This window comes from Stenotrophomonas sp. YJH_SMC_36 (genome assembly GCF_059369935.1).
The window spans coordinates 1-224,157 of record NZ_JCAFTD010000005.1 but is presented as its reverse complement, the minus strand read 5'-3'; the positions used below and the strand labels follow the sequence as shown (position 1 = coordinate 224,157).

The 224,157-nt window shown below is 67.9% G+C and carries 210 protein-coding genes, 1 tRNA gene and 2 riboswitches (1 of these 213 only partly in view); of the genes, 113 read left to right on the top strand and 98 right to left on the bottom strand.

Annotated elements, in window-relative coordinates:
- Together AC5P76_RS11430 and AC5P76_RS11425 are read right to left on the bottom strand one after the other, a co-directional pair.
- Nucleotides 1-112: the start of a hypothetical protein gene (locus tag AC5P76_RS11430; protein WP_253161731.1), read on the bottom strand. The gene continues 344 nt to the left of window position 1, outside the view; the window shows 112 of its 456 coding nt (coding positions 1-112); it begins with the start codon at nt 110-112; its stop codon lies beyond the left edge, outside the window.
- On the bottom strand, nt 112-543 hold the full coding sequence (locus AC5P76_RS11425; protein ID WP_180876150.1) for a Rap1a/Tai family immunity protein: 432 nt from the start codon (nt 541-543) through the stop codon (nt 112-114). Before AC5P76_RS11425 ends, AC5P76_RS11430 begins: the two co-directional genes overlap by 1 nt.
- 169 nt (nt 544-712) lie before the next feature.
- On the opposite strand from AC5P76_RS11425, the gene AC5P76_RS11420 reads away from it, so the two are divergent.
- From AC5P76_RS11420 to AC5P76_RS11410, 3 genes are all read left to right on the top strand, one after another.
- Nucleotides 713-1,114, top strand: coding sequence for a hypothetical protein (locus AC5P76_RS11420; RefSeq protein ID WP_065182094.1), 402 nt, complete (start codon nt 713-715; stop codon nt 1,112-1,114).
- Between the two features lie 225 nt (nt 1,115-1,339).
- Nucleotides 1,340-1,726: a BlaI/MecI/CopY family transcriptional regulator gene (locus AC5P76_RS11415; protein ID WP_053515971.1), complete on the top strand. Its 387-nt coding sequence runs from the start codon at nt 1,340-1,342 to the stop codon at nt 1,724-1,726.
- Between the two features lie 3 nt (nt 1,727-1,729).
- Complete coding sequence (locus AC5P76_RS11410) at nt 1,730-3,682, top strand: M56 family metallopeptidase (RefSeq protein WP_253118372.1); 1,953 nt, start codon at nt 1,730-1,732, stop codon at nt 3,680-3,682.
- A 38-nt stretch (nt 3,683-3,720) separates the two neighbouring features.
- Here AC5P76_RS11410 and AC5P76_RS11405 read toward each other — a convergent pair whose 3' ends face one another.
- From AC5P76_RS11405 to AC5P76_RS11390, 4 genes are all read right to left on the bottom strand, one after another.
- Complete coding sequence (locus AC5P76_RS11405) at nt 3,721-4,056, bottom strand: I78 family peptidase inhibitor (RefSeq protein WP_253118371.1); 336 nt, start codon at nt 4,054-4,056, stop codon at nt 3,721-3,723.
- Between the two features lie 17 nt (nt 4,057-4,073).
- Nucleotides 4,074-6,203: a DUF4132 domain-containing protein gene (locus tag AC5P76_RS11400; RefSeq protein ID WP_253118370.1), complete on the bottom strand. Its 2,130-nt coding sequence runs from the start codon at nt 6,201-6,203 to the stop codon at nt 4,074-4,076.
- Between the two features lie 132 nt (nt 6,204-6,335).
- Nucleotides 6,336-7,376 (bottom strand): ribonuclease H-like domain-containing protein, encoded by a 1,041-nt coding sequence (locus tag AC5P76_RS11395; protein WP_495222754.1) that lies wholly within the window; start codon nt 7,374-7,376, stop codon nt 6,336-6,338.
- Nucleotides 7,373-9,862 carry a DEAD/DEAH box helicase gene (locus AC5P76_RS11390; RefSeq protein WP_253118368.1) on the bottom strand — a complete coding sequence of 830 codons (2,490 nt, stop codon included), beginning with the start codon at nt 9,860-9,862 and terminating at the stop codon, nt 7,373-7,375. Before AC5P76_RS11390 ends, AC5P76_RS11395 begins: the two co-directional genes overlap by 4 nt.
- Before the next feature lie 304 nt (nt 9,863-10,166).
- On the opposite strand from AC5P76_RS11390, the gene AC5P76_RS11385 reads away from it, so the two are divergent.
- Complete coding sequence (locus AC5P76_RS11385; RefSeq protein WP_253118367.1) at nt 10,167-10,685, top strand: hypothetical protein; 519 nt, start codon at nt 10,167-10,169, stop codon at nt 10,683-10,685.
- 15 nt (nt 10,686-10,700) lie between these two features.
- Here the strand turns inward: AC5P76_RS11385 and AC5P76_RS11380 are convergent, their stop codons facing one another.
- The 9 genes from AC5P76_RS11380 to AC5P76_RS11340 are packed head-to-tail and all read right to left on the bottom strand — an operon-like array spanning nt 10,701 to nt 23,083.
- Nucleotides 10,701-12,530, bottom strand: coding sequence for a hypothetical protein (locus AC5P76_RS11380; protein ID WP_253118366.1), 1,830 nt, complete (start codon nt 12,528-12,530; stop codon nt 10,701-10,703).
- Nucleotides 12,527-14,707 (bottom strand): DUF4175 domain-containing protein, encoded by a 2,181-nt coding sequence (locus tag AC5P76_RS11375; protein WP_253118365.1) that lies wholly within the window; start codon nt 14,705-14,707, stop codon nt 12,527-12,529. The genes AC5P76_RS11380 and AC5P76_RS11375 overlap by 4 nt, the downstream gene beginning before the upstream one ends.
- Nucleotides 14,704-15,831 carry a BatA domain-containing protein gene (locus tag AC5P76_RS11370; protein ID WP_253118364.1) on the bottom strand — a complete coding sequence of 376 codons (1,128 nt, stop codon included), beginning with the start codon at nt 15,829-15,831 and terminating at the stop codon, nt 14,704-14,706. The genes AC5P76_RS11375 and AC5P76_RS11370 overlap by 4 nt, the downstream gene beginning before the upstream one ends.
- Nucleotides 15,828-16,721, bottom strand: a complete 894-nt coding sequence (locus AC5P76_RS11365) for a DUF58 domain-containing protein (protein ID WP_065174124.1) — start codon at nt 16,719-16,721, stop codon at nt 15,828-15,830. Before AC5P76_RS11365 ends, AC5P76_RS11370 begins: the two co-directional genes overlap by 4 nt.
- Before the next feature lie 7 nt (nt 16,722-16,728).
- The gene (locus AC5P76_RS11360) at nt 16,729-17,712 is read right to left on the bottom strand and encodes an AAA family ATPase (RefSeq protein ID WP_253118363.1); all 984 of its coding nucleotides are present in this window, start codon (nt 17,710-17,712) and stop codon (nt 16,729-16,731) included.
- Nucleotides 17,713-17,725: 13 nt separating this feature from the next.
- The gene (locus AC5P76_RS11355; RefSeq protein WP_065174125.1) at nt 17,726-18,433 is read right to left on the bottom strand and encodes a DUF4159 domain-containing protein; all 708 of its coding nucleotides are present in this window, start codon (nt 18,431-18,433) and stop codon (nt 17,726-17,728) included.
- The gene (locus AC5P76_RS11350; RefSeq protein ID WP_053515946.1) at nt 18,433-19,767 is read right to left on the bottom strand and encodes a TldD/PmbA family protein; all 1,335 of its coding nucleotides are present in this window, start codon (nt 19,765-19,767) and stop codon (nt 18,433-18,435) included. Before AC5P76_RS11350 ends, AC5P76_RS11355 begins: the two co-directional genes overlap by 1 nt.
- A gap of 21 nt (nt 19,768-19,788) precedes the next feature.
- Complete coding sequence (locus tag AC5P76_RS11345) at nt 19,789-21,423, bottom strand: TldD/PmbA family protein (protein ID WP_074902370.1); 1,635 nt, start codon at nt 21,421-21,423, stop codon at nt 19,789-19,791.
- Between the two features lie 28 nt (nt 21,424-21,451).
- On the bottom strand, nt 21,452-23,083 hold the full coding sequence (locus AC5P76_RS11340; RefSeq protein ID WP_253118362.1) for a TldD/PmbA family protein: 1,632 nt from the start codon (nt 23,081-23,083) through the stop codon (nt 21,452-21,454).
- Between the two features lie 651 nt (nt 23,084-23,734).
- On the opposite strand from AC5P76_RS11340, the gene AC5P76_RS11335 reads away from it, so the two are divergent.
- Nucleotides 23,735-24,349 (top strand): DUF938 domain-containing protein, encoded by a 615-nt coding sequence (locus AC5P76_RS11335; RefSeq protein WP_253118361.1) that lies wholly within the window; start codon nt 23,735-23,737, stop codon nt 24,347-24,349.
- Nucleotides 24,350-24,388: 39 nt separating this feature from the next.
- Here AC5P76_RS11335 and AC5P76_RS11330 read toward each other — a convergent pair whose 3' ends face one another.
- Nucleotides 24,389-28,075, bottom strand: coding sequence for an indolepyruvate ferredoxin oxidoreductase family protein (locus AC5P76_RS11330; RefSeq protein ID WP_053519983.1), 3,687 nt, complete (start codon nt 28,073-28,075; stop codon nt 24,389-24,391).
- A 172-nt stretch (nt 28,076-28,247) separates the two neighbouring features.
- On the opposite strand from AC5P76_RS11330, the gene AC5P76_RS11325 reads away from it, so the two are divergent.
- Nucleotides 28,248-28,886 (top strand): tetratricopeptide repeat protein, encoded by a 639-nt coding sequence (locus AC5P76_RS11325; protein WP_065182080.1) that lies wholly within the window; start codon nt 28,248-28,250, stop codon nt 28,884-28,886.
- 72 nt (nt 28,887-28,958) lie between these two features.
- Here the strand turns inward: AC5P76_RS11325 and AC5P76_RS11320 are convergent, their stop codons facing one another.
- Nucleotides 28,959-30,443, bottom strand: a complete 1,485-nt coding sequence (locus AC5P76_RS11320; protein ID WP_065182079.1) for an AAA family ATPase — start codon at nt 30,441-30,443, stop codon at nt 28,959-28,961.
- Between the two features lie 123 nt (nt 30,444-30,566).
- Here AC5P76_RS11320 and AC5P76_RS11315 point away from each other — a divergent pair, with 123 nt between their 5' ends.
- The 9 genes from AC5P76_RS11315 to AC5P76_RS11275 all read left to right on the top strand — a co-directional run bounded on the left by AC5P76_RS11315 (nt 30,567) and on the right by AC5P76_RS11275 (nt 39,565).
- Nucleotides 30,567-31,196 carry a ParA family protein gene (locus AC5P76_RS11315; protein WP_053519980.1) on the top strand — a complete coding sequence of 210 codons (630 nt, stop codon included), beginning with the start codon at nt 30,567-30,569 and terminating at the stop codon, nt 31,194-31,196.
- A gap of 51 nt (nt 31,197-31,247) precedes the next feature.
- Nucleotides 31,248-31,724, top strand: coding sequence for a SixA phosphatase family protein (locus tag AC5P76_RS11310; RefSeq protein ID WP_065174130.1), 477 nt, complete (start codon nt 31,248-31,250; stop codon nt 31,722-31,724).
- Between the two features lie 4 nt (nt 31,725-31,728).
- Nucleotides 31,729-32,346, top strand: coding sequence for a YceI family protein (locus tag AC5P76_RS11305; protein ID WP_164152954.1), 618 nt, complete (start codon nt 31,729-31,731; stop codon nt 32,344-32,346).
- Nucleotides 32,343-34,418 (top strand): phospholipase D family protein, encoded by a 2,076-nt coding sequence (locus tag AC5P76_RS11300; protein WP_495222753.1) that lies wholly within the window; start codon nt 32,343-32,345, stop codon nt 34,416-34,418. The genes AC5P76_RS11305 and AC5P76_RS11300 overlap by 4 nt, the downstream gene beginning before the upstream one ends.
- A 10-nt stretch (nt 34,419-34,428) precedes the next feature.
- The gene (locus tag AC5P76_RS11295; protein ID WP_053519976.1) at nt 34,429-34,863 is read left to right on the top strand and encodes a hotdog fold thioesterase; all 435 of its coding nucleotides are present in this window, start codon (nt 34,429-34,431) and stop codon (nt 34,861-34,863) included.
- Between the two features lie 120 nt (nt 34,864-34,983).
- Nucleotides 34,984-35,775: a lysophospholipid acyltransferase family protein gene (locus AC5P76_RS11290; RefSeq protein WP_053519975.1), complete on the top strand. Its 792-nt coding sequence runs from the start codon at nt 34,984-34,986 to the stop codon at nt 35,773-35,775.
- A 7-nt stretch (nt 35,776-35,782) separates the two neighbouring features.
- Nucleotides 35,783-36,817 (top strand): YheT family hydrolase, encoded by a 1,035-nt coding sequence (locus AC5P76_RS11285; protein ID WP_080375346.1) that lies wholly within the window; start codon nt 35,783-35,785, stop codon nt 36,815-36,817.
- Nucleotides 36,818-36,873: 56 nt separating this feature from the next.
- Nucleotides 36,874-38,943, top strand: coding sequence for a tetratricopeptide repeat protein (locus AC5P76_RS11280; protein WP_065182076.1), 2,070 nt, complete (start codon nt 36,874-36,876; stop codon nt 38,941-38,943).
- Nucleotides 38,944-38,953: 10 nt separating this feature from the next.
- Nucleotides 38,954-39,565 carry a YbhB/YbcL family Raf kinase inhibitor-like protein gene (locus AC5P76_RS11275; protein WP_065182075.1) on the top strand — a complete coding sequence of 204 codons (612 nt, stop codon included), beginning with the start codon at nt 38,954-38,956 and terminating at the stop codon, nt 39,563-39,565.
- 83 nt (nt 39,566-39,648) lie between these two features.
- Here AC5P76_RS11275 and AC5P76_RS11270 read toward each other — a convergent pair whose 3' ends face one another.
- On the bottom strand, nt 39,649-40,476 hold the full coding sequence (locus tag AC5P76_RS11270; protein WP_065182074.1) for an META and DUF4377 domain-containing protein: 828 nt from the start codon (nt 40,474-40,476) through the stop codon (nt 39,649-39,651).
- 73 nt (nt 40,477-40,549) lie between these two features.
- Nucleotides 40,550-41,344, bottom strand: coding sequence for an undecaprenyl-diphosphate phosphatase (locus AC5P76_RS11265; protein ID WP_053520271.1), 795 nt, complete (start codon nt 41,342-41,344; stop codon nt 40,550-40,552).
- Between the two features lie 219 nt (nt 41,345-41,563).
- Here AC5P76_RS11265 and glnA point away from each other — a divergent pair, with 219 nt between their 5' ends.
- The 12 genes from glnA (at nt 41,564) to AC5P76_RS11205 (ending at nt 54,847) form a co-directional block, all read left to right on the top strand.
- On the top strand, nt 41,564-42,973 hold the full coding sequence (glnA, locus tag AC5P76_RS11260; RefSeq protein WP_053520266.1) for a type I glutamate--ammonia ligase: 1,410 nt from the start codon (nt 41,564-41,566) through the stop codon (nt 42,971-42,973).
- Between the two features lie 319 nt (nt 42,974-43,292).
- Nucleotides 43,293-43,631, top strand: a complete 339-nt coding sequence (locus tag AC5P76_RS11255) for a P-II family nitrogen regulator (protein WP_004134334.1) — start codon at nt 43,293-43,295, stop codon at nt 43,629-43,631.
- Between the two features lie 22 nt (nt 43,632-43,653).
- The gene (amt, locus tag AC5P76_RS11250) at nt 43,654-45,081 is read left to right on the top strand and encodes an ammonium transporter (RefSeq protein ID WP_053520267.1); all 1,428 of its coding nucleotides are present in this window, start codon (nt 43,654-43,656) and stop codon (nt 45,079-45,081) included.
- Nucleotides 45,082-45,218: 137 nt separating this feature from the next.
- Entirely contained in the window at nt 45,219-45,965 is a 747-nt protein-coding gene (locus AC5P76_RS11245) for an N-acetylmuramoyl-L-alanine amidase (protein WP_065182073.1), read from the top strand.
- Nucleotides 45,966-46,109: 144 nt separating this feature from the next.
- Entirely contained in the window at nt 46,110-47,270 is a 1,161-nt protein-coding gene (gene mltA / locus AC5P76_RS11240; protein ID WP_495222752.1) for a murein transglycosylase A, read from the top strand.
- Nucleotides 47,271-47,461: 191 nt separating this feature from the next.
- Nucleotides 47,462-48,415, top strand: coding sequence for an alpha/beta fold hydrolase (locus AC5P76_RS11235; RefSeq protein WP_065174138.1), 954 nt, complete (start codon nt 47,462-47,464; stop codon nt 48,413-48,415).
- A 144-nt stretch (nt 48,416-48,559) separates the two neighbouring features.
- Nucleotides 48,560-48,841, top strand: coding sequence for a hypothetical protein (locus AC5P76_RS11230; protein WP_053520269.1), 282 nt, complete (start codon nt 48,560-48,562; stop codon nt 48,839-48,841).
- 82 nt (nt 48,842-48,923) lie between these two features.
- Nucleotides 48,924-50,966, top strand: a complete 2,043-nt coding sequence (locus AC5P76_RS11225) for a TonB-dependent receptor (protein ID WP_495222751.1) — start codon at nt 48,924-48,926, stop codon at nt 50,964-50,966.
- Between the two features lie 65 nt (nt 50,967-51,031).
- Nucleotides 51,032-52,093: a two-component system sensor histidine kinase NtrB gene (locus AC5P76_RS11220; RefSeq protein WP_053518064.1), complete on the top strand. Its 1,062-nt coding sequence runs from the start codon at nt 51,032-51,034 to the stop codon at nt 52,091-52,093.
- Entirely contained in the window at nt 52,086-53,534 is a 1,449-nt protein-coding gene (gene ntrC / locus AC5P76_RS11215) for a nitrogen regulation protein NR(I) (protein WP_065174140.1), read from the top strand. Before AC5P76_RS11220 ends, ntrC begins: the two co-directional genes overlap by 8 nt.
- Nucleotides 53,535-53,627: 93 nt before the next feature.
- A complete protein-coding gene (locus tag AC5P76_RS11210; RefSeq protein ID WP_053518061.1) occupies nt 53,628-54,194 on the top strand; it encodes a superoxide dismutase family protein in 567 nt (188 codons plus the stop codon).
- A gap of 32 nt (nt 54,195-54,226) precedes the next feature.
- On the top strand, nt 54,227-54,847 hold the full coding sequence (locus AC5P76_RS11205) for a superoxide dismutase family protein (protein ID WP_065174141.1): 621 nt from the start codon (nt 54,227-54,229) through the stop codon (nt 54,845-54,847).
- A gap of 114 nt (nt 54,848-54,961) precedes the next feature.
- Here AC5P76_RS11205 and AC5P76_RS11200 read toward each other — a convergent pair whose 3' ends face one another.
- The gene (locus tag AC5P76_RS11200; RefSeq protein WP_053518057.1) at nt 54,962-55,849 is read right to left on the bottom strand and encodes a hypothetical protein; all 888 of its coding nucleotides are present in this window, start codon (nt 55,847-55,849) and stop codon (nt 54,962-54,964) included.
- 93 nt (nt 55,850-55,942) lie between these two features.
- Here AC5P76_RS11200 and AC5P76_RS11195 point away from each other — a divergent pair, with 93 nt between their 5' ends.
- Nucleotides 55,943-57,238 (top strand): acetyl-CoA C-acetyltransferase, encoded by a 1,296-nt coding sequence (locus tag AC5P76_RS11195; protein ID WP_111186508.1) that lies wholly within the window; start codon nt 55,943-55,945, stop codon nt 57,236-57,238.
- 97 nt (nt 57,239-57,335) lie between these two features.
- Here the strand turns inward: AC5P76_RS11195 and AC5P76_RS11190 are convergent, their stop codons facing one another.
- The 3 genes from AC5P76_RS11190 to AC5P76_RS11180 all read right to left on the bottom strand — a co-directional run bounded on the left by AC5P76_RS11190 (nt 57,336) and on the right by AC5P76_RS11180 (nt 60,543).
- Nucleotides 57,336-58,646 (bottom strand): heme biosynthesis HemY N-terminal domain-containing protein, encoded by a 1,311-nt coding sequence (locus tag AC5P76_RS11190; RefSeq protein WP_253118353.1) that lies wholly within the window; start codon nt 58,644-58,646, stop codon nt 57,336-57,338.
- Nucleotides 58,643-59,632 (bottom strand): uroporphyrinogen-III C-methyltransferase, encoded by a 990-nt coding sequence (locus AC5P76_RS11185; protein WP_197600152.1) that lies wholly within the window; start codon nt 59,630-59,632, stop codon nt 58,643-58,645. The genes AC5P76_RS11190 and AC5P76_RS11185 overlap by 4 nt, the downstream gene beginning before the upstream one ends.
- Before the next feature lie 104 nt (nt 59,633-59,736).
- Nucleotides 59,737-60,543 carry a uroporphyrinogen-III synthase gene (locus AC5P76_RS11180; protein ID WP_253118352.1) on the bottom strand — a complete coding sequence of 269 codons (807 nt, stop codon included), beginning with the start codon at nt 60,541-60,543 and terminating at the stop codon, nt 59,737-59,739.
- 35 nt (nt 60,544-60,578) lie between these two features.
- Between AC5P76_RS11180 and AC5P76_RS11175 the strand changes: the two genes are divergently transcribed.
- The 5 genes from AC5P76_RS11175 (at nt 60,579) to AC5P76_RS11155 (ending at nt 63,662) form a co-directional block, all read left to right on the top strand.
- Nucleotides 60,579-61,046: a YiiD C-terminal domain-containing protein gene (locus AC5P76_RS11175; protein WP_053518047.1), complete on the top strand. Its 468-nt coding sequence runs from the start codon at nt 60,579-60,581 to the stop codon at nt 61,044-61,046.
- A 32-nt stretch (nt 61,047-61,078) separates the two neighbouring features.
- Nucleotides 61,079-61,504 carry a hypothetical protein gene (locus AC5P76_RS11170; protein ID WP_053518045.1) on the top strand — a complete coding sequence of 142 codons (426 nt, stop codon included), beginning with the start codon at nt 61,079-61,081 and terminating at the stop codon, nt 61,502-61,504.
- 56 nt (nt 61,505-61,560) lie between these two features.
- The gene (locus tag AC5P76_RS11165) at nt 61,561-61,998 is read left to right on the top strand and encodes a rhodanese-like domain-containing protein (protein ID WP_053518043.1); all 438 of its coding nucleotides are present in this window, start codon (nt 61,561-61,563) and stop codon (nt 61,996-61,998) included.
- A gap of 100 nt (nt 61,999-62,098) precedes the next feature.
- A complete protein-coding gene (gene secB / locus AC5P76_RS11160; protein WP_004153553.1) occupies nt 62,099-62,617 on the top strand; it encodes a protein-export chaperone SecB in 519 nt (172 codons plus the stop codon).
- A 19-nt stretch (nt 62,618-62,636) separates the two neighbouring features.
- Nucleotides 62,637-63,662, top strand: a complete 1,026-nt coding sequence (locus AC5P76_RS11155) for an NAD(P)H-dependent glycerol-3-phosphate dehydrogenase (RefSeq protein ID WP_053518041.1) — start codon at nt 62,637-62,639, stop codon at nt 63,660-63,662.
- 151 nt (nt 63,663-63,813) lie between these two features.
- Here the strand turns inward: AC5P76_RS11155 and AC5P76_RS11150 are convergent, their stop codons facing one another.
- From AC5P76_RS11150 to AC5P76_RS11130, 5 genes are all read right to left on the bottom strand, one after another.
- Entirely contained in the window at nt 63,814-64,275 is a 462-nt protein-coding gene (locus AC5P76_RS11150; protein WP_495222750.1) for a YybH family protein, read from the bottom strand.
- Nucleotides 64,276-64,387: 112 nt separating this feature from the next.
- On the bottom strand, nt 64,388-64,759 hold the full coding sequence (locus AC5P76_RS11145) for a hypothetical protein (RefSeq protein WP_065174145.1): 372 nt from the start codon (nt 64,757-64,759) through the stop codon (nt 64,388-64,390).
- Nucleotides 64,760-65,222: 463 nt separating this feature from the next.
- Entirely contained in the window at nt 65,223-66,269 is a 1,047-nt protein-coding gene (arsB, locus tag AC5P76_RS11140) for an ACR3 family arsenite efflux transporter (protein WP_495222749.1), read from the bottom strand.
- A 14-nt stretch (nt 66,270-66,283) separates the two neighbouring features.
- On the bottom strand, nt 66,284-66,787 hold the full coding sequence (locus AC5P76_RS11135; protein ID WP_164152961.1) for an arsenate reductase ArsC: 504 nt from the start codon (nt 66,785-66,787) through the stop codon (nt 66,284-66,286).
- Between the two features lie 38 nt (nt 66,788-66,825).
- Nucleotides 66,826-67,155 carry an ArsR/SmtB family transcription factor gene (locus AC5P76_RS11130; protein WP_053518034.1) on the bottom strand — a complete coding sequence of 110 codons (330 nt, stop codon included), beginning with the start codon at nt 67,153-67,155 and terminating at the stop codon, nt 66,826-66,828.
- 17 nt (nt 67,156-67,172) lie between these two features.
- Here AC5P76_RS11130 and arsH point away from each other — a divergent pair, with 17 nt between their 5' ends.
- Nucleotides 67,173-67,913: an arsenical resistance protein ArsH gene (gene arsH / locus AC5P76_RS11125; RefSeq protein WP_495222748.1), complete on the top strand. Its 741-nt coding sequence runs from the start codon at nt 67,173-67,175 to the stop codon at nt 67,911-67,913.
- Nucleotides 67,914-67,947: 34 nt separating this feature from the next.
- On the opposite strand, the gene AC5P76_RS11120 is transcribed toward arsH, so the two are convergent.
- Nucleotides 67,948-68,472 (bottom strand): DUF6622 family protein, encoded by a 525-nt coding sequence (locus AC5P76_RS11120; protein WP_495222747.1) that lies wholly within the window; start codon nt 68,470-68,472, stop codon nt 67,948-67,950.
- A gap of 321 nt (nt 68,473-68,793) precedes the next feature.
- Between AC5P76_RS11120 and AC5P76_RS11115 the strand changes: the two genes are divergently transcribed.
- From AC5P76_RS11115 to AC5P76_RS11105, 3 genes are all read left to right on the top strand, one after another.
- Nucleotides 68,794-69,369: an OmpO family porin gene (locus AC5P76_RS11115; RefSeq protein ID WP_065174160.1), complete on the top strand. Its 576-nt coding sequence runs from the start codon at nt 68,794-68,796 to the stop codon at nt 69,367-69,369.
- A 222-nt stretch (nt 69,370-69,591) separates the two neighbouring features.
- Nucleotides 69,592-70,566 (top strand): Dyp-type peroxidase, encoded by a 975-nt coding sequence (locus AC5P76_RS11110; protein WP_065174161.1) that lies wholly within the window; start codon nt 69,592-69,594, stop codon nt 70,564-70,566.
- A gap of 73 nt (nt 70,567-70,639) precedes the next feature.
- Complete coding sequence (locus AC5P76_RS11105; protein ID WP_111186518.1) at nt 70,640-71,059, top strand: hypothetical protein; 420 nt, start codon at nt 70,640-70,642, stop codon at nt 71,057-71,059.
- A 16-nt stretch (nt 71,060-71,075) separates the two neighbouring features.
- On the opposite strand, the gene pnuC is transcribed toward AC5P76_RS11105, so the two are convergent.
- The 5 genes from pnuC to AC5P76_RS11080 form a co-directional block, all read right to left on the bottom strand.
- Nucleotides 71,076-71,648 (bottom strand): nicotinamide riboside transporter PnuC, encoded by a 573-nt coding sequence (gene pnuC / locus AC5P76_RS11100; protein ID WP_053518445.1) that lies wholly within the window; start codon nt 71,646-71,648, stop codon nt 71,076-71,078.
- 8 nt (nt 71,649-71,656) lie between these two features.
- Nucleotides 71,657-73,846, bottom strand: a complete 2,190-nt coding sequence (locus AC5P76_RS11095; protein WP_495222746.1) for a TonB-dependent receptor — start codon at nt 73,844-73,846, stop codon at nt 71,657-71,659.
- A gap of 70 nt (nt 73,847-73,916) precedes the next feature.
- Nucleotides 73,917-74,011, bottom strand: a riboswitch (TPP riboswitch).
- Between the two features lie 43 nt (nt 74,012-74,054).
- Nucleotides 74,055-75,179 carry a phosphotransferase enzyme family protein gene (locus tag AC5P76_RS11090; protein ID WP_478053711.1) on the bottom strand — a complete coding sequence of 375 codons (1,125 nt, stop codon included), beginning with the start codon at nt 75,177-75,179 and terminating at the stop codon, nt 74,055-74,057.
- Between the two features lie 123 nt (nt 75,180-75,302).
- The gene (locus AC5P76_RS11085) at nt 75,303-75,686 is read right to left on the bottom strand and encodes a glycine zipper 2TM domain-containing protein (protein WP_495222745.1); all 384 of its coding nucleotides are present in this window, start codon (nt 75,684-75,686) and stop codon (nt 75,303-75,305) included.
- Nucleotides 75,687-75,874: 188 nt separating this feature from the next.
- Nucleotides 75,875-76,513: a response regulator gene (locus AC5P76_RS11080; protein WP_053518414.1), complete on the bottom strand. Its 639-nt coding sequence runs from the start codon at nt 76,511-76,513 to the stop codon at nt 75,875-75,877.
- 75 nt (nt 76,514-76,588) lie between these two features.
- On the opposite strand from AC5P76_RS11080, the gene AC5P76_RS11075 reads away from it, so the two are divergent.
- The gene (locus tag AC5P76_RS11075; RefSeq protein WP_495222744.1) at nt 76,589-80,191 is read left to right on the top strand and encodes an ATP-binding protein; all 3,603 of its coding nucleotides are present in this window, start codon (nt 76,589-76,591) and stop codon (nt 80,189-80,191) included.
- Here AC5P76_RS11075 and AC5P76_RS11070 read toward each other — a convergent pair.
- Nucleotides 80,185-80,574: a c-type cytochrome gene (locus AC5P76_RS11070; RefSeq protein WP_253118343.1), complete on the bottom strand. Its 390-nt coding sequence runs from the start codon at nt 80,572-80,574 to the stop codon at nt 80,185-80,187. The two genes, AC5P76_RS11075 and AC5P76_RS11070, sit on opposite strands and share 7 nt — an antisense overlap.
- A gap of 65 nt (nt 80,575-80,639) precedes the next feature.
- Nucleotides 80,640-82,316, bottom strand: coding sequence for an electron transfer flavoprotein-ubiquinone oxidoreductase (locus tag AC5P76_RS11065; protein ID WP_253118342.1), 1,677 nt, complete (start codon nt 82,314-82,316; stop codon nt 80,640-80,642).
- 256 nt (nt 82,317-82,572) lie between these two features.
- Between AC5P76_RS11065 and AC5P76_RS11060 the strand changes: the two genes are divergently transcribed.
- Nucleotides 82,573-83,736 (top strand): acyl-CoA dehydrogenase family protein, encoded by a 1,164-nt coding sequence (locus AC5P76_RS11060; RefSeq protein WP_253118428.1) that lies wholly within the window; start codon nt 82,573-82,575, stop codon nt 83,734-83,736.
- 161 nt (nt 83,737-83,897) lie between these two features.
- Here AC5P76_RS11060 and AC5P76_RS11055 read toward each other — a convergent pair whose 3' ends face one another.
- Nucleotides 83,898-84,377 (bottom strand): tRNA (cytidine(34)-2'-O)-methyltransferase, encoded by a 480-nt coding sequence (locus AC5P76_RS11055; protein WP_111186523.1) that lies wholly within the window; start codon nt 84,375-84,377, stop codon nt 83,898-83,900.
- 66 nt (nt 84,378-84,443) lie between these two features.
- On the bottom strand, nt 84,444-84,920 hold the full coding sequence (locus tag AC5P76_RS11050; protein ID WP_253118341.1) for an XAC0231 family protein: 477 nt from the start codon (nt 84,918-84,920) through the stop codon (nt 84,444-84,446).
- A gap of 416 nt (nt 84,921-85,336) precedes the next feature.
- On the opposite strand from AC5P76_RS11050, the gene AC5P76_RS11045 reads away from it, so the two are divergent.
- The 4 genes from AC5P76_RS11045 (at nt 85,337) to AC5P76_RS11030 (ending at nt 90,673) form a co-directional block, all read left to right on the top strand.
- Nucleotides 85,337-88,186: a M16 family metallopeptidase gene (locus AC5P76_RS11045; RefSeq protein WP_053518421.1), complete on the top strand. Its 2,850-nt coding sequence runs from the start codon at nt 85,337-85,339 to the stop codon at nt 88,184-88,186.
- 97 nt (nt 88,187-88,283) lie between these two features.
- Entirely contained in the window at nt 88,284-88,601 is a 318-nt protein-coding gene (locus tag AC5P76_RS11040; RefSeq protein ID WP_053518422.1) for a DUF4156 domain-containing protein, read from the top strand.
- A gap of 103 nt (nt 88,602-88,704) precedes the next feature.
- The gene (locus tag AC5P76_RS11035; RefSeq protein WP_008264841.1) at nt 88,705-89,721 is read left to right on the top strand and encodes a 3-oxoacyl-ACP synthase III; all 1,017 of its coding nucleotides are present in this window, start codon (nt 88,705-88,707) and stop codon (nt 89,719-89,721) included.
- Between the two features lie 61 nt (nt 89,722-89,782).
- Nucleotides 89,783-90,673: an alpha/beta fold hydrolase gene (locus AC5P76_RS11030; RefSeq protein ID WP_053518424.1), complete on the top strand. Its 891-nt coding sequence runs from the start codon at nt 89,783-89,785 to the stop codon at nt 90,671-90,673.
- 92 nt (nt 90,674-90,765) lie between these two features.
- Here the strand turns inward: AC5P76_RS11030 and AC5P76_RS11025 are convergent, their stop codons facing one another.
- Entirely contained in the window at nt 90,766-91,197 is a 432-nt protein-coding gene (locus tag AC5P76_RS11025; protein ID WP_253118340.1) for a YkgJ family cysteine cluster protein, read from the bottom strand.
- Between the two features lie 104 nt (nt 91,198-91,301).
- On the opposite strand from AC5P76_RS11025, the gene oleC reads away from it, so the two are divergent.
- From oleC to AC5P76_RS11010, 3 genes are all read left to right on the top strand, one after another.
- Nucleotides 91,302-92,960, top strand: a complete 1,659-nt coding sequence (gene oleC / locus AC5P76_RS11020) for an olefin beta-lactone synthetase (protein ID WP_065182050.1) — start codon at nt 91,302-91,304, stop codon at nt 92,958-92,960.
- On the top strand, nt 92,957-93,946 hold the full coding sequence (gene oleD / locus AC5P76_RS11015) for a 2-alkyl-3-oxoalkanoate reductase (protein WP_053518428.1): 990 nt from the start codon (nt 92,957-92,959) through the stop codon (nt 93,944-93,946). Before oleC ends, oleD begins: the two co-directional genes overlap by 4 nt.
- Before the next feature lie 121 nt (nt 93,947-94,067).
- Entirely contained in the window at nt 94,068-94,223 is a 156-nt protein-coding gene (locus tag AC5P76_RS11010; protein ID WP_004153593.1) for a DUF1328 domain-containing protein, read from the top strand.
- An 83-nt stretch (nt 94,224-94,306) separates the two neighbouring features.
- Here the strand turns inward: AC5P76_RS11010 and ddlA are convergent, their stop codons facing one another.
- Complete coding sequence (gene ddlA, locus AC5P76_RS11005; protein ID WP_253118339.1) at nt 94,307-95,392, bottom strand: D-alanine--D-alanine ligase; 1,086 nt, start codon at nt 95,390-95,392, stop codon at nt 94,307-94,309.
- Between the two features lie 137 nt (nt 95,393-95,529).
- On the opposite strand from ddlA, the gene AC5P76_RS11000 reads away from it, so the two are divergent.
- The 4 genes from AC5P76_RS11000 to AC5P76_RS10985 all read left to right on the top strand — a co-directional run bounded on the left by AC5P76_RS11000 (nt 95,530) and on the right by AC5P76_RS10985 (nt 99,226).
- A complete protein-coding gene (locus AC5P76_RS11000; RefSeq protein WP_053518430.1) occupies nt 95,530-96,165 on the top strand; it encodes a ubiquinone biosynthesis accessory factor UbiJ in 636 nt (211 codons plus the stop codon).
- Nucleotides 96,162-97,817 carry a ubiquinone biosynthesis regulatory protein kinase UbiB gene (gene ubiB, locus AC5P76_RS10995; RefSeq protein WP_065174173.1) on the top strand — a complete coding sequence of 552 codons (1,656 nt, stop codon included), beginning with the start codon at nt 96,162-96,164 and terminating at the stop codon, nt 97,815-97,817. The genes AC5P76_RS11000 and ubiB overlap by 4 nt, the downstream gene beginning before the upstream one ends.
- 5 nt (nt 97,818-97,822) lie before the next feature.
- A complete protein-coding gene (locus AC5P76_RS10990) occupies nt 97,823-98,401 on the top strand; it encodes an O-methyltransferase (protein WP_065174174.1) in 579 nt (192 codons plus the stop codon).
- An 87-nt stretch (nt 98,402-98,488) separates the two neighbouring features.
- Nucleotides 98,489-99,226 (top strand): pseudouridine synthase, encoded by a 738-nt coding sequence (locus AC5P76_RS10985; protein WP_053518434.1) that lies wholly within the window; start codon nt 98,489-98,491, stop codon nt 99,224-99,226.
- Nucleotides 99,227-99,259: 33 nt separating this feature from the next.
- Here the strand turns inward: AC5P76_RS10985 and AC5P76_RS10980 are convergent, their stop codons facing one another.
- A complete protein-coding gene (locus AC5P76_RS10980; protein WP_065174175.1) occupies nt 99,260-99,787 on the bottom strand; it encodes a DUF2059 domain-containing protein in 528 nt (175 codons plus the stop codon).
- A 134-nt stretch (nt 99,788-99,921) separates the two neighbouring features.
- Between AC5P76_RS10980 and arfB the strand changes: the two genes are divergently transcribed.
- The 3 genes from arfB (at nt 99,922) to dcp (ending at nt 103,228) form a co-directional block, all read left to right on the top strand.
- Entirely contained in the window at nt 99,922-100,353 is a 432-nt protein-coding gene (gene arfB, locus AC5P76_RS10975; protein ID WP_005420755.1) for an alternative ribosome rescue aminoacyl-tRNA hydrolase ArfB, read from the top strand.
- Between the two features lie 4 nt (nt 100,354-100,357).
- A complete protein-coding gene (locus tag AC5P76_RS10970; RefSeq protein ID WP_053518437.1) occupies nt 100,358-100,960 on the top strand; it encodes a lysophospholipid acyltransferase family protein in 603 nt (200 codons plus the stop codon).
- Nucleotides 100,961-101,071: 111 nt separating this feature from the next.
- Nucleotides 101,072-103,228, top strand: a complete 2,157-nt coding sequence (gene dcp / locus AC5P76_RS10965) for a peptidyl-dipeptidase Dcp (protein WP_065174176.1) — start codon at nt 101,072-101,074, stop codon at nt 103,226-103,228.
- Between the two features lie 146 nt (nt 103,229-103,374).
- On the opposite strand, the gene AC5P76_RS10960 is transcribed toward dcp, so the two are convergent.
- A complete protein-coding gene (locus tag AC5P76_RS10960; RefSeq protein WP_053518439.1) occupies nt 103,375-103,821 on the bottom strand; it encodes a hypothetical protein in 447 nt (148 codons plus the stop codon).
- A 3-nt stretch (nt 103,822-103,824) separates the two neighbouring features.
- The gene (locus AC5P76_RS10955; RefSeq protein ID WP_065174177.1) at nt 103,825-104,226 is read right to left on the bottom strand and encodes a hypothetical protein; all 402 of its coding nucleotides are present in this window, start codon (nt 104,224-104,226) and stop codon (nt 103,825-103,827) included.
- Between the two features lie 249 nt (nt 104,227-104,475).
- Between AC5P76_RS10955 and lepB the strand changes: the two genes are divergently transcribed.
- Together lepB and AC5P76_RS10945 are read left to right on the top strand one after the other, a co-directional pair.
- Nucleotides 104,476-105,102: a signal peptidase I gene (gene lepB / locus AC5P76_RS10950; RefSeq protein ID WP_065174178.1), complete on the top strand. Its 627-nt coding sequence runs from the start codon at nt 104,476-104,478 to the stop codon at nt 105,100-105,102.
- A gap of 122 nt (nt 105,103-105,224) precedes the next feature.
- The gene (locus AC5P76_RS10945; RefSeq protein ID WP_065182046.1) at nt 105,225-106,481 is read left to right on the top strand and encodes an MFS transporter; all 1,257 of its coding nucleotides are present in this window, start codon (nt 105,225-105,227) and stop codon (nt 106,479-106,481) included.
- Nucleotides 106,482-106,567: 86 nt separating this feature from the next.
- Here AC5P76_RS10945 and AC5P76_RS10940 read toward each other — a convergent pair whose 3' ends face one another.
- Both AC5P76_RS10940 and AC5P76_RS10935 read right to left on the bottom strand, forming a co-directional pair.
- The gene (locus AC5P76_RS10940; protein WP_053520468.1) at nt 106,568-107,476 is read right to left on the bottom strand and encodes a LysR family transcriptional regulator; all 909 of its coding nucleotides are present in this window, start codon (nt 107,474-107,476) and stop codon (nt 106,568-106,570) included.
- Nucleotides 107,477-107,784: 308 nt separating this feature from the next.
- On the bottom strand, nt 107,785-108,753 hold the full coding sequence (locus AC5P76_RS10935; RefSeq protein ID WP_164151111.1) for a LysR family transcriptional regulator: 969 nt from the start codon (nt 108,751-108,753) through the stop codon (nt 107,785-107,787).
- Between the two features lie 109 nt (nt 108,754-108,862).
- On the opposite strand from AC5P76_RS10935, the gene aceB reads away from it, so the two are divergent.
- The 4 genes from aceB to AC5P76_RS10915 all read left to right on the top strand — a co-directional run bounded on the left by aceB (nt 108,863) and on the right by AC5P76_RS10915 (nt 115,773).
- Entirely contained in the window at nt 108,863-110,485 is a 1,623-nt protein-coding gene (aceB, locus tag AC5P76_RS10930; RefSeq protein ID WP_253118338.1) for a malate synthase A, read from the top strand.
- A gap of 64 nt (nt 110,486-110,549) precedes the next feature.
- Complete coding sequence (gene aceA / locus AC5P76_RS10925; RefSeq protein ID WP_053518608.1) at nt 110,550-111,842, top strand: isocitrate lyase; 1,293 nt, start codon at nt 110,550-110,552, stop codon at nt 111,840-111,842.
- 357 nt (nt 111,843-112,199) lie between these two features.
- Complete coding sequence (locus AC5P76_RS10920; RefSeq protein WP_053518607.1) at nt 112,200-113,240, top strand: GGDEF domain-containing protein; 1,041 nt, start codon at nt 112,200-112,202, stop codon at nt 113,238-113,240.
- Between the two features lie 16 nt (nt 113,241-113,256).
- Nucleotides 113,257-115,773: a putative peptide modification system cyclase gene (locus tag AC5P76_RS10915; RefSeq protein ID WP_164151113.1), complete on the top strand. Its 2,517-nt coding sequence runs from the start codon at nt 113,257-113,259 to the stop codon at nt 115,771-115,773.
- Nucleotides 115,774-115,780: 7 nt separating this feature from the next.
- Here AC5P76_RS10915 and AC5P76_RS10910 read toward each other — a convergent pair whose 3' ends face one another.
- Nucleotides 115,781-116,065 (bottom strand): NHLP-related RiPP peptide, encoded by a 285-nt coding sequence (locus AC5P76_RS10910; RefSeq protein ID WP_053518604.1) that lies wholly within the window; start codon nt 116,063-116,065, stop codon nt 115,781-115,783.
- Between the two features lie 118 nt (nt 116,066-116,183).
- Between AC5P76_RS10910 and AC5P76_RS10905 the strand changes: the two genes are divergently transcribed.
- Nucleotides 116,184-117,353 (top strand): putative peptide maturation dehydrogenase, encoded by a 1,170-nt coding sequence (locus tag AC5P76_RS10905; protein WP_053518602.1) that lies wholly within the window; start codon nt 116,184-116,186, stop codon nt 117,351-117,353.
- A gap of 6 nt (nt 117,354-117,359) precedes the next feature.
- Here the strand turns inward: AC5P76_RS10905 and AC5P76_RS10900 are convergent, their stop codons facing one another.
- From AC5P76_RS10900 to AC5P76_RS10890, 3 genes are read right to left on the bottom strand one after another with little or no spacing between them, the layout of a single operon-like run.
- The gene (locus AC5P76_RS10900; protein ID WP_253118337.1) at nt 117,360-119,342 is read right to left on the bottom strand and encodes an acetyl/propionyl/methylcrotonyl-CoA carboxylase subunit alpha; all 1,983 of its coding nucleotides are present in this window, start codon (nt 119,340-119,342) and stop codon (nt 117,360-117,362) included.
- A gap of 26 nt (nt 119,343-119,368) precedes the next feature.
- Complete coding sequence (locus AC5P76_RS10895; protein WP_065174183.1) at nt 119,369-120,979, bottom strand: carboxyl transferase domain-containing protein; 1,611 nt, start codon at nt 120,977-120,979, stop codon at nt 119,369-119,371.
- A gap of 9 nt (nt 120,980-120,988) precedes the next feature.
- Nucleotides 120,989-122,152, bottom strand: a complete 1,164-nt coding sequence (locus tag AC5P76_RS10890) for an isovaleryl-CoA dehydrogenase (protein WP_053518598.1) — start codon at nt 122,150-122,152, stop codon at nt 120,989-120,991.
- A 155-nt stretch (nt 122,153-122,307) separates the two neighbouring features.
- Here AC5P76_RS10890 and AC5P76_RS10885 point away from each other — a divergent pair, with 155 nt between their 5' ends.
- The 3 genes from AC5P76_RS10885 (at nt 122,308) to AC5P76_RS10875 (ending at nt 125,290) form a co-directional block, all read left to right on the top strand.
- Nucleotides 122,308-122,925: a TetR/AcrR family transcriptional regulator gene (locus AC5P76_RS10885; RefSeq protein WP_197600131.1), complete on the top strand. Its 618-nt coding sequence runs from the start codon at nt 122,308-122,310 to the stop codon at nt 122,923-122,925.
- 200 nt (nt 122,926-123,125) lie between these two features.
- Nucleotides 123,126-123,644 carry a c-type cytochrome gene (locus tag AC5P76_RS10880; protein ID WP_053518595.1) on the top strand — a complete coding sequence of 173 codons (519 nt, stop codon included), beginning with the start codon at nt 123,126-123,128 and terminating at the stop codon, nt 123,642-123,644.
- Nucleotides 123,645-123,844: 200 nt separating this feature from the next.
- Nucleotides 123,845-125,290, top strand: coding sequence for an ExeM/NucH family extracellular endonuclease (locus AC5P76_RS10875; protein ID WP_253119926.1), 1,446 nt, complete (start codon nt 123,845-123,847; stop codon nt 125,288-125,290).
- 60 nt (nt 125,291-125,350) lie between these two features.
- On the opposite strand, the gene AC5P76_RS10870 is transcribed toward AC5P76_RS10875, so the two are convergent.
- Nucleotides 125,351-126,208, bottom strand: coding sequence for an EamA family transporter (locus AC5P76_RS10870; protein WP_445393922.1), 858 nt, complete (start codon nt 126,206-126,208; stop codon nt 125,351-125,353).
- A gap of 43 nt (nt 126,209-126,251) precedes the next feature.
- On the opposite strand from AC5P76_RS10870, the gene AC5P76_RS10865 reads away from it, so the two are divergent.
- Complete coding sequence (locus AC5P76_RS10865; protein WP_065182040.1) at nt 126,252-126,923, top strand: alpha/beta hydrolase; 672 nt, start codon at nt 126,252-126,254, stop codon at nt 126,921-126,923.
- Nucleotides 126,920-128,020 (top strand): cell division protein ZapE, encoded by a 1,101-nt coding sequence (gene zapE / locus AC5P76_RS10860; RefSeq protein WP_053518589.1) that lies wholly within the window; start codon nt 126,920-126,922, stop codon nt 128,018-128,020. Before AC5P76_RS10865 ends, zapE begins: the two co-directional genes overlap by 4 nt.
- A gap of 67 nt (nt 128,021-128,087) precedes the next feature.
- Here zapE and AC5P76_RS10855 read toward each other — a convergent pair whose 3' ends face one another.
- Nucleotides 128,088-128,897: a DUF2884 family protein gene (locus AC5P76_RS10855; protein WP_053518587.1), complete on the bottom strand. Its 810-nt coding sequence runs from the start codon at nt 128,895-128,897 to the stop codon at nt 128,088-128,090.
- Nucleotides 128,898-129,441: 544 nt separating this feature from the next.
- On the opposite strand from AC5P76_RS10855, the gene AC5P76_RS10850 reads away from it, so the two are divergent.
- Both AC5P76_RS10850 and AC5P76_RS10845 read left to right on the top strand, forming a co-directional pair.
- Nucleotides 129,442-131,844 carry a ribonucleoside-diphosphate reductase subunit alpha gene (locus tag AC5P76_RS10850; RefSeq protein WP_053518585.1) on the top strand — a complete coding sequence of 801 codons (2,403 nt, stop codon included), beginning with the start codon at nt 129,442-129,444 and terminating at the stop codon, nt 131,842-131,844.
- A gap of 106 nt (nt 131,845-131,950) precedes the next feature.
- The gene (locus AC5P76_RS10845; protein WP_005420683.1) at nt 131,951-132,970 is read left to right on the top strand and encodes a ribonucleotide-diphosphate reductase subunit beta; all 1,020 of its coding nucleotides are present in this window, start codon (nt 131,951-131,953) and stop codon (nt 132,968-132,970) included.
- 81 nt (nt 132,971-133,051) lie between these two features.
- On the opposite strand, the gene AC5P76_RS10840 is transcribed toward AC5P76_RS10845, so the two are convergent.
- Entirely contained in the window at nt 133,052-133,687 is a 636-nt protein-coding gene (locus AC5P76_RS10840) for a LysE family translocator (RefSeq protein WP_253119921.1), read from the bottom strand.
- A 91-nt stretch (nt 133,688-133,778) separates the two neighbouring features.
- On the opposite strand from AC5P76_RS10840, the gene AC5P76_RS10835 reads away from it, so the two are divergent.
- The 3 genes from AC5P76_RS10835 (at nt 133,779) to AC5P76_RS10825 (ending at nt 136,253) form a co-directional block, all read left to right on the top strand.
- Nucleotides 133,779-134,180: an acyl-CoA thioesterase gene (locus tag AC5P76_RS10835; RefSeq protein ID WP_053518579.1), complete on the top strand. Its 402-nt coding sequence runs from the start codon at nt 133,779-133,781 to the stop codon at nt 134,178-134,180.
- 43 nt (nt 134,181-134,223) lie between these two features.
- A complete protein-coding gene (locus AC5P76_RS10830; protein ID WP_053518577.1) occupies nt 134,224-135,030 on the top strand; it encodes an NAD-dependent protein deacetylase in 807 nt (268 codons plus the stop codon).
- A 122-nt stretch (nt 135,031-135,152) separates the two neighbouring features.
- Nucleotides 135,153-136,253 carry an NADH:flavin oxidoreductase/NADH oxidase gene (locus AC5P76_RS10825; RefSeq protein ID WP_080375304.1) on the top strand — a complete coding sequence of 367 codons (1,101 nt, stop codon included), beginning with the start codon at nt 135,153-135,155 and terminating at the stop codon, nt 136,251-136,253.
- A gap of 3 nt (nt 136,254-136,256) precedes the next feature.
- On the opposite strand, the gene AC5P76_RS10820 is transcribed toward AC5P76_RS10825, so the two are convergent.
- A complete protein-coding gene (locus AC5P76_RS10820) occupies nt 136,257-137,168 on the bottom strand; it encodes a LysR family transcriptional regulator (RefSeq protein ID WP_253119919.1) in 912 nt (303 codons plus the stop codon).
- A 113-nt stretch (nt 137,169-137,281) separates the two neighbouring features.
- On the opposite strand from AC5P76_RS10820, the gene purU reads away from it, so the two are divergent.
- Entirely contained in the window at nt 137,282-138,133 is an 852-nt protein-coding gene (gene purU / locus AC5P76_RS10815; protein WP_053518573.1) for a formyltetrahydrofolate deformylase, read from the top strand.
- 22 nt (nt 138,134-138,155) lie between these two features.
- On the opposite strand, the gene pncA is transcribed toward purU, so the two are convergent.
- Genes pncA through metE form a run of 3 tightly spaced genes read right to left on the bottom strand, consistent with a single transcriptional unit; the run spans nt 138,156 to nt 141,870 of the window.
- Nucleotides 138,156-138,782: a bifunctional nicotinamidase/pyrazinamidase gene (gene pncA / locus AC5P76_RS10810; protein ID WP_065174191.1), complete on the bottom strand. Its 627-nt coding sequence runs from the start codon at nt 138,780-138,782 to the stop codon at nt 138,156-138,158.
- Nucleotides 138,783-138,837: 55 nt separating this feature from the next.
- The gene (locus AC5P76_RS10805) at nt 138,838-139,512 is read right to left on the bottom strand and encodes an epoxyqueuosine reductase QueH (protein ID WP_414487958.1); all 675 of its coding nucleotides are present in this window, start codon (nt 139,510-139,512) and stop codon (nt 138,838-138,840) included.
- Between the two features lie 60 nt (nt 139,513-139,572).
- Entirely contained in the window at nt 139,573-141,870 is a 2,298-nt protein-coding gene (metE, locus tag AC5P76_RS10800) for a 5-methyltetrahydropteroyltriglutamate--homocysteine S-methyltransferase (RefSeq protein ID WP_253119917.1), read from the bottom strand.
- 219 nt (nt 141,871-142,089) lie between these two features.
- Nucleotides 142,090-142,319: riboswitch (cobalamin riboswitch) on the bottom strand.
- A 141-nt stretch (nt 142,320-142,460) separates the two neighbouring features.
- On the opposite strand from metE, the gene AC5P76_RS10795 reads away from it, so the two are divergent.
- A complete protein-coding gene (locus tag AC5P76_RS10795; protein WP_253119914.1) occupies nt 142,461-144,308 on the top strand; it encodes a patatin-like phospholipase family protein in 1,848 nt (615 codons plus the stop codon).
- 240 nt (nt 144,309-144,548) lie between these two features.
- Here the strand turns inward: AC5P76_RS10795 and AC5P76_RS10790 are convergent, their stop codons facing one another.
- Nucleotides 144,549-145,910: a helix-turn-helix domain-containing protein gene (locus AC5P76_RS10790; protein WP_219631758.1), complete on the bottom strand. Its 1,362-nt coding sequence runs from the start codon at nt 145,908-145,910 to the stop codon at nt 144,549-144,551.
- A gap of 118 nt (nt 145,911-146,028) precedes the next feature.
- Between AC5P76_RS10790 and AC5P76_RS10785 the strand changes: the two genes are divergently transcribed.
- From AC5P76_RS10785 to mmsB, 5 genes are read left to right on the top strand one after another with little or no spacing between them, the layout of a single operon-like run.
- A complete protein-coding gene (locus AC5P76_RS10785) occupies nt 146,029-147,534 on the top strand; it encodes a CoA-acylating methylmalonate-semialdehyde dehydrogenase (protein WP_053520140.1) in 1,506 nt (501 codons plus the stop codon).
- A gap of 26 nt (nt 147,535-147,560) precedes the next feature.
- Complete coding sequence (locus AC5P76_RS10780; protein ID WP_440210885.1) at nt 147,561-148,715, top strand: acyl-CoA dehydrogenase family protein; 1,155 nt, start codon at nt 147,561-147,563, stop codon at nt 148,713-148,715.
- Nucleotides 148,712-149,509, top strand: a complete 798-nt coding sequence (locus AC5P76_RS10775) for an enoyl-CoA hydratase (protein WP_053520138.1) — start codon at nt 148,712-148,714, stop codon at nt 149,507-149,509. Before AC5P76_RS10780 ends, AC5P76_RS10775 begins: the two co-directional genes overlap by 4 nt.
- Complete coding sequence (locus AC5P76_RS10770) at nt 149,506-150,675, top strand: enoyl-CoA hydratase/isomerase family protein (protein ID WP_065174195.1); 1,170 nt, start codon at nt 149,506-149,508, stop codon at nt 150,673-150,675. The genes AC5P76_RS10775 and AC5P76_RS10770 overlap by 4 nt, the downstream gene beginning before the upstream one ends.
- Complete coding sequence (gene mmsB / locus AC5P76_RS10765; protein WP_065174196.1) at nt 150,672-151,562, top strand: 3-hydroxyisobutyrate dehydrogenase; 891 nt, start codon at nt 150,672-150,674, stop codon at nt 151,560-151,562. The genes AC5P76_RS10770 and mmsB overlap by 4 nt, the downstream gene beginning before the upstream one ends.
- A gap of 149 nt (nt 151,563-151,711) precedes the next feature.
- Here mmsB and AC5P76_RS10760 read toward each other — a convergent pair whose 3' ends face one another.
- Together AC5P76_RS10760 and AC5P76_RS10755 are read right to left on the bottom strand one after the other, a co-directional pair.
- On the bottom strand, nt 151,712-152,137 hold the full coding sequence (locus AC5P76_RS10760) for an organic hydroperoxide resistance protein (protein ID WP_049464150.1): 426 nt from the start codon (nt 152,135-152,137) through the stop codon (nt 151,712-151,714).
- Between the two features lie 109 nt (nt 152,138-152,246).
- Nucleotides 152,247-153,227 (bottom strand): cation diffusion facilitator family transporter, encoded by a 981-nt coding sequence (locus AC5P76_RS10755; protein ID WP_053520135.1) that lies wholly within the window; start codon nt 153,225-153,227, stop codon nt 152,247-152,249.
- Nucleotides 153,228-153,435: 208 nt separating this feature from the next.
- On the opposite strand from AC5P76_RS10755, the gene AC5P76_RS10750 reads away from it, so the two are divergent.
- A complete protein-coding gene (locus AC5P76_RS10750) occupies nt 153,436-154,890 on the top strand; it encodes a SulP family inorganic anion transporter (protein ID WP_253119911.1) in 1,455 nt (484 codons plus the stop codon).
- Nucleotides 154,891-154,995: 105 nt separating this feature from the next.
- Here the strand turns inward: AC5P76_RS10750 and AC5P76_RS10745 are convergent, their stop codons facing one another.
- Both AC5P76_RS10745 and AC5P76_RS10740 read right to left on the bottom strand, forming a co-directional pair.
- Nucleotides 154,996-155,445 carry a hypothetical protein gene (locus tag AC5P76_RS10745; protein WP_253119909.1) on the bottom strand — a complete coding sequence of 150 codons (450 nt, stop codon included), beginning with the start codon at nt 155,443-155,445 and terminating at the stop codon, nt 154,996-154,998.
- A 203-nt stretch (nt 155,446-155,648) separates the two neighbouring features.
- Nucleotides 155,649-155,891, bottom strand: a complete 243-nt coding sequence (locus AC5P76_RS10740) for a hypothetical protein (RefSeq protein WP_107231488.1) — start codon at nt 155,889-155,891, stop codon at nt 155,649-155,651.
- Nucleotides 155,892-156,083: 192 nt separating this feature from the next.
- Here AC5P76_RS10740 and dusA point away from each other — a divergent pair, with 192 nt between their 5' ends.
- The 4 genes from dusA (at nt 156,084) to AC5P76_RS10720 (ending at nt 159,909) form a co-directional block, all read left to right on the top strand.
- On the top strand, nt 156,084-157,115 hold the full coding sequence (dusA, locus tag AC5P76_RS10735) for a tRNA dihydrouridine(20/20a) synthase DusA (protein ID WP_253119906.1): 1,032 nt from the start codon (nt 156,084-156,086) through the stop codon (nt 157,113-157,115).
- 212 nt (nt 157,116-157,327) lie between these two features.
- Nucleotides 157,328-157,702: a hypothetical protein gene (locus tag AC5P76_RS10730; RefSeq protein ID WP_053520383.1), complete on the top strand. Its 375-nt coding sequence runs from the start codon at nt 157,328-157,330 to the stop codon at nt 157,700-157,702.
- Nucleotides 157,703-157,775: 73 nt separating this feature from the next.
- Nucleotides 157,776-158,459 carry a response regulator transcription factor gene (locus AC5P76_RS10725; protein WP_053520384.1) on the top strand — a complete coding sequence of 228 codons (684 nt, stop codon included), beginning with the start codon at nt 157,776-157,778 and terminating at the stop codon, nt 158,457-158,459.
- Nucleotides 158,460-158,484: 25 nt separating this feature from the next.
- Complete coding sequence (locus tag AC5P76_RS10720) at nt 158,485-159,909, top strand: ATP-binding protein (RefSeq protein WP_065174201.1); 1,425 nt, start codon at nt 158,485-158,487, stop codon at nt 159,907-159,909.
- 77 nt (nt 159,910-159,986) lie between these two features.
- On the opposite strand, the gene AC5P76_RS10715 is transcribed toward AC5P76_RS10720, so the two are convergent.
- Nucleotides 159,987-160,775, bottom strand: coding sequence for a M90 family metallopeptidase (locus tag AC5P76_RS10715; protein WP_181452118.1), 789 nt, complete (start codon nt 160,773-160,775; stop codon nt 159,987-159,989).
- Nucleotides 160,742-161,020, bottom strand: a complete 279-nt coding sequence (locus AC5P76_RS10710; RefSeq protein ID WP_053520154.1) for a hypothetical protein — start codon at nt 161,018-161,020, stop codon at nt 160,742-160,744. The genes AC5P76_RS10715 and AC5P76_RS10710 overlap by 34 nt, the downstream gene beginning before the upstream one ends.
- 142 nt (nt 161,021-161,162) lie before the next feature.
- On the opposite strand from AC5P76_RS10710, the gene birA reads away from it, so the two are divergent.
- From birA to AC5P76_RS10685, 5 genes are all read left to right on the top strand, one after another.
- Nucleotides 161,163-162,131 carry a bifunctional biotin--[acetyl-CoA-carboxylase] ligase/biotin operon repressor BirA gene (gene birA, locus AC5P76_RS10705; protein WP_053520153.1) on the top strand — a complete coding sequence of 323 codons (969 nt, stop codon included), beginning with the start codon at nt 161,163-161,165 and terminating at the stop codon, nt 162,129-162,131.
- Nucleotides 162,128-162,859 (top strand): type III pantothenate kinase, encoded by a 732-nt coding sequence (locus tag AC5P76_RS10700; protein WP_053520152.1) that lies wholly within the window; start codon nt 162,128-162,130, stop codon nt 162,857-162,859. The genes birA and AC5P76_RS10700 overlap by 4 nt, the downstream gene beginning before the upstream one ends.
- Nucleotides 162,860-162,868: 9 nt before the next feature.
- Nucleotides 162,869-163,696 (top strand): SPOR domain-containing protein, encoded by an 828-nt coding sequence (locus tag AC5P76_RS10695; RefSeq protein ID WP_253119903.1) that lies wholly within the window; start codon nt 162,869-162,871, stop codon nt 163,694-163,696.
- A 40-nt stretch (nt 163,697-163,736) separates the two neighbouring features.
- A tRNA-Thr gene (locus AC5P76_RS10690) sits at nt 163,737-163,812 on the top strand.
- A 121-nt stretch (nt 163,813-163,933) separates the two neighbouring features.
- On the top strand, nt 163,934-164,083 hold the full coding sequence (locus AC5P76_RS10685; RefSeq protein WP_253161732.1) for a hypothetical protein: 150 nt from the start codon (nt 163,934-163,936) through the stop codon (nt 164,081-164,083).
- A 61-nt stretch (nt 164,084-164,144) separates the two neighbouring features.
- Here the strand turns inward: AC5P76_RS10685 and AC5P76_RS10680 are convergent, their stop codons facing one another.
- Both AC5P76_RS10680 and AC5P76_RS10675 read right to left on the bottom strand, forming a co-directional pair.
- Nucleotides 164,145-164,537, bottom strand: a complete 393-nt coding sequence (locus tag AC5P76_RS10680; protein WP_053520150.1) for a RidA family protein — start codon at nt 164,535-164,537, stop codon at nt 164,145-164,147.
- A gap of 124 nt (nt 164,538-164,661) precedes the next feature.
- Nucleotides 164,662-165,066 (bottom strand): hypothetical protein, encoded by a 405-nt coding sequence (locus tag AC5P76_RS10675; RefSeq protein ID WP_253119901.1) that lies wholly within the window; start codon nt 165,064-165,066, stop codon nt 164,662-164,664.
- 784 nt (nt 165,067-165,850) lie between these two features.
- On the opposite strand from AC5P76_RS10675, the gene rocF reads away from it, so the two are divergent.
- The 3 genes from rocF to AC5P76_RS10660 all read left to right on the top strand — a co-directional run bounded on the left by rocF (nt 165,851) and on the right by AC5P76_RS10660 (nt 167,502).
- The gene (rocF, locus tag AC5P76_RS10670; protein WP_053520148.1) at nt 165,851-166,771 is read left to right on the top strand and encodes an arginase; all 921 of its coding nucleotides are present in this window, start codon (nt 165,851-165,853) and stop codon (nt 166,769-166,771) included.
- A 158-nt stretch (nt 166,772-166,929) separates the two neighbouring features.
- Complete coding sequence (locus AC5P76_RS10665) at nt 166,930-167,067, top strand: entericidin A/B family lipoprotein (RefSeq protein WP_053520147.1); 138 nt, start codon at nt 166,930-166,932, stop codon at nt 167,065-167,067.
- A 213-nt stretch (nt 167,068-167,280) separates the two neighbouring features.
- Nucleotides 167,281-167,502 carry a CsbD family protein gene (locus AC5P76_RS10660; protein ID WP_019661831.1) on the top strand — a complete coding sequence of 74 codons (222 nt, stop codon included), beginning with the start codon at nt 167,281-167,283 and terminating at the stop codon, nt 167,500-167,502.
- Between the two features lie 72 nt (nt 167,503-167,574).
- Here the strand turns inward: AC5P76_RS10660 and AC5P76_RS10655 are convergent, their stop codons facing one another.
- On the bottom strand, nt 167,575-168,372 hold the full coding sequence (locus AC5P76_RS10655) for a hypothetical protein (RefSeq protein ID WP_253119898.1): 798 nt from the start codon (nt 168,370-168,372) through the stop codon (nt 167,575-167,577).
- A 108-nt stretch (nt 168,373-168,480) separates the two neighbouring features.
- On the opposite strand from AC5P76_RS10655, the gene AC5P76_RS10650 reads away from it, so the two are divergent.
- The 4 genes from AC5P76_RS10650 to AC5P76_RS10635 all read left to right on the top strand — a co-directional run bounded on the left by AC5P76_RS10650 (nt 168,481) and on the right by AC5P76_RS10635 (nt 173,063).
- Entirely contained in the window at nt 168,481-169,776 is a 1,296-nt protein-coding gene (locus AC5P76_RS10650) for a tryptophan--tRNA ligase (RefSeq protein ID WP_197572246.1), read from the top strand.
- 227 nt (nt 169,777-170,003) lie between these two features.
- A complete protein-coding gene (locus AC5P76_RS10645; protein ID WP_128987902.1) occupies nt 170,004-170,294 on the top strand; it encodes a hypothetical protein in 291 nt (96 codons plus the stop codon).
- 102 nt (nt 170,295-170,396) lie between these two features.
- Nucleotides 170,397-171,329 carry an MBL fold metallo-hydrolase gene (locus AC5P76_RS10640; protein ID WP_253119897.1) on the top strand — a complete coding sequence of 311 codons (933 nt, stop codon included), beginning with the start codon at nt 170,397-170,399 and terminating at the stop codon, nt 171,327-171,329.
- Between the two features lie 81 nt (nt 171,330-171,410).
- The gene (locus AC5P76_RS10635) at nt 171,411-173,063 is read left to right on the top strand and encodes a M28 family metallopeptidase (RefSeq protein WP_111186493.1); all 1,653 of its coding nucleotides are present in this window, start codon (nt 171,411-171,413) and stop codon (nt 173,061-173,063) included.
- A 3-nt stretch (nt 173,064-173,066) separates the two neighbouring features.
- Here the strand turns inward: AC5P76_RS10635 and AC5P76_RS10630 are convergent, their stop codons facing one another.
- Both AC5P76_RS10630 and AC5P76_RS10625 read right to left on the bottom strand, forming a co-directional pair.
- Nucleotides 173,067-173,363, bottom strand: coding sequence for a hypothetical protein (locus AC5P76_RS10630; RefSeq protein ID WP_253119928.1), 297 nt, complete (start codon nt 173,361-173,363; stop codon nt 173,067-173,069).
- Between the two features lie 67 nt (nt 173,364-173,430).
- A complete protein-coding gene (locus AC5P76_RS10625) occupies nt 173,431-174,765 on the bottom strand; it encodes an MFS transporter (RefSeq protein WP_180876914.1) in 1,335 nt (444 codons plus the stop codon).
- Between the two features lie 224 nt (nt 174,766-174,989).
- Here AC5P76_RS10625 and yedA point away from each other — a divergent pair, with 224 nt between their 5' ends.
- Both yedA and rarD read left to right on the top strand, forming a co-directional pair.
- The gene (gene yedA / locus AC5P76_RS10620; RefSeq protein WP_053516552.1) at nt 174,990-175,895 is read left to right on the top strand and encodes a drug/metabolite exporter YedA; all 906 of its coding nucleotides are present in this window, start codon (nt 174,990-174,992) and stop codon (nt 175,893-175,895) included.
- A complete protein-coding gene (gene rarD, locus AC5P76_RS10615; RefSeq protein ID WP_053516550.1) occupies nt 175,892-176,791 on the top strand; it encodes an EamA family transporter RarD in 900 nt (299 codons plus the stop codon). Before yedA ends, rarD begins: the two co-directional genes overlap by 4 nt.
- 72 nt (nt 176,792-176,863) lie before the next feature.
- Here rarD and AC5P76_RS10610 read toward each other — a convergent pair whose 3' ends face one another.
- From AC5P76_RS10610 to AC5P76_RS10595, 4 genes are all read right to left on the bottom strand, one after another.
- Nucleotides 176,864-178,186 carry an ABC transporter permease gene (locus tag AC5P76_RS10610; RefSeq protein WP_128987897.1) on the bottom strand — a complete coding sequence of 441 codons (1,323 nt, stop codon included), beginning with the start codon at nt 178,184-178,186 and terminating at the stop codon, nt 176,864-176,866.
- A gap of 13 nt (nt 178,187-178,199) precedes the next feature.
- Nucleotides 178,200-179,357 carry an ABC transporter permease gene (locus tag AC5P76_RS10605; RefSeq protein WP_253119895.1) on the bottom strand — a complete coding sequence of 386 codons (1,158 nt, stop codon included), beginning with the start codon at nt 179,355-179,357 and terminating at the stop codon, nt 178,200-178,202.
- A 14-nt stretch (nt 179,358-179,371) separates the two neighbouring features.
- Nucleotides 179,372-180,061, bottom strand: coding sequence for an ABC transporter ATP-binding protein (locus AC5P76_RS10600; RefSeq protein ID WP_053516547.1), 690 nt, complete (start codon nt 180,059-180,061; stop codon nt 179,372-179,374).
- 118 nt (nt 180,062-180,179) lie between these two features.
- Nucleotides 180,180-181,427, bottom strand: a complete 1,248-nt coding sequence (locus tag AC5P76_RS10595) for an efflux RND transporter periplasmic adaptor subunit (RefSeq protein ID WP_253119893.1) — start codon at nt 181,425-181,427, stop codon at nt 180,180-180,182.
- A gap of 202 nt (nt 181,428-181,629) precedes the next feature.
- Here AC5P76_RS10595 and AC5P76_RS10590 point away from each other — a divergent pair, with 202 nt between their 5' ends.
- From AC5P76_RS10590 to AC5P76_RS10580, 3 genes are read left to right on the top strand one after another with little or no spacing between them, the layout of a single operon-like run.
- Nucleotides 181,630-181,815: a hypothetical protein gene (locus AC5P76_RS10590; RefSeq protein WP_253119891.1), complete on the top strand. Its 186-nt coding sequence runs from the start codon at nt 181,630-181,632 to the stop codon at nt 181,813-181,815.
- Nucleotides 181,812-183,035, top strand: a complete 1,224-nt coding sequence (locus AC5P76_RS10585) for a sensor histidine kinase (RefSeq protein ID WP_128987894.1) — start codon at nt 181,812-181,814, stop codon at nt 183,033-183,035. The genes AC5P76_RS10590 and AC5P76_RS10585 overlap by 4 nt, the downstream gene beginning before the upstream one ends.
- On the top strand, nt 183,032-183,634 hold the full coding sequence (locus tag AC5P76_RS10580) for a response regulator transcription factor (protein ID WP_053516542.1): 603 nt from the start codon (nt 183,032-183,034) through the stop codon (nt 183,632-183,634). Before AC5P76_RS10585 ends, AC5P76_RS10580 begins: the two co-directional genes overlap by 4 nt.
- A gap of 90 nt (nt 183,635-183,724) precedes the next feature.
- On the opposite strand, the gene AC5P76_RS10575 is transcribed toward AC5P76_RS10580, so the two are convergent.
- The 9 genes from AC5P76_RS10575 to AC5P76_RS10535 all read right to left on the bottom strand — a co-directional run bounded on the left by AC5P76_RS10575 (nt 183,725) and on the right by AC5P76_RS10535 (nt 191,618).
- A complete protein-coding gene (locus AC5P76_RS10575) occupies nt 183,725-184,261 on the bottom strand; it encodes a cytochrome b (RefSeq protein ID WP_253119889.1) in 537 nt (178 codons plus the stop codon).
- Nucleotides 184,258-185,361, bottom strand: a complete 1,104-nt coding sequence (locus AC5P76_RS10570) for a catalase family peroxidase (protein ID WP_253119886.1) — start codon at nt 185,359-185,361, stop codon at nt 184,258-184,260. The genes AC5P76_RS10575 and AC5P76_RS10570 overlap by 4 nt, the downstream gene beginning before the upstream one ends.
- Before the next feature lie 141 nt (nt 185,362-185,502).
- On the bottom strand, nt 185,503-186,870 hold the full coding sequence (locus AC5P76_RS10565; protein WP_053516540.1) for a leucyl aminopeptidase family protein: 1,368 nt from the start codon (nt 186,868-186,870) through the stop codon (nt 185,503-185,505).
- A 3-nt stretch (nt 186,871-186,873) separates the two neighbouring features.
- Nucleotides 186,874-187,593 carry an HAD family hydrolase gene (locus tag AC5P76_RS10560; protein ID WP_253119883.1) on the bottom strand — a complete coding sequence of 240 codons (720 nt, stop codon included), beginning with the start codon at nt 187,591-187,593 and terminating at the stop codon, nt 186,874-186,876.
- Between the two features lie 31 nt (nt 187,594-187,624).
- The gene (locus tag AC5P76_RS10555; protein WP_053516537.1) at nt 187,625-188,734 is read right to left on the bottom strand and encodes an AI-2E family transporter; all 1,110 of its coding nucleotides are present in this window, start codon (nt 188,732-188,734) and stop codon (nt 187,625-187,627) included.
- 67 nt (nt 188,735-188,801) lie between these two features.
- Nucleotides 188,802-189,239 (bottom strand): hypothetical protein, encoded by a 438-nt coding sequence (locus tag AC5P76_RS10550; RefSeq protein WP_053516536.1) that lies wholly within the window; start codon nt 189,237-189,239, stop codon nt 188,802-188,804.
- Nucleotides 189,236-189,706 (bottom strand): phage holin family protein, encoded by a 471-nt coding sequence (locus AC5P76_RS10545; RefSeq protein WP_053516534.1) that lies wholly within the window; start codon nt 189,704-189,706, stop codon nt 189,236-189,238. The genes AC5P76_RS10550 and AC5P76_RS10545 overlap by 4 nt, the downstream gene beginning before the upstream one ends.
- A gap of 9 nt (nt 189,707-189,715) precedes the next feature.
- The gene (locus AC5P76_RS10540; protein ID WP_053516533.1) at nt 189,716-190,081 is read right to left on the bottom strand and encodes a hypothetical protein; all 366 of its coding nucleotides are present in this window, start codon (nt 190,079-190,081) and stop codon (nt 189,716-189,718) included.
- A gap of 103 nt (nt 190,082-190,184) precedes the next feature.
- Nucleotides 190,185-191,618, bottom strand: a complete 1,434-nt coding sequence (locus tag AC5P76_RS10535; protein WP_053516532.1) for a Do family serine endopeptidase — start codon at nt 191,616-191,618, stop codon at nt 190,185-190,187.
- A gap of 491 nt (nt 191,619-192,109) precedes the next feature.
- On the opposite strand from AC5P76_RS10535, the gene AC5P76_RS10530 reads away from it, so the two are divergent.
- Entirely contained in the window at nt 192,110-192,937 is an 828-nt protein-coding gene (locus AC5P76_RS10530) for a hypothetical protein (protein ID WP_053516530.1), read from the top strand.
- A gap of 136 nt (nt 192,938-193,073) precedes the next feature.
- Entirely contained in the window at nt 193,074-193,760 is a 687-nt protein-coding gene (locus AC5P76_RS10525) for a hypothetical protein (RefSeq protein WP_128987890.1), read from the top strand.
- 14 nt (nt 193,761-193,774) lie between these two features.
- On the opposite strand, the gene AC5P76_RS10520 is transcribed toward AC5P76_RS10525, so the two are convergent.
- Entirely contained in the window at nt 193,775-194,134 is a 360-nt protein-coding gene (locus AC5P76_RS10520) for a DUF1428 domain-containing protein (RefSeq protein WP_053516528.1), read from the bottom strand.
- 274 nt (nt 194,135-194,408) lie between these two features.
- Between AC5P76_RS10520 and AC5P76_RS10515 the strand changes: the two genes are divergently transcribed.
- Together AC5P76_RS10515 and AC5P76_RS10510 are read left to right on the top strand one after the other, a co-directional pair.
- Nucleotides 194,409-194,981, top strand: a complete 573-nt coding sequence (locus AC5P76_RS10515) for an OmpO family porin (protein ID WP_053516527.1) — start codon at nt 194,409-194,411, stop codon at nt 194,979-194,981.
- 186 nt (nt 194,982-195,167) lie between these two features.
- The gene (locus AC5P76_RS10510; protein ID WP_053516559.1) at nt 195,168-195,839 is read left to right on the top strand and encodes a response regulator transcription factor; all 672 of its coding nucleotides are present in this window, start codon (nt 195,168-195,170) and stop codon (nt 195,837-195,839) included.
- 9 nt (nt 195,840-195,848) lie between these two features.
- On the opposite strand, the gene AC5P76_RS10505 is transcribed toward AC5P76_RS10510, so the two are convergent.
- On the bottom strand, nt 195,849-196,238 hold the full coding sequence (locus AC5P76_RS10505) for a DUF6165 family protein (protein WP_065174221.1): 390 nt from the start codon (nt 196,236-196,238) through the stop codon (nt 195,849-195,851).
- Between the two features lie 164 nt (nt 196,239-196,402).
- On the opposite strand from AC5P76_RS10505, the gene AC5P76_RS10500 reads away from it, so the two are divergent.
- Nucleotides 196,403-197,095 (top strand): TorF family putative porin, encoded by a 693-nt coding sequence (locus AC5P76_RS10500; RefSeq protein ID WP_253119881.1) that lies wholly within the window; start codon nt 196,403-196,405, stop codon nt 197,093-197,095.
- Between the two features lie 52 nt (nt 197,096-197,147).
- Here AC5P76_RS10500 and AC5P76_RS10495 read toward each other — a convergent pair whose 3' ends face one another.
- The gene (locus tag AC5P76_RS10495; RefSeq protein WP_053516523.1) at nt 197,148-197,615 is read right to left on the bottom strand and encodes a YehS family protein; all 468 of its coding nucleotides are present in this window, start codon (nt 197,613-197,615) and stop codon (nt 197,148-197,150) included.
- Between the two features lie 85 nt (nt 197,616-197,700).
- On the opposite strand from AC5P76_RS10495, the gene AC5P76_RS10490 reads away from it, so the two are divergent.
- Both AC5P76_RS10490 and AC5P76_RS10485 read left to right on the top strand, forming a co-directional pair.
- Entirely contained in the window at nt 197,701-198,192 is a 492-nt protein-coding gene (locus tag AC5P76_RS10490; protein WP_053516522.1) for a hypothetical protein, read from the top strand.
- An 88-nt stretch (nt 198,193-198,280) separates the two neighbouring features.
- Nucleotides 198,281-199,033 carry an SDR family NAD(P)-dependent oxidoreductase gene (locus AC5P76_RS10485; RefSeq protein WP_065174225.1) on the top strand — a complete coding sequence of 251 codons (753 nt, stop codon included), beginning with the start codon at nt 198,281-198,283 and terminating at the stop codon, nt 199,031-199,033.
- A gap of 99 nt (nt 199,034-199,132) precedes the next feature.
- Here the strand turns inward: AC5P76_RS10485 and AC5P76_RS10480 are convergent, their stop codons facing one another.
- From AC5P76_RS10480 to AC5P76_RS10465, 4 genes are all read right to left on the bottom strand, one after another.
- Entirely contained in the window at nt 199,133-200,011 is an 879-nt protein-coding gene (locus AC5P76_RS10480) for an SPOR domain-containing protein (RefSeq protein ID WP_128987884.1), read from the bottom strand.
- A 21-nt stretch (nt 200,012-200,032) separates the two neighbouring features.
- Nucleotides 200,033-201,721, bottom strand: coding sequence for an arginine--tRNA ligase (gene argS / locus AC5P76_RS10475; RefSeq protein ID WP_053516518.1), 1,689 nt, complete (start codon nt 201,719-201,721; stop codon nt 200,033-200,035).
- Nucleotides 201,722-201,836: 115 nt separating this feature from the next.
- Nucleotides 201,837-202,541, bottom strand: a complete 705-nt coding sequence (gene radC, locus AC5P76_RS10470) for a RadC family protein (protein WP_065174506.1) — start codon at nt 202,539-202,541, stop codon at nt 201,837-201,839.
- 70 nt (nt 202,542-202,611) lie between these two features.
- Complete coding sequence (locus tag AC5P76_RS10465; protein ID WP_053516509.1) at nt 202,612-203,238, bottom strand: response regulator; 627 nt, start codon at nt 203,236-203,238, stop codon at nt 202,612-202,614.
- 227 nt (nt 203,239-203,465) lie between these two features.
- On the opposite strand from AC5P76_RS10465, the gene coaBC reads away from it, so the two are divergent.
- From coaBC to AC5P76_RS10450, 3 genes are read left to right on the top strand one after another with little or no spacing between them, the layout of a single operon-like run.
- Nucleotides 203,466-204,728 (top strand): bifunctional phosphopantothenoylcysteine decarboxylase/phosphopantothenate--cysteine ligase CoaBC, encoded by a 1,263-nt coding sequence (gene coaBC, locus AC5P76_RS10460; RefSeq protein WP_065174227.1) that lies wholly within the window; start codon nt 203,466-203,468, stop codon nt 204,726-204,728.
- On the top strand, nt 204,725-205,198 hold the full coding sequence (dut, locus tag AC5P76_RS10455) for a dUTP diphosphatase (RefSeq protein ID WP_053516506.1): 474 nt from the start codon (nt 204,725-204,727) through the stop codon (nt 205,196-205,198). Before coaBC ends, dut begins: the two co-directional genes overlap by 4 nt.
- A gap of 12 nt (nt 205,199-205,210) precedes the next feature.
- On the top strand, nt 205,211-207,553 hold the full coding sequence (locus AC5P76_RS10450) for a phosphomannomutase/phosphoglucomutase (RefSeq protein ID WP_253119858.1): 2,343 nt from the start codon (nt 205,211-205,213) through the stop codon (nt 207,551-207,553).
- A gap of 38 nt (nt 207,554-207,591) precedes the next feature.
- Here AC5P76_RS10450 and AC5P76_RS10445 read toward each other — a convergent pair whose 3' ends face one another.
- The 8 genes from AC5P76_RS10445 to pyrE all read right to left on the bottom strand — a co-directional run bounded on the left by AC5P76_RS10445 (nt 207,592) and on the right by pyrE (nt 217,019).
- Entirely contained in the window at nt 207,592-208,305 is a 714-nt protein-coding gene (locus AC5P76_RS10445; RefSeq protein ID WP_053516504.1) for a response regulator transcription factor, read from the bottom strand.
- The gene (locus AC5P76_RS10440; RefSeq protein ID WP_495222743.1) at nt 208,286-210,940 is read right to left on the bottom strand and encodes an ATP-binding protein; all 2,655 of its coding nucleotides are present in this window, start codon (nt 210,938-210,940) and stop codon (nt 208,286-208,288) included. The genes AC5P76_RS10445 and AC5P76_RS10440 overlap by 20 nt, the downstream gene beginning before the upstream one ends.
- 36 nt (nt 210,941-210,976) lie before the next feature.
- Complete coding sequence (kdpC, locus tag AC5P76_RS10435) at nt 210,977-211,627, bottom strand: potassium-transporting ATPase subunit KdpC (RefSeq protein ID WP_065182000.1); 651 nt, start codon at nt 211,625-211,627, stop codon at nt 210,977-210,979.
- Nucleotides 211,624-213,681 carry a potassium-transporting ATPase subunit KdpB gene (gene kdpB / locus AC5P76_RS10430; RefSeq protein ID WP_065174230.1) on the bottom strand — a complete coding sequence of 686 codons (2,058 nt, stop codon included), beginning with the start codon at nt 213,679-213,681 and terminating at the stop codon, nt 211,624-211,626. Before kdpB ends, kdpC begins: the two co-directional genes overlap by 4 nt.
- A gap of 10 nt (nt 213,682-213,691) precedes the next feature.
- Nucleotides 213,692-215,398 (bottom strand): potassium-transporting ATPase subunit KdpA, encoded by a 1,707-nt coding sequence (gene kdpA / locus AC5P76_RS10425; protein WP_065181998.1) that lies wholly within the window; start codon nt 215,396-215,398, stop codon nt 213,692-213,694.
- Between the two features lie 12 nt (nt 215,399-215,410).
- Nucleotides 215,411-215,503, bottom strand: a complete 93-nt coding sequence (locus AC5P76_RS10420) for a potassium-transporting ATPase subunit F (RefSeq protein WP_053516498.1) — start codon at nt 215,501-215,503, stop codon at nt 215,411-215,413.
- A gap of 174 nt (nt 215,504-215,677) precedes the next feature.
- Complete coding sequence (locus AC5P76_RS10415) at nt 215,678-216,340, bottom strand: hypothetical protein (protein ID WP_253119854.1); 663 nt, start codon at nt 216,338-216,340, stop codon at nt 215,678-215,680.
- Nucleotides 216,341-216,359: 19 nt separating this feature from the next.
- Nucleotides 216,360-217,019 carry an orotate phosphoribosyltransferase gene (pyrE, locus tag AC5P76_RS10410; RefSeq protein ID WP_065174233.1) on the bottom strand — a complete coding sequence of 220 codons (660 nt, stop codon included), beginning with the start codon at nt 217,017-217,019 and terminating at the stop codon, nt 216,360-216,362.
- Nucleotides 217,020-217,181: 162 nt separating this feature from the next.
- Between pyrE and AC5P76_RS10405 the strand changes: the two genes are divergently transcribed.
- The 3 genes from AC5P76_RS10405 (at nt 217,182) to AC5P76_RS10395 (ending at nt 219,592) form a co-directional block, all read left to right on the top strand.
- Complete coding sequence (locus AC5P76_RS10405) at nt 217,182-217,982, top strand: exodeoxyribonuclease III (RefSeq protein WP_495222742.1); 801 nt, start codon at nt 217,182-217,184, stop codon at nt 217,980-217,982.
- On the top strand, nt 217,979-219,283 hold the full coding sequence (locus AC5P76_RS10400) for an AmpG family muropeptide MFS transporter (RefSeq protein WP_322523087.1): 1,305 nt from the start codon (nt 217,979-217,981) through the stop codon (nt 219,281-219,283). Before AC5P76_RS10405 ends, AC5P76_RS10400 begins: the two co-directional genes overlap by 4 nt.
- 78 nt (nt 219,284-219,361) lie before the next feature.
- Nucleotides 219,362-219,592 (top strand): hypothetical protein, encoded by a 231-nt coding sequence (locus tag AC5P76_RS10395; RefSeq protein ID WP_053516488.1) that lies wholly within the window; start codon nt 219,362-219,364, stop codon nt 219,590-219,592.
- Nucleotides 219,593-219,720: 128 nt separating this feature from the next.
- Here the strand turns inward: AC5P76_RS10395 and AC5P76_RS10390 are convergent, their stop codons facing one another.
- The gene (locus tag AC5P76_RS10390) at nt 219,721-220,848 is read right to left on the bottom strand and encodes an anhydro-N-acetylmuramic acid kinase (RefSeq protein WP_495222741.1); all 1,128 of its coding nucleotides are present in this window, start codon (nt 220,846-220,848) and stop codon (nt 219,721-219,723) included.
- Between the two features lie 64 nt (nt 220,849-220,912).
- Complete coding sequence (locus AC5P76_RS10385) at nt 220,913-222,385, bottom strand: M23 family metallopeptidase (RefSeq protein ID WP_053516486.1); 1,473 nt, start codon at nt 222,383-222,385, stop codon at nt 220,913-220,915.
- A 168-nt stretch (nt 222,386-222,553) separates the two neighbouring features.
- On the opposite strand from AC5P76_RS10385, the gene tyrS reads away from it, so the two are divergent.
- Complete coding sequence (gene tyrS / locus AC5P76_RS10380; protein WP_074902135.1) at nt 222,554-223,765, top strand: tyrosine--tRNA ligase; 1,212 nt, start codon at nt 222,554-222,556, stop codon at nt 223,763-223,765.
- The last annotated feature ends 392 nt before the right edge of the window (nt 223,766-224,157 follow it).

Below are 224,157 nucleotides of genomic sequence, written 5' to 3'. Positions count from 1 at the left end.
AGTCCGATGTGAACCTGAACTTCGCGGGATCCGTCTCGCACTCCCACGCATGTGAGGCGGGAATGTGCAGCACAAGCAATGCGAACGCACTGATCAAGGATCGGGACATCATCACTCCTGGGCAGGTCTGCTGTTGCTCGATGGAGCCGCATGGGAACACGGGAAAGAGTGAATCAGCGCTTCCCGCGCCAGCGTCGATGCGTCTTCCTCGAGGCGGGCGCGCGGAAGCGCCTTCAGGTGGCTGTACACGCGATCCACAAGCTCATGGGGCAGGACCGTGGCTCGTCCACACCATTGCCCGGCGCTGCTGTCGGCGACTGCCGCGATGTAACCCTGGGCCCAGGACACCGCGCGAGCGCGGCACAGTGCGTCGCTGCACTCACGCCCCTCCTCGTTGCCTGTGATTCGCTCCAGCAGTGCGCGACCACTGGAAAGTGCATTGCCTGCGTCTGCCGCATGCGCGGGCAGAGCGGCGGACAGGCACGCCGCAAGGAGGGAGGCTGTTGAAGGCCGCCGCAGCCAGCGGCCAACCGGAGTGCGCATGCATGCGATTCCTGAAGATGGAGAAGAGAAGGCTCGTCGCCAAGGCCAACTCTATCGGATCGGCAAGTGGAGGAAGCGTTTCCGGGCGTACGATAAGTCATGCTGTCACATGTGCCTGTCGTCCCGCTGGCTCGCAGCGGCATGCTTTAGCTGATTTTGGGGAATGACAATGGATCTGGAAGTTCTGGAGAAGTGGTGTCAGGACGGGATAACAATGCTGTCTTCTCCTGAAGATATTCCGCACCTTGTTGAGTTGAGGCGAAAACTGGTTACGCACTTTTCTCGCAGCCCAAAACTCTACGAGCTGGCAAGCGATATATCCGAGGATTTGAGTGATCTTCCTGAGGATGCGAGGCGCATCGCCAGAGAGTATCTGATCTCCACTTATGGATTCAGTTTTGAATTCTTTATGGATAGGAAGTTGGCCAAGGTTCGCGAAATTCTGAAGCGTGGAAAAATCAGAAGCGCGGCGGAGTTTCGTGCGTTGTCCGATTTTGCAGCGGATGTGGAGGTCGAGGAGGGGCTCGCTCGAGATGCAGAGCTACTTCTTGCGAGCTATTCCAAGGCCTGAAATATGCTGAGCCTGGGCCTTGATGCTCGGCACAAGTCATATTTGCAGGGTGGGATCGACCAATGACTCAGTGCTCGCCTCGCCGGTTCCCAGCCCAGCAGCTGCCGCGTCGGCTGCATACGCTGCGCTTGCCCCCTACCGTTCGTCGGCCCATGACTTCCGGGGGGTTGACTACAGGTGTCGTCACACCGACAGTGACGACACGTGTAGTCAAGGGAGCCTGTCATGCGCGGCAAAACCATCGGGGACCAGGAGCTGGCCCTGCTGCAGTACATCGATGAACATGCGCCGGCCAGTGTCGGCGAGGTCGCCAGCGGCTATGGCGAGGCGCGCGGGCTGGCCCGTTCCACCGTGCTGACGATGATGGAGCGGCTGCGCACCAAGGGGTACCTGCAGCGACGGCAGCACGAAGGCCTGTACCGCTACCAGGCCACCCGTGGCCCTGACAGCGTGCTGCAGGGCGCGGTGGCCCAGTTCGTCGACAACACCCTGCAGGGCTCGGTGTCGCCGTTCGTGGCCTATCTTTCGCAGCGCCAGCAGGTCAGCGACAACGAGCTGGCCGAGCTGGAAGCGCTGGTCGCCCAACTCCAATCGCGTCGCCACGAGGGCTGAGTCATGGACACCACGATGCTGATCCCGATGCTGGAACGGCTGGGCTGGACCAGCCTGCAGACCGTGCTGCTGGTGGCGCTGGTGTATGCCGTGTGCCGGCTGATGCCGTCGCTGTCGTCCGCCACGCGTTGCCGGTTGTGGTGGCTGGTTTCGTTGCAGGCCGTGCTCGGCCTGGTGTGGAGCCAGCCGGTGCAGCTGCCCTGGTTGCCCGCGTCGCCGTCGGTGGCGATGACCGCTACCGATATCGCCGCCGATGTGGTCTATCCGCTGTCTGCGGAAGGCTCCGCGCAGCTGCTGGCCACGATGCCGGCAGAGGTCGTGGCGACGCCCGCAACAGCGTGGTGGGCGCTTGCACTGGCCGCGCTGTGGGCCTCCGGTGTCCTGCTGATGGCCTGGCGCACCTTGGCGGAGTGGCGGCGTTGCCGCGCGCTGCTGGCCGCCGCGTATCCCTGCGAGGACGCGGCGCTGGTGCAGGCGCTGCACCTGGCCGCCGACGCGCATGGACTTCGCCGCCCGCCGCGCCTGTGGATGAGCGCACAGATCGATGCGCCGCAGCTGGTCGGGCCGCTGCGCCCGGTGCTGCTGCTGCCGGCCGGCGCCACTGCACTGCAGGGCGACGCGCTGGACCTGGCATTGACCCATGAACTGCAGCACCTGCAGCGCCGTGACCTGCAGTGGGGATTGTTGCCGGCACTGGCGCAGCATCTGTTCTTCTTCCACCCGCTGCTGCGGCTGTCGGTGCGTGAGTACGCCCAGGCCCGGGAAGAAGCGGTGGATGAGGCGGTGGTGGGCCAGCATGGGGCCAGTCGCCACGCGTACGGGCGTCTGCTGCTGCAGCTGGGCGTTGCACCGCAGCCGCACCTGGGGGTGGCCAGTGCCGCGCCGGACACGACCAGCCTCAAGCGCCGGCTGCTTTCGCTGCAGCCGCGCAAAGCCTGCCCGCGCGTGCTCGCGGTTGCCCTGACCGCCGTGGTGCTGGTGGTGGGTGTGGCACCCATGCGACTGGTCGCAGCGCCGGTGCCGCCGGCGCCTCCCGCACCGCCGGCGGCGCCGAAGCCCCTGTCGCCGCCGCCGGCTCCGAAGGCACCGCCGGCGCCGGCAGCGTCGGCGCGCCTGCCGGCCGTGCCGGTTCCCCCCGCGCCGCCGGCTGACGTGACCGGGCCGGACGATGTGACCGGACCCGATGATGCCGATGTGGGGGCCTTCGACGATGCGACCGACGTGGACGAGGACCATGACGGCATGACCTCTACCGGCACCTCCATCACCACCTACGGGACGTTGGATCTGGGCGAGTCGCCGCGCCAGGCCTATGTGCTGGTGGATGGGGATTCGACCTTCGCCAATGGCGGCATCGATGACGTGGCGCAGGCCCGCAGGCAGCTCGGCAAGGGACCGGCACTGTGGTTCCGCCAGGGTGACAAGCGCTACGTGGTGCGTGATCCGATGCTGGTGCAGTCACTGCAACGTGCCTATGCCGGCGCGGCGGAACTGGGCCGTCAGCAGGGCGAACTGGGACGCCAGCAGAGCGTGCTGGGTCGCCAGCAGGGCGAGCTCGGCCGGTTGCAGAGCGAACATGCACGCCAGATCGCGCAGGATGCGATGCGCACTGCGCGCAGTGCGATGGCTGCCCATGACATCAATCGTGAAGCGGCGGCCGAAGCGGCCAGGGCCGCGCGTGACTCGGTCGACGATGCAGCGCTCGCGCGGCAGGCCGCCGCTGAAGCGCGGCGCGCCCTTCAGGCTGCTCGTGATGACGAACGCCAGTCGGGGCGGAGCAGCGAGATGGGTCGGCTGGCCGGAGAGCAGGCCGCGCTGGCCAGCCGCCAGGCGGTGCTGGGCAGCCAGCAGGCCGCGCTCGGCGAACGCCAGGCACGCCTGCACGAGCGGGCCTCGCGACAGGCGCAGCAGGTGATCGCCCGTGCGCTGGCCAATGGCAAGGCCCAGCAGCTGTGAAGCGGCGGTAGCGCCGGGCCATGCCCGGTGTTAGCGGCTCAACCGCAGTTGGCGCGCACGATCCGGTTCTGCGCGTCGACCTCGATGGTGACCCGGTCCTCGCGGAAATCCATGGTCACCGCCATGCCGGGCTTCACCACCCGCGCCGTGCGTGCACCACTGGCTTGAACCACCTGCTTCACCGTGGCCTCGTCGGCGGTCCTGCCTGCCAGCCCCTCCAGCTTTTCCGGGTTGCATCGCTGCGGGCTTCCTGCGACATGCGGAGGCAGGGGTGCAGGATCGCTGCTGCTGCCACTGCCTGCACTGCCGCCCGCATGGCTGCAGGCGGCCAGCGGCAGGGTACAACCGAGCATCAACCAGAGACTGGAACGCATCGCGGATCCTCCACGCATCAGGAGCCGACAGTCTCATCGATCGGGGCTTCAGGGGGCGTCAATACCCGTTCGGCGAGCTGTTCGATGCGGCCCAGCAGCTGCGCCAGCACGGCGTCGTCGTAAGGCAGCCAGCGGCGTGGCCGCGCCGGCAGGTCCGGCAGGGCCAGCGTCTGCCCGGCAAGGCTGGCGCGGGCGGTGGCCAAGTGCAGCCTGTAGTGGCCGACCTGCACATGGCGGCGCTGGAAGGTCATCAGGTCACGCTGCGGATGAGCGGCCAGCAGATGCTCCAGGGTTCGCCCGCGCAAGCGGACCATGCGGGCCGGCGGCAGTGGCATGCCCTCGCCACCGCATGCGCAGGTACTGGCCAGCAGGTCGAGTTCGCGCAGCAGTTCGGACGCCACCACTGCGGGCAGCTCGCGCGCCTGCACCGGTTGCCACGCGTCGCGATGCTGCCGCTGGAACTGGACGCGGCCGCTGCGGATCTCGCCGGCAAGGCCATGCGACAGCGGTGCTGACAGCTGCCAGCCGATCCGCCACGGGCCTTTGGCCAACATCAGCTGGCCGCTGTCATCGCCGTGCCAGCCTTGCCGACGGGCCAGCCCGGCCAAGGTCGCCACCGACAGCGTCAGCCCATTGAATGCAGCGGTATCGGCGGGTTCGCCGCGGGCGTCCAGATAGTGTTCGCGGAACACCTGGCGAAGCGGTTGCCGGCAGCGCTGCTCGATCAGCCGCGCGCGCCAGGCGGCGCGCAGATGGGGTTGGCTGCGGGCGGGATGCCACAGGCGCAGGCGGTTGCGGCCCTGCAACGCGACCACGATGCCATGCGCATCGGCGAACGCCTCTGCGCCGTCCACCGGCATCGCATCGATCCAGTGCCCGCGCGCATCGGCGAGCTGCCAGACCAGGCCCTGCAGCAGGGTGGCCAATGCCGGTTGCCGGCACGCGTCGCGCCAGTCCTGCAGTGCCCACTCGCCGCCCAGCACGAACGTGGCCTCCAAGGCACGGGCCAGGCTGGCCAGTGAGCGCCTGCCGGCGGCAATGACCGGCAGGCGCAGCAGCAGTTGCGGGCGCTGTGCGAGGCGGCGTTCGGCGGCGGCCAGATGGCGGTCCAGCTTCCGCGCGATGCCGGCATGGCGCACCTGCGACCGCGCCAGCGCCAGCGCGGCGATGGCCTCGGGGGTGGGCATCGCATTGACCGCCTTGGCCAGCGCCACAGCCACCGATTGCGAGGGCAGGGTCCGGGCGGCGGTCGGGGCAACGCACACCGGTGGCAGCACCTGCGCCAGCAAGGGCCGCAGCCAGGGCGCATCGCATTCCAGTGCCGCGCGCGTGGCACGCCAGAGCACACCGGCTTCGGCGATGCTGAAGGCACGGTCAGCGATGTAGGGCGCCTGGCCACTGTGGATCGCCTGCAGGCGCTGCGCTGCCTGCTGCAATGCGTGCTCGGCGAACTGCAGGTAGGTGTCGTGTTCGCTCAGTGGCTGCAGATCGGCGGGTGCCGGATCGATGTCGGCCTCGGTGGGGTACAGCTCGGCGATGCGGGCATGGCGCAACAGGTCCTGCAACGGCCAGTGCGCCACCAGGCGCAGCTCATCACGCAGCAGCGGGTGCGCGCTGCAGCCGTCCAGCAGCGAGGCCAGCGTTCCGCTGCCGTCGGCACCGGCACAGCGCGCCAATGCAAGCAGCGACAGTGCATCGCTGCCGGCTTCGACGCTTGCCCCGGCGTGCAGGCCGCAGTGCTGCAGCAATGCCAGCGCGGGCGCCTGCAGCCGCTCGTGGCCGGGCTCGGTGCAGCGCGCAAGCAGGGCCACGCCGTCGACCGGACGAAGCGCGCCCGACCGTGTACCGGTGCTGCGCCGGGACAAGCGCAGCAGTGCAGCGGCGCAGATCGCAACGGTAAGACGGGGCTGCCGCTGCGCGTCGGCGTCGAGAATGCGGTGCGCCCACTGGCGCGCGCTATCCGTGAGCGGCAGCCCGTCGCACCCCAGGGCCATCGGCAGCAGGCTGGCCAGTTGCCCGTCATCCAGCCGGGCCAGCAGCGCCGCCTGGTCCTCGCCATGGAATCCGGCCAGCGTGCTGGACGCCTCCGTGCCGGCCAGCAGGGCAGCAAGGGAGCGCAGCTGGGGGCCCGGGACCTGGGTGCTCATGGAACCTCCGTGTCGTGAGCCGCGCCAGTCTCCGGCGGGGCCGCCTGGGGGTCCAGCGGCAGGGCATCATTCTGCCAACCCCATCGCATTCAGTCATAAAGTGACACCGTCCGCGAACGCGCAGGACCCGGCTCAGGCCATGCCGGGCGGCGCCTGCAGGGCGAGCAGTTCGCGCTCCTGTGCTTCCTCGCGGACCAGCCGCTGCAGCAGCAGGGCCAGGGTCACCACGTCCTGGTGATTGTGATCGGCCACCCGGCGCAGGTTCACCGCGTCGCCGCCGCGCAGGAACCGCAGCCACGCGCCCGGTGCCTCCGATCCCGGCAGATCGTCTTCGCGGATCACGCGCAGCAGCTGGCGCTCGATGGTGGACAGCCTGCAGTTCTCCCAGGTGCCGCGATAGCGGCGGCGGGTCGGATACAGCAGGTCGACATGATCCAGGGCACTGATCGGGTCGCGCTGGCGCGCCAGCCGGTAGCGCGCCTTAAGCAGGGGCGCATCGTAGCTGCGGCCGTTGTAGCTGCAGAACACCGTGGAGGGCTGCAGCCAGCCGGCGAAGGTGGCCAGCATCGCCTCTTCGGCGGCCATCGTCGATATCAGCAACTGGCGGATGCGCAGGCCTTCGCCGCGCTGCGGGCAGGTGTACCAGTCGGCAGCACCGATCATGAAGGCGCGGGTACCGGTACCGCCGGCCAGCCCGGTGGTCTCGGTATCGAAGAACAGCAGGTCGCGCGCGGCCACGTGCTCGTTCTCGCGCCGGGCGAACGCCAGCGACAGGGGAACCTTCGGAACCGGCTGCGGCTGCAGGGATTCGATCAGGAACAGGCCTGGCGCGATCTCCTCGCCGGGCAGCCGCCGGTCCTGTGCGGTCGCGTGCAGGGGCGCTGCGCTGCCGCGTGTGCGCAATCCCAGCAGGCGATGCAGGCTGCCGACGTGGGGCTGCCGCAACGGTGGCGTGGTGGGGGCGGGTGTCATGGCAGCCGGACCGGTCGGCTTGTGGCGGATCTCCTGTTCAACCCAGGCGAATACCGAGCGTTCGGCCGGTGGCTGCCGTGCATCATTGGCCGCTGCCGGGACGACCGCTGCGGCCGCCGCCGCCGTGACAGCCGGCGGCCCGACCTTCGGGTCGCCCGCCTGCTTCCGCAGCAGACGCAGCTTGTCCAGGCTCAGGCTCACGGTGCCAGCAGCTCCACGGCGCCACGGGTGGCGGGCACCGCATCGGGCACGTGCTGGCAGGCGTCGGCATCGAACAGGTCCAGCACACGCAATGCCAGTGCGCGCGGCGAGGTCTCGTCCTCCTCCTGCGCTGCCAGTACCGGGCCGACGCAGGCCGGACAGCCCGCCGTGCAGTCGCAGCGCTGCACGAGTTCGCGCGCGCGCTGCACCAGCTCCGCCTGGCGCTGCCACAGGGGTTCGCTCAGGCCGACGCCGCCCGGGAAGTTGTCGTACAGGTACACGGTCGGCACGAACACCTGCAGCAGCTCGACCGCGCCCGGATCGCCATCGCTGCCGCGCAGCTGGCCGCGGCCGCTCTGGTCGGCGACCGCGAACCATGCACCGTCGCCATTGCCGACCGACTTCTGCAGATCGCGTGCGTCGGCCATCACCGCCACCGTAGCGACGATGTGCAGCGCGTAGGCGGCGCCCAGGAAGCCATCCAGCGCGTCCTGCCGGCTGGCGAACGCACGCAGCAGCAGCGCCTGCGGCAGCTGCCACCACACTGCGGTGGTGTGCAGTTCCTGGTCGGGCAGGTTGACCGGGCCGTAGCCGATGTTCTCGTGGGTGTAGTACCGGATCTTCTTGTAGCCGGCCACGCGGCGCACCACGTGCACCTCGCCGTGGTGCGAATCGCCGCGCCCGGCCACGCCGCCGTCGAAACGATCCAGCACCTTGAGCTTGGTGAAGTCGATGCTGTCGGTGTAGTAGTCCACGTGGGTGCGGGTGACGTAGGCCTTGCGCCCCTCCCAGTCCAGCGTCTCCACCTGGTACGGCGTGGACTGCACCATGTGGATGGCGCCCTCGTACAGGGTCAGCGCGGCGGCGGAGTAATCGACCTCGGCGATGATCTGCTGGCGGCCGTCGCTGCGGTCGACCACCACGAAGTTGCCGTCGGCCACCGCGCGCAGGCTCACCGCGTTGGCCGGATAGCTGTCGGCAATCCACTCCCAGCGCTCGCCTTCGCGATGGACCACGTCGGTCTCGGCCAGGGCTTCCAGGAATACCTCCGGATCGATCGGGCCGAAGCCATCGCCGACCCGGAACGGCAGCTCGAAGGCCGCGCAGCGGATGTGGTCGAACAGGATCAGTGGCTGGTCCGGGGCGATGCGCGCATGTTCGGGCGAGGCTTCGGCGAAGAAGTCCGGATGGCGTACCACGTACTGGTCCAGTGGCTGCGAACTGGCCACCATCACGCCCAGCGCGGGCTGCTGGCGGCGTCCAGCGCGGCCGAAACGCTGCCAGGTGGCGGCCACGCTGCCCGGATAGCCGTTGAGGATCACCACGTCCAGACTGCCGATATCCACGCCCAGTTCCAGCGCCGAGGTGCTGACGATGCCATCGATGCTGCCCGCGCGCATGGCGCGTTCGGTCTCGCGACGCTCGGTGGGCAGGTAACCGCCGCGATAGGCGCGGATGCGCGGTGGCTTGCGCGGATCGTGGTCGAAGATGTCCTTCAGGTACTTGGTCAGCACTTCGACCATCAGCCGCGTCTGCGCGAACACCAGGGTCTTGAGGCCGGACTTGATCGCGATGCGGGCGATGCGGTTGCTCTGCGAACGCGCCGATGCACGCAGGCCCAGGTCCGGGTTGATGACCGGCGGGTTCCACAGCAGCACCTGCTTCGGTCCGCTGGGCGCACCGGACTCGGTGATGGCCGTGACCGGTGCTTCGATCAGGGCTTCGGCATGGGCCTGCGGATTGCCGATGGTGGCCGAGCACAGGATGAACTGGGGTTGCACGCCATAGAACGCACAGATGCGCTTGAGCCGGCGCAGCACGTTGGTGACATGGCTGCCGAACACGCCGCGGTAGGTATGCACTTCGTCGATGACGATGTAGCGCAGGTTCTCGAAGAACTGCGCCCACTTGGTGTGATGCGGCAGGATCGCCTGGTGCAGCATGTCGGGATTGGATACCACGATGTCGCCATGCAGGCGGATCGCCTGCCGTGCGTCCCCGGGCGTGTCGCCATCGAAGGTGAACGCCTTCACCCCGAGATCGCCGGCGCGGTTGAGCTCCAGCAGTTCGGCCACCTGGTCCTGCGCCAGCGCCTTGGTGGGGAACAGGTACAGCGCCTTGGCGTTGTCCTGCATGGCCGCGCTGACCACCGGCAGGGTGTAGCACAGCGACTTGCCGCTGGCGGTCGGGGTGACGATGGCCACATGCTCGCCGCGCTGGCTGGCCTCCCAGGACTTGGCCTGGTGGCTGTACAGCTGTTCGATGCCACGTGCCTTCAATGCGGCGGCAAGGGCCGGCGGTACCGATTCCGGAATGGGCGCATAGCGGCCCTCGCGGCCGGGGATGGCAAAGCTGCCGGTGATGCGGTCGTGGTAGCGGCGCTGCAGGCGCGCGCTGAGCAGGGCACCGTCGCGGGCGGGCAGACCGTCGCGGGTCGCGAGTTGCTGCTCCGCGTCGGCGGTGCGCTTGGCGAGTTCGTAGGCCATGGGTGCACGGATTCCAGGGGGGCACATGGCACCACAGATGGGTCTCAGGATGTGAGACCCCGCAGCGGGACGGAGTGAACCGTTCAGTGCGCGGGCGGCAGCCGGACGTCGAATCCAGTGAATCGCCTGCCGCGTGCGCCGGAACAACGGGCTGGCCCGCCTCGAACAAATGACAGGTGCACCTCGCGGGCGCGAACGTGCAGTCCACTTCAGCGCGGGCTGAACAGCGCGCGCCGTTCCAACGAAATCTGAAGCCGCCATCCGTATCCTCAGGCGAAGGACGCAACCAACAGGGGCGGTAGGGGTGGCACGACGAGCAACGCAGGGAGCACTTCTGGCCGGCCTGGTGCTGGCCGGTACCGCGCAGGCGCAGCAGGCGCCATCACCCGTATCGGCGGTGCCCGAACCCGGGCAGACCGTCGCCGCACCGCCGGAGCCTGTCGTGACCCCCCAAGGCACGCCCGCGCAGGGCAACGTCACCACCCTCGGCGAAGTGCGCGCGCTGAAGCCTGAAGACGATCAGCCACTGGATCTGTACCGCTTCAGGAACCCGGTGAAGATCGAGAACAACCGCTTCAGCCGCAACTGGAGTGAACCGCCGACGCCCGAGCAGGTGAGCATGGCCGGCGGCTACGTGATGATGGGCGTGGTCAAGGGCCTGCTGGCGGCGGGCAAGGGCTTGAACAAGATCACCGGGGGGCCGGATCAGATCCAGTCCGCCATCGCCCGGCCACCGCCGGAACTGAGCGCGGAACAGCAGCGGCGCGCGCTGCAGTTCTGTGCGCAGCAGGAGGGTTGCGGTGGTGCACCGCCGCTGAAGTGAACGAAGGATGGGGGGCTATGCCGTCCGGGCAACGCCGGGCGGCCGCCGTTCCAGCCACCACAGCAGCGACGCACACAGCACGAAGGCCAGCCACCACGGCCAGCGTGATCCCGGTACGGGCTGCGTCGCCTGCGCCTTGACCGGTGCCGAGGTAGCCAGGGCCTGCGCCGTCGCATCGATCATTCCCTGCCGGTGCAGCGCCGCCGCATCCGTCCTGTCGAACACATAGCGCCAGTAGGAGCGTTCGCCCTGCTGCAGCCGGTGCCAACCGGCCTCGCGTGGCCACCAGCCGGCACAGCGTGCGCTGCCGGTGCCGCCGTCCACGATCAGCGCCACCGACGCGCCCCGTGCATCGAACACCTGCAACGGCGCCTGCACATCGCACAGGGCCTGTCGTTCCCCGGCCCACGCAATCGGCTGCGGCGACCACGGCGCGGTGCTGCCGCCCTGCGCGCGCGCCAGGGTGCCGACCACATCGCTCCACAGCTCGCCATGGCGATCGTCGCGGCCGGCCAGCACCCAGCGCCACGTGTCGGTCAGCGGCAGCAGGCCGATGCGACCCTTGCCGGCATCGCGCCAGCCTCCGATGGCAGCGCCGCTGCGGTCGTGCAGCAGTGCGGTGGTGGCAGGCACCTGCAGCGCAAGCTGTTCCAAGGTGGGCAGCGCGGCGGCATGCGAATCGCGATCAGCCTCTTCGCCATCGCGGGTAGGCAGCGTGCCGGACGCCAGCGGACCGCGTCGGGCTGCCAGCATCGCGCTGTCACCATCGCCGGGCAGCGTGACGCTGCGGCTGGCGCCATCGCCCTGCACGGGCAGGCCGAGCTCGCGCAGGCGTTGCCGCGCTCCGGCCGATGGCACGCCGGCACTGCGGACCAGCACACCCAGGCCCTCGTGCATGGCCTGGCGCACCGCTGCGAGCTGGCCACTCCCCAGCGTGGACAGGCTGCGCTCGTCCAGCAGCAGCAGGTCGGTGCGCGCCAACGATGCCGCGTCCAGACCGACCTGACCTTCGCTGATGCTGAGGCCGGCGCCGGTGTCGGCCTGCATCTGCACGTCGATGCCGGCATCGGTGGCCCAGCGTCGCAGGTACTTCAGTTCGGGTCCCGGCGTGCCGGCGCGGATCTGCAGGCGGACCCGCGTGGCTGGCAGGGTCTGCTGGGGTACCGGAACGGTATCGACGACATGGCCTTCGCCATCCAGCAGGCGCAGGCGGAACACGCTGCGGCCTTCGGCACGGGCCACGCCACTCAGTCGCACCCGTCCGTCCTCGCCCAGCGGGGCGCGGTCGATCACCGTGTCAGCCGGGTCCAGCAGCTCAGCCTGCGCGCGGGGGACGCCGCGGGCCTGCGCCTGCACGTCGAAGCGTGCGCCAGGGGCGACATCCGCGGGCAGCTGCAGCGCGGTCCAGCCGCGAGGGACGGGCGGTGCCTGCCAATGGACCTGCGCGGGCAGCGTGGCGTCGCGGTCGCGTGCCTCCAGGCCGGCGCCGACCAGGGTCAGCCGCGTCGAGGGATGCTGGCGCAGCGCCGTCGCCAGGTCCGGCACACGCTTCGCGCCCGGCACCTGGGTGGCTTCGGGCAACAGGAGGAGCGGTCCCTCGCTTGCCGGCTGCGCGCTGGCCCTTCCGGCATCGGCACCCAGCACCACCAGGCCCGCAGCGGGCTGCTGCCGTGCGGGCGGCAGCAGGCATGCGTACAGCAGTGCAGCGGCGATGACCTGCAGGCCGAGCACGGCCAACAGCGGGCCACGCGGTCGCACCGGTGCGCGCAGCTGGCGCGCGCTGGCGACGAGTACGATCAGCACCAGGACGAGCGCGACCCACAGAGCCGGTGCCGACAGATTCATGGCTGCGCCTCCAGTGCATCCAGGTATCGCTGCCCCATCGCATCGGCCGCGCTGCGGCGTGTGGCCTGCGGCACGGGGCGCTGCAGCGCCCTCCACAGCTGTGACCGCAGGCGCTGCCGGCAGTCGGCACAGCCCGGCTCGATGCGCAGCTGTTCGATGGCGGCCGCCAGGTCGAGCGCGTCGGGCAGGTAGGTCGCATTGCGCTGCTGCCAGCCCGCCAGCGCGTCCAGATCCGGCGTGCCGTCGCCGTCGCCCAGTCGCTGCCAGGCCTCGACGATGGCCGGGTCCGGTGCCGTGCGTGCCGTCAGTGGCAGCTGTCGGCTGGCCAGCCCGGCGCGGTCGCCGCCCAGGCGCCGGCCCTCATCGATGGGCGGCAGTTCCGGGCCGACGCGGGCCAGGTAGATGCGTTCGGCCTGCTGGACCTGCTTGATGAATCCCAATGCCTTGTAGGCGTAGGGCAGCGCCTGCTCCGGGCGTCCCTGGCGCAGCTCGCCTTCGGAGGCCCACATCTGGTCGAGTGCCGCTTTCAACGTCGCGCGGGTCTGCGGATCGAGCAGGGTCGCCGCCTCGGCGTGGTCGTGCGTGTGGCCATACTCGGTCAGCACGTCCGTGGCGCTGCCGAACACCGGTGGCGTCTCGGCGTTGCCTGCGTTGCCGCCGTGGTCGTGGCCATGCGCGTCGTGGTCGCCGGCCTGCGGCTGCGCCGCGTGGTCGTGATCATGGTCGTGATCGTCGTCATGATCGTCTGCGGGAGGGGTGTCACTGGTCGGCAGGTCGCTGGTCGGCGGCGGCTTCGGTGCGCCTTCGCTCTCTTCGCCAAGGAACTGGCCGTAGCGCAGGCGCAGGATGCGCTGGTCGACGCCGATGGCGTCGCTGCGCTTGACGAAGTCATCGGCGGCCAGGCTGCGCCGCTGGCGGATCAGCGCCTCCGCATCGAGGATGATCTGCCGTTGGCTGCGGAAGTAGGCCGGCAGGGTCTTCTTGATGCGGCCTTCCAGCTCAGCGCCCAGCACCGCCTCGCTGCTGGGCAGGCGCAGGATCACGCTGCTGCTGCGGCCGGTCTGGGGCGTCGGGGCATGGTTGTCGCGCACTTCCAGCTGCGCGATCACATCGTTGCCGGGCTGCGCTCCCAGTGCACCCAGATCCAGCGTGTGAGCGAACCGTCGCGCCGTTGCTTCGCCACTGCCGGTGAGCGTCACGCTGCGCTGGACGAAGGTGATGTTCTCGCCGCTGCCCTGGGTGAGGGTGATCGACAGGCGGGCCTGCGTGGCCACGCCGTGATCGTCGCTGGCCTCGAAGCGCAGTGCCCACTGGCGCTGCCCGGGCGTGCCCAGTACCAGGCTGGCAGCGGGCTCCAGCACGCGTACGGTCGGGGCGCGGTCCGCCACCACGTCCAGGCGGTACAGGCGTGTCGTGGCCAGTGCCGGTTCGCTGACCACGCGGTACAGCACCGGTGCACGGGCCACATCCTGCGCCTGCCAGTGGCCGTCGCGCTCGTTCAGCGGTACGCGCCGGCCATCGTGGAACTGCAGCCATGCGCTGCGTGGCGCACGATCGAAGCGCAGCGACCAGGACAGGCGGCTGTCGGCGGCGACCTTGGCATCGAGTGCGTTCTGGTTACGGGGTGGTTGACCCGTATAGGCCGGAGCCTCGATGCGCAGGCGGGTGGACTGCAGCTGCAACGGGCCCGCAACTGCCGGGGCAGCGGGGCGCGACGAGGACACGCCCGGCATGGACGGACCGGACCGTGGCCAGCCCAACGCAAGCAGTGCGACGGCGATCCCTCCGACCCAGCACAGCAGCAACGCGCCGCGCGGCCAGCGCGGACGCAGTTCCGGCATGGCGCGTTCGAGCGCGGCCTGCACATGGTCGCGCTGGCGCTGCTGCAGCGGATTGAGTGCGGCAGGATCGGCGAACAGCAGGTCGGCGCTGTCTTCGCTGGCCCCGCTGCCGTCAAGCCGGCGCTGCACCCAGTGGCGGTCCAGGCGGCGGGCACGGACCGTGGCCAGCACTGTGCAGGCGAGCAGAGTGGCGGTAGCAACGATGCAGGCGATATCGAAACCGCCCAGGCGCAGTGCAAGTGTGGTCGTGGCCAGCGCCCACGGCAGTCCCAGCAGCAGAGTGATGGCGCCGCTGCGGCGCCGTGCGCGCTGCCAGGCGCGTTGCAGCATCGTCATGCGGGCAGCCTCCGCCGCGCGTTGCTGGCCATCCAGCGCTCCAGTGCGAACAACAGCACGATGGCCAGCAGCAGCCAGGCGGTGGGCTCACGCACGGCAGGCGTGGCAGCCGGCAGGGCGACCTGGCGCGGTGCGTGATCCTGCGCATCGCCTGAGCGCGGCGGTGGCGCGGGTTGCAACGCCTGCAGCAGGGTGTGCGGCAGGCGGGCATCGCGCAGCGCGGCATTGCCTGCGGCATTCCATTCGCCGGGCAGGAACAGCAGGCGGCCGTGGCCAACGCGCTGCTGCCACAGCAGCGTCGCGCCTTCGGCGTCGCGCAGCAGCGGGCGTGCATCCGCTGCCGGCCGGGCGGCGGTCAGCACGCTGCCACCGTCCTGCAGCCATGCCTGCCAGTGAGCGGGCAGCGCATCGGCGCGGCTCCAGACACCGACTTCGCCCGGAGCGGGCAGCGCATCCGCAGGCAGGACGGGCGCGGGTGATCGGGTGCCCCATGCGCGCTGCAGCGCAGCCAGCCAGCGCTGTGCCGCGGCCGGGGCATCAGCGTGCATGCGCAGTTGCGGCAGCGGGGTGGGCGCGGCCGTTGCGGCGGTCGCACGGGGATGTGTCTGCCATCGCACCGCCCGCGAGAGCTGCAGGCGCATGCCGTCGAGGCCGGGCAGCGGATCGGGCACGTGCACGGTCAGCGCGGTGCCGGTCGGCAGCTGCGCATCCAGTTCGCGCAGCAGGCTGGGCAGGGCCACATCCGTGGCTGGTGGTGGCTGGTCGACGGTGGGGAATCCGGGCGCAAGCCAGCGCCAGTTGTCGTCGTCGGCAGGAGCGCCGGCATGCAGCGCGGTCGCATCCAGACCGGGTGCGACGACCGTCCATGCGCCGGTAGCCGGCGCCGGTCCGGTCAATGCCGGCCGCGCCAGCAGCACGGCCAGCGCGGCAAGCAGCAGCAACCGCACCAGCAGCAGCGGCCAGTCATCGAAGCGGACGCGCTGGCGCGGGCGGATCCGTGCACGCAGCCAGCGCAGCGCGGCGAAGTCCAGCGGCGTGTAGGGATGGCGACGCGCGAGATGGATCAGCAGCGGCAGCAGCCACGCCGCCAGTGCGGCCAGCCCGAGCGGAAACAGCAGGCTCACGCGCCGCCCCCGCGGCCGAACAGCGCCTGCAGCGGCTGGTCCACCGGTTGATCGAGCCAGCCGGTGGCACTGGCGATGCCACTGGCCTGCAGCCGCAGGTGCAGTGCCGTGTGTGCAGCGGTGAAACGCTGCAGGTAGTCGGCGCGGATCGCCGCGCCATCGCCGAGCAGTTCCTCGCCGGTTTCAGGGTCGCGGAACCGATGGCCGGCATCGAACGGGAAGTCGCGCTCGTCGGCGGTCAGCACCTGCAGCAGCAGTACCTCGCGGCGTGCACTGGCCAGCTGCTCCAGCAGCACGATGCCGGCGTCATCAAAGCCATCGCCGATGGCCAGCAGCAGGTCGCCCGGGCGAACGCGCTCCCACAGCGGGCGCAGCGTGTCACGGGCGGGCCAGCCGCCTCGTGGCTGCAGGGCATGCAGTTGCAGGTGCACGCGGTCGCGCTGGCGTGCGCCCTGCGCTGCGGGTACCAGCTGCAGGCCGTCGCCGGTGACGGTCAGCAGGCCGAAATGATCGCCCTGCTGCAGTGCCAGCTCGCAGACACAGGCGGCCAGCATGCGCATGTGATCCAGGCGGCTGCGTGCCGGCGCGCCACGGTCGGACTGGCCGGCCGATGCGGTGGCATCGAGCAGCAGCCATACCGTGATCGGGCTTTCGCGCTCCGACTCGCGCACGAAGAAGCGGTCCGAGCGCGCGTACAGTTTCCAGTCGATCTGTCGCAGTTCATCGCCGGGTTCGTAGGCGCGGTACTGGGCGAATTCCAGGCCGGCGCCACGACTGCGGCTCGCGTGCTGGCCGATGCCGCTCGCGCCGCTGGCCAGACGTGGCCGCAACCGCAGCGCGCGCAGGCGCGCTCGCAGTTCGGGAGGCAGGACCAGCGTGCCAGCACTCACGCGTGGATCACCCGGGGAACGGCACGGCGTGCAGCAGAGCGGCGACCGCGTCGTCGGCGCGCTTCTGTTCGGCTTCGGCGGCGAACGACAGCAGCAGGCGGTGGCGCATCACCGGTGCAGCCAGGGCCTGCACGTCCTCGCGGGTGGCGGCGAAGCGGCCCTGCAGCAACGCGCGCGCCTTGGCCGCGAGCACCAGCGATTGCCCGGCGCGTGGTCCCGCACCCCACTTCACCCACTGGTTGATCGCCGCGGGCGCTTCCGGCCCGGGTCGGCTGGCACGCACCAGCCGCGTGATCCAGGCCAGCACATCGGGGCTGACGTGCACCTGGCGCACTGCCGCCTGCAGGGCGATGACCGCAGCGGCGTCCATCACCTTCGGTACCGCCTCGCCGGCACCGCCGGTGGTCTGTTCCAGGATCTGGCGCTCCTCGGCCTCGCTGGGGTAATCGACCAGGACGTGCAGCAGGAAGCGGTCCAGCTGGGCCTCCGGCAGCGGATAGGTACCGGCCTGTTCGATCGGATTCTGCGTGGCCAGCACGAAGAACGGCGCGGGCAGCGCATAGGTGGTGCCGGCATAGCTGACGGTGCGTTCCTGCATGGCTTCCAGCAGCGCGGCCTGGGTCTTGGGCGGCGTGCGGTTGAGCTCATCCGCCAGCAGCAGATTGGTGAAGACCGGCCCCTGCTGGAAGCGGAAATGACGATGGCCGGTGCCGTGGTCTTCCTCCAGCAGCTCGGTACCCAGAATGTCGCTGGGCATCAGGTCCGGCGTGAACTGCACGCGTCGGAACTGCAGCTCCAGCGCCTGCCCCAGCGAACGCACCAGCAGGGTCTTGCCCAGGCCGGGCGCGCCTTCCAGCAGGCAGTGGCCGCCGGCCAGCAGTCCGATCAGCAGCTGCTCGACCACCGTGTGCTGGCCGACCACGGCACGGGCCAGGGCGGCGCGCAGATCGTGCAGGCGCGGCAGCAGGGAATCGAGATCAGGGCGGGTCATGGGGGGCTCTCACTCAATTGTTCAATGCGTACATCACGATGTTGACGCCGAAGCGCGTGTTGTCCTCGGCCAGGAAGCGCTTGTTGCGCCAGTCGTAATCCCACTCGCAGCCATAATCCTTGTTGCTGTACAGCACGCCCAGGCGGCCATCGACCTCGATGCCCTTCAGATAGTCGTGCACCAGATCGTCGCCCCAGCCGTTCAACTCGAAGCTGGTGGCCGGTGGTCCATCGGGGAAGCGGAAGAAGCTGCGGTACAGCGCGTGGCTGTTGGGCAGCTTCTGCAGCGCCCTGGGCCCGAACAGGCGGCCCATCTGCGCCTCGAAGGAGGTTGCGAACAGGCCATCGATGTCATGGTTGCAGTCATCGACGAAGACGAAGCCTCCGTTGCGCACGTAGCGCACGAAGTTCTGCCGCTCGGCCGCGTTGAATTCCACCAGCGTGTGCCCGGCCAGGTAGCAGAAGGGGGCTTCCAGCATGCGTGGGTCGGCCAGTGCCACCACGTGTTCCTGCGGGTCCACGCGCAGCGAGGTGTAGTCGATCAGCGAAGTGATCAGGTTGGACGGCATGCGCGCGTCCACGTCCCAGTCGCCCGAGTCGTACTGCAGGCGGGTGAACCAGAAGTCGTAGCGCGAACTGCGCGGGCCTGCCTGTGCCCAGGCCGGAAGCGCGGCCGCCGAAGCGGCAGCAGCCAACCAGCGCAGGCAGGCCCGGCGATCCATCAGACGGCGTCGGACAACGAGGTGAAGGTGAAATCGCGCAGCTTCATCGGCGGGATCATCATCACGAAGCTCGACTCGTCGCCGGCCACGCGCACCGGCTTGCCCAGCTCTTCGATGTTGTTGAGCATGATCACCGGCGATTCGTTGAAGCGGAAGTTCTTCACCGGGTGCTTGATCTGGCCGTTCTCGATGTAGAAGGTGCCGTCACGGGTCAGGCCGGTCAGCAGCACGGTCTGCGGATCGACCATGCGGATGTACCAGGTGCGGGTGACCAGGATGCCCTTCTGGGTGCCACGCACCAGCTCGGCGGTGCTCTTCTCGCCACCGCTCATCAGCAGGTTGCCCGGCGTGGCCTTGGCGGTCTTGCCCTGCTTCTGCGCCCAGAAGCGCGAGTAGTCCAGGTTGGCCACCTTGCCGTTCTCGATGATGGCCAGGCGCTCGCGCGGCATGCCCTCGTTGTCCCACGGCAGCACCGGCGCTTCCGGGTGCCACGGATCGGCATACATGTTCACGCGTGGGTCGTAGACCTGCTCACCGAGCTTGTTGCCGCCGCCCTTCTTCGACAGGAAGCTGCGGCCTTCGTCGGCCGAGCGCGCACTGAAGAAATTCATCATGAAGCTGATCAGGCCTGCGGCCGCGGCCGGCTCCAGGATGACCGTGTACTTGCCCGGCTCCAGCGCCTTGGCTTCGGCCGATTCGGTGGCCTTGCGCATGGCGATGCGGACATCCTGGTCGGCCTTGAAGTCCGCCGCGTCCTTCAGGTTGCGGCCGACCCAGCCCGATCCGCGGCCGTCCTCGGTACGCACGGTGCAGGTGTAGTCGAAGTTGGTGGTGCGCTGGTAACCGAAGTTGCCGTTGCTGTTGGCAGTGGCGTAGAAGCCCTGGCCATCTTCAAGGAAGCCTGCGGCAATCAGTCCGTTGCCACGGCAGGGCGCGATCGAATCGGCGGCCACCTTGGCGCGGAATGCCGGATCGATGGCGGCGGTGGACTCGCTGAAGGTCGGGCTCGGCCGGTAGGTCTGCTTGCCGATGGCGGGCATGAACTCCGGGTTCTCCGGTGCCAGGCGGGCCAGATCCTCGGCGCGGCGCACCACGCGTTCCAGTGCGGCGTCGTCGAACTCGTTGATCGAGGCGGTGCCCACTCGCTTGCCGAAGGCCACGGTAACGGCAAGCTCGGTGTTGTCCACGATGCCGCTGGTGGAAACGTTGTTCAGGGCGAAACGGATGTTGCCGGCGATCGATCCCGCCAGCACGGCGGTGCATTCATCGGCCTTGGACAGGGCGATGACCTTGTCGAGGATGGCCTTGGCCTGGGCTTCGGTGAAGATACTCATGGTGTAAGGGCTCCTGACCGGTCAGCCGAGGCTGCGTGCGGTGTTGATGACATTGATGCCGTTGAAGCGTGCGGTCGACGAGCCGTGCGAAACCGCCGAGACCTGGCCCGGCTGGCCCTTGCCGTCGAAGAACGAGCCGCCCAGGCGGTAATCGCGTTCGTCGGCCACGGCGGTGCAGGCGTTCCAGAACTCCGGCGTGCGGATCTGGTAGGCCACGTCCTCCAGCATGCGGGTGATCTGGCCGTTCTTGATCTCGTAGAACAGCTGGCCGCCGAACTGGGCGTTGTAGCGCTGCTGGTCGATCGAGAACGAACCGTCGCCGATGATGTAGATGCCGTTCTCCACGTCCTTGATCAGGTCCGGCACGCTCAGCGGCGTCTTTCCCGGTGCCATCGACACGTTGGCCATGCGCTGGAACTGCACGCTGGACCACGAGTCGGCATAGCAGCAGCCATCGGACTCGGTCTTGCCGAGGATGTGGGCCTGGTCGCGGATGGTCTGGTAGTCGACCAGCTTGCCGTTGCTGATCAGGTCCCAGCGCTTGCACTTCACGCCTTCATCGTCGTACGCGACCGCGCCGAGGCTGCCCGGCTGGGTCTTGTCGGCGAACACGTTCACCAGCTCGCTGCCGTACTGGAAGCGCTGCTCGCGCTTGTCCAGGGTGGCGAAGCTGGTGCCGGCGTAGTTGGCCTCGTAGCCGAGCACGCGGTCCAGCTCCAGCGGATGGCCGATCGACTCGTGGATGGTCAGCCAGGTGTGCGACGGGTCCAGTACCAGGTCGTACTTGCCCGGCTTCACCGACGGCGCCTTCAGTTTCTCCTGCGCCTGCTTGGCGGCCGCGATGGCGTCCTCCTTCATGTCGTAGGAGGAGCTGTAGTTGACCACGCCGTTGGGGCTGACGACCTTGCCGGCGGCGGCGCCGTCCAGATACTCGTAGCCCAGGCCCATCGGCGCAGACAGGCCTTCGCGGGTGCGGAACTTGCCACTGGTCTTGTCGATGGCGGTGACGGTCATCGGTGCCCAGATGCGGTGCACGTCCTGGTCGATGTAGGAGCCATCGGTGGATGCGAAGTACTTCTGTTCATTGACCAGGAACAGCATCGAATTGACGAAGCTGGCACCGGCGCCGATCGCTGCGGCATTGACGTCCAGCAGCAGGTCGACCTTCTCCTTGATCGGCACCTCCATCGCATTCTTGCGGATCGGCGTGCGCCAGCTGACCTCGCCCACGCCGGGCGTGCTGGCCAGCTGCACCGGCGCGCTCTGCACGCCTGCGTTGGCCTTGGCGATGGCCGCAGCCTGCTGCGCGGCCCTGGCCACGTCGGCAGTACCCAATGCGTTGGTGGCGGCGAAGCCCCAGGCACCGTTGACGATCACGCGGATGCCCACACCGGTGGACTCGGTGTTCACCACGTTCTGCACCTTGTCTTCGCGGGTGATCACGAACTGCCGCAGATAGCGGCCGATGCGCACGTCGCAGTAGGTGGCGCCGGCACTGCGGGCGGCCTGCAGGGCAGCGTCGGCCAGGCGCTTCTTCAGCGCGGGGTCAAGGCTGGACTGCAGCTGCTCGGCGGCGATCACCTTGCCGAAGAAGGACGGCACGATCAGGCCGCCCGCGGTAAGGCCGGTCAGGGCCAGGAAGTCACGTCTGTGCAAGGCTGCTCTCCATGAACGATGGGGTGGCTCAAGCGCCGAGACTGCGCGCGGTGTTGATGATGTTGATGCCGTTGAAGCGGGTGGTGGACGAACCGTGCGACACCGCCGAGACCTGGCCCGGCTGGCCCTTGCCGTCGAAGAACGAGCCGCCAAGCCGGAAGTCGCGTTCGTCGCAGATGGCCGTACAGGCATTCCAGAACTCCGGCGTGCGGATCTGGTAGGCCGCGTCCTCGACCATGCCGGCGATCTTTCCGTCCTTGATCTGGTAGTACAGCTGGCCGCCGAACTGCGCGTTGTAGCGCTGCTGGTCGATGGAATAGGAACCACGGCCGTGGATGTAGATGCCGTTCTCCACGTCCTTGATCATGTCCTCCACACTCAGTGGCTGCCTGCCCGGCGCCAGTGAGACATTGGCCATGCGCTGGAACTGCACGCTGGACCAGGAATCGGCGTAGCTGCAGCCATGCGACGCATCGCGGCCGAGGATGTGTGCCTCATCGCGCGTGGCCTGGTAATCGACCAGGATGCCGTCGCGGACCAGGTCCCAGCGCAGCGTCTTGACGCCCTCGTCGTCATAGCCGACGGCACCGAGGCTGCCCGGTTGGGTCTTGTCGGCAAAGAAGTTGACGATGTCGCTGCCCCAGCGGAAGCCAGCATCGCGCTTGTCCAGGGTGGCGAAGCTGGTGCCGGCGTAGTTGGCCTCGTAGCCCAGCACGCGGTCCAGCTCCAACGGATGGCCGACGTTCTCGTGGATGGTCAGGAACAGGTTGGAGGGATCCAGTACCAGATCGTACTTGCCGGGCTTCACCGACGGCGCCTTCAGCTTCTCGCGCGCATGCCGCGCCGCTGCCATCGCATCTTCAACCGGATCGTAGGAGTCGCGGTAGGCGGTGATGCCGCCGGGCAGCTGCACCTTGCCGTGCGCGTCGCCATCGAGGAACTCGTAGCCCATGCCCATCGGCGAGGACAGACCGGCGCGGGTGCGGAACTTGCCGGTGGCCTTGTCGATGGCGGTGGCCGTGAAGGGCAGCCAGATGCGGTGGATGTCCTGGTCGATGAACGAGCCGTCGCTGGAGGCGAAGTACTTCTGTTCGTTGACCAGGAACAGGGTGGAATTGATGTAGTCGGCACCGGCGTTCATCGCCGCCGCATTCAGGCTCAGCAGCAGGTCGACCTTGTCCTGGATCGGCACCGCCATCGCGTTCTTGCGGATCGGGGTCTTCCAGCTCACATCGCCGACGCCGGTGACCGGCGCCAGCTGCACCGGCCGGCTCTGCAGGGGGGCGTTGGCGCGTGCGATGGCGGCGGCCTGCCCGACGGCGGCCAGGACCGCGGCGGGGGTCTGCTCGCGGGTGGCGGCGAAGCCCCATGCACCGTTGACGATGACCCGGATGCCGATGCCGGACGACTCGCTGTTGGTGACGTTCTGCACCCGCGCCTCGCGGGTGATCACGGCCTGGTTGAGGTAGCGGCCGATGCGCACGTCGCAGTAGGTCGCCCCGGCCCGCTTGGCAGCGGCCAGCGCGGCCTCGGCCAGTACCTTCCTGCGGGCCACGTCGCCCGGTTCGAGCAGCTGCTCGGCGGCGATCAGCCGCGCGTGCGGCAGCAGCAGGCCGGCCATGCCCAGACCGGATAAAGCCAGGAACTCACGTCGTTGCACAGCGCTCTCTCTCACTCGCGTGCGGCCGGCAACGGGCCAAGCCGATCACGTCAACTGCTCGACTTTCGCCAGCGGAGGGCAATCAGCACAAGTGACTGCAGTCATGGGTGGGGGCGGCAGGGCTTGCAGCCCTGCACCTGCTGGGATCAACGTCAACGTCAAACGCGGCATTCCTTGGGATGGCGGGGTGGGTCCGGTTGCGGGGGACGGCGTGAATACGTCCCTGTAGCCTCGGTCGCGCCATCCATGGCGCTCACGCCCCCGCAACCGGACCCACCCCGCCTTCGACAGTTGGCCGGTGGCCAGCAGATCCACGTCATGCGTGGATGAAAGCTGTTGGATATCGAATCAAATTCCGGGGTCAGATCCGTTCTCCTGCGGAAAACGGATCTGACCCCAAGAGTATTTCCGACAGATCGCGGCCAACTGTCGAAGGCGGGGCGCTGTGGGTTTGCGGGGTGTGAGCCGCATGGATGCGGCGACCAAGCCCCCATGGACGGGTTCACGGCGCCCCCGCAAACCCACAGTGCCCCGCCATCCCACGGAATGCCCGCTTTTGACGTTGATGTTGCTTCGGTGGGTGCAGGGCGCAGCCCTGCCGGACACCCTCCCTCGTGCACAATGGCCCGACCCCGTCCGGATGCCGTCCCGATGTCGAGCAAGCCGTATTCAGAAGCCTGCGAACGCAACCGCGAACCGATCGCTGCCGCGCTCGATCCGTGGATGGGCGACCGCCACCGGGTACTGGAGATCGGCAGCGGCACCGGCCAGCACGCCGTGTTCTTCGCCGAACGCTGGCCCTGGCTGCGCTGGCAGCCCAGCGACCACCCGGACCATCTGCCGGGTATCGAGGCGTGGCGCGCCGAGGCGGCACTGCTGAACCTGCTGCCGCCGGTGGCGCTGCAGGTGGAACTGGCACCGGCAGCAGGGCTGTCGCTGCCGGTGGGCAGCCTGTTCGACGCCGCATTCAGTGCCAATACGCTGCACATCATGAGCTGGGAGCACGTGCAGGCGCTGTTTGCCGCGTTGCCGTCGGTGCTGCGACACGGCGCACTGCTGGCGGTGTATGGCCCCTTCAACTACGGCGGCCGCTACACCAGTAACAGCAATGCGCGGTTCGATGAGTGGCTGAAGGCGCGGGATCCGCGCAGCGGCATCCGCGATGCGGAGGCCGTGCAGGCGCTGGCCGCGGAAGGCGGCTTCACCCGCCTGCGCGATGTGGCGATGCCGGCCAACAACCGCCTGTTGGTGTGGCGGTTGGGCTAGGCAACCGCCGCGGCTGACGGTGGCCGGCGCTGCTCCGGCTTACGCCACCTGCACGATATGCAGCGCCTTCGGGTTGCGCCACTGCGCCAGCAGCGCAGCTTCCCGCGCCTTGGCGCTCTCCACATGCGCTTCCTTGACGTGGCCGAAGCCGCGGATGTGCTCGGGGATGCTGGCGATCTCCACGGCCAACGCCAGGCGACCGTCATCCAGCCCGTCCAGCAGCAGCTGCACGGTGGCTTCGTAGTCGCCGATCAGCTTGCGCTCCATGCGGCGCTCGGCAGTGCGGCCGAACACATCGAAGGCACCGCCCCGCAGGAACTTCAGCTTCGCCAGCAGGCCGAACGCCTTGAACATCCACGGGCCGTACTCCTTCTTCTGCAGCCGGCCCTGTTCATCCTTCTTCGCGAACAGCGGCGGCGCCAGATGGAAGCGCAGCTGGTAGTCACCCTCGAACTGCTGCTGCAGCCGGCGCTGGAAATCACCGCTGGTGTAAAGGCGGGCGACTTCGTATTCGTCCTTGTAGGCCATCAGCTTGAACAGATAGCGGGCCACGGTCTCGGTCAGCGCGGTCGAGCCGCCGATGCGCTCGCGTTCGGCGGCGCGCACGCGTTCGACCACGCTGCGGTAGCGATCGGCGTAGGCGGCGTCCTGGTAGTCGACCAGGAACGCGGCGCGGCGTTCGATCATTTCATCCAGCGAGCGCGACAGGCGCGCGTCGTCCAGCGGCAGGAAGGCAACCTCGCCGCCATGCGAGGGCAGGCCACGCAGTTCGCGTTCGTCGCCAGTGTTGCGTGGCGCAGCGGTGGCACCCCACTCGTTGCCTTCCCACTCGCCCGGTGGCAGGGGATGCAGCGGGCCCGGCGTGGATTCGGTATCGGTATGGCGGTTGCGCACCAGGCCGGCGGCCTCCTGCACGGCCTGCGGATCGATCGCCGCCAGCCGGCCCCAGGCAAAGGCCTGCTGGTTCATTGCCACCGCCGCGCCGTTGAGCTCGATGGCACGCATCAGCGATTCGAACGACAGCGGCACCAGGCCCTGCTGCCAGGCGTAGCCGAGGATGAACAGGTTCGCGGCGATCGCATCGCCCAGCAGCGCCGTGGCCAGCTGGGTGGCATCGAGCAGCAGCGGCTCATCGCCGCCCAGCGCCACGCGCACGCCGGCGATGATGTCGGCCGCCGGGAACTGCATGTCGGGACGGGTGGTGAACGTGCCCGGCATCGCTTCGTAGGTGTTGAGCACGACCTGCGAGCGGCCTGCGCGCACCTTCGACAGTGCCCAGTAATCGTTGACCACCACCATGTCGCAGCCCAGTACGAGGTCGGCCTCACCGGCGGCGATGCGCACGGCGTGGATGTCCTCCGGCCGGCGTGCGATGCGGATGTGGGTGGTCACCGCGCCGCCCTTCTGCGCCAGGCCGGTCTGGTCGAGCACCGTGGCGCCCTTGCCCTCCAGGTGGCCGGCCATGCCCAGCAACGCGCCGATGGTGACCACGCCGGTACCGCCCACGCCGGTGATGAGGATGTTCCAGGGCTGCTCCAGGCTGCCGCGCACCGTCGGCGCCGGCAGGTTGTCCAGCAGGGACGATGCATCGCGCCGGCTGCCCTTTCGCGGCTTCCCGCCATGCACCGTGACGAAACTCGGGCAGAAGCCATTCACGCACGAGTAGTCCTTGTTGCAGTTGGACTGGTCGATCTCGCGCTTGCGCCCGAACTCGGTTTCCTTCGGCAGCACCGATACGCAGAAGCTCTTCTTGCCACAATCGCCGCAGCCCTCGCAGACCAGCGAGTTGATCATCACGCGCTTGGCCGGATCTTCCAGCTTGCCGCGCTTGCGGCGCCGCCGCTTCTCGGTGGCGCAGGTCTGTTCGTAGATCAGGATCGAGACCCCCTTCACCTCGCGCAGGCGCTTCTGCACCTCGTCCAGCGCGCTGCGGTCGTGGAACTCGACGTCACTGGGGAAATGCTCGCGCTGGCGGGTCCACTTGGCGATGTCGTCGGACAGCACCACGATGGTGTGGATGCCTTCGGCGCGCATCTGCCGGGCGATATCCGGCACGCTGAGCGGGCCATCCACCGGCTGGCCACCGGTCATCGCCACCGCATCGTTGTAGAGGATCTTGTAGGTGATGTTGACGCCGGCCGCGATCGCCTGGCGGATCGCCAGCGAGCCGCTGTGGAAATAGGTGCCGTCGCCCAGATTCTGGAACACGTGCGGGGTATCGGTGAACGGCGCCTGCCCTGCCCAGGTCACGCCTTCGCCACCCATGTGGGTGAACGTGTCGGTGCTGCGGTCCATCCAGGTCACCATGTAATGGCAACCGATGCCGGCCAACGCACGTGAACCGTCCGGCACCGTGGTGGAGGTGTTGTGCGGGCAGCCCGAGCAGTAGTGCGGTACGCGCGGGAAGCTGGCGCGCGGCAACGCGAGCTCGGCCTCCTTCTGCTGCATCCACTGCAGGCGCTGTTCGATCGACTCGTTGTTGAAGAACCGCTGGATGCGCCGGCCGATCACGCCGGCGATGGTGGCCGGGGTCAGCTCGCCGGTGGACGGCAGGATCCATTCACCGGCTTCGTCGTACTTGCCGACGATGGACGGGCGCGGGCCCCAGCTGGCCGGCCAGTTGAAGAACTGCTCCTTCATCTGCCGCTCGATGAAGGCGCGCTTCTCCTCCACCACGATGATGTCGTCCAGGCCCTGCGCGAAGCGGGCGATGCCTTCCGGCTCCAGCGGCCAGGTCATGCCGACCTTGTAGACGCGGATGCCGATGTCGGCGCAGGCGGCCTCGTCCAGGCCCAGGTACTCCAGTGCCTGCAGCACATCCAGGTAGCTCTTGCCGGTGGTGACGATGCCCAGCCGTGCACGCGGCGCGTCCATCACCACCCGGTCGATGCCGTTGGCGCGGGCGAAGGCCTGCGCCGCCTTCACGGCATAGCGGTGCAGGCGCATCTCCTGGTCCAGCGGCGGGTCCGGCCAACGGATGTTGAGGCCGCCGGCCGGCATCGGGAAGTCGTCCGGCAGCACGATGCGACGCGCCAGCGGATCCACGTCGACCGATGCCGACGATTCCACCGTCTCGGCGATGGTCTTGAAGCCGACCCAGCGCCCGGTATACCGGCTCATCGCCCAGCCGAGCAGGCCCATGTCGAGAATGTCCTGCACGCCCGCCGGATTCAGCACCGGCATCATCGCGCTGACGAATTCATCCTCGCTGCCGTGCGGCAGGGTGGAGCTGCGGCACGCATGGTCATCGGCCGCCAGCGCCAGCACGCCGCCATGACGGGACGTGCCTGCCGCATTGGCGTGCTTGAAGACGTCGCCGCAGCGGTCCACGCCCGGGCCCTTGCCGTACCACATGCCGAACACGCCCTGTACGTTGGCGCCGGGGAACAGGTTGGTCTGCTGGGTGCCCCAGACCATGGTGGCGCCCAGGTCCTCGTTCAGGCCCGGGGTGAACTTCACCCGCGCGGCCTCCAGGTGCGTGCGGGCGCGCCACAGCTCCAGATCGAAGCCGCCCAGAGGGCTGCCGCGGTAGCCGCTGATGAACCCCGCGCTGTCGATGCCTTCGGCGGCATCCCGCAGCCGCTGCATCAGCGGCAGCCGCACCAGCGCCTGCACCCCGCTCAGGTAGATCCGTCCCTCGTTGCGGGTGTACTTGTGATCGAGCGTGTAATCACGGTCGATCAGGTCGGCGGAAGAGGGCGAGGTGAGTTGCGCGGTACTGGTCATGGCTGGCCCGGTCAGGATCGGCTGGCACCGGCCGCGTGCAGGCACGCGACGGGGAAGGCGCGAATTGTAGCAGTGAGGCCGCGCAGGCCCCGGCACTCGCGCCGGCGGCCATGCTGCGGTTAGGATCGGGAGGAGAGAGAGGGGCTGCGGTCGCAGCCCGGGGGAAGAAGGAATGTCAGTGGCAGTAAAGATCCTGACCGGCATCCTGCTGGTCTCGGGGGCGGCCTCCGCGTGGGCGGCGCCGGTATTGCCGGCGCCACAGGAGTTCTATTTCGACAACGATGCCGCGGCTGCGCCGATGGTGGTCGTGCAGCAGTCGCAGGGCGATGCCCTGGTGGCGCAGCTGCTCAAGCAGCGCGAGCGTGGCCGGCGCGTGGTGGAAGCGACCGTGCAGCTGGCCTCGGTGGCGATCGCGCAGGGCCGTACCGAACTTGGCGAGCAGCTGTACCGCGAAGCATTGAAGGATGCCCCGGTGCAGAGCAGCGTCGGTCGCGGCGTACGCTGGAACTATGGTTGGGACCTGCTGCGGCAGGGGCAGCCGGAGGCCGCGCTGGAGCAGTGGCAGGCCGCCGCCGGCAGTACGCTCAGCAAGCCGAGCTGGTTGCCGCCAAGCTACGCGTTGGCACTGTGGCGCCTGGGGCAGAAGGAGCAGGCAGTGCAGTGGTACGCCGCTGCCGTGCGCACCGAACCGTCGCAGTGGAGCGACAGCAGCCGCTACGCGCAGCTGCTGCCGCAGTGGCGCGAGGACGAGCGCGCGTCGCTGGCCGAAGTACAGCAGGCCTGGGCTGCCGCGCCGCCGGCCTGGCCCTGAGGGCAGGCGTGGTGCCGGGGTGCACCCGGCACCTGCAGAGGGCAACAGCCTGCGCCGCGGGTGGCAGACCGCTCAGTCGTCCGCAGACACCGTGCGACCGGACGCCCACTCGCGCAACGCCGCCACCTGCTCGGCCATCAGCACCGACAAGGGCCGTGTCGCCCGGATCTCGCCCATCAGCGTTTCGGTATCCAGCGGCCGGTTCTCGGCATGGGCCGCATACAGCCCGGCCACGATGGCCTGCTCGATCTCCGCACCGGAGAACCCGTTGGACGCTGCGGCAAGCGCCGGCAGCGCGAAGTCGTCCGCAGTGAGCTGGCGTCGCCCCAGGTGCAGGCGCAGCAGTTCCACCCGCACCTCGGGCGAGGGCAGGTCGACGAAGAAGATCTCGTCGAAGCGTCCCTTGCGCAGCAGCTCCGCGGGCAGCTCATGCACCTGGTTGGCGGTAGCGACGATGAACACCGGCGCCTTGCGTTCGGCCATCCAGGTCAGCAGGTAGCCAAGCACGCGGCGCGATACCCCACCGTCGTCGCCACCACTGGCCAGGCCCTTCTCGATCTCGTCCATCCACAGCACGCAGGGCGCCAGCTGCTCGGCCGAGGCCAGGGCCTGGCGCAGGTTGGACTCGGTCTCGCCGTGGTACTTGTTGTACAGCGCGCCCACGTCCAGGCGAAGCAGCGGTACGCCGAACCCGGCGGCGGTGGCCTTGGCCAGCATCGACTTGCCGCAGCCCTGCACGCCCAGCAACAGCATGCCGCGCGGTGGATCCAGCCCTGCCGGTGCCGAGCCGGCGATGAACGCGACACGGCGCTGGTTGATCCAGCGCTTGAGCCGGTTGGCGCCGGCCACGTCGCCGAAGCGCGCGCTGTCATGCTCGAAGAACAGGTGGCCGCTGCGGTTGAGCAGCTCGAACTTCAGCCGCGCCAGCTGCGGCAGGTCGTCGTCGCGCAGCGCACCGTCGGCGTAGATGAGCTGCCGGGCGATGCGCCGGGCGTCGACCAGGCTCAGGCCCTGCAGGTTCTTCAGGATCTTCTTCACCGCCTCGCTGTCGACCTCCACGCGGCGGCCACCGTGCTCGCGTGCATAGGCATCGGCCTCTTCGCGCAGCATCTTCAGCAGCGCATTGGCGTCGGGCAGGCGCGGGTTGAAGCGCACCGCCAGGGCTTCCAGTTCGGCCGGCAGCTCGACCTTGGCGCCGATCAGCACCAGCACATGGGGTTCGCTGTGGCGGCGCTGGATCAGGTCGCGCAGCGCGCGCTGGTGGCTGGCATAGCCCAGATAGGGATGGAAATCGAGCAGCAGGTACACCCCGCGCTGGTCGGCCTGGCGGATCATCTGCAGCGCCGCGCTGGCATCGGGCGGTCCGACCGGCGCATCCTCGCTGTCCAGATCGATGCGGCGCAGGCCCTCGGTGATCGACCAGCGGTGCAGGGCCCGCCATACATGCATCAGTGTCTGCCGGAACAACTCGACGATGCGGCCCTCGTCCTGGGTCTCCACCACGATCAGGGGGGTATTGGCGCGGATCAGCGCGCTCAGGTCCTGCAGTTCGCTCATGCGGGTTCGATCCTTCGGGGGCGTCACCATAGCAAAGCCGATGCCGACAGGTTCAGCGCGGCTCTACCTCCCGTCACCATCGCCGGTGTACGCTCGGGGCACGTACCCGGAAGCGAGGCTGGCATGAAGACGATCCTGGTGGCCGGTTCCAAGGGCGGGGTGGGCAAGACCACCGTCGCCACCCACCTGGCCGCGTACGCGGCATTGCAGGGCAAGGCCACGGTGATCGCCGATGCCGACCCGCAGGGCTCCAGCACCCGCTGGGCACAGCGCCGCGCCGGCCTGGAAAGCGCGGTGCTGCCGATCGACGTGTACCGGAAGAAGCAATGGGCCCAGAAGCTGCCCGATGGCACCGAGACCGTCATCATCGATGCGCCTGCCGGCGCGTTGGCCGACGATATCCCCCATTTCCTTGATGCCGCCGATGCGGTGGTGGTGCCGGTGCTGCCCTCGGCGCTGGACATCGAAGCCATCGTCGGCTTCCTCAACAGCCTGGCCCAGGTGCCGCGCGTGCACAGCCGCAAGCTGCCGGTGGGGCTGGTGCTCAACCGCACCAAGCCCTGGACCCAGACCTCGCAGCAGGCGCTGCAGATGCTGGCCGAATGGCCGTACCCGGTGGTCGCACAGCTGCGCGACAGCCAGAGCTACGTGGTCATGACCGGCCTGGGCCGCAGCCTGTTCGACTATCGCTCCGCCCAGGTGCGCGAGCACCAGGCCGACTGGGAACCTCTGCTGTCCTGGCTGAAGCTGTGACCGTTCACGCCTGGGCCCTTGCTCCACTCCCCGATTCCATGGATATCCGCGATGCGTGAACTGATCCTGCTGCGCCATGCCCACGCCGAACCGGCCACCCCGGGCCAGGCCGACCTCGACCGGCCCCTGTCGCCGGTCGGGCTTGCCGAAGCCGAAGCCGCCGGCCGCTGGCTGAAGGAGAACAAGCTGCTGCCGGATTGCGTGCTGTGCTCGCCTGCGCGGCGGACCCGCGAAACCCTGGAAGCGGTGATGGCGGCCATCGGCTATGTCGAAAAGCGCCTGGAAGACCGCATCTACGAAGCCACCCCGGGCACCCTGGCGGCACTGGTGGATGAACGCCGCGATCTCGACCGCGTGCTGGTCGTGGGCCACAACCCCGGCCTGGAACGGCTGGTGGCCCTGATGACTGAAGGCAGCAGCAGCGATTACCGCGGCATGCCGCCGGCCGGCATCGCGGTGCTCGGCTTCCCGCGCGAAGCGGCGATCGAGCCGGGCGTGGCCAGCCTGAACGCCTTCTGGTGGCCGTGAGCCGATGAGCCTGCGGTGGCCCGGCCGCTGCCTGTTGCCCCTGCTGCTGGCACTCGCCCCGGCCTGGGCGGGCGTGCCCCAGCCAACCACGTTGCCTCCGGTGCGCGCCGATGGCCCCCGCGTGCTGCTGCTCGACAGCCAGCATTCGCGCATTGGCTTCGAAGTACGCACCCGCTTCGGGCAGCGCATCGAGGGGGTGTTCCCGCAGTTCGAGGGGCGCATCGAGGTGCTCTCCGACGGCCGCCACCAGGTGCACCTGAAGATGTTCACCCGGTCGGTGGAGATTCCCGGCAAGGCCCGCTACACCGGCTGGATGCGGGGCGAGGAGTTCTTCGACGCCGGGCGGCACCCCATGGTGGAGTTCGATTCGCTGCCCTACTGGCCCGACACGGTGGCCGAAGGCGGCGACATCGAAGGCCGTCTGACCCTGCGCGGGGTCAGCCATCCTGAATCGCTGCGGGTCGAGAAGGCGCAGTGCGCCCGACCCGGCTATGATTGCGACGTCGTCAGCCGCGGTACCGTGCAACGAGGCCGGTATGGCATGGACAGCTGGCAGCTTGCCTTGAGTGACCGAGTGACCTTCGTATTGCGAGCGCGCCTGAGCGAGGCGCCGAAACCGTGAATCTGCTGCTGCGGGTGCTGGCGCTGGCAACGGTGTTGCTTGGCAGTGGCTGTGCGTCGCTGTCGCACGCCGAGCGCGACCGTGCCGAAGCGATTGCCGTGCAGGCGCGTTCCACCGAGGTCGACTGCCAGCGTGCCGACCGCTGCGCGCAGGAGTCGCCGCTGCGTGCGCTCGCCGGCCGCGCATTCAGCGAGTCCACCGAAACCCGTCCCCGTCATTACGCCACCCTGCTGGACGAGGGGGAGGGCGCACTGGTCGCGCGCCTGAACCTGTTGCGCAGTGCCACCCGCAGCATCGATCTGCAGACCTATATCTTCGACAAGGACGACAGTGCCCGGCTGGTCATCGATGAACTGCTCGCCGCCTCGAAGCGGGGAGTGAAGGTGCGGCTGCTGATCGACCAGCTCTCGGCCATCTCCGACCTGCAGATTCTCGGCGCCCTGTCCGGCGCCCACGAGAACTTCCAGCTGCGGGTGTACAACCCCACCTTCGGCAAGGCGCGGCTGAACTACTTCGACTATGCCGGCAGCGTGCTGTGCTGTTTCCGCCGCTTCAACCAGCGCATGCACAACAAGCTGCTGGTGATTGATGACGCAATCGGCGTGGTTGGCGGCCGCAACTACCAGGACGACTATTACGACTGGGACCGCGAGTACAACTTCCGCGATCGCGACGTATTGATCGCCGGCCCGGAAGTGCGCGAGATGGCGGCCAACTTCGATGCGTTCTGGCGCGCCCGCCGCAGCGTGCCGGCCGAACGCCTGAACGACGTCGGACGCACGCTGCTGCGCGAGGGCGTGCCGGCCCTGCCGCCCGCCACCTTCCGCCGTCCCGAGCGGGTGCAGCGGGTCAGCGCGGAGGCCAACGACATGGACTTCGTCACCCGCTCCTTCGTCGACACCGCGTTGCCGGTGGCGTCGGTGCGCTACGTCGCCGACCTGCCGCGAAAGCATCGGCGCGAAAAGGTCGATGCGCCGCTGGCCAGCCAGCACGTCACCGAGCCACAGCTCGACGCACTGATCGCCAGCGCGCAGCACGAAGTGATCCTGCAGACGCCGTACCTGGTGCTGTCCAAACCCGCGCAGACGTTGTTCCGCGATCTGCGCAAGCGTCCGCAGCCGCCGCGCGTGCTGGTGTCCACCAACAGCCTGGCGGCCACCGACAACCCGATCGTCTACGCGCTGTCGTACAAGTACAAGCGGCGCAACATGCGTGAGCTGGGCTTCAACATCTTCGAATACAAGCCGTTCCCGCTCGATGCGCCGGTCGACTACCGCAACCTGCTGCCGGACCCGATCGAGGCGCCGCCGGGCCAGGACAGTGGCGGACGCAATCCGCTGATCGGCGGCAGCGCTGCCGGCAGCAATGCCCGCAGCGGCGGTACGTCCACCGCCACCGCCGCCGCCGCCGCCACCACGACTGGCGCCGACGAAGCGCCGGCGGTTTTCCGCCCCCGCACCGGCAGCGCCTACGAGAATGCGCGGGCGCGCCGCCGCGCCGCCGGCAGTGAAGTGGAAACGCGTCTGCTGCGCACCGAGACGCGGCCTTCGTTCCTGGGCAGCAAGGCGGTCAACAAGCCGCTGCCTGTGACCCGCAAGGGTGCGCGCATGGGGTTGCACGCGAAGTCGCTGGTGGTCGACCGCCGCATCGGCGTGGTCGGCACCCACAACTTCGATCCGCGCAGCGAGAACTACAACACCGAAGGTGCGGTGATCATCGACGATCCGGTGTTCGCCGAGCAGCTGGCGCAGAGCATCCTGCGCGACATCCACCCGCAGAACTCCTGGACGGTCGCGCCACGCGCCAAGCCGCCGGTGCTGTCCGGGCTCAACTACAGCGTCGGCAAGGCCTCCGAGGCCCTGCCGATCCTCGATTTCTGGCCGTGGCGCTACGCCACCGACTACGAGTTCAAGCCGGGTCCGGACTGCCCGCAGCCGCTGCCCCGGCAGAGCCCGGACTTCCACCAGTGCTACGTTGCCGTGGGCGACTTCCCCGAAGTCAACGTCGGACCGAAGTGGCTGCTGGTGCGCATGCTGACCGCGTTCGGCGCCGGCCTCGTCCCCATCCTCTGAAGGTGCCCGCATGACCCAGGTGTTCCGCGAAGCCGTATCCCTCGAGCAGCTCAACGCGCTCAGCCGCAACACGGCCATCGCGTCGCTGGGCATCGTCTTCAGCGCTGCCGGTGAAGACTGGCTGCAGGCCACCATGCCGGTGGACGAGCGCACCCGCCAGCCCTACGGAATCCTGCATGGCGGCGCATCGGTGGTGCTGGCCGAGACCCTGGGCAGCAGCGCGGGGAATCTGTGCGTGGAGGCCGGCAAGCAGATCTGCGTGGGCCTGGAGATCAACGCCAACCACGTGCGCGCGGTGCGTTCGGGCACCGTCACCGGTACCGCACGCGCGCTGCACGTGGGTCGCAGCACGCAGCTGTGGGAGATCCGCATCGAGGACGAGCAGGGCCGGCTGGTGTGCATCTCGCGGCTGACCCTGGCCGTGGTGGCTGCCGGCCACGGCTGAGCCCCCGGCCAGGCCCGCGACAGCGGCGGAACCCAGCGTTCCCCGCCGATTGCCCCGATCAAGCGGATTTATGGCCTGAACCAGCTGGCAGCGATGGCAGCCCTCCGGTATCGTGCGCGGATGACTTCCCCCACTCCGGCCCCCCGCGGCGGCGTGGCGCGTGTGTGCCGTTACCTGTACCGCGTACCGCTGCTGTTGGTCCACATCCTCGTGTTCCTGCCGCTCACCCTGCTGGGCATGCTCGCGCCGTGGGCGAACCTGCGCGTGGGCCAGGACCGTCTCGGTGCCAAAGTGGTGAACGCGTGGCAGGGCGGCCTGATGTGGATCTTCGGTTTCCGCCTGGTGCGCTTCGGCCAGCCGCTGCCCGGCGCGGTGCTGTTCGTCGCCAACCACGTCAGCTGGGTCGACATCAGCATCCTGCACAGCCAGCGCATGATGGGCTTCGTCGCCAAGCGCGAGATCGCCGGCTGGCCGGTGGTCGGCTGGCTGGCCGCGCGCGGCCAGACCATCTTCCACCAGCGTGGCAACACCGAGTCGCTCGGTGGGGTGATGCAGGTGATGGCCGATCGCCTGCGTGAAGGCAAGGCCGTGGGCGTGTTCCCGGAGGGGCGCACCCGCGGGGGCCACGAAGTGGGCCCGTTCCACGCCCGGATCTTCCAGGCGGCAGTCGAGACCGGTGTGCCGGTGCAGCCGGTGGCGCTGGTGTACGGAACGAAGGGCGACGCGCAGACGATCGTGGCCTTCGGCCCGGGCGAGAGTTTCTTCGCCAATTTCCTGCGCCTGCTCGGTGAGCCGGCGCGACGTGCGGAAGTGCACTTCCTGGCACCGATCGGTGCCCAGGACCTGGAAGGCCGTCGGCGCATCGCGGAGACCTCGCGCGCGCGCATCGTGGCGGCCATGAGCGGGGAGTGAGGCCGTGGTGGCCCTGGTCCCGCCACCGCCTGTCGACGCATCCGCGTCGATGCTGACTGCGGCCGATTACCAGCCGCCGCGCTGGCTGCGCAATCCCCACCTGCAGTCGATGCTCAGTTCCAGCCGCATGCGCCTGCAGCGCGGCCTGCTGCTGCTGGCCGCCACCGGCGCAGTCAGCGAGGAAATGATCCTCGATGGTGGCGAGGGCGTGCGCCTGCAGGGCTGGCACAGCCACGTCGAGGGGCGCGAGCCGCGTGGCATCGCACTGCTGCTGCATGGCTGGGAAGGCAGCGCCGAGTCCAGCTACATGCGCATGGCCGCCGCGCGCATGCTCGAGCAGGGCTTCGACGTGGTGCGGCTGAACTTCCGTGACCATGGCAACACCCATCACCTCAACCCCGGCATCTTCCACTCCAACCTGATCGACGAAGTGGTGCATGCCGCGGGCGACGTCGCCCAGCGCTGGCCGCACCTGCCGCTGGTCGCCGCTGGCTACTCGCTGGGTGGCAACTTCGTGCTGCGCCTGGCCCTGCGTGCGCCGGCAGCCGGCGTGCCGCTGCTGCGGGTGGCCTCGGTGTGCCCGGTGCTGGACCCGGCGTTGACCATGGAGAGCATCGAGAACGGCCCGGCGATGTACGACTGGTATTTCCGCCGCAAGTGGACCGTCTCGCTGCGCCGCAAGCGCGACCTGTTCCCCGAGTTGAGTGATTGCGACGATCGCGTGCTGAAGCTGGACATCCGCGCGCTGACCGCATGGCTGGTCGAGCGCCATACCACCTTCGGTTCGCTGCAGGCGTACTTCGACGGCTACTCGATTGCCGGTGATCGCCTGTCCGGGCTGCAGGTGCCGGCCGACATCCTGATGGCACAGGATGATCCGGTGATCCCGTATTCCACGTTCCGCGACTGGCAGCTGCCACGCCAGGCGCATCTGGAAACGGCGTGCTGGGGCGGTCACTGCGGTTTCCTGGAAAACTGGCGTGGTGACGGCTTCTCCGAGCGCTGGGTGGCGCAGCGCCTGCGGCGGGTTCTGCAGGCCTGAACCGGGACCGGCGCGCAGGCCGCTACAATGCGGGTTTGCCCTTGAACCGGACCGCCATGCAAGACCAGATCATCCAAGCGTTGCGCCAGAACGAGGCCGGCCAGGCCGTGCAGCTGGCCCAGGCGTGGACCCGTGACGAACCCGGCCTGGCCGCGGCCCACCGCTGGCTGGCGCTTGCGCTGCAGCAGCAGGGCAAGCCCGGCGACGCAATGGACGCCCTGCAGCAGGCGCTGCGGCTGGCCCCCGACGATGCCCAGCTGCATCTGCAGCATGCCGGCCTGCTGTTGGCGCTGCGCGAATACCAGGGCGCCGACGAGGCGCTGCTGCGTACCACCGATCTCAATCCGAACGCCTTTTCCGCCTACCTGATGCAGGCGCACCTGGCGATCGGCCGTAATGACTTCGATGAAGCCCAGCGCCTGTCGACCCTGGCCGCGCGCGTTGAACCGGATCACCCCGATCTGCTGCACATCGACGGCATGATCGCCCTGCGCCGTGACGATCCTGATCGCGCGCTGGTACTGCTGTCGCAGGCCAACCAGGCCCAGCCGAATGATCCGCGCGTGCTGTATGCACTGGGCTTTGCCTATCTGGGCAAGGACATGCTGGCATTCGCCGAGCAGGCCTTCCGCCGCGTGCTGGAGCTCAACCCGTCGCTGTCGTCCCTGCACGGGCTGGTCGTGCAGCTGGCGTTGCGGCAGGGCAATCTCGAGGCCGCCGCCGAGGCCATGCAGGTGGCGCTGCAGCAGCCAGGCATGGACCACGCATCGCTGCGGCGCCTGGCCGGTGAGCTGGCGCTGCGCAGCGGGCAGCCCTTGCAGGCGCTGGAGCACCTGCTGCCGCTGCTGGAATCGCAGCCGGCAGACCGGCAGATGCTGCAGCTGCTGCTGATGTCGTGGCAGCGGCTGGGCCGCGAGGAAGAAGCGCGCGCACGCCTGGATGCGGCGCTGGAAAACAACCCGCAGCTGCATGACCTGTGGCTGGCACGCCTGTCGGTGGAAGAGGTGGGCAGCGATGCGGCGGTTGCCGTGGTCGAGCGCTGGATCGAAGCGATGCCTGGCCATGTGCCCGCCCTGGAGGCGCGTCTGCGGCTGCACGACATGGCGGGTGAGCACGCACAGGCTGAAGGCATCGCAGAACGCATCGTCAGCCTCGAGCCGGGCCGTGTCAGCGCCGAGTCCCGCCTTGTCGAGGGCCTGCTGCAGCGCGACCCCGCTGCTGCCGTTGCCCGCGTGCAGGCGCTGATTGAACAGGCCGCGGAGGGCCATCGCGCTGACCTGCGCACCTGGCTGGGCGAGATCCAGGATCGCGCCGGGCAACCGGATGCTGCCCTGGCAACCTGGCTGGCACTGCAGGCCGACCAGGCGCCGCAGCGCCTGCCGCTGCCGCCGCAGGCGAAGGCACCGCCGAGCTGGCCGGACAAGGGCAGTGTCGACGAATCCAACACGTCGGCGCCGATTTTCCTGTGGGGCGCACCGGGTTCGGGTGTGGAGCGCGTGGCGACCGGCCTGGCCGCTGCCAGCCCGGTGCTGCGCAGTGATCGCTACACCAGCAACCCGCCGGATGACGCGTTCCAGAACTACCACACGCTGCAGGACCTGGCGTCCGGCGTGCTGACGCCGGAGCGGCTGGTGCAGCGCTGGCGGGAGCAGCTGCCGGCGCGCGGCGTGCAGGGCGACACGATCATCGACTGGCTGCTGTGGTGGGACAACGCGCTGCTGTGGGCGCTGCGCCCGCAGCTGCCGCAGGGCCGCCTGCTGATCGTGCTGCGTGATCCGCGCGACATGCTGCTGGACTGGGTGGCCTATGGCGCTGCCGCGCCGCTGGCGATGACCTCGCTGGCCGAGGCCGGCGAATGGCTGGCGCGTGCGCTGGCCCAGGTCGCGACCCTGAACGAGGAAGATCTGTACCCGCATGTGCTGCTGCGGATCGATCACATCGGCAATGATGCGCAGGCGATGGCCGAGCTGCTGGGACGCCTGTTCGAGCGCCCCATGCCCGTGGCAGCCCAGCTTGGCGTGCCGCGCTTCCCGCCGGGCCACTGGCGCCACTACCGCGACGTGATGAGCGCCGCTTTCGCCCAGCTGACACCGATCGCGGTGCGCCTGGGCTACCCGGAAGAGTGAGGACCGTCCGATGAAACTGAGTAGCCACAGCCTGACCAATGGCGCACCGATCGACCGCGAATTCGCCGCCGGCGACACCGCCGGTTTCGCGCCGGACCGCAATCCCCACCTGGCCTGGAGCGATGTGCCCGAGGGCACCCGCTCGTTCGTGCTGATCTGCGTGGACCCGGATGTGCCGACCGTGCCGGACACCGTCGGCCGCAGCGATATGACGGTGCCACGCGACCAGCCGCGCTGCGACTTCGTGCACTGGGTGATGGCCGACATCCCTGCCAGCGTGCACGAGATCGCCGCGGGCAGCTGCAGCGATGGCTTCGTGGTCAAGGGCAAGGCCGCACCGGCCGGTCCGGCCGGCAGCCGGCAGGGCCTGAACGACTTCACCGGCTGGTTCGCCGGCAATCCGGACATGGCCGGTGATTACCTGGGCTACGACGGCCCGTACCCGCCGTTCAACGACGAGCGGCTGCACCGCTACTTCTTCCGTGTGTTCGCGCTGGACGTGGCCGCGCTGGCGTTGCCGGAGCGCTTCACCGCCGCGGATGTCCATCGCGCCATGCATGGCCATGTGCTGGCCGAGGCGGCGCTGCACGGCACCTACACGTTGAATCCGGCGCTGGCCTGACCGCGCAGCGTGTTTCTGCAGCGCCGGGCAGTACGCCCGGCGGCAACGAAGAAGGGCGGCCCTGCGGCCGCCCTTCTGCATGCTTACTTCTTCTCGACGGCCGACTCGACCACCATGTCCAGCACATACGCCTGCGACGGCGCATCGGCCGGCGGGTTCTTCACCTCGTAGCGCTTCACCCGCACGACGTTGCGCACGCCGTCTTCGTGGGTGTAGCCCTCGATGTTGCCGTAGAAGTTCTCGAACTTGCCCGGCTCGCCCTGCTTGAGGCCCTTGTCGTCATACTTCACCTCGCGGACCTGCAGGCACTGGTAGTCCGGGATCAGCGGGTGCGAGCACTTCTCGGTCCGGGCGGCCACTTCCAGGAACACGGTTTCGCCGGCGCCGCCATAGCGGGTTTCAGCGGTGGGTTCCGGAGCGAAGACCAGCGTGTCGCCCTGTGCGCTGGTCAGGGTCAGCATGCCGGCGGCATCCTGCTCCGCCTTCAGTTCGCCCTGCAGGCGGCTGGATACGGCCTCGTCCAGCGCCATCAGCGACTTGTCCGCGCAGGCCATCATCGTCGAGGCCATCGCGCTGACACTCAGCTTTCCGTCGGCCAGGGTGTAACCGCCACTCATGCGGTTGCAGGTATTGCTGACCGACAGGCGGCCATCGACGAAGTCCAGGGTGACCGGCTTGTCTTCACGGGCGAACAGCGCGTCGATGCGCTTGCCGTCGGCGGCCGTGGCCTTCTGCAGCCGCCAGTGCTGGCTCTGCAGGCGCTGCGCGTCCAGGTGCGCCAGCGTCTGCTGGTCTGCCGCCTTGGTCGCCGCCGGGGCCACGTCGTCGCCGCCGGTTCCGGCCGGGGCCGGGGTCTGGCTGCAGGCGGCCAGCAGGGCCAGCGGGAGGAGCAGGGTGAGCTTGCGGTTCATGGTGATTCTCCTTGGGGAACCGAGGGGGAAACGGGGCGGGGCCGGCAACGGGGTTGCCGTTCCCCGCCGCTGTTCAGGTGCCGGACGGCAACCACAGCAGCAGTGCGGCACCCAGCGCGATGCGGTACAGGGCGAACGCGGTGAAGCGGTGCGATTTGATGTAGCCCAGCAGCCACTTCACTACGATGAAGCCGGTGATGACGGCGGCAACGAACGCCACGCCGACATCGGCCCAGTTCTCGCTGGCCAGTTGTCCCTTCTTGGCCAGCTCGAGGAACGCATAGGCGCTGGCGGCGAACATGGTGGGAATGCCGACCAGGAACACGAACTCGGCGGCGGCTGCGCGACGGCTCAGGCCCAGCAGCATGGCCAGGAAGATGGCCGACGCCGAGCGCGAGGTGCCGGGGAACACGCCGGCCACCACCTGTGCCAGACCGACACCGATCGCCACCGTCCAGGTGACCTGGTCGCGGTCGGGCAGGCGCGCGGTATACAGCTCCACCAGCAGCATCCAGATGCCGCCGATGATCAGCGCCCAGGCGATCGGGCTGACCGTTTCCGGAAGTTCCCAGCCGAGCAGGCGCACCGGCAGCCCGACCACGGCGGTGACCAGGAATGCCGCGCCCAGCTTGAACACGTAGTCGCGGTTCTCGCGCTGTCCCAGGCCGGTGGCCAGACTCCACAGGCGCTGGCGGAACACCAGCACCACGGCCAGGATCGCGCCGGCCTGGATGATGATGTTGAAGAAATCCGAACGTGCGCCCAGCCAATGCTGGGCGATCAGCAGGTGGCCGGTACTGGAGATCGGCAGGAATTCGGTCAAGCCTTCGAGGATGCCCAGCAGCAGGGCGGAGAGCAGGTCGGACATGGACAGTGCGGGCGCGTGCGGCGGAAGAAGGTCGAGAGGATAGACCATCGATGCCGCACCAAAGGGGTGCATCCGCGTGCCTGCGCACCCCTTTGGTGCAGGCTGTGCCGCACTGACTCAGTGCACGCTTTGTGAAATCAAGGACTTGCAGGGCGCAAAAAGTTGGCACGGTCATTGCTGTACCTCAGCAGGCATTCATTCCCATCCGAGGTCGTACCGATGTCCGTGGAAAACGTTGAGAAGCTGATCAAGGACAACCAGATCGAGTTCGTCGATCTGCGCTTTGTCGACATGCGCGGTGTCGAACAGCATGTCACCTTCCCGGTCAGCATCGTCGAAGCGTCGCTGTTCGAAGAAGGCAAGATGTTCGATGGCAGCTCGATCGCCGGCTGGAAGGGCATCAACGAATCGGACATGGTCCTGCTGCCGGATCCGTCCAGCGCCTATGTCGATCCGTTCTACGCCGATCCCACTCTGGTGATCAGCTGCGACATCCTCGATCCGGCCACCATGCAGGCCTACGGCCGCTGCCCGCGCGGCATCGCCAAGCGTGCCGAGGCCTACCTGAAGTCCTCGGGCATCGCCGAATCGGCGTTCTTCGGCCCGGAGCCGGAATTCTTCATCTTCGACTCGGTCCGTTTCGCCAATGAAATGGGCAACACCTTCTTCAAGGTCGACTCGGAAGAAGCCGCCTGGAACAGCGGCGCGAAGTACGACGGCGCCAACAGCGGCTACCGCCCGGGCGTGAAGGGCGGCTACTTCCCGGTGCCGCCGACCGACACCCTGCACGACCTGCGTGCGGAAATGTGCAAGACGCTGGAACAGGTCGGCATCGAAGTGGAAGTGCAGCACCACGAGGTGGCCACCGCCGGCCAGTGCGAGATCGGCACCAAGTTCAGCACCCTGGTGCAGAAGGCCGATGAGCTGCTGCGCATGAAGTACGTCATCAAGAACGTCGCGCACCGCAACGGCAAGACCGTCACCTTCATGCCCAAGCCGATCGTCGGCGACAACGGCAGCGGCATGCACGTGCACCAGTCGCTGTCCAAGGGCGGCGCCAACCTGTTCTCCGGCGACGGTTACGGCGGCCTGAGCCAGCTGGCGCTGTGGTACATCGGCGGCATCTTCAAGCATGCCCGCGCCATCAATGCCTTCGCCAACTCGGGCACCAACAGCTACAAGCGCCTGGTGCCGGGCTTCGAAGCACCGGTGATGCTGGCCTATTCGGCGCGCAACCGTTCGGCGTCGTGCCGCATTCCGTGGGTCTCCAACCCGAAGGCACGCCGCATCGAAATGCGCTTCCCCGATCCGATCCAGTCCGGCTACCTGACCTTCACCGCGCTGATGATGGCCGGCCTGGACGGCATCAAGAACCAGATCGACCCGGGCGCACCGAGCGACAAGGACCTGTACGACCTGCCGCCGGAAGAAGAGAAGCTGATTCCGCAGGTCTGCTCCTCGCTGGACCAGGCGCTGGAAGCGCTGGACAAGGACCGTGAGTTCCTGAAGGCCGGCGGCGTGATGAGCGATGACTTCATCGACGGCTACATCGCGCTGAAGATGCAGGAAGTGACCAAGTTCCGCGCGGCGACCCACCCGCTGGAATACCAGCTGTACTACGCCAGTTGACCGGGCGGCGATGGCGGCGGGCTTCCCCCTCCCACCCGCCGCCATCGCCTCCGATCTTTGCGGCTGGGGAGCCGCAGGGTGGGCTCCGGCCCACCGTGCTAGAGCGGACCGTGGGTCCGTTGATCCAGGGGCAAGAGAGACCGGATACGCGACATGGGCCGCCCTCCCTCCCGCGTCGGTCGTGCAAGGAGAGAGGCACGACCGTCCCGGCCCCGTTCGTGTCCGGTGCAACAGCCACGGCCATCGATGTGATGGCCCGTGGTTGCCTGATGCCATCGCGCGTTGGCGCGCTGGCCCCATCCACCATCGGGACATGCGCATGAAACTGATCTCCGCCATCATCCGACCGTTCAAGCTCGACGAGGTCCGCGAGGCCCTCTCCGATGCTGGCGTGTCGGGCATCACCGTGACCGAAGTGAAAGGCTTCGGCCGCCAGAAGGGCCATACCGAGCTGTACCGCGGCGCAGAGTACGTCGTCGATTTCCTGCCCAAGATCAAGATCGAAACCGTGGTCACCGACGAGCGCGCCGATGCGGTGATCGAGGCGATCCAATCGTCGGCAGGTACCGGCAAGATCGGTGACGGCAAGATCTTCGTCACCGCCGTCGAACAGGTCATCCGCATCCGCACCGGCGAAATCGGTGCAGACGCGCTGTAACCCCCTTCCGGAGACTCCCCCAATGAAGATGCGCCTTCTTACCGGGTGGCAAGCCCGGTTCCATCTCGTGTGCCTGCTGATGCTGCTCAGCGCGCTGGCCGCGGGCGTCTGGCCGGGCAACGCCCACGCCCAGGCCCAGGTGACACCGTTGAGCAGTGAACCGGTAGCGGTCGAGCCGCTGCAGGCACCGGCCGCCGCCGCTCCCGCGGCTGCCGAGGCTGCGGCCCCGGCCTTCGATCACGGCGACGTCGCCTGGATGCTGACCTCCACCCTGCTGGTGCTGTTGATGGTGGTGCCGGGGCTGGCCCTGTTCTACGGCGGCCTGGTGCGTTCGAAGAACGTGCTGTCCGTGCTGAGCCAGATCCTGGTGGTGTTCTCGCTGGTGCTGCTGCTGTGGGTGTCCTACGGCTACAGCGCGGTGTTCAGCGCCGGCAATCCGTTCTTCGGTTCATTCACCGAGTTCGCGTTCCTGAAGGGCTTCACGCCCGACTCGGTGGGCAACACGCCGATCGCGGGCCTGCCGGATTATCTGTTCGTCGCCTTCCAGTCGACTTTCGCCGGCATCACCACCGCGCTGATCGTCGGTGCCTTCGCCGAGCGCATCAAGTTCCGTGCGGTGCTGCTGTTCTCGGCATTGTGGTTCACCTTCAGCTACATCCCGATGGCGCATATCGTCTGGGGCGGTGGCTACCTGGGTGAGCTGGGCGCGATCGACTTCGCTGGCGGTACCGTGGTGCACATCAACGCCGGCGTTGCCGGCCTGGTCGCCGCGTGGTTCGTCGGCAAGCGCCTCGGCTACGGCCAGACCGCGCTGAAGCCGCACAACGTACCGTTCACCTACATCGGCGCGATGCTGCTGTGGGTGGGCTGGTTCGGCTTCAACGCCGGCTCCGCCGCCGCGGCCGATACCGTGGCATCGCTGGCCTTCCTCAACACCGTGCTGGCCACCGCCGCCGCAGTGCTGGGCTGGACGCTGGTGGAAGCCATCGGCAAGGGCAAGCCGTCGGCGCTGGGTGCGGCCTCCGGCGCGGTGGCCGGCCTGGTCGGCATCACGCCCGCGTGCGGCACGGTCGGGCCGCTGGGTGCCATCGTCATTGGTTTCGTCGCCGGCACCGTCTGCGTGTGGGGCGTCACCGGTCTCAAGCGGCTGCTGAAGGTGGATGACACGGCCGACGTGTTCGGCGTGCACGGCGTCGGCGGCATCGTCGGCGCGATCCTCACCGGTGTGTTCAGTGCGCAGTCGCTGGGCGGCACCAAGGCCGATCTGGATATCGGCCACCAGGTGTGGGTGCAGGTGGTCAGCGTCGGCCTGACGGTGGTCTGGTCCGCCGTGGTGACCGCGGTCATCCTGCTGCTGGTGAAGGTGGTGGTCGGCCTGCGCGTGACCGAAGAGGCCGAACGTACCGGCCTGGACGTCACCTCGCACGGCGAATCCGCGTACGAGGCCTGATGCAGGGGCGGGCGGTCCGGAAGGGCCGCCCGCACGCTGTGCAGCCGGGCCATGCCCGGCTGCGTCCGTCAGGGCACCGGCCACGCGCCGCGTGCCCCTCCATGCACGATCCATCCCGATCGCGCACAATCAGGGGCATGCACCCGATCCGCACGTCCCTGCTGCTCTCGGCCTGCCTGCTGCTGGCCGCCTGTGCGTCCGCTCCGCCGGAGCCGCGCAATCCGCTCGCGACCTGGGTGCCCTCGCCGAACCACAACGCGCGGGGTCCGGTCATCATCGTCATCCACCACACCGAACAGGATTCGGTGCAGCAGAGCCTGCGCACGCTGCGCACCGCCAACAGTGGCGGCCGGGTCAGCGCGCATTACCTGATCGGCGCCGATGGCCATCGCTACCAGCTGGTGAGCGATCAACGTCGTGCCTGGCATGCCGGCACGGGCCGATGGGGCACCATCACCGATCTCAACTCGGCGTCCATCGGCATCGAGCTGGACAACAACGGCCGCACACCCTTCAGCGCGGCGCAGATCGAATCGTTGATCGTGCTGCTGCGCGACCTCACCGCGCGCCTGGACATTCCGCCGCGGCAGGTCATCGGCCACGCCGACCTGGCGCCGACGCGCAAGCAGGATCCCAGCCGTTTCTTCCCGTGGCAGCAACTTGCAGAGGCCGGCTTCGGCGTGTGGCCGCGTGCCAGCGATGGTCCCGCACCGGAAGGCTTCGATGCCTGGAATGCGCTGGCCCGCTTCGGTTACCCGCTGGAGGATAGGGACGCGGCGGTGGCCGCGTTCCACCGTCGATTCCGTGGCAGCGATGATCTGCCGAAGACGCTGGATGCGGAAGACGCGCGCATCCTGTACTCGCTGCTGCTGCAGACGCCGTGACCGCCAGCGCCGGGTCGGAATGCCGGTAGCGCCGGGCCGTGCCCGGCGAGCGCACAGCGCGGGATCCGCTTTCCGCCGGCCGTGGGCCCGCGCTTCACCTGCATGAGGTTGCCGGGCCAGCACCCGCCCCACTACATTGCGACCATGATCACTGTTAAGTCGTTGCCGCGCGCGCTGCTCCTCCTGCTCGGTGCAGCCCTGCTCGCCGCGTGTTCCACCACCGGCACCCGCCTAGGCACGCCTGCCGCTGCCACGCCCGCTGCGGCCACCTACGCCAGGGTTGAATGGAGTGCGCTGCCACCGGTCTCGGACAGCGACCTGCAGGCCGGCTTCGTCGCCTGGCGCAGCAGCTGCACCCGCCTGAAGAACGATGCGGTCTGGGCCAGACCCTGCGCCACAGCCGCTGCGGTTTCAGACAAGGACCCGGCCGCCATCCGCCAGTTCCTGCAGCGTGATCTGGACGTCTATGCGCTGCGTGCGGGTGGCCAGCAGGCCGAAGGCCTGATCACCGGCTACTACGAGCCGATCTATCCCGGCAGCCTCAGCCGCACGGACACGGCAACAGTGCCGGTCTATGGCACCCCCGATGATCTGATCGTGGTGCAGCTGGACAGCGTCTACCCCGAACTGAAGGGCAAGCGCCTGCGCGGCCGCCTGGACGGCAAGGTACTCAAGCCCTATGACGACGCAGGCACCATCGCCGGCAAGGGTGCCAGGGCGCCGGTACTGGCCTGGCTGACCGATTCGATGGACCTGCAGCTGCTGCAGATCCAGGGCTCGGGCCGGGTGCGCCTGGCCGATGGCACGCAGGTGCGGCTGGCCTACGCCGAGCAGAACGGCCATCCCTATCGCGCCATCGGCCGCTGGCTGGTGGAGCAGGGCGAGCTGCGCAAGGAAGACGTCACCATGGACGCCATCCGCACGTGGGCGAAGGCCAATCCCGCGCGTGTTCCGGAGCTGCTGCGCAGCAATCCCAGCTACGTGTTCTTCGTGCGCAGCGCCGACAGCCCGGAAGGCCCGCGCGGTTCGTTGAACGTACCGCTGACTGCCGGCTACAGCGTTGCCGTGGATCGCACCGTGGTACCGCTGGGGAGCCTGCTGTGGCTGTCGACCACCCGTCCGGACGGTACGCCGCTGGTACGCCCGGTGGCCGCGCAGGATACCGGTGGCGCCATTGCCGGCGAAGTCCGCGCCGACCTGTACTGGGGCACCGGTGATGCCGCTGGGAAGCTGGCCGGCGACATGAAGCAGCAGGGCAGCCTGTGGATGCTGTGGCCGAAGGGTGTGGCATTGCCGGCCCGCTGACCGCTGACCGCTGACCGCTGACCGCTGACCGCAGACCGGGCCGCGGCGATGCCCGCGCGAGGCAGCGGTCGCGGGCCATGGGGATTGGCGGACGAATGGTCAAATTTTAAGGACTTTACGTAGCAAGCAGTCCCGGAAAGGGGCGCAAAGTGGACCTGTCGAAACCCACTCACTTCGCAGGAGATTCCACCATGAACACCGTCACCCGCACCCTGGCCGCCACTGCCCTGGCTCTGTCCCTGCAGGCCGGCCTGTCCGCCCAGGCTGCGCAAGCGGCGCCCTCCACCGCCGTCACCGCCGTCGCCCGTACCGCCAGCACCCTCACCACCGCCGATGGCGTGCAGCTCTACTACAAGGACTGGGGTCCGAAGGATGGCCCGGTGGTCACCTTCAGCCACGGCTGGCCGCTGGACTCGGACAGCTGGGAATCGCAGATGATCTTCCTGGCCGACCATGGCTACCGCGTGATCGCGCATGACCGCCGCGGTCATGGACGCTCCAGCCAGCCGTGGGAAGGCAACGACATGGACCACTATGCCGATGACCTGGCCACGGTGATCAACACGCTGGATCTGCATGACGTGACGCTGGTGGGCTTCTCCACCGGGGGGGGCGAAGTGGCGCGCTACATCGGCCGCCATGGTACCGGCCGGGTGAAGAAGGCCGTGCTGATCAGCTCGGTGCCGCCGCTCATGCTCAAGACCGCCGACAACCCCGGCGGCGTACCGCTCGAAGTGTTCGATGGCCTGCGCAAGGCGCAGCTGGAAAACCGCTCGCAGCTGTACCGCGACATTCCCTCCGGCCCGTTCTATGGCTTCAACCGCCCGGGCGCGAAGGTTTCGCAGGCCATGATCGACGCCTGGTGGGCGCAGGGCATGCTGGGCGGGCACAAGAACACCTACGATTCGATCGCCGCATTCTCGGCAACCGATTTCCGCCAGGACCTGAAGAAATTCGACGTGCCGACGCTGGTGATCCACGGTGATGATGATCAGATCGTGCCGATCGACGTTGCCGGCCGCATGTCGGCCAAGCTGATCAAGGGCGCCCGCCTGATCGTCTACCCGGGTGCGCCGCATGGCCTGACCGAAACCCACAAGGACAAGGTCAACCAGGACCTGCTGGCCTTCCTGCAGCAGAAGTGAGTGCAGGGCCCCGGCGGTGAGCCGGGGCCTTCTGCCGTGATCGACGGGCGCATGGCAGGTCATCGCCGGGCCCCTGCGGTGCCCGCTGGGCGATAATGCCGTCCTCTGAACTCTCCGGCTGCCTCCACAGCCAGGACTCCGGCAATGAAGAACGCAAAGAAGTACTACAAGCACTGGGCCGAATCGGGCCTCGGCAAGGGCAACGTGCTGATGGAAGCACGGGGCGACAGGATCGTCCGCCAGGTGGAGATCTACGGCTCCAAGCTGGTATGGGCCGATGAAAACGGCCAGAGCGATGACCGTTTCATGCTGGCCGACCAGCCCGTCTCGTTCCTGGATTTCGATTCCGACGACGAGATCAGCGCGCGCGAATTTGAAATCGCGTGGAAGAAGGCCAGGGAAGCGACCGGTTATCCGTCTGCCTGACGCCCGGCAGACCGGCGTCCCCGATGGCTGCCAGAACTGAAATGTTATAAAGTTTCATTTTTGGCACTCCATCTCCTCCCCCATGAAGACCCCCACGCTGCTGGCCGCCCTGGCGGCGGCTCCCCTTGCCCCTGACGCATTGGCGCAGTCAGCCGACGCGGCGCTCACCCTGGGCAAGGTCGATGTCCACCACCGGGAAGGCGCCCTCAGCGCGCACCAGGTACTCACCTCCGTCGACGTTCTGGGCGCAGACCAGATTGAAGACCGCACCGTGTCCCACAGCTGGGAACTGCTGGGGCAGATGCCCGGCATCCAGCTGACCGAAACACGCCAGGGTGCCGAGTCGGGCAAGGTCAGCTTCCGCGCCTTCAATGGCGAGGGTTACCTCAATGCCATCAAGACCCTGATCGATGGCATCCCGAGCAACGTCAACAGCGGCAACCAGCGCTTCATCGACATGCTGTTCCCGCTGGAAATCAGCTACATCGAGGTGGTGCGCGGGACCAACGATCCGCGTTATGGGCTGCACAACATCGGCGGCAACGTGAACTTCGGCACCCGCCAGGGCGGCAGTTACACCGATGCGCGGCTGGCCTATGGCAGCTACAACACGCGCGATGCGCAGCTGGCGGTGGGCCGCGAATCCAACGGCTTCGCGCAGAACTACTTCATCGGCACCCAGGCCAGCGACGGTTATCGCGAGCACGACACCTCCAGGAAGTATTCGCTGGGTGGCAAGTGGTTCTACGGTTCACTGGACGATGGCCTGCGCGTGGGCCTGACCGCGCGCGCCTATCACCACGAGGCGGACGAGCCCGGCTTCATGACGGCCGAGGAACTGCGCACGCACCGCCGTGGCAGCGACCTGCGCAACGCCCATGACGGCGACGACCGCGACATGCGCCAGTTCGCCGCGCATCTGGACCTGAAGCTGTCCGACGCGCTCGTTCTCGGCACCCGGCTGTACTACAACCGTTACCAGGACGATCGGCGCGTGACCTTCAGCGACCTGCCCACCGGCAACCTGCCGCGCCAGCGGCGGCTGTGGGACGAGCGCCAGGCCGGCCTGCTCACCACGCTTACCTGGCAGCCCACAGCCACGCTGACGGTGGAGGGCGGGTTGAACTACGAGCAGCAGGACAACGGTTACATCCGCGAGCGGTATGCCTACGCCGAACCCACCGATTTCACCCGCCCGCCGGCCCGCGTGCAGAACGACGACCGCCACAGCTTCGACAACCTGGGCGCTTATCTGCAGGCCATCTATCAGCCAGCCGCCGCCTGGAAGATCGTGCCGGCCTATCGCGTGGACCGCTTCAATGGCCGCACGCGGTTGATGGATGGCACCCGCGGGCGGCTGCAGGACTACGGCACCATCGGCCAGCCCAAGCTGAGCGTCATCCACAGCCTGGGCGACACCACCCACGTCTACGCGAACTGGGGCCGCACGTTCCAGGTGCTGACCGGCGCCACCGCGCCGGCCTATCTCACGCCCGGGCAGACGCCGATGCGCCCTTCCACCAACACCGGCATGGAGCTGGGCCTGAAGTTCCAGCCCTTTGACGGCGCCCAGGCCCGCCTGGCGATATGGCAGCAGGATGCGGAGAACGAGGTGTCCAACATGCCGGCCACCGGCACCACCGTCACCCTGGGCAAGACCCGGCGCCGTGGCGTGGACGCGCAGTTGAGCCTGCAGGTGGGCGACGACTGGACGGTGTGGGCCTCGCATGCGTACCAGGAAGCGAAGATCACCCGTGACAACCGCGCCCCCGGCGTGTCCCTGCAGGGTCGCGAAGTGGCCGCCACCCCGCGCCACATCAGCAACCTGGGCGTGGACTACCAGGCCAGCCAGGCACTGCGGCTGGGCCTGCAGGCGCGCGCGCAGGGCGACTACTACCTGGAAGAGCGCAACGTGGCCGGCAGGTTCGGCGGCTTCGCCGTGCTCGACCTTACTGCCGCGTACCGGATCAATCCGCGCTGGAGCGTGGACCTGCAGCTGAAGAACGTCACCGGACGCGAGTACGCCTACGCGTGGTACGACAGCTTCTTCTGGGACAGTGCCCGGCCGATGTTCTCGCCTGCCCCCGGCCGCACCGTCTTCGTCGGCCTCAGCATGAAGCTGTAGCCCGGCGGGGCGCTTCGGGCTGCGGAAGGAACGCATCTGCCACGCTTTTGCACTACATTGGTGCAATGTCCGACCCCGCGCCGCCACCGTCCCTCGATGCCCTGGGTACCCCCTTGGCCTGGGCCGCTGCCGACGGCCGCATCACCGGCTGCAATCCGGCCTTCGGCCGCTGGCTGGGCGTCAGCGGCCGTCGCCTGCTGGGCCAGCCCCTGGCGGCGCTGGAGGTGCAGGGAGAGGCGCTGGCCCACTTCCTGGCCCGCGACGAGCGTGACAGCCTGCGCCTGCACCGGCTGGCACTTGCGGTACCGGGAGAGGCACCCCGCTTCGCCGAAGGCTGGATGAGCCGCCGGGATGATGGCGGCTGGCTGCTGGAGGCGCATCCGGTCGATGAGTTCCCCGGGCTTGACCCCACCCAGGCCTTGCCGAGCGCACTCAGCGCGGCGCTGAAGGGCCTGGCCCACGAACTGCGCAACCCGCTGGCTGGCCTGAAAGGCGCGGCGCAGCTGCTGGCGCGCCGTGCCGCACAGCGCGATGCCAGCGAGCGCGAACTGATCGAGCTGATCGGTTCGGAGATCGAACGCCTCAACGGGTTGCTTGACCAGCTGCTGTCGCCGGCGCCGGCCGCACCGCATGCCGCCTTGAACATCCATGCAGCACTGGAGCGCGTGCTGCGCCTGGCCGAGAACGAAGCGGGCTGGGCGGTGCGCCTGCAACGCGACTACGACCCCAGCATTCCCGAGCTGGATGGCGACGCCGACCGCCTTACCCAGGCAGTGTGGAACCTGGTGCGCAATGCGATCCAGGCCGGCGCGGGCACCATCACCCTGCGCACGCGCGTGGAGCATGGTGCGCGGGTTGCCGAGCGGCTGCATACGCTGGCGCTGCGGCTGGAGATCGCCGACGACGGTCGTGGCGTACCCGAGGAGCTGGCCGAACACCTGTTCCTGCCCCTGGTCAGTGGTCGCGCCGAAGGCACCGGCCTGGGCCTGGCGCTGGCCCAGCAGGTCGCGCGCGAGCATCGCGGCACGCTGACCTACCGCTCGCGGCCCGGCCATACCGTATTCACCCTGCTGCTGCCGATCGGCAGCGGCACCGTTCCGGCCGAGGAGGCCCCGCGCGATGTCTGACGCGTCCCCTTCACCCCAGCGGATCTGGGTGGTCGACGATGACCGCGCCGTGCGCTTCGTGCTGTGCACCGCGCTGCGCGAGGCGGGCTACCGGGTCGATGATTTCGACAGCGCCGCCGCCGCCCTGCAGGCGCTGGCCGAGGGTTCTCCGCCGGCACTGTTGTTCACCGATGTGCGCATGCCCGGCGATGACGGCCTGGTGCTGCTCGACAAGCTCAAGGCTGCCTTGCCACAGCTGCCGGTGGTGGTGATGTCGGCCTACACCGATGTCGCCAGCACGGCGGGCGCCTTCCGCGGCGGCGCGCACGAATTCCTGTCCAAGCCGTTCGATCTGGATGATGCCGTAGCGCTGGCCCAGCGCGTGCTGCCGGCGGTCGCGCCGGCACTGGCCGCGCCGGTACCGGCCACGGAGGCCTCCGCCGACCCGTCGCCGCAGCTGGTTGGCGATACGCCGCCGATGCGCGCGCTGTTCCGCGCCATCGGCCGGCTCGCGCAGGCGCCGCTGGCAGTGCTCATCACCGGTGAAACCGGCACCGGCAAGGAGCTGGTGGCCAACGCGCTGCACCGCGAATCGCCGCGTGCGCAGGGCCCGTTCGTGGCATTGAACACCGCCGCCATTCCCGCCGAGCTGCTGGAGAGTGAACTGTTCGGCCATGAAGCCGGCGCATTCACCGGCGCACAGCGCCGGCACATCGGCCGCTTCGAGCAGGCCGACGGTGGCACCCTGTTCCTCGATGAAATCGGCGACATGCCCCTGCCGCTGCAGACGCGCCTGCTGCGCGTGCTGGCGCAGGGCGAGTTCTTCCGTGTCGGCGGTCGCGAACTGATCCGTGTCGATGTGCGCGTGATCGCAGCGACCCACCAGGACCTGGAAGGACGGGTGGCGCAGGGGCTGTTCCGCGCCGACCTGCTGCATCGCCTGGACGTGGTGCGCCTGCAGCTGCCGCCGCTGCGTGAGCGCCGCGAGGACATCGCGCAGCTGGCCACCACCTTCCTGGCGGCGGCCGCACGCCGGCTGGATACGCCGACCAAGCGCTTGACCGCCGCTGCCTTGCAGGCGCTGCGCGAGCACGACTGGCCGGGCAATGTGCGCGAACTGGAGAACGTGTGCTGGCGGATGGCCGCACTGGCCGCCGCCGACACCATCGGCGTGGCCGACGTGGATACCGCGCTCAACCGGGCACGCACCCGGCGCAGCAGCACCGGCGGCACCGACCCGGGGCAGTGGGAGGCGCTGCTGTCGGAGTGGGCGCGGCGGCAACTGGCGGAGGGCGTGGAAGGGCTGCATGCGCAGGTGCGCGAGCGCGTCGATCACGCCCTGCTGGACGCTGCCCTGCAGATCACCCACGGTCGCCGCGCGGAAGCAGCGGCGCGGCTGGGCCTGGGCCGCAACACGCTGACCCGCAAGCTGGGCGCAGGCCGCCGCCGCGGCCCCCATTGAACGGTCCCTGCACGCGATCCTCGCATCCGCTTGCCGAACCGTTGATCCCTCATGGACGATGCCGTCCGTAGTGTCACCTGCAAGGAGTCTTCGATGCGCCTGTTACCTGCCCTTCTTCCGCTGTCCGCCGCCGCGCTGCTGTCCGCGTGTGGCAGTACGCCGAAGCCGCAGCCCACGCCACCGCCGCCGGTCGTGACCAGTACCGCACAGCAGGCCGAGGCGAATCTGGCCCCGGCGTCGGCCAGCATCGTCAGTGGCCGGCTGGTGCTGAAGGTCGAACCGGCAGGCGTACATATCACCGGCCTGGTCGGTGGCCTGCAGCCGATGCAGCAGGCAGGCTTCCATATCCACGAGCGTGGTGATTGCAGCGCTGTGGATGCCAGCAGTGCGGGCAATCACTTCAATCCCGGCGGCGTCGCGCACGGTCGCGCCGGTGCCGGCACGCATCACCTGGGCGACATCGACAACCTGCGTGCCGATGCCCAGGGCCGCGCCAACGTCGACATCCACCTCAAGGGCGTTACTCTGGGCGGAGGCGCCGCCACCGATATCGCAGGACGCGCATTGGTCGTGCATGCCAATGCCGATGACTATCGCAGCCAGCCTGCCGGCAATGCCGGCGTTCGCATCGCCTGCGGCGTGATCCGCGTGACGCGCTGATCGCCGCCGGCCATCTTCCAAGGAGAGCATCCATGCGTCTGATCCATACTTCGCTGTTCGCGGCCATCGCCGCCCTGGGCCTGGCGGCCTGCGGCAAGCCGGCCGACACCCCGCAGACCGAGACGCCGCCGGCCGCGCCGGCCGAGAGCGCAACCACCGAACCGGCGCCCGCTGCAGAACCGGCGTCCACCGCCGATGCCTCGGCCACGGCGGAGCTGGCACCCACCCAGGGCAACGAGACCAAGGGCAGCGTCACCTTCAAGCGGGTTGACGGCAAAGTGCACGTCACGGGCCAGATCAGTGGCCTGAAGCCCGGCAGCGAACACGGTTTCCACATCCACGAGAAGGGCGACTGCAGTGCGCCGGACGGCACCAGCGCCGGCGGTCATTTCAACCCGGGCAAGCAGGACCATGGCAGCGTGGCCAGTGATCCGCACCACGGTGGCGACATGCCCAACATCAAGGCCGACGACAAGGGCGTGGCCACCATCGATGGCCCGGTGTCGAGCAACGTGAACATCGGCAAGGGCGATGATTTCGACATCATCGGCCGTGGCCTGATCGTCCACGCCGATCCGGATGACTACACCAGCCAGCCGACCGGCAACGCCGGTGCGCGCCTGGCCTGCGCAGTGATCCAGAAGGCCCCGTAAGGCCGGCCCCGCTGGATTGGAAAACGCCGGCGCAGGCCGGCGTTTTTCTTTGCATCCCTTTCTGTAGAGCCGAGCCCAGGCTCGGCTCTACAACACGCGGCCGCCGTTTCCTTGTCAGCGCGCCAGCAACTCGCGCGCGTCCTGTCCCGCCTCGCAATGCACGAACAGCACCGGCACACCGTGTGCTTCCAGCACTGCCGCCATCTGCCGCTGGCGCATCAGGAACTGCTCATAGATGCCCTGCAGGCGATCGCAGTCGCCACTGTCATGACTGTAGTGGGCGCACCAGCCGGCCGGATCGAACAACGCCATGCGCGCCTCGCCATGGCTGTAGCGCAGCAGCGGCTCCGGTGCGGCCTCGAGCCATTCATCCTCGCCCGGCGCCATGATCGCGGTCTCGATCAACGGCCACAGCGCGGCCAGGCCCTGATTGTCGTACTGCATCGACATCATCGCGGCCAGGTCGTTCACGGTGAAATAGCGCGCATGCTCGATGCGGGCACCGAAACTGTTCTGCGCCATCAGCGCGGTATCGGCATGGGCCATGCCATTGGCCAGCAGCACCTCTTCCAACGCATCGGCCACCGCACGGGTGGTCGCCACATCACTGCCGGTCAGCAGGAACGGCAGCACACGCAGGCCGCCACCCACCAGCGTCGAATCGGCCTGGAACGGCAGCGGCACATCGCCATTGGCATCGGTACCGAAGGCCAGCAGCCGCGGGCCCTGGTTGCGGCCCGGCGCGCGCATCTGCAGTTCTTCCAGACGGCGATGGATCGGCCAGCCCGGGCGCAGCACTTCGGCCGGGTCGAAATGGGCGGCGGCCAGAACCAGGTCCAGCTCGGCCACGGCCGGTACCAGCTTGGACAGGTCGCGGCCGACGCGCTCGGCCAGTTCACCGGCCTGGTCTGCGCTGAGTACCGCCTGGCGGGGGATCTCGCCGCCGGCCAGTTCCAGGGCCAGCACGCCAAGGGCATTCATCGCGGGGTCGGGTTTGCTCATGGTTCCACGGTTGGCCCATCACAGGGCGGCAGCTACACTTGGCCCCATTATGCCTGCTCTGTCGTGCAGGCCATGTTGCAGACACCCTCATCCATGCCAGGTATCTCCATGCCCAACGCTCGTCCCGTCGCCATTCTCGGTGGCGTCCGCATTCCGTTCTGCCGCCAGAACACCGCGTATTCGGATGTCGGCAACCTCGGCATGTCGGTACGCACACTGGGTGCGCTGGTCGAACGCTTCGGCCTGCACGGCCAGCAGCTGGGTGAAGTGGCGATGGGTGCGGTGATCAAGCACTCCAGCGACTGGAACCTGGGCCGCGAAGCCACGCTGTCCTCCGGACTGTCGCCGCTCACCCCGGGCATCACCCTGCAGCGTGCCTGCGGCACGTCGCTGGACAGCATCATCACCGTCGCCAACAAGATTGCCCTGGGCCAGATCGAATCGGGCATCGGCGGCGGGTCGGACACCACTTCCGACGTGCCGATCGTGTACGGCAAGAAGCTGCGTGCACGCCTGCTGGCCGCCAACCGCGCCAAGAGCACCGGCGACAAGATCCGCGCGCTGACCTCCGGCTTCAAGTTCTCCGAGCTCAAGCCCGAGTTCCCGGGCGTGGCCGAACCGCGCACCGGCAAGAGCATGGGCGATCATTGCGAGGACATGGCCAAGGAATGGAACATCTCGCGTGACTCGCAGGACGAGTGGGCGGTGTCCTCGCACAAGAAGCTGGCCGCCGCCTATGAGCGTGGCTTCTTCAACGACCTGATCGCGCCGTTCCGCGGCGTGGAGCGCGACAACATCCTGCGCCCGGATACCTCGCTGGAAAAGCTGGCCACGCTGAAGCCGGCGTTCGACAAGGTGTCCGGCCGCGGCACCCTGACCGCCGCCAACTCCACGCCGCTCACCGATGGTGCCGCGGCGGTGCTGCTGGCCAGCGAGGAATGGGCCCGCGCCCACGGGCACGAGCCGCAGGCCTACCTGCGCGATGCGCATGTCTCGGCCGTCGATTTCGTGCACGGCGAAGGCCTGCTGATGGCACCGACCGTGGCCGTGCCTGAGATGCTCAAGCGCAATGGCCTGACCCTGCAGGACTTCGACATCTACGAAATCCACGAAGCGTTTGCCGCACAGGTGCTGTGCACCCTGCGCGCGTGGGAGAGCGAGGATTACTGCCGCAACCGGCTGGGCCTGGAGGCACCGCTGGGCCGCATCGATCCGGACAAGATCAATCTGCTGGGCTCGTCGCTGGCTACCGGTCACCCGTTTGCCGCTACCGGTGCGCGTGTGATCGCCACGGCCGCAAAGCAGCTGGCCGAACGCGGCGGCGGCCGCGCGCTGGTGTCGATCTGCACGGCAGGCGGCATGGGCGTGGTGGCGATCGTCGAGCGCTGATCGCTGCAGAAGGCTGTACATGGAAAAGCCGCCCGGATGGGCGGCTTTTCCGTTGCGGTCCCGGTGGGGTGCCGACCCTTCGCCGGCACTGCGCCGATCAGGGAAGACGGGGGTTGCCGAACTCGTCGCGCTCTTCGTTGGCGTTGTACACCGGCGGTTGCGGCACCGTCGGCAGATCTTCCACGGTGGCGCGCGGCGGCACTTCATCGGCACCGGCCCCTGCCGTGCGCACCAGCGCCACACTGTCCTCGCCGCGCTGCAGGCGCAGCGCGTTGGCCAGGCACTGTGCAGCCAGGGCGTGTTCACCCCGCTGGGCGAACAGCTCACCCAGCGCTTCCCAGGCCGGGGCACCGGCGCCGCTGGCGATCGCTTCGTGCAGGAACGTATCGGCAGCGTCCCATTGCTGCTGGGCCAGGGCGACGCGGCCCTGTGCCAGGCGCAGCGCCGCCGAATCGTCATGCACGTTGCGCCAGCGCTGCAGGTTGGCCTGGCGGGTGGCGAGGCGTTCGGCGGGCAGGCGGCCATACAGGGCCACCAGTTCGTCGTCCCAACGCTGGTCCAGGGCGTGCTCCAGCGCCAGCAGCGCCGGCTCGTCCCAGTTCAGCGCCACCGCGCGGCTGGCATAGGCGCCCACCACGTCGGGGGTCGGCCGCAGCGCTTTCGGCGTGGCTTCCCACTGCGCGGCCAACGCATTGACGTCGGCCGCTTCCAGCAGCGCCTGCGCGGCCAGGCGCGCTTCCAGTTCGCTGTTGGATTCGGCCGGCAGCACCTTGCTCTGACGCAGGGCGCCCAGCTGTCCATACGCTTCGTGCGCACGACCGGCGCGGGCCAGTGCCTCGGTGCGCAGCCACAGGCCACGCGGCGGAAGCGGCTGGATCGCGGCCACGTCCAGCACGTTGATCGCGTCCACCGGCAGGTCGCGCGCCAGCAGCTGCTCGGCGCGCAGCAGCGCCTGCAGGGTGGCATCGGATTCACCCAGCCGCTGCAGCAGCGCCTCACCTGCGCTGGCGTCAGCACGTGCCTGTGCACTGCGCACGGCATTGGCCAGCGCCACCGCGCTCACTTCCGGATCCCTGGCGGCGCCGTCGAGCAGCTTTTCCGCGCGCTGCCACTGCCCGTGCTCGTAAGCCTGCAGGCCATCGATCAGGCGCACCCGGCCCTGCTTGCGGCGGTAGCGGCCCCACGCACGGAACGGTGCGGCGATCAGGCTCCACAGCAGCCACAGCACCAGGACTGCAATCACCGTCAGCAGCGCCACCTTCGGCAGGTTGCTGTGATAGTCGTAGCCGCCATAGCGCAGAATCACTTCGCCGTAGCGGTTGAGATCGTCGGTGCCGAGCCATTGCGCGGCGACCACACCAATGGCCACGGCCAGCAACAGCACGACCAGGGATTGCAGGGGTTTCATTCGGGTAGCCTCCGGTCGGTCTGGGTGCGCAGCTGTTGCAGGGTGCTGCCTAGGACGGTGTTGCTGGTCTGCAAGGGAAGCTCGCGCAAGGCCTGCAGTTCAGCACGCTGCGCGCGCAGGGCCGGTGAATCCGGCCAGCGCCGCTGTGCCCACTGCTCCACGCGCGACAGCGCGGCGTCACGGCCGGCACGGTCGCCGCGCTCGATCGCCGCCCGGGCCAGGGTCAGTTCCAGTTGCAGTGCATCGTCGGCGTTGCGCCGTTCGGCGGCGGTCAGCGGACCGTTCTGGCGGCTCGGGCTGATATCGACGAAGGGCGCCAAAGCGGCCTGCCACCACGGTCGCGTCTGGTCGCCGGCCGGCGTACTGGCCACCTGGGTCGGCAGCCCCTGCAGGGCGCCGGCCAACGCATCCAGTCGCTGCAGCGCCTGAACGCGGGGTCCGGCACCCAACGCATCGAGGGCATCGCGCTCCTGTACCAGCGCCTGGCGCAGGTTCAGGCCCTCGCTGTCGGGCAGCGCGGCCAGCGCGGTCGCGGCCTGTGCATAAAGACGGCGGGCACCTTCGACATCGTCGGCGTAGTTCAAGCGCTGTGCGGCCTGGGTCAGCAGCAGTTCGGCCTCGTCGCGCTGCACGGCCTGCCGGCCCTGGTTGGCGCTGTCGGCGAGCTTGGCGAGGTTTTCCTCCAGCAGCGCGCTGCGCTGCGACAGGCCCAGCATTTCGTCGCGCAGCACGCGGTTGGTTGCGGCCGCGTCCTGCAGGCGTTGGCTGGTTGCGCGCTGGTCGCGACGCAGCGCATCCAGCGTGGCCTCCAAGCCCTGCAACTGCACCGCCATCGTCCGCGACTGTGCTTCCTGCTCATGCTGTTGCTGCTGCCAGAAACGCCAACCGGCATAGCCCCCTGCACCGAGCACGGCCACCACCGCCAGCGGCAGCAGCAGCCAGCGCAGGGAGCGGCGGGGCGGGGAAACGGGGGCGGTGTCGTTCATCAGGCTTCCTTGTCGGCGGCGTCGCCGGAAGGGTTCCGGCAGGCAGCGTCAGGCACAGCATCCCTGTTGCCGACGACAGCGGCAAGCGTGACCCACGTCCCTGTTCAGGTCGCTGCCGGCCCGGTGAGCGTGGCGTGTGCAGCGGCGATCAACTGCGGGGTGGTCGGCCCTGCGCTGCGTACCACCCGCAGGCCCAGCGCCTGCGCCTGCGCGCCCAGCCGTTCGCTGGCCACAAGCGCGGTGGCATGGGCCTGCAGCCGCTGCTGCCACTGCGGCGACAGCTGCTCCCACACGCGTTGCAGGGCTTCACCGCTGCTGACCGCCATCAGCCAGGGCGCAGAACACTGTCCCAGCCGTGCCAGGGCGCGAGGCGACAGGCGCAGTGGTTGGCGCCGATAGACATCGGCACGTTCGATGCTGGCACCCGCCGCCTGCAGCCGGGCGGCAATCAGGCCCCGGCCACCGGGCGCGGTGACCAGCCCGATCCGCAGGCCCTTTACCGCCGCCAGTACAGGCAGGGCCAGCAACCCCTCGCTGTCCATCCGCTGCGGCGCGTGGACCTCGCTGATGCCGTGCGCCTGCAACGCGCGTGTGGTGCCCTCGCCAACCGTCAGCCACGGGCTGTGCTGCGCCGGGCGCAGCGGCAGCAGCGCGGCAGCCGCCGTGACGGCTGCGGGGCTGGTGAACACCACCCGATCGCAGTTCAGCGCGCGTTGCAGCTGGCGCACCACGGCAGGGCCCTGCAAGCGTTGCAGCCGCCACGGCGACAGCGCCACCAGCTGCCCGCCGAGCCCAGCAACGGCGCGGCGCAGCGCCGCATGCTGGCCCTGCGGACGCAGCGAGATCAGCGTCCAGCCCGCGCCGCGGCACGCGCTGCCAGTGGGTATCGTATGGTCATCCATTGCCTGCATTATGCGGGCCCGCCGTTGTCGTGGTTGCTGCTCCGATGTCCGTTGATGCCCTGAGCTCCTCGTTGGCCTCCCTGCAGGAGGTGCTGGACTGCATGCCTGCGGTCCGTGCCATGCAGATCCGCCTGGACGGCTATGCCGATGGCGTGCTGCGCATCACCGCGCCGCTGACGGCGAACGTCAACGACAAGGGCAACGCCTTCGGCGGCAGCCTGGCCTCGGTGCTGACCCTGTCCGGCTGGGCGCTGGTCAGCCTGCGCCTGCGCCTGGCCGGCCACGACGCCGAGGTCTACGTGGCCGACAGCAACCTGCGGTACCTGGCACCGGTCTACGAAGACCTGCACGCGCAGGCCGAGGCGGCCGAAAGCGGTGCCTGGGACACCTTCCTGGCCACCTTCCGCCAGCGTCGCAAGGCCCGCATCAGCATCATCGCTACCCAGCCGGCCGCCGACGGCCGGGCCGCTGCCGAGTTCAGCGGTCGCTTCGTTGCCTTCGCCAAAGGGTAGGATGGCAGGCTGACGCCCTGCGGAAACCCCTGATGCGCCGCCTCATCCAGATCCTGTTGTGTTCCCTGCTGCTGGTCAGCGCCATGGCCGGTGCCGACGAGCTGAGCCGCAAGCAGCGCAAGATGCTGGAAGAGACCCAGATCGCCTACGGGGCGACGATCCGCTGGGGCAGCATGGACGACGCCATCGGCTACCTGGATCCGGTGCTGCGCAAGGAAAAGCCGCCCACCGAGTTCGAGCTCAACCGTTATGCACAGCTGCGGGTGTCCTCCTACCGCGAGCGCAGCAGCGCCTCGCTTCCTGATGGCCAGGTCGAGCGCCGGGTGGAAATCGGCGTCATCAACCAGAACACCCAGGCCGAGCGCACCGTGGTGGTGACCGAGCGCTGGCGCTGGGATGCCGAGGCCAAGCGCTGGTGGCAGGCCGGTGGCCTGCCGGATCTGTGGCAGGGGCAGTGACGGGCCGCGTCCGGCTTGTGCGACAATCGGCGCCCGCTTATCGACCCGTGACCTGAGTGAATTACGAAGAGTTGCTGGCCTTTGCAGGCCGAAACCCGATGCTGTCCGCGGCCCTGGTCGGCCTGACCGTGGCCCTCATCGTCACCGAAATCCGCCGCCTGTTCCGGGGCTTCAAGGGCATCAAGCCCGCCGAACTGACCCAGCTGATGAATGCGGGCGGCACGGTGGTGGTGGACCTGTCCGCCAGCGGTGACTTCGAAAAGGGCCACATCGCCGGCAGCCGCAATGCGCAGGCCAGCGCGTTCGGCCCGGAGCACAAGCTCGTGGCCAGCGCCAAGCAGGCGCCGGTGGTTCTGGTGTGCCGCAACGGCAACGCATCGGAAACCGCCGCCAAGGCGCTGAAGAAGGCCGGTTTCGAAAAGGTCTTCGTGCTCGAGGGCGGCATTCCCGCCTGGCAGCAGGCCGAACTGCCGCTGGTCAAGGGCCGCAACTGATTGCCGCAGGTGGCGGATCCGGCCTTGTATGGGCCTGATGCCGCCCCCATCGCAGTAATTCGACCCTAGTTTTCATTGCATTCACCTGGAGTTACTGGAAATGTCCGAAGAGATCACCAACGGCGCCGCTGCGCCGGTCGATGCCGCTACCGGCCCCGCTTTCACCGTCGAGAAGATCTACGTCAAGGACGTCTCCTTCGAGTCGCCGAACGCACCGACCATCTTCAATGACCAGGTGCAGCCGGAGCTGCAGCTGAATCTGAACCAGCAGGTGCAGCGCCTGGGTGAGAACGCGTTCGAAGTCGTGCTGGCCGTCACCCTGACCTGCCAGGCCGGTGAGCGCACCGCCTACGTGGCCGAAGTGAAGCAGGCCGGCGTGTTCGGCCTGGTCGGCCTGGACCCGCAGTCGATCGACGTGCTGCTCGGCACCCAGTGCCCGAACATCCTGTTCCCGTACGTGCGCCAGCTGGTCAGCGATCTGATCCAGGCCGGCGGCTTCCCGCCGTTCTTCCTGCAGCCGATCAACTTCGAAGGCCTGTACGCAGAAACCCTGCGCCAGCGCCAGGAGCAGGGCGACGCACCGTCGCTGGCTGACTCCGAGCCGGCCGGCAACGCCTGAATCCGTCGCGACGTCACGGATGAGCACTACCGCTGACAAGATCGCCGTGCTGGGCGCCGGTTCCTGGGGAACCGCGCTGGCCAGCCTGCTCGCCCGGCACGGTCATCCGACCGTGCTGTGGGGGCGTGATGCCGCCGTGGTCGAGGCCATCGACCAGCGCCACGAGAATCCGCGCTACCTGCCGGGCATTCCGCTGCCGGACAGCCTGCATGCCACCACCGACCTGGCGTCGGCGGTGCACGGTGCCGCCTGGATCCTGGTGGTGACCCCGTCGCACGCGTTCAACGAGACCGTGCGCGCGCTGGCGCCGCTGCGTCCGGCCGGTGCCGGCGTGGCCTGGGCGACCAAGGGTTTCGAGCCCGGCTCCGGCCGTTTCCTGCATGAAGTCGCGCGCGAGATCCTCGGCGAGGACGTGCCGCTGGCTGTCGTCACCGGGCCGTCGTTCGCCAAGGAAGTCACCCAGGGCCTGCCCACCGCGATCACCGTGCACGGCGACGTGCCGGCGTTCGCGCAGACCGTGGCCGAAGCGATGCATGGCCCGGCGTTCCGTGCCTACACCGGCGACGACATGGTCGGTGCCGAGCTGGGGGGCGCGATGAAGAACGTGCTGGCCGTGGCCACCGGCGTTGCCGATGGCATGCAGCTGGGCCTCAACGCCCGTGCCGGCCTGATCACCCGCGGCCTCAACGAGATGCTGCGGCTGGCCGCGGCGATCGGTGCCAAGCCGGAAACCCTGATGGGTCTGGCGGGCCTGGGCGATCTGGTGCTGACCTGCACCGGCGACCTGTCGCGCAACCGCCGCCTGGGCCTGGCCCTGGGCCGCGGGCAGACGCTGCAGGATGCCGTGCGCGAGATCGGGCAGGTGGTTGAATCGGTGCAGACGGCCGATGAGGTGATGCGTCAGGCACGCCGACACGGCATCGACCTGCCGATCTCCGATGGCGTACGCGCCGTACTGCACGGCGAGCAGACCCCGGCAGAGGGCCTGCGCGCATTGCTGGCGCGCGAACAGAAACCGGAATATCCGGACACGCTGTTCAAGTAACCGAAAACCCCGGCCATGCGCCGGGGTTTTTTCATCAAGGGAGTACCCATGCGGGTGCCGGACCGGAGACAGACTTTGGTGGGTGCCAAGCTTGCTTGGCATCACGCGCGCAGCATATCCACGCATGGCGTGGATCCATTGCAACGCCCGATCACCGCGCCCGTGGCGGCGCGTTGCCGTTGTCCATGTCCGAGAAGATCAGCCAGGGTCCATCGCCCGCGCGCGTCAGCGTCAGCGTGAACTTTCCGGTATCGCCGACGTTGCCGCCAAACGTGTAGGCACCAATGATGTAGGCCGTGCTCCTGTCCACCGCGTACGCCAGCGCACGCAGGCGCAGCGGGCTTCCGCCCTGTCCGGCGTAGGCGGCCGCGATCGCGTCGCGCCCGCGCACCGGCGGCTGGTGGCTCTGCAGGATGAATCCGTCTTCGGCGAACAGCGCCGCCAGTGCCTTGCCATCGCCCGCGCTCCACGCCCGCTCGTAGTCGCGCAGCACGCGATCCAGTGCCGCAGGCAGTGCCACGTCGGGCAGGCGTTCAGCGGGCGGCGGTGCGCTGCTGGCGTGCTGCGCGAGGGCAGCACGCCAGCAGCACGGTGGCAAGAAGGATCGCGGCATGGAAGGGTCGGCGCATGCGAAGAGTCCCGGGCGGTGGCGGAAGCCTGGCCGCAAGAATAACCACACGGGCCGGCCCCGGATCACGCGGCCGAGGGTGCGCGAAACCTCCCTGTCAGCCCGGACGCAGCAAGGTGCCGGCCTGCACTGACAGTGACAGGCAGGCCATCACCAGTCCTTCCATCACGCGATCGCCCACGTACTGCTCCTCCGGCCCGTTCTGCCGGACACGCTCGGCGGCCAGCAGCATCTCCAGCGCCACCCGCAGGCCGGCGTGCGCGCAGTCGGCATCGGCCAGCGCCAGCTGACGGCCAGGCAGCGGATGGCGTTCCGGCCAGGGCAGGCCATCGGCGGCTGCGCCGCTGCCGATCCGTTTCAGCGTGGCGATGAAGGTGTTGGGGTCGGACGGGGACTGTTGGGGGGTCGCATCGGCGTCGTTGGCCGGCGCGCTGTCGGAATGCGGAGGGGGAAACTCGGGTGTGGTCATTGATGAGGCTCCGTGCAGGACAGACGGTAGCCGCCACGGATAAAGGTGGCGGGCGGTACATGGTTCGAAATCCGGTAGATGCCAAACCGGTGGACCCGAAGGTCCCCACGCACCGCCCGCCATGACCGGCAGACGGATTGCCAGCCGACGCCACGCAAGGTGACGTCGGCTGGCAAGCGCAAACACTCAGCATCAATCCGGGATTTCGAACCCGGCCACCTTTTGGGGTGGCACCGCATCTGTACCTGTGTCACTGCGCAACGCCAATGAGCCGAGTTGTATTCAACCCACGATGCTCGACGCTTTCAGCATCCTCGCACGCGGTTAAGCAGTCGCAGACGTTGATGGCGCAAGGGCCTCACGCGTTCGGGGAATTTGCGACACGAGTCGTGGTTGAGTGCATCAGGGCGCCGCGAAACTTGGACGATTGCGACAGCGCGGGCCAGAAGCAGGCATCGGCCCTCTACGACCGCCCGCGGTCACCCGCACCATGCCTCTCGTACCAGCCTTCAGTACGGTTCACGATACGAACGACCGACAACATCACCGGCACCTCGATCAGCACACCGACAACGGTGGCCAGTGCGGCGCCCGAATGCACACCGAAGAGCCCGACGGCGGTTGCGACCGCCAGCTCGAAGAAGTTGCTCGCGCCGATCAGCGCCGACGGGCCGGCCACGCAATGGGCGACGCCCAGACGACGGTTGAGCAGATAGGCCAGGCCCGAAGTGAAATAGACCTGGATCAGGATGGGCACGGCGATCAGCGCGATGACCAGCGGCTGCTCGACGATCTGCTGACCTTGAAAGCCGAACAGCAGCACCAGTGTCAGTAGAAGGGCCGACAGCGAAACCGGGCCGAGTCGGGTCAGCGCCAGCTGCAGACCGGCCTCGCCGCTGCGCGAAAGCATCCAGCGCCGCAGCAGGCTGGCAACACCGACAGGTGCAACGATGTACAAACCCACTGACAGCAGCAGGGTGTCCCACGGAACAGTGATCGCGGACATGCCGAGCAGCAATGCGACCACCGGCGCATAGGCCACCACCATGATCGCGTCGTTCAGCGCGACCTGGCTCAACGTGAAGTTCGCATCGCCGCGGCACAGGTTGCTCCACACGAACACCATCGCGGTGCAGGGCGCGGCTGCCAGCAGGATCAGGCCGGCGATATAGCTGTCGATCTGGCCGGCCGGCAGCCATTCCGCGAAGAGGTGACGCAGGAATACCCAGCCCAGCAGTGCCATCGAAAAGGGCTTGACCGCCCAGTTGATGAACAACGTTACGCCGATGCCTTTCCAGTGCTGCTGCAACTGGCGCATTGCGCCGTAGTCGACCTTCAGCAGCATCGGGATGATCATCAGCCAGATCAGTGCCGCGACCGGCAGGTTGACCTTGGCCACTTCGGCGGACGCCAGTGCCGCAAAGGCGCCGGGCAGGAGGTGTCCCAGCAGGGTACCGGCCGCGATGCACAGCGCGACCCACAGGGTGAGGTAGCGCTCGAACAGGCGCATGCGCGCGGGCGCCGTCACGGTGTGCTGTCGGTCGGCTGCAACCGGCCGATCTGATCCAGAGCGTTCTGCATTGCCTCGCGGTCGGACCACAACGATCCGGGCAGATCGATCAACGCACGCAGCCGCGATTTCACAATGGCATGCGCGCGTGCAAACGCGGCTGCTTTCTCGGCATCGCTGCCTGCAACTGCGGCCGGATCCGGCTGGCCCCAGTGGCTGCGAATGAAGTCGCCAAACACCACCGGGCAGGCGTCTGCCGCAGCCGAATCGCACACGGTGATCACCAGGTCCATGGGCGCAGCATCCACGAACTCATCCCACGATTTGCTGCGCAGCCCATCGATGGTGATTCCTTCGGCCTGCAGCTGTGCGAGTGCGAATGGGTTGACCTGGCCGGTGGGGTGGCTGCCTGCGCTGAATGCATTGAAACGTTCAGCGCCCCAGGCTCGCAGCGTGGCCTCGGCAAGGACGCTGCGGGCGCTGTTGCCGGTACAGAGGAACAGGACGTTGTGTGTCATGGTGCAGTCGTTGTGATGGCAGGAGGTTGGATCGGACTTCAGCACTTGCATGCGGGCGCAGTGGGCCCGCACTCCTCGCTCGGCGAACCCGCGCAGCAGTTGTGCGTGAGGTACTCGATCAAGCCGGTCATGGCGGCGAAGTTGGCGCGGTAACAGACATTGCGGCCCTGGCTCTCGTTCTCCACCAGGCCGGCCTGTACCAGCTCCTTCAGGTGGAAGCTGAGTGTGGCCGGTGGCACCTGCAGGGCCGCCGCGATGTCACCGGCCACGCGCCCCGCTGGACCGGCTTCCACCAGCAGGCGGAAGGCCGCCAGGCGGGTGGCGTGGCCCAACGCGGTGAGCGCGACGATTGCATTTGACGTTTCCATATTTCTAGAATAGTCGAATGAATAAGACGATCGCAAGTACCCAGCTGCCGAATCTGAGGGAAGCCTCGCTGCCCCAGCCCGACCCCAGCCTGCTCGCCGCGGGGAATCTGGGACCGCCCCGCATCCTGCTGCTCTACGGTTCGCTGAGGCCGCAGTCGTTCAGCCGCAAGCTGGCTCTGGAAGCCGAGCGGCTCCTGCAGTATCTGGGTTGCGAAACCCGGGTGTTCGATCCGCATGCGCTTCCGATGGTGGACAGCGTGGACAGGAGCCATCCCGAAGTGCAGCGGCTGCGCGCGTGGTCGCAGTGGTCTGAGGGGCAGGTGTGGGTCAGCCCGGAACGGCACGGTACCGTCACCGGCGTGTTCAAGAACCAGATCGACTGGCTGCCGCTGGAGGACGGCAGCGTGCGGCCCACGCAGGGCAGAACGTTGGCCGTGATGCAGGTGAGTGGCGGCTCCCAATCGTTCAACACCGTCAACACCCTGAGGGTGTTGGGGCGCTGGATGCGCATGCTGACCATCCCCAATCAGTCTTCGGTGGCCAAGGCCTGGCAGGAGTTCGATGAGGACGGACGAATGAAGCCCTCGCCATACTACGACCGGGTGGTGGATGTCATGGAGGAACTGGTGAAGTTCACCCTGTTGACGCGGGGCCGGGCGGACTACATGGTGGATCGCTACAGCGAGCGCAAGGGCGACGCTGCAGCGGCAGTGCTGGCGCAGGCCGCAGGGGCGACGACCGCAGCCGGCACCGGGTGACGGCGCCGTGCGCCGCCTCCCGGGTACGCCAGCCTCAGCCCGCAGCCCCCATCCGAGTGCTCCCCTCAAGGCGAGCCGCCGACAGATACCGGCAGTAGCGGCCGATGAAGATGCCGGTGAAACCACCGGACAGCAGCAGGTAAGCAGCGCTGAAACCTGCGTTGGCGCTCAGCGCGGGCGACACTGCGAGCGCCGTTTCGAAGCCATACTTCACCAGGAATGTGATCAGCAGCAGCGGCAGCAGGCTGTAATCCGCGCTGCGCCACAGCCGTCCCGTCGCACTGTTCATGGCTACACGCGCCCGGCGCAGCAACAGCCAACCCAGGCCCGTTCCTGCGCCGACGCCGACCAGCCACTCGCCCCAGGCCGACCACGATGCGCCGTAGCGGTGGCTGATGGACCACACCCCCCATGCCGCGAACACCGCCGGCACGATCGCCAGCGTGGGCAGCGAGGTTTCGCCGGGCTTCATGGCCGCGATGCCTCGGGTGATGAGAAACACCATCAGCACCCAGACCCAGATCGGCGTATGCGAAAGGAGTTGCTGGAACAGGCTCATGACAGGTCCCCTTGGGTGAGTGCCGGTGCAGTGGCGCCGGGCGGTGACGCGTACTATTCGCGCCGGAGCCTTCCCGAACCAGTGACAGGTGTCAGCCGCCTGAAGGGACATGACGGGTAGGTGGCGCTGGCATGCAGCAGCATGCTGCTGTCGACCAGCCCCGGAGTTCCCTGAACAGCAACTTCATTCATGTACCGGTCAGTTCAATATTCAGGGCTGATTTCGCCAACAAACGGATAATTCACACCTGTCGACCGCCTCTCCTCTCTCCCCCTCCCGGGAGGCGGTCGACGAAACCAAAATAATTAAAGGTGTGTCCCGATGAACAAGAATTCGCTGCTTGCCCTGGGTCTGCTGGCTGCCCTGCCGTTCGCTGCATCGGCTGCCGATGGCCTGTCGTACAACTACGTTGAAGGCGGCTACGTGAACACCGATGCCAAGGGCGGCGACGCCGATGGCTGGGGCGTGAAGGGCTCGGTGGCCGTCCACCCGAACTTCCACATCTTCGGCGACTACAGCGCGCAGGAAACCGACCGCTTCAAGAATGACGTCGACCAGTGGCGCCTGGGTGTCGGCTACAACTACGGCATCGCACCGAACACCGACCTGGTGGCCCGCGTGGCCTATCAGAAGTACGACGAGAAGCGCGGCCTGGACTTCAATGGCTACTCCACTGAAGTGGGCGTGCGCACCGCGTTCAACCCGTACCTGGAAGGCTACGCGCTGGCCGGCTACGAAGATTTCAGCAAGAAGCACGGCTACAACCCGGACGGCGAGTTCTACGGCCGCGTCGGTGCCACCGCCAAGTTCAACCAGAACTGGGGCCTGAGTGGCGAAGTGAAGCTGGCCAAGGCAGGCGACCGCGAGTGGTTCGTCGGCCCGCGCTTCACCTGGTAAGAAGCGCTCTGTCGTTAGTGCGTGTAACTGGCGTGTGACTCTCTCTCTCTCTCCCGCACGCCATCGAAGCCCGGCCTCGCGCCGGGCTTCACTTTTCTGCGCCCCAAGCGGCTGGCGCGTGACTGAGAACCGCTCCGTCGCAGCGGAAGCCGTTCCGCTATGATCGCCCGCACATCGCTGCACCATGCGCGATGCGCCCGCCTCAAGCCCGCAGGAACTGCCGTGAATTCCCAGCCCGCACCGATCACCGCCCTCAATCACACGCTCGACAACGAGCCGCAGCAGATCACTGCGCCGCTGACCCACTCGGCCGCCTTCCTGGTGCTGAAGGTGAAGGATGATGCGGACTCGATCGCGAAGGTGCGCGACGTGCTGGCCAGCACCGATGACCTGATCAAGAACACGGCCATCCGCGAGATCGAACGGACCTTCACCTGCAACGTGGCGATCGGCCACCGTGTGTGGCAGCCGCTGGTTGGCAGCACGCCGCCGCGCGAGCTGCATCCGTTCCGCGAGATCAAGGGCGCCACCCACACCGCGGTGTCGACCCCCGGCGATCTGCTGTACCACATCCGGGCACGCACGATGGACCTGATCGTGGCGTTCGAGCGCAACCTGCTGATGGCGTTCGGCGATGCGGTGGAGACGGTCGATGAGGTGGCCGGCTTCCGCTATTTCGACGGCCGCGACCTGCTCGATTTCGTTGACGGCACGGCCAATCCGGAAGGGTTGTCGCTGCCGGACGCCACGATCGTCGGCGACGAGGATCCCGCGCATGCCGGCGGCAGCTACGTGGTGGTACAGAAGTACCTGCACAACCTCGACGCATGGCGCGCGCAGAAGACCGAGGTGCAGGAGGCGATCATCGGCCGCACCAAGCACGACAACACCGAGCTGGACGATGCACCGGCCGACGCGCAGAAGTCGCACAAGACGCTGTGCACCATCGAGGACGCCGACGGCGAGCACGACATCCTGCGCGACAACATGCCCTTCGCCAATCCGGGGCGCGGTGAATACGGTACGTACTTCATCGGCTACACGCGCCGCCTGTGGGTGATCGAGAAGATGCTCGAGCGCATGTTCATCGGCAACCCTGCGCCGCTGCATGACCGCATCCTGGACTTCTCCACCGCGATGACCGGCGTGACCTTCTTCGCGCCTTCGCGCAAGGTGCTGGCCGACCTGGGCGGGTAATGCCTGCCCGCCATCTGCCTGTCATCCTCGCCGTCGACGATGGAGCGCTGGACGACTGCATGAGGGTGCTGCCATGGAATCCGTACTTCGCGCCGACCGTCGCCGATGGTGGCGACCGCTGGCATCGCTGATCGGCCTTCTGGCGCTGGGCGGCGCCGGGGCCGTCTCGGCCGAGGAGGCTCCACCACACTGGATGGCCTACGCCGCCACGGCAGGCAGTGAGCTGCAGCAGCGCCTGCAGCAGGAGCAGGACCCGAAGGTGCAGCGCGTGCTGGCCTGGCTGCAGGCGCACCCACAGGTGCCCACGCCGCTGCCGGTCAGCCTCTGGATCGCAGCCGATGGCCGCATCGCGAAACTGGAATTCGACAGTCTCGGCGATGCGCAGGCGGACGCGGATCTGCGCGCGACACTGCAGTCGGCGCCGCTGTCGTCGGCGCCACCGGGCGACATGCGCCAGCCGTTGCGGTTGGGGCTGGTGCTGCAGCCGAAGTGAGGTGTACCGCGCGGCACTACCGCGCCGGCAGCAGCTCGCGCTCCCGCGCCGCCGCACTCCAGGCGCGCAGGCCGAATACTGCCAGCCCCAGGAAGAACACATACAGCGCGGCCGTGACGTGCAGCGACTTGAACAGGTACGCGCCCACATAGACCACGTCCACCCCGATCCACACCCACCAGCACGCCACATGGCGGCGCGCCTGCCACCACTGGCCGACCAGGCTCAGGGCGGTCAGCATCGCGTCCAGCCATGGCAGCGCGGCATCGGTGAAGGTGTGCATGACCGTGCCCAGCGCCACGCCACCGCACAGGCCGATGATCAGGTCACGCAGCAGTTTCCCGCGCGCCAGGGGCACGATGCGGATGCTGCCCTCGTCGGCGGCGTGCTGGCGCCAGTTGATCCAGCCATAGACCAGGAAGCCGGCGAAGGCGACCTGCAGCAGCGTGTCGGAGTACAGCCTGGCCTCGGCGAACACCAGGCCGTACAGCGCCACCGACAGCAGGCCGACCGGCCATGCTGCCAGCCGCCGGCGCGCCATCAGCCATACGCCCAGCACGCTGCACAGCGCGGCGGTCCACTCGAGCACGGCGCCGCTCACAGCGCGAACGTCACCGACAGGCGTGCCTGTCGCGGTGCGCCGGGGAACAGGTAGTAGTCACCGCCGCTGCTGCCGGTGTCGCGCCAGTAGAAGCGGTTGAACACGTTGTCCACCGACAGGTTCCAGGTCACGGCGCGCTCATGCACGCGGTGGCGGAAGCGCAGGCCGGCATCGAACACCGAATAGTCCGGCGCGCGTACGCCGCCGTCGGCACGGGCCACATTGGCGGCGGCATAGCGCCAGCCACCGGTGACATCCAGGCCCTGCACGAACGGCAGTGCGTAGGCCAGGTGCACACTGGCACGCACCTTCGGCACGTTCACCAGCTGATGGCCTTCCTGGCCCGGCGTGCCGGTATCGCGTGCACGCGCCTGCAGCACGCTGGCGCTGGCGACGATCTGCAGCGCATCGGTCAGCTGGCCGTTGGCGGTCAGCTCCAGGCCGGTATGGGTCTGCGTGCCGCGCTCGACGAAGGTGTAACCGGCATCGCTGTCATCCGGCATGGCGTACTGGTAGGGCTGCGAGATGCGGAACAGCGCGGCGCCCAGGGTGAGCGACGCAGCCGGCACGTACTTGACGCCGGCTTCCAGCTGCCGTGACTGCACCGCCGGCAGGAAGGCATCGGCGTTGGAGGTCCAGAACGGTGCCTCCTGGCCCAGCGCAATGCCGCGCACATAACTGGCGTACGCATTGAGCTGGTCGGTGGCCTTCCATACCAGCGCGGTCTGCGGCAGGAAGCGCGACAGCCGGCTGTGCCGCTGCGGCGTGCCGCGCTTGTCGTACGCGCGCTCGTCCAAGCGGACGAAGCGGCCACCAGCCAGCCACTGCCAGTCATCGCCGAACTGCATGCGGTCCAGCGCGAACACGGCGGTCTGGCGGCTGTCCAGACGCCGCGCGGAGGGGCCGGGCATCAGCGGCGAGGGCTCGTACACCGCCACCTGCGTGTCGTGGATGTTGCTGCTGCCTACGTACTCGTTGACGCTCGGTCGCCTGTCCACCGTGCGGCGGAACGTGTCGGCGCCGACCGTCAGCTGGTGGCCGACGCTGCCAGTGTCGAAGCGGCCACGCAGCTCGGCGCGCGCCTGCTGGTTGCGGCGGGTATCGTCCGGACTGCGGTAGTCGTAGATGTCGTAGTCGCCGTTGGGGGCGAAGTAGTTGCCGGGCACGCTGCCATCAGCGCACGCGTCGGCGTAGTAGCAGCCATAGGCGAAGGCGACGTTGTCGTCGATCACCGAGCGGCTGTGGCCCACCGACAGCCGCGACTGCCAGCGCTCGTTGAAGTCGTAGGTGTGTACGGCGGTGATGTTGGTGCTGGCGATTTCCACCGGGCGCTGCCACGGCTGATAGCCCAGCAGGTGCTCGCGGTCGACGCCACGAGGCAGCTCCCGTGCGCCCAGCAGCTGGTAGCCGGACACCGAGCGCTGCGAACTGGTCTGGTAGTTGGCGTCCACTTCCAGCTTGCCGCGCTCGCCGATCAGCCAGTCCGCTGCAAGCGAATAGAAGTTGCGGCGGCCGTCGGCGTGCTCGACGTAGGACTCGCTGCCCTCCCAGGCGGCATTGAGGCGGATGCCGAAACGCGGCGTGATCCAGTGGCCGACATCGACGGCGGCATAGCGCGAGCCTTCCGAATCGGTGCCAAGGGTAGCCGTGCGCACTTCCGCCGGGCGCTTGCCGATGTAGTTGATGATGCCGCCGGGTGCCATCACCCCCGCGGCGAGGCCGGCTTCACCCTTCAGGATCTCCACCGCCTGCACGTTCTCCAGCGCCAGCCGCTGTTCGCCGGCGATGGCCAGGCCGTTGAAGCGGTAGCCGGTGGCGGCATCGAGCGCGAAGCCGCGGATGGCGACGTTCTGGTAGTAGCCCACCGGCGCGTAGGCATCACCGAGCGAGGCGTCATTGCTGGCCAGTTCGGACAACGAGCGCACCTGTCGACGGTCGAGGTAGTCGCGTTCGAGCACGTTCACCGAGGCCGGGGTGTCCTTCCAGGAGCCGGCGCCGAATGCACTGACCCGCGCGCTGTCGGCCGCCGGCCTGCCGGCCTGCACGCGGACCGCTGCCAGCTCGGTGGGCGAACGTTCGCCGCTGTCGGCTGTCACATCGGGGGAGGCTCCAGCCTCGCTGGCATGCAGCGGCAGCGCGGCACAGATGGCGAGAGCGAGCAGGGTGGGACGCAGGCAGCGGTTCATTCGATTCGTCTTCGGACAACAGGGGAGACGAAGCGACGGCGCGCAGGTGCACCGGCCCGGAACGGGGGTGTGGCTGCGGCTCAAAGCTCCCTACGCCGGTGCAAACCGGATCAGGTTCCAAGGGACTCTCTCAGCCTGCAGATCCAGGCACCCCCGCTTCAGGCCGCTATTTCACTACAGATGGCAGGGATTTGCGAGCCGATGCCCTTCAGGCGGCGGCATGCAGCGCCTGCAGCAGGGCCTGGCCGGGTGCGCTGGCGAACCACGCGGCATGGCCCAGCATGAAGGGATACCAGGCGACATCGGCGTTCGCCGTCGAGCCGGTGATGCCTTCGAAGTACTCCACTTCGGACAGTGCGAAGTCGAAGTGGACCATCGGCAGCAGGTCCGCCAGCAGGTGCAGGCGGGTGGCCGACAACGGCAGCACTTCGCGGTAGCCGTCGAGCAGCGCCAGCGCGATGTCGATGCGCACCGCCTCATGGCCCCGCTCCAGCTCCAGCCAGGCCACGGCATTGCGCTCGATCGCGGTGGCCAGGTCGAACAGCGCGCTGGTGGGTGAGGCGAGGCCGAAATCCAGCACGGTGCTGACGTCGTCGCCGCGCCACAGCAGGTTGGACACATGCCAGTCGTTGTGCGCCCACAGCGGCGGCTCGGCGGACAGGCGCTCGGCCAGGCCGGCATGCCAGGGCAGGACGTCGCGGCGCAGCTGCGCCTGCCACGGAATCCGCGCCAGGTAGCGCGCCAGTCCCGGGCGGTCGGGAAGACCCGCTTCCAGCGCGCCGATGGGGTCGGCGGCGCGGATCAGCTCGTCGCGTGCCACCAGGACATGCGTGCTGCGCTGCGGGGCGTGGTAGCTGGCGGCGGCCTGATGCAGCCGGGCCAGCATGCGTCCGGCAGAACGCGCCCGTGCGGTGTCCGTCAGCAGCGTCCAGGAGGCGGCGTCGCGGTACAGATCGTCACCCACCCCCGGCGAATGCAGTTCATAGGTCCAAGGCCCATGCTCGATGGCGCTGTCGCCTCCGGCGGTGGGCAGAACCTTCACCACCGGCACGCCGGCAGCGTCCAGATGGGCGATGAAGCGGTGTTCCTCCTGCAGGCAGGCGGCACTGCGCACGCTGCGGTGGTGGCGCTTGATGAACACCCGGCCGCGGGCACCTTCGGCCAGCGCGGCGGCCGACAACGGCCGGGGGCTGTGCCAACGCAGGGCGCTGTCCGCGTCCAGCACCGGATAACGGCGGGCCAGCCAGGCAACCTCGGCTGCATCGATCGCGGGCCAGTCGGCAGCGACCTCATCGTTGTTGAGGCCCTGCACGCGGTGGGCGGTGGAGGTCATGCGGGGGCCGGGGGCAAAGGAGTCATCCAGGGCTGCGCATTCAACGCCATGGACGGTCCGGACGCAAACGGGCGGGTCATCGACCCGCCCGTTGCCGGTGATGCCGGGCAGTGCCGGCGAGGGTTACCAGCCGCGGTGGCGACCGCGGTCGTGATAGTAGCGGCGGCCGCTGTCGCGCCAGCGGCGGTCATGACCGCGGTCCCGATAGCCATAGCCCCGGTCGTAGCCGCGCTGGTAGCCGCGGTCGTAGCGGCGGTCATAACGACGGTCGTGGCGGTCCGGGGTGGTCAGGTTGCCGATCGCGCCGCCGGCCACGGCACCGCCGACGGTGGCGGCCGGATCGCCATTGGAGATCAGGTGGCCGGCGACGCCGCCCACCACCGCACCGACGACGGTGCGCTTGTCCTTCCTCGACATGGCGCTGGCGTCGCTGACCACGGCGACACCGGCCAGCAGGGCCAGGGCCATCGCCACGCCACGGAAGCTGAGAGCGGAAGTACTGAGCATGTTCGGTTCTCCTGTAGGGGCATGCCACGGTGGGCAGGGAGGGCGCGGGCGCCCTGGCTGCCGTAGTGACCACGCTGGCGCCCGGAGATTGCCGGAACATTGCGTGGGCCACTGGGCGGCGTGCGTATTCATCTAGCGTCAGGCGGCATGAAGCCTGCCTGAAAGTTCAATGGCCGGATGGACAGGATTCAGATTTTGCCGTCACGCAGATAGTCGAACAGCTCCGCATCGCCTTTCAGGCCCAGCTTCAGCATCGCATCGCCCTTCTGCCGGCTGATGGTGCTGACGCTCTTGTGCAGCTGCACCGAGATCTCCTTCACCGTCATGCCGGTGCCGAGCAACCGCAGCACTTCCAGTTCGCGCGGCGACAGCGGTTTGCCGTCGCCTTCGCGCATGCGCCAGCTGCCGGCGGCCTCGACCCGCTCGCGCAGGCTGCGGCTGATATACAGCTGGCCGCGGTTCACCGCCTGGATCGCCTGCGGCAGCTCGTCCATCGACGAACTCTTGTCGACCAGGCCGAGCACGCCGCTGTCGAGCACCATGCGCAGGATCGCCAGGTTGCTGGAAACGCTGAGCATCAGCACCTTGAGGTCGGGATGGCGGCGCCGGATCATGCCGATCATGGCGAAGCCATCGGCCTGGGGACTGCCGGGCATCGAATAGTCGGTGACCAGCAGGTCGCATGGCTGGCTGGTCAGCAGCGCCATCAGCGCCTGGGCGCTGTCGGCTTCACCGACGACCTGGCCAACGCCGCTGGACTCGATGACGGCGCGGGTTCCGATACGGACCACGGGGTGGTCGTCTGCGATGATGATGCGCAAGCTCATGCTCTAGTATGACCACCGGGCACGCCGGGCCGCGACCATCGCGGCTCCTGGCAGGATTCTAGGAGATCAACGCCGATGCGTAGCTGGGCTGTTCGCGGGCGGGTCCTGCTGCTGGCCATGTTGGGTCCTGCCGTCGCTTGGGCGCAACTCGCGCCCGGCCCATTGCCGTTGAGTCCCCTGCAACGCGAATACCTGACCGCGCACCCTCGCATCGTCGTCGGGCAGTATGACAGCGGTTGGCCCCCTTTCGAGTCGATCCACGAAGGCCAGCAGGTCGGCCTGGGACCGGACTACTTGTCGCTTTTGGCTCGTCGTTTGGGCGTGAAAGTCGAGGCACGCCGCTATCCGGACTGGACATCCGTGCTGGACGCGGCATGCCGGGGCGAGATCGATGTGGTCATGAACATCGGCCTGAGTGCCGACCGAACCCGTTGCATGGTCTACACCTCGGCCTATGTCGAAGCGCCACTGGCGGTGGTCGGACGACCTGGAGACCTGCGTGCTTCGGAGATGCCGGATCTTGACGGGCTGCGCGTCGTGATCGAGCAGGATTTCCTGACCGCACCGCAGGTGCGTGCACGATTTCCACGCGCTCGACAACTTGTCGCAAATGGCACTTTGGCGGCGTTGCAGATGGTCAGAGACGACAAGGCCGACGTCTATATCGGTAATGCCTATGTCGCCACCGAGCTGATCGCGGCCCATCAGCTGAAGGGAGTGGTGCTGCTGCGGCCCAGCGATCTGCCGCCGGAGCGGGCGCACTTCGGCGTCCCCAACAGCAAGCAACCGCTGGCCGAGGCATTGGATCTTGCGCTGGCTGCCACCAGCCAGGCGCAGCGGGACGCGCTGGCCCAGCGCTGGCTGCGGCCTCCGGAATGGTCCGCGTCGGCGCAGCTGGCCCTGAGCCAGGCCGAAAAGCGCGTGCTGCAGCAGCCGTTGAAGATCACCTTTGCGCCCAATGCCGCGCCGCTTTCGTTCACCGACGACGACGGCCAGCCCAGCGGCCTGACCAGCGAGTACCTGCGGCGGCTGATCCAGGTCGGCGCCAACCTGAAGGTGGAAACCAGCCACGACTGGTTCGAGGTGCGCAAGAAGGCGCTGCAGGGTGAGGTGCAGGCGGTGATGGGCATTCCCACCGATTCGCGCTACCTGGGGCCGGACTGGGTGTTCAGCCAGCCCTTCATCAGCGTGCCGAGCGTGATCGTCGGCACGCGCGACAGCCCGGCGATCCTGGGGCTGGCCGATCTGCAGGGCAAGCGCGTGCTGCTGTCCGACCCGGAACGCCTGCGCGGCTACGTGCTGCAGCAGGCGCCACGGGCAAAGATCATTCCCGCGCGCAGTGGCGAGCAGGCGTTGCAGCGATTGGCCAATGGCGAGGCCGATGCCTACGTGGGCAACCTGGTCCTGGTCGATCACCTGTTGCGCAACCGCTTCCCGGGCCGTCTGCAGATCCTTGCGCCGGCCGGATTCGGCGACCAGCTGGCGCTGGCTGTCGACCGTCGCCATGCCGCCCTGGCGACCACCTTCGACCGCCTGCTGCTGCAGATGTCACCGCGGGAGCATGAGGCGCTGCGGGGCGACTGGCTGGCCGTGGAATATCGCAGTGGCGTGGACTGGGACGCCGTGCTGCATTGGGGGCTTCCGCTGCTGCTGGTGCTGCTGACCGGGGCGGTGGTGCATGGCGTCGGTCACTGGCGGCTGCGCCGGGAGGTGGCCGGTCGCCGCCATCTGGAGCAGCGCCTGGCCGAGGTCACCGACAATCTGCCTGCGGTGGTCTACCAGGCACGTCGCGACGCGGACGGCAGCCTGGCCTTCCCCTTCATCGCCGGCGACCTGCAGGCACTGTTCGGCATTCCGCGGCAGCGTGCCGAGCAGGATGCGCAGGCGCTGCTGGCGCGGATCGAGGACACCGACCGCCAGGCCGTGCTGCAGGCCATCGACCAGGCGGCCCGCCAGTTCGCGCCGCTGGCCTTCGAGTTCCGCCTGCTGCCGGGTGATGACGGCACGCCCGCGCGCTGGGTACGCAGCCAAGCTCACCCTTACGTCACCGAGGCCGGTGCCGTCACCTGGAGCGGCTACTGGGTGGACGTGACCCAGGCACGCGCACAGGCCGATGCGCTGGCGGCGGCCAAGATCGAGGCGGAACAGGCGGCCGAGGCCAAATCACGCTTCCTGGCCACGATGAGTCATGAGATCCGCACGCCGATGAGCGGTGTACTGGGCATGCTGGAAGTGCTGGCGCACTCGCCGCTGGATGCAGAACAGCAGCGCATCCTTGCCGTGATCGAGGATTCTGCGCAGATGCTGCGGCAGATCCTCGATGACATCCTCGACTACTCGCGCATCGAAGCCGGTGCGCTGCGCCTGGAACCGGTGCCATTGTCACTGCGGACCCTGCTGGAAGGCGTGTGCCGGCTGATGTCGGCGCAGGCCAGCGCGCGTGGCCTGGCCCTGCACGTGCAGATCGATCCGCAGCTGGCTGCGGCGCATGAAGTGGATGGCGTGCGCCTGCGGCAGATCGTCTTCAACCTGCTCAGCAATGCCATCAAGTTCACCGCGCAGGGCGATGTGTGGCTGCGGCTGGAGGTGCTCGGGCCGACCACCGCCGATGGCAGTCAGCCGTTGTGCCTGAGCGTCATCGATACCGGCATGGGCATCGCGCCGGAACAGCTGCAGCACCTCTTCGCGCCGTTCACCCAGGCCGGTGCATACATCCAGCGCGACCACGGCGGAACCGGCCTGGGCCTGAGCATCTGCCAGCGGCTGGTGCAGATGATGGACGGCACGTTGACGCTGCAGAGCACGCTCGGCGAGGGCACCCGCGCGGAGGTCCGTCTGTCGCTGGTGGAAGCCGGCATCGAGGACGTCGCCGTGCTGGCGAGCGAGCACGAGCAGGCGGCGCTGCTGCCGACCGCGCTGCGCCAGAGCCGCGTGCTGGTGATCGAGGATCATCCGACCAACCAGGCGATGATGGCCTGGCGGCTGCAGCAGCTGGGCCTTCCGCACGTGCTGGTGAGTGATGGCCAGCAGGCGCTGGACCGGTTGGCGTCGGAACGCTTCGACCTGGTGATCACCGATTGCCGCATGCCGGTTCTCGATGGCTTTGCGTTCACCCGCCTGCTGCGCGAGCGCGAAGGCCGCCAGGGCCAGGCGCGCATGCCGGTACTGGCATTGACGGCCAGCGTGCTGGACGACGACGCGCGACGTTGCCGCGAGGCCGGCATGGATGAGGTGCTGGCCAAGCCTTTGTCGTTGGCTACGCTGCGCGCGGCGTTGATGCGATGGCTGCCGCAGGCGTCCGTGGCACCGGAGGCGACCGCCGAGTCGCCCGCAGCGGTGGAGGGCGACGCATCGCTGGACCTGGCGGGCCTGCAGCGGCGCTTCGGTTCGCATGCGGTCGCCGTGCAGCTGGCCGCCACCCTGCTGCAGGCCAGCGAGGTGGATATCGCGGCCGTGCAGCGTGCGGTGCAGGCCGGCGACCGCGAGGCCGCCGCCCTGCACCTGCATCGCCAGGCCGGGGGGCTCGGGGCGGTGGGTGCGCATGCGCTGGCAACGCAGGCCAATGCCCTGGTCGAACGCCTGGAAGACGCCGGAGAAGTGGACAGCGCGCCGTTGTTCGCCGAAGTCCAGGCGTTCCTGTCACGCCTGCAGCAGCAGCTGCAGGGGCTGTCTCACTGAGCGGACTGCTGCTGCAGGTAAGCGATCACCAGCGCACGTCGTTCGGCGCTGGGAAACGCGTTGTACATGCGTGTGCCGGGCACCTGCTGCGTTGGTGACTGCAGGAAGGCATCCAGGGTCTGCGCGGTCCAGACGATGTCGGCCCGGCGCATGCCCTGCGAATAGCCATAGTCGGGCAGGCTGCCAGCGCGGCGTCCGATCACACCGTGCAGGTTGGGGCCGAACCGGTGGATGCCACCGGCCTGCACCGTGTGGCAGCCCGCACACAGTTCGAATGCGCGCTGCATCGCCTGTTGTCGCGCCTGCTCAGGCGTGGCCGTGCGCTGGCAGCCGCTGCACGCCAGCAGCAGGACGAGGGCAGGGAGCAGACGGAAGGCACGCATGGGCGGAGAGGATAGCCGTGGCCGCCGTGGGCCGGGCTGCGACACGCGGTCGCAGCCCGCTGCGGTCACATGCCCGAGTAGTTCGGGCCGCCGCCGCCCTGGGGGGTCACCCAGACGATGTTCTGGGTGGGATCCTTGATGTCGCAGGTCTTGCAGTGCACGCAGTTCTGCGCGTTGATCTGCAGGCGTGCGTTGTCGGCTTCGCCAACGAACTCGTACACGCCGGCCGGGCAGTAGCGCGCTTCCGGGCCGGCGTACTCGGCCAGGTTCACCTTCACCGGAATGCTCGGATCTTTAAGAGTCAGGTGGCTGGGCTGGTTCTCGTCGTGGTTGGTGCTGCTCAGGAACACCGAGCTGAGACGGTCGAAGGTCAGCACCCCGTCCGGCTTCGGGTAGCTGATGCGGGTGTGCTGGGCCGCCGGCTCCAGGCAGGCGTGGTCCGGCTGCGTACGGTGCAGCGTCCACGGCGGGTTGCGCACGCCCAGCTTCGGCAGCAGCCACTGCTCCACACCGGTCATCAGCGTGGCCACGGTCTGGCCCTTCTTGAACCACTGCTTGAAGTTCTTGGCCTGCTGCAGTTCGGTGAACAGCCAGCTGGCTTCGAAGGCCTGCGGATAGGCGCTCAGTTCATCATGCTGGCGATCGGCGGCCAGCGCGTCGAACGCGGCGTCGGCGCACAGCATGCCGGTCTTGATCGCGGCGTGGCTGCCCTTGATGCGGCTGGCGTTGAGATAACCGGCCTCGCAACCGACCAGCGCGCCACCGGGGAACACCGTCTTCGGCAGCGACAGCAGGCCGCCGGCGGTGATCGCACGCGCGCCGTAGCCGATGCGGGTACCGCCTTCCAGGTGCTTGCGGATCTGCGGATGGGTCTTGAATCGCTGGAATTCCTCGAACGGGCTCAGCCAGGGGTTCTTGTAGTCCAGGCCGACCACGTAGCCGATGGCGACCTTGCCGCCGTCGGCGTGGTAGAGGAACGCGCCGCCGTAGGTGTCGCTGTCCAGCGGCCAGCCGGCGGCGTGCACCACCAGGCCCGGCTCATGCCTGGCCGGGTCGATCTGCCACAGTTCCTTGATGCCGATGCCGTAGGCCTGCGGGTCCTTGCCTTCGTCCAGCCTGTAGCGGGCGATCAGCTGGCGGCCGAGGTGGCCGCGCGCGCCTTCGGCGAAGACCGTGTACTTCGCATGCAGCGCCATGCCGCGCTCGAAGGCCGGGCCGATGCTGCCGTCCTTCTCGATGCCCATGTCGCCGGTGGCCACGCCGATCACTTCGCCGTTGTCGCCGTACAGCACCTCGGCGGCGGCGAAGCCGGGGAAGATCGCAACCTCCAGCGCCTCGGCCTGCTGCGCCAGCCAGCGGGTCACTTCGCCCAGGCTGATGATGTAGTTGCCTTCGTTGTGGAAGCACTCCGGCAGCAGCGCATTGGGCGTGCTGCGCGACCCGGTCTCGCTGAGGAACAGGAACTCGTCGCGGGTGACCTTCTGCTTCAGCGGTGCGCCGCGTTCGGCCCAGTCCGGGAACAGTTCGGTCAGGGCGCGCGGGTCCATCACCGCACCGGACAGAACATGTGCACCGGGCTCGGAGCCCTTCTCCAGCACGCACACCGACAGTTCGCGGCCGGCTTCGATCGCACGCTGGCGCAGGCGGATCGCGGTGGCCAGCCCGGCTGGGCCGGCACCGACGATCACCACGTCGAACTCCATTACTTCACGCGGGGGCAGGGCGTTGGCTTCAGCGCTCATCGATTGCATGACTCGTGGGTAGTGCCGGTAGCAGGGCCACCGGCGGTTGCCTGAAAATCGCGCGTGCAGCCACGGCGAAACGGTTGTTTGAATGTGTCAGGGTACCGGGACGGGCGTGATCGAGCTAGATCGCCGATGTTCACGTCGTGATTGCTGCAGTGCAGCGTACGCCCGCAGCCGGATGGGAGCCGACCTTGGTCGGCACGCGCTTCCCGGATGACCGACAATGGCCCGGTCCCGACTGCGTGTGAGTGCCATGGCCCTGGATCCGTACGACCTGTTCGATGTCCGTTCCCTGCTCAGCGAGGAAGAGCGCGCAGTACAGGACAGCGTGGCGCGTTTCACCAACGAGCGCGTGCTGCCGATCATCGGCGATGCCTTCGACCAGGCGCGCTTCCCGGCCGAACTGGTACCGGAGATCGCATCGCTGGGCCTGCTGGGCGCGACACTGCCGGCCGAATACGGTGGCGGTGGCCTCGGCGCGGTCAGCTATGGCTTGATCTGCCAGGAGCTGGAGCGCGGCGATTCGGGCCTGCGCAGCTTCGTTTCGGTGCAGAGCTCGCTGTGCATGTATCCCATCTACGCGTACGGCAGCGAGGAACAGCGCCAGCAGTGGTTGCCGGCGATGGCACGCGGCGAACTGATCGGCTGCTTCGGCCTGACCGAGGCGCACGGTGGGTCCGACCCGGCCAGCATGAAGACCCGAGCGGTACGCGACGGCAGCGACTGGCGCATCAGCGGCAGCAAGATGTGGATCACCAGCGGCCCGGTGGCCGACCTGGCCATCGTCTGGGCACAGACCGAGGACGGCATCCAGGGCTTCGTGCTGGAGAAGGGCATGGCGGGTTTCACCACGCAGGAAATCAAGCACAAGATGAGCCTGCGCGCCTCGTTGACCGGCGCGCTGTTCTTCGACGATGTGCGCGTGCCCGACAGCCACCGCCTGCCGAACGTGAAGGGCCTGAAGGGGCCGCTCGGGTGCCTGACCCAGGCGCGTTACGGGATCAGCTGGGGCCCGATCGGCGCGGCCATCGCCTGCCTGGATGAAGCGCTGGGCTACGCCAAGGAGCGCGTGCTGTTCGGCCGCCCGCTGGCCGCCACCCAGAGCGCGCAGATCAAGCTGGCGGAAATGGCCCGCCGCATCACCACCGCCCAGCTGCTGGCCCTGCAACTGGGCCGGCTGAAGGAAGCCAGCCAGCTGCAGCCACAGCAGGTCAGCCTGGCCAAGTGGAACAACTGCCGCATGGCCATCGACATCGCCCGCGAGTGTCGCGATCTGCTCGGTGGGGCTGGCATCACCACCGAACACGTGGCGATCCGGCACGCGCTGAACCTCGAATCGGTGATCACCTATGAAGGCACCGAGACCGTGCATCAGCTGGTGATTGGCCGCGAACTGACCGGCATCAACGCGTTCTGACAGCGGGTTCCGATGGGTGCCAACCTTGGTCGGCACATTTCTTCGGCGCGCATCCGGGCATTGGTGCGGACCAAGGTCCGCACCCACCATAAGCAGGTCACACCCACCAGAGGCCGGTCACACGTACGTGTAGTGCCGAGCCCATGCTCGGCTGCTTCCTCTCACGCGCCGCCGGCAAACCCGTGCTGCCGCCAGGCTTCATACATCACCACGGCAACGGTGTTGGAAAGATTGAGGCTGCGGTTGTCCGGCCGCATCGGCAGGCGCAGGCGCCGGCCCTCCGGCAAGGCATCGAGCACGTCCTGCGGCAGGCCACGGCTTTCCGGGCCGAACAGGAAGGCATCGCCCTCTTCAAAGGCCACGCTGTCGTAGCGCACGCTGGCGCGGGTACTGAGTGCGAACAACCGCTTCGGTGCAATCCGCGCCAGCGCGGTGTCCAGATCAGGATGCACCTGCAGGCGCGAGTACTCGTGGTAATCCAGGCCGGCGCGCTTGAGCTGCTTGTCTTCCAGTGCGAAGCCCAGTGGCTCGACCAGGTGCAGCTGCGCGCCGGTGTTGGCGCAGAGCCGGATCACATTGCCCGTGTTGGGCGGGATTTCCGGTTGGAACAGGATCACGTGGAACGGGGGTGCGGCATTCATCGGCGCAGTGTACCTGCGACGGCTGCCAGTACGGCGCACGCCCTGCCAGGGCAGGGCGGGCACCGCTTACGGGCGCAGCAGGACCTGGGCGGTTTCGGTGGCCAGGGCTTGCAGGTCGGCTGCGCTCGGACGCACCTGCAGGGTCGGCAGGTTGACGATGACCGAGTTGGCGACGTTGGTGGCGGCGGCGGCCAGGGTGGCGGCGTAGCGCTGGGCTTCCAGTTCGGCGGCCAGGGCGACGCGCTGTTCCAGGCTCGGGCGCACTTCCACCGCGGCCAGGGTGGTGATCGGCATCGCGGCGGCGACCGGGGCGGCGGTGAAGCCGTCGCGTTCGGCCAGCTGCTCGGCGCTCGGCCGCACTTCCACGGTGGCCAGGGTCGGAATGCCGCTGGCCTGTTCCCAGGCCTGCTGGGCCAGTTGGTCGGCGGCCGGGCGAACCTGCACGGTGGCCAAGGTCTTGATGGATTCGGAGGCCTGCACCGACGAAACAACCGCGGTGCCGGCGATCAGGGCGATGGCGATGGCAATGGTCTTGGCGTTCATGACGGGGCCTGTTTAGTGTTGTTGAGCGGTGGTGTGGTAGTAAGGTAGAACACCAATTCGGGGGATGCAAGGGAAATTTTCGATTGCTTGCATTTGTTCAGTCTTCAGTCAGCTTTTGTCTGAAGCCCTTCTTGGCGCAGGAAGTACCAAGCAAACCCCGTGCCAACTTTTAATCATTGATTTGAAAGGGTTTTTATTCCGCCTGAAAGTGTCCGCGGGGCGGACACCTGTCCATCCGAGGGGGCGCGGACACTGTCCGGACGCGGGGGCGGGGGGAGACGTGACTGCTGTCGGGGGCCGCCGACAAGGCCCTGAACGGCTGCGAGGGCAAACACCCCCAGTGACTGCTGGCGGATTCCGGGCACCGGATGGGCACGCTAGGATCGGGCTTCACCAACGTGACCAAGGATCCGGAAATGTCTCTCGCCCTGCGCCCGCGTGCTGCACTGCTCGCTGTTGCCCTCAGCACTGCCCTGGGCACGCTCGCGCCCACTCCTGCACTGGCGGCCAAGACGGTCACGCCGGCCAAGGTCGATATTCCGTTCGAGCAGTTCACCCTGCCCAACGGGCTGCGCGTGATCGTGCATACCGATCGCAAGGCGCCGATCGTGGCGGTCAACGTCTGGTATCACGTCGGCAGCAAGGACGAGCCTGCGGGCCGCACCGGTTTCGCCCACCTGTTCGAACACCTGATGTTCCAGAGCAGCGAAAACCACGACGGCGAGTATTTCGAACCGTTCAAGCAGGTGGGTGCCACCGGCCAGAACGGCACCACCAATACCGATCGCACCAATTACTTCGAGAACGTGCCGACCACCGCGCTGGACATGGCGTTGTGGATGGAGTCGGACCGCATGGGCCATCTGCTCGGTGCGATCGACCAGGCGGCGCTGGACGAGCAGCGTGGCGTGGTGCAGAACGAGAAGCGCCAGGGCGAGAACCAGCCCTACGGCCAGGCCTGGGAGAAGCTCAACCGTGCGATGTACCCGGCCGGCCACCCATATCACCACAGCGTGATCGGCTCGATGAACGACCTCAACGCGGCCTCGCTGGATGACGTCAAGACCTGGTTCCGCACCTGGTATGGCCCGAACAACGCGGTGCTGGTGCTGGCAGGCGATATCGACGTGGCCACCGCCAAGGAGAAGGTGGCCCGTTACTTCGGCAGCATCCCGGCCGGTCCGAGCATGGCGCAGCCGAAGGTCGACGTGGCCAAGCGCCCGGCCGACACCCGCGAGACGATGACCGACAAGGTGCCGCAGTCGCGCATCTACCGCGCCTGGAACGTGCCGCAGGTCGGCACCACCGACGTCGACCAGCTGCAGCTGCTGGCCTATGTGCTCGGCGGCGCCAAGTCCTCGCGCCTGAGCCAGCGACTGCAGCACCAGGACAAGCTGGTGGACAACATCAGCGCCGGCGCCTACGCCTCGCAGCTGGGTTCCAACTTCATCGTCATGGCCACGGTGAAGCAGGGCCAGGATCCGGCCAAGGTCGAGAAGATCATCGACGAAGAACTGGACCGGTTGATCAAGGAGGGCCCCACGGCCGACGAGCTGGCGCGTGCCAAGACCGGCTCGCGCGCAGCGTTCATCCGCGGCATCGAGCGCATCGGTGGTTTCGGTGGCAAGGCCGACGCACTGGCCGAATGCGCGGTCTACACCGGCGACCCGGGCTGCTTCCGCACGTCGCTGGCCAACATCGACAAGGCGACCGCGGCCGACCTGAAGCGCCTGGGCGCACAGTGGCTGGACGTCGGCAGCCACACGCTGGTGGTCGAACCGGGCGAGCGCGTGGCGCTGAAGGAAGATCCCTCACAGGCGCCGAAGCCGTTCAACGTGCCGGCGGTGGACCCGAAGTACAGCACTCTGCCGGAGCAGGTGGACCGCAAGGCCGGCGTGCCGCAGACCCGTGAATTCCCGCAGCTGAAGTTCCCCGCCCTGCAGCGCGCCACGCTGAAGAACGGTACCCAGGTGGTGCTGGCCGAGCGCCACGAGATTCCGGTGGTGCAGTTCAGCTACCAGTTCCCGGGTGGCTTCACCGCCGACCAGGGCCGCAAGCCGGGCACCGCCAACTTCACCATGAACCTGATGACCGAAGGCGCCGGCAAGCTCGGCTCGCTGGCCTTCGCCGATGCCGCCGATGCGCTGGGTGCCAGCCTGGACGCCGGTGCCGGCCTGGATTCGGTGACCGTGGACCTGTCGGCACTGAAGGAGAACCTGGTGCCATCGCTGGCCCTGTACCGCGATCTGCTGCGCGAGCCGCGCTTCGAACAGGCCGAGATCGACCGGGTCAAGGCCACCTGGATCGCCGGCATCCAGCAGGAGAAGGTCAACCCGAACGCGGTGGCCATGCGCGTGCTGCCGCCGCTGCTGTACGGCAAAGGCCATCCGTACGCCATTCCGTTCACTGGCAGCGGCGATGAAGCGGCCATCAGCAGCCTCACCCGCGAGGATCTGGTCGACTTCCACCGCGACTGGCTGCGTCCGCAGGACGGCACCCTGATCGTGGTTGGCGATACCACGCTGGCCGAGATCGTGCCCCTGCTGGACAAGCAGCTGGGCGACTGGAAGGCCACGGGCGATGCGCCGCAGGTGAAGGCGGCCACCGATGTGGCGCTGCCGAAGGGCCCGCGCGTGTTCCTGATCGATCAGCCGGGTGCGGTGCAGGCAAACCTGTTCGCCGGCCAGGTGGTGCCGCCGTCCAGTGACGCCAGCTCGACCCGCTTCGATATCGCCAACGGTGTGATCGGCGGTGACTTCACCTCGCGGCTGAACATGAACCTGCGCGAGGACAAGCACTGGTCCTATGGTGCGCGCAGCAGTGCGCCGAACTCGGTCGGACAGCGGCCGTGGGCGGCCAGTGCCCCCGTGCAGATCGACAAGACCGGCCCGGCGCTGGCCGAGATGCAGAAGGAAATCGTCGAGTTCAGCACGGGCAGCAAGCCGGCCACCGCTGCCGAGGTCAACCGCATCCGCAACATCCAGACGCTGAGCCTGCCGGGCGCCTATGAGACCGCCAGTGCGGTCGCCGCGACCATCAGCAGCATCGTGCAGTTCAAGCGGCCGGATGACTATGTGCTGCGTCGCAAGGCCGAGATCGAGGCGATGACGCCGGCCCAGGTGCAGCAGGCTGCGGCCGAGATCAAGCCGCAGGCGCTGACCTGGGTAGTGGTGGGCGACCTCAAGCAGACCGAGGCGGCCGTGCGCGCGCTGAACCTGGGCGAGGTGACCGTGCTGGATGCCGAAGGCAAGCCGGTCAAGAAGTAAGGGACAGGCCTGCCCGCCACGGCGGGCAGGCCTCCCGGCTACCCTCGATTCAGGCGGTTCAGGCAGAATCCCCCTCATACCCTTCCAGGATCTGCCCATGCGCGTTCTGCTGCTTTCCTCCCTGCTGCTCACCGTCACCGCCTGTACCTGGGTGCCGATCGAACCGGCCGGGAAGACCGTCCGCGTGCTGCCGGCCGGGCCGGCGCCGACCGGCTGCATCACCAAGGGCGAGGTGGTGGTCACCGTGAAGAGCAAGGTCGGCTTCTACAACCGCAACCCGCTGCGCGTGCAGGAAGAACTGGAAACGCTGGCCCGCAACGAGGCCCCCAGCGCCGGCGCCAATGCCGTACAGGCCGCCGCACCGCCTGCCGATGGCAGCCAGCGCTTTGCCGCCTTCCAGTGCCCGCCGCGCTGAATCCTTCACCATACGGGCAAGCCTGAATTCGTAAAGATGCGGTGAAGGCCCGGGGGGTTATAGAATAGCGCCCCCTTTTGCCTGAGCCTTGGCGCTAACCTCGATGCTCTTCAAGAATGTCTCGATCGCCGGCCTGGCACACGTCGATGCGCCTCATACGCTGACGACGAAGGAAATCAACGAACGCCTGCAGCCGACGCTGGACCGGCTGGGCATCCGCACCGACGTGCTCGGCGATATCGCCGGCATCCACGCCCGCCGCCTGTGGGACAACGGCGTGCTGGCCTCGGACGCGGCCACCATGGCCGGTCGCAAGGCACTGGAAGATGCCGGCATCGAAGCCACCCAGGTCGGCCTGCTGGTCAATACCTCGGTCAGCCGCGACTACCTGGAGCCGTCCACGGCCTCCATCGTCTCGGGCAATCTGGGTGTCAGCGACGAATGCATGACGTTCGATGTCGCAAATGCCTGCCTGGCTTTCATCAACGGCATGGACATCGCAGCGCGCATGATCGAGCGCGGTGACATCGACTATGCGCTGGTGGTGGACGGCGAAACCGCCAACCTGGTGTACGAGAAGACGCTGGAGCGCATGACCGCACCGGACGTCACCGCCGACGATTTCCGCAACGAACTGGCGGCGCTGACCACCGGTTCGGGCGCTGCCGCGATGGTGATGGCGCGCTCGGAACTGGTGCCGGATGCCCCGCGCTACAAGGGCGGCGTCACCCGTTCGGCGACCGAATGGAACCAGCTGTGCCTGGGCAACTTGGACCGCATGGTGACCGACACCCGCCTGCTGCTGATCGAAGGCATCAAGCTGGCGCAGAAGACGTTCACTGCGGCCAAGATCGCGCTGGGCTGGGCGGTGGAAGAACTGGACCAGTTCGTCATCCACCAGGTCAGCCAGCCGCACACCGCAGCATTCATCAAGAACTTCGGCATCGACCCGAAGAAGGTCATGACCATCTTCGGCGAGCACGGCAACATCGGCCCGGCGTCGGTACCGATCGTGCTGAGCAAGCTCAAGCAGCTGGGCAAGCTGAAGAAGGGTGATCGCATCGCGCTTCTGGGCATCGGCTCGGGCCTGAACTGCTCGATGGCCGAAGTGGTCTGGTAAACAGACCCCTGCGTTGAATCCTGGGGCCGGTACTACCGGCCCTTTTTACAGGTGCGACCCGATGTCCAAGCTTCCCGGTTACCCCGCCCATCCCCAACGCTTCGAGGTCCGCCCCGGCCTGTCGATGAACTATCTCGACGAGGGCCCGCGCGACGGTGAGGTGGTGGTGATGGTGCACGGCAATCCGTCGTGGAGCTATTACTGGCGCACGCTGGTGGCCGGCCTGTCGGACAAGTACCGCTGCATCGTGCCCGACCACATCGGCATGGGCCTGTCGGACAAGCCCGATGACCGTGGCTACGCGTACACGCTGCAATCGCGCGTGGATGACCTCGATGCGCTGCTCAGGCACCTGGGCATCACCGGCCCGGTGACCCTGGCCGTGCACGACTGGGGCGGCATGATCGGCTTTGGCTGGGCGCTGTCGCACCACGCGCAGGTCAAGCGGCTGGTGGTGCTCAACACCGCCGCGTTCCCGATGCCGGCAGCGAAGAAGATGCCATGGCAGATCGCGCTCGGACGGCACTGGAAGATCGGCGAGTGGATCATCCGCACCTTCAATGCCTTCTCCGCCGGCGCATCGTGGCTGGGCGTGGAGCGGAAGATGCCCGCCGACGTGCGCCGCGCGTATGTATCGCCGTACAACAGCTACGCCAACCGCATCAGCACCATCCGCTTCATGCAGGACATTCCGCTGGGCCCGGCCGACAAGGCGTGGTCGCTGCTGGAGCGTGCAGGCAAGGCGCTGCCGTCGTTTGCTGATCGCCCGGCCTTCATAGGCTGGGGCCTGCGCGACTTCGTGTTCGACCACCATTTCCTGCAGGGCTTCCAGGCGGCGCTGCCGCAGGCCCAGGTGCATGCCTTCAAGGACGCGGGCCATTACGTGCTGGAAGACAAGCACGAGGTGCTGGTGCCGGAGATCCGCGCCTTCCTGGACGCGAACCCGATCTGATCGGATCCCCTCGGTAGCGCCGGGCCATGCCCGGCGTTGTCGTACAGGGGGTCAGAGCCCTTCCGTGCCGGAAACGGGCCCGACCCTGACCGTCACGCCGCGATCGGCGCCTGCGGCGGAGACGACGGGCTGCTGCCGTTGTCGTCCGGATGATCGTCGTCGTTGTCCGCCTCGTCGCGCCAGCGCCAGTCGGCCAGCGTCAGCGGGTCCAGGCCGTAGGCGATGCGGGCCTTGTCGCACTGCGGGCTGGCCTTGCCGTACTCCCATGAGGCATCCACTTCGCGGCACACGCTGGGCCGGTTGGGGTGGATCGTGCAGCGCGAATACACGCCGATCTGCGCATCCAGTGCCACGCAGCGCACCGGTTTGGAGTGGGTGCCGCGCATGCACAGGCGATGCGGGTCGAGCATTTCGGTCAGCTGGTGGGGCACGCCGCCCGGGGTGACCTCGTCCGATTCCATCCAGTGGAAGGCCACGCGGTACTGGGTGCAGCAGGCGCCGCAGGTCATGCAGGGGTGTTGCATGGGCAAGCCGCCTCGGGCGGCAGTCGGAATCGGGAACGAGGCTGCGGATTTTCCACGAAGTGAGCCGCCGCGCAAGAAATTCCGTAAGCGGCGACAATGAACGGATGAACCGACCCTGCAACATTGCTGCGCGGTTGCCTGAACTGGCCCGTGAACGCCCCGACCAGATCGCCATCCGCTGCCCCGGCCGCCGCGGCGCCGGCAACGGCATGGCGGCCTACGATGTGACCCTGGACTATCGGCAGCTGGATGCCCGCAGCGACGCCATGGCCGCCGGCCTGGCCGGCTACGGGATTGGGCGCGGCGTGCGCACGGTGGTGATGGTGCGGCCCTCGCCGGAGTTCTTCCTGCTGATGTTCGCCCTGTTCAAGCTGGGTGCGGTGCCGGTGCTGGTCGATCCCGGCATCGACCGGCGCGCGCTGAAGCAGTGCCTGGACGAAGCCCAGCCGGAGGCCTTCATCGGCATCCCGCTGGCCCACGTGGCACGGCTGGCGCTGCGCTGGGCGCCGTCGGCGACCCGCCTGGTCACGGTGGGACGGCGGCTGGCCTGGGGCGGGACCACCCTGGCCGCGCTGGAGCGCGCGGGCGCGCAGGCCGGGCCGATGCTGGCGGCCACCGACGGCGAGGACATGGCCGCGATCCTGTTCACCAGCGGCTCTACGGGCGTGCCCAAGGGCGTGGTCTACCGCCATCGCCATTTCCTGGGCCAGATCGAGCTGCTGGGCAGCGCCTTCGGCATGGAGGCCGGCGGGGTGGACCTGCCGACCTTCCCGCCCTTCGCCCTGTTCGATCCCGCATTGGGGTTGACCTCGGTGATCCCGGACATGGACCCCACGCGGCCCGCGCAGGCCGATCCGGCACGCCTGCATGATGCGATCCAACGCTTCGGCGTGACCCAGCTGTTCGGCTCGCCTGCGCTGATGCGGGTCCTGGCCCGCCATGGCCGGCCGCTGCCGTCGGTGACCCGGGTGACCTCGGCCGGTGCCCCGGTTCCGCCGGATGTGGTCGCCACCATCCGTGGCCTGCTGCCGGCCGGCGCGCAGTTCTGGACGCCGTACGGTGCCACCGAATGCCTGCCGGTGGCGGTGGTGGAAGGCCATGAACTGGAGCGCACCCGTGCGGCCACCGAGGGCGGTGCGGGTACCTGCGTGGGCAACGTGGTGGCCCCGAACGAAGTGCGCATCATCGCCATCGACGATGCACCGCTGGCCGACTGGTCGCAGGTGCGCGTGCTGGCCACCGGCGAGGTGGGCGAGATCACCGTGGCCGGCCCCACCGCCACCGACAGCTATTTCAATCGCCCGCAGGCCACCGCTGCGGCGAAGATTGCCGAAACGCTGGCCGATGGCAGTACCCGCATCGTGCATCGCATGGGCGATGTCGGCTATTTCGACGCGCAGGGCCGTTTGTGGTTCTGCGGACGCAAGACCCAGCGCGTGGAAACCCCGCACGGCCCGCTCTACACCGAACAGGTCGAGCCGGTGTTCAACACGGTGCAGGGCGTGGCACGCACCGCGCTGGTCGGCGTGGGTCCCGCGGGCGCGCAGGTGCCGGTCCTGTGCGTGGAGCTGCAGCGTGGACAGTCCGACAGCCCGGCGCTGCATGAAGTGCTGCGCGCCCTTGCCGGCGCACGCCTGCCCGAGGCCGGGCTGCAGCACTTCCTGGTGCATCCGGCGTTTCCCGTCGATATCCGTCACAACGCCAAGATCGGCCGCGAGAAGCTCGCCGTCTGGGCCAGCGCCGAACTGGAGAAGCGCGCATGAAGATCCTGGTCACCGGTGGTGGTGGTTTCCTTGGCCAGGCGCTGTGCCGCGGGCTGGTCGAGCGCGGCCACCAGGTGCTGGCATTCAACCGCAGCCACTACCCGGCGCTGCAGGCGCTGGGAGTGGGCCAGATCCGTGGCGACCTGGCGGACCCGCAGGCCGTGCTGCATGCGGTGGCCGGTGTCGATGCGGTATTCCACAACGGTGCCAAGGCCGGTGCCTGGGGAAGTTACGACAGCTACCACCAGGCCAATGTGGTCGGCACCGACAATGTCATCGCTGCCTGCCGTGCGCATGGCATCGGCAGGCTGGTCTATACCTCCACACCGAGCGTGACCCATCGTGCCACCCACCCGGTGGAAGGACTGGGCGCGGACGAGGTGCCCTACGGCGAGGATTTCCAGGCGCCGTACGCGGCGACCAAGGCGATCGCCGAACAACGGGTGCTGGCCGCCAACGACGCGACGCTGGCCACGGTGGCGCTGCGTCCGCGCCTGATCTGGGGGCCGGGCGACCAGCAGCTGGTGCCGCGTCTGGCCGAGCGCGCACGGCAGGGCCGGCTGCGCCTGGTCGGTGATGGCAGCAACAAGGTCGACACCACCTACATCGACAACGCCGCGCTGGCGCACTTCCTGGCATTCGAGGCGCTGGGCCCGGCGGCGGCCTGCGCCGGCAAGGCCTACTTCATCTCCAATGGCGAGCCACTGCCGATGCGCGAGCTGGTCAACAAGTTGCTGCAGGCCGTGGGCGCCCCCCCTGTGGAGAAGGCAATCAGCTTCAGGACCGCCTACCGGATCGGTGCGATCTGCGAGCGCCTGTGGCCGCTGCTGCGGTTGCGCGGCGAGCCGCCGTTGACGCGTTTCCTCGCCGAGCAGCTGTGCACGCCGCACTGGTACAGCATGGAGCCGGCGCGCCGTGATTTCGGCTATGTGCCGCAGGTCAGCATCGAGGAAGGGCTGCGTCGGCTGAAGGCCGCGTCGTCATGACGGCAGCCTCACGGCGCTGAAGACTTCATCGCGCGCAGAACCGGCCATCACCGGTTGCACACCGCCGGACCGGGAGGATGGACCCCACGCCACCCACGGCCGAATATCTGCGAGGAGCGCCATGCTGCATTACGCCGTCATTTTCTTCGTCATCGCCATCATCGCCGCCGTGCTCGGTTTCTCCGGCATCGCCGGCGCGGCCAGCAACATTGCCTGGATCCTGTTCGTGGTGTTCCTGGTCCTGGCGGTGATCTCGATGTTCCGCAAGCGCGGCTAGTGAGCCCCGGAGCAGTGCCGGTCGATGGCCGGTACTGCTCCGGCGGAAGCGGTTGTTTGCTGTAGTACCGGGTACTGCCTGGCCTACAGCAGCCTCTGATCGGCTTCGTGCCGTTCCAGCGCCAGTTCGATCAGGCGCGTGATCAGCGTGGTGTAATCCACGCCACTGGCGCCCCACAGCTTCGGGTACATGCTGATGCGGGTGAAGCCCGGCAGCGTGTTGACCTCGTTGATGACGACGCGGCCGTCGCCGGTCAGGAACACATCCACTCTGGCCATGCCGGCGCACTCCAGCGCCTGATACGCCTGCAGGGCGATCTGCCTGATCCGCTGCTGGGTGGCATCATCGATGTCGGCCGGGACCACAACGTCGGCGCCATTCTCGTTGAGGTACTTGGTGTCGTAGGCATAGAACTCGTCGTGCACCACCACTTCGCCACACACGCTGGCCTGCGGCTGCTCGTTGCCGAGCACCGCACATTCGATCTCGCGGCCGGCCACGGCCGCTTCCACCAGAACCTTGTGGTCGTAGCGCAGCGCCCCTTCCAGCGCGGCCGCGAAGCCGGCAGCGTCCTTGACCTTGCTCACCCCCACCGACGAACCCTGGTTGGCCGGCTTCACGAACAGCGGCAGACCGAGCTGGGCGATGACGCCGTCGACATCGATGTTCGCAGCCTGGTGGCGACGGATGCACTGCCAGGGCGCCACCTGCAGGCCGGCATCGCGCAGCAGGCGCTTGGTCACGTCCTTGTCCATGGCCACGGCCGAGCCCAGCACCGGTGAACCGACGAAGGGCAGGTTGGCCATGCGCAGCAGGCCCTGCAGCGCGCCATCCTCACCCAGCGGACCATGCACGATCGGCAGGACAACGTCGATCTGGCCGAGCACGGCAGCCGGATCGGCGGGCTGCAGCTGCGCCTGTCCGGCGCCCGGGTGCACCGACAGCGCGACGCCGGACCGGTGCAGCGCGATGCGCGCCGGATCATCGGCGTTGAGCAGGAAGCTCCCGGCCTGGCTCAGATGCCATCGGCCCTGCTTGTCGATGCCGATCAGCACCGGCTCGAAGCGCTCGTGGTCGAGTGCGTCGAGGATGTTCTTCGCCGACTGCAGCGAGACTTCGTGCTCGGAGGACGTACCACCGAAAATGATGCCGACCCGGGTCCTGCTCATGGGCAATGCGATGTCCTGGACGTTGCGTGGCCCCACAGCATGGACCTTCCTTCGCCCGGCAGGTGAGGCGGAGATGAACCCGCACCCATCCGCGCTGCCCGGCCCAAGCCCGGCACCCACGAAGGTAGAATGGGGCCATGGCTCTTTCCCTGCTCAAGTCCCTCAAGCCGGTCGCCGGCCGTGCCCTGCAGATCGCCCTGAACCGCGCCCTGGCGCTGGATCCGGATACCCGCCACGCGTTGGCCGGTCTGGATGGCCGCCATATCGATCTGACCCTGGAGGCTCCTGCGCTGGCCATGCGCATCAGCGTTGACGGTGACCAGCTGCGGGTGGGGCCGGTGGATGCGCAGGAAGCCGATCTGGCCGTACGCAGCAGCTTGTCGGGGGTGCTGGCCCAGCTGCCGCTGCTGGCCAATGCCCGGCGCGCCGACAGCACCGGCAAGGGACGCGTGCGCGTGGCCGGCGATGCTGAGTTGGCGCGCCGCCTGCAGCAGCTGGCCAAGGGCTTTGACCCGGACTGGCAGCAGCCGTTCGTCAGTGTGTTCGGCGAGGTGCTGGGCGTACAGGTGGCCAACACACTGCGCGGCGCGCTGCAGCACGCCCGCCAGGGCGTGATCGATCTGGCGCACAGTGCAGCCGAATTCATTACCGAGGAATCGCGCGACGTGGTGCCGCGCGCCGAGCTGGACGCGTTCCACGACGATGTGGATGTGCTGCGCGATGATGTCGAGCGCCTGGGTGCACGCGTGCAGCGCCTGCGGGGTGCGGCATGAAGGCGGTGCTGCGGGCCAGCCGCATCGGCCGGGTGATCCTGCGCTACCGCCTGGATGACCTGCTGCAGGACACGCCGGCCGAACGCTGGCTGCGCCTGGCCAAACCCTTCGTTCCGCGGGCCTCGGCCGACATCGCCGCGCAATCGCGTGGCGCACGCCTGCGCCTGGCGCTGCAGGACCTGGGTCCGATCTTCGTCAAGTTCGGGCAGATCCTGTCGACCCGTCGCGACCTGGTGCCGCCGGACGTGGCCAACGAACTGACCCTGCTGCAGGACCGGGTCAAGCCGTTCGACGGCGACACCGCGCGCCGCATCGTCGAGGACGCGCTGGGCCTGCCGGTCAGCGAAGCCTTTGCCAGCTTCGATACCGAACCGCTGGCGTCGGCCTCGATCGCGCAGGTCCATGCGGCCACGCTGGCCGATGGCCGCCAGGTGGTGGTCAAGGTGCTGCGCCCGGGCATCGAGAAGCAGATCGACGCCGATATCGCCCTGCTCAATTCACTGGCCGCGCTGGTTGAGCGCACCCACCCGCGTGCCGACAAGATCCGCCCGCGCGAAGTCGTGGCGGAAGTGGAGAACACCCTGGCCGCCGAGCTGGACCTGCAGCGCGAAGGCGCCAACGCCAGCGTGCTGCGCCGCTTCTGGGAGAACTCCGACGACCTGTACGTGCCGGAAGTGATCTGGAGCCACACGGCCGAGCGCGCGCTGACCCTGGAGCGCGTGTGGGGCATTCCCTCCGATGACATCGTGGCACTGGACGCCGCCGGGATCGATCGCAAGGCGCTGGCCGCCAAGGGCGTGCGGGTGTTCTACACCCAGGTGTTCCGCGACAACTTCTTCCACGCCGATGCGCATGCCGGCAACATCTGGGTCGACCCCGATCCGGCACGCCGCAGCGATCCGCGCTTCATCGCGCTGGACTTCGGCATCATGGGCCAGCTGTCGCAGGAAGATCAGTACTACCTGGCCGAGAACTTCATGGCCATCTTCAACCGCGACTACCGCCGCATCGCCGAGTTGCACGTGCAGGCGCGCTGGATGCCCGACCACGTGCGCATCGACGACCTGGAAGCGGCGGTGCGGTCGGTGTGCGAGCCGTACTTCACCCGCCCGCTGTCGCAGATCTCGCTGGCGGAAGTGCTGATGAAGCTGTTCCGCGTGGCGCAGCGCTACCAGCTGACGCTGCAGCCGCAGCTGATCCTGCTGCAGAAGACCCTGTTGAACATCGAAGGCGTCGGTCGCCAGCTCGACCCGCAGATCGATATCTGGGCGGTGGCCAAGCCGGTACTGGCGAAGATCCTGCGCGAGCGCTACAGCCCGCGCAGGGTGATGCGCGAGCTCGGCAAGCGCCTGCCGGAAATCATGACCCACGCACCGGACATGCCCCGCCTGGTGCATGCCTGGCTGACCCAGCAGGTGGAGGGACGTCACGAGCTGGCGATGCGCTCGCGCGATCTGGTATCGCTCGATGCCAGCGTGCAGCGCCTGCAGAAGCATGCGGTCGGTGCCATCACCGGCGTCGGCCTGCTTGCCATTGCCGCCTTGATGTACGTGCTGCAGCCGCCCGGCTGGTACTGGGGCGACCTCCCGATGTGGAGCTGGCTGTCGGGCGCGGTGGGTGTGGCCGCATTGGCCCGGGCGTGGTGGAAGTAGCCGGCGTGCTGCAGGCGCTCAAGGACGAACTGGTGCGCTTTGGCGCCGACAACGATGCGCGCGAAAGCGAGCGGGCCCGGCGCATGCTCAACATCACGCCGGATACCGGTGCGCTGCTGTCGCTGCTGGTACGTTTCGGACAGGCCCGGCGCGTGCTGGAGATCGGCACCTCCAACGGCTATTCCACGCTGTGGCTGGCCGAGGCTGCCGCTGCCATCGACGGCCATGTGACCACGCTCGAGTACGCTGCCGACAAGGTGGCCCTGGCCGGCGCGACCTTCGCCCGCAGCGGCCTGCAGGCGCATATCACCCTGATGCACGCTGACGCCGGGGCGTGGCTGGCGCAGGCGGCCGATGCCAGCATCGACCTGCTGTTCCTCGATTCGGATCGCGAGCAGTACGCTGGCTGGTGGCCGCACCTGCGCCGCGTGCTGCGGCCCGGTGGCCTGCTGGTGGTGGACAACGCGATCTCCCACGCCGAACAGATGGAGCCGCTGCGTGCGGCACTGGTGGCCGATCCTGATGTCAGCGTCAGCCTGGTGCCGGTGGGCAACGGTGAACTGCTGGCACTGCGCAACGTTTGACTGCCTCGCGGCACAAACCCGGGGTCAGATCCCTTTTCCGCAGGAAAAGGGATCTGACCCCATACAGGCCGCCCGTATAATCGCGCGGTGAGCACCGAACCCGATACCCTCGCCGCGGTCGAGACCGACACCGCCCCCCTTCGGCTCCTGCACCTGGATGAACGCCTGGCGGTGGTCGACAAGCCGGCCGGGCTGATGGTCCATGACAGCAAGCTGGCCCGTGGCGAAGATGATTTCCTGGCCGATCGCCTGCGTGAGCAGCTCGGGCGCCCGATCTTTCTGGTGCATCGGCTGGATCGTGCCACCAGTGGCTGCCTGCTGCTGGCCTTCGACCGTGACACCGCCAGTGCGCTGGGCAAGGCCCTGATGGGCGGCGAGGTGGCCAAGGACTACCTGACCATCTGCCGCGGCTGGCCGGCCGAGGCGTCCTGGCGGGTCGACCACGACCTCGACGGCGGCCCCGGAAAACCGGTCAAGAAGCCTGCCATCACCGACTTCCAGTGCCTGGCTACCGGCGAGCTGCCGGTGCCGGTCGGCGAGTTCGCCCGTTCGCGCTATGCGCTGCTGCGCTGCCAGCCGCAGACCGGACGGTTCCGGCAGATCCGCCGGCATCTCAAGCATCTTTCGCACCACATGATCGGCGACACCAGCCACGGCGACGGCCGCCACAACCGCATCTTCCGCATGCAGGGGGTGCACCGCATGCTGCTGCACGCCGAGCGCCTGCGTTTTCCGCATCCCGAGGGCGGCACGGTGGATGTGCGGGCGCCGCTGGACCGGGAATTCCAGAAGGCACTGGACCTGTTCGGCTGGCGGGTGGAGTGAAGGCAGCGCCGGGCATGGCCCGGCGCTACCGCCTCACTTCTTTTCCGGCTCGTTGACGATCGCTTCCAGATCCTTCTGCAGGTCGGCGAACAGCGGCTGCATGCGCGACTGGATGGCCACCATCACGTTCTGCATCAGCGCCGGGGTCTTGTCGAGCAGACTCTGGCCCGCCGGGCTCTCGTAGAACTCGGCCATCGCCAGCACGTCTTCCTTGCTGAAGGTCTTCTTGTAGAGATCCACGTACATCGGCCGCAGCTGCTGCCATGACAGGGCCTGGCGCAGGGTCTGGCTGGTCCGTGCCTGGATGCGCTTGAGCTGCTCCTGCTGCTGGGCATTGAGCTGGCGCTGCGACGCGACCTGCTGGAACTGCTGCTGCTGCATCGCCTCGATCTGCGGCAGCATGGTGTCGATCATGCTCTGCGCGCGGGAGGCCGACAGCAGGCGGTTGATGTCGCCGTCGGTCGGCGCGGCGGCCAGGACCGGGGCGCTGGCCACGGCAAGCGCCAGCAGAAGGGCAGCACGGCGCAGCAGGGCGGGCAGGGTGGATGCGGAGCGGATCATGCGAAGCTTCCTGCGGTACATGGGACGGCCAGCATACCCGCTGGCAAGGCGAAGGCGGCGTGTTCGGTGCCTGATCGGCGGCATACGGCGCGCGATGCCGCACTCCACCACGTGGCTGCCGTTACAATGCGCGGATGGGCAGTGGACCGGTCACCATCAGCGCGCAGCTTGAGATCCCCGACGGCGAGATCGTCGAGCGTTTCGTGCGTGCCAGTGGTGCCGGTGGCCAGAACGTCAACAAGGTGTCCACCGCGGTGGAACTGCGTTTCGACGTGGCCAACTCGCCCTCGTTGCCCGAACCGTTGCGCGCGCGCCTGCTGGCGCGGCGTGACCGGCGGATGACCGGCGAAGGCGTGCTGGTCATCGACGCGCAACGCTTCCGGACCCAGGATCGCAATCGCGAGGATGCGCGCGAGCGGCTGGCGGCCTTCATCCAGGCCGGGTTGAGCGTGCCCAAACCGCGCAAGGCCACCAAGCCGACCCTCGGGTCGAAACTGCGTCGTCTGGACGCCAAACGCGGGCGCGCGCAGATCAAGCGCGGGCGCTCCTCACGTGACTGGGAGTGATTGCTTGAACAACCCGACTCCGTTGCTGCCGGCCATCCCGCCGAACATGCCGCAGGTCAGATCCAACCCGTTCCTGCGCTGGCTGGCGCGCTGCACCCTGCGCATGGGCGGCTGGAAGGTGGTCGGCACCCTGCCGGACATCCCGAAGCTGGTCTTCATCATCGCCCCGCACTCGTCCAACTGGGACGGGTTCTGGGGCATGGCGGCCAAGATCGCACTGGGCATGAAGGTCAAGGTGCTGGGCAAGGCGTCGCTGTTCTGGTGGCCGCTGGGCCCGCTGCTGCACCGGCTGGGCGTGATCCCGCTGGACCGCAGCTCGCCGCAGGGAACCGTCGGCCAGGCCGTGGACCTGATCCGCAACAACGACAGGATGTGGTTCGCGATCACCCCTGAAGGCACCCGCAAGGCGGTCAAGGAATGGAAGGCCGGATTCCTGAAGATCGCGCGGATGGCCGATGTGCCGATCCTGACCGCCTATTTCCATTATCCGGAGAAGGTCATCGGCGTCGGTCCGCTGTTCCATCCCACCGGCGATGACGTGGCCGACATGGCCGCCATCCGCGAGTTCTACCGGCCCTGGATCGGCAAGACCCGCGGTACGGTCTGAGCCGGCCGCCAGTGAAGGTCCAGACGCCACGTCCGGCACATGCCGGGCGAGCGCGACAGGAGTAGGGTGGACGGTCGGCATCCCATCCCGTCTGCCCAAGGAGCGTTTTACATGTCGCGTACCGTAGTCCTGGCCGCCGCCATCAGCCTGGCGCTGGCGGCCTGTTCCGGCAAGGAGTCCACCCCCGTGTCCGCAGCCCAGAATACCCCGGCCCAGCAGCCGGCCGATGCCTCCACCAACCCGCTGCTGAGCGCCAGCACGCTGCCGTTCCAGGCGCCGCCGTTCGACAAGATCAAGGACAGCGACTACCTGCCGGCGTTCGAGGAAGGCATGCGCCAGCACCTGGCCGACGTGCGCAAGATCGCCGACAACAGCGAGCCGGCCACCTTCGACAACACCATCGTGGCGATGGAGCGCAGCGGCGAGACCCTGACCCGCGTGTCGCGCATCTTCTTCGGCCTGGTGCAGGCCGATACCAACGATGCGCGCCAGAAGATCCAGGAAGAAGTCGCGCCGAAACTGGCCGCGCACCAGGACGAGATCAGCCTCGACCCGAAGCTGTTCGCACGCGTGAAGTCGCTGTACGACCAGCGTGACACGCTGGGCCTGGACCCGGTGCAGAAGCGCCTGGTCGAGCATTACTACGATGGCCTGGTGCGTGCCGGTGCGCAGCTGTCCGACGCCGACAAGGCCAGCCTGCGCAAGCTCAACGTGGAAGAGACCACGCTTTCCACCCAGTTCCATACCCGCCTGGTCGCCGCCACCGCTGCCGCTGCCGTCATCGTGGACGACAAGGCCAAGCTGGCCGGCCTGGATGAGAACGCGATCAACACCGCAGCTGCCGATGCGAAGGCGCGCAAGCTTGACGGCAAGTTCCTGCTGCCGCTGCAGAACACCACCCAGCAGCCGGTGCTTGGTTCGCTGAGCGACCGCGACCAGCGCGCCGCCGTGCTCAAGGCCTCGGAAACCCGCGCCGAGCGCGGTGATGCCAACGACACCCGCCAGACCGTGCAGCGCCTGGCCCAGCTGCGTGCGCAGAAGGCCAAGCTGCTGGGTTTCGACACCTTCGCCGACTACCAGCTGGGCGACCAGATGGCCAAGACCCCGGCCGCCGCGCTGAAGCTGCTGACTGACACCGTGCCGGCTGCCACCGCCAAGGCACGTGCCGAAGCCGGCGAGATCCAGAAGGTGATCGACGCGCAGAAGGGCGGTTTCCAGGTTGCGGCCTCGGACTGGGACTTCTACGCCGAGCAGGTGCGCAAGGCCAAGTACGATCTGGATGAGTCGCAGATCAAGCCCTATTTCGAGCTGGACAACGTGCTGCAGAACGGCGTCTTCTACGCCGCCACCCAGCTGTACGGCATCACCTTCAAGCCACGTACCGACATCCCGACCTACCACCCGGACATGAAGGTGTATGAAGTGTTCGACAAGGACGGCACCTCGCTGGCCCTGTTCTACACCGACTACTTCAAGCGTGACAGCAAGTCCGGTGGCGCGTGGATGGACGTGTTCGTCGAGCAGGATGGCCTGACCGGCGCCAAGCCGGTGGTCTACAACGTCTGCAACTTCACCAAGCCGGCCGAAGGCCAGCCGGCGCTGTTGAGCTTCGACGACGTCACCACCCTGTTCCACGAGTTCGGCCACGCCCTGCACGGCATGTTCTCGAACGTGAAGTACCCCTCGATCGCCGGCACGGCCACCTCGCGCGATTTCGTCGAGTTCCCGTCGCAGTTCAACGAGCACTGGGCGCTGGATCCGAAGGTGTTCGCCAACTACGCCAAGAACTACAAGACCGGCGAGCCGATGCCGCAGGAACTGGTCGACAAGATCCTCAAGGCGCGCAGCTTCAACCAGGGCTACGCCACCACCGAGTACCTGTCGGCTGCGCTGCTGGACCTGGCCTGGCACACGCAGAAGGCCGACGCGCCGCTGCAGGATGTCGGAGCCTTCGAAGCCAGCGCGCTGAAGAAGTTCAAGGTCGATCTGCCGCAGGTTCCGCCGCGCTACCGCACCACCTACTTCGACCACATCTGGGGCGGTGGCTACTCGGCCGGCTACTACGCCTACTTCTGGGCGGAAGTGCTCGACCATGACGCCTTCCAGTGGTTCACCGAGAACGGTGGCCTGACCGCGGCCAATGGCCAGCAATTCCGCGACAAGATCCTCTCGCGCGGCAACAGCGTGGAGCTGTCGACCCTGTACCGCGATTTCCGCGGCAAGGACCCGTCGGTGGAACCGCTGCTGAAGTTCCGCGGGCTGAAGTAAGAAAGCGAAAACGGCGGGGGCGACCCCGCCGTTTTTCTTTCTGTAGCGTCGAGCCATGCTCGACGTTCTTCCGTAGAGCCGAGCCCATGCTCGGCTGATGTTTCCTGGAAAGGCAGCCGAGCATGGGCTCGGCTCTACAAACAGCGTTACGTCCCCACGTGCACCCTGTTCGCCTGTTCGGCAAGGCCCAGGTGATCCAGCGCGATATCCAGCGCCAGCACGTAGCTCTGCGCGCCATAGCCGGCGGCGATGCCCAGGCGCTGGCCGATGCCGGCCGGCAGACAGGGCTCAGCCACCGCGCCGTCGTCATGCACCTCCACGTAGGCGTTGTGCAGATAGGGCAGCAGGCGCTGCAGACGCAGGCTGCCGGCACACGCGCCGGGATCGAGCAATGTCACTTCGCCGCGGCTGTGATCGGCCACGCGCAGGGCATCCAGCAGTTCCTGTTCCGAACCGCAGGCACGGATGGCCACGCTGGTGCCGGCATCGATCGCACGGTGTACCAGCGACTTCAGTACCGGTGCCGGCAGCGGCAGTGCGGTACGGATCAATGTGCCGGCCGCTTCCGGGCCGCGGATGATGAAGATCGACATGGCTCAGCCCTCCTGCGCCAGGCGGCGGCCGACGATGGCCAGCGACAGCGGATAACCGGCCTGCTGGCTGCGCTGGTCGACCACCACCGCGGCCGGCCCATGCTGCAGGCGCAGGCGCGCGTCCAGGCCGGGTTCGCGGGCGCTCTGCAGTTCGATGTACTGCGCCGGCAGCCGCTCCAGGGCGGCCTGCAGCGCGCTGCCCTCGGCCTGCCATTGCGCCTCGTCGGCCACGCCCACGTCCAGCAGTACCCAGTCGGCCGAGCGCGCCTGCGGCTGGCACAGGCACTGGCGCACTTCGGACAGGCTGGCGCAGTCGCTGCACAGCACGCGGTGGCCGGACAACTGCGCCGGCAGCTGCGGACGCGGTGCCGATGAAGAGGCGTGGCGGATCACCAGGAGGGTCATACAACACCTTGCGGAAAGCGCCGTTCGGCGCGGTGGGCAGACGATGCGCGCTGTGCCCGTAAAGGTGCGATGCCGGGCGCCGGGCCCGGGCGTAAAACCTGCGTAACCCTGCATCGGCAGCGCCGCGCCATGCCCGGCGAGCACATGGCGCGGCCGTTCCAACACTCGGCCGGGCATGGCCCGGCGCGACCGGGAACCTCTTGCACCCGGATGGGGTCTGAAGACCCTGCCACCCCATCGGAACCTGACATGGATGCTGTTGCCCGACCGCCGTTCCCGCAACGCGCTCTCGCCTGGCTGAAGAAGGAGGCGCTGCCGCTGCTGCTCATGCTGGGCCTGCTCGCCGCCGCCCGCGACACCCTCGCCAATCATTACGTGGTGCCCAGTGGCTCGATGCAGCCGACCCTGCAGCCCGGTGACCGGGTGGTGGTGGACATGCGTGCCTATGGCCTGCGCCTGCCGTTCACCAACACGTCCCTGCTGTCCACCGGCCAGCCGCAGCGCGGCGAGGTGGCGGTATTCGATTCGCCTGCCGACGGCACCCGCTTGATCAAGCGGGTCGCCGCCGTGGCCGGCGACCACGTGCAACTGCACGAGGGCCACCTGAGCATCAACGGCCACCCGCTGCAGATGGCCGACCTGCAGGACGTGGAGGCCTTCGGCAGCCGCCGTGCCCGCCTGGACCTGGACATGGGCGGTGGTCCCGACATTGCGGATCTGGTGGTACCGGCCGGCAAGCTGCTGGTACTGGGGGATCATCGCGGCAACAGTTTCGATGGCCGCTTCTTCGGCTTTGTCGACGCCGACAAAGTCTACGGGCGCGCGGTGGCCGTCTACTACCGTCGTGGCGATGGCTTCCAGTGGCAGCACCTGTGAGCTGAATCGATACGTCAGGGATATCAATCCTGACTTTTCAGGTTATGGATCGACTGGGTGGACGGGCCTAGTCTGGGGCCCGTTCCCTCCACCCCGGCCGCCCCCAACGGCCCATCGATCCCATGACTGGCGAAACCGCCGCGGCCCCCGAACGTCGCTTCCCTCCTGCCGATTCCAGCCCCGAGACGCGCATCCAGCAGGGCACGCCAGCGTTCCGCCGCACTGCGGTCGCGTTGTTCCTGGCCGGCTTCTCCACCTTTGGCCTGCTGTACACGGTGCAGCCGTTGCTGCCCGAGTTCAGCCGCCACTTCGGCGTCTCCGCCGCCGGCAGCGCGATGTCGCTGTCACTGACCACCGGCACGCTGGCCGTGGCGATGCTGCTGGCCGGGCTGCTGTCCGACGCCGTGGGCCGCAGGCCGTTGATGATCGTCGCCCTGCTGGCCTCGGCCATCCTCTCGCTGAGTACCGCCCTGGTCGATGACTGGACCACGCTGCTGGTGCTGCGCACCCTGCTGGGCCTGGCCCTGAGTGGCGTGCCGGCGGTGGCGATGACCTATCTGGTCGAAGAAATGGACAGCCGCGCACTGGGCCTGGCGATGGGCCTGTACATCGGCGGCAACGCGATTGGTGGCATGAGCGGGCGCCTGCTCGCCGGCATCATCGCCGACCATTGGGGGTGGCGCTGGGGCATCGGCGTGGTCTCGATCATCGCCGTGGCCAGCACCGTGCTGCTGTGGCTGCAGCTGCCGCCATCGCGGCATTTCCAGGCCCGTCGCGGCGGCCTGCGCCAGCTGCCGTCGCGCTGGCGCACGTTGTTCGCCGATCCCGGCCTGCCGTGGCTGTTCGCCACCTCCTTCGTGTTGATGGGCGTATTCGTCACCCTCTACAACTACCTCGGCTATCACCTGCTGGCGCCGCCGTACCACCTCAGCCAGACCGTGGTCGGGCTGATCTTCAGCGTCTACCTGGTCGGTACGTTCAGCTCGGCATGGATGGGCCAACAGGCCACGCGGTACGGCCGTGGGCGCGTCCTGTCGATCTCCTTCGTGCTTATCGGTGCCGGCATCGCGCTGCTGGCGATGCCGTGGCTGACCACGATGGCGCTGGGCATCGCGCTGGTGACCTTCGGCTTCTTCGGCGGTCATTCGGTCGCCAGCAGCTGGGTCGGCAGCCGGGCGGGCATGATGCGCGCGGAAGCCTCGGCACTGTATCTGTTCGCCTACTACCTGGGGTCGAGCGTGCTGGGCGGTGTGGGCGGGCTTGCCTACGCCGCGTGGGACTGGCTGGGGGTGTGCGCGTTCGCGGCAGTGCTGACCCTGCTTGGCGGTGGCATCGTCTGGGCGTTGCAGCAGCGTGCCCCGCAGCCGGTGACGGCCTGATGCTCGCCGGGCATGGCCCGGCGCTACCGTTTCGACCCTGACCGGGTAGCGCCGGGCCATGCCCGGCGAGCGCGCAGCGCGGCGCTTCACTCTTCGGCGAACGCGCCGCGCAGCAGGCCGGCGAAGTTGCGGATCAGCGGCGTCACTCCCTCACGGCGCCATGCCAGCTGCACCTCCGAGTGCGCGCCGGCATCGGCCAGCGCGACAAAGCGCGCGCCTTCCACCCGGATGTGGTCGCACGAGGACGGCAGGATCGCCGCACCCAGGCCAGCCGCCGCCAGGCTGATCAGCGTGGACGCCTCACCGGCTTCCTGCACGATGCGTGGAGTGAATCCGGCAGCCGCGCACAGCGCGATCATGTGGTCATGGATGCCGGCGCCGGCACTGCGTCGAAAGGCCACGAACGGTTCCTGCGCGAACGCACGCAGCGACAGCGTTCCCTGTTCCGGGAGCCGGCGCAGGGCAGGGTGGTCGGCATGCACGATCAACGCCAGCGGATCGACGAACAGGCTGTGCGCAACCAGTTCCGGCGGCAGCGCGCGCTTGCGGATGATGCCCACGTCCAGTGAACCGTCGAGCAGGGCGTCGATCTGCTGCAGCGTGTTCATCTCGCTCAGCTGCAGCCGCACCTGCGGATACTGCTGGCGGTAGCGCAGGATCGAGCGCGGAATCTGCGGGGACAGCGGCGTGGCCCGGGTCAGCCCGATATGCAGCTCACCCTGCTCGCCGCGCTGTGCACGCTGTACCTCGTCCACTGCCGTCTCCACCTGCTGCACGATGGCCCGCGCGCGCTCCTGCAGCAGTTCACCGGCAGGCGTCAGCTGCACGCGGCGATGGCTGCGCACGAACAGGCGCGCCCCGATCAGGTCCTCCAGCTGGCGGATCTGCTGGCTGAGCGGCGGCTGCGACATGCCCAGCCGCTCGGCCGCCTGGCCGAAGTGCAGGGTCTCGGCAACGGCGAGGAAATAGCGCAGGTGGCGCAGTTCGATGGACATGCGCCCAGTCTATTCATCGCCAGCCGGAAATGAATCAGAGGTTGGATCCGACCCCGTGCCGACCAACGGTCGGCATCCGCCAAGAGCAGCTGGCACTAAACAACAGAGGGAAACTGTCGAAGGCGGGGTGGGTCCGGTTGCGGGGGTGTGAGCGGCATGGATGCCGCGACCAAGCCCCCATGGACGGGTTTACGGCGCCCCCCGCAACCGGACCCATCCCGCCGTCCCACACATAGCCAGCTGTTGCCGTTGCTTCGGCTTGAGGCTTCGGCAGGTGCAGGGCGGCAGCCCTGCAAACCAGAACCCCCTCACCGCTCGGAGTGCCCGCTCTGGTCGTAATCGCGCGGGCTGAACAGTTCCGGCTGGATCAGCTCGATGAACGCTCGTGCCTGCGCCGACAGCGCCTTGCCGCGGCGCACGATCACGCCATAGCTGCGCTCCGGGAACCAGCGCTTCATCGACCGCGCCGCCAGCCGCTCGTGGTCGGCCTCGTTCAGGCACAGCGCCGGCACGATGGAAATACCCATGCCCATCGCCACGTACTGCTTGATTACTTCCCAGCCGCCCACCTCGAGGGCGACGGTGTACGCGATGCGATGGCGCTGGAACACCTGGTCGACCAGACGGTAGGTGATCTGCCGCTTCGGCGGCAGCACCAGCGGATAGCGGGCGATGTCGGCCAGCTCCAGCTCCGCGCCCCGGGCCAGCGGATGGTCATGCGGCGCGATCAGCACCTGCTCGAAACGATAGGCCGGGGCGTAGCTGAGGTCGGCGGGCACGTCGGTCATCGAGCCGATGGCCAGGTCAGCGGCGTCCTCGCGCAGCAGGTCGGTGCCGTCCGCGCTGATCGCGTTGTGCAGGGTCAGGCGCACGTCCGGGTGATGCATGCGGAAGCGCTCGACGATCTTCGGCAGCAGGTACAGGATGGTCGAACTGTTGGCCGCGATGTTCAGTTCGCCCGCATCCAGCCCGCGCACCTTGTCGCGGAAGCGCGCCTCCAGCCCGTCCAGGCTCTCCACCAGCGGTTGTGCCATTTCGTACAGCAGCTGGCCCTCGCGGCTGGGCACCAGGCGGCGGCCGCTGCGCTCGAACAGCGGTACGCCCAGCTCCCGCTCCAGCGCCTGCAACTGCAGGCTGATGGCCGGCTGGCTGACGAAAAGCGCCTCAGCCGCCCGTGAGACTGAACCCAGACGCACGGTCTGGCAGAACGCACGCAAGGGTTTCAGGCGGTCGGATTTGTAGGAAAAACGAGGACTTGGCGAGCTGCGCGTGGTCATGGCGTAACGAGTATTAGCACAATTTATGTAAAGCATTGCAAAAACTGTTTTGCCAAATACTGAGCGCCAGCGGCACGGTGGAGACGTTCCCCACTGCTGGAGTCGTCCCATGTCTGCCGTCGCTTCCGCTGTTCCCTCCCCCGCCGCCAAGGCCACGCCCGGCATCGCCCTGGCGACCCGGGTGGCCGGCCAGGACACCCTGCTGCCGGCGCCGCTGCTGGCCCTGCTGGTGTCGCTGCACCGGGCGGTGGAGCCGGGCCGGCAGGCGCGGCTGCAGGCTCGCCGTGAGCGCCAGGCGTTCTTCGACCGCGGCGGCCTGCCGGACTTCCGTGAGGACACCGCCGCGATCCGCAGCGGCGACTGGACCGTCGCGCCGCTGCCGGCCGCGCTGCAGGACCGCCGCGTCGAGATCACCGGCCCGACCGATCCGAAGATGGTCATCAACGCGCTGAACTCCGGCGCCAAGGTGTTCATGGCCGACTTCGAGGATTCGACCTCGCCGACCTGGCGCAACCTGCTGGCCGGGCAGCAGTCGCTGGCCGCTGCGGTGCGTGGTGACCTGGAGTACACCGCGGCCAACGGCAAGCACTACACCCTGCGCCCGTACGACGAGCAGGCCGTGCTGATCGTGCGCCCGCGTGGCTGGCATCTGGACGAGAAGCACGTCCGCATCGATGGCCAGTTCCTGGCCGGTGGGCTGTTCGACGCGGCGGTGTTCGCCTTCCACAACGCCCGCACGCTGCAGCGCAAGGATCGTGGCCCGTACTTCTACCTGCCCAAGCTGCAGAGCATGGAAGAGGCGGCCCTGTGGGAGACCGCGCTGTCGCACATCGAAGGCATGCTGGGCCTGCCGCACGGGCAGATCAAGGTGACCGTGCTGATCGAAACGCTGCCGGCGGTGTTCGAGATGGACGAGATCCTGCACGCGCTGCGCGACCGCATCGTCGGCCTGAACTGCGGGCGCTGGGACTACATCTTCTCCTACCTGAAGACCTTCCGCCGCCACGCCGACCGCGTGCTGCCCGAGCGCGGCCAGGTGACCATGACCCAGCCGTTCCTGAAGGCGTATTCGGAACTGCTGATCCAGACGTGCCACCGCCGGGGGGCACATGCGATGGGCGGCATGGCGGCGCAGATTCCGATCAACAACGACGCCGCTGCCAACGAGCAGGCGATGGCGCGTGTGCGTGCCGACAAGCTGCGCGAGGTGAGTGCAGGCCATGACGGCACCTGGGTCGCGCATCCGGCGCTGATTCCGGTGGCGATGGCGATCTTCGACGAGCGCATGCCTGCGCCCAACCAGCACCACGTCCTGCGTCAGGACGTGCGCGTGGGCCGCGACGAACTGATCGCGCGTCCGCCGGGCACCATCACCCGCGCCGGCTTCGAGGGCAATGTCGAAGTCTGCGTGCGCTACCTGGCCGCGTGGCTGGACGGCAACGGCTGCGTGCCCATCCATCACCTGATGGAAGACGCGGCCACCGCCGAGATCAGCCGCAGCCAGTTGTGGCAGTGGCTGCATACCCCGGGCCAGCAGCTGGACGACGGCACGGCCATCGACCTGGCACTGCTCGACACCACCCTGGCGCAGCTGCCCGCACGCCTGGGTGATACCACGGCGCTGCCCGGCGGCGCGCGCATCGGCGAAGCCATCGCCCTGCTTGGCGAACTGAGCCGCAACGATGAACTGACCGACTTCCTGACCCTGCCGGCCTACGCGCGCATCGACTGATCCCCGCGCCCGTTTCCACGCCGCTTCCCTTCCCGCTGCACGCACCACTGAACTGGAGATAGACATGAGCACCCTGCCCACTGCCGAACAGATCCAGCACGACTGGGACACCAACCCGCGCTGGGAAGGCATCCAGCGCAACTACAGCGCCGCCGACGTGGTGCGCCTGCGCGGCACTGTCCATATCGAGCATTCGCTGGCCCGGCTCGGCGCGGAGAAGCTGTGGAAATCGCTGCACGAGCGCGAGTTCGTCAACGCGCTGGGCGCACTGACCGGCAACCAGGCCATGCAGCAGGTCAAGGCCGGCCTGAAGGCCATCTACCTGTCCGGCTGGCAGGTGGCGGCCGATGCAAACCTGGCCGGGCAGATGTATCCGGACCAGTCGCTGTATCCGGCCGATTCGGTGCCGGCGGTGGTCAAGCGCATCAACAACACGCTGCTGCGCGCCGACCAGCTGCATCACGCTGAAGGCAAGGACGACATCGATTTCCTGCAGCCGATCGTGGCCGATGCCGAGGCCGGCTTCGGTGGCGTGCTCAATGCGTTCGAACTGATGAAGGCGATGATCGAAGCCGGCGCCGCGGGCGTGCATTTCGAGGACCAGCTGGCATCGGTGAAGAAGTGCGGCCACATGGGCGGCAAGGTGCTGGTGCCGACCCGCGAGGCCATCGAGAAGCTCAACGCGGCACGGCTGGCGGCCGATGTGCTGGGTGTGCCGACCCTGCTGGTGGCGCGCACCGACGCCGAAGCGGCCGACCTGCTGACCAGTGACATCGACGGCAACGATAAGCCGTTCACCACCGGCGAGCGCACCGTCGAAGGCTTCTACAAGACCCGCAACGGCCTGGAACAGGCCATCAGCCGCGGCCTGGCCTATGCACCGTATGCCGATCTGGTGTGGTGCGAGACCGGCAAGCCGGACCTGGAGTTCGCGCGCAGGTTCGCCGAAGCCATCCATGCGAAGTTCCCCGGCAAGCTGCTGGCCTACAACTGCTCGCCGAGCTTCAACTGGAAGAAGAACCTGGACGACGCCACCATCGCCAAGTTCCAGAAGGAGCTGGGCAGCTATGGCTACAAGTTCCAGTTCATCACCCTGGCCGGTTTCCATGCGCTGAACTACGGCATGTTCAACCTGGCCCACGGTTACGCGCGCCGGCAGATGAGCGCCTTCGTCGAGCTGCAGGAGGCGGAGTTCGAAGCGGCCGAACGCGGCTTCACCGCGGTCAAGCACCAGCGCGAGGTCGGCACCGGTTACTTCGACGCGGTCACCCAGGCGATCCAGCAGGGACAGTCCTCCACCACCGCGCTGACCGGTTCGACCGAAGAAGAGCAGTTCCACAGCGAACGCGCGGCCTGATCCAACGGTGGCCGTGCGATCGGCTGCCGACACCGCTCAGGGTGGCCAGGGAAGGGCCAGACAACGCCGGCCGGTCGGGGGACCTGCCGGCGTTGTTGTATCCCCTCGGCCCGGTCCCGCATGGCATCCGCGTCAATCGGGCGCACGCCTCGCCACGCAACTTGGCCCAAACCCTGTGAAGACGGGCATCAGCTTGATCCGGCAGGAATTTTTACGGACAGTCGTGCTCCCAAGGTGCAGCCCCCGGTCTCCACGCACCTACCGGCTGTCGATTCGTAAAAATGAGATAGGGCGCACACTTTAAAGCGGTGCTATGCTCCGCGGCTCACCAGGGGACGCTGGCGGCGGGTGCAGGGAATGACCGGCAGGGGTGCGGCCGAGAACACTGATGCAACGACCGGTATCGCCCATGTGGCGATGGCCGAGATCGTGCATGCGCTGCTGTCCGATGCCGAGGTCGCATTGTTCGCCAGATTCGGCCGGCCGCGCCGGCTCGAAGCCGGGCAGTGGCTGTTCCAGCGCGGCCATCGTGGCGAGCGCATGTACGTGATCCTGGAAGGCCGGATCGAACTGGATTTCGGCGAGGATCTGGTGATCAAGGTCCTCGGCCACCAGGAGTTCTTCGGCGAGCTGGGCCTGCTGGTCGGCGATCACCTGCGCAGTGCCGGTGCACGTGCGCTGGTCGATTGCCAGGTGCTGGAACTGGGGCCGGCCGATTTCCAGCGTCTGGTCGATGCCGATCCAGGGCTGGTGGCCTACTTCCTGCGCCGTACGATCATGCGCGTGCTGACCAACGAGCAGGCGCTGATCAGCCAGCTGCGGCGCCGCAACCACGATCTGGAAACGGCGCTCGACAATCTGTACATCACCACCCACCAGCTCACGCACACCCGTGAGCTGGTGCGTACCGACGAACTGACCGGGCTGCACAACCGCCGCGGGCTGACCCTGTACCTGCAGGAGTGCCGGGCCGATGGGCAGGGCGCACCGCAGGGCCTGCTGCTGATCGATTGTGATCGCTTCAAGCAGATCAACGACCGGCACGGTCACCAGGCCGGCGACCGGGTGCTGCAGAGCATGGGCAACATCCTGCGCTCGATGGCCGGCGAACACGACCTGGCCTGCCGCCTGGGCGGCGATGAGTTCTGCCTCATCCTGCGGCGCGGCACCCACGAAATCGTGCAGCATGCCGCCGAGTTCATCCTCAGCGCGGTGCATGGTCTACTCGAACGCAGCCATGGCACGCCCCATGTGAGCCTGGTGAGCATCGGCGCCAGCCTGCTGGCGCCGGATGCGGACTGGAGCGAGTGGTATGCGCGTGCGGACCGAGCGCTGTACCAGGCCAAGCGCGATGGCGGCAACTGCCTGCGCTGGGTGGACGCGCCGGACGGGCACTAGAGCGGAGACACCGGTGATGAAGGGCGACAAAGGAACGTCGGCGCCACACAACCAGCAGCTGCGCGCGCTGCTGTTCACCGACCTGTGCGATTCGCTGCAGCTGGTTGAGCGGATCGGTGATGTGGCGGCGGCCGAGCTGTTCCAGCAGCATGACCGTCTGGTGCTGGGTCTGCAGCAGCGCTGGAACGGGCAGCTGATCGACCGTTCCGACGGCCTGTTCGTACTGTTCGAGCGCACCATCGATGGCGTCGGTTTTGCCCTGGCCTACCAGACTGCGGTGGAGGCGCTGGGGCGTGAGCGCGGCATCGTGCTGCGCGCGCGTGCGGGCCTGCATGTCGGTGACGTGCTGTTGTGGAACAACAGTGCCGAAGCAATGGCCCATGGCGCCAAGCCGGTGGAGGTGGAGGGCCTGGCCAAGCCGATGGCGGCGCGGCTGATGCAGCTGGCCTGGCCGGGCCAGGTGTTGCTGTCGGCCACCGCCGAGCAGATGGCACGGCGCGCTACCTCCACGCTGCCCTGGGCCAGCGAGGCGCTGCGCTGGAAGCACCATGGGCGCTGGCGCTTCAAGGGCATCACCGAGCGCCAGGATGTGTTCGAGATCGGCCTGCGTGGCAGTGCGCCGCTGCGTCGACCGCGCTCGGGCGAGAAGGCATGGCGCGATCTACCCTTGTGGCGGCGTCCCGCGGCTGTGGTCACCGAGGCCGCGCTGGCGGTGACGCTGGGCGTGCTGCTGTGGATGCTGCTGCGCCCGGCGCCGGCCATCGCCTTCGCCGAACGGGACTGGGTGATCCTGGCCGCGGTGCAGAACACCACCGCCTATCCGCAGCTGGACAGCAGCCTGGAGCAGGCGCTGTACATCAGCCTGGGTCAGTCACGCTTCGTCAACATCCTCAGCGAGTTGAAGGTGCGCGACACCCTGCAGCTGATGCAGCGCTCGCCACAGGCACGGCTGGACCGAGGCCTGGCCATCGAGGTGGCCCTGCGCGACGGCGCGCGCGCGGTGCTGGTACCGAGCGTGCTCGAGCTCAACGGCAAGGTGCGGGTCAGTGTCGAAGTGGTCGATCCGCACAGCGGCCAGACCGTCTATACGCGCTACGCCGATGGTCGAGGCCTGGAATCGATCCTGACCTCCACCGACCACGTGGTGGCAGCGCTGCGCGCCGACCTGGGCGAAGCGTTGCGTGATGTCGGTCGCGATCAGCGACCACTGCCCACCGTGGCGACGGCCAATCTCGATGCCCTGCATGCCTACGCCAAGGGCGTCGATGCCACGGCGGCCGCCCGCTACGACGACGCACTGATGTTCTACGAGCAGGCCACCCGGCTCGATCCCGCATTCGCCTTTGCCTATGTGGGGCAGATGACCATCCAGCACGCCAAGGGCAACCTGGAGCAGGCCGCCGTGCTGTACCGGAAGGCGGTCAGCCAGCGTGCCCACCTGACCGCACGCGACCAGCTGTACCTTGACGCGTGGGCAGCGGATTTCGCAGGTGCACCGCCCATGCGCATCGCCGACAAGTGGCGCCTGCTGACCGAGCTGTACCCGGACGACCCGGCCGGTTGGATGAACTACGCCAAGATCCTGTACACCCAGGGCGACTATGACGGCGCCCTGGCCGCAACACAGCCGCTGCTGGCCCGCCAGCATTCTCGGCGTGCGCTGGTGCTGGTGTTCGTGGCGCGGGTGCAGCTGGCCCGTGGCGAAGTCGCCGCAGCCGAAGCGGCGCTGCGTGGCGCACGCCTTCATCCGGGCTGGAATGGCGATGGCATGGAGCCGGTGATCGCCGCGCTGGCTGGTGATTTCGAGGCCGCCAATGCCGGCTTTGCGGCGATGCCCGTATCGGGGCCGGGGACGCGCATGCTGCGCGCGGCGGTGCTGGCCATGCAGGAGCGCGCGCACGAGGCAGCCACCGACATGCGGCAGGTGGCTGCCCAGTGCACGACGGTCGGTGGGCTGTGCGACATCTACGCGCTGCAGGCACTGGCCTGGCGCGAACAGGAAGGCGACCACGTGACGGCGCAGGAATACCTGCGTGTGCTGGACCGGGCGCTGGCCGCGGTCGACCGTCGCCATCCTGCGCCAGCGCGCCGCAATGCATTCATCGCCCTGGCGGCGGCCTATCATGCCGCGCGCGCAGGCCACGCCTCGGTGGTGATGCAGCGCAGGGACCCGCTGCAGGCCCTGCCTGAGCGCGACGCGGATCCGCGTCTGCGCGAGCTCTGGAACCTGCTGCGTGCCCGCATGGCCTTCGACCAGGGTGACCTGGACCAGGCGCAGGACCTGCTGGCGCAGCAGCCGTCGGCGAACCTGTTCCAGTGGCGGGTGCTGCAGCTGGATCTGGTGACCGCGCGCGGCGACCAGGCCGCGGTCGCACGGCAGGCGGCGTGGCTGCAGCGCCACGCCGGCCTGGCATTTGCTGAAGACACCGGTGACTACGCTCTGTTGCCACTGAACGCGATGGACGTGCAGCGGCTGGCGGCAGGCCGCGCCGCCGCAGTGATGCCTGACAAGGGCACGGTGGCCGCGCCCTGAGGCCGGTCTATCGATCCAGGCCGGGCAGGCCATCCTCGAACAGGAACGGCACGGTGAACGAGGCACGCGCGTCCAGCAGCTCGCGCAGGCGCGGAGCGGCCTTGGCGAACTCGGCCTTGCTGCCCAGCGTGGCCAGCGGCGTATGGCAGGCGCGCACGCAGTCTTCATCGGCGCCCAGATCGAGCAGTGCCTGGCCCGGATCCGCGGCGAAAGCCTTGCGGAAGTCATCGTCGCTGGACAGGCGTTCCAGCAGCTGCTGGACGACGTGGGTGGGAAGCGGTGAAGAAGACATGGCGTGCAACCGACGGGCTGGGAAAATGGAAGTATCGGCAGCGATCGTGCGAAGTTGATGGCAGGCACGTGCAGCGCGCTATGATCGGCGCCCCCGCAGGCCTTTCGATTGCACGCCGATGAGATTCCGCCGTTGCCGGACACTGTTCGTCGAGCCGGTCGAACGCCCGGCCTTTGCATTGGCCGACCTGATGGCCGGCGGCACCGGGGTGACCTTCGAGCAGCGGCTGCAGGTGCGTACCGCCCACCTGCCTTCGGCATGCGAGATCGATGCCGACAGCTGCGCCTGGCTGTTGGCCTGCAGCGCCGAGCATTGGCAGCCGATGCCGGAGGATGCGGCCTGCCGCCGCCGCGTACTGGCGCTGCTGCAGCAGGGACTGCTGGTGAGCGACGATCCGGCCCATGCCGAGGCCTGTGCGGCCGAGCAGCGCGTGCGCGACAGCCACTGGTGGCCGCTGTCGGCGCTGCACTACCAGCAATCCTGCTGGGATGGCGTGGACAGCAGCGCGGACATGCAGCGTCAGCAGCTGGTGACCGCGCGCGACCTGGTCCGCAGCTTCGGCAATCCGCCGCCGGAGGCGCCGCCACGCCAGCCCGGCGCGCTTGCGCTGCCCCGCTGCGATGATGATCCGATGCAGGAACTGCTGCAGGCGCGTGCCACCTGCCGGAATTTCGATGCGACCCGCGCGCTGCCGCTGCCGTTGCTGGCACGGCTGCTGCAGCAGGTGCTGATGGCGCAGGCACAGGTGGAAACCGATCCGGACGTGCGGTTCCTGAAGAAGAACGTGCCCTCGGCCGGCAGCCTGCATCCGCTGGAAGCCTATCTGATGGTGCGCGACGTGCAGGGCCTGGCGCCGGGGCTCTACCATTACCACGCAGTCGCGCATGAACTGGCCCCGCTGCCGGTGCAGCCCGACGATCCCGCAGGGTTCCGCCTGCGCCTGCTGGCGGGCCAGCACTGGTTCGCCGATGCCCACGTGCTGCTGGTACTGGTGTGCCGCTTCGAGCGCACCTTCTGGAAGTACCGCAACCACGCCAAGGCCTACCGTGCGGTCATGCTCGACGCCGGGCACATCTCGCAGGCGTTCTACAGCGCGGCCACCGCACAGGGCCTGGGCGCGTTCGTCACGGCGGCCATCAACGAGGCCGAGGCCGCGCGCGCGCTTGCCCTGCAGCCGATGGCGGAAGGCGCGCTGGCGGTATGCGGCTTCGGCTGGCGCGCGGCAACGATGCAGACCTCGGAGATGGACCCGGCGGGCCGTGTCTGGCCCGCCAGGATCACGCCGTAGCGTGGCTCAGGCCGCTTCGAAGTCGACCAGGACCGCGCCGTCCCCGACCTGGTCGCCGGCCTTCGCCCGGTAACCCTTCACTGTGCCGTCGGCCGGTGCCTGCAGGGTGTGCTCCATCTTCATCGCCTCGAGTACCACCAGCGGCGTGCCGCGCTTGACCTGGGCACCGGCCTCGACCAGCGTGGCCACGATCCTGCCGGGCATCGGCGCCAGCAGGCTGCCTGCATCGGCCACCGCATGCTCCGACTCGCCGACCGGGTCGTGCAGGGTGAAGCGGTGCTGGCCATCGGCGCCGAACAGATACAGCTGGTCACCCTCGCGCAGCAGCTGCAGTGACCAGCGACGGCCGTCCAGCTGCATCGTCAGGTGGTCGCCGTCGAGGCGGCCGAGCACCGTCCGGGGAGCCGCATCATCACATTGCACACGCCAGCCATCGGCCTGTGCCCACACCTTCAGCACGTGCCGGCGCTCTCCCTGCTGCAGCGGCAGCACGCGGGGCGCGGGCGCACCCAGGCGCCAGCCATCCTGTGCGCGCCAGGGCGAATGGGGGTCGCGCGGGTCGCTGCCGGCGTCGGCCGTGCTGGCAACCGCGGCGACCGCGGCCAACTGCCACAGTGCATCGTCGCTGTCACCGATGGCGCTCAAGGCGGCCTGCTCGCGTTCGATCAGTGCGGTATCCAGCCGGGCGTGCGCGAATGAATCGGTGTGGACCAGCCGGCGCAGGAAACCGGCATTGGTGGTCACGCCCACCACCTGGCAGTCAGCCAGCGCCTGGCTCATGCGGTGCAATGCGCTGTCGCGGTCCACATCCCAGACGATCAGCTTGGCGATCATCGGGTCGTAATACGGCGTGATGGCGTCGCCTTCCTCCACGCCGGTATCCACGCGCACGGTGGCCGAAGCAGCCGGCAGGCGCAGGCGGCGCAGGGTACCGGTGGACGGCAGGAAGCCGCGGTCGGCATCTTCGGCGTACAGCCGTGCTTCGATCGCGTGGCCGTGGATGGCCAGCTGGTCCTGGCGCAGCGGCAGTGGCTGGCCGCAGGCCACGCGCAGCTGCCATTCCACCAGGTCGGTACCGGTGATGAACTCGGTGACCGGGTGCTCGACCTGCAGGCGGGTGTTCATTTCCATGAAGTAGAAATCACCGTCCGGGCCGGCGATGAACTCCACCGTGCCCGCGCCGACGTAGCCCACGGCGCGTGCAGCGTCGACCGCCGCCTGGCCCATCGCCGCGCGGCGCTCGGCACTCATGCCCGGTGCCGGGGCCTCTTCCAGCACTTTCTGGTGCCGGCGTTGCACCGAGCAGTCACGCTCGAACAGGTAGACCGCATCACCGTGGCTGTCGCCGAACACCTGGATCTCGATATGGCGCGGTCGCTCGACATACTTCTCGACCAGCACATGGTCGTTGCCGAACGCCGAGGCGGCCTCGCGCTGGCAGCTGGCCAGCGCATCGATGAAGTCCTCGCTGCGTTCGACCTTGCGCATGCCCTTGCCGCCACCGCCGGCGCTGGCCTTGATCAGCACCGGATAGCCGATCGTATCGGCCTGCGCGCGCAGGAAGTCCGGCGCCTGCTGGTTACCGTGATAACCCGGCGTCAGCGGCACGCCGGCTTTGGCCATCAAGGCCTTGGCCGCGCTCTTGTCACCCATCGCGCGGATCGCGCTGGCCGGCGGCCCGATGAAGGTGATGCCGGCGGCGGCACAGGCATCGGCGAAGTCGGCGTTCTCGGACAGGAAGCCGTATCCGGGATGGATCGCCTGCGCGCCGCTCCGGCGTGCGGCGTCGAGCAGGGCCTCGCCGCGCAGATAGCTCTCGCGTGCGGCGGCCGGCCCGATGTGGATGGCCTCGTCGGCCAGGCGCACGTGGCGGGCGTTGCGGTCCGCATCGGAATACACCGCCACGGTGGCGACGCCGAGGCGGCGGCAGGTGGCGATGACGCGGCAGGCGATTTCGCCACGGTTGGCGATCAGGACTTTGGTGAACATGGCGACAGGCTCGGTCATGGCGCGGGTTACATGCGGAACACGCCGAAGCGCGTCTGCTGCGGGGCGGCGTTGAGGCTGGCCGACAGCGCCAGGGCCAACACCCGGCGGGTATCGGCCGGATCGATCACGCCGTCGTCCCACAGGCGCGCGCTGGCGTAGTACGGGTGGCCCTGCTGCTCGAACTGCTCGCGGATCGGTGCCTTGAACGCGTCCTCTTCCGCAGCGGGCCATTGCCCGCCCTTGGCTTCGATGCCATCGCGACGCACCGTGGCCAGCACGCTGGCGGCCTGTTCGCCACCCATCACGCCGATGCGTGCGTTGGGCCACATCCACAGGAAATTCGGCGAATAGGCCCGCCCACACATGCCGTAGTTGCCGGCGCCGAACGAGCCGCCGATCACCACGGTGAACTTGGGCACCTTCGCGCAGGCGACCGCCATCACCAGCTTGGCACCGTCCTTGGCGATACCGCCCTGTTCGTACTTGCGCCCGACCATGAAGCCGGTGATGTTCTGCAGGAACAGCAGCGGGATGCCGCGCTGGGTGCACAGCTCGATGAAGTGCGCGCCCTTCAGCGCGGACTCGGAGAACAGGATGCCGTTGTTGGCGATGATGCCGATCGGGTAGCCGTTCAGATGGGCGAAGCCGGTGACCAGGGTGGCGCCATAGCGCGGCTTGAACTCATCGAAGCGCGAGCCATCGACCAGGCGTGCGATCACCTCGCGCACGTCGTAGGGCTTGCGCGTATCGGCCGGGATCACGCCGTACAGTTCGTGCGCCGGCAGCAACGGTTCTTCCGGCGGCTGCATCGCCATCGCCGGTTCCGGCTTGCGCCAGTTCAGCTGGGCGATGATCGCGCGGACCCGCGCCAGCGCCTGCAGGTCGTTGTCGGCCATGTGGTCGGCCACGCCGGAAATGCGCGTGTGCACGTCCGCGCCGCCCAGTTCCTCGGCCGTCACCACTTCACCGGTGGCCGCCTTCACCAACGGCGGGCCGCCGAGGAAGATGGTGCCCTGCTCACGCACGATCACCGTTTCATCGCTCATCGCCGGCACGTAGGCGCCACCGGCGGTGCAGCTGCCCATGACGCAGGCGATCTGCGGGATGCCCTGCGCGGACAGGTTGGCCTGGTTGTAGAAGATGCGGCCGAAATGGTCGCGATCGGGGAATACCTCGTCCTGCAGCGGCAGGAAGGCGCCACCGGAGTCGACCAGATAGATGCACGGCAGGTGGTTCTGCTCGGCGATCTCCTGTGCACGCAGGTGCTTCTTCACCGTCATCGGGTAATAGGTGCCGCCCTTGACCGTGGCATCGTTGGCCACGATCACGCACTCCACGCCGCTGACCCGGCCGATGCCCGCAACCACGCCGGCTGCCGGCACGGCATCGTCATACATGCCATGAGCAGCCAGCGGCGCGATTTCCAGGAAGGCACTGCCGGCATCGAGCAGGGCGTCGATGCGGTCGCGTACCAGCAGCTTGCCGCGCGCGGTGTGCTTGGCGCGCGCCGCCTCGCTGCCGCCCAGGGCGGTGCGAGCGAGGGTGGCGTGCAGATCGTCGACCACGGCCTGCATCGCCGCGCGGTTGCTTTCAAACGTGTCGCTGCCCGGTTGCAGCTGGCTGTTCAGGACGGTCATGGGGTGGCCTTACAGGGTGCGCTGGAACAATTCACGGCCGATCAGCATGCGGCGGATCTCCGACGTGCCCGCACCGATCTCGTACAGCTTGGCGTCGCGCCACAGGCGGCCGGTCGGGTACTCGTTGATGTAGCCGTTGCCACCGAGGATCTGGATCGCCTGCCCGGTCAGCCAGGTGGCCTTCTCGGCGGCGTACAGGATCGCACCGGCCGCGTCCTGGCGGGTGGTACGGCCCTGGTCGCAGGCGCGTGCCACGGCGTACACGTAGGCGCGGCAGGCGCCCAGGCCCACGTACATGTCGGCGATCTTGGCCTGGATCAGCTGGAAGCTGCCGATCGCTTCGCCGAACTGGTGGCGTTCGTGCACGTACGGCATCACCACGTCCATGGCCGCAGCCATCAGCCCCAGCGGGCCGCCGGACAGCACCACGCGCTCGTAGTCCAGGCCGGACATCAGCACGCGCACGCCACCGCCGACGCTGCCGAGCACGTTCTCTTCGGGAATCTCGCAGTCCTGGAACACCAGCTCGCAGGTCGGCGAGGAACGCATGCCCAGCTTGTCCAGCTTCTGCGCGGTGGAGAAACCCGGCATGCCCTTTTCAACCAGGAAGGCGGTGATGCCCCTGGCGCCGGCGTCCATGTCGGTTTTGGCATAGACCACCAGCACATCGGCGTCCGGGCCGTTGGTGATCCACATCTTGTTGCCGTTGAGGACATAGCGATCGCCACGCTTGTCGGCGCGCAGCTTCATCGATACCACGTCCGAACCGGCGCCGGGTTCGCTCATCGCCAGTGCGCCCACCTTGGCGCCGCTGCACAGGTCGGGCAGGAAGCGCTGCTTCTGCGCCTCGCTGCCGTTCTTGCGCAGCTGGTTCACGCACAGGTTGGAGTGCGCGCCATAGGACAGGCCGATGCCGCCGGAGGCGCGCGAGACCTCTTCCATCGCCACCACGTGGGCCAGGTAGCCCATGCCGGTACCGCCGTATTCTTCCTCGACGGTAAGGCCGAGCAGGCCCTGTTCGCCCAGTTTCGGCCACAGTGCCTGCGGGAACTGGTTGGTCGCATCGGCCTCGGCCGCCAGCGGCGCGATCTCGGCGGCGGCAAAATGGGCCACGCTCTGGCGCAGCAGGTCGATCTCTTCACCGAGATCGAAGTTCAGGGATGGCACGTGCATTACAGCGGCTCCACGGCGGCAAAGTGGGGGATGGACGCACCCAGGGCTTGCCGGCGATGGTTTCCAGGACCGCGCCGGCACGGGCGAGGCCCCAGCGTAACGGGGTTCGGGAAAGAAGTGAACACAAATTCAAAAATTGAAACCAGAATCAAAACATGGCCTACAAACGCTCTGCACTGATGGAAGAACGCCTGGCCGGGGCCCGCGAGCGGATCCTGCTGGCAACCCGTGAACGGGTCGCCACCGGCGGCTGGCGAAACGCCCCGGTGACCGCCGTGGCAACCCAGGCGGGGGTCTCCACCGGCCTGATCTACCGTCATTTCCCCTCCAAGGCCGACCTGTTCGTGGAGGTGCTCAACGCGGCGGTGGCCCATGAAGTGGCGATCATGGAACGCATCGCCAGCGGCCCGGAGGCCGCCAGCGAGCGCCTGCGGCTGGCCATCGCCGCCTTCGTGCGTCGCGCCCTGGCGGGTCCGGGGCTGGCCCACGCCTTCATCGTCGAACCGGTCGATCCGGACGTGGAAGCCGAGCGCATGCGCGGCCGCCGTGCCTTCGGCGATGTGTTCCTGCGCCTGGTGGAGGAAGGTGTGGCCGCCGGCGAACTGCCTGCGCAGGATGCGCATGTGGCGGCCGCGTGCCTGGTCGGGGCCTTCACCGAAGCGATGGTTGGCCCGACTGCGCCCAGCCGTGAAGCGCATCGCGACGAGGATGCGCTGGTCGACGCCATCTGCAGCTTCTGCCTGCGTGCCATCGGCGCACCGGTGAAGCGGTAGCGCCGGGCCATGCCCGGCGGCTTCTGCGGCGCTGCGTGCTCGCCGGGCATGGCCCGGCGCTACCGCATGTGGCCGATCCCGCAATGCTGCGACGCACCAGCAGCGAAGCCTGTTGTCGCGCGCAGGGCGCGTTCTATACTCGGCCCATCACGCAGTCGCTCAGCCGTGGTCCAACGACTACCAGCCAGGGGTAACGAAGAGTGCGGAATTACGATCTGGAGTTCCTGAAACGCTTCTCCATGGTGATCGCGCTGTTGATGGCCATCACTCTGGGTCTGATCTTCCTTGCCGCCTTCCTGCACACCCGGATTCCGCCCGAGGTGTCGCCCACTGCGGCCAAACGCACCGAACAGCGCATCGCGCCGACCGGAGCGGTGTACGCCGGCAGTACCGGTGCAGCCGCGCAGGCGGCGGCCAAGGCGGCCGCGCTGGCCAAGGCCGCCTCGCAGGTGGCCTACGGCGGCACCACCGATGGCAAGGTCATCTTCGACAACCTGTGCACCGCCTGCCACACCACCGGGGTGGGCCAGGCGCCGACCCTGGACCGCGCGCACTGGGACCAGCGCATCACGCAGGGCAAGGACACGCTCTACAAGCACGCCATCGAGGGCTACACCGGCCCGGACGGCGGCATCATGCCTCCCAAGGGCGGCAACCCGGCGCTGACCGAGGAACAGATCCACGCCACCGTGGACTGGATGCTGGGCAACCTGAAGTAGGGCCTTTCCGCAGCGCCGGGCCTGCCCTCGGCAGCCTCTGCTCCACCTGCATGGGCGGCTGCCGGGCATGGGCCCGGCGCTGCGATCCCGTCGTCGACGGCCCCCGGGGCTTTGCCCACCTGGGCAGATCGCCGGGCTGCAGTCGGGCGTTCGTATTTCGGGGTTAGTCTGTGCCCCCATTCCGTGGAGTCTGCCCGTCGATGCGCCGCCGTTCCCTTGTTCTCGTCCTGTCCCTGCTGCTGCCGGCATCTGCCTTTGCCCAGGCCCAGCCGCAGGCCATGCCGGCCCCGGCGACGTCCACCCCACGCAACTCCACCGTTGTACTGGCCACCGCGCCGGCCGACTGGCGCGCGCTGGACGGCCAGCGTGTGCGCATCGCTGCGCCGCTGACCCTGGCCGGCACCGACGCTCTGGAACGCTCCGGCCAGCTGACGGTCGCCTTCGGCGGTCGCCTGTGGCAGCCGACCGAAGTGGCCGCGCCAGGCACCGCCGGCATCGAACAGGTGATGGCTGACAACCTGCGCCGCCGCCTGGTCCTGGACGATGGCAGCGACGTGCGTGATCCGGGCAGCGTGGCCTACCTGCCGGGCAACCCGGTGCTGCGCACCGGCATGCTGCTGCGCAATGTGGAAGGCACTGTCCGCGTGGACGCGCAGGGCCGCCCGCAGCTGCAGGTGGAAGGCACGCTGAGCCTGCCCGCACTGCAGCGGCCGGCGGTGCCGGAGGTGCCTGGCAGCCTGCGTATCGCGGCGTTCAACCTGGAAAACTACTTCAATGGCGACGGCCAGGGCGGCGGCTTCCCGACGTTGCGCGGTGCCCGCACGCTCGAGGAGCACAAGGCCCAGGTAGCCAAGCTGGTCGCCACCATCAATGCACTCGATACCCACATCGCCGCCCTGATGGAGCTGGAGAACGATGGCTACGGACCGCAGTCGGCCATTGCCGAGCTGCTGGCCGCGCTCAATGACCGGCCGCACGCCGGACCGGACGACGCATGGGTGGCGGTCGATCCGGGCGAAGGCCCCGGCACCAATCCCATCCGCGTCGGCATCATCTACAAGCGCGGTGCGTTCAAGACATTGGGCCCGCCGTTGACCAAGCTTGATGGCCCGTTTGCCGAGCACAGCCGCGCACCGCTGGCGCAGGCTTTCCAGGGCAAGGGCGCGCCGTTCATGGTGGTCGCCAACCACTTCAAGTCCAAGGGGTGCCGCGACGCCAGCGGTGCCGACGCCGACCGCAACGATGGCCAGGGCTGCTGGAATGCGACGCGCGTCGAATCGGCCCGCCAGCTCAACCAGTGGGTGCAGGCCGAAGCCGCGCGCCTGAAGGTGAAGGATGTGGTGATGCTGGGCGATTTCAACGCCTATGCGATGGAGGATCCGATCCGCACGCTGCACACGCTGGGCTGGCAGGACGCCTTCAAGGTGGCCAAGGTCGAACATCCCTACAGCTACGTCTACAACGGCTACAGCGGCCGCCTCGACCACGCCCTGCTGAGTCCGTCCATGGCACGCCGCCTGGCGGGCGCCGCCGAATGGCACAGCAATGCCGACGAGCAGGACGCCAGCGGCTACCAGGGGCGCAATGTGCCCGGCCCATGGCGCAGTTCCGACCACGACCCGCTGCTGCTGGGCTTCGACAAGTAATGCCCAACGCCGGGGTCGGATCCCATTCCAACGGAATGGGATCCGACCCCCGGGCCGTACTCACCCCCAGGCGATCAATCCGATCGCCAGCACTGCCAGCGCCAGGCCGGCCCGGTTCCACTTCGTGGTCGGTTCGCCAAAGGCAAACACGCCCACCAGCGCGCCCAGTACCACCACGCCGATGTTCATGCCGGCGAACACCGTGGCCGGGCTGTCCGGCATCGCCTGGTGCGCGTGCACATAGAACAGGATGTTGCCGCCGTTGAGCAGGCCCAGCAGCGCACCCGCGCCGAGGTTGTGCCAGGCCAGCCGGCTGCGACCGCTGAAGTGCCGCCACAGCTGCAATGCCAGCATCAGCACGAAGGCCACGCTGAAGCTGGCCAGCACCGCCGCCATCGACGGCGTGCCGGACAGCGCCACCTGCTTGAGCAGCACGTCCACCACCGCGAAGCCGCCCCACACGCCCAGCAGCCAGCCCCAGCCACCCGGCGAGGACGCCACCGCCTGGCCGCGCGGGCGCAGGCTGATGGCCACCATCGCCAGCAGGCCCAGGCCGAGCCCGGCCAGCTTCCACGGCGTGGCGGTCTGGCCGAAGAACAGGAACGCCGCCGCCAGTGACAGCAGCAGCGACAGCCGCTGCGCCACGTCGCTGCGGACGATGCCGGCCACCGCCACCGCGCGGCCCAGCACCAGGAAGATCGAGGGCAGCACCACCGCCAGCGCCAGCAACGACGGCCACGGGGCATGCGGCGCGCGCAGCGCATCCAGCGGCGGCTGCAGCACCACGGCGGTCAGGGTCGCAGCCACCAGATAGTTCCAGGTGACCATCTGCGCAACATCCAGTTGGCGGCGTCCGGCCACCTTCAACAACACCGAAACCAGCACGCTGCAGATCACGGCCAAAGACAGGTAGAGCATGGGGCGGGCACAGGGCAGGGGCGGGGGACGGTATCATGGTGCCATGCACAAGCCTTCGTTCCCCGTCGCCCCTGGCGAAACCACCTGCCTCGAACTGGACGGCCCGGCCGGCCCGCTGGAAGTGGTCGTCGACCTGCCCAAGGCCGATGTGCCGGTGCAGCCGATCGTGGCCATCGTCTGCCACCCGCTGTCCACCGAGGGCGGCACCCTGCACAACAAGGTGGTCACCATGACCGCCAGCACCCTGCGCGAGCTGGGCATCGCCACGGTGCGCTTCAACTTCCGCAGCGTCGGTGGTTCGGCGGGCACCTTCGATGGCGGCGTGGGCGAGCAGGATGACCTGAAGACCGTGACCGCCTGGGTGCGCAGCCAGCGCCCCGACGACCGCCTGTGGCTGGCCGGCTTCAGCTTTGGTGCGTTCGTTTCGCTGAAGGCCGCCGCCACGCTGCAGCCGGAGGCGCTGATCTCGATCGCGCCGCCTGCCGGCCGCTGGGATTTCGACGGCGTGCAGCCACCGGCCCGCTGGCTGGTGATCCAGGGCGAGCAGGACGAGATCGTCGACCCGCAGGCGGTCTATCAGTGGCTGGACGCGCTGCAGGCTCCGCATGAGCTGGTGCGGATGCCCGACACCAGCCACTTCTTCCATCGCAAGCTGATCGACCTGCGTGGTGCGTTGACCCACGGCGTCAAGCACTGGCTGGGCGCAGCGGCATGAGTGCAGTCGAGTTGACCCCGTCGCAGCGGTATGCGGCCGGGGTTGCCCGGGGTGACTGGCAGGATGACCCCGCCCAGCACGCGGCGCTGGCCGAGCTGGACCGCATCCACGTGGGCCTGCTGGACAACGCCGACGACGGCTGGCTGGACCGGTTGTCCTCGTTCTGGAAGAAGCCCGAGCCGGTCAAGGGGCTGTATTTCTGGGGGGGTGTCGGCCGCGGCAAGACCTTCCTGGTGGATCTGTTCTACGACGGGCTGCCAATCAAGCAGAAGTACCGCACCCACTTCCATCGTTTCATGCGCAGCGTCCACGAGCGCCTGCGCGAGCACCAGGGCCAGAGCGACCCGTTGGCGAAGATCGCCCAGGAATGGCGCAGCAACCTGCGCGTGCTGGTGCTGGACGAATTCTTCGTCACCGACATCGGCGACGCCATGCTGCTGGCGCGCCTGCTCGAACGCCTGTTCGCCGAGGGCGTGACCCTGGTCACCACCTCCAATACGGCGGTGGAGAACCTGTATCTCAATGGCCTGCAGCGCGAGAGCTTCCTGCCCGCCATCAGCCTGCTGCAGCGCTTCTGCGTCGAGCTGTACGCCGAAGGCACGGAGGATTACCGGATGCGCGCGCTGACCCGCTCGCCGGTGTACCGCGCGCCGCTGGCCGCCGATAGCGACGACTGGCTCGCCACGCGCTGGAACGAACTGAGTGGTGGTCAGCCCGCCAAGGCCGGCAACATCGAGATCGAAGGCCGCAAGATTCCGGTCCGCGGCCGGGGCAAGAGCATCGCCTGGTTCGACTTCGCCGCCCTGTGCGAAGGCCCGCGCGGCCCATCGGACTACATCGAGATCGCACACGAGTTCAATACGGTGCTGCTGGGCGGCATTCCCGCCTTCGATCGCCTGAACGAGGACGCCGCGCGCCGCTTCGTCAACCTGATCGACGAACTGTACGACCGCCACGTCAACCTGGTCTGCACCGCCAGCACCTCGCCGGTCGAGCTGTACACCGGCCAGCGCCTGCAGGGCGCGTTCGAGCGCACCGCCTCGCGCCTGATCGAGATGCAGAGCGCTGAATACCTGGGTACCCCGCACCGGGCGTGAGGGCCCGGGAGCTGCACGATCTGCCGGAAGGGCAGCCGCGCGCAGGCGCTGCAGCGGCAGCTCGACGTTACCGGCTGGGCGCCAGTGCGTTGCCCTGCGGCCGCTCCTCCGGCCCGGTCGACACCTGCAGGCCGTTGTCGCTGCGCTCCAGCAGCCGCAGCGGCTGGCCCTGGTAACGCACTTCCAGCGCATCGTGGGTATCGGCCAGCGCACGCACCAGCGGGCACAACGCCATCGCGCTGGCCTCCACACGCTGGGCACCGGCTTCCAGGCGCCGGTCCAGCTCGGCATCCAGGCGCTCGGCACGTTCCTCCATGGCGTCGCTGCGGCCGGTGAAGACCTGCCAGAGCACGCTGCGGGCGATCGAGCCGGACAGCGTCTCGGCCATGTCCTGCACCTTCGCCTCGAATCCGGGACCGAAGGTCGCCTGTTCCCAGTAGCCCTTTCCGAGCGTCCCCTCGATCCAGTCATCCGCCTGCCGCCGCAGGCGCCTGACCTTGCGGCTGTTGGCGGTGCCGGTCAGGCTCTCGTAGACGCCATCGAGCGCGTCGAAGCTCAGCTGGCTGACATCGCGCGCCAATGCCGTGGCGGCGGGCATCAACCGGCGCGCGCCGGCCTCCAGCTGGCGCAGGCGGGCGGCATCGGCGTCGCTGACCGGCACGATCGTGTCATCCAGGCTCAGCACACCATCGTGGAACACCACCTCGTGCGGCGCCTGTGGGCCGTGTCGCAGCCAGATGCCGCCGCTGTCCACCAGCACGTCATAGTCCGTGCGGATGCCACACTGGTCCGCGTGCAGCTTCGGCGCGTCGGCCGCCTGCGCCGGCATGATGCACAGCGCCGACAGCACTGCCAGGGCAGGCAGTCGCAGGTCCATTGGACATTCCTTTTCCAGTCGCCAGAGCCCAGCGTCCGCCTCTCCGGCCTGTCCGTCATCGGCCGGAAGTCACGCCGTCCACCGGCTGCCCACCTTCTATCCACAGGGTTGTCCCTTGGTCATTCCGTTACTGTCATGTGAAGCTGTCATTGTTCTGTTTCCGCACTCCGTTGTACCGCCGGAATGACGCGTTCCGGTCTTGACTGCGCGGCCCGTTCCGGCAGGTCCAAAGCGTCCGATCCGGGCGCCGATGGCACGATCCTTGCGGCGCAAGGGATTGCCGAATTTCACTACATTTGGCGTTGACGGACCCCACCACCCCCACTATCTTGTGGCCATCGGTCGCAGCGACCCCACGTCGCAAGGACAACGGGGAAGGCGCAGAGGCGGGAGCCACGCGGCACCCCCGTCCACGACCGTCACGGCAGCGGCAGGCGCAGGTCTCACCTCCTGCGACGCCCAGCTGCCATCCTGGACCGTCATGTCCTGGGCCGCGCCACCGATGCACCTGCAACCACCCCATCACGCCAAGAGGACACACGCCGTGACCACCGAAACCAGCGCCACCATCGAAAAGGAAAGCGAGTTCCTGTTGACGTCGCCGCCGACGGCCAACGCGATGAGTGTGACCAAGCGCAATGGCACGACCGAACTGGTGGACCTGAACAAGATCGTGCGTGCGGTGCAGCGTTCCTCCGAAGGCCTGCACGCCGTCGATCCGATGCGCGTGGCCACCCGCACCATTTCCGGCCTGTACAACGGCGCCACCACCCGCGAGCTGGACGAGCTGTCCATCCGCACCGCCGCCCTGCTGATCGGTGAAGAACCCGAGTACGGCCGTCTGGCCGCGCGCCTGCTGGCCAACTACATCGCCAAGGAAGTGTCGGGCCAGGAAATCTATGCCTTCTCGCAGTCGGTCAGCCGTGGCCATGAAGTCGGCCTGATCAACGACCGCCTGCTGAACTTCGTGCAGACCAACGCGCGCAAGCTCAACGATGCGATCGACATCTCGCTGGACCTGAACTTCGATTACTTCGGCCTGCGTACCCTGTACGACCGCTACCTGCTGCGCCATCCGCACACCCGCAAGGTGATCGAGACCCCGCAGCAGTTCTTCCTGCGCATCGCCAGCGCGCTGAGCGAGGACGTGTCCGAGACCCTGGCGCTGTACAAGCGCATGGGCAACCTGGACTACCTGCCGTCCAGCCCGACCCTGTTCAATTCCGGCACCACCCACGAGCAGCTGTCCTCGTGCTTCCTGCTCGATTCGCCGCAGGACTCGCTGGAGTCGATCTACTCCAAGTACGGCGACATCGCCCAGCTGTCGAAGTTCTCCGGCGGCATCGGCGTCAGCTACACCCGCGTGCGTTCGCGTGGTTCGCTCATCAAGTCCACCAACGGCCATTCCAACGGCATCGTGCCGTGGCTGAAGACCATGGACTCGTCCGTGGCGGCGGTGAACCAGGGTGGCAAGCGCAAGGGCGCGGCCTGCGTGTATCTGGAAACCTGGCACGCCGACATCGAGGATTTCCTTGAGCTGCGTGACAACACCGGTGACGAAGCCCGCCGTACCCACAACCTGAACCTGGCCAACTGGGTGCCGGACCTGTTCATGAAGCGCGTCGAGGCCGACCAGGAATGGTCGCTGTTCGATCCGCGCGTCGTGCCGGAGTTCACCGATCTGTTCGGCGAAGCCTTCGAGCAGGCCTATCTGCAGGCCGAAGCCCAGGGCAAGGCCAACCGCACCATCTCTGCCCGCAAGCTGTACGCCCGCATGATGCGTACGCTGGCCGAGACCGGCAACGGCTGGATGACCTTCAAGGACAAGTGCAACCGCGCCAGCAACCAGACCCTGCGTCCGGGCAACGTGATCCACCTGTCCAACCTGTGCACGGAAATCCTGGAGGTCACCTCCAACGATGAAACCGCGGTGTGCAACCTGGGTTCGATCAACCTGGGCAACCACTTCGACGAGCACAACGAGTTCGACTTCGAGAAGCTGGCCGAGACCGTGCGCCTGGCCGTGCGCCAGCTCGACCGTGTCATCGACCTGAACTTCTACCCGATCGAAACCGCCCGCCGCGCCAACCTGCGCTGGCGCCCGGTCGGCCTGGGCTGCATGGGCCTGCAGGACGTGTTCTTCCGCAAGCGCCTGCCGTTCGACAGCGCCGAAGCCCGTGCCCTGTCGAAGAAGATCGCCGAGACGATCTACTTCCACGCGCTGGAAACCTCGACCGAGCTGGCCCAGGAACGCGGCAAGCACCCGTCGTTCAACGACACCCGTGCCGCCAGTGGCGAACTGCAGTTCGACGCCTGGAACGTGGTGCCGGAAGACACCGCGCGCTGGGATGCCCTGCGTGCCCGCATCAAGGAGCACGGCCTGCGCAACTCGCTGATGATCGCGATCGCCCCGACCGCGACCATCGCCTCCATCGCCGGCTGCTACGAGTGCGTCGAGCCGCAGGTGTCCAACCTGTTCAAGCGCGAAACCCTGTCCGGTGACTTCCTGCAGGTCAACCGCTACCTGGTGAACGAGCTGAAGAAGCTGGGCCTGTGGACCGCCGACATGCGCGATGCCATCAAGCTGGCCGAAGGTTCCATCGCCGGCCTGACGCAGATTCCGGAAACCCTGCGTGAGGTCTACCGCACTGCGTGGGAACTGCCGATGCGTTCGCTGATCGACATGGCCGCCGAGCGTGGCGCCTTCATCGACCAGTCGGCCTCGCTCAACCTGTTCATGGAAAGCCCGAACATTGGCGCGATGTCGTCCATGTACATGTACGCGTGGAAGCAGGGCATCAAGACCACCTACTACCTGCGCTCGCGTCCGGCCACCAAGATCGCCAAGACCACGGTCAGCAACGCGGCCCCGGCCAAGGTGTTCAGCCCGGACGAAGCCATCGCCTGCTCGCTGGAGAACCCGGAAGCCTGCGAGGCCTGCCAGTAATCGCGCGCTGTGCCGTAGATGGAGCCGGGCTCGGCCCGGCTGCGCAATGACAAGGTAGCGCCGGGCCATGCCCGGCGTTTTGACCCGAGAAGACAAGGAAACACCCATGGCCGACAAGCCCAAGCAGATGCTGCTCGATCCCGGTTTTGAACTGACGTTGCGCCCGATGCGCTACCCGCAGTTCTATGACATGTACCGGAATGCGATCAAGAACACCTGGACGGTGGAAGAGATCAATTTCCAGATCGACATCACCGACCTGCACAGCAAGATGTCGCCGGGTGAGCGCCACCTGATCCATCGCCTGGTCGCGTTCTTCGCCACCGGCGATTCGATCGTGTCCAACAACCTGGTGCTGAACCTGTACCAGCACCTCAATGCGCCGGAAGCGCGCATGTACCTGTCGCGCCAGCTGTATGAAGAAGCGCTGCACGTGCAGTTCTACCTGACCCTGCTCGACAACTACCTGCCGGACCCGGAAGAGCGCGCCAAGGCGTTCTCGGCGGTGGAGAACATCGACTCGATCAAGAAGAAGGCCGATTTCTGCTTCAAGTGGATCGACTCGATCCAGGACCTGACCCGCATCGAGACCCGCGAACAGCGCCGCCAGTTCCTGCTCAACCAGATCTGCTTCGCCGCCTGCATCGAAGGCCTGTTCTTCTTTGCTGCGTTCGCCTACGTGTACTACTTCCGTTCGCGCGGCCTGCTGCCGGGCCTGGCCTCGGGCACCAACTGGGTGTTCCGCGACGAAAGCGCCCACATGGAGTTCGCGTTCGAGTCGGTGCGCGTGGTCCGCGAGGAAGAGCCGGACCTGTTCGATGACGAGATGAAGCAGCAGGTGTACGACATGCTGGCCGAAGCGATCGAATGCGAAGTGCAGTTCGCCGAGGACGTGCTGTCCGGCGGCGTGGCGGGCATCTCCACGCGCGACATGCGCCAGTACCTGCAGCACTGCGCCGACCAGCACTTCGCCAAGCTGGGCATGGAAAAGAAGTACAACGTGCGCAACCCGCTGCCGTTCATGGAACTGCAGGACGTGCAGGAGCTGACCAACTTCTTCGAACGCCGCGTTTCGGCCTACCAGGTCGGCGTGCAGGGCGAAGTTGCCTTCGACATGAACTTCTGACCCGTCCGGTCAGGCCTGTCGCAGCGAAAACCCCGGCCGATGCCGGGGTTTTTTGTGGGTGGCGCCGGGCATGGCCCGGCGCTACCGCCGCCCTTCCACCGCCATGCGCACCGCCAGCCCGGCCAGGACCGTGCCCATCAGCCAGCGCTGTGCCGCCTGCCAAGTGGGGCGCCCGGCGAGAAATGCCGCGATGCTGCCGGCCAGCACCACGATCACCGCGTTCACGCTCAGGCTCACCACGATCTGGGTAGCACCCAGGACCAGCGACTGCATCAGAACGCTGCCGTGTCCGTCCGGATGCAGGAACTGCGGCAGCAGGGACAGGTACATCACCGCGATCTTCGGGTTCAGCAGATTGGTCAGAAAGCCCATCGCAAACAATCTGCGTGGGCTGTCCGGCGGCAGGTCGCGCACCGCGAACGGCGAGCGGCCACCGGGTTTGAGCGCCTGCCAGGCCAGGTACAGCAGGTACAACGCCCCCCCGATGCGCAGCGCGTCGTAGGCGAACGGCACCGTCATCAGCAGGGCGGTGATGCCCAGCGCCGCGCACAGCATGTAGAACACGAAACCCAGCACCACCCCACCCAGCGAGACCAGGCCGGCGCGGCGGCCCTGGCAGATCGAGCGCGAGACCAGGTAGATCATGTTCGGCCCGGGCGTGAGCACCATGCCCAGCGAGATGAGGGCGAACGCCAGCAGATCGGAGGTCGCGGGCATGGGCAGTCCTGGCAGTGGGCGTGGCGCAGTGTAGCGCTGCCTGTACGGGGCCTGGCTTAACATTGCCGCACCCCACACCGAAGCCCTACCCATGACCCCAATCCCTGAAACCGTGCCACCGATCGAAGTGCGCATGGCCGAAATCGTCTTTCCCAACCATACCAACCATATGGGCACGCTGTTTGGTGGCCAGGCGCTGGCGTGGATGGACAAGGCCGCCTTCCTCGCCGCCGCCCGCTACTCGCGCCGCACCGTGGTGACCGCGCGCAGCGACCAGGTCGACTTCAAGCTGCCGATCCGCATCGGCCAGATGGTGGAAACGATCGGCCGCATCGTCGAGGTCGGCCGCAGCTCGATGAAGGTCGAGGTGGAACTGATTGCCGAAGACCTGCACAGCGGCGAGCGCAGGCTCTGCACGCGCGGCCACTTCGTGATGATCGCGCTGGACGAGGCGGGCCAGCCGATCGCGGTACCGCCGCTGCCGGCGCCCTGAGCCGGCGCTTGTGGGGGCGCCGTGCTGCCCCCATCTGGGTGGCATGACCCCGCCGCTGACCGACTTCATCGACCGCGCCCAGCGCCTGTTCGTGCTGACCGGCGCTGGCTGCAGCACGGCCTCGGGAATCCCCGATTACCGGGATACCGATGGCCAATGGAAACGCACGCCGCCGGTCACCTACCAGGCATTCATGGGCGAGGCCGCCACCCGCCAGCGCTACTGGGCACGCAGCCTGCTGGGCTGGCCGCGCTTCGGCCTGGCCCAGCCCAACGGCACCCACCAGGCGCTGGCCGCGCTGGAGAAGCAAGGCAAGGTGCAGTTGCTGCTGACCCAGAACGTGGATGGCCTGCACCAGCGCGCCGGCAGCCAGAACGTGATCGACCTGCATGGGCGGCTGGACCTGGTGCGCTGCATGGGCTGCGAGCGCCGCAGCGGTCGCCAGGCGTTCCAGCAGCGCCTGCTGGACGCCAATCCCGGCTGGGACACGCTCGAGGCCGGCATCGCCCCCGACGGCGACGCTGATCTGGAGACCGATTTTTCCTCCTTCGTGGTGCCCGACTGTCCGTCCTGTGGCGGCCTGCTGAAGCCGGACGTGGTGTTCTTCGGCGAGAACGTGCCGCGTGAACGCGTGGCGGCAGTGCATGAGCACCTGCAGCAGGCCGATGCCGTGCTGGTGGTGGGGTCCTCGCTGATGGTCTATTCCGGCTTTCGTTTCGTGCAGGCCGCAGCAAAGGCCGGATTGCCGGTGGCTGCCGTGAACCGTGGCCGCACCCGTGCCGACGACCTGCTGCAGTTCAAGGACGAGCGCGATTGCGCTGAAGCGCTGGCCGGGTTCGTCATCGGGTAGCGCCAGGCCATGCCCGGCGAGCATGCAGCGCCACCGCGAAACAGCGATCCATCCACATGGTTGATTCGCCGCCCTTGCAGCGGTGCAATACGCACCCCCCTCTGCCCGTCCCTGCACCCCTCGTGAGCCAGCTGTTCTCGCCGATCACCTTCGGCCGCCTGACCCTGTCCAACCGCATCGTCATCGCGCCGATGTGCCAGTATTCCGCCGAAGACGGGCGCGCCAGCGATTGGCATGCCATGCATCTGGGCAACCTGGCGCAATCCGGTGCCGGCCTGCTGATCCTGGAAGCGACGGCGGTTGAGCCGCGTGGACGCATCAGCTGGGCCGACCTCGGCCTGTGGGATGACGGTACCGAAGCTGCGCTGGCACACGTGCTGGCCAGCGTGCGGCGCTGGTCGCCGATGCCGCTGGGCATCCAGCTGGGCCATGCCGGCCGCAAGGCCTCGGTACAGCGTCCCTGGGACGGCGGTGGCCAGCTGCCGGCCGATGATGCACGTGGCTGGACCACGGTGGCGCCGTCAGCGCTGCCGTTCCATGCTGCCGATCCCGCGCCGCAGGAACTGGATGAGGCGGGCATCGCGGGAATCGTTGCTGCCTTCGCCGCCAGCGCGGTGCGCGCCGAACGCCTGGGCTTCGAACTGATCGAAGTGCATGCCGCGCACGGCTATCTGCTGCACCAGTTCCTGTCACCGCTGAGCAACCGGCGCACCGATGGCTACGGGGGTTCGCTGCCCAATCGCCTGCGCCTGCTGGTAGAGGTATTCGATGCCGTGCGCGCGGCAGTGTCCGACAAGGTGGCCGTCGGCGTGCGCATCTCCGCCAGCGACTGGGTCGACGGTGGCTGGGATCTGCTGCAGAGCGAAGCGCTGTCCCAGGTGCTGGACGCGCGTGGCTGCGATTTCCTGCACGTGTCCAGCGGCGGCCTGGATGAGCGCCAGAAGATCAGCGTCGGGCCGGGCTACCAGGTGCCGTTCGCGGCCGCGATCAAGGCCAAGGTGCGCATGCCGGTCATCGCGGTGGGGATGATCACCGAACCGGAGCAGGCCGAATCGATCCTGCGTCATCGCCACGCCGATGCCATCGCCCTGGCCCGCGGCATCCTCTACGACCCGCGCTGGCCCTGGCACGCGGCAGCCGCGCTGGGCGACAGCGTGGTGCCGGCTGCGCAGTACCTGCGCTGCGAGCCGCGTGAGGCACGCGGCGTGTTCACCCCGCGCTGAAGGTCATGCCCGCCAGGCCGGCGGCAGGCCGGCCTGCAGGTGATCGAACAGCGCACGGATCCTGGCGGTGAAGTCGCGGCGGTCGCTGACGCAGAAATAGACCTCCATCGGTTCCGGGCGCCATGCGCTGTCCGCGCCGAACACCGCCTGCAACCGGCCATCGCGCAGAAAGGGATCGGCCACGAAGGCCGCCAGCCGGGTGATGCCGGCACCGGCCGCGGCCAGTTCGGCCAGCGCGTCGATGTCATCGCACACCATGCCGGGCGGCAGCGGCGCATCCGCGCGCTGGTCGCCCTTGCGCAGGCCCCAGCGCAGAGGCCGCCCATCGGTGGGGAAACGATGCAGCACACCCCGATGCCCGCGCAGTTCGGACGGCTCCTGTGGGCAGCCATGCGCCTGCAGGTAGGCAGGCGAGGCGCAGAAGACGAAGGGAATGCGTGCCAGCGGCCGCGCCACGACGCCGTCCTCCAGCTGCGCACCGATGCGGATGCTGGCATCGACCGCCTCCGGACCATGCTGCACGGCCCGGTCGGACAGCCGCAGTTCCAGCTGCAGCTGCGGATAGCGTTGCTGCAGTGAAGGCAGCAGGGGCGCCAGCACGTGGCGGCCGAACGCGCGGCTGCTGGCGATGCGCAATGGCCCGGCCGGCTCGATGTCACCGCTGGTGACCAGGGCCTGCGCCCGCGCCAGATCGGTTTCGATGTGGCGCACCTGCGCCAGGTACAGCGCACCGGCCTCGCTCAGCGCCAGCTGGCGCGTGCTGCGGTTCAGCAGGCGCACGCCCAGGTGTGCCTCCAGGCGATGGATGTTCTGGCCGACGGCGGTGGCGCTGATGCCAAGGCTGCGGGCCGCAGCGGCAATACTGCCGGTGTCTGCGGTGCGGGTGAAGCTGCGGATCAGCTGCAACAGGTTCATGACCCGCCAGCGTGCCACGAAAGCCCGCCACGATCACTTGGAACTGTCCGAAGTGGTTCGTTGCATCGGTGACAATGGATCACGCGGGCGGGGTGCTGCCCTACACTTGCAGGATGCGACCCGATTCCATCCTCACCCTGTCCTGCCCCGACCGTACCGGCATCGTCTACCGCGTGTCGGGCCTGTTGTTCGATCATGGCTGCAACATCCTCGACGCCCAGCAGTTCGGCGACGAGGAAAGCGGCCGCTTCTTCCTGCGCGTGCATTTCGACCGCGACGCCAGCCTGCCCCTGGACACGGTACATGCGTCCATGGCGGCACTGGCCCGCGAGTTCGGCATGGACTGGCAGCTGCAGGACGGTCGGCGTCGTGCGCGCCTGCTGGTGCTGGTCAGCAAGCAGGGCCACTGCCTGAATGACCTGCTGTTCCGCGCGCACAGCGGGCAACTGAAAGTGGATATCGCGGCAGTGGTGTCCAACCATGCCGATTTCGCACCGCTGGCTGCGTCCTACGGCGTGCCGTTCCACCATCTGCCGGTGAACGCGGATACGCGTGCGGTGCAGGAGCAGCAGATCATCGATCTGGTCGAACACGAGCGTATCGACCTGGTGGTGCTGGCGCGCTACATGCAGATTCTTTCACCCACCCTGTGCCGCGCGCTGGCCGGCCGGGCGATCAACATCCATCACAGCTTCCTGCCCAGCTTCAAGGGCGCGCAGCCCTATCACCAGGCGCACGCGCGCGGGGTCAAGATCATCGGCGCCACCGCGCACTATGTCACCGAGGATCTGGACGAAGGTCCGATCATCGAACAGGACGTGGCCCGGGTCGATCATGCGATGACGCCGCGCGACCTGGTACGCCTGGGCAGCGATACCGAATCGCAGGTGCTGGCGCGTGCCGTGCGCCGCCATGTGGAGCACCGCATCCTGCTCAACGGGCACCGCACGGTGGTGTTCCGCTGATACCTGCCCGGCCGGACGTGCGTCAGAGGATCCCGATCCCCGCAGTGCCCAGTGCTTCGCGCACCATCCCGTCGTTGGCCTCGGTCACCGGCCGGGTCAGGTCCCAGAGGAATTTCACCCTGAAGCCGGACGTGGCTGCGTCCTGCGCGCTCCACAGCACGCAGTAGTCGCGGGCCAGGCCACAGACGTGCACCTCGTCGATGCCGCGCTCATGCAGCCAGCCGGCCAGGCCGGTGGCGGGGCGTCCGCCATCGGGGCCGTGGTTCTCGCGGAAGGCGCTGTAGGAATCCACCTGCTGGCGGGTGCCCTTGCGCAGGATCAGGTCGGCCATGTTCCAGTCCACCTGCGGATGCAGGGCGGCACCGGCGCTGCCCTGCACGCAGTGGTCCGGCCACAGGGTCTGCGGTTGCGCATGCAGCAGGATCGTTTCGAACGGACGATGGCCGGGGTGCTGGCTGGCGAACGAAGCATGGTCCGCGGGATGCCAGTCCTGGGTGGCCACCACGGTGCGGTAGCGGCGCTGCGCCAGCAGCTGCGCGATCGGCGCGACCAGCGCATCGCCGCGGTCGCAGGCCAGCGCGCCACCGGGCATGAAGTCCGGCTGCAGATCGATCACCAGCAGGGCGACAGTGGCGGGCAGGGTGGGCATGGACGTTCCAGCGCGGCGGAAGAGGCGACCAGCGTGGCCGCCCCCTCGCCACACGTCAATCGCCCTGCGGCGTTTCGTTGTCCTGGCCGTAATACAGCAGCCCGATCCGGATCCGCTCGCGGCCGGTCTCCCGGCGGTGCCGGTTGGCATCGCGCAGCGAGTACACGCAGCCACAGTACTCCTGCTGGTAGAACCGCTCGCGCTTGCTGATCTCGATCATGCGGCTGGCACCACCGCCCTTGCGCCAGTTGTAATCCCAGTACTGCAGGCCCTCGTAGCGCGCCGCGGCGCGGATGCCGCAGTCATTGATCTGCGCCATGTTCTTCCAGCGCGAGATGCCCAGCGACGAGCTGATGGTGTCGTAGCCGTGCTCATGCGCATACAGCGCCGTGCGCTCGAAGCGCATGTCGAAGCACATCGTGCAGCGGATGCCGCGCTCGGGTTCGTTCTCCATGCCGCGCGCGCGGCTGAACCAGTTGTCGGTGTCGTAGTCGCAGTCGATGAAGGGGACGCCATGCTGCTCGGCGAAGCGGATGTTCTCCTGCTTGCGGAGCTCGTATTCCTTCACCGGATGGATGTTGGGGTTGTAGAAGAAGATCGCGTAGTCGATCCCGGAGGCGGTGATCGCCTCCATCACTTCGCCGGAGCAGGGCGCACAGCACGAATGCAGCAGCAGGCGCTTGCCGTCGGCGGGCAGGGACAGGGTGGGGCGTTGGAGCTCGGTCATCATCAGGTACCGCACGGACCGCCGGCAACGGCGGCGGCCCGTGCATCGGGGTGGAGAGACAGGTCAGGCGACGCGGGCGTCGGTGTGCTCGGCACGCAGTTCCACTGCGGCGGCAACCAGTGCCTGCAGTGCAGCGCGGGTTTCCGGCCAGCCACGGGTCTTCAGCCCGCAGTCCGGGTTGACCCACAGCTGCTCCGGCTTCAGCACGGCCAGCGCCTTGCGCAGCAGGTCCACCATCTCCGCCTTGTCCGGCACGCGGGGGGAGTGGATGTCATACACGCCCGGGCCGATCTCGTTGGGATAGTTGAACTTCACGAAGGCATCCAGCAGTTCCATGCGCGAGCGTGAGGTCTCGATCGAGATCACGTCCGCGTCCATCGCTGCGACCGAGTGGATGATGTCGTTGAACTCCGAATAGCACATGTGGGTGTGGATCTGGGTGGCATCGCGCACGCCGCTGGTACTGATGCGGAACGATTCCACCGCCCAGTCCAGGTAGGCGCGCCAGTGGGCGCGGCGCAACGGCAACCCCTCGCGGATGGCCGGCTCGTCCACCTGGATCACGCCGATGCCGGCTGCTTCCAGGTCCTGCACTTCGTCCCGCAGGGCCAGCGCGATCTGCCGGCAGGTCACATCGCGTTCCTGGTCGTCGCGCACGAACGACCACTGCAGTACCGTCACCGGACCGGTCAGCATGCCCTTCATCGGCTTGTCGGTGAGCGATTGCGCGTAACTGGACCAGCGCACCGTCATCGGCTGCGGGCGGCTGACGTCGCCGAAGATCACCGGTGGCTTGACGCAGCGCGAGCCATAGCTCTGCACCCAGCCGTTGCCGGTGAAGGCGAAGCCTTCCAGCTGCTCGCCGAAGTACTCGACCATGTCGTTGCGCTCGAACTCGCCGTGGACCAGCACGTCCAGGCCCAGCGCTTCCTGCACGCGTACCGCATGCGCGGTCTGCTGTTCCAGGAAGGCCTCGTACTCGGCCAGGCCCAGCTTGCCGGACTTGTGCCGGGCGCGTGCCTCGCGCACCTCCAGCGTCTGCGGGAAGGAACCGATCGTGGTGGTGGGCAGCAGCGGCAGCTGCAGCGCCGCATGCTGTGCGATGCGGCGCTGCGGGTAGGCGGTGTGCCGCTGCGCATCGGCTACGGTCAGCGCGGCCAGGCGTGCGGCCACGGCCGGGTTGTGCACGCGTGGCGAGCGACGACGCCCCTCCAGTGCAGCGCGGTTGGCAGCCAGGCCCGCTTCCGCATCCACCCTGCCATCGAGCGCGTCGGCCAGCAGGCGCAGTTCCTGCAGCTTCTGCCGGGAGAACGCCAGCCAGCCCTTCAGTTCGTCATCCAGCTTCTTTTCCAACGCAAGATCCACGGGCGTGTGCAGCAGGGAACAGGACGGTGCCAGCCAGAGCCGGTCGGCGCCGCGGTCCACCTGGGCAAACCGGGCCAGGATCAGTGCGTTGTCCAGATGGGTGCGCCAGATGTTGCGGCCGTTGACCAGGCCGGCCGACAGCACGCGCTCGGCCGGCAGCGCCTTCAACACGGCGTCCAGCTGCTCCGGCGCGCGCACCAGGTCCACGTGCAGTCCGTCCACCGGCAGGCCGGTGGCCAACGCCAGGTTGTCCTCGAGCGCACCGAAATAGGTCGCGACCAGCAGTTTCGGACGCCGTGCCGTGGCCAACCGGGCATAGGCGCGCTCATAGGCTGCCTGCGCATCGGCGTCGAGATCCTGCACCAGCAGCGGCTCATCCAGCTGCACCCAGTCGGCACCGGCGTCGGCCAGCTGGCCGAGCAGCTGCACATAGGCCGGCAGCAGGGCATCCAGCAGGTCCAGTGCGGCGCTGCCGTCGGTGGTCTTGGACAGCAGCAGGAAGCTCACCGGCCCCAGCAGCACCGGACGGGTGTGGATGCCCAGCGCCCTGGCCTCGTTGAACTCGGTCAGCGGCTTGTCACCGCGCAGGGCGAAGGCCTGGTCCGCGTGCAGTTCCGGCACCAGATAGTGATAGTTGGTGTCGAACCACTTGGTCATCTCCAGCGCGCGCAGGTCGATGCCATCGCGCTGCAGGCCACGGGCCGTGGCGAAGTAGGCGGCCAGTGGATCGTGCGCGGCCAGTTCGCGGTAGCGTTCGGGAATGGCATCGAACAGCCATGCGGTGTCGAGCACCTGGTCGTACAGGCTGAAGTCGTTGCTCGGCGGTACATCGACGCCGGCCTCGATCTGCAGCTGCCAGTGCCGGGCACGCAGCGCCGCGGCGGTGGCCTGCAGGGTGGCGGCGTCGTCCTCGCCGGCCCAGTGGCGTTCGAGCGCCCGCTTCAGTTCGCGCTTGGCGCCGATGCGGGGAAAGCCCAGGTTGGTAACAGTGGTCATTGCAGCGTGTCCTCATTGCATGTCGGCATTGAGGAACGAAGGAACCGCAGGACGACGCGTGCCGTTGCCGGCCCACGGGCGTCTTGCCAGCGACCTTCGCCCCCGCGGGCGAACCGGATGCCGTGAAAAGGACGCACGTGGCCGCGCACCCTGCAGGCGCAGGACGACGACGGCCCCGGCAACCTCCCCGCGGAGATTCCAGGTCGAGTCAGGGGACGGTCGTGTCCCCCGGCCGGGGCCGGTATTCGGGCTGTTGGACGCGGGCCGCAGCCCACCTACTACCTGCCGCTTCCCAGGCGCGAGCCCAGTGCTGTTGGCAGGATTCGTTTCCATTCACCGCTGCGGGGCAGCTCCGGAATGGGCGCGCGAAGCGCCTTCACCGGATTCCCGTTTAAATTCATCCCTTCATTCGCATGAAGAGATGAATACCTTCGGCGTGCACAAGGTAGGCCGGTTGGCAGCAATGGTCAAGGCCCGGCATCACACCACCGGGATGTGGCACCTTTCTCAGGCAGTGAGAGGCCGGCTTGCGATACTGGCAACCGACGGACGGGAGGTGACGTGTGGCGGCGAAGTACTGCGATCTGGTCATGAAAGGTGGCATCACCAGCGGCATCGTGTACCCCAATGCGGTACTGGCGCTGGCGCGCGAGTATCGCTTCAAGAGCATCGGTGGCACCTCGGCAGGCGCCATCGCCGCCGCGGTGGCTGCGGCGGCGGCCTATGGTGATCGCCGCCAGCAGGCGGGCGAGCCGCTGCCCGGCGATGCCGGGTACGGTGGATTGTCGGCGGTGTCGGCGCAGCTGTCGCGGCGCGGGTTCATCTACGGTCTGTTCCAGCCGGCGCGCGGCGCGCGTGCAGCCTATCGGCTGCTGGTGGTGCTGACCGGCAATGCAGGCTGGCCCCGCAAGCTGCTGTGCCTGGCCATCGCCGTGTTCCAGATCGCGCCGCTGGAAGTGCTGGTGTCGCTGGCATTGCTGCTCGCGCTGGGCGCGTGGGGCGGCGGCTGGAGTGGAGTGGCGGCAACATTGCTGCCGTCCCTGCTGTGCGCCTACGGCGCTGGCGTGGCCGGGGCCGCGCTGCGGGTCGCGCGGGTGGCACGACGCAATCTGCTGGGCCTGTGCAGCGGCCTCGGCAGCGACGCGCGCCGGCCGGCGTTGACGGAATGGCTGCACAGCTGCCTGCAGCAGCTGTCAGGCAAGCCGGCCGATGTGCCGCTTACCTTTGCCGACCTGCACGATGCGCCGCGCTATGCAGACGAGCCGGACAGCCCGCATGCCATCACCCTGCAGATGATCACCACCTGCGTATCGCACAACGAACCCCGCACGCTGCCGCTGGGCGGCGCGCAGTTCTGGTTCCTGCGCGAAGAGTTCGACCAGCTGTTCCCGGCCAGCGTGGTGCAGTGGCTGGTCAACCATGCGGGTCCGCCGCTGGGCGTGGATGGACGACTCTATTACCGCCTGCCGCAGGGGCCGCAGCTGCCGGTACTGGTGGCAACGCGGATGAGCCTGAGTTTCCCGTTGCTGATCAGCGCAGTGCCGCTGCATGAGCCCTCGCGCCGCGAGCGCCGCTGCGAGCCTGGAGCGACCGCCTCCGATCCGGAACACAACGTGGCCGACAGCATGGAGGGGCTGACCAGTGCCGGCCAGGCCTGCGGCCCGGTGATCACCGCCTTCCGGATCTGCTGGTTCTCCGATGGGGGCATCAGCAGCAACTTCCCGATCCATCTGTTCGACGCGGCGCTTCCGCGCTGGCCGACCTTCGCCATCAACCTGGTCTATCCACAGCATGCGGAGGAGGTCAGCTCCGGCGGCAATGCACGGCAGGCGCTGGAGCGATCGGTGTTCCTGCCCAGCGAAAACCGTCATGGCTGGCAACGCACCTACCAGTCCATCGCCGCGCCGGTGGCCGCCGGCGAGCTTGGCCGTTTCCTGTTCGCGGTGGTGGCAACCATGCAGAACTGGCGCGACCTGCTGCAGGCGCGTGCTCCGGGCTATCGCGACCGCATCGTGCACGTGACCCTGCAGGGTGATGAGGGCGGCATGAACCTGGACATGCCGCAGGAGGTGCTGACCCGCATCGCCGACAAGGGCAGCCTGGCCGGTGCGCGCTTCTGCGCGTTCTCCTTCGAGAATCACTACTGGATCCGCTGGCGCAACCTGGCCTCGGCCTACCAGCGTTACACGCTGGAAGTGGCGCGTACCGACGATCCCGCGCAGCAGGTGCTGGCCTATCGGGCGGCGTACACGATGGTGGCTGCCGGCGTGCCGTCGCCACCGTCGTACAAGCTGGGCTCGGAGGACAAGCGGCTGGCGTCACAGCAGTTGTGGGGGCTGATGGTGGAGCAGGGCCGCAGCTGGGAGGATCTCGGCCCGGACCTCACCGACGGCGCACCACGGCCGCTGCCGCAGATGAAGGTGACGCCGATCTACTGACCGCTGCCGCAGCCGATTGAACTGTTCTGGTGGGTGCCGACCTTGTCTTGTGGGTGCCGACCTTGGTCGGCACGATCTGATCCCTGCGGTGGCTCATCGCCAGGGTTCGTGTCGACCAAGGTCGACACCCACCAGGGCAATGCGTCGTTCTGACAGCGTGAGCGCCACGGAATGCCAGCTTTTGCCGTTGCCGTTGCTTCGGCCTGTGCAGGTGCAGGGCGCAGCCCTGCCGAACCAACCCTATCGCCCCGGCAGCTGCGCGAACGCGCGCTGCATGCAGTCCTCGCGCGGGCACACCCGGCAACCCGGGCCGATCGACACCGAATTGCCGGGGCTCTGCACATCCAGCCCCAGCGAATACACCAGCCGCTCGGCATGCTGCAGGTCGCAGCCCAGCGCTACTGCGAAAGTCTTGCGTGGTTGGCCGTGACCAACCGGGCCGCTGCTGACCTGCCGGGCCAGCCAGAAATGGCGCCGCCCATCGGGCATGCGCGCGGTCTGGGTCAGGATGCGGCCGGGCTGGTTGAACGCCTCGTAGACGATCCACAGCGGGCATGAGCCACCCACCTGCGAGAAGTGGAAGTCGGTGGCCGAGTGACGCTTGGAGACGTTGCCGGCGCGGTCCACACGGATGAAGAAGAACGGCAGGCCGGGCGCGCTGCGGCGGGCCAGCGTGCTCAGCCGGTGGCAGACTGCTTCGAAGCCGACACCGAACTGGTGCGCCAGCAGCTCGATGTCGTAGCTGCTGGCTTCGGCCGCACGCAGGAAGCGCAGGTAGGGCATTACCAGGGCCCCGGCGAAATAGTTCGACAGGCCGATGCGCGCCTGCGCGATGCGCGCCTCGTCGCTGAATCCGGCGCGGGCAATCACCGCATCGATCTGCGGCAGATAGCCGTGCAGTGCCAGTTCGGCGGCCATCTGGAAGGCCTGCTGGCCCGGCTCCAGGTAGTCCGGCAGCCACAGCCGGCGGGCACCGGCATCGTAGTGGCGCTTCTCGCGCCCGGCCTGCAAGGCAGTCACTTCCACCAGCACGCCGTGGCGATCGGCCAGCAACTGGCGCAGGCGCGGGGCGACGTGCCCCGGCGACAGTCCCCATTCGGCGAACAACCGCTCGGCCAGCTCATCCAGCTCCGGGATGTGGTTGTGCATGCGGTTGAAGAACTCGCGCACCTGGTCGCCCGCCGGCAGGGTGCTGCCGGCACCGGGTTCGCCCAGCTGGAACTCCAGTGCGGCGGCATGTTCCCGCAACGCCAGGTGGCGGCGATGCAGGTCCAGCAGCGCCCGGCTCACCTGCGGCAGGTTGCCGGCCAGTGCCCGCAGCTCGGTGGCACTGACGTCGGCCAGCCCCAGGTCCCGCAGGGTTTCGGCCAATGATTCCTGCAATGCCGCGGGTTCATCCTCGTCGAACAGGGCGGAAACGTCGCCCAACACCTCACCCAGCTTCTTCTGCACGGCGGGCGTCAACGGGCGCTTGTTGCGCTCGATCTGGTTCAGGTAGCTGGCAGAAAGGCCCAGGGCGCGGGCCAGGTCGATCTGGCTGTAGCCGCGCTGCTCGCGCAGGCGCAGCAGGCGCAGGCCCAGCTGGCGCTGTGAGGATGGCAGATTCACAGAATTAACAGGAATCGTGGGGGGTGTTGGCCAGATTAAGCGAATTCAGGCCGGAAATCGAGGCGGCGGCTGTGAATAATGCCAAGCATCTTTCGCACCCCTGGATGTCGTCATGACTGTTGCAGCGCCCCGTATCCGCATGCTGATCGATGGCCAGTTCGTCGAATCGGCGACCTCCCACTGGCAGGACGTGATCAACCCGGCCACCCAGGACGTGCTGGCCCAGGTCCCGTTCGCCACCACCGCTGAAGTGGACGCTGCCGTGGCCGCCGCCAAGGAAGCGTTCAAGACCTGGCGCAAGACCCCGATCGGCACCCGTGCGCGCATCTTCCTGAAGTACCAGCAGCTGATCCGCGAGAACATGAGCGAGCTGGCGCACATCCTCACTGCCGAACAGGGCAAGACCCTGCCGGATGCCGAAGGCGATGTGTTCCGCGGCCTGGAAGTGGTCGAGCACGCCGCCGCCATCGGCAACCTGCAGCTGGGCGAGCTGGCCAACAACGTGGCCAATGGCGTGGATACCTACACGATCATGCAGCCGCTGGGCGTGTGCGCCGGCATCACCCCGTTCAACTTCCCGGCGATGATTCCGCTGTGGATGTTCCCGATGGCCATCGCCACCGGCAACACCTTCATTCTCAAGCCGTCCGAGCAGGACCCGATGGTCACCATGCGCCTGGTTGAACTGGCGCTGGAAGCCGGCATTCCGAAGGGCGTGCTGAATGTGGTCCACGGTGGCGAGGAAGTGGTCAACGCGATCTGCGACCACCCGGACATCAAGGCGGTCTCCTTCGTTGGTTCCACCCGCGTGGGTACCCACGTGTACAACCGTGCGTCGCTGGCCGGCAAGCGCGTGCAGTGCATGATGGGCGCCAAGAACCACGCCGTGGTGCTGCCGGATGCCAACAAGGAGCAGACCCTCAATGCGATGGTCGGTGCCGCCTTCGGTGCCGCCGGCCAGCGCTGCATGGCGGCCTCTACGCTGGTGCTGGTGGGTGAAGCGCGCGGCTGGGTGCAGGATCTGGTGGCCAAGGCCAAGACCCTGAAGGTCAGCGGTGGCACCGTGTCCGGTACCGATGTCGGCCCGGTGATTTCCTGCAGCGCGCGCGAGCGCGTGGAAGGCCTGATCGCCTCGGGCGTGGAGCAGGGCGCGCAGCTGGTGCTCGATGGCCGCAATCCGCAGGTCGATGGCTTCGAGAAGGGCAACTTCGTCGGCCCGACCATCTTTGCCGGTGTCACCACCGACATGCGCATCTACCAGGAAGAAATCTTCGGGCCGGTGCTGGTGATCCTGGAAGCGGAAACGCTGGAAGACGCCATCGCGATGGTCAACAGCAACCCGAACGGCAACGGCACCGCACTGTTCACCCAGTCCGGCGCCGCCGCGCGCAGGTTCCAGGAAGACATCGACGTCGGCCAGGTCGGCATCAACGTGCCGATCCCGGTGCCGGTGCCGCTGTTCTCCTTCACTGGTTCGCGCGCCTCCAAGCTGGGTGACCTGGGCCCGTACGGCAAGCAGGTGGTGCTGTTCTACACCCAGACCAAGACCGTCACCGCGCGCTGGTTCGATGACGAGACGCTGAGCCACGGCGTCAACACCACGATCAGCCTGAAGTAACGGCAGGAGCAGCCATGAGCCACTCGATGACGACGGAACTGGAAGAAGCGCAGCAGGCCTACCGCGAGGCCGCCCGCGACTTCGCACTGGCCGAACTGGCGCCGCACGCCGCGCGATGGGATGCGGAGGGCATCTTTCCGCGCGAGGCGATCGCCAAGGCCGGTGAACTGGGCTTCTGCGGGCTGTACATGGACCCGGAAGTGGGCGGCAGCGGCCTGAGCCGGCTGGACGCCGCCGTCGTCATCGAGGAGCTCGCCAGTGTCGACCCCTCGACGGCGGCCTACATCAGCATCCACAACATGGCCTCGTGGATGGTGTCCAAGTGGGGTCAGCCGGCACTGCGCGACGCGTGGGGCAACGATCTGGCGGCGGGCATCAAGCTGGCCTCGTACTGCCTGACCGAACCGGGCGCCGGTTCCGATGCCGCCTCGCTGAAAACCACCGCCGTGCGCGATGGCGACCACTTCGTGCTGAACGGCGCCAAGGCCTTCATCTCCGGCGCCGGCGCCACCGAACTGCTGGTGGTGATGGCGCGCACCGGCGGTGCCGGTGCCGGCGGCGTCAGCGCCATCGCGGTGCCGTCGGACCTGCCGGGCATCAGCTTCGGCCGCAAGGAAGAGAAGATGGGCTGGAACAGCCAGCCCACCCGTGGCATCACCTTCGAGAACGTCCGCGTGCCGGTCAGCCACCTTCTGGGAGAGGAAGGCGGTGGCTTCAAGCTGGCGATGAAGGGACTCGATGGCGGCCGCATCAACATCGCCGCCTGTTCGCTGGGTGCCGCGCAGGGCGCGCTGGATGCCGCACGCCGCTACATGGGCGAGCGTCGCCAGTTCGGCAAGGCGCTGGCCGAGTTCCAGGCACTGCAGTTCAAGCTGGCCGACATGGTCACCCAGCTGGTGGCCGCCCGGCAGATGGTGCATACCGCCGCGCGCAAGCTCGATGCCGGCGCCAGCGACGCCAACGTGTGGTGCGCAATGGCCAAGCGCTTCGCCACCGATGCCGGTTTCACTGTCTGCAACGAAGCGCTGCAGATCCACGGCGGCTACGGCTACATCCGCGAATACCCGATCGAACGCCTGCTGCGTGACTGCCGCGTGCACCAGATCCTGGAAGGCACCAACGAGATCATGCGGGTGATCGTTGCCCGTCACCTGCTCAACACCGAAGAGGAACTGCGATGAAGGATTGGCGTACCCAGGAGCACGTGGGCCTGAAGGTCGAGGCCGATGGCCACACCGCCGTGGTCACCCTGCACAACCCGCCGGCGCACACCTGGACCGTGCACAGCCTGTCCGCGCTGCGCGACCTGGTGGCTGCGCTCAATGCGGACCGCGACATCTACGCGCTGGTGATCACCGGTGATGGCGAGAAGTTCTTCTCCGCCGGCGCGGATCTGAACCAGTTCGCCTCTGGCGACAAGGCGGCCGCGCGCGAGGCCGCACGCCGCTTCGGCGAAGCCTTCGAGGCGCTGTCCGGCTTCCGCGGCGTGTCGATCGCCGCAATCAACGGCTATGCGATGGGCGGCGGGCTGGAATGCGCGCTGGCCTGCGACCTGCGCATCATCGAAGACCACGCCCAGGTCGCGCTGCCGGAGGCCACCGTCGGCCTGCTGCCGTGCGCCGGTGGTACCCAGAACCTGCCACGGCTGGTGGGCGAGGGCTGGGCCAAGCGCATGATCCTGCTGGGCGAGCGCATCAATGCCGAGACCGCGCTGCGCATCGGCCTGGCCGAGGAGAAGGTCGGCAAGGGCGAGTCCAAGGCGCTGGCGCTGGAATGGGCGAAGAAGGCCGGCAAGCAGAGCCCGACCAGCATCGCGGCCTGCAAGACGCTGGTGCAGTCCACCCGCACCGGCACCCACGCCTCGGCGCTGGTGGCCGAACGCGAGGCCTTCGTCGATCTGTTCGATACCGCCGACCAGGTCGAGGGCGTGAACGCCTTCCTGGAAAAGCGCGCCGCGCAGTGGAAGAACGCATGACCACGGTCGCCGACGAAGCGCCGGTCCTGTTCGAAGAGCGCGTGGCCGGCAATGGCGCGCGCATCGGCATCGCCACGCTGAACGCGCCGCGCACGCTCAATGGCTTCTCGCTGCCGATGGCGCACCTGCTGCTGAAGCAGCTCAATGCCTGGGCCGACGACGACGGCATCGCGATGGTGGTGCTGCAGGGCGCCGGTGAAAAGGCGTTCTGCGCCGGCGGTGACCTGCACAGCCTGTACCAGAGCATGCGTGCATTCCGCGAGGCCGGCCGCAGCGATATCCGCGACAACGACTACGCGGCCGAGTTCTTCGACGTCGAGTACCGCGTGGATTACCTCATCCACACCTATGCCAAGCCGATCCTGTGCTGGGGCCATGGCATCGTCATGGGAGGGGGCATCGGCCTGATGTCCGGTGCCAGCCACCGTGTGGTCAGCGAGCGCTCCAAGCTCGCGTTCCCGGAGATCACCGTCGGTCTGTTCCCGGACGTGGGTGGCAGCTGGCTGCTGCCGCGCGTGCCGGGCAAGGGTGGCCTGTTCCTGGCCTTGACCGGTGCACTGCTCAACCCGGGCGATGCGATCTATGCCGGCCTGGCCGACGTGCACGTGGCCGAAGCGCGCCGCAGCGATGTGTTCGATGCACTGCTGCAGGTGGCCTGGTCGCGCGACGCCGCGAGCAACCACGAGCGTCTGGGCCACCTGCTGCAATCGTATGCCAGCGATGCCGCGACCGGTCCGCTGCTGGCCAACGCGGCGAAGGTCGACGCACTGTGCGACGGCGATGACCTCGATGCCATCGTCGAAGGCATCGCCCACCTGCAGACCGAGGATGCCTGGCTGCAGGCCGCCCAGAAGACCCTCGCGGCCGGCGCGCCCGGTTCGGCGCGGCTGGCGTTCGAGCTGCAGCGCCGCAGCGCGGGCCAGGATCTGGCTGCGGTCTACCGCCTGGAATACATCGTCGCCCTGCACTGCGCTGCCCACGGCGATTTCGCCGAAGGCATCCGTGCGCTGCTGATCGACAAGGACCGCACGCCGTCGTGGAACCCGGCCACGCTGGCCGAAGCCAGCGCCCTGTGGGCCGATACGTTCTTCGCTTCGCCCTGGGCCGATGCCGCGCATCCGCTGGCCGACCTGGGTACCCCTGCCGCTGAAAGGAGCCTGGCATGAGCCGCATTGCATTCATTGGGTTGGGCAACATGGGTGGCCCGATGGCCGCCAATCTGGTCAAGAACGGCCACACCGTGCGCGTGTTCGATCTGGTGCCGGCCGCCGTGCAGGCCGCCGTCGACGCCGGTGCCGGTGCCGCGTCGTCAGCACGTGACACCCTGGCCGACGCCGAGGTGGTGATCTCGATGCTGCCGGCCAGTCGCCACGTCGAAGGCCTGTACCTCGGCGATGACGGCATTCTCGCCGCGATTCCGGCCGGCGCGCTGGTCATCGATTGCAGCACGATCGCTCCGGCCAGCGCCCGCAAGGTGTCCGAAGCGGCGGCCGCACGCGGCCTGCAGATGATCGATGCGCCGGTTTCCGGCGGCACGGCCGGTGCCCAGGCCGGCACCCTCACCTTCATCGTCGGTGGTGAGGAGGATGCACTGGAGCGTGCGCGCCCGGTGCTGCAGGCGATGGGCAGGAACATCTTCCACGTTGGCGCCAGTGGTGCCGGCCAGGTGGCCAAGCTGTGCAACAACATGGCGCTGGGCGTGATCATGGCCGTCACCGGCGAGGCCATCGCACTGGGCGTGGCGCACGGTCTGGACCCGAAGGTGCTGTCGCAGATGATGGCGGTGAGCACCGGCCGCAGCTGGGCCACCGAAGTGTGCAATCCGTGGCCGGGCGTGCTGGAGAATGCGCCGGCCTCGCGTGGCTACAGCGGCGGCTTCGGCAGCGACCTGATGCTCAAGGACATGGGCCTGGCAGTGGAAGCGGCGATGAGTGTCGGCGCCTCGATCCCGCTGGGTGAAGTGGCCCGCAACCTGTATTCGATGAATCATCAGGCCGGGCGCGGCAAGCTGGATTTCTCCAGCGTCGTACAGCTCATCACCAGCGAGAAGTAAGCGAATGCGTCCCCGGCCGCGTGCCGGGGCCCACCCGGGGTGGGATGGGCGGATGCCTGGTTTCGACCGGCATCCGCCCATTTTTTTTGCGCTTGGAGCCCCGGGGTCAGAGCCCTTTGCCGTTGCAAAGGGATCCGACCCCGCCTCCATCAGGCGACGATCAGCGTCACGTCGATGTTGCCGCGGGTGGCATTCGAGTACGGGCACACGATGTGCGCCTTCTGCACAAGCGCTTCAACCTGCTCGCGCGGCACGCCCGGCACGTTGATGGTCAGCTCGGCCTCGATGCCGAAGCCGGTCGGAATCTGGCCGATGCCCACCTTGCCGGTCACGGTGGTGTCGGCCGGCAGCGCGACCTTGGCCTGGCCGGCCACGAACTTCAGCGCGCCCAGGAAGCAGGCCGAGTAACCGGCGGCGAACAGCTGCTCCGGGTTGGTGCCCGGGCCGCCCGCGCCGCCCAGCTCGCGCGGGGTCGACAGCTGGATGTCGAGCACGTTGTCGGAGGAGACGGAACGGCCTTCGCGGCCGCCGGTGGAGGTCGCCTGGGCGGTGTACAGAACCTTTTCGATGGACATCGGGATGCTCCTGGTCAGTGGGTGGTAGTGCGTTGGAGCCTACTTTGCCCGCTTTCCAAGGACGATGGGTGACAGACCGTCTGAGAAATTTGACCGATCGTCCTGCTGTCTAGATCGTCCATTCCCGATCGGTGGTGAACATGATCGTCAGCCACCGGTCCGGCGAGGCTTCGCCCAGTGCATCGCCGATCTCGTCACGCAGTTGGTCCCACTCCCGCAGGGGCCGCGGCGGATCATCGGCCGGGACCACGAAGAACAGCTCGATCTGCTCGCCACGTCCCACCTGCGCCACATAGCTGCGGTGTTCGACGAAGCCATGCCTGGCGACGATCGTGCGCGCCACCGCGTCCACGTGGGCCTGCAGCTCCGGTGGGGTCACCAGCAGGATGCCGGCCAATGCCCGCCGCACCGTGCCCAGCGGCGCGATCATCACCAGTACGCAGACGAAGGCGAGGATGGCCGGGTCGATGTACGGCCCGATCCAGTCCCACGCAGTGCCACGCACCAGCGCGCCGCCCAGGAAGGCGACCAGATAACAGGCCGACATGCTGGCCGCGATCATCCAGTTCTTCGCGTCCAGCGCGATGAACTCCGAACCGATGCGGCGGTTGGCGCGCAGCACGAACACGCCCAGCGCTGCCTCGGCCAGCAGGGACAGCGCGGCGAAGATCATCGCCGGCCCCAGCGCGATGTGGCGGCCGCCGGACATCAGCGCGTCCACGGCATTGACCAGTGCATACAGCGCCGCACCGATCATCAGCGTGCCGCTCACGCCCAGCACGATCGGTTCCAGGTGCCAGAAGCCCATTGTGAAGCGCTGGTTGAGGCGCGACTGCAGCGCATCGGTATTGGTCGACAGCGCGATCAGGCGCGCGACCAGCAGCGACAGCCAGGTCATCACCACATCGATCAGCCCGTAGATGCCATCGAAGATGATGAGCGAGGAATTGGCCAGCAGGCCGAACACCACCGCAGTCAGCGCCAGCAGCAACGCACCGGCAATCGACAGGCGCAGCACCCCTTGTTCGGTGGTGGGGTCGAAGAAGTGGGGGCGATCGGTAGCCATGACCCGATTGTAGAGCGGAGCCATGCTCCGCTGCGTCTGGCGGCCGACCGCGCTACCTTCATGCAGCCGCTTCCCGTAGACTGCGCCCCTCCCACGTACCGACACCCGCCTGCAGTGATCACGCCACCCTGACCCTTGCCGCACATCGGCAGCCGGCCCGCCCGGCTCAGGAACCCGTGTCTTTCCACTGCAGCGCCATGCGGCCACGCCCGCCTGCGCGCGGAGCTTTCCCATGCAAACGTCCTATCCCCTGCGCCAGCAATGGCTCGGCAACGTCCGTGGCGACCTGTTGTCCGGCATCGTCGTCGCCCTGGCCCTGATTCCCGAGGCCATCGCGTTCTCGCTCATTGCCGGCGTCGACCCCAAGGTCGGCCTGTACGCCGCCTTCTCCATCGCCGTCATCACCGCCATCGCGGGTGGCCGCCCTGGCATGATCTCTGCTGCCACTGGCGCGATGGCGCTGGTGATGGTCGACCTGGTGAAGGATCACGGCCTGCAGTACCTGTTCGCCGCCAGCATCCTGGCCGGCTTGCTGCAGGTGCTGGCAGGCGTGTTCAAACTGGGCTCGCTGATGCGCTTCGTCTCGCGCTCGGTCATCACCGGCTTCGTCAATGCGCTGGCGATCCTGATCTTCCTGGCGCAGATGCCGGAACTGATCGGCCGCGGTCCTACGGTCTACGTGCTGTGCGCGGCGGCGCTGGTCATCATCTATCTGCTGCCGCGCCTCACCCGCGCCGTGCCCTCGCCGCTGGTGGCCATCGTGATGCTCACCGTGGTGGTGATCGGCTTCGGTATCGACGTGCGCAGTGTTGGCGACATGGGCCAGCTGCCCGACAGCCTGCCGCATTTCCTGCTGCCCGATGTCCCGCTCAGCTGGGAGACGCTGCGCATCCTGCTGCCGGTGTCGGCCACGCTGGCCGTGGTCGGCCTGCTCGAATCGATGATGACCCTGCAGATCGTCGAGGACATCACCGAGACACCCAGCGAGCGCAATCGCGAATGCATCGGCCAGGGCGTGGCGAATACGGTAACCGGCTTTCTCGGCGGCATGGCCGGCTGCGCGATGATCGGCCAGTCGGTCATCAACGTGACCTCCGGTGGCCGTGGCCGCCTGTCGTGCCTGGTGGCTGGCGTGCTGCTGCTGGTACTGGTGGTGTACGGCAGCGACCTGGTGCGGCAGATCCCGATGGCCGCCCTGGTGGCGGTGATGATCATGGTCAGCATCGGCACCTTCAGCTGGCGCTCGCTGCGCGACCTGCGCACGCACCCGCGCAGTTCCTCGGCCGTGATGTTGCTGACCGTGGTGGTCACCGTGGCCACCCACGACCTGGCCAAGGGCGTGCTCAGCGGCGTGCTGCTGTCGGCGTTGTTCTTCGCGCGCAAAGTAGGCCGCTTGCTGGAGGTGCAGCGCGACGATGCCCATGAGACGCAGGTCTACCGCGTGCGCGGGCAGGTGTTCTTTGCCTCGGCGGGGCAGTTGGGCGCAGCGTTCGACTATCAGCATGTGGCGCCGAAGGTGCAGATTGATCTGCGCGATGCCCACCTGTGGGATCTGACCGCCGTGGCCGCGCTGGAGCGCGCGCAGGAAAAGTTGGCCGCGCACGGAGCAGAGGTAACGGTGGTGGGGCTCAATGCGGCCAGCCAGACGCTGATCGAGCAGGTGGGTGGGCGCGGCGGCGGGCACTGAGTTCGCACTCATCAATCGCCGCCACCTGTGCTGGGACATGGGTCCATAAGCGCTTCGGCAGGGGGCACCCGGGTGACCGCAGCGGCGGTCACCCGCGTTGTTGCATCAGTGCCTGCGGCCCATGCACCTGACTTCCACCCGCATGTCGGCGTCCATCACTTCGCTGGTGCAGATCATCTGGTTGTCGCCCGGCCCGATGTTGGGGCGCACGCCCAGATCGAAGAGGTAGCGACTGAAGTCCATGTAGGCGTCACTGGTGATGCCACCGGGGAACTCGTACACCACCGGCTTGCCGTCCTTGGCAACGTCTGCTTTCGTCTCTGGAACCGGGTTGCCGTGAACGTCGCGGCCGGTGCCGGGAATAGGCGCCCAGCTTTTCATCTCGATGTCGTACGAGGCCTTGATGCTGGAGCCATCGGCGAAGTTCAGGGTGGTCACCGGGCGGCCCGCAGTCAGCGAGATGTTCTTTCCGCTGACCAAATTGACGAACGTCATGTGCGCCGCATACCCGCGGGCGAGCCAGGAGGCATTCAACTGTTCGATCGCGTTGTTCATCCTGGCCGGGCTCTGCAATGCATCGTATACGGTTGCCGGAACCGGCCGGTCTGCGGCGGGAGCGCGGCCGCCTGCATCTGAGCGTATGAACACCCTTCGCACGGGATATCTTGTATCTGCTTCACCTGCGCGTGCGCTCCCTGCGCACAGAGCAACAACGCCACCGCAGTGGCGTATCGGAACAGCCTCCTCGAATTCGATTCCTAGATGGATGGATTGGGTAGGAAATGAATGACGATCCTGGCTACTGCCGCGATGACCAGCGCAATCGACACGGCGCGGGTGAAGCGATGAATCTCGCGCCGTTGGAAGGGTATCCATACCGTGAGCAGGATGGTTGTGAGACCAAAAACCAGAACCGGGGTGCCGGAGGTCGTCATCGCCATGCACAGGCTGATGAAGGCGAACAGCTCCAGGACCAGTTCGATATAGGTGCGTTGCTGCATTACATGTTCCGTTTGCTTGGGACATCCATGCCGCACATCGTCATGCGGCGCTCAAACGATATCACTTCTCATTCGTATTTGTGGGCGTGGCGGGCGCGTGCCACACCAGCAATGGGGCACCGGCGCTTCGCACACCGCCTGACGCCCCGGCGCCATTCAGCCACCCGGTGTAAACTATTGATCTCACTGGCAATGCCGGTCTCCACGATCAACGCCCCGATGACGTCCGCCACCGCCCGTTACGCCGAATCCCTGCGCCTGTCCGTCGCCCCGATGATGGACTGGACGGACCGCCATTGCCGCGTGTTCCATCGCGTGCTGGCTCCCGGGGCGCGGCTGTACACGGAGATGGTGCACGCCAACGCGGTCATCCATGGTGACCGCGAGCGCCTGCTCGGCTTCGACCGCAGCGAACAGCCGCTGGCCCTGCAGCTGGGTGGCAGCGATCCGGCCCTGCTGGCGCAGGCCGCGCGCATCGCCGCGGACTGGGGCTACGACGAGGTCAACCTCAACTGCGGCTGCCCGTCCGATCGCGTGCAGGCGGGCCGCTTCGGTGCCTGCCTGATGCGCGAGCCGGTGCTGGTGGCCGAATGCGTGGCCGCGATGGTCGATGCGGTCGACATCCCGGTGACGGTGAAGTGCCGTCTGGGCGTGGATGAGGACAACGAGTACGAGGCGTTCGCCCGCTTCGTCGACCGCCAGGTCGCTGCCGGTGCAGCGATGGTGGTGGTGCACGCGCGCAATGCCTGGCTGAAGGGCCTGTCGCCCAAGGAGAACCGTGAGGTTCCGCCGCTGAAGTACGACTGGGCCTACCGCCTGAAGCAGGAGCGGCCCGCACTGCCGGTGGTGCTCAACGGTGGCCTGGCCAGCATCGAAGCCGTGCAGGCCCAGGCCGGCCATGTCGATGGCGTGATGCTGGGCCGGGCCGCGTACCACGATCCCTATCTGCTGCATCAGCTGGAAGCGCTGCACACCGGTACGCCGCTGCGGTCGCGCGCGGATCTGCTGCGCGCGCTGCGCCCGTATGTCGAGGCCCGTCTGGGCGAGGGCATGGCCCTGAAGCACATCACCCGTCACCTGCTCGGCCTGTTCCATGGGCAGCCCGGTGGGCGCGCGTTCCGCCAGGTATTGAGCGAGGGTGCGCACCGTCCAGGCGCCGACTGGACATTGGTCGAACAGGCCCTTGCCGTCACCGAGCGCGACGCTGACCGTGCCGCTGCGTGACGTCCGTCACATTCCTGACTTGACAACGCCGGCCGATTCGTCCCGAATGTTCACTTAGATGAACAAACCTGCGGTTCGCCCGGAAAAGTTCAGATCGGATTCACTGCCCCAAACCAAGAATTTGCAAAGGAATTGTAAAGACCGGGTCCCGCACCCGGTTCCCGGATTTACGACTTTTGAACGAATCGCCGTGCTCGGCTAGGATCGCATCGATGTCTTCCGCTCCCCTCCATTGCCGCATTGCCCTGGCCACCTGCGTGGTGCTGGCGGCTGCGCCGCTGTCGTCGGCAATGGCACAGCAGCCCCCGCGTGCGGAACACGGCCGGGCGGAGATGATGGAGCGGAGCGAGCGGGGTGGCCGTGGCGACGAGCGCTCGCTGTCCGATGCCGTGCGCCGCGTGCAGCGCACCACCGGTGGCCACATCCTGGGCGCCGAACGGGTGCCGTTCGATGGTCGTGACATCAACCGGGTCAAGTACATGGACGACCGGGGCCGGGTCCGCTACATGGACGACCCCGCCCCGTCGCGTTCACAGCCGCGCACGCCGCGGTCGGATATGTCTTCACTACGCGGCGATAACCCCTGAACAGGGATAGTTGTCGCTATCAACCCGTACCCCACTGGCCTCCGGGCCACACCCAGGACACTAGGGAGAGTTCATGCGTATCCTTCTGGTCGAAGACGAAGCCCCGCTGCGTGAGACCCTGGCAGCCCGGCTCAAGCGCGAAGGCTTTGCCGTCGATGCTGCGCAGGACGGCGAGGAAGGCCTCTACATGGGGCGCGAAGTCCCGTTCGACGTCGGCATCATCGACCTCGGCCTGCCCAAGATGTCGGGCATGGAGCTGATCAAGGCGCTGCGTGACGAGGGCAAGAAGTTCCCGGTGCTGATCCTGACCGCGCGGTCGAGCTGGCAGGACAAGGTCGAGGGCCTGAAGCAGGGCGCCGACGATTACCTGGTCAAGCCGTTCCACGTCGAAGAGCTGCTGGCCCGCGTCAACGCGCTGCTGCGCCGCGCCGCCGGCTGGAGCAAGCCGACCCTGGAATGCGGCCCGGTCGCCTTGGATCTCGCCGCGCAGACGGTCAGCGTCTCCGGCAGCAATGTCGACCTGACCAGCTACGAGTACAAGGTGCTGGAGTACCTGATGATGCATGCCGGTGAACTGGTCTCCAAGGCCGACCTCACCGAGCACATCTACCAGCAGGACTTCGACCGCGACTCGAACGTGCTGGAAGTGTTCATCGGCCGCCTGCGCAAGAAGCTGGACCCGGACGGTGAACTGAAGCCGATCGAGACCGTGCGCGGCCGCGGCTACCGTTTCGCGATCCCGCGCAACGAGGGCTGAGCCGGCTCACCCTGGCGATTGCACGATGTCCGGCCGTCTGTGGTTCTTCCGACGCTGGCGGCCGCGCTCCCTGCAGGCGCGCCAGCTGTTCGCCGCGTCCGTGGGCCTGGTCGCGTTCCTGGCCCTGGCCGGTTACGCGCTCGACGCCGCCTTCGCCGATACGGCGAAGGCCAACCTGCGTGAGCGCCTGAAGAACTACGCCACCGCCTATGCGGCCGGCATCGACTTCACCCGCGATCGTTCGCTGTACATCCGCGAGCAGCCACCGGACCCGCGCTTCGACGTGCCCGGCAGCGGTCTCTACCTGCAGGTGGTGATGCCGGACGGCAAGGGCAATTCGATGTCGGCCGAAGGCCCGATGCTGCCCACCGTCGGCGGCGGACTGCTTGCGCCACGCCAGGAGGTGTTCGAAGGCCCGCTGCCGATGATCCAGATCGACGGCAGCCAGGGCTCGGTGTACCGCTACGGCCTGGGCCTGGTGTGGGACGCCGATGCCGATCCCGCCACCGAGTTCCCGTACACCATCTACGTGATGGAAGACTCGCGCGCGCTCGGTGCGCAGCTGCGGGTGTTCCGCAGCCGTGTCTGGTTCTACCTGGGTGGCATCGGCCTGATCCTGCTGCTGCTGCAGACCGTCATCCTGCAGTGGAGCCTGCGTCCGCTGCGTCGCGTGATCACCGAGCTGACCAAGGTGCAGCGCGGCGAAACCGAGCGCATGAGCGAGCGCCACCCGCGCGAGCTGGAACCGCTGACCGACAGCATCAATGCCTTCATCGAAAGTGAGCGCGAGAACCTCGAGCGCCAGCGCAATACCCTGGCGGATCTGGCGCACAGCCTGAAAACGCCGATCGCGGTGCTGCGCACGCAGATGGACAGCGGTGCCGGTGATGGCGCGCTGCGCGAAGAGCTGGACGTGCAGCTGCAACGCATGAACAACCTGGTGTCCTATCAGCTGGCGCGCGCTGCGTCGTCGGGCCACAAGCTGTTCTCCGCACCGTTGCCGATCGAGTCCAACGCCGAAGAGATCGTGCGGGGCCTGGAAAAGGTCTATGCGGCCAAGGGCGTGCTGTGCGAGTTCGACATCGATCCGGCCGCGCGCTTCCATGGCGAGCCGGGTGACCTGCAGGAACTGCTGGGCAATCTGCTGGAAAACGCCTTCAAGTGGGCCAAGCGCCGTGTCCTGCTGACCGCGCAGCCCCTGCCGGCGCCGAATGCACGCCGCGCCGGCCTGCTGCTGGCCGTGGACGACGACGGCCCGGGCATCGCGCCGGACGATATCGGCAAGGTGCTGCAGCGTGGCGTACGTGGCGACGAACGCGTGCAGGGCCACGGCATCGGCCTGTCGATCGTGCAGGACCTGATCAAGGATTACCGCGGCGAACTGGCGGTCGGCCGTTCCAGCGAACTGGAAGGCGCCCGCTTCGAAGTGCGTCTGCCGCCGGGCCCGTAGGGCGGGCCTGCTTCGATCCACCGGTCAACGCGAATGCGGGCAGCGCCGGGCCACGCCCGGCGAACCTATGACATGGCTCAGCCACCCCGCGCCGGCGGTTCACCATAGAAGCGCCGCAGATGTGCGGCAACATCGGGCAGCGCTTCGGCCAGCACGTCCGGGGCGGAGAAGTGGTACTCGCTGGCGACCGCGAAGAACTCCTCCGGTGCTTCGGCGGCATACGGGTCGATCAGCGTCTCCTGGCCGGCATCCACCTGCGCGCAGAACGCATCGTAGGACTGCTGGAAGACAGCAGCCCACTCACGCTGCCACGCACGCGGCAGCGGCGGCGTGCCGTCCATCGCGCCATCGAGCGCATCGAGCTTGTGCACCATCTCGTGCACGGCCACGCAGTAGCCCTCGTGCGGTGCGGCCAGATCGGCCTGCACGTCGGCCCAGGACAGGATCAACGGCCCGCTGTCCCACGATTCGCCGATCAGCTCGTCGTCCCATTCGTGCAGCACGCCCGCCGCATCCATGTGGCTGCGATGCACGCGGAATGCGTCGGGGTACACGATCAGCTGCGACCAGCCCTGCAGCCCCACCTCGCCGAACTCGAGCAGTGGCAGGCAGCACAGGGCCGCCAGCAGCACGCCGTCGGCGGCCTGCAGCTGCAGGTTGCCGATCGGGGTGATGGTCTTCTCATGCAGGAAGCGCGCCGCCAGCGTGCGCAGCCGGGCGCGTCGTTCGTCGGACAGCCCCTGCAGCCATGCCGCACGGCGGCAGGCCTCATCCCAGTACGCGTCTTCGATCGGCCGCGGTGCGGGCCGCAGCCACTGCAGCAACGACTTGATCAGCGGAACATTCCTGGCAGGTAGCTGTGCCACTTCGGCGCGCGCAGCCGCTGCAGCATGTCCTCATCGCTGCCGCCACCGCCGGTGCTGGTCGCGCTGCTGGCCGCCGGGCGTGCCGGAGCAGGCTTGGCCGTGGTGGTCGATGCCGTCGGTGCGCGCTGCGAGGCGGCATCGCCGTTGGAGGACACACAGGCGCCGCGGCTGTCATCCAGTGCTGCTGTGGCCGACGCCGCGAAGGGCATCGTCAGCAGGATCAGGCAATGGGCATAACGGCGCATTGACGACATCCACGTTAAGGGAAGGTGAGTTCCCGATTCTAGCCCGAACCCGGCACCGGATTGGAAGCCCGCCGCCGGCCCCGTGGCGGGCGTCGCTGGCGGCTTTCCCGCATAATTCCGTCCTGACTTCGTGGAAGCTGCCGTGGACGATCGCCAATTGCTGGCCAAACTCGCTGCCGGTCGCCTGTCCGGCGACGCCCTGGCCCGTGAGCTGGGCCAGACCCGGGCGGCAATTTGGAAGCGCATTCAAGGGCTTAGGGCCGCAGGTGTCGATATCGAGGGCCGTGCCGGCGAAGGCTATGGCCTGACCCGCCCGGTCGAGCTGCTGGACCCGGCGACCATCCGTGCCGCCCTGCCGGCCGATGCCCTGTCCCTGCTGCATGACTTGCAGGTGGCCTGGACGGTGGATTCCACCAATGCCGAATTGCTGCGGTGCAGCGCGCCCCAGCGCGGGGTCAGCGTCCTGCTGGCCGAACGCCAGACCGGAGGGCGGGGGCGGCGCGGCCGCACCTGGGCCTCGCCGCTGGCGGCCCACGTCTATCTGTCGGTGCTGCGCCTGTTCTCCGGGGGCCTTGGCCGGCTGGCGGGGCTGAGCCTGGTTGCCGGTATCGCCGTGGCCGAAGCGCTGCACGATCTGGGTTTCACCCAGGCGCAGCTGAAGTGGCCGAATGATCTGATCGTCGATGGCCGTCGCAAGCTGGTCGGCCTGCTCGCCGAGGGCGGCGGCGAATACGCCGGTCCGGCTCGCGCGGTGATCGGCATCGGCATCAACACGCACATGCCGCCCTCGTTCGCCGAGCAGATCACCCAGCCCTGGGTGGATCTGGACACACTGGCCGGCGCGCCGGTCGACCGCAACATCGTTGTCGCCGCCGTGCTTGCACGGCTGCTGCCGGCGCTGGAGGAATTCGACCGCGAAGGGCTGGCCCCGTTCCTGCCGCGCTACGCCGCCTTCGACATGCTGGCCGGCCGCGAGGTACGCGTCGAGCTGGAGGGGCAGTGGCAGCACGGCACAGCACTGGGCCTGGCCGATGACGGCGCGCTGCGCGTGAGCATCGACGGCTGCGAGCGCCGCCTGCATGCCGGCGAAGTCACGGTGAGGGCGGCATGAGCGACTGGTTGTTCGACCTGGGCAATTCGCGCTTCAAGTTCGCGCCGTTGCAGGGGGATCGCGCGGGTGACGTACAGGCCTGGGCGCATGGCGCCGAAGGCATGGCCGGGCAGCCGCCGCACAGCCTGCCCAGCGGCGCGACGGCGTTCGTCGCCAGCGTGGCCGCACCTTCGCTGACCAGCGCCATGCTGGACCAGCTGCAGCGGCGCTTCGACCACGTGCATGTGGTGCGCACCAGCGCCGAATGCGCAGGCGTGCGCATCGCCTACGCGCGCCCGGAGAAGTTCGGCGTGGATCGCTTCCTTGCCCTGCTGGCCGCCGCCAAGGCGCAGCGCCCGGTGCTGGTGGTGGGCGTGGGCACGGCGCTCACCATCGACCTGCTCGATGCCCGTGGCCAGCATCACGGCGGCCGCATCGCCGCATCACCCACCACCATGCGCGAAGCACTGCATGCGCGCGCCGTGCAGCTGCCCGCCAGTGGCGGCGATTACAGCGAGTTTGCCAATGACACCGCCGACGCACTCGCCTCCGGTTGCGATGGTGCTGCGGTGGCGCTGGTCGAGCGCAGTGCGCAGCAGGCGCAGGCACTGCTGGGTGTGATGCCGTCGCTGCTGGTGCACGGTGGCGGCGCGCCCGCGCTGATGCCATTGCTGGACGGCGCCGACTACCACCCCTCGCTGGTGCTGGACGGCCTCGCCCGCTGGGCGGTGCACCAGCCTGCAGGCTAGTATCCGCGCATGCTCACCCGTGCCCTGATCGTCGTCCTGGCCATCCTCAATCTTGGCGTTGCCTGCTGGTGGCTGCTGCGCGATGCGTCGCAGAAGCCTGCGCCGCCACCGCGGCCCGCCGGCGTGGCGGAACTGCGCTGGGTGCCCGGCGGCACCGATGCGGCGGTGGCCGCGCAGGCATCGTCGGAGGCACCGGCGCCAGCACTGGTGGAGCGCGACCCCGCAGCGGCGACCGCCGTGGCGTCCACTCCTGCCCCTGCCGCGCCGGCCAAGCCGCAAGCCGAACCGGCCAAAGCGCCGGCTGCGGAGGCAACCTCCAGCCCGACGCCAGCGCCGGTCGCAGCGGTGGTTGCGCAGGCGCCTGCCGTCAGCGAGCCGCCGCGCTGCATCGCGTTGGGTCCGTTCGCCGATCGTGCCGCCGCCAGCGCGGCGCAGAGCCGGGCCGGCGCGCTGCTCAGCCAGGCGCGCCTGCGCGAGCAGCCGGCCGCCAGCGGCAGTGCCCGCTACCGCGTGCTGCTGCCGGCCGCCGCCAGCCGCGAAGAGGCGCAGGCCACGGTCAAGCGCATCGTCGCTGCGGGCCTGGGCGACTACTACATCATCAGCCAGGGGGAGGACGCCAACGCCGTGGCGCTGGGCCAGTACCGCAACCGCGAAGGCGCCGAGCGGCGTATCGCTGCGGTGCAGGCCGCCGGATTCCAGCCGCGCCTGGTGGCCAGCGGTGATGCCGGCCAGTGGTGGCTGGACGGGCAGCTGGCCGGCACCGCACAGCCTGCGCAGGTGCAGCAGCGCAGCGGCGCCGCCCGGCAACAGTCGCTGGAATGCGCGCGACTGCGCTAGAATCCCCCCACTGCGGCGCTGCCGCCCGTGCGTCACCCATGCCGCTTTAGCTCAGTTGGTAGAGCAACTGTCTTGTAAACAGTAGGTCATCCGTTCGATTCGGATAAGCGGCACCATCCCGCAGTCGCTCGCTTCCGCAGCGTTCTTTCTCCTGTGGCGAATTGCAGCGCGTTTGCCAGGCGCCGGAGTCGCATACGCAGGGCTGTCAAAAGGAAGAGTGAACTCGAAGCATTTGACGTGGCCACGCATCTTCGTACGCCTGAAGAAATGGCCGCCTATCTCGATGCCTGCATCGTTGAAAGCAATGGCGATTCGGCCTTCACTGCCAAGACACTGGGCGATATCGCACGTGCCCTATCGGGCGCTGTCCGGCGAGCGGAGTCCTGATTTCGCGACCGCTGCCTGAGCGACACGCGCTCGCGCACACGATCTCCCGGAGGCGGCAGGCTCAGCCCGGAATGCGGGCGATCACCTTGATCTCGAAGTCGAATCCGGCAAGCCAGTTGACGCCTACCGCCGTCCAGTTGGGATAGGGCTTCTCGGGAAACACCTCGCTCTTTACGGTCATGACGGTTCCGAACTGGTTCTGCGGGTCCGTATGGAAGGTGGTCACGTCGACGATGTCGTCAAGCCCGCAACCACCGGCCTTCAGGGTTGCCTCCAGGTTCGCGAAGGCCAGGCGGACCTGCGCCTCGAAGTCGGGCTCGGGCGTCCCGTCGCTGCGGCTGCCCACCTGGCCGGACACGAACAGCAGGTCACCCGACTGGATCGCGGCCGAATAGGTCTGCGAGGTGTACAGGTCCTGCCGGCCGGCCGGGAAAACGGCATTGCGCTTGCTCATGGGATTCTCCAGAAGGGGATCGATGAGCCTCAAGGTAGTCCTCGGCATTGGCTGGATAAACGCCTATAAAGCGCCATCACTATTTGCCGAATCAAAACAATTGGCGGGCGTGGTGGCGCGCGGCTCATGCCGCGTGCAACTGCAGCTCCACATACTCCGCCAGCCCACGGCAGGCCAGCAGCAGGCCTTCGCGCGTGCCGTCGCCGATGTCGTCCTTTTCGGCGCCATCCACACGTACGCGCTCGGCGGCGTGGAATACCTCCAGCAGCGTGATCAGGCCGGCGGCGGCGCGGTCGGTACGCGCACGGGTCACGCCCTGGCCTGGGCTGGGCACGGGGCCCTTCCACGGTTGGCCATCGGCGGCATCGCCGCTGCGGATGCGCTGCAGGCAGCCCACCAGCGTGATCGGCTCAGGCAGATCAACGGCAGCGGAAAGCGCAGCTTCCAGAGGCTCGGCCAGTTCGCGGGGCAGGTGCTCGGCGGCATCGCCCAGGGTGGCAAGCAGATAGGGGTAACGGGGTGCGGTCATGGGACATCCTCATGCGGAACAGAGGCGCCACCCGCAGAGGGTGGCGGACGATGCGTGGTTCCAATACCGGAGTCGATGAACCGGCGGGCACAAGGCCCCCACGCACCGCCCGCCGTAGATCGGCAGACGGATTGCCAGCCGGCGCCACCCCGAGACAGGTGGCGCCGACTGACAAGCGTAAACAACATCGACTTCCGGGATTGGAGCCCGGGCCACCCGTTGTCGGTGGCGATTCATCATGCGCACGCGCAGACACCGCCCGCCAGTCATTCTTTCCAATGACTTCGTGCGATTCGAAAGAAAAAATGAATTATCGCTTTTGACCTGTTTCGCGCGATGTAAAGGCAAAAGCGACATCCTGCGCGAGGCCTTTGCAAGGGCGGAATTCCAGTGATCCCACGCGCGGCAATGGACGCGACATACGCGAAGTAAAGCTGGCTTAACCGGTGCGGCAGACGACGGCAGTCACGATGCTAACGGCAATGGCCGGCAAGTGCAGCGCCGATCCTGATGATGCTGAAGGATCGGCACTGGCGTAGACGCCTCAGTGCTGCCATCCGCCCGGCCCGGGCGGCCCTGCCATCTGCGCATGCGTCGTCATGGCCCGTCGCTCACGTGCGGGCTGGCTACATCGCCCATACGCGCCCAGCCGTGCCGATTCCGACACTGCGTTGCCGTGCGGTGTTCCGCCACCGCTGACCGCATCTGCCCTGCTGCACCGCCGCGAGTCGTGTCACACAGCTCTGGCTAGACTGTGCTTCTTTTTCCGTTGCAGGAGGCACCCATGGCCCATCCCATTTCCGTCTCGTTGATCGGCGTCCCCACCGATGTCGGTGCCGGCCATCGGGGCGCGCGGCTGGGGCCGGAAGCGCTGCGCGTGGCGGGCCTGCCGGAGGCGCTGGCGGCGCGCGGCGTGGACGTGCGCGACCTGGGCAACCTGGATGGCCCGCGCAACCCGTGGACCGCGCCGGTTGAAGGCTACCGCCATCTGGACGAGGTGGTGGCCTGGAACCATGCACTGATGGAGGCCAGCTATGCCGAGCTGCAGGCCGGGCGCATGCCGATCATGCTCGGGGGCGACCATTGCCTGGGCATCGGCTCGATCACCGCGGTGGCCCGCTGGTGCCGCGAGCAGGGCAAGACCCTGCGCGTGCTGTGGCTGGATGCACACTCGGACTTCAACACCAGTGATGTCACGCCGTCGGGCAACATCCACGGCATGCCGGTGGCCTGCCTGTGCGGGCTGGGGCCGGAGGCACTGACCCGTCTGGGCGGCAGTGCGCCGGCAATCACGCCCGCCCAGGTGCACCAGATCGGCATCCGCTCGGTGGACCCGGAAGAGAAGCGCCTGATCAAGACTCACAAGGTCGATGTCTACGACATGCGCTACATCGACGAGAACGGTATGAAGCGCACCGTGGAGGCCGCGCTGGCCGGAATCGATGACAGCACCCATCTGCATGTCAGCTTCGATGTCGACTTCCTCGACCCGAGCATCGCACCCGGCGTCGGCACCACGGTGCCGGGCGGGGTGAACTACCGCGAAGCGCAGCTGGTGATGGAGATGATCGCCGACAGCGGGCGCATGGGGTCGCTGGATATCGTCGAGCTCAATCCGCTGCTGGACAAGCAGAACGCCACCGCCGAACTGGCCGTGGACCTGGTGGAAAGCCTGTTCGGCAAATCCACGCTGATGCGCGATTGAGGGCATCCCTGAACGGATCGCCGATCCGTTCACGCCCGCTGCACGCCGCAGCCGCCAGATTGCACCTCACGCGGCGGCGGTGGCTTCGGCCCTGCCTGCCGAGCGACAGAACCCCATCCGCGTTGTAGCGGTGAAGCGGCGAACCCAAGGAGAAGCCCATGAAGCGCGTAGTTGCCCTGATGCTGTTGTCGATGTTCTCGGTGGCCATGCTGGCCGGCTGCAACACCGTTGCCGGTGCCGGCAAGGACGTGCAGAAGGCCGGTGAAAAGGTCGAGGATGCCGCCAAGGGCAACTAAGCCCGACGCGGTGTGGAACAGAAAAAGGCCGGGATCTTCCCGGCCTTTTTTCGTGCGTGTGTATGGACGCGTAGTCGCCATCGCGTGTGGCGATGGAGTGAACCATTCAAGCACGTGAGCATGTGTTTCATGAGCGGTTGACCGCCTTTCAACGGCGGATGCGGGAAGCTGCAGTCACGGTAAGAACGCCGTTGCAACCAAGGATTCCCAGCAATGAACAAAGACATCATTTCCGGCAAGTGGTCGCAGCTGAAGGGCAAGGCCCAGGCCAAGTGGGGCGATCTGACCAACGACGATTTCGATGTGGCCGAGGGCAATGCCGAATATCTGGCCGGCCGCCTGCAGGAACGGTATGGCTGGGCCAAGGACCGCGCCGAGAAGGAAGTCCGTGACTTCGAAGACAGCGTGCGCAAGGACTACCCGGACTACAAGTAAGTAGCCGGCGGTAAGCGGTTCCCCCACGTCGACGCCCGCACCCTCTGGTGCGGGCGTCGTGCTGTCAGGGACTCAACGTGTCGGCGGATCCGGCACGTAGCGGTTCGGAAACGCCTGCGGCTCGCGCGGCAGGCGCGAGGGCGGGTCGAGCACGATGCCGCGTGCGCGCAGCGCGCGTGCGCTGTCGTAACGCAGCTGCACGACCTGCGCCGGCGTGCGGCTGGCCCGTTCGAATGCGGTATCACGCACCGAGGAGCGTTCGCGCGCGCCGTGACCGGTGCCCAGCGACGGTGCCTGCGACCGCGCTGAGTAGCCGTCCATGCGGCTGGCGCTGGCGTCCGCAGCGGATTCCGCAGCGGCCGGTGCCGGGGCGCCACGGCGCAGCAGCGGCTCCGGTCGGAGCGGCCAGCGACGGGCCTCCTCGAACACCGCCGCGCCGATCACGCCGATGTTGTCCGCACGGCCGGTACGGCTGGCATAGCTGCCACTGGGGCTGCTGAAGACGAACTGCGCGACTTCATCCTGGCTCTTGCGCCAGCCGGTGATGTCGGCGCGCTGGCCGGGGTTGAGCACATAGCCGGTCTGCGACGGGTCGGCATCTTCGCCGGAGATGGCATTGATGCCATCCACCGAGAGCACCACCAGCACCCGCCGCGGGCTGTCGTTGTACAGGCGTACCGCATAGCGATGGCCGCGCTCGCCCGCCACCCAGCGCTGTCCATCGGCTGCATGGCTGCGCAGTTCGGTGCCGCGGTCGCGGTCGATCAGGGTCATCCGCACAGGGCTGTCCTGCGGCATCGGCGGTGGCGGCGGAACCGGGCGGAAGCCGGCCAGGGGCAGGATCAGCAGCAGGGGCAGCAGGCGTTTCATGTGGGAACTCCGGTGGGCTCGGGTGAATGAACGACCCGCAGGCCCTGACGGGGTTGGCCGTAGGCACGGTAAACTGGTTCCGTTCATCGAAGGTTTCCCCACGCAGTCATGACGACCCGAGTCCTTACCGGCATCACCCCCTCCGGCACCCCCCATCTGGGCAACTACGTTGGCGCCATCCGTCCGGCCATCGCGGCCAGCCGCACCCCGGGGATCGAGAGCTTCTTCTTCCTGGCCGACCTGCACAGCCTGATCAAGGCGCAGGATCCGCAGCGCACCCAGCGCGCGACGCTGGAGATCGCAGCCAGCTGGCTGGCCTGCGGCCTGGATCCGGAACACGTCTGGTTCTACCGCCAGAGCGACATCCGCGAAACCACCGAACTGATGTGGTTCCTGACCGCGATCGCCAGCAAGGGCATCCTCAATCGTGCCCATGCCTACAAGGCAGCGGTGGACAAGAACCGCGAGGAAGGCCTGGACGAGGATGCCGGCGTCAGCGCCGGGCTGTTCATGTACCCGGTGCTGATGGCTGCGGACATCCTGATCTTCAAGGCCAACCAGGTGCCGGTCGGTCGTGACCAGATCCAGCACATCGAGATGGCCCGCGACTTCGCCCAGCGCTTCAATCACGTCTACGGCAGGGAATACTTCCCGCTGCCGGAGGTGGTGATCGATGAGCAGGTGGCCACGCTGGCCGGCCTCGACGGCCGCAAGATGAGCAAGAGCTACCACAATACCATTCCGCTGTTCGCGCCCCGCGAGGAGCTGAAGAAGCTGGTGTTCTCGATCCTGACCGATTCGCGCGCACCGGGTGAGCCCAAGGACACCGAGGGCTCGGCGCTGTTCCAGATGTACCAGGCCTTCGCTACCCCGGAGCAGACCGCTGCTTTCGCCCGGGCATTTGCCGAGGGCATCAGCTGGGGCGATGCCAAGCAGCAGTTGTTCGAGCGCATCGACGGTGAGCTGTCACCGCTGCGCGAGCGTTACAACGCACTGATGGCCGAGCCGGAAAAGATCGAGGCGCTGCTGAAGCGCCGTGGCCAGCAGCTGCGTGAGACGTTCGCGATGCCGCTGCTGGATGAGCTGCGGCACGCCGTGGGGTTGCGCGACCTGTCCACCGCCGGCGACATCGCCAGCGAGGATGCCGGCGCTGCCCGCGTGGCGCCGCCGCAGTTCAAGCAGTACCGCGAAAAGGATGGTCGCTTCTACTTCAAGCTGACCGCCGGCGACGGCACGCTGCTGATGCAGAGCATTGGTTTTGATTCGCCGCGCGATGCCGGCCAGCTGATCGCCGTGATCAAGCAGGCCGAGCAGGGTGATGCGCTGCAGAGCGAGCTGTTCAAGCTGGAGGCGGAGGTTGACGCGGTCCTGGCGGCACTGGCGGTGCTGCGCGAAGATGCCTGAGCGGAGGGTGCTGTAACGCCGGGCCCATGCCCGGCGGCGCTACCTGATGCACCCCGCCGGGCATGGCCCGGCGCTACCGGTGTATCTGGGCATGGCCCGGCGCTACCGGTGGATCTGGAGCCGGGCATGGCTTGGCGCTACCGGTGGATATGGAGCCGGGCATGGCCCGGCGCTACCGATGGATGTGGAGCCGGGCATCGGGCCCGGCGCTATGGAAGGAGTCTGCGATGGCGTGGTTGTCGCTGCTGCTTTTCCTGCCCTGGTTCGTCGTGCTGGGCAGCCTGTACTGGCTGTTCCCGCGCCAGCCGCGCACGTCGCGGCGGCGCCTGTTCGATGGCCTGGTGCTGCTGCTGGCCCTTGTTCTGAGCATCGTGGCGATGCTGTGGGGCCACCACCTGGGCCTGGTGCAGACCGACGCGGGGCCGATCTGGCCGCAGGTGCTGGCGGTGCTCTATGCCTACGGCGCTTTCCTGGCGGTGCTGGTGCTGGCACTGCTGCTGCGACCGCGATGGTTGTAGTCCCGGGGCAGAGCGCCTGCCTCCGACCAAAGCCGCATCGAACCGGTCCTGCCTGCGCGCCTACCATGGACGCCTGATTCCGATTCCGCCAGGTGCGTGCCGATGACCGCCGACCCCAGCATCCACACCATCGATACCGGCTTCCAGCGTCCCGACTTCGATGCGGCCTACCTGATCGTCGAGAACGGGCGGGGGGCCTTCGTGGACTGTGGCACCGGCCTGTCCGTGCCGGCGATGCTGCGGGCGCTGTCCGATGCCGGCCTGCAGCCCGACGCGGTGGACTGGCTTCTGCTCACCCATGTGCATCTGGACCATGCCGGCGGTGCGGGCCTGTTGATGCAGCAGCTGCCCAATGCCCGGGCCGTGCTGCATCCGCGCGGTGCGCCGCACATGATCGACCCGACCCGGCTGATCGCCGGCGCCACCGCGGTCTACGGCGCGGAGGAGATCGCACGCAGCTATGGCCGCATCGAGGCGATTTCCGAGCACCGCGTCGTGGTGGCCGAGGATGGCCATCGCCTCGATCTTGCCGGACGCGAACTGCTCCTGCTGCATACGCCCGGCCACGCACTGCATCACTACTGCGTATGGGATGCACGCAGCCGCAGCTGGTTCACCGGCGATACCTTCGGTATCTCCTACCGCGAACTGGACAGCGCGCAGGGCGCCTTCATCTTTCCGACCTCTTCGCCCGTGCAGTTCGATCCCGAAGCGATGAAGGCGTCGATCCAGCGCATGCTCGACTACGATCCGCAGTCGATGTACCTCACCCACTATGGCCGCGTGGAGCAGGTGCAGCGGCTGGCCGGCGACCTGCTCGAGCAGATCGATGCGATGGCGGCGATCGGCCGCCAATGCGACGAGCGGCCCGACCGCCATCGCTGCCTGCTGGCGGCGCTGCAGGCCCTGTACCTGGAGCGCGCGCAGCAGCATGGCTGTGTGCTGGATGACGCAGCGGTGGTGGCTGTGCTGGCCATGGACATCGAGCTCAACGCGCAGGGCCTGGCCTGCTGGCTGGATCGCGAGCGCCGCTGACGGAGCGGGACTGCGGCCGGCACTGCTGTCACGTTACACTCTGGTGACTTCCCATCCTGCCGTGGTATTGCCGTGAACCCGATGCGCGTGTTGCTGCTGTCGTCCTGCCTGTTCGTGGGTGGCCTGGCCCAGGCGGCCAATGACCTTCCCGGCGGCGGTATCGACCCGCAGGCGCTGTCGCGCCACGTGCGTGTACTGGCGTCGGACGAATTCGAGGGCCGTGCTCCGGCCAGCGAAGGCGAAGAGCGCACCGTGCAGTACCTGATCGAGCAGTTCCGCAGCTATGGCCTGCAACCCGGCGGCGTGGACGGCAGCTGGGTGCAGCCGGTGCCGCTGGTGCGTGCGCAGCTGGAGGGGGCGGCCACGGCCAGCCTGGCGTTGAAGCAGGGCCGCCGCGCCCTGGTCAATGGCGTGGATGTGACCCTGCAGAGCCTGCAGCCGCGCGCCCGGGTGCAGATCAAGGATGCACCGCTGGTGTTCGTGGGCTATGGCATCGACGCACCGGAACGCCATTGGAACGACTACAAGGACATTGATCTGCACGGCAAGATTGCCGTGGTGCTGATCAATGATGCCGATTTCGAGGCCGACGCTCCCGGCGCGTTCGATGGCAAGGCAGTGACCTACTACGGCCGCTGGACCTACAAGTTCGAAGAGGCTGCGCGCCGCGGCGCCGAAGGTGTGCTGATCGTGCACGAGACCGCACCTGCGGCCTATGGCTGGGCGACGGTGAAGAGCTCGGGCACTTCGCCGTTGTTCGATATCGAGCGCAGCCAGGCCGAGGCGATGGCCCAGCACACACCGCTGCGCGGCTGGATGCAGCGCGAGCTGGCCGAGGCGATCTTCGCCGACGCCGGCCTCGATTTCGAGGCGGAGAAGCGCAAGGCGATGCGTGCCGACTTCCGTCCGGTGGCCCTGGACAACGCGCGGCTGAGCGTCGATTTCGCCCTCAAGCGCGAACAGGTGGTGACCCGCAACGTCGTGGCCAAGCTGCCGGGCGGCGAGCACGGCGATGAAGCGGTGATCTTCTCGGCGCACTGGGACGCTTTCGGCATCGGCCAGCCCGATGCGAAGGGCGACCGCGTGCGCCGTGGCGCCATCGATAACGCCACCGGCGTGGCCACCGTGCTGGAACTGGGCCGGGTGTTCGCGGCCGGCCCGCAGCCGCAGCGCACGCTGTACTTCGTGGCGCTGACGGCTGAAGAAAAGGGATTGCTGGGGGCCAGCTACTACGCCGCGCATCCGCTGGCGCCGCTGGACAAGACCGCTGCCGTACTGAACATCGAGATGTTCAGCCCGGATGGGCCGACCCGTGACATCGCTTCGTGGGGCAAGGGCCGGGTATCGCTGGAAGGCGACCTGGAGCGGGTGGCCAAGGCACGCGGCCGCAGCTACAGCCCGGACCCCAACCTGGAGGCCGGTTTCTTCTACCGCGCCGACCATTTCGCCTTCGCCCGGCTGGGTGTACCGGCGATCACCATCGGCCCGGGCCTGGACAAGCTGGACGGCGGCGTGGACGCCGGGCGCGCGCTGCGCGAGAAGTACTTCGCCGACTGCTATCACCAGGCCTGCGACGCGTGGACGCCGGGCTGGGATCCCAGCGGTCATGCCGCCGATACGCTGCTGGTCTACGACCTGGGCGCGGAGCTGGCCAACAGCCGGCGCTGGCCGACCTGGGAGAAGGACTCCGAGTTCCGCGCTGCCCGCGACAAGAGCGAGGCGGCACGCCGCTGACGGCTAGCGCCTGCGCAGCAGCGTCCAGGCACCCCATGCACTGGCGGCCAATGCCGCCAGGTAGCAGGTGATCATGGTGCCGAGGCTGACCGTGCGCAGGCCGCTGAAGCGGCCGAGCAGGTTCATCCGCAGCGAGCTGTGACCGCTGCCCAGGTCCACTGCCAGCTGCACTGCCAGCGCGCTGGCGAAGACCAGAAGGGCGATGCCGAAGCCGGTGCGTGGCCAGCGCGCCTGCGCGCCCGGGCGTCGCAGCAGCCAGGCCAGCGTGGTTGCCACCGCCAGCAGCAGGGCGGCCCACATCAGGGGCGTAGCGGGAGTTGCGGCAGCCACCGGCATTGCACCGGTGGCTGCCATCAGCACGGCATCCTTACTTGCGGGTGCCGTCGAGCCAGTTCGGGCCCTTGTTGGTGAGGAAGAACACATAGACCACCAACGATACCGCGATGGTGGCAGTGACATAGATGGCGAACCAGTCCACGTGGCCGGTCTTCAGCGCGCCCTGGTACAGCAGCGGGGCCGTACCGCCGAACAGCGAGTTGGCCAGCGCGTAGCCCAGGCCCACGCCCAGTGCCCGAACGTGTGTCGGGAACAGCTCGGCCTTCACCACGGCGTTGATCGAGGTGTAGCCGGTGAGGATGACGAAGCCCAGCGCCAGGGTGAGGAAGGCGAGGGTGGCATCGTGCTGGTGCGGCAGCTGCGTGATCAGGTACCAGCTGTACAGCACGCCGCCCACGCCGAAGAACACCAGCAGGCTCTTGCGCCCGATGATGTCCGACAGCCAGCCGCCGACCGGCTGCAGCACCATCAGGAAGGCCAGCACGCCCAGGTTGATCAGGGTGCCGGTCATCGGGTCGTCGCCTGCGAAGGCGCTCTGGATCATCTTCGGGCCGTTCACCGAGTAGGTGTAGAAGGCAATGGTGCCGCCGGCGGTGATCAGGAAGCACAGCAGCAGCGGGCGCCACTGGTGCACGAACAGTTCGTACATCGAACCGGATTTCTTGGCCTTGCCTTCGCGCGCGGCCTCGATCGAGGATTCTTCCAGCGACTCATCCATGCCACGGCGCAGCCAGAACACCACGACCGCGGCGATGCCACCGATGCCGAAGGCGATGCGCCAGCCGAACTCGGAGATCTCCGGCTTGCCCCAGAAGTTCAGCATCAGGAACAGGGTCAGCTGGGCCAGCACATGGCCGCCGACCAGGGTGACGTAGTGGAAGGAGGACAGGAAGCCACGACGACCCGGAATGGCGGCCTCGGACATGTAGGTGGCGCTCGCGCCGTACTCGCCACCGGTGGCGAAGCCCTGCAGCAGGCGCGCGAACAGCAGGATGATCGCCGCCCAGATGCCGATGCTGGCGGCAGTGGGGGTGATGGCGATGATGAAGGAGCAGAACGCCATCAGCGTGACCGATACGGTCAGGGCCAGGCGACGGCCATGGCGGTCGGCGAAGCGGCCGAAGAACCAGGCACCGATCGGGCGCATCAGGAAGGTCGCGGCGAAGATCGCCCAGACGTACATCGTGGAGTTCTTGTCTTCCGGCGAGAAGAACTGCGACTCGAAGTACACGGCGAACACCGAGTACACGTAGACGTCATACCACTCCACCAGGTTGCCGGCGGAGCCTTTGAGGGTATTGGAGATCGAGCGGCGCAATGCGGCGCCGTCGTTCGCGGGAACAGCAGGGTGGGGCGTGGTGCTCATCTGGGCGGGGATCCTCGATGCGATAGCGTCCGTGCGCGGAAAATACAGCGTCCGACCATGTGGTGGCGCAGCCGGGCAGCCTTCTTGGTACTGCATGACCCGTCAACGCGGGGTGGCAGGCCAGGACAGGGTGCATGGATGGACGACAGCGTGCCACCTTGCGGGGTGCCGGACCATACTCAAAACGTCCTAGAATCCGCCTTCCCCCGGTCCCTTGGTGCGTCATGTCGGCTCCCCCTGTTCCGTCTGCGGCTGCCCCCCGGGGCGGCCTTGTCGTGTTGGCGCTGCTGCTGGTCTACGTGGTCTGGGGCTCGACCTATCTCGGTATCGCCAAGGCCCTGCACGGCGGTGCGCTGCCGCTGACGATGGTCTCCGGCAGCCGCTTCATCATCGCCGGGGGCCTGATGTACCTGGCGCTGCGCCTGTTCTGGAAAATGCCGAAGCCGACGTTGCGGCAGTGGCGCAGCCTGGTGCTCATGGGGGTGACCATGCTGGTGCTGGGCAACGGCATGGTGGTGCTGGCCGAACGCGATGTGTCGTCCGGCCTGGCGGCCACGGCGGTGGCATCGGTGCCCCTGTGGATGGCGCTGTTCTCGGCGCTGCGCGGCCAGCACGCCAGCCGTGGCGAATGGCTGGGCATCGCCATCGGCTTCCTCGGCGTTGTCTGGCTGAATGCGGGCAGCAGCCTGACGGCGACGCCCACCGGGCTGGTGCTGCTGCTGATCGCACCGATCGGCTGGGCCTTCGGCTCGGTGTGGGCGCGCGGCCTGGACCTGCCTGGCCCGTTCATGACGGCCGCCGGGCAGATGATCTGCGGCGGCGTGCTGCTGGTGCTGATCGGGCTGGCGGTGGGTGAGCGGCCCACCACACTGCCCGATACCGGTGGCCTGCTGGCCATGGCCTATCTGTGCGTGTTCGGTTCGATCGTCGCGTTCACGGCCTACGTGTGGCTGCTGCAGAACGTACGCCCGGCGCTGGCCGGCAGCTACGCCTACGTCAACCCGGTGATCGCGGTGCTGCTGGGCGCAGCCCTCAACAGCGAACGCTTCGGCTGGCGCGACGTGCTGGCGATGGTGGTGATTCTGCTGGGCGTGGTGGTACTGACAATGGCAAGGACGCGCAAGCGATGAGCATCGACGAGACAGAACAACGCCGGGGCCTGCTGGTCACCGCATCCACCTTCGTGCTGTGGGGACTGGTGCCGGTGTACTGGCACCTGCTCAATGAAGTGCCGTCGTTCCAGATCATCGCCCATCGCATCATCTGGAGCACGGTGCTGGTGGTGGCCTGGCTGCTGCTCAGTGCGAAACTGGGCTGGTGGCGGAAGATCGCCGCCCAGCCGCGCGCGCTGCCGATCCTGGCGGTGTCGAGCCTGACCATCGCGTTCAATTGGGGCCTGTACATCTGGGCCGTCAATGCCGGCCACGTGATCGAGACCAGCCTGGGCTACTTCATCAACCCGCTGGTGAACGTGCTGCTGGGGGTGCTGGTGCTGAAGGAACGCCTGCGCCGGCTGCAGTGGGTGGCGGTGGGCATGGCGGCGGTGGGCGTGGCCTGGCTGACTCTCGACGCTGGCACGCCGCCGTGGATCGCGCTGGGCCTGGCCTGTTCGTTCGGCCTGTACGGCCTGCTGCGCAAGCTGGTCTCGGTCGATCCCGTAGCCGGGCTGGGCGTGGAAAGCCTGTATCTGTTCCTGCCTGCGCTGGCGTTCGCGGTCTGGGCCGAGAATGGCCACGGTGGCGGATTCTTCAGCGGCTGGGGCCTGCGCAACGATCTGCTGCTGATCTTCGGCGGCGTGGTCACCGCCGTGCCGCTGATCGGTTTCGCCTACGGTGTGAAGCGCATCGCGCTGTCGCTGGTGGGCATCCTGCAGTACATCGCACCTAGCCTGCAGCTGCTGCTCGGCGTGTTCTTCTTCCACGAATCGTTCGACATGGCCAAGGCCGTCGGTTTCGCAGCGATCTGGGCCGGGCTGCTGCTGTTCATCGGTGACAACCTGCGCACGATGCGGGCGGCAAAGCGCTGAGCCGGAAAGCAACGCGGGACGGAGCACCGGCCCCGTCCCGCGTCCGCGCCGCCTCCGCTGGCGGCGCACGCATCAGGTTTCGCGTAGTGCCGTGGTGATCGGCAGGCGGGCGGCGCGCAGCGCCGGGAACAGGCCACCGACCAGGCCGATGCCCAGCGCCCACTTCAGCCCCGTCCACAGCAGTTCCGGCGATACGTGGAACTTGAACACCACCGCGCTGAAGTTGCTGCCGATGGTGGACACGCTGTAGCCGTTGAACAGCAGCCACGCCACCGTGCAGCCCAGCAGGCCGCCGAGCAGGGCCAGCAGCATCGTTTCCAGCATCACCGCGGTCACCACCGGCAGTCCGCGGAAACCAATCGCGCGCATGGTGGCGATTTCGCGCGCACGCGTGGCCACGGCGGCATACATGGTGTTGAGCGCGCCGAACACCGCGCCCACCGCCATGATCGTACCGATCACCTTGCCGAGGATGTCGATCAGCTTGGTCAGGCCGCCGCCCTGCTTGCTGTAGTACGCACGGGTGGTTTCCACGTCCAGCTTCAGGCGCGGATCGGCGGCGACGGCGGCCTTGAACTGATCGAAGCCGGGCTTGCCCTCGGTACGCACGCTGATCGACTGCCAGGCACTGCGCTGGTACGTGGTGGCCAGGGTATCGGCGTCGGTCCACAGTTCGGAGTCATGCGCATCACCGGTGGCGAACACACCGACCACCGTCCAGGTCTGGTTGCCCAGGGTGAGCGTCCTGCCGACCTCCATGTCGCGGAACTGGCCCTTGGCGCCCTGGCCGACCACGATCTCGCGCAGGCCGGTGGCGAACTTGCGGCCTTCGATGATCTTGACCTTGTCATGCACCGCCCACGCCTGCGGCCCGACGCCCCGGAACTGCGCGTTGACGTCGGTACCGTCCGATTTGGAGACCAGGTTGACCACCTGCGAGAGTTCAGGCGACAGCAGTGGCCGTCCCTGTGCATCGCGGCTGATGCCGGGCAGGGTGGACAGGGTCGGTACCTGCTCGCGGGTGATGACCGAATTGGTTTCCGCCTGCGAACCACCGCGCAGCACGATGGCGGTGGTGTCATCGCCGGTGTTGCTGAGCGTGGCCTGGAAGCCTTCGCCCATCGCCAGCATCGCCACCAGCACGCCGACCACGCCGGCGATACCCACTACGATCACCGAGGATGCTCCCCAGCGCTGCGGCAGGCTGGCGATGCCGATGCGGGTGGCGGCCAGGGCCAGCCGCCCGCTGCGGGTCAGCGCCAGCCACAGCCCGACCAGCACCGCCACGGCAAGCACGCCCACCCACGGCAGGCCGATCCATACCGCCAGGCCGATTGCCAGCGCCAGCACGGTCACCGTGTTGCCGAACCACTTCTTGAGCTTGTTCTTGAACATGTCGGTGTCCTCCTCAGCGGCCGGCCAGTGCGTCGACGATCCTCAGGCGCTTGGCGCGCAGCGCCGGCAGCAGGCCGACGACCGCGCCGATCACCACGATCAGGCCCAAGCCCATCAGCCAGGTCGGGGTGGGGATGTGCGGCGGCAGCAGGCCCATGCTCTTCGGGCCGATGGCGGGCAGGATCAGTGCCGCCAGGCCCATGCCGATCAGGCCACCGAGACCGATCAGCAGCACCGATTCGATCATCACCAGTATCAGCACCGTGCTGTCCTTGAAGCCCAGTGTCTTCAGCGTGGCCAGCTCCGGCACGCGCTCGCGTACGGCCTGCGCCATGGTGTTGCCGGTCAGCAGCAGCAGGGTGAAGAACACCGCGCCCATGATCGAGGTGACGATCATGCCGATGTCGGCAAACTGCTTGACGAAGGCCTGCTGGAACGCCGATTCGGTCTGGGTCTTGGTTTCGTGGTCGGAGTTGGCGGAAATCGCATCGATGGCCTGTGCCACCCGCGAAGAATGGTCGGGGTTGTCGAGCGTCACCGTGTACCAGCTGACCTGGTTCTTGATGTAGTCGTTGGACTCATCGAAGTATTTCCAGTTCATCATCAGCTGGCGCTCTTCGTTGGAGGCCTGCGCCGGATCCTTGGAACGGAAGATGCCCTTCAGTTCCAGCGGCCAGTCGTTGCTGCCGCCGCGCGGGAAGATCGTCGCCTGCAGCGGGATGGTATCGCCGACTTTCCAGCCGAACTGCTTGGCCAGGGTCTCGCCGACGATCGCACCGGTGCGGGTGTTCTTCCAGTCTTCCAGCTGCGCCGGGTCGATCTGCAGTTCGCGGTAGACGTCGAAGTAGTTGGGCGATACCGAGAAGTTCGGGAAGAAGTTCTTCGGATCCTGGTAGATGCCGCCGAACCACATGCCATAGGCCACGTCGCGCACGCCCGCCACCTGGCGGATCTGCGTTTCCAGGCGGATCGGCAGCGACTGGGTGATCGACAGGCGCGAGGCCACCACCAGGCGGTTGGCCCCTTCCACACTGCCACCGGAGGTGAATGCCACGCGCACCGAGTCGAGCATGCCGAACAGGAGGAACGCGGCCACCACCGACAGCAGGGTCAGCAGGGTCCGGGTGCGGCTGCGGAACAGCTGCGCCCAGACCAGAGAGAAGTATTTCATCGCTGTGGCCTCCGTCAGTGGGCCAGCGGCGCGTCGGCCAGCTCGCCCTTGTCCAGGTGCACCGTGTGCGTGGCGTACTCGGCGGCCTTCGGGTCATGGGTGACCATGATGATGGTCTTGCCGTGTTCGCGGTTGAGCTGCTGCAGCAGGCCCAGGATCTCCTCGGCGGACTGGCGGTCGAGATCGCCGGTGGGTTCGTCGCAGATCAGGAAGGTCGGATCGGAGACGATCGCACGGGCGATCGCCACGCGCTGCTGCTGGCCGCCGGACAGCTCGTTGGGTCGATGGTTGCGGCGGTCGGCCAGGCCGACCAGGGTCAGCGCGATCTCGGCGTTGCGGCGGCGCTGCGCGGCATTGAGATGGGTCAGCAGCAGCGGCAGCTCCACGTTCTTCTGTGCGGTCAGCATCGGCATCAGGTTGTAGAACTGGAACACGAAGCCAACGTGGTGGCTGCGCCAGGTCGACAGCTGGCCACCGCTCATCTGATCGATGCGCTCGCCTTCGATGCTGATCTCGCCGCCGCTGGGATTGTCCAGGCCACCGATCAGATTGAGCAGGGTGGTCTTGCCTGAACCGGACGGCCCCATCAACGCGACGAAGTCGCCGCGGGCGATGTCCAGGTCGATGCCGTGCAGCACCTGCACCTTCTCGGGGCCGCGCTGGTAGGTCTTGGTGATGTTGCGCAGTGAAACCAGGGTCGACATGGGTGGTTCTCCACGTAGGCGGGAAACGGTGACGCACCCCGGCTGCCGGCCGGGCATGCGTGGAACGGTGTCGTTGTCGAACGGTGCCGCTGGCGGCGCCCCGGAAGGCGCCGTGCCGCTACTGCGTTTGCTTCTGCTGGACCCGGGTGCCATCGCGCAGGGTGTCCGGCGGATTGACCACCACCAGCTCGCCGGCATTCACACCCTTGAGCAGCTGGCGATCCTTGCCCATGGCCTGGCCAGCCTGGACCGTGCGCTGCTGCACGCGGTTCTCGTCGCCGAGCACGAAGGCCACCGATGCACCCTCGCGCTCGACCACCGCGCCTGCCGGCACACGCACGCCCTGCGGCTTGGCTTCAGCCTGCGGCGCTGCCTGTTCCAGGAAGCTGACCCGCACGCCCATCTCCGGCACGATGCGCGGGTCCTTCAGCTTCAGGGCCACGCGCACCTTCACCGTCGCCTTGCCCCGGTCGGCGGTGGGGATGATGGCGATCACCTCGGCCGGAATCTTCCATTCCGGATAGGCATTGAGGATGGCTTCCACCGGCATCTTCGGTTGCACGCGGCCGATGAAGGCTTCGCCGACCTCGACCTCGATCTCCAGCGAATCCATGTCGACGATGGTGCCGATGCCTGTGCGGGTGAAGCCACCACCGGCCGACAGCGGCGAGACGATCTCGCCCGGCTGTGCCGCCTTGGCCGTGACCACGCCGGAGAACGGCGCACGCACGATGTTGTTGTCCACCCCAAGGTCGGCGATCGCCAGCTGGTCGTTGGCGACCTTCACGTTGCGCTGTGCGGTTTCCAGCTGCGCGCGCAGGCTGTCGCGCTGGGCCACGGCCTGGTCGTACTGCGAGCGCGAGACCAGCTGCTGCCCGACCAGCGCCTGCAGCCGGCTGGCCTCTGCCGCCGCCTGCCTCTGCTGTGCCTCCAGTCCGGCCACCTGGCTGCGTGCGGCCTGCAGCTGCGAGGCATACAGACTGCGCTGCGCGTCGGCATCGATCGGGTCGAGGGTGGCCATGATCTGTCCCGCCTCCACGCGCATGCCTTCTTCGATCATCACCTCGCGCACCTTGCCGGTGATCTTGGCCGACACCGTAGCCATGCGCCGGGCGACGACATAACCACTGGCATCGAGGACCGAGCTGCTGGCGCTGCCCTGCTGGATGGCGACCGCCGGTGCGGTTTCCACCTGCACGGCCGGAGTGCGGCCGAACAGCGCGAAGGCGCCTGCGGCCAGGAGCAGCACCACCGCGATCACGGCAATCCACAGCCAGCGGCGCCCGCCGCCACCACCACCAGAGGCAGGCGGTGGTGACTTGCGTTCGATACGGAGTTCCTTCAACAGCTCGGCAGAAGCGTTCATTCGTTCCATCACAGGCGTTCGGGCGGGTGTGACCGGAAGGGCGGACAGCGGCGGTTCCGGCAGTGGAGCGTGCGGCACAGCATGACGGCAGGCACGGGGATGACGGCAGTGACAGCTGTCATCCGATGACCTTGACGGTGGCAACTGCGAAACGTGACCAAGGGGGCGCAGGATGGCAACGTCCCCGCTACCGGTACCGCCCATGGCTCCGATCGCCCCGTCGCTGGCTGGCCTGCAGCAGGTGCAGGTGCGTCGTAACGGCGCCGGCAAGAGTACCGCGATCAGCGGGCTGTTGCGCCTGCGCAGGCCTGGCGGAGGGCAGCGCACGCGGCCGGCAGGGCCGTGCTGGCGCGCCCGCGCCTGCGCAGGAGCGGCTGAACTGGCATGATCGGCAGCGATCGTTCCCGCCTGGACCCTCCCGTGTCATCGAGCTGGCTGGCCTCCCTGCTGCGCCCTGCGCCGGACTCGGCGGTCGCCGACACGCTGCGGCGTGGCAAGTCGCCCTGGAGCGAGGCGATCCATCTGCTGTGGTCGGTGTGGATCGTCCTGACGCCACTGCTCGGCCACGGCTTCAACCTGCGCTGGCTGCTGCTGACGCTGGCCAGTTACCCGGTGTTCCTGCTGCTTTACACGAGGGTGATGGTGGCTCCACGCCATCATGCGCCCCGTTATGCGCTGGGTCTGATCGCGATGGCGCTTGTGCTGCTGCCCTGGTATCCGTCCGGGCTGACCTACTTCGTGTTCGGCTGCGTGCTGCTGAGGGTGAGCGGGCGGGGCAGCTGGTGGACGTATCTGTTGCAGCTCACCGGCCTGAACATCCTGTTCTGCAGTCTCGCCGTGTGGTTCCAGTATCCGTGGCAGAGCCTGGTCTGGATTCCAGCGGTGTCGTACATCGTCGGCCTGGTGGTGAACGTGGAGGCGATCAACCAGCAGAAGGACGCGGCATTGCAGCTGTCGCAGGAGGAAGTGCGGCGACTGGCCACCACCGCCGAGCGTGAGCGCATCGGCCGCGATCTGCACGATCTGCTCGGCCATACTCTGTCGCTGATTACCTTGAAGCTGGAACTGGCACGCAAACTGCACGATCGCGGCGACGCGCGCGCGCGGCAGGAGATTGGCGAGGCCGAGGCCATCGCCCGCGAAGCGCTGGCGCAGGTGCGCAGTGCGGTCACCGGCATCCGGGCCAGCGACCTGGCCGGGGAGCTGGCCTCGGCGCGGCTGCTGCTGGAGTGCCAGCAGGTGCATCTGCAGTACGCGCCGCCGCCGCCGATGCCGGTGGAGGTGGAGCGTGGACTGGCGCTGATCCTGCGGGAGGCCGCGACGAATATTGCCCGCCATGCACAGGCGACACAGGCGCGGGTGGACTTCATGAAGGAAGGAAAAGTACTGGTGATGCAGATCCGCGATGATGGCCGGGGTGGCATGCAGGCCGAAGGCAATGGACTGAGCGGCATGCGTGAGCGCGCCGCGGCGCTGGGCGGGTATGTCACCGTGCAGTCTCCGCGCGGCGAGGGCACGGTGCTGAGCGTGCGCGTGCCGCTGTCGGCGGCCACTGTCCCGTTGCCGCCCGCTGCACCCGCGCCGGTGGCGCAGGACGGCGCGGCATGATCCGCATCCTGCTGGCCGAAGACCAGGCCATGGTGCGCGGCGCACTGTCCGCATTGCTCAGCCTGGAGGCGGACATCGAGGTGCTGGGCAGCGCCGCCGATGGCGAGGCCGCCTGGCGCATGCTGCAGCAGCTGAAGCCGGACATCCTGGTGACCGATATCGAGATGCCCGGTCTGTCAGGGCTGGAACTGGCCCAGCGCATCGCACGCCACGAACTGCCCATCAAGGTGGTGATCGTGACCACCTTCGCGCGCGCCGGCTTCCTGCGCCGCGCGCTGGACGCAGGCGTGCTCGGCTATCTGCTCAAGGACGCGCCAGCGGAGAACCTGGCCGATGCACTGCGCAAGGTGAAGCAGGGCGTGCGTGCGATCGACCCACAGCTGGCACTCGATGCCTGGTCACAGGCGGACCCGCTCACCGACCGCGAGCGGCGCGTGCTGCGCCTGGCGGGCGAAGGCCGGACCGCCAGCGAGATCGCCGAGCAGTTGGGACTGTCGCACGGCACGGTGCGCAACTACCTGTCCGAGTGCATCGGCAAGCTGGGCGTGGCCAACCGGATCGAGGCGTACCGGCTGGCGCGGCAGAAGGGCTGGCTGTAGCGGAGTGGCTCAACCCTTTTGGGCCGAGCCATGCCCGGCGGCTCCCGAGGGGTTCCCTGGCCCACGAGCGATCGACAGGCCGCAGTCGCGTCAGTCCTTCCCGCGCGCCATCGCCTGGAACACGCCATCGTGGCGGACCCACAGGTGGAAGAGGGCGGCACCGACATGCATCAGCACCGTGGCGAACAGCACGTAGGCCAGCAGGCTGTGCGCGCTGCGCAGCGCCGCATACAGTGCCGGTGTGTGCGGCACGATCGGTGGCAGGTGCAGTCCGCCCCCCAGCACGATGGGGTAGCCTCCCGCGGACAGCATTGCCCAGCCCACCAGCGGCATTGCCAGCATCAGCGCGTACAGCATCCAGTGCGATGCCTTTGCCGCCATCACCTGCCACACCGGAAGATCGGCCGGCAGCGGCGGCGGCCGATGGCGCAGGCGGTTGTACAGGCGCAGCAGCACCAGCACGCCGATCGCGATGCCCAGCGGGCGGTGCAGGTCGAGCAGCATCGGCCGCAGGTGCAGCGAGGCGACCATGGTCACGCCGATGAACAGCATGGCGATGATCATCACCGCCATCGACCAGTGCAGTACCCGCGCCAACAGGTTGAAGTGGCCATTGCCGGTACTCATCGTGCAGCCTCCTTCGGTTGCGCTGCCGCTCCGGCCGCGCGCTCGCGCTCGCGCCGGTTGAACGACTGCGAATAGACCGCCGACCGCGCGGCCAGGATCGGATCATCACTGCCGCGGATGCCGCTGGGCAGGATCAGCGGGTCGAAGTTCAGCTCGCCGCAGGCGCCCTGTTCCTGCGACTGCATGCGTTCCAGGCTCAGCACGCCTGCCACCACCGTTTCCCGCGCGTCCGGCCAGGGCACCGACGGATCATCGATGGCGTCCCCCGGTTCGGCGATGCTGACAACCAGGTCCCATTGCACCGGGCCGGCCGCCAGCCGGCGCTGCAGGTCCTGGCTGAGGAAATCGACATCGGCGCGCTTGCGGGCGTCGGCATCAAGCTCGGCGACCGGCGTGCGGGGCTGCCATTGCCAGCGCACGGCGCGTCGCTGGCCCTGCGCATTGGTGAACCAGAAGCTGTTGACGCTGTTGAAGCGGGTATTGGCCCAGCTGTCGGTCCACGGCGCGGTCCGTGCCCATTGCTGGAACGCCTGCGCGCTGGGGTACTTGGCCAGCACCGCCGCCATCTTCTGCGGGTCGGGCTTGCCGGTCGCCGGATCGGGGATCTGCGCCTGCGTCTGTTCGAAGAAGGCCTCCGCCGTCGGCACCGCGAAGAACGGGAAACTGTTCATCGCCATCCGCCATTCCTGGCCATCGTCGCTGACCAGCTGCAGGGCGATGCTGCGCACCCGGGCGCTGCCATCGGCCCCATGGGGATCGCCACCACCGATCGACAGGCGGCCCAGCACCGGTACCCGGGCCTGCGAGAACACGCGCGTGCTGGACAGCGTCGGCGCCTGTGCACTGGGTGCGAACCAGCCGCTCACGCACACGCCCTTGCTGTGCGCACGGCGGAACCCGGGATGGGCCGGGCCGGTGGCCTCGATGGTGTCGGTGAAGCGTTGCGCGGTGAGGCGGTGGCCGACCCAGCCGGCCAGCCAGGCAAAGCCCAGCGTGATCCCGCCAAGAATCAGGGCGATCAGCGCGATCCAGGGCAGCGGCGAATGCCTGCGCGGTGTGCGCGGCCCCTGGCCGGCGCGGGTGTAGCGGAAGAGCGACATGGTCGGAGTCCTGCCTTCACGGAATGTGTGGGTGGTCGACCGACACATCCTCGCAGAACCCGACCGTGGCCGGAATTCAATTTTTCGTCACAACCCGGTGGAGCGGACCCCTGTCCGGCTCCACCCGCGCATCGGCTGCGCTCAGGCGTAGCGTGCCTTCAGCATCGCCCAGGCCGAGCGCAGGGCCAGTGCTTCGCCGCCGGCCGGGCGGCCCGGCCGTTCGCCATCGTTCCAGGCGTACACATCCAGGTGCGCCCAGCGCTGGCCATCCTCAAGGAAGCGCTCCAGGTACAGCGCGGCGGTAACCGAGCCCGCCATGCGCGAACCGGCATTGGCCAGGTCGGCGATGCCGCTGCTCAGGTAACGCAGGTAGGGACGCCACAGCGGCATGCGCCAGACCGGGTCGCGCGTTTCATCTCCGGCCTGCAGCCACTGCTGGGCGACGGTGTCATCGTTGCTGAAAAGTGCCGGCAGGTCCGGGCCCAGCGCGATGCGCGCAGCGCCGGTCAGGGTCGCGAAGTCCAGAACCAGGTCCGGCTTCTGCTCAGCGGCGAAGGTCAACGCGTCGCACAGGATCACACGGCCTTCGGCGTCGGTGTTGTCGATCTCCACGCTCAGGCCCTTGCGGGTGGCGATGACTTCGCCCGGACGGAACGCATCCGGGCCGATCGCGTTCTCCACCGCCGGCACCAGCAGGGTCAGGCGCACCGGCAGCTGCTGGGCCATCACCAGTCCTGCCAGGGCCAGCGCGTGCGCGGCGCCGCCCATGTCCTTCTTCATGTTGCGCATGCCATCAGCCGGCTTGATGTCCAGCCCACCGGTATCGAAGCACACGCCCTTGCCGACCAGCACCAGCGCAGGATCCGTCGCCTTGCCCCAGCGCAGCACGACCAGGCGCGGCGCGCGATGCGATGCGCGGCCGACGGCATGGATGGCCGGGAAATTCTGCGCCAGCAGCGCATCACCGGTGATCGCTTCGACCTCGGCGCCGTGCGCCGCTGCCAGCGTGCGTGCGGCCTCTTCCAGCTGCTGCGGACCCATGTCCTCGGTGGGCGTGTTGACCCAGTCGCGCACGCGCAGGCTGGCGGCGATCAGATCCGCCACTTCCCCGGTCGGTGCGGCAACCAGCTGCGCCGGGTGCCGGTTGCGCTTGCGGTAGCGGTCGAAGCGATAGCTGCCCAGGCCCCAGCCCAGCTGCAGCAGTGCCTGCTCGCTGGCCGGCAGCTCACTGGCGAGCTGCCACACGCTGCCTTCGGGCAGGGCGTGCGGCGCGTGCGCATAGCTGTAGGCATCGCCGCGATCGCCCACGCCCATCACCGCACCGGCCAGACCCTCGCTGCCGGGCAGCAGGGCGATGCTGTGCGAGCCGGCGGTGAAGCCCTGCGAGGCCAGCCAGGCCTGCGTGGCGGCCGGCTGTCCGGCGTTCCAGCGGGCGAACTGCTCGCGATCCAGCACGTACAGCGGCAGTGCGGCAGAAGTGTCGGCGGTGAAGCCCGTGATCTCGCTCATGCGTCAATTGCTCCGGGGTGCGGTGGCGCCGAGGTTGGCGTCCAACCAGTCGGCCAGGCCGGTGAGGGTGTCGAACTGCAGGTCGGGCTGCAGCTGCGGATGGGTCCAGGTGGCGGCGTCGCGGTTGATCCAGCAGCCGCGCAGGCCGGCGGCGATGGCGCCGGCCACGTCCATCTCGATGTGGTCACCGACATGCAGCACCTGCGCCGGGGCCACGCCCAGCCGGGCACACGCGGCATGGAAAATGCTCGCCTCCGGCTTCGCCGCGCCATGTTCGCGCGCACCCAGCTGGAAGGCGAAATGATGGGCCAGCCCGATCCGCTGCAGGTCCGCATTGCCATTGCTCAGCGCGGCCACCGGTACCCGCGCGGCGATACGCTCCAGAGCATCGAGGGCATCGGGATAGCACTCCACCTGGTTGCGCGCGGCATAGAACGCTTCGTAGGCCGGCTCCAGCAGGTCCAGGCTGGCGCCGCTGTTCTGCAGCGCCTCACGCAGCGTCAGCCGGCGCAGCGCGCTCAGGTCATGATGCAGATGCGGGTTGTCGCGGAACGAGCGCTCGCGCAGTTCGCGCATCGCCGCCAGCGGATACATCGCGGCGGTGGCCGGGCTGTGTTCACGCATCCAGTCGTGCAGCACCTGGTCGATGCGGGCGCCGATCGGTGCGAACGGCCACAGCGTGTCGTCGAGGTCGAGGGTGATGGCAAGGACAGGGAAATTCACCCGGCCATTCTACGCCTGCCCGCACGCGCTTTCATTCCAGCAGGCGCGCCCAGCCCTGCATGCCGTCCAGCCGGGCCAGCACCAGCTTGATGCAGACCAGCAGCGGCACCGCCAGCAGCAGCCCGATCATGCCCCAGGCCCAGCCGAACACCATCAGTGCCAGGATCAGGACCAGCGGCGAGAGCTTCATGCGCCGGCCCAGCACGATCGGGGTCACCAGCTGGCCCTCCAGGGTATGCAGGCCCAGATATGCCGCAGCGGGCAGCAGTGCCTGCAGCGGGTCGCGGAATTCGACGAAGCCCATCAGCAGCATCAGCGCCACTCCGATCAACGGGCCCACATAGGGCGCGAAGTTCAGCAGTGCCGCCACCGTCCCCCACAGCAGCGCTTCCTGCAGGCCGATCCCCAGCAGCATCAGCACGCCCGCGAAAACCAGGCCGACCAGCGTGTTGATCACGCTGATGGTCAGCACATAGCGCGACACCTCGCGCTCGATCGAGCGCAGGATGTCGCTGGTGAAGCGCTGTTGCTGGCGGTTCGGGAACAATGCGATCGCCGCGCGCTGCAGGCTTTGCCCATAGATCATGAAGAACAGCGTCAGCAGGACCACGGCCAGTACCGAGGCGGCCAGCCGGGGTGCGCGGGTCAGCATGCGATAGGGATCGTCCAGCTGGGTGCGGATCACCTGCACCTTGCGATTGCTGTCGCCGCCGGCAACGCGGGCGAAGTTCTCGGCCGCCAGATTGGCCTGCTGCACCGGCTTGGTCAGATCCTGTACCTGCCGGGCGACCTTGCGCAGCTGTTGTGGCGCTTCCTGCGCCCATTCCATCGCCGGGCCGATCAGCTGCACGGCCAGCGAGCTGGTCACGCCCAGGCCGGCACCGAGAACCAGCAGCGCTCCCAGCGCCCGCGGAATCCACAGCTTCTGCAGCAGGCGCAGGATCGGGTTGCCGACCAGCGCGAAGAACATCGCCAGCAGTACCGGCAGGATGATGTCCTGTGCGGCCCACAGCGTGTAGGCCACCGCCAGCGTTGCCAGCACCACCAGCGACATCGGCCCGCGCGGGCGGGTGGGCGGCGGAAGGGCGGCAGCAGACGGTGCGGGTTCGGCCGGTGACGGGGACAGGAGGGACTCGCTCATCGACGTACCGACCGGGAAGGGGAGCCTATTATCTGTCCGCCGCGGTCAACGCGGCGGATGCTGTTCGTCAACGTTCGGACAGTTCGGTGGCCGCTTCGGCAGGCCGCGGTTCGCGCGCCTCAGGCTCGGCAGGTGGCGCGGAAGCGGGTGCCGCGGCAGCGGGAGCGACCGGGTCGGCGGCGGCTTCGGCAGTGTCGGCCGCATCGTCTGCGGTGTCGGCGGCGTAGGCTGCCACGGCGGCAGCCAGCGCTGCCTGGCCGCTGGCCACCAGGCTGGAGACCGAGCCGATCATCTGCAGCCAGCGCGCACCGTTCACTTTGCCCGGCACTTCCAGCTTGCCGGCCACGAAGCCACCGGCCAGGCCGACCACCACGATGCGCAGGGGAGACCAGCCCCGGCGCCAGACCTCGCTGAGCACGGTCCAGTTGTCCTGGGTTTCACCCATGCGCACGGCCACCACCTGTTCGCAACGCTTCACCCGCCGCTGCAATGCGCCGAACTTCATGGCTTGCCCTCCGGAATCTGTACGCCGGCATCGGGATCGTCTTCGCTGGGCTCGTCGAACAGGCCAAGGCGCGACAGCTGGCGCCGGGTAGCATGCATGCCGGTGTGGTGGAAGAAGTAGGACACCCGCCAGATCGCATAGCCGGTTACTGCGAGGCTGATCAGCGAGGTGATCAGAAGCGCCTGCAGCCAACTCAGGCCCCAGCTCTGCAGCAGGGCGATGAGCGTGGCGGCCATCAGCAGCCAGGCCGAGGCCCCGAACACGATCGCCACGCCCGCCCAGGCCAGGGCCCGGCCGAACGCACTGCGGGCGAGCGCGAAATCCGACGAGGCCAGGCGACGCAGCGAGCGCAGCGTGTGCTTGGCCGAATCGGCGGCGGCGCGACCGGCCGCGCCGACCTGGCGGATGCTCTCGTCCAGCGGCGGGGTGGCCGCCGGATCGGGGCGTTGCGTGTTGTCTTCGCTCACGCCGTGGACTTACTTGTCGCTGCTGCCGCGAGCCAGCTTGGCGATGATCCAGCCAGTGGCGAAGGCAACACCGAACGATGCCAAGGGACGTTCACGGATCAGTTCAGCGGCGCTGTCGATCAGATCCTTGCCCTTGTCCATCAGTGCATCGACCTGTTCCTTGGCGGCAGCGCCGCCGAATTCAGCCGCAGCCAGGCCGGACAGCGCCGTGTCGGACAGCTCGGCCTTGACGTTGGCCTTGCCGATGCGCAGTTCGTCGGTTGCAGCGCCGGTCGCGCCCTTGATCGCACCGCCGGCAGCACTGGCGGCCTGCTTGAGGTGGGAACCGGCTTCACCCAGGTGTTCCTTCAGGTTCTCGGTATTGGTGGGGCTCATCGAATCACTCCTGTTGCGATGGGGGAACGGACGATCGGCTTCAGCCGACAGGGACGTACAGCAATAGCACTGGCCGGGTATAGGGGGTGTTACGGCGGAGCGATCAGCGCATCACCAACTGGCCCTGCTGCTGGCCGTTGTTGCGCAGGATGCGCAGCACCAGGGTCGGTGGCCGCTGCTGGAAATTGGCGCGCCAGCTGGCCAGGTCGGCGAATTCACCCACCGTGGCATCGGTGATGATGTCGCCCTGCTGGAGCCCGTTGCTGGCTGCGCGGCTGCCGCGCTTGACCTCGCTGACCAGCACCCCGCGTACGCCGGACTGGCGCAGTGATTCGGGCAGGTCGACGAAGGTCGCGCCGCCCAGGCGCGGGTCCAGGCTGTCGCCGCTGGCGGCGCGCGCCTGCTCCTTCAGCGTCGCCCGGATCTGCAGCGGCTTGCCTTCGCGGCGCACGTCCAGCGCCAGTACGCTGCCTACCGCTGCCAGGCCCTCCACGTTGTGCAGGGCTTCGGCGCTGTCCACGCGCTGACCGTTGGCGGCAACCACGACGTCGCCCGGCTTCAGCCCGGCCGCCGCACCGGCCGAACCGGCCAGTACCCGGGTGATCAGCGCGCCGCGGGTTTCGCCCAGGCCCAGGCCCTGGGCGATCTGCGCGCTCAGGTTCTGGCTTTCCACGCCCAGGGTGCCGCGCACCACCACGCCATGCTTGACCAGCTGGTCGACCACGCTGCGCGCCAGGTTGGTGGGAATGGCCAGGCCCAGGCCGATGTTGCCGGCCATGCTGCCCTGCGGGTTGAAGCTGGCGGTGTTGATGCCGACCAGCTGGCCCTGCAGATCGACCAGCGCACCTCCGGAGTTGCCCGGGTTGATCGAGGCGTCGGTCTGGATGAAGTTCTGGTAGCCCAGCCCACGGATGCCACTGCGGCCGACCGCCGAGACGATGCCCGAGGTCACCGTCTGGCTGAAGCCGAACGGATTGCCGATCGCCACCACGAAGTCGCCGACCCGCAGCTGGTCGCTGTTGCCGAGCTTGATCTCGGTGAGGTTCTGCGCCGGGATGCGGATCAGGGCGATGTCGGTGTCGCGGTCCGAACCGAGGAATTCCGCCTTGACCGTGCGCCCGTCAGCGAGCGTCACCTGCACGTCATCGGCGTTCTCGATGACGTGGTGGTTGGTCAGCACCAGGCCTTCCTTCGCGTCGATGATGACGCCCGAACCCAGCGATTCGTTGATCCGTTCCTGCGGGATGTCCGGGAACAGGCGGCGGAAGAACGGGTCGTTGAAGAAGGGGTTGCGTACCCGTACCACCTGCTTGGTGTTGACGCTGACCACGGCGGGCATGGTCTTTTCCAGCATCGGTGCCAGCGAAGGCACCGGCTGGCCGGCGACCGAAGCCGGCAATGCGGCGGTGGCCGGAAGGGCCGCCGGCAAGGGCGCGGCGTCGGCGCGGTTGTCCAGGTGGGCGTTGATGCCGGTGGCGACGAATCCACCGAAGGCGGCGGCGATTGCGAGCGTGAGAAGGGTAGGTAGCGGTCGCATGGGAGTCGGTTCGCAGGCGTGGGATGGGGGCCGTTGGCCCATACGGTAAAACAAGCTGAATGAATCTGCCGCGGCGTGGATAAATGCGCGATGAAAGAGACCCTCGTCGATGCGGCGCCCGACGACGGCTGACCCGCCTGCGGTGCGGTCGGCCATCGGCGCTACACCGATAGGGTGTGTCCGCCGGCGTGGTCAGGACACCCTCTGATACTTGCGCAGTTCCGCCGATCCAAGGTGTGCGATGGCACGTCGCGCGTGCAGGTTCCGGCAAGGGGCGTGCAGGCAGCCCGTCGCCGCGACGTGCACCTCAATCCCATGGCGCAGCGCTGAAAAAAAGGGGTTTGCTGCGGATCGACGGTAGCAGCACCAGCCTCCCCCTACACTACTATCGTCGCAGCAGACGCGATTGCAGGCGTACCACCCGTTCCACGATCGTCATTGTCGGTATAGCATCGCCCCGTTTTGACAATCCACGCCCCCAGGAGGGCAACATGAGCAACGGTAATGGTGTGTCGGTCGTGACCGACGCCGTCGAGAACGCGAAAGAAACCGCCACCAACGTCGGCGAGACCATCGCCCACGCCGCTGAAGACGCAGTGAAGTCGGTCAAGAAGACCGTCAAGCGCGCCCGCAAGGCCGCCACCACCCGCGTCGCCAAGGCCAAGAAGGCCGTGGCCAAGGTCGAGAAGACCGTTGCCAAGAAGGCCGAGAAGGCCGCCAAGTCGGTCGGCAAGACGGTCGCCAAGGCCAAGCAGAAGCTGGAAGCCGCCAAGAAGAATGCCAAGGCCGAAGCCGCTGCCCTGAAGAAGGAAGTGGCCAAGAAGAAGGCCGCTGCCGGCAAGACTGTCGCCAAGAAGGCTGCTGTTGCCAAGAAGACCACGAAGGCCGCCACCAAGGCTGCCGGCAAGAAGGTCGCCACGGTGAAGAAGGCTGCGACCAAGAAGGCAGCCGCCACCAAGAAGACGGTTGCCAAGAAGGCCGCCGCCGCGAAGAAGGTTGTCGGCAAGAAGGTGGCCACCGCCAAGAAGGCCGTGGCCAAGAAGACGGTCGCCGCCAAGAAGGTGGCTGGCAAGAAGACCGTGGCCGCGAAGAAGGTTGTCGGCAAGAAGGTTGCCGCTACCCGCAAGGTCGCCACCAAGAAGACGGCTGCCGCCAAGAAGGTGGTCGGCAAGAAGGCCGCTGCCACCCGCAAGACGGTTGCCAAGAAGGCAGCGACCACCAAGAAGGCTGTCGCCCGCAAGGCTGCACCGCTGAAGAAGGCCGCTGCCAAGAAGGCCCCGGCGAAGAAGGCCGTGCGCAAGGCCGCCAAGCGCAAGTAATCGCGCGAGCGGCGAAGGCCCCTCCGCCCTGCCGGGCGGTGGGGCCTTCTGCGTTCATGGGGGGGACAACGGCCCGGCATGAAGCCTGCGGGGTCGTCCTGGGGCAAGATGAAGTCCCTCCGCTGGAGTTCCCATCATGCGTGGCATCGATTTCAGTTCCTGGCAGGGTGTGCTTTCCACGTTGGCCGGCCTGGTGCTGATCACGCTGCTGGGCGTGGGTATCCGCCTGCTGGTGATGCAGACCCTGCAGCAGCGCCGCGAGCGCGAGAACCGGCAGATCAACGAACGGCTGCGCACGCTGATGGCCGCCTACAAGACCCTGGGCGGTTCGTTCACCGGTGAGCTGGGGGTCGACCCCAGCCATCTGCGCGACCTGCGCCAGCGCGCCCATGAGCAGGGCATCGTCGAACCCGGTTCGGATCGCGCGCGGCGCATCCGCGACGCCGTCGAAGCGGCCTTGTCGGACATCCTGCTGCTGGGTACCGATGAGCAGGTGCGGCTGGCCGCGCGCGCCGCCGATGAGTTGGCGCAGGGACGACCGGTGCACACGCATGAGCTGGTGGTGTCGCTGCGCGATTTTGTCCGCGAAGCGCTGGATCTGGCGCCGATCCCGGCCGATCTGCAGATTCCACGGCAGGGCCCGACCCGGCCCGCAAGCGGCAGCGGGGGCGGCAAAGGCCGCCCTGAAGGCGAAGGCAAGGGCAGTCGTGCGGGCGGCGGCGGAGGAATGGGCATGGGTGCCGGCATGGGCGGGCTCGGCCTGGGGGCCGGCGCCGCACTGGGCGCCGGCACTGCCGGAGAAGACGACGCAGGTACGCGCTGAGCGCCGCGAAGGCGTCAGCGGGTCAGTTCGTAGATGGGTGTGAAACCGCCATAGATCATCCGCGCGCCGTCGAACGGCATCGGGTTCTTCGCGGGGTCCAGGCGCGGGTCTTCCATCATCTTCTGCATGCCTGCATCACGGGTGGCCTTGTCAGGCCACTCGATCCAGGAAAACACCACCGTCTCTTCCGGTGTTGCTTTCACTGCGCCGAAGAAGTCCGTTGTCTTGCCATGCGGCACGTCATCGCCCCAGCACTCGACCACGCGCAGCGCCCCGTACTCGATGAAGACCACGTCGCCGCTTCGCGCATGGGCGAGGAACTTTTCCTTGTTGGCGGTGGGAACCGCCAGAACGAAACCATCGATGTAGCTCATTGCCTGCCTCCGTGATGGACCGCACTGCATGTGCGGCCTTCTTCTGTTCGACGAACCAGGGCGCGGCAGATCGACACGGCCGCGATAGAAGCATGCAGGACGTACCCGCGCGCCGCGCGTATGCCAGAGACCGCCTGAATCAACCCAGAAAATTCAGCAATGCGAAGCCTGCTGTTTTCAGGGTGCGTTGTGGCGAATAACGGAGAATTTACATTCCCGATGCGACGGCGCTTCCGCGCTGCTGCTCACCATAAGAAAGTAAAGGTGTACCCCCATGAAGAATTCGCTGATTGCCCTGGCGCTGGCTGCTGCCCTGCCGTTCTCCGCCTCGGCTGCCGAGAACCTGTCCTACAACTATGCTGAAGCCAACTACGCCAAGACCGACATCGACGCGTTCAAGGCCGACGGCTGGGGCGTGAAGGGTTCCTACGGCTTCCTGCCGAACTTCCACGCCTTCGGTGACTACAGCCGCCAGGAAATCGACCACACCAACCTCAAGCTGGACCAGTGGAAGGTCGGTGTCGGCTACAACCAGGAAATCGCACCGTCGACCGACTTCGTGGCCCGCGTGGCGTACCAGAAGCGTGACCTGGAGCATGGTCTGGATTTCAACGGCTACAGCGCTGAAGCCGGCATCCGCACCGCGTTCGGTGCCCACGCCGAAGTCTACGGCATGGTTGGTTACGAAGACTTCTCGAAGAAGCGCGGCATCAATCCGGAAGGCGAGTGGTACGGCCGCCTGGGTGGTCAGGTGAAGCTGAACCAGAACTGGGGCCTGAACGGCGAGCTCAAGATGAACCGCGACGGTGACAAGGAATACACCGTCGGCCCGCGCTTCAGCTGGTAATCGCTGCAGGCGCTCTGCGCCCTGCGTGCATCGACAGGCCCGGCATCTGCCGGGCCTGTTGCGTTCCACCCAACCGAAATGAAATCTGACTGCGGCTGCGCAGTCGATGCTGCATTGCAACGAATTGGATTCCGCCGTTGCAGGGCGCGACCTACGGTGGGCATCCACTTCCGCCGGATCCGACTGATGCCGCCCGCCCCCGCCACCCCGCATACCGGGAAGCTGCGCCGCCTGGCGCTGCTGGATCCGCATCCGGTGCTGCGGCTGGGCCTGGAAGTGTTGTTATGTGAGCACAGCGGTCTGCAGGTCCGTGGCAGCTTCGCCAATGAAGCCGACCTGCTGTCGCTGCTGCATCAGCAGCCCGGTTGTGTCGATCTGCTGGTGATCGATGCCCTTCCGCTGGGTGACCAGGGGGTTGGCCTGCAACTGCTGCGCACGCTGTCGCAGCAGTGGCCGTCGTTGCCGGTGCTGGTGCTTTCAGCCCATTGCAACGCCAGCACGGTGGTGACGGCCATGCAGGCCGGCGCGCGCGGCTTCCTGTCCAAGGCGACCGCACCGCGCGTGCTGCTGCGGGCTGTGGAGGTGGTGGCCCGGGGTGGGCGGTTCGTGCCGCCGGAACTGCGCCCGCAGTTGAGCCGCTCGCGGGCGCGCCGCATGCCCTCATTGATGCCGCTCAGCCGCCGCGAGCGCGAGGTGCTGCGCCTGGTGCTGGAAGGCTGCAGCACCGGCGAAGTCGCACAGCGCTTCGGCCGTTCCGCAAGCACGGTCAGCTCGCAGAAAAAAGCCGCCTACCAGAAGCTCGGCATCCGCAGCGACGGCGAGTTGTTCCGCATCCGCCACCTGCTCGAATGCGGCTGAAACCCGGGCTTATTCGCCCTGGTACTGCTTTTCTTCGACCAGTGCCGAACCTGCAACGCGGTTGATCTCGTTCTTGACCTGCACGCGCTCGCCATTGGTACCGTACACGCCGCGCGCCAGCTGGACGAAGGCATCATCGAACACCTGTGCCGCTTCCTTGTCGCGCAGCTGGTCCTGGATGTCCCACATGCGCTCGTTGATGGCCTTGAGCTGCTGCTTCAGCGCGGCAAGTGCCGGCTGTGCCTGCAGCTGCTGCTGCAGCAACGGCAGCAGGCCGTCCAGCTCGGTGCGCACATTGGCCAGCTTGGTGGCATCGCCGATGCGTTCGGCCTTGATCTCGAGAATGGTGATCTTGTCGATCAGCTCGCCGATCGATACCGGCGTCAGGATGGCGTCCATGGGGGGTTTCCTGGAAACAGGCGGCCATCATACCGCGCCACTGCCAAGCGGTTTTACGCTGATTTTGCGCCCCGGCCACGGTAGCGCCATCGAACCGTTACGGCCCTGCCATCGACACTGCCGTCCCGGCGGTTGAGCCGCCATTGGATGAGGAATGATGTGCAGTGAACAGCAAGGGGATGATCGCGGCGGTGGCCGCGGCGTTGGCGGGGCTGCTGGGCGTCGGCACCGCACAGGCACAGGTGAGCGGCAACGCCACGTTGACCAGTGACTACGTCTGGCGCGGCAGTTCGCAGAGTGACGGCGACCCGGCGGTGCAGGCCGGAGCGAAGTTCGCGCTCGCGTCCGGGTGGTATGCCAGCGCGTGGGGCTCGAACGTATCGTTCAAGCCGGACAACGGCGCACGCAGCGAGTTCGATCTGGTGGCGGGCTGGTCCGGCACACCGGCCGCGGACTGGACGCTGGACGCCAACCTGACCCGCTATGTGTATCCGGGGACAGCCCGCGCGCTGGACTGGACAGAGTTCGCTGCCACGGTGGGCTGGAAGCAGCGGACCTGGCTGCAGGTCGCGCATTCCAGCGATGCCCTGGCCGGTGGCCATCGCGGTACGTATGCACAGCTGGGCGTGCGCCTGCCGCTGCGCGAGCGCTTCCGGCTTGAAGCGGCCGTGGGCCACTACTGGCTGGAGGCCGCACAGGGGCCGGATTACCTGCACGGGCAGCTCAGCGCCATCGCCACGTTGGCTCCGGCGTGGGAAGTGCGGGCCACCGTGCATGACACCGATACCGCGGCCAGACGCCTGTTCCCGGGCAACGCGGGCGGGCGCTGGGAACTGGCGCTGCAGGGCAGCTTCTAGCGGGCCGGCGCCGCTACGACGGTATCGGCCCCATGGGCCGGTACCGCGCGGCTCAACCGCGCAGGCGCTGGCTCAGGCCCTTGAGGAAGTTGCGCAGCATCTGATCCAGGCAACGTCGGTAGTTGGCATGTCCGGGTTGGCGGAACAGCGCCCCGATCTCGGACTTGGATACCTTGAAGCCGGCGCTGGCGAAGATGTCCATCAGATCGACGTCGCGCAGCTGGAACGCCACGCGCAGCTTCTTCAGCACCAGGTTGTTGTCGACGCGGGTTTCCACGGCGCGCTGCGGCTGGCTCTCGTCGCGGCCGCGCAGGTGCACGATCAGGCCATCCAGGAAGTGCGCCAGCGCACTGTCGTCCATCGGCACGAAGCCGGCTTCATCCTCGCGCCGCAGCCACGCCCTGGCCTGCTCCAGATCCACCGCGAAGGTCGGGTCGGCCAGCTGGCACAGGGCCACCACGTGATGGTCGCCCAGGTCCAGGGAGTAGCGCACGCTGCGCAGTACATCATTGTTGATCATGGCCCATTGTAGCGGTCTGGCCGTTGTCACCGGATTGTCACCGGATTGAAGCATCGTGAGCGCTGTTCCGTAGAGACCTCGTCCGATGCGCCGGTACCTCGTTCTCCTCCTGCTGGCGGCCAGCAGTGTTGCCGCCCATGCCCAGGACCGTTTTGTTCCGGTCGAACAGCGGCTCACTGCGGCCCAGCTGGCCGAAGTGGGGCTGAGCCCGGCCCAGCTGCAGGCGTTGAACCGCGTGCTGCGCCAGGCAGAGGCCGCGTCGCCTGCCATTTCCGCGGTCACGGCCGCCCCCGCCGGCGCGCCGCTGCCTGCGAATGTTCCGGCGCCGGCAGCCATGCACCTGGGGCTGGAAGAAGGCCCGGTCAGCGCACGCGTGGTGGGGGAGGTGGCCGGTTGGGCCCCCGGCACGGTGTTCACCCTCGACAACGGACAGCAATGGCAGGTGATGAAGGGACAGATGAAGCTGCGCAGGGCCCTCCAGGCGCCGCAGATCGAAGTGATCCCGGGCATCGCCGGCCGCTGGTTCCTGCAGGTCGACGAGGATCTGCCGAAGGCCCGCGTGTTCCGCCTGCGCTGAGTGTGCCCGGCGCGAAGACCGATCAGGCAAGGCAGGGTCCGGCCGACGGTGCCAGAATGGGGGTCTCGTTCCTCCACGGAGTTGCCTGATGTCCCGCACCGTCCTGATTACCGGCGCCACGTCCGGGTTTGGCGCCGCCGCCGTCCATCGCTTCGCCCAGGCAGGCTGGAAGGTGATCGCCACCGGCCGTCGCAGCGATCGCCTGCAACCGCTGGTCGAGCGCTATGGCAAGGACGTGGTGCACGCAGCGGCGTTTGATGTCCGCGATCCGATCGCAATGGAAGCGGCGCTGCTGGCGCTGCCCCCCGCATTCGGTGAGATCGACCTGCTGGTCAACAACGCCGGTCTCGCGCAGGGCACCGCTCCGGCGCAGAGCGCCAGCCTGCAGGACTGGACGACGATGATCGATACCAACATCACCGCCCTGGTGACGTTGACCCACCGCCTGCTGCCGCAGCTGGTCGAACGCAGGGGTGCGATCATCAACATCTCGTCGGTTGCCGGTGTCTACCCGTACCCGGGCGGCAACGCGTATGGCGGTACCAAGGCGTTCGTCAGCCAGTTCTCGCTGGGCCTGCGTTCGGACCTGCACGGTACGGGCGTGCGTGTGACCACCATCGAGCCGGGCATGGCCGAGACCGAGTTCACGGTGGTGCGTACCCACGGTGACCAGGCCGCGTCGGACAAGCTGTACTCCGGCGCCAACCCGATGACCGCCGAGGACATCGCCGAGCAGATCTTCTGGGTTGCCAGCCTGCCGCCGCATCTGAACATCAACCGCCTGGAACTGATGCCGGTCAGCCAGTCGTTCGCCGGCTTCCAGGTCGCGCGCGAGGGCTGACCTGCGTGCCTTCAGGGCCGCCCGGCGTGGGTCGGCCCTGCGGGGCCCAAAAAAAGAAAGCCGGGCAATGCCCGGCTTCTTCCGTTCAGACCCGAACGATCACTGTGCCTTGATCGCCATCGCCTGCAGGCCGGTGCCATCCAGCTTCTGCTTGGCTTCGGACAGCTCACCGGCGCTGCCGTAGGGCCCCATGCGCACGCGGTACACGGTCTTCCCATTGATCTGCGCCGACTCCACCCGTGCCGCCAGGCCCATCATCGCCAGCTTGGCCTTGGTGGCCTCGGCGTCGCCGGAGGCGCCGAACGCACCTGCCTGCAGGATGTAGCGCGCGTTGTCGCCGGCCACGGCCGGTGCCGCAGCGGCGGTCGGCGCCGCGTCCACGCGGGCGGCCTGCGCGGTCGATGCCGTGCTGGTCGCCGCCGGGCTGGTCGTGGCCGGTGCAGCCGTTGCCGGGCGTTCGCTCAGCGGGGCAGGCAGCGGACGGCTGGTCGCGGTCACCGGTGCCGTGCTGGCGACACTGGCCGTTGCGGTCGGTGCCGGCGTTGCGGGGACCGGTTTGCCTTCCAGCGCCGCCTGCGCGCGCTGCGCTTCGGCCTTGGCCCGGCGCTGTTCCTCGGCGCGGGTGCTGGCGGCCAGTTCGGCATCGGACATCTCCACTTCCTTGCCGGGCAGCAGGGTGTAGAAGTCGTACTGGGTCGCCGCCGGCTTCTCGGCTTCGGCAGGTTTCGGCGTGGCCGGTTGTGCGGCTGGCTGCGTGCCGACATCGCTGTCGGCATCGGCGACCGGCGCCGGCTGCGCGTTCGGGTTCGGCTGCGGACCGGCGCGCAGGAAGCCATCGCCCTCGCCCTTGAACAGATTCGGCGCCGCCAGGAACACCACGGCGGCGATGGCCACACCGGCGACCAGCCACACCCATCCCGGGGTGCCCTGGCTGCTGCTGTTGCGTCGTGCCTGGTTTTTGCCGCGTCGTGCTGCCATGTGTACTGCGTCTCCTGATGCTTACATTTTTTCCGGGGCGCTCACGCCCAGGAGGTCGAGGCCATTGGCCAGCACCTGACGCGCCGCGCAGGCCAGCGTCAGCTTGGCGTTGCGATCGTCGGCGTCGTCCACCAGCACCGGTGTCCCGTGATACCACGTGTGGAAGGCATGCGCCAATTCACGCAGGTACTGCGCCACCAGATGCGGCTCCAGCGCCACGCCGGCGGCTTCGACCACTTCCGGATAGCGCGAGATCTCGTTCATCAGCAGCAGCGAGGCGTCATCGGCCAGGCGCACGAGCTGACCCAGGCCACTGCCCTGGTCATAGGCCAGGCCCTTCTCCTGCGCCTGGCGGAGCAGGCTGCACACGCGGGCATGCGCGTACTGCACGTAGAACACCGGGTTGTCGTTGCTCTGCTGGCGGGCCAGATCGATGTCGAAGGTCAGCTGCGAATCGGGCTTGCGCGCGATCAGGAACCAGCGGGTCGCATCGCGTCCAGCTTCTTCGATCAGGTCGCGCAGGGTGAAGTAGCTGCCGGCACGCTTGGACAGCTTCACTTCCTCGCCGCCGCGCATGACGGTGACCATCTGATGCAGCACATACTCGGGCCAGCCCTGCGGGATGCCCACTTCCAGCGCCTGCAGGCCTGCACGCACGCGCGCCAGCGACCCATGGTGGTCGGCGCCCAGCTCGGTGATCGCGCGCTCGTAGCCGCGCTGCCATTTGGACAGGTGGTAGGCCACGTCCGGCACGAAGTAGGTGAAGGTGCCGTCGGACTTGCGCATCACGCGGTCCTTGTCGTCACCGAAGTCGGTGCTGCGCAGCCACAGTGCGCCGCCTTCCTCGTAGGTGTGGCCGGACGCCTGCAGCTTGGCCACGGTTTCCGCGACCTTGCCATCGGCGTACAGCGAGCTTTCCAGGAAGTAGATGTCGAAATCGACGCCGAACGCGGCCAGGTCCAGGTTCTGCTCGTTGCGCAGGTAGGCCACCGCGAAGCGGCGGATCGCCTGCATGTCGTGCGGATCCTTGGCGCCGACCACGAGGGTGCCTTCCAGGTCGACGCTGGCGCCGGCCATGTAGGCTCGCGCGACATCGGCGATGTACTCGCCGCGGTAGCCGCCTTCCGGCCAGCCCTCCTGGTCCGGGGCGATGCCCTGGACGCGGGCCTGCACCGACAGCGCCAGGTTCTCGATCTGCACGCCGGCGTCGTTGTAATAGAACTCACGCTTGGCGTTCCAGCCGTTGGCGTCGAGCACGCGGGCCACGCAGTCGCCGATCGCCGCAGCGCGGCCATGGCCGACGTGCAGCGGACCGGTCGGGTTGGCCGACACATACTCCACGCCCACCGTGCGGCCGTTGCCGGACAGGTTGCGCCCGTAGTCGTGGCCTTCCTTGATGACCGAGGCGGCTTCGCGCTGGTACGCGGCCGGAGCGAGGTGGAAGTTGATGAAGCCGGGTCCGGCGATCTCGACCTTGCTGACGTCCTCGCTGCGCGGCAGCGCCTCGACCAGTGCCTGCGCCAGTGCGCGCGGGTTGCTGCGCGCGGCCTTGGCCAGCAGCATCGCGGCGTTGGTGGCGAAGTCGCCATGGTCACGGGTCTTCGGGCGCTCGACCACGAAGTCCGGCGGCAGGGAGTCGGCGGGCAGGGTGCCATTGGCGCGCAAGGCTTCGATGCCTTGGCTGATCAGGGCGCGGAGGAGATTTTTCACGAGGCCTGCTGTGAGAATGAGCGGCGGAATCGCCCATTTTAGCGCAGATGCCGGCGGCCACGCTGACCGTTGCCTGCCTGTGCGGTCCCCCCGGGGTCGGCCGGGGGGCCGGGGCTCAGCCGAACAGGCGGGCCTGGCGCTGGCCCAGCAGGCCACGTTCAGCAAACGAAACAGGGCGGCCTTCGCCCACTACGAAATGGTCGAGCAGGCGGATGTCGACCAGGGCCAGGGCCTGCTGCAGCTCCTCGGTGATGCGCGCGTCGGCCGGCGATGGCTCCGGGTCGCCGGACGGGTGGTTGTGGCTGATGATCACGGCGGCGGCATTGAGCTGCAGGGCGCGCCGCACGACCTCCCGCGGATAGACCGCCGCTGCGGTGAGGGTTCCGGCAAACAGTTCCTCGCACGCGATCAGCCGGTGGCGGTTGTCCAGGAACAGCACCAGGAACAGTTCGCGGGCCTGCCCGCGCAGACGGTGCTGCAGGTAGCGCCCCACCGCCCCGGGATTGTCGCCAACTGCTTCGCCGTGCTGCAGTTCGGCGGCCAGGTACCGGTGGGCCAGTTCCAGGCCGGCGGCAAGGGTGCAGCTGCGGGCCGGCCCCAGCCCGGGCAGTCGTGCCAGCTCGCCGGCAGGCCGGTCCAGCAGCACCCGCAGCGGACCGTGCGCGTGCAGCAGGTCGCGTGCGGTCTGCACGGCATCGCGGCCGCCGACCCCGGAGCCGAGGAACAGCGCCAGCAACTCCGCGTCGGACAGCATGGTGGGACCCCGCGCCAGCAGCTTCTCGCGGGGACGTTCCTGTTCAGGCCAGTCATGGATGGGCATGCCTGCATCATCGCCAGCGGCGCCCGGCGCTCCCATCGGCGCTTGCCTCCGATGACCGTCAGCCGATGCCTCAATCGCGCACGGTCTTCAGGTAGTCGAACAGTTCCTGGTTGCTCTGCAGTCCCAGCTTGCGCTTGGCCTCGGCCTTCTGCCGGCTGATCGTCTTCGGGCTGCGGCCGCAGCGGGCCGCGATGGCGTTGATGTTCAGGCCCTCGGCGAGCAGCTGCAGGACTTCCTGCTCGCGCGCGGAGAGCGAGACCGGCGTGCGCTGGAACAGCAGGTCGCGCGACTGCAGGTGATGACGCAGCTGCTGTGAGACGAAGACCTGGCCGGACATGGCTGCCGCGAGCGCCATCGGCAGTTCGGCGAAGCCGGCGCACTTGTCGACCAGGCCATCGATGCCTTCGCGCAGCAGCCTGTCCAGCAGTCCCGGGTGGCGCGCTCCGGTCAGCACCACCACCGGCAGGCCCGGATGACGCTCGCGCAGTGCGCCCAGCAGCGCAGGGCCGTCGGGGCCGACGCCGGGCATGGACAGGTCGGTGAGGACGGCATGGCAGGTTTCACGCTGCAGCAGGTCGAGCAGCTGGGCACCGTCGGCCGCGCTGCCGGCCACCTGCATCTGGTGAGCCTCCAGCACGATACGGATGCCATGCAGTACAACCGGATGGTCGTCGGCGATGATGATGCGCGGTTGCACGCGGGATCCTCGGGGAAGCGGAGCGGCGCACCGGAGGTGGCCAGTACCGATTCTGCAAAGCCGACCAGGGCACGGGTATAGGAAAGTTCCGAATCATCGGCGGGTGAACCCGGGAACTGCGGTAGTGGAAGTTCCATCTGCTGATAGCTGCCAGCTATGTGCGCTGTGCATCGGGACATTACCGACCATCGGGTAAGCTAGCGCCCTCGTTTGCACAGGAATTCCAGGTGGCTGACTCCCCCAACGCATCCCCCGCGCCGGCCGGCGCGCTGGAAGGCCAGAAACTGCTGTTGTGTGTCGGCGGCGGGATTGCGGCTTACAAGGCCCTGGAACTGGTGCGGCGGCTGCGCGATGCCGGGGCGCTGGTGCAGGTGGCGATGACTGCCGGCGCCCAGCAGTTCGTGACCCCGCTCAGTTTCCAGGCCCTGTCCGGGCAGCCGACCCGCACTACGTTGTGGGACAGCGCCGCAGAACAGGCCATGGGCCACATCGAGCTGGCGCGCTGGGCCGACCGCATCGTGATCGCACCGGGCACCGCCGACCTGCTGGCGCGGCTGGCCCATGGTCACGCCGACGACCTGGTCAGCACGTTGTGCCTGGCCAGTACCGCGCCGCTGACCGTGTGTCCGGCGATGAACCATCGCATGTGGCTGCATCCGGCCACGCAGGCCAACATCGCACTGCTGCGCCAGCGGGGCGCGCAGGTGATCGGACCGGTCGACGGGCCGTTGGCCGAGGGTGAGTCCGGCCCGGGGCGGCTGGCCGAGCCGGGTGACATCGTTGCCGCGCTGGCGGCCAACGGCAATGCCGTGGCACCTGCCGCGCCCGCGGCAACCCGCGCGCTGCAGGGACTGCGTGTGCTGATCAGCGCCGGACCCACCTACGAGGACATCGACCCGGTGCGCTACGTCGGCAACCGCAGCAGCGGCAAGATGGGCTTCGCACTGGCCGCGGCCGCGGCGACGATGGGGGCGCAGGTGGTGCTGGTCAGTGGTCCCGTGCAGCTGCCGACGCCGGTCGGCGTGCAGCGCGTCGATGTGCGCTCGGCCGCGCAGATGCGCGACGCTGTGCTCTCATCGCTGCCGGCCGACATCTATATCGGTGCCGCCGCCGTGTCCGACTACACCCCTCGGCAGGTGGCGCCGCAGAAGCTGAAGAAGACCGCCGACAGCCAGTCACTGGTGATCGAACTGGTGCGTACCCCGGACATCCTGGCCGAGGTGGCCGCGCAGACGCAGTCGCTGAAGCTGGTGGTCGGTTTCGCCGCCGAAACCCACGACGTGGAGAAGTACGCGCGTGGCAAGCTGGTCGACAAACGCCTGGATCTGGTGATCGCCAACCAGGTCGGCATCAGTGGCGGTGGCTTCGAAAGTGACAACAACGCCGCCACGGCCTTCTGGCAGGACGGCGAACAGGTATTCCCGGCGACCTCCAAGCGCGAGCTGGCCGAACAACTGCTGGCGCTGATCGCGCGGAGGCTTCAGGCATGACCCAGGTGATTTCATCGCAACCGTTGCAGGTCAAACTGCTCGATCCGCGCTTCGGCGACAGCTGGCCGCTGCCGGCGTATGCCACCGAGGCCAGTGCCGGCATGGACCTGCGCGCAGCGCTGGACACCGCGCTGACTTTGCAGCCGGGCGATACCGCGCTGGTTCCCAGTGGCCTGGCCATCCACATTGCCGATCCGCACCTGTGCGCGGTCATCCTGCCGCGTTCGGGCCTGGGCCATCGCCACGGCATCGTCCTCGGCAACGGCACCGGCCTGATCGATGCCGACTACCAGGGTCCGCTGCTGATCAGCGTCTGGAACCGGGGCCGCGAGGCCTTCACGATCGAGCCGGGTGACCGCATCGCGCAGCTGGTGGTGGTTCCGATTGCCCGCGTCAGCCTGCAGGTGGTGGATACTTTCACCGACAGCGTGCGGGGAACGGGTGGATTCGGCCATACCGGGGTGCGTTGACGGGGGACATTGATGAGCGGCATCGGGGAAAGGCAGCAGGGACGGTCGTTGGGGCGCAGCGCACCGCTGCTGGCAGTGCTGCTCGTGTTGCTGGCCGGCTGGTTCGGCTGGAGCGCCGTGCAGCAGTGGCGCCAGGAGGCAGGTGGCAAGGCGCTGGAAGAGGCGCGTGACCAGGCCGTGCAGGGCCTGCAACAGGCCGCCAGCGGCCAGTTGCAGCAGCTGCAGCAGCAGTTGAAGAACGAGCGCCTGCAGCAGGCGCTGCAGGCCGGCGATGCGTCCGCCGCTGCGCTGGCCCTGCGCGAGAGCTGGTCCGGCGTGGAGCGGGTGGAGGTGCTGGGCGCCGACCTGGCCGCTGCCTACGCCGATCCGGCCACCTTTGGCTATGCGCGCCTGGCCCTGCTGGAGCAGGCATTGGGCGAGGACCGGCCGAGCCTGCGGGTGGTCCGCGATGGGGGAGGCAACCGCCTCGGCCTGGCTGCGCCGGTGCAACTGGGCAGCTTGGGGGCGGCGGTGGTCTACGTCCGTCAGCCGCTGCTGCGCCTGACCGCGCCGCTGGATCAGATCCGCGCACCTGCCAGTGGTTTCCTCGGCCTGCGCCAGGGCACGCACGATCTGGTCACCCAGGGCGATTCCGGCCTGGCGCAGATCGCCGAGGCGCAGGCCAGGCCGATTGCCGGCACCCCGCTGCGGCTGGCAGCGGCCGTGCCCAACGTCGAACCCGGCCCGCTCGGTCTGGGCGCGCTGGCCAGCGGCATCGTCGCGCTGCTGCTGGCCTTCATCGCCGTGCTGCTGCTGGTCGGTCGCGACCGCCTGCCGAAGCGCCTGCCGCTGCCGCGGCGCACGTCCGCCGTCGAGGTGGATGAGGGCCCGACGCTGCGCGAGAGCCTGCAGATGGCGCCACCGCAGGTCGCTGAAGCTGCCGCCGACGCCACAGTGGCACCTCCGCCGCCGGTCCCGGCGGAAGCGCTGGCAGCGGGTATCTTCCGGGCCTACGACATCCGCGGTGTGGTGGGCAGCGAACTGACGGCAAAGACCGCCGCGCTGATCGGCCAGGCCATCGGTACAGCTGCGCTGGAACAGGGCCTGCGCGAGGTGGTGATCGGCCGTGACGGGCGCCTGTCCGGCCCCGAGCTGGCAGCCGGCCTGGCCGAAGGCCTGCGCCGTGCCGGCTGCGCGGTCATCGACATCGGCCTGGCGCCCACGCCGGTCGTCTATTACGCCGCATTCCACCTGCGTACCGGCACCTGCGTGGCGGTGACCGGCAGCCACAATCCTCCCGAGTACAACGGCTTCAAGGTCGTCATCGGCGGCGAAACGCTGTCCGGCGATGCCATCACCGGCCTGTACCAGCGCATCGTCGAGGGTCGCCTGGTGCAGGCGGCCGAACCGGGTGACTACCAGCAGCGCGATGTCGGCGCCGATTACATCCAGCGGATCGCCGACGACGTGCAGCTCGACCGCCCGCTGAAGGTGGTGGCCGACGCCGGCAACGGGGTTGCCGGTGCGCTGGCCCCGCAGCTGCTGGAAGCGATCGGTGCCGAGGTGATTCCGCTTTACTGCGATGTTGATGGCACCTTCCCCAATCATCATCCCGATCCCAGCGAGCCGGACAACCTGCAGGACCTCGTACAGACGGTCAAACGCTTTGGCGCTGATCTCGGCGTGGCCTTCGACGGTGACGGCGACCGCCTGGGCGTGGTCACCGGCGAGGGCAGGATCATCTACGCCGACCGCCTGCTGATGCTGTTCGCCGCCGATGTGCTGATGCGCAATCCCGGGGCGATGGTGATCTACGACGTGAAGTGCACGGGCAAGCTGTCCGACCACGTGCTGCGCAACGGCGGCAGCCCGCTGATGTGGAAGACCGGGCACTCGCTGATGAAGGCGAAGATGCGCGAGACCGACGCCGAGCTGGCGGGCGAGATGAGCGGCCACTTCTTCTTCAAGGAACGCTGGTTCGGCTTCGATGACGGGCTGTACGCCGCCGCGCGCCTGCTGGAGATCCTCGCCCAGCGCGAGGAAACCCCGGATGAGGTGCTGTCCGGACTGCCGGAGATGGTGGCCACACCGGAGCTGAAGGTGCCGGTGTCCGAGGGTACGCCGCACGCCCTGGTGGCGATGCTGGTGGCGGCAGCGCAGTCGCCGGACAACCCGTATGTGGGTGGCCGCCTGTCGACCATCGACGGCCTGCGTGTGGATTTCCCCGACGGCTGGGGACTGGTGCGCGCCTCCAACACCACCCCGGTGCTGGTGCTGCGCTTCGAGGGCGACGACGAGGCGGCGCTGGAGCGCATCCAGGCACTGTTCCGCAGCCAGCTGCAGCCGATCGTCGGCGACACCCCGCTGGGGTTCTGATCGATCCGGGTGGGTGCCGACCGTTGGTCGGCACACCCTCACCCCTTGAAACGCAATCCGACGCCAGGTTCGGTGAACAGGTAGCGTGAATCCAGCGCCGAATCGCCCAGCTTGTGCCGCAGCTTGCCCACCAGGATGCGCAGATAGTGCGTGTCGTGCTGGTGGGTGGGTCCCCAGATCTCCTGCAGGATCTGCGGCTGGGTGACCACCCGGCCGGCATTGCGCAGCAGCAGCGACAGCAGCGCGTACTCCTTGCGGGTCAGCGCCACCGGTTCGCCCGCGATCGCCACCTCCCGGCGCACCAGGTCCACATGCAGATGGCCGTCGTCGAATACCGGAGGCGTGCCATCGGTCGGCACGCTGCGTGTCCGCAACAGCGCGCGCACCCGCGCCATCAGTTCCTGCGTGCCGAAGGGCTTGGTCACATAGTCGTTGGCACCGTTGTCCAGCGCCCGCACCTTTTCCGCTTCTCCGGCACGTACGGTCAGCATGATGACCGGGACCTGGCTCCATTGCCGCAGCTGCTCCAGCACCTGGTGGCCCTCCATGTCCGGCAGGCCGATATCCAGGATCACCAGGTCCATGTCCTCGCTGGCAGCCAGCTGCAGGCCTTCCTGGCCGGTCGCGGCCTGCCTGACCTGATAGCCCTGCGCCCGCAGGCTGATATCCAGGAAACGGCGGATCTGGGTCTCGTCATCGATCACCAGCACGCGCGGGGCCGGTACGCTCGCATCAATCGGGGTCGGGCTCATCGTGGGAGGCTGGCTTGAGCAGGGGCAGGGTGATGCGGATCAGGGTACCGCGACCGTCACGTCCCGGCAGCGCCTGCACGCTGCCGCCATGCGCGCCGATCATTCCCTGGCAGATGGTCAGGCCCAGACCGGTACCATGGCGGCCACGGTCGCCACGCTCGACGCTGTAGAACATGTCGAAGATGCGTGCCCGCTCTTCGTCGGGGATGCCGGGACCGGCATCGATCACGTCGATGCGCAGTTGGCCGTCCAGTTCGCGCGCCTGCACCTGTACCGCGGCATCGGCGGGGGAGAACTTGGCCGCGTTCTCCATGACATTGAATACCGCCTGCTCGACCAGCGCCGGATGCACCCAGATCGGCGCCAGGGTCGGCGGGATATCCAGTTCCAGCCTCACGTTGGGCTGGTAGCGCTGCAGCCGTCGCGCGGCCGACCCGATCAACTCGTCCACCCCGATCCAGTCGCGGTTGATCTTCAGGCCTTCGTGGCCCAGCCGGGTCATGTCCAGCAGGTTCTGGATGTAGCGGTCCAGCCGTTCGCCTTCGACCAGGATGGTGTCCAGCAGCGCGCGGCGGTCAGCCACGTCCATCGCCGTGCCATAGCTGGCCAGGCTGTCGGCCGATCCGATCATCGCCGCCAGCGGCGAGCGCAGATCGTGCGATACCGAAGACAACAGAGCAGAGCGCAGGCGCTCGGTCTCGTTGCTGACGTGCGCCCGCTCCAGCTCGGCCACCAGCCGCGTGCGCAATGCCGCCTGGGCAATGTCGTCCACCATCGCTTCGGCCAGCTGGCGCTGCTCGGGCAGCAGGCGTGCACCTGGCAGATACACGCCGGCCACGCCGATTGCACGGTCCTCGCCATCAAGCAGGGGCAGGAACCACCATTGCGCGCCGGCCAGCGTATCGGTGAAACGCCCGCTGGGCTGGCCGTGGCGCAGCGCCCAGTCGGCGGCAGCCAGGTCGGTGTCGCCGGGCAGGGTGCGGCCGCCGGCGGTGGTGTCCACGCCGATCCGCAGCCATGCCGGCACGTCCATCGCCTGCTCCAGCGCATGGCGGCCGGCCAGTGCCACCTCGCCATCGCCGGCAGCGCTGGCCAGCTGTCGCCCCAGCTGCTGCCGCGCGCGCGCATGCCGGTTGGCGGCCCGCAGGGCGATCACCTGCATGCGCAGCCGTGATGCCAGGCGCCCGGCCACCAGTGCCGCTGCCAGGAACAGGAACACGGTGATCACGCCTTGGCGTGCGCCGATGGCGAAGGTGAAGCGTGGTGCGATGAACAGGAAGTTGTAGGCGAGGAAGCACAGGATCGCGGCCATGACCGCCACGCTGGCGCGGGTGCGGGCTGCGACCAGCACGACCGCCACGATGAACACCATCGACAGGTCGGCCATGCCCACCCAGCGTTCAACCAGCCACGCGACCAGGCAGGCCAGCGCGGTGGCGAGCAGGGCCTGCAGTGGTTCGTGGTTGATGCCGCGCGCCGGCGGCAACAGGCCTTCGCGGCGTGAACGCGCACGTGCCTGCGGCGTGCTGATGATGGTGATCTCGTAGTGCGCACCGCGCTGGATCAGCTGCTGGGTCAGGGTGCGGTTGAACATCCGTGCCAGCGGCCGCTCGCGGGTGCGGCCCAGCACCAGGGTCGAGACACCGTTGTGCGCGGCGTGGTCGAGCAGGGCATCGGCGATGCTGGAGCCATGCAGCAGTTCGGCATCGCCGCCCAGGCGACGTGCCAGCGCGAACGCCGCGTCGATCTCGCGTCGGGTCGCTTCGTCCTGGCGTCGTCCCTGCACCGTCACCACCGTCCACGGCGCATCGCGCCGTTCGGCAATGCGGCGCGCGACCCGCACCAGATACTCGCTCTGCCCGCCACCATCGATCGCCACCAGTACGCCGCGGCGCAGCGGCAGGTTGCCCTCGCCGCGTGCGGCACGGGTCTCGCGCAGGCTGCTGTCGACACGATCAGCGGCTTCCTGCATGGCCAGCTCGCGCAGTGCGGTCAGGTTGGCCGGCGAGAAGAACGCCTGCAGTGCCTGTGCCGCCTGCTCCGGCACGTACACCTTGCCCTGCTGCAGGCGGGCGATCAGTTCGCGTGGCGGCAGGTCCACCAGCACGATGTCGTGCAGGCGGTCGAGCACACCGTCCGGCACGGTTTCGCTGACCCGCACCCCGGTGATGCGCATCACCACGTCATTGAGGCTTTCCAGGTGCTGGATGTTGACCGTGGTCCAGACATCGATGCCCGCATCCAGAAGCTCCATGACATCCTGCCAGCGTCGCTCGTGGCGGCTGCCCGGTGCATTGCGATGTGCCAGTTCGTCGACCAGCACCAGCGCCGGGCGCCGCGCCAGCACGGCATCCAGGTCCATTTCCTGCAGGGCGTGGCCGTGGTAGGCCACGTCCTTCAGCCGCAGCCGTGGCAGTCCTTCCAGCAGCGCCTGGGTATCGGCACGGCCGTGCGTCTCCACCAGACCCACCACCAGGTCGACCCCCCGGCGCAGCTGTTCCTGCGCGCGGTTGAGCATCGTGTAGGTCTTGCCCACGCCCGGCGCCGCGCCGAGGAATACCGTCAGCTTGCCACCGGCTTCGCGTTGCAGGCCTTCCACCAGGGCGTCGGCCTGGCGGGTTCGCAGGTCAGTCATGGCGGCCATTGTGCGCGCAGCGGGTGCACGATCGCATCACGGCCTGGCGGCTGCGTGGTCCAGCGCGAAGTTCAGCGTCACCACGTTCACCCGCGGCTGGCCGAACAGACCCCATTGGCGTCCCTCGGTGTGGGCCTGCAGCAGCGCCTGCACACGTTCCACCGGCAGGCCCCGGGCACGCGCCACGCGGGCCACCTGCAACTGCGCCGCCGCCGGCGTCAGCTGCGGATCGAGCCCGCCGCCGGATTGGGTGACGAGGTCCGCCGGCACCTGGTCCGGTGCGACGCCTTCGCGCGCTGCGACCGCAGCCGTGCTTGCGGCGACGCGCTCGGTCAACGCAGGGTTGCTGCGTGCCAGGTTGGAGCCGGCCGCCGCCATCGGGTCATAGTTGGCGGCCGATGGCCGCGCCTGGAAGTAGCCATCGCCAGTGAACGGCTGCGCCAGCCACGCCGACGCACGCACTTGGCCGCTGCCATCGCGCAGCAGGCTGCCTTCGGCCTGCATCGGGTACGCCAGGCCGGCAAAACCGGTGGCGATGCCGGCGTAGACCGCACCGGCCAGCAGCAGGGTCGCCACACCCAGGCCGATCGCCGGGCGCCAGCTGGCGTCGTCCTGCAGGCGGGCCATGCGGGATGCGGCCTTGGCTTCGCGCGGAAGGGAAGAAGAAGTGGAAGCAGAGCGGTTCATGAGCCGGATACCAGGACAAGAAGGAGGTCGATCGCCTTGATCGCCGCGAACGGCAGCAGCACGCCACCCAGGCCGTACACCAGCATGTTCCGGCGCAGGAGCGCGGTGGCCGTGGCCGGGCGGAAGCGCACGCCCCGCAGAGCCAGCGGAATCAGAGCGGGAATCACCAGGGCGTTGAAGATCAGCGCGGCCAGCACCGCGTTGCGCGGACTGGACAGCTGCATCACGTTCAGCGCCGCCATCGCGGGTACCGCCGCGGCGAACAGCGCCGGCAGGATCGCGAAGTACTTGGAGACATCGTTGGCCAGCGAGAAGGTGGTCAGCGCGCCGCGGGTGATCAGCTGCTGCTTGCCTACCTCCACCACCGCCAGCAGCTTGGCCGGATCCGAATCCAGGTCGACCATGTTGCCGGCTTCCTTGGCGGCCTGCGTGCCGGAGTTCATGGCCAGCCCGATGTCGGCCTGGGCCAGCGCCGGCGCATCGTTGGTGCCATCGCCGACCATCGCCACCAGACGGCCCCCGGCCTGTTCCTGGCGGATGCGTGCCAGCTTGTCCTCGGGCCGGGCTTCGGCGATGTAGTCGTCGACGCCGGCTTCGGCAGCGATGGCGGCCGCGGTCAGCGGGTTGTCACCGGTGATCATCACCGTCCGGATGCCCATCGCCCGCAGCTGTGCGAACTTCTCGCGCATGCCGTGCTTGACCACGTCCGACAGTTCGATCACGCCCAGCACATGGCGACCTTCCGCCACCACCAGCGGCGTGGCGCCGTTGCGGGCGACCTGTTCGACGCGCCCGCCCAGCTCGGCCGGCACCACGCCTCCCTGCGCCTGCACATGGTTGCGGATCGCATCCAGCGCACCCTTGCGGATCTGCCGGCCATGGGCAAGGTCAACGCCGGACATGCGGGTCTGCGCACTGAAGGCCAGGTAGACGGCCTGCTCCGGCTCGGCGGTGGTGCACCCCTGCTCGCGTGCCAGGCGCACGATCGACTTGCCTTCCGGGGTCGGGTCGGCCAGCGAGGACAACAGGGCCGCGTCGCGCAGCTGGCTGGCGTCGATTCCCGCCAACGCATGGAAGTGGCTGGCCTGGCGGTCGCCGTAGGTGATGGTGCCGGTCTTGTCCAGCAGCAGCACATCGACGTCGCCGGCCACTTCCACCGCCTTGCCCGACTTGGCCAGCACGTTGGCCGCCAGGGCGCGGTTCATGCCGGCGATGCCGATGGCCGGCAGCAGTCCGCCGATGGTGGTCGGGATCAGGCAGACCAGCAGTGCGATCAGCAGCAGTGGATCGACCTGGACGCCGACATGGGCGCCGATGGCCGGCAATGTCGCCACCACCACCAGGAAGGTCAGCGTCATCGCCGCCAGCAGCAGGGTCAGGGCGACCTCGTTCGGTGTCTTCTGCCGGTTGGCGCCTTCCACCAGCGCGATCATCCGGTCCAGGAAGCTGTGGCCCGGCTCGGCGGTCACACGCACGACGATCTGGTCGGACAGCACCTTGGTACCGCCGATCACGCCGGAGCGATCGGTACCCGCTTCGCGCAGCACCGGTGCCGATTCGCCGGTTACCGCCGCTTCGTTGATGGTGGCCAGGCCCTGCACGATCTCGCCATCGGCTGGCACCAGCTCGCCGGCACTGACGATGACGTGGTCGCCCGGGCGCAGTTCGGCGGCCGGCACCTGCGTTTCTGCGGCCCCTGGCTGCGGGGCGGCCAGTCGGCGCGCCACCAGGTCCTGGCGGGCACGGCGCAACGATGCGGCCTGGCCCCGGCCGCGTGCTTCGGCGACGGCCTCGGCGAAGTTGCCGAACAATACGGTGACCAGCAGGATCACGGTCACCGCCAGGCCGAAGCCCAGTGGAGCGTTGCCGGTCAGGGTGATGATCGCGGCGACGATCGTGCCGGCCATCACCACCGCCATCACCGGGCTGCGCACCAGATGCATCGGTGAAAGCTTGCGTACGGCGTCGACCAGTGCGCGGCGCAGGCCGGCCGCATCGAGCAGGGCAGGGCGTGACGCAAGCGGGTTACGGGTTGAGGTTGCGTGGCTACTCATGGGGGTGTCCTCAATGCAGTCCCAGGCTCAGGTGGTCGGCGATCGGGCCAAGCACCAGCGCCGGCATGAACTGCAGCACGGTCAGGATGACGATCACCGACACCAGGGTCAGGGCGAACGTCGGGGTTTCGATCTGCAGGCTGCCCGCTGATTCCGGTGCCTGCCGCTTGGCGGCGAGCTGGGCAGCAACCACCAGCGGAATCACCAGCAGCGGAAAGCGACCCAGCAGCAGCACCAGCGAACAGCTCAGGTTCCACCACGGCGTGGCATCACCCAGTCCCTCGAAGCCCGAACCGTTGTTGGCGTAGGCCGATACGTATTCGTAGAACACCTGGCTGATGCCGTGGAAGCCGGGATTGGAGGTGCCGGCCAGGCCGGGCACGGCCAGAGTGACCGCGGTGAACACCAGCAGGGTGATGGGCTGCAGCAGCACCAGCAGGGCCAGCAGGCGCACCTGCGGGGTCTCCAGCTTGCGACCGAACAGTTCCGGCGTCCGGCCCGTCATCAACCCCGCCAGGAACACGCCCAGCAACAGGTAGACGATGAACTGCTGCAGGCCGCAGCCGATGCCACCCCAGATCGCACTGACCAGCATGTTGACCAGGGCAATGCCACCGCTCAGCGGGGCCAGCGAATCGTGCATGCCGTTCACCGAGCCATTGGACACCTGCGTCGTCACCGCCGCCCACAACGCGGTGCCGTCGGCGCCGAAACGTACTTCCTTGCCCTCCATCAGCAGGGGCGTGGCCGCACTGGCACTGTGGCCTTCGCTCCACACCATGGCGCCGGTGGACAGCAGCGACATTCCCAGCATGCAGACGAACACCAGCGCGCCGAAGCGACGTCGCCCGGTGAATGCCCCGATCATGAAGATCACCGCCATCGGTACCAGCAGGATGCCGATCACTTCGAGAAGGTTCGAAACCGGCGTCGGATTCTCCAGCGGGAAGCTGCTGTTCGGGCCATACCAGCCGCCGCCGTTGGCGCCCAGCTGCTTGGCGGCGACCATCGCCGCGACCGGACCCAGCGGCAGCTTCTGCGTCGTCATGCCGGCGGAGGCATCGATCGGCGTAGCCTGCGGCCCCGCCGCCAGCGTCGACGGCACGCCCTGGCTGGTCAGCAGCAGTGTCCACAGCAGGCACAGCGGCAACAGGACGCGCACGCACAGGCGCACCACGTCGGTGTAGTAGTTGCCCACTGCGACCTGGCGGTCATCGCCGGCGCTGCCTGTGGCCGACTGCGGCGCCGGCGCGAACAGCGCGCGCAGTGTGGCCACCGCCAGCGCCAGGCCCATCATCGGGGTCACCACCTGCAGACCGGTGATCCCGGTCATCTGCGAGAGGTAGGACAGCTGCGCCTGGCCCGAATAGTGCTGCTGGTTGGTGTTGGTCAGGAACGAGATCATCGTGTGCAGCGCGGTGTCCCAGCGCATGTTCGGGATCTGGTCCGGATTCAGCGGCAACCACGCCTGGGTCATGAACACCGCCAGGGTCAGCACCGCCACCACCCCATTGCTGAGCAGGAATGCCAGCACGTAGCCACGCCAGGACATCGAGCGTGCGGGATCGACGCCGAAGACCTTGTACAGCGGCGTTTCGATCCAACGGAACAGCACGTCGACCTTCATCGGCGTGCCCCGCATCACGCGCGCCAGGTACAGTCCCAGCGGCCATGCCAGCGCGACGCTGGCAGCAAGAATGACAAGAATTTCAATCATGGCCGGCTCCGCTCAGAACGACTCGGGCCGCAGCACGACATACAGAAGATAGGCGGCGGCGATCAGCACCAGCACGCCACACACCAACGACAGCCAGGGGGACATGGGAATTGCGTCCTGGTGGAACCCCTCCACCTCAGGCCGTCATGGTCGGCCTGCGCCCCGTAAACGCACTACCCGGCGGACCGGGCCGGCGCGTAAAGACTGCATAAATTCCGCGCGTCAGGCCGTAACCTGGCCACGGGTAGCGCCGGGCCATGCCCGGCGGCAGGAGCGTTTTCAGCCAGCCGGGGCAGCCGGCGCCAGGCCCTTCAGTTCGCGATAGCGCTGCAGGGTGCTTTCGATCTCCGCCTTCAACGCCTGCTGCTGCTGCAGGAAGCCGGACTGCAGGCGCTGCTGCGACTGCAGCTGTACGTGCCGCTGGCGGATCGCTTCGGCCTGCGGGTCGCCCACCTTGGCGCCCGCCAGCTCGCGGTCGCCGGCCGCCGACAGCAGCGCGACCAGCGATTCACGCAGGCTGGCCACGTTGTACTGCGCGGTCTTGAGGTTGTTGTCGAGCACTTCCTGGCGCTCGGCGAACACCCGCCGCAGGTCGTCTTCGCTGCCGTAGGTGGTCAGCATCGCCTGCTCGGTGCGCTGGCGGGTCTGCTCGGCCATCCGGTCCAGCTGCTGCTGCGCCGCCGCGGTACTGGCGGCGGCACGTTCTTCGTCGGTCAGCGCGCGCTGCACCTGCGCATTGCGCAGCCCACTGCGGGCATTGAACTCGTCGCGCGCGTGGTTGACCGCATCGGCAGGAAGCGCATCGCTGCAGATCCGCTCCTGGCCCTCGTTCCAGCAGTACAGCTTCTTCTCGACCTTGTCGCCGCCCCGCGACTGCCCCGCCACGGTGAACGGCAGGGCCAGCAGCAGGCCGGTGAAGAGAACAGCAGGAATTCGGGACATGCGGCCTTCCCCCTGGCGGTCAGCGTGTGGAGCGGACGCCGTACTGGGCCCGATAGGCTTCCAGCGGCTGCCGGTAGCCGACAAGTTCCGGGTTTCCCGAGGCGAAATCAAGCAGGTCGCCCAGCGAGGCCACTGCGATCACCGGGATGCCGGCTTCCTCGGCCACTGCCTGCGCCGCCGAGCGGCGATCGGCTTCTGAAGCGATCTCCTGGCGATCCAGAGCGACCACGATGCCGGCCGGAGTGCCGCCTGCCGCGCGGATGATGGCCAGCGCTTCGCGGATCGCAGTACCCGCAGTGATCACGTCATCGACGATCAGCACGCGCTTGCCATTCATGTCGGCGCCGATCAGCTGGCCGCCTTCGCCATGGTCCTTGGCTTCCTTGCGGTTGAACGACAGCGGCAGGTCGCGGCCACGCTGGGCCAGCTCGCAGGCCATTGCCGTGGCCAGCGGAATGCCCTTGTAGGCCGGGCCGAACACCACGTCGTACTTGACCCCGCTGGCGTCGATGGCATCGGCATAACAGGCGCCGAGCTGGGACAGCAGCGAGCCGGAGTCGAAGCGACCGGCGTTGAAGAAATAGGGGCTCAGCCGGCCGGACTTGAGGGTGAACTGGCCGAAGCGCAGGGCGTCGGCGGTCAGGGCCAGCTGCAGGAAACGGTGACGGTGGTCGCTCATCAAAACTCGATTCATCTTCATTTGGAGCACAAATCCTAATGCAGCCGGGCCTTCCGCGCTCGTCGGCGCTCTTCCGGGGGGCCGTCCGGCCGCGTCCGCCGGACTGCGCAGCCCAGCAGCCAACCGGTATGCTTGCCCGGTTTCCCGCCGTAGGTCCCCCGCATGCGCATCATCAGTTTCAACGCCAATGGCATCCGTTCCGCCGCGACCAAAGGCTTCCTCGACTGGTTCCGCGCCCAGGACGCCGACGTCCTGTGCCTCCAGGAGACCAAGGCCCAGGAAGACCAGCTGACCGACCCGATGTTCCGGCCCGACGGACACCATTGCTTCTACCGCGATGCCATCACCAAGAAGGGCTACAGCGGCGTGGCGATCTACAGCAGGCGGGAACCGGACCAGGTCATCACCTCGCTGGGCTGGGCGCCGTTCGACGATGAGGGGCGCTATATCGAGGCGCGCTTCGGCAACCTCAGCGTGGTGTCCTTCTACATTCCGTCCGGCAGCTCCGGCGACCTGCGCCAGGGATTCAAGTTCGAAGTGATGGAGTGGCTGCGGCCGATCCTGGAGGAGTGGGCGCGCAGCGGTCGCGACTACGTGCTGTGTGGCGACTGGAACATCGTGCGGTCGGCGCTGGACATCAAGAACTGGAAGTCCAACCAGAAGAATTCCGGCTGTCTGCCCGAAGAGCGCGACTGGCTCAACGCGCTGTGCGCCGATCATGGCCAGGCCACCGACGTGGCGTCCGGTCGTGGCTGGGCCGATGCGTATCGCCTGCTCAATCCCACCGGGGAGGACTACACCTGGTGGAGCAACCGCGGGGCGGCCCGCGCCAACAACGTGGGATGGCGCATCGACTACCAGTTCATCACGCCGGGCCTGCGCGACAAACTGCGTGGCTGCTCGATCTACCGCGAAGAGCGCTTCTCCGACCACGCCCCGTTCACCGTGGACTACGACCTGTGAGCGAGGCGGCCAGGCCGGTCAGCTACAAAGGCTGGGCAGGAATCAAGCGCGCCTTCGGTACACCGTCGGCGCTGACCATGGCCATGATGGGTTTCGGCAGTGGCCTGCCGTTCCTGCTGATCGCGTCGCAGACCTTGTCCACGCGCCTGCGCGATGTGGGGCTGGACCTGGGCAGCATCGGCCTGATCAGCCTGGCCAGTTTCTTCTACCTGCTCAAGTTCCTGTGGGCACCGCTGCTGGATCGGTATGCCTTCCCGTTGCTGGGCCGGCTCGGCCGTCGTCGCTCCTGGCTGCTGGTATCGCAGGTCATGGTGCTGGTCGGACTGATCGCGTTGGCCTTCGTGCGCCCCGAACAGGGCGTCTGGCCCCTGGTGATGTGGGTGCTGGTGGCGTCCTTTGCCGGCGCCACCCAGGATTCGGCCGTGGATGCCTACCGTATCGAGATCGCGCCGCAGACCGCTCAGGCCGCGCTGGCGGCCACCTACACGTTGGGTTACCGGATCGGCCTGATCCTGGCCGGTGCCGGCGCGCTGTATCTGGCCCAGTTTGAAGGCTGGGTCATCGCGTATCTGGCGATGGCCGCCCTGATGCTGCTGCCGATCATCACCACGCTGCTGTGCGCCGAACCGGAGCGTCCCGCCACCGCCGTGCAGCGCCGCATCGATGTCGCCGAAGCCTTCGTCCAGCCGATCACAAGTTTCTTCAGCCGCAACGGCGTGGCATTGGCGCTGGTGCTGCTGGCCTTTGTCGGCCTGTTCAAGTTCCCTGACCAGGTGATCGGGGTGATGGCGGGGCCGTTCTACCTCGATTCCGGCTTCGACAAGGCCGACATCGCCACGGTCTCCAAACTGTTCGGGGTGTGGATGGGCATCGGCGGTGCCTTCCTGGGAGGCATCGCGGTGGCCGCGTTTGGCTTCCGGCGCATGCTGCTGGTGGCGGCACTGGGCGTGGCGCTGTCCAATCTGGCCTTCCTGCTGATGGCGCACAACCCGGGCAAGCTGTGGGCGTTCTATGCCGCCCTCAGTGCCGACAACCTGTTCCAGGGCTTTGCAGGCACCGTGCTGGTCGCCTTCATGTCGTCGTTGACGGACCGCAACTTCACCGCCACCCAGTATGCGCTGCTGGTCTCCCTGGCCAACCTGCCCGGCAAGTTCGTCGGCGGTGTGTCGGGCTACATCGTCGAGGCCACTTCCTACAGCACGTTCTTCATCCTCAGCTCGGTCACCGTGGTGCCGACCCTGCTGCTGCTGGTCTGGCTGTGGCCGCGCATCGTCGACCGTGGGCCACCGCCGGCCGCCTGATTGCCTGCCCGCCCGGTCTGCGGGATCATCGCCCCCGACGCGCCGAGGGGGCGGTGCCCTGCGAACGGGGAAGTGAGCATGGCTGATGTTGTGCTGCGGGACCTGGACCCGCTGCTGCTGGAACGCATCCGGCGGGTCGCGGTTGCCCGTGGCTGGAGCCACGAACAGACCTGTGCGGCGTTGCTGGAACAAGGGTTGTTCAGCAGCGAGCTGGAGGTCCGCTCCGGTTTTGGCGATACCGAGGTCGATGCGCTCGCTGCGGCCATCATCGCGCTGCAGGCGCTGCCGGCCGGGCAGGGCTTCGATTGATCTGATACCTCACCGCCGGGCATGGCCCGGCGCTACCAGTTGGTCGCCGAAGGGCGCGCGCCGGGCCACGCCCGGCGGAGGATGCCGAAGGGGGTAGCGCCGGGCCATGCCCGGCGGCGGGTGCCGCCTCAGGCCAGATGGATCGCGCCGAGAATCCGCGGTCCCTTTGCGCCGGTGACACTCGGCAGGTTCCCCGCCAGCCCATCCATCGTCCGCTGCGCCAGCCAGGCGAAGCCCATGGCTTCCACGTACTCCGGGTCCAACCCATGCACGGCGCTGGATTCCACCTGCAGCGCCGGCAGCCGCTCGGCCAGCCGTTTCATCAACTGCCGGTTGTGCACGCCGCCGCCACAGACCAGCAGTCTGCGTGTCTGCGGCTGCTGCGCCAACAGCGCATCGGCCACGGTCGCCACGGTCAGCTCAAGCAGGGTCGCCTGCACATCGGCAGCGGCGTACTGGCCTTCACCCATGTGCGCCTCCGCCCACGCCAGATGGAACTGTTCGCGACCGGTACTCTTCGGCGGGGGCAGGTCGAACCAGGGGTCCGCACGCCAGCCCGCCAGCAGGGGGCCATCCACCACACCGCTGGCGGCATAGGCGCCTTCGGCATCGAAGGTGCGCCCGGTGTGGCGCTGGCACCACGCATCCATCAGCGCATTGGCTGGACCGGTGTCGAAGCCGCGTACGGCACCCTCCCGCGGGATCAGGGTCAGATTGGCGATGCCGCCCAGGTTGAGCACGGCCCGGTCCTCGTCGGCCGTGCCCAGCATGCCGAGGTGGAAGGCCGGCATCAGCGGTGCGCCATGACCGCCGGCAGCCACGTCGCGGCGGCGGAAATCGCACACCGTGGTGATCCCGGTCAGCTCGGCGATGCGGTTGCCGTCACCCAGCTGCACGGTGAAGGCCGGATCGGCCAGCGGCCGGTGGCGCACGGTCTGCCCATGCGAGCCGATCGCCCGCACCCGGGTGCGGTCCACGCCGGATTCCTCCAGCAACTGGTTGGCGGCGTCGGCGAAGGCGATCGCGATCCGCGCGTCGAGTTCGCCAAGCTCCTCCAGCGACGCCAGCGGCCCCCCTTCGCCCAGCGCCACCAGCCGCGCGCGCAGCAGGGGCTCCCAGCGCGCCGTCAGGCCATGCACGAAGCGGCAGCCGCCCTCGTCGGGAAACTGCACCAGCGCGGCATCGATACCGTCGGCGCTGGTGCCTGACATCAGGCCCAGGTACAGGGGAGTGTTGGCGTCGGCAGGTGTGCTCATGGCGCGCAAAAGAAAAGGACGCGGCAAGCTTGGGCTGCCGCGTCCTTGTTCGTCAACGCAGGTCTCAGCCGCGCTTGCGGCCGCGGGTCTGCGTGTCCTTGGCGCTGGCCACCTCCGTGGCCGCCTCGTCCCGACCGGTCGGCGCCGGGCTGGCGTCGGCGTAGATCAGCTTCTCCATGCCCTGGATGCGCGCCATCGCCGGCGCGGTCTGGGCGCGGAAGGCGGCCAGCTCGGCGCCCTTGAGCGGCTCCGGCGGCGGCATGGTCACCGTCAGCGGGTTGCGGTGCACGCCGTTGACGCGGAATTCGTAGTGCAGGTGCGGGCCGGTGGCCAGGCCGGTCGAGCCGACATAGCCGATCACCGTGCCCTGCGCCACGCGCTGGCCGGTGCGGATGTTCGCAAAGCGCGACATGTGCCCGTACAGGGTGGTGTGGCCACGACCGTGGTCGAGGATCACCACATTGCCGTAGCCGCGCTGCACGCCGGCGAACTGCACGCGCGCATCGCCGGCCGCCATGATCGGCGTGCCGGTGCGGGCGGCGTAGTCCACGCCCTTGTGCATGCGCATCTTGCCCAGCACCGGGTGCTTGCGCGCGCCGAAGGTCGAGCTCAGGCGCGCGAACGGGATCGGCATGCGGATGAAGCTCTTCTTCAGCGAGCGCCCATTGATGTCGTAGTACTCGGACTTGCCGTTGCGTTCGAAGCGGAAGCCCGAATAGGTCTTGCCGCCGGTGGTGAAGGTCGCGGCCAGGATCTTGCTGGTATCGACCTTTTCGCCCTCGCGCCAGGTCTCATCCATCACCACGCTGAAGCGGTCGCCCGGCTGCAGGTCCTTGGAGAAGTCGATGTCGTACTTGAAGATGTCGTCGGTCATGGTGGCGATCGCCGACGGTGACAGCCCGGCCCGGCGCGCTGCGGCATACAGCGAACTGGTGATCTCACCACTGGTGACCACCGTGCGCGTGGAGGTCTCGCGCTTGGTCACGGTTTCCTTGATGTTGTCGCCGGCCAGGCTCAGCTCGACCCGGTTCTCGCCGTCGCGGTCGAAGCGGATGCTGCGCAGGTCGCCGGACAGCGGCATGTCGAAGGCGATCTCAGCGCCCGGACGCAGCTTCGTCAGCGATTCGCGGGCACCGGGGTGGTCCAGTACGCGGTGCAGGGTGGTCGCCGGAATGCCGGCCTGGTCGAACAGCTCGCTGAGGGTCTGGCCACGTTGTACGCGCAGGACCTGCCAGCTGTCACCCGGCACCTGCTGCTGGCGGGCCAGCGACAGCGGCGGCAAGGGCAGGGCCAGGCTGGTGTGGCTGTCGGCGTAGGGGGCGTCGATGGTGTGCGAGAAACCGGGGACGATCGTGGCGACCAGCGCACCGATGGTCGCGAACAGGCTGGCATGCATCCAGTGACGCCGGGTCCAGCGCTCATTGAAGGCGGCGGGAAGATGTTGCCTGAGCTTCCGATGCAGGGCGTTGTCGTGCAGGACGTGAAGGCGTTCCTGGAAGCGCTGCTTGCGTGCGCGCCCTTGTTCGGAGTTGTGCATCGGCGGTTTTTCCTGGCTGGCCCGGGAGCGCGGGCCTGAACGCCGGTTACCATAGACACCTGAGAAAAGCGCGTCAAACCCTTGTGCCCATTGGCTTTTGTGAAGCCAATCGGGTTAACTTGGCTTTAACACCCCCACACAAGAATCGGCGTTGCCGGGAGTAGTCACGTGTCCTCGATTGAAGAAGCCCTTTCCCTGATCGGCCGCGGTGCCGACGAGATCCTCAAGCTCGAGGATCTGCGTGCGCGCCTGCAGGAAGGCCGTCCGCTGCGGATCAAGGCTGGCTTCGACCCCACCGCGCCGGACCTGCATCTGGGTCATACGGTGCTGCTGAACAAAATGCGCCAGTTCCAGGACCTCGGTCATCAGGTCATCTTCCTGATCGGCGACTTCACCGGCATGATCGGCGACCCTTCGGGCAAGAGCCTGACCCGCAAGCCGCTCAGCCGCGAGGATGTGCTGGCCAATGCCCGCACCTACGAGGAACAGGTGTTCAAGGTGCTGGACCGCAGCCGTACCGAAGTCCGCTTCAATTCGGAGTGGTTCGGCAGCATGGGGGCGGCCGACATGATCCGCCTGGCCGGCCAGCACACCGTGGCACGCATGCTCGAGCGCGACGATTTCGCCAAGCGCTACGCCGCACAGCAGTCCATCGCCATCCACGAGTTCCTGTACCCGCTGGTGCAGGGCTACGACTCGGTCGCCCTGGAGGCGGACGTCGAACTGGGCGGTACCGACCAGAAGTTCAACCTGCTGATGGGGCGTGGCCTGCAGGAACACCACGGGCAGAAGCCCCAGGTGGTGTTGACCATGCCGCTGCTGGAAGGTCTGGATGGCGTCAACAAGATGTCCAAGTCGCTGGGCAACTACATCGGCATCAGCGAGCCGGCCATCGACATCGTCACCAAGACCATGAAGGTGGACGATGCCCTGATGTGGCGCTGGATCGAACTGCTGTCCTTCGATATCAGCCAGGCCGAGGCCGCGCAGCTGCGGGAGCAGGTGGCCAGCGGCGGTCTCAACCCGCGCGTGGTGAAGCTGCGCCTGGCGCGGGAGCTGGCAACCCGCTTCCACGACGCAGCCGCCGCCGAACAGGCCATTGCCGGCTGGGAAGCGGCGGTGACCGGACAGGGCGACATCACCCAGTTGCCGCTGCAGGACGTGGCGATTCCGGCCGAAGGCCTGCGCATCGCGGCGCTGCTGACCGCTGCCGGGCTGACTCCGAGCAACTCCGAAGCCAACCGAAAGCTCAAGGAGCGCGCCGTCAAGGTGGATGGCGAGGTCGTGGAAGATGGTCAGCAGGTGCTGCAGCCGGGCTTCGAAGGCCTGCTGCAGGTCGGCAAGCGCACATTCGCCCGTGTGCGCCTGATCGCGGCCTGAGACCTGTCGGACAAGCGCCGGGCACACGCCCGGCCGCTCGTGGCGCTGTTCATGCGGCGCCGGTCGGATGAACGGCGCCAACATCCGATGAAAAAAGTCGCCACACCCCCTTCACAAATGGGGCGAACAGGGACATACTTTCCCTCCCCCGTCGCAGGGGCCGCCAACAAGGGGCTTGAGCGACACCAGGGCGCCCACCACCCCGAACGAGATGATCGAACGAAGGTGTTGACGGACTGAAAAAGTCTGGCATAATGGGCGGCTCGCTACGAAGGAAACTTCGCAGCACACGGGAACGGCGCTGAGGCCACTTCCCCGGATCTTTGAAAGTATGCGCAGGTATCTTGTGAAGGCGCCTGCAGGAAGGATGACTGTCCATCTTGCAGACGTTT

Coding starts and splice junctions, on each gene's coding strand:
- AC5P76_RS11425 (WP_180876150.1), bottom strand. CDS start 543: ATGCGCACTCCGGTTGGCCGCTGGCTGCGGCGGCCTTCAACAGCCTCC.
- AC5P76_RS11420 (WP_065182094.1), top strand. CDS start 713: ATGGATCTGGAAGTTCTGGAGAAGTGGTGTCAGGACGGGATAACAATG.
- AC5P76_RS11415 (WP_053515971.1), top strand. CDS start 1,340: ATGCGCGGCAAAACCATCGGGGACCAGGAGCTGGCCCTGCTGCAGTAC.
- AC5P76_RS11410 (WP_253118372.1), top strand. CDS start 1,730: ATGGACACCACGATGCTGATCCCGATGCTGGAACGGCTGGGCTGGACC.
- AC5P76_RS11405 (WP_253118371.1), bottom strand. CDS start 4,056: ATGCGTTCCAGTCTCTGGTTGATGCTCGGTTGTACCCTGCCGCTGGCC.
- AC5P76_RS11400 (WP_253118370.1), bottom strand. CDS start 6,203: ATGAGCACCCAGGTCCCGGGCCCCCAGCTGCGCTCCCTTGCTGCCCTG.
- AC5P76_RS11390 (WP_253118368.1), bottom strand. CDS start 9,862: ATGGCCTACGAACTCGCCAAGCGCACCGCCGACGCGGAGCAGCAACTC.
- AC5P76_RS11380 (WP_253118366.1), bottom strand. CDS start 12,530: ATGAATCTGTCGGCACCGGCTCTGTGGGTCGCGCTCGTCCTGGTGCTG.
- AC5P76_RS11375 (WP_253118365.1), bottom strand. CDS start 14,707: ATGACGATGCTGCAACGCGCCTGGCAGCGCGCACGGCGCCGCAGCGGC.
- AC5P76_RS11360 (WP_253118363.1), bottom strand. CDS start 17,712: ATGACCCGCCCTGATCTCGATTCCCTGCTGCCGCGCCTGCACGATCTG.
- AC5P76_RS11355 (WP_065174125.1), bottom strand. CDS start 18,433: ATGGATCGCCGGGCCTGCCTGCGCTGGTTGGCTGCTGCCGCTTCGGCG.
- AC5P76_RS11350 (WP_053515946.1), bottom strand. CDS start 19,767: ATGAGTATCTTCACCGAAGCCCAGGCCAAGGCCATCCTCGACAAGGTC.
- AC5P76_RS11335 (WP_253118361.1), top strand. CDS start 23,735: ATGTCGAGCAAGCCGTATTCAGAAGCCTGCGAACGCAACCGCGAACCG.
- AC5P76_RS11330 (WP_053519983.1), bottom strand. CDS start 28,075: ATGACCAGTACCGCGCAACTCACCTCGCCCTCTTCCGCCGACCTGATC.
- AC5P76_RS11325 (WP_065182080.1), top strand. CDS start 28,248: ATGTCAGTGGCAGTAAAGATCCTGACCGGCATCCTGCTGGTCTCGGGG.
- AC5P76_RS11320 (WP_065182079.1), bottom strand. CDS start 30,443: ATGAGCGAACTGCAGGACCTGAGCGCGCTGATCCGCGCCAATACCCCC.
- AC5P76_RS11315 (WP_053519980.1), top strand. CDS start 30,567: ATGAAGACGATCCTGGTGGCCGGTTCCAAGGGCGGGGTGGGCAAGACC.
- AC5P76_RS11310 (WP_065174130.1), top strand. CDS start 31,248: ATGCGTGAACTGATCCTGCTGCGCCATGCCCACGCCGAACCGGCCACC.
- AC5P76_RS11305 (WP_164152954.1), top strand. CDS start 31,729: ATGAGCCTGCGGTGGCCCGGCCGCTGCCTGTTGCCCCTGCTGCTGGCA.
- AC5P76_RS11295 (WP_053519976.1), top strand. CDS start 34,429: ATGACCCAGGTGTTCCGCGAAGCCGTATCCCTCGAGCAGCTCAACGCG.
- AC5P76_RS11290 (WP_053519975.1), top strand. CDS start 34,984: ATGACTTCCCCCACTCCGGCCCCCCGCGGCGGCGTGGCGCGTGTGTGC.
- AC5P76_RS11280 (WP_065182076.1), top strand. CDS start 36,874: ATGCAAGACCAGATCATCCAAGCGTTGCGCCAGAACGAGGCCGGCCAG.
- AC5P76_RS11275 (WP_065182075.1), top strand. CDS start 38,954: ATGAAACTGAGTAGCCACAGCCTGACCAATGGCGCACCGATCGACCGC.
- AC5P76_RS11270 (WP_065182074.1), bottom strand. CDS start 40,476: ATGAACCGCAAGCTCACCCTGCTCCTCCCGCTGGCCCTGCTGGCCGCC.
- AC5P76_RS11265 (WP_053520271.1), bottom strand. CDS start 41,344: ATGTCCGACCTGCTCTCCGCCCTGCTGCTGGGCATCCTCGAAGGCTTG.
- glnA (WP_053520266.1), top strand. CDS start 41,564: ATGTCCGTGGAAAACGTTGAGAAGCTGATCAAGGACAACCAGATCGAG.
- AC5P76_RS11255 (WP_004134334.1), top strand. CDS start 43,293: ATGAAACTGATCTCCGCCATCATCCGACCGTTCAAGCTCGACGAGGTC.
- amt (WP_053520267.1), top strand. CDS start 43,654: ATGAAGATGCGCCTTCTTACCGGGTGGCAAGCCCGGTTCCATCTCGTG.
- AC5P76_RS11245 (WP_065182073.1), top strand. CDS start 45,219: ATGCACCCGATCCGCACGTCCCTGCTGCTCTCGGCCTGCCTGCTGCTG.
- mltA (WP_495222752.1), top strand. CDS start 46,110: ATGATCACTGTTAAGTCGTTGCCGCGCGCGCTGCTCCTCCTGCTCGGT.
- AC5P76_RS11235 (WP_065174138.1), top strand. CDS start 47,462: ATGAACACCGTCACCCGCACCCTGGCCGCCACTGCCCTGGCTCTGTCC.
- AC5P76_RS11230 (WP_053520269.1), top strand. CDS start 48,560: ATGAAGAACGCAAAGAAGTACTACAAGCACTGGGCCGAATCGGGCCTC.
- AC5P76_RS11225 (WP_495222751.1), top strand. CDS start 48,924: ATGAAGACCCCCACGCTGCTGGCCGCCCTGGCGGCGGCTCCCCTTGCC.
- AC5P76_RS11220 (WP_053518064.1), top strand. CDS start 51,032: ATGTCCGACCCCGCGCCGCCACCGTCCCTCGATGCCCTGGGTACCCCC.
- ntrC (WP_065174140.1), top strand. CDS start 52,086: ATGTCTGACGCGTCCCCTTCACCCCAGCGGATCTGGGTGGTCGACGAT.
- AC5P76_RS11210 (WP_053518061.1), top strand. CDS start 53,628: ATGCGCCTGTTACCTGCCCTTCTTCCGCTGTCCGCCGCCGCGCTGCTG.
- AC5P76_RS11205 (WP_065174141.1), top strand. CDS start 54,227: ATGCGTCTGATCCATACTTCGCTGTTCGCGGCCATCGCCGCCCTGGGC.
- AC5P76_RS11200 (WP_053518057.1), bottom strand. CDS start 55,849: ATGAGCAAACCCGACCCCGCGATGAATGCCCTTGGCGTGCTGGCCCTG.
- AC5P76_RS11195 (WP_111186508.1), top strand. CDS start 55,943: ATGCCAGGTATCTCCATGCCCAACGCTCGTCCCGTCGCCATTCTCGGT.
- AC5P76_RS11190 (WP_253118353.1), bottom strand. CDS start 58,646: ATGAAACCCCTGCAATCCCTGGTCGTGCTGTTGCTGGCCGTGGCCATT.
- AC5P76_RS11185 (WP_197600152.1), bottom strand. CDS start 59,632: ATGAACGACACCGCCCCCGTTTCCCCGCCCCGCCGCTCCCTGCGCTGG.
- AC5P76_RS11180 (WP_253118352.1), bottom strand. CDS start 60,543: ATGCAGGCAATGGATGACCATACGATACCCACTGGCAGCGCGTGCCGC.
- AC5P76_RS11175 (WP_053518047.1), top strand. CDS start 60,579: ATGTCCGTTGATGCCCTGAGCTCCTCGTTGGCCTCCCTGCAGGAGGTG.
- AC5P76_RS11170 (WP_053518045.1), top strand. CDS start 61,079: ATGCGCCGCCTCATCCAGATCCTGTTGTGTTCCCTGCTGCTGGTCAGC.
- secB (WP_004153553.1), top strand. CDS start 62,099: ATGTCCGAAGAGATCACCAACGGCGCCGCTGCGCCGGTCGATGCCGCT.
- AC5P76_RS11155 (WP_053518041.1), top strand. CDS start 62,637: ATGAGCACTACCGCTGACAAGATCGCCGTGCTGGGCGCCGGTTCCTGG.
- AC5P76_RS11150 (WP_495222750.1), bottom strand. CDS start 64,275: ATGCCGCGATCCTTCTTGCCACCGTGCTGCTGGCGTGCTGCCCTCGCG.
- AC5P76_RS11145 (WP_065174145.1), bottom strand. CDS start 64,759: ATGACCACACCCGAGTTTCCCCCTCCGCATTCCGACAGCGCGCCGGCC.
- arsB (WP_495222749.1), bottom strand. CDS start 66,269: ATGCGCCTGTTCGAGCGCTACCTCACCCTGTGGGTCGCGCTGTGCATC.
- AC5P76_RS11135 (WP_164152961.1), bottom strand. CDS start 66,787: ATGACACACAACGTCCTGTTCCTCTGTACCGGCAACAGCGCCCGCAGC.
- AC5P76_RS11130 (WP_053518034.1), bottom strand. CDS start 67,155: ATGGAAACGTCAAATGCAATCGTCGCGCTCACCGCGTTGGGCCACGCC.
- arsH (WP_495222748.1), top strand. CDS start 67,173: ATGAATAAGACGATCGCAAGTACCCAGCTGCCGAATCTGAGGGAAGCC.
- AC5P76_RS11120 (WP_495222747.1), bottom strand. CDS start 68,472: ATGAGCCTGTTCCAGCAACTCCTTTCGCATACGCCGATCTGGGTCTGG.
- AC5P76_RS11115 (WP_065174160.1), top strand. CDS start 68,794: ATGAACAAGAATTCGCTGCTTGCCCTGGGTCTGCTGGCTGCCCTGCCG.
- AC5P76_RS11105 (WP_111186518.1), top strand. CDS start 70,640: ATGGAATCCGTACTTCGCGCCGACCGTCGCCGATGGTGGCGACCGCTG.
- AC5P76_RS11095 (WP_495222746.1), bottom strand. CDS start 73,846: ATGAACCGCTGCCTGCGTCCCACCCTGCTCGCTCTCGCCATCTGTGCC.
- AC5P76_RS11090 (WP_478053711.1), bottom strand. CDS start 75,179: ATGACCTCCACCGCCCACCGCGTGCAGGGCCTCAACAACGATGAGGTC.
- AC5P76_RS11085 (WP_495222745.1), bottom strand. CDS start 75,686: ATGCTCAGTACTTCCGCTCTCAGCTTCCGTGGCGTGGCGATGGCCCTG.
- AC5P76_RS11080 (WP_053518414.1), bottom strand. CDS start 76,513: ATGAGCTTGCGCATCATCATCGCAGACGACCACCCCGTGGTCCGTATC.
- AC5P76_RS11075 (WP_495222744.1), top strand. CDS start 76,589: ATGCGTAGCTGGGCTGTTCGCGGGCGGGTCCTGCTGCTGGCCATGTTG.
- AC5P76_RS11070 (WP_253118343.1), bottom strand. CDS start 80,574: ATGCGTGCCTTCCGTCTGCTCCCTGCCCTCGTCCTGCTGCTGGCGTGC.
- AC5P76_RS11065 (WP_253118342.1), bottom strand. CDS start 82,316: ATGAGCGCTGAAGCCAACGCCCTGCCCCCGCGTGAAGTAATGGAGTTC.
- AC5P76_RS11060 (WP_253118428.1), top strand. CDS start 82,573: ATGGCCCTGGATCCGTACGACCTGTTCGATGTCCGTTCCCTGCTCAGC.
- AC5P76_RS11055 (WP_111186523.1), bottom strand. CDS start 84,377: ATGAATGCCGCACCCCCGTTCCACGTGATCCTGTTCCAACCGGAAATC.
- AC5P76_RS11050 (WP_253118341.1), bottom strand. CDS start 84,920: ATGAACGCCAAGACCATTGCCATCGCCATCGCCCTGATCGCCGGCACC.
- AC5P76_RS11045 (WP_053518421.1), top strand. CDS start 85,337: ATGTCTCTCGCCCTGCGCCCGCGTGCTGCACTGCTCGCTGTTGCCCTC.
- AC5P76_RS11040 (WP_053518422.1), top strand. CDS start 88,284: ATGCGCGTTCTGCTGCTTTCCTCCCTGCTGCTCACCGTCACCGCCTGT.
- AC5P76_RS11035 (WP_008264841.1), top strand. CDS start 88,705: ATGCTCTTCAAGAATGTCTCGATCGCCGGCCTGGCACACGTCGATGCG.
- AC5P76_RS11030 (WP_053518424.1), top strand. CDS start 89,783: ATGTCCAAGCTTCCCGGTTACCCCGCCCATCCCCAACGCTTCGAGGTC.
- AC5P76_RS11025 (WP_253118340.1), bottom strand. CDS start 91,197: ATGCAACACCCCTGCATGACCTGCGGCGCCTGCTGCACCCAGTACCGC.
- oleC (WP_065182050.1), top strand. CDS start 91,302: ATGAACCGACCCTGCAACATTGCTGCGCGGTTGCCTGAACTGGCCCGT.
- oleD (WP_053518428.1), top strand. CDS start 92,957: ATGAAGATCCTGGTCACCGGTGGTGGTGGTTTCCTTGGCCAGGCGCTG.
- AC5P76_RS11010 (WP_004153593.1), top strand. CDS start 94,068: ATGCTGCATTACGCCGTCATTTTCTTCGTCATCGCCATCATCGCCGCC.
- ddlA (WP_253118339.1), bottom strand. CDS start 95,392: ATGAGCAGGACCCGGGTCGGCATCATTTTCGGTGGTACGTCCTCCGAG.
- AC5P76_RS11000 (WP_053518430.1), top strand. CDS start 95,530: ATGGCTCTTTCCCTGCTCAAGTCCCTCAAGCCGGTCGCCGGCCGTGCC.
- ubiB (WP_065174173.1), top strand. CDS start 96,162: ATGAAGGCGGTGCTGCGGGCCAGCCGCATCGGCCGGGTGATCCTGCGC.
- AC5P76_RS10980 (WP_065174175.1), bottom strand. CDS start 99,787: ATGATCCGCTCCGCATCCACCCTGCCCGCCCTGCTGCGCCGTGCTGCC.
- arfB (WP_005420755.1), top strand. CDS start 99,922: ATGGGCAGTGGACCGGTCACCATCAGCGCGCAGCTTGAGATCCCCGAC.
- dcp (WP_065174176.1), top strand. CDS start 101,072: ATGTCGCGTACCGTAGTCCTGGCCGCCGCCATCAGCCTGGCGCTGGCG.
- AC5P76_RS10960 (WP_053518439.1), bottom strand. CDS start 103,821: ATGTCGATCTTCATCATCCGCGGCCCGGAAGCGGCCGGCACATTGATC.
- AC5P76_RS10955 (WP_065174177.1), bottom strand. CDS start 104,226: ATGACCCTCCTGGTGATCCGCCACGCCTCTTCATCGGCACCGCGTCCG.
- lepB (WP_065174178.1), top strand. CDS start 104,476: ATGGATGCTGTTGCCCGACCGCCGTTCCCGCAACGCGCTCTCGCCTGG.
- AC5P76_RS10945 (WP_065182046.1), top strand. CDS start 105,225: ATGACTGGCGAAACCGCCGCGGCCCCCGAACGTCGCTTCCCTCCTGCC.
- AC5P76_RS10940 (WP_053520468.1), bottom strand. CDS start 107,476: ATGTCCATCGAACTGCGCCACCTGCGCTATTTCCTCGCCGTTGCCGAG.
- AC5P76_RS10935 (WP_164151111.1), bottom strand. CDS start 108,753: ATGACCACGCGCAGCTCGCCAAGTCCTCGTTTTTCCTACAAATCCGAC.
- aceB (WP_253118338.1), top strand. CDS start 108,863: ATGTCTGCCGTCGCTTCCGCTGTTCCCTCCCCCGCCGCCAAGGCCACG.
- aceA (WP_053518608.1), top strand. CDS start 110,550: ATGAGCACCCTGCCCACTGCCGAACAGATCCAGCACGACTGGGACACC.
- AC5P76_RS10920 (WP_053518607.1), top strand. CDS start 112,200: ATGACCGGCAGGGGTGCGGCCGAGAACACTGATGCAACGACCGGTATC.
- AC5P76_RS10915 (WP_164151113.1), top strand. CDS start 113,257: ATGAAGGGCGACAAAGGAACGTCGGCGCCACACAACCAGCAGCTGCGC.
- AC5P76_RS10910 (WP_053518604.1), bottom strand. CDS start 116,065: ATGTCTTCTTCACCGCTTCCCACCCACGTCGTCCAGCAGCTGCTGGAA.
- AC5P76_RS10905 (WP_053518602.1), top strand. CDS start 116,184: ATGAGATTCCGCCGTTGCCGGACACTGTTCGTCGAGCCGGTCGAACGC.
- AC5P76_RS10900 (WP_253118337.1), bottom strand. CDS start 119,342: ATGTTCACCAAAGTCCTGATCGCCAACCGTGGCGAAATCGCCTGCCGC.
- AC5P76_RS10895 (WP_065174183.1), bottom strand. CDS start 120,979: ATGACCGTCCTGAACAGCCAGCTGCAACCGGGCAGCGACACGTTTGAA.
- AC5P76_RS10890 (WP_053518598.1), bottom strand. CDS start 122,152: ATGCACGTGCCATCCCTGAACTTCGATCTCGGTGAAGAGATCGACCTG.
- AC5P76_RS10885 (WP_197600131.1), top strand. CDS start 122,308: ATGGCCTACAAACGCTCTGCACTGATGGAAGAACGCCTGGCCGGGGCC.
- AC5P76_RS10875 (WP_253119926.1), top strand. CDS start 123,845: ATGCGCCGCCGTTCCCTTGTTCTCGTCCTGTCCCTGCTGCTGCCGGCA.
- AC5P76_RS10870 (WP_445393922.1), bottom strand. CDS start 126,208: ATGCTCTACCTGTCTTTGGCCGTGATCTGCAGCGTGCTGGTTTCGGTG.
- AC5P76_RS10865 (WP_065182040.1), top strand. CDS start 126,252: ATGCACAAGCCTTCGTTCCCCGTCGCCCCTGGCGAAACCACCTGCCTC.
- zapE (WP_053518589.1), top strand. CDS start 126,920: ATGAGTGCAGTCGAGTTGACCCCGTCGCAGCGGTATGCGGCCGGGGTT.
- AC5P76_RS10855 (WP_053518587.1), bottom strand. CDS start 128,897: ATGGACCTGCGACTGCCTGCCCTGGCAGTGCTGTCGGCGCTGTGCATC.
- AC5P76_RS10845 (WP_005420683.1), top strand. CDS start 131,951: ATGGCCGACAAGCCCAAGCAGATGCTGCTCGATCCCGGTTTTGAACTG.
- AC5P76_RS10840 (WP_253119921.1), bottom strand. CDS start 133,687: ATGCCCGCGACCTCCGATCTGCTGGCGTTCGCCCTCATCTCGCTGGGC.
- AC5P76_RS10835 (WP_053518579.1), top strand. CDS start 133,779: ATGACCCCAATCCCTGAAACCGTGCCACCGATCGAAGTGCGCATGGCC.
- AC5P76_RS10830 (WP_053518577.1), top strand. CDS start 134,224: ATGACCCCGCCGCTGACCGACTTCATCGACCGCGCCCAGCGCCTGTTC.
- AC5P76_RS10820 (WP_253119919.1), bottom strand. CDS start 137,168: ATGAACCTGTTGCAGCTGATCCGCAGCTTCACCCGCACCGCAGACACC.
- purU (WP_053518573.1), top strand. CDS start 137,282: ATGCGACCCGATTCCATCCTCACCCTGTCCTGCCCCGACCGTACCGGC.
- pncA (WP_065174191.1), bottom strand. CDS start 138,782: ATGCCCACCCTGCCCGCCACTGTCGCCCTGCTGGTGATCGATCTGCAG.
- AC5P76_RS10805 (WP_414487958.1), bottom strand. CDS start 139,512: ATGATGACCGAGCTCCAACGCCCCACCCTGTCCCTGCCCGCCGACGGC.
- metE (WP_253119917.1), bottom strand. CDS start 141,870: ATGACCACTGTTACCAACCTGGGCTTTCCCCGCATCGGCGCCAAGCGC.
- AC5P76_RS10795 (WP_253119914.1), top strand. CDS start 142,461: ATGAAAGGTGGCATCACCAGCGGCATCGTGTACCCCAATGCGGTACTG.
- AC5P76_RS10785 (WP_053520140.1), top strand. CDS start 146,029: ATGACTGTTGCAGCGCCCCGTATCCGCATGCTGATCGATGGCCAGTTC.
- AC5P76_RS10780 (WP_440210885.1), top strand. CDS start 147,561: ATGACGACGGAACTGGAAGAAGCGCAGCAGGCCTACCGCGAGGCCGCC.
- AC5P76_RS10775 (WP_053520138.1), top strand. CDS start 148,712: ATGAAGGATTGGCGTACCCAGGAGCACGTGGGCCTGAAGGTCGAGGCC.
- AC5P76_RS10770 (WP_065174195.1), top strand. CDS start 149,506: ATGACCACGGTCGCCGACGAAGCGCCGGTCCTGTTCGAAGAGCGCGTG.
- mmsB (WP_065174196.1), top strand. CDS start 150,672: ATGAGCCGCATTGCATTCATTGGGTTGGGCAACATGGGTGGCCCGATG.
- AC5P76_RS10760 (WP_049464150.1), bottom strand. CDS start 152,137: ATGTCCATCGAAAAGGTTCTGTACACCGCCCAGGCGACCTCCACCGGC.
- AC5P76_RS10755 (WP_053520135.1), bottom strand. CDS start 153,227: ATGGCTCCGCTCTACAATCGGGTCATGGCTACCGATCGCCCCCACTTC.
- AC5P76_RS10750 (WP_253119911.1), top strand. CDS start 153,436: ATGCAAACGTCCTATCCCCTGCGCCAGCAATGGCTCGGCAACGTCCGT.
- AC5P76_RS10745 (WP_253119909.1), bottom strand. CDS start 155,445: ATGAACAACGCGATCGAACAGTTGAATGCCTCCTGGCTCGCCCGCGGG.
- AC5P76_RS10740 (WP_107231488.1), bottom strand. CDS start 155,891: ATGCAGCAACGCACCTATATCGAACTGGTCCTGGAGCTGTTCGCCTTC.
- dusA (WP_253119906.1), top strand. CDS start 156,084: ATGCCGGTCTCCACGATCAACGCCCCGATGACGTCCGCCACCGCCCGT.
- AC5P76_RS10730 (WP_053520383.1), top strand. CDS start 157,328: ATGTCTTCCGCTCCCCTCCATTGCCGCATTGCCCTGGCCACCTGCGTG.
- AC5P76_RS10725 (WP_053520384.1), top strand. CDS start 157,776: ATGCGTATCCTTCTGGTCGAAGACGAAGCCCCGCTGCGTGAGACCCTG.
- AC5P76_RS10720 (WP_065174201.1), top strand. CDS start 158,485: ATGTCCGGCCGTCTGTGGTTCTTCCGACGCTGGCGGCCGCGCTCCCTG.
- AC5P76_RS10710 (WP_053520154.1), bottom strand. CDS start 161,020: ATGCGCCGTTATGCCCATTGCCTGATCCTGCTGACGATGCCCTTCGCG.
- AC5P76_RS10700 (WP_053520152.1), top strand. CDS start 162,128: ATGAGCGACTGGTTGTTCGACCTGGGCAATTCGCGCTTCAAGTTCGCG.
- AC5P76_RS10695 (WP_253119903.1), top strand. CDS start 162,869: ATGCTCACCCGTGCCCTGATCGTCGTCCTGGCCATCCTCAATCTTGGC.
- AC5P76_RS10680 (WP_053520150.1), bottom strand. CDS start 164,537: ATGAGCAAGCGCAATGCCGTTTTCCCGGCCGGCCGGCAGGACCTGTAC.
- AC5P76_RS10675 (WP_253119901.1), bottom strand. CDS start 165,066: ATGACCGCACCCCGTTACCCCTATCTGCTTGCCACCCTGGGCGATGCC.
- rocF (WP_053520148.1), top strand. CDS start 165,851: ATGGCCCATCCCATTTCCGTCTCGTTGATCGGCGTCCCCACCGATGTC.
- AC5P76_RS10665 (WP_053520147.1), top strand. CDS start 166,930: ATGAAGCGCGTAGTTGCCCTGATGCTGTTGTCGATGTTCTCGGTGGCC.
- AC5P76_RS10660 (WP_019661831.1), top strand. CDS start 167,281: ATGAACAAAGACATCATTTCCGGCAAGTGGTCGCAGCTGAAGGGCAAG.
- AC5P76_RS10655 (WP_253119898.1), bottom strand. CDS start 168,372: ATGAAACGCCTGCTGCCCCTGCTGCTGATCCTGCCCCTGGCCGGCTTC.
- AC5P76_RS10650 (WP_197572246.1), top strand. CDS start 168,481: ATGACGACCCGAGTCCTTACCGGCATCACCCCCTCCGGCACCCCCCAT.
- AC5P76_RS10645 (WP_128987902.1), top strand. CDS start 170,004: ATGGCGTGGTTGTCGCTGCTGCTTTTCCTGCCCTGGTTCGTCGTGCTG.
- AC5P76_RS10640 (WP_253119897.1), top strand. CDS start 170,397: ATGACCGCCGACCCCAGCATCCACACCATCGATACCGGCTTCCAGCGT.
- AC5P76_RS10635 (WP_111186493.1), top strand. CDS start 171,411: ATGCGCGTGTTGCTGCTGTCGTCCTGCCTGTTCGTGGGTGGCCTGGCC.
- AC5P76_RS10630 (WP_253119928.1), bottom strand. CDS start 173,363: ATGTGGGCCGCCCTGCTGCTGGCGGTGGCAACCACGCTGGCCTGGCTG.
- AC5P76_RS10625 (WP_180876914.1), bottom strand. CDS start 174,765: ATGAGCACCACGCCCCACCCTGCTGTTCCCGCGAACGACGGCGCCGCA.
- yedA (WP_053516552.1), top strand. CDS start 174,990: ATGTCGGCTCCCCCTGTTCCGTCTGCGGCTGCCCCCCGGGGCGGCCTT.
- rarD (WP_053516550.1), top strand. CDS start 175,892: ATGAGCATCGACGAGACAGAACAACGCCGGGGCCTGCTGGTCACCGCA.
- AC5P76_RS10610 (WP_128987897.1), bottom strand. CDS start 178,186: ATGTTCAAGAACAAGCTCAAGAAGTGGTTCGGCAACACGGTGACCGTG.
- AC5P76_RS10605 (WP_253119895.1), bottom strand. CDS start 179,357: ATGAAATACTTCTCTCTGGTCTGGGCGCAGCTGTTCCGCAGCCGCACC.
- AC5P76_RS10600 (WP_053516547.1), bottom strand. CDS start 180,061: ATGTCGACCCTGGTTTCACTGCGCAACATCACCAAGACCTACCAGCGC.
- AC5P76_RS10595 (WP_253119893.1), bottom strand. CDS start 181,427: ATGAACGCTTCTGCCGAGCTGTTGAAGGAACTCCGTATCGAACGCAAG.
- AC5P76_RS10590 (WP_253119891.1), top strand. CDS start 181,630: ATGGCTCCGATCGCCCCGTCGCTGGCTGGCCTGCAGCAGGTGCAGGTG.
- AC5P76_RS10585 (WP_128987894.1), top strand. CDS start 181,812: ATGATCGGCAGCGATCGTTCCCGCCTGGACCCTCCCGTGTCATCGAGC.
- AC5P76_RS10580 (WP_053516542.1), top strand. CDS start 183,032: ATGATCCGCATCCTGCTGGCCGAAGACCAGGCCATGGTGCGCGGCGCA.
- AC5P76_RS10575 (WP_253119889.1), bottom strand. CDS start 184,261: ATGAGTACCGGCAATGGCCACTTCAACCTGTTGGCGCGGGTACTGCAC.
- AC5P76_RS10570 (WP_253119886.1), bottom strand. CDS start 185,361: ATGTCGCTCTTCCGCTACACCCGCGCCGGCCAGGGGCCGCGCACACCG.
- AC5P76_RS10565 (WP_053516540.1), bottom strand. CDS start 186,870: ATGAGCGAGATCACGGGCTTCACCGCCGACACTTCTGCCGCACTGCCG.
- AC5P76_RS10555 (WP_053516537.1), bottom strand. CDS start 188,734: ATGAGCGAGTCCCTCCTGTCCCCGTCACCGGCCGAACCCGCACCGTCT.
- AC5P76_RS10550 (WP_053516536.1), bottom strand. CDS start 189,239: ATGAAGTTCGGCGCATTGCAGCGGCGGGTGAAGCGTTGCGAACAGGTG.
- AC5P76_RS10540 (WP_053516533.1), bottom strand. CDS start 190,081: ATGAGCCCCACCAATACCGAGAACCTGAAGGAACACCTGGGTGAAGCC.
- AC5P76_RS10535 (WP_053516532.1), bottom strand. CDS start 191,618: ATGCGACCGCTACCTACCCTTCTCACGCTCGCAATCGCCGCCGCCTTC.
- AC5P76_RS10530 (WP_053516530.1), top strand. CDS start 192,110: ATGAGCAACGGTAATGGTGTGTCGGTCGTGACCGACGCCGTCGAGAAC.
- AC5P76_RS10525 (WP_128987890.1), top strand. CDS start 193,074: ATGCGTGGCATCGATTTCAGTTCCTGGCAGGGTGTGCTTTCCACGTTG.
- AC5P76_RS10520 (WP_053516528.1), bottom strand. CDS start 194,134: ATGAGCTACATCGATGGTTTCGTTCTGGCGGTTCCCACCGCCAACAAG.
- AC5P76_RS10515 (WP_053516527.1), top strand. CDS start 194,409: ATGAAGAATTCGCTGATTGCCCTGGCGCTGGCTGCTGCCCTGCCGTTC.
- AC5P76_RS10510 (WP_053516559.1), top strand. CDS start 195,168: ATGCCGCCCGCCCCCGCCACCCCGCATACCGGGAAGCTGCGCCGCCTG.
- AC5P76_RS10505 (WP_065174221.1), bottom strand. CDS start 196,238: ATGGACGCCATCCTGACGCCGGTATCGATCGGCGAGCTGATCGACAAG.
- AC5P76_RS10495 (WP_053516523.1), bottom strand. CDS start 197,615: ATGATCAACAATGATGTACTGCGCAGCGTGCGCTACTCCCTGGACCTG.
- AC5P76_RS10490 (WP_053516522.1), top strand. CDS start 197,701: ATGCGCCGGTACCTCGTTCTCCTCCTGCTGGCGGCCAGCAGTGTTGCC.
- AC5P76_RS10485 (WP_065174225.1), top strand. CDS start 198,281: ATGTCCCGCACCGTCCTGATTACCGGCGCCACGTCCGGGTTTGGCGCC.
- AC5P76_RS10480 (WP_128987884.1), bottom strand. CDS start 200,011: ATGGCAGCACGACGCGGCAAAAACCAGGCACGACGCAACAGCAGCAGC.
- radC (WP_065174506.1), bottom strand. CDS start 202,541: ATGCCCATCCATGACTGGCCTGAACAGGAACGTCCCCGCGAGAAGCTG.
- dut (WP_053516506.1), top strand. CDS start 204,725: ATGACCCAGGTGATTTCATCGCAACCGTTGCAGGTCAAACTGCTCGAT.
- AC5P76_RS10450 (WP_253119858.1), top strand. CDS start 205,211: ATGAGCGGCATCGGGGAAAGGCAGCAGGGACGGTCGTTGGGGCGCAGC.
- AC5P76_RS10445 (WP_053516504.1), bottom strand. CDS start 208,305: ATGAGCCCGACCCCGATTGATGCGAGCGTACCGGCCCCGCGCGTGCTG.
- AC5P76_RS10440 (WP_495222743.1), bottom strand. CDS start 210,940: ATGACTGACCTGCGAACCCGCCAGGCCGACGCCCTGGTGGAAGGCCTG.
- kdpC (WP_065182000.1), bottom strand. CDS start 211,627: ATGAACCGCTCTGCTTCCACTTCTTCTTCCCTTCCGCGCGAAGCCAAG.
- kdpB (WP_065174230.1), bottom strand. CDS start 213,681: ATGAGTAGCCACGCAACCTCAACCCGTAACCCGCTTGCGTCACGCCCT.
- kdpA (WP_065181998.1), bottom strand. CDS start 215,398: ATGATTGAAATTCTTGTCATTCTTGCTGCCAGCGTCGCGCTGGCATGG.
- AC5P76_RS10420 (WP_053516498.1), bottom strand. CDS start 215,503: ATGTCCCCCTGGCTGTCGTTGGTGTGTGGCGTGCTGGTGCTGATCGCC.
- AC5P76_RS10415 (WP_253119854.1), bottom strand. CDS start 216,340: ATGTCCCGAATTCCTGCTGTTCTCTTCACCGGCCTGCTGCTGGCCCTG.
- pyrE (WP_065174233.1), bottom strand. CDS start 217,019: ATGAGCGACCACCGTCACCGTTTCCTGCAGCTGGCCCTGACCGCCGAC.
- AC5P76_RS10405 (WP_495222742.1), top strand. CDS start 217,182: ATGCGCATCATCAGTTTCAACGCCAATGGCATCCGTTCCGCCGCGACC.
- AC5P76_RS10395 (WP_053516488.1), top strand. CDS start 219,362: ATGGCTGATGTTGTGCTGCGGGACCTGGACCCGCTGCTGCTGGAACGC.
- AC5P76_RS10390 (WP_495222741.1), bottom strand. CDS start 220,848: ATGAGCACACCTGCCGACGCCAACACTCCCCTGTACCTGGGCCTGATG.
- AC5P76_RS10385 (WP_053516486.1), bottom strand. CDS start 222,385: ATGCACAACTCCGAACAAGGGCGCGCACGCAAGCAGCGCTTCCAGGAA.